Source organism: Pantoea sp. E2023-21 (assembly GCF_051302795.1).
GTDB classification, from domain to species: Bacteria; Pseudomonadota; Gammaproteobacteria; order Enterobacterales; family Enterobacteriaceae; genus Pantoea; species Pantoea ludwigii_A.
Window position 1 is genome coordinate 57672 of the sequence record NZ_CP195344.1, and the last position, 226912, is coordinate 284583.

The 226912-nt window shown below is 53.9% G+C and carries 215 protein-coding genes, 1 tRNA gene, 1 other RNA gene, 2 pseudogenes and 1 other annotated feature (2 of these 220 only partly in view); of the genes and pseudogenes, 113 read left to right on the forward strand and 106 right to left on the reverse strand.

Annotation, left to right across the window (positions count from 1 at the left end; genetic code table 11):
* On the reverse strand, positions 1 to 911 hold the 5' portion of the coding sequence (gene dbpA, locus ACRQ84_RS00270; protein WP_064740377.1) for an ATP-dependent RNA helicase DbpA. The gene continues 469 nt to the left of window position 1, outside the view; only the first 911 of its 1380 coding nucleotides appear in the window; its start codon is at positions 909 to 911; its stop codon lies off the left edge, out of view.
* Positions 912 to 1312: 401 nt separating this feature from the next.
* On the opposite strand from dbpA, the gene ACRQ84_RS00275 reads away from it, so the two are divergent.
* Positions 1313 to 1510: a hypothetical protein gene (locus tag ACRQ84_RS00275; protein WP_039333073.1), complete on the forward strand. Its 198-nt coding sequence runs from the start codon at positions 1313 to 1315 to the stop codon at positions 1508 to 1510.
* Between the two features lie 130 nt (positions 1511 to 1640).
* Here ACRQ84_RS00275 and ACRQ84_RS00280 read toward each other — a convergent pair whose 3' ends face one another.
* Positions 1641 to 3002 carry an amidohydrolase family protein gene (locus ACRQ84_RS00280; RefSeq protein ID WP_483816876.1) on the reverse strand — a complete coding sequence of 454 codons (1362 nt, stop codon included), beginning with the start codon at positions 3000 to 3002 and terminating at the stop codon, positions 1641 to 1643.
* An 88-nt stretch (positions 3003 to 3090) separates the two neighbouring features.
* Positions 3091 to 3951, reverse strand: a complete 861-nt coding sequence (locus ACRQ84_RS00285) for a LysR family transcriptional regulator (RefSeq protein ID WP_483816877.1) — start codon at positions 3949 to 3951, stop codon at positions 3091 to 3093.
* Between the two features lie 87 nt (positions 3952 to 4038).
* On the opposite strand from ACRQ84_RS00285, the gene ACRQ84_RS00290 reads away from it, so the two are divergent.
* The 5 genes from ACRQ84_RS00290 (at position 4039) to yniD (ending at position 8025) form a co-directional block, all read left to right on the forward strand.
* The gene (locus ACRQ84_RS00290) at positions 4039 to 5211 is read left to right on the forward strand and encodes a cyanate transporter (protein WP_483816878.1); all 1173 of its coding nucleotides are present in this window, start codon (positions 4039 to 4041) and stop codon (positions 5209 to 5211) included.
* Positions 5212 to 5387: 176 nt separating this feature from the next.
* Positions 5388 to 6158, forward strand: a complete 771-nt coding sequence (lldR, locus tag ACRQ84_RS00295; RefSeq protein ID WP_483816879.1) for a transcriptional regulator LldR — start codon at positions 5388 to 5390, stop codon at positions 6156 to 6158.
* Positions 6155 to 7345, forward strand: a complete 1191-nt coding sequence (lldD, locus tag ACRQ84_RS00300) for an FMN-dependent L-lactate dehydrogenase LldD (protein ID WP_064740382.1) — start codon at positions 6155 to 6157, stop codon at positions 7343 to 7345. The genes lldR and lldD overlap by 4 nt, the downstream gene beginning before the upstream one ends.
* Before the next feature lie 64 nt (positions 7346 to 7409).
* Positions 7410 to 7838, forward strand: a complete 429-nt coding sequence (locus ACRQ84_RS00305) for an OsmC family protein (protein ID WP_483816880.1) — start codon at positions 7410 to 7412, stop codon at positions 7836 to 7838.
* Positions 7839 to 7917: 79 nt separating this feature from the next.
* Positions 7918 to 8025 (forward strand): small membrane protein YniD, encoded by a 108-nt coding sequence (gene yniD, locus ACRQ84_RS00310; protein ID WP_021507251.1) that lies wholly within the window; start codon positions 7918 to 7920, stop codon positions 8023 to 8025.
* Between the two features lie 114 nt (positions 8026 to 8139).
* Here the strand turns inward: yniD and ACRQ84_RS00315 are convergent, their stop codons facing one another.
* Both ACRQ84_RS00315 and ACRQ84_RS00320 read right to left on the reverse strand, forming a co-directional pair.
* On the reverse strand, positions 8140 to 8373 hold the full coding sequence (locus ACRQ84_RS00315) for a hypothetical protein (protein WP_064740385.1): 234 nt from the start codon (positions 8371 to 8373) through the stop codon (positions 8140 to 8142).
* 111 nt (positions 8374 to 8484) lie between these two features.
* Complete coding sequence (locus ACRQ84_RS00320) at positions 8485 to 8655, reverse strand: hypothetical protein (protein ID WP_007887091.1); 171 nt, start codon at positions 8653 to 8655, stop codon at positions 8485 to 8487.
* A gap of 212 nt (positions 8656 to 8867) precedes the next feature.
* Between ACRQ84_RS00320 and ACRQ84_RS00325 the strand changes: the two genes are divergently transcribed.
* On the forward strand, positions 8868 to 9035 hold the full coding sequence (locus ACRQ84_RS00325; RefSeq protein WP_196762366.1) for a hypothetical protein: 168 nt from the start codon (positions 8868 to 8870) through the stop codon (positions 9033 to 9035).
* Positions 9036 to 9218: 183 nt separating this feature from the next.
* On the opposite strand, the gene ACRQ84_RS00330 is transcribed toward ACRQ84_RS00325, so the two are convergent.
* Positions 9219 to 9599 (reverse strand): winged helix-turn-helix transcriptional regulator, encoded by a 381-nt coding sequence (locus tag ACRQ84_RS00330; RefSeq protein ID WP_483816881.1) that lies wholly within the window; start codon positions 9597 to 9599, stop codon positions 9219 to 9221.
* 99 nt (positions 9600 to 9698) lie between these two features.
* On the opposite strand from ACRQ84_RS00330, the gene ACRQ84_RS00335 reads away from it, so the two are divergent.
* Entirely contained in the window at positions 9699 to 10430 is a 732-nt protein-coding gene (locus ACRQ84_RS00335) for an SDR family NAD(P)-dependent oxidoreductase (RefSeq protein ID WP_483816882.1), read from the forward strand.
* Between the two features lie 41 nt (positions 10431 to 10471).
* Here ACRQ84_RS00335 and ACRQ84_RS00340 read toward each other — a convergent pair whose 3' ends face one another.
* Positions 10472 to 11119, reverse strand: coding sequence for a CPBP family intramembrane glutamic endopeptidase (locus ACRQ84_RS00340; protein ID WP_064740388.1), 648 nt, complete (start codon positions 11117 to 11119; stop codon positions 10472 to 10474).
* Positions 11120 to 11337: 218 nt separating this feature from the next.
* On the opposite strand from ACRQ84_RS00340, the gene ACRQ84_RS00345 reads away from it, so the two are divergent.
* The 3 genes from ACRQ84_RS00345 (at position 11338) to ACRQ84_RS00355 (ending at position 15089) form a co-directional block, all read left to right on the forward strand.
* Entirely contained in the window at positions 11338 to 13926 is a 2589-nt protein-coding gene (locus ACRQ84_RS00345) for a bifunctional diguanylate cyclase/phosphodiesterase (RefSeq protein WP_483816883.1), read from the forward strand.
* 374 nt (positions 13927 to 14300) lie between these two features.
* On the forward strand, positions 14301 to 14600 hold the full coding sequence (locus tag ACRQ84_RS00350; protein WP_064740390.1) for an I78 family peptidase inhibitor: 300 nt from the start codon (positions 14301 to 14303) through the stop codon (positions 14598 to 14600).
* A 171-nt stretch (positions 14601 to 14771) separates the two neighbouring features.
* Positions 14772 to 15089, forward strand: coding sequence for a hypothetical protein (locus ACRQ84_RS00355; protein ID WP_483817956.1), 318 nt, complete (start codon positions 14772 to 14774; stop codon positions 15087 to 15089).
* A gap of 12 nt (positions 15090 to 15101) precedes the next feature.
* Here ACRQ84_RS00355 and ACRQ84_RS00360 read toward each other — a convergent pair whose 3' ends face one another.
* Complete coding sequence (locus ACRQ84_RS00360) at positions 15102 to 15353, reverse strand: biofilm development regulator YmgB/AriR family protein (protein WP_064740392.1); 252 nt, start codon at positions 15351 to 15353, stop codon at positions 15102 to 15104.
* A 392-nt stretch (positions 15354 to 15745) separates the two neighbouring features.
* On the opposite strand from ACRQ84_RS00360, the gene ACRQ84_RS00365 reads away from it, so the two are divergent.
* Positions 15746 to 17050, forward strand: a complete 1305-nt coding sequence (locus ACRQ84_RS00365) for a multidrug efflux MFS transporter (protein ID WP_483816884.1) — start codon at positions 15746 to 15748, stop codon at positions 17048 to 17050.
* Here the strand turns inward: ACRQ84_RS00365 and ACRQ84_RS00370 are convergent.
* Positions 16989 to 20069 carry a beta-galactosidase gene (locus ACRQ84_RS00370; protein ID WP_483816885.1) on the reverse strand — a complete coding sequence of 1027 codons (3081 nt, stop codon included), beginning with the start codon at positions 20067 to 20069 and terminating at the stop codon, positions 16989 to 16991. The genes ACRQ84_RS00365 and ACRQ84_RS00370 overlap by 62 nt on opposite strands.
* A 609-nt stretch (positions 20070 to 20678) precedes the next feature.
* Between ACRQ84_RS00370 and iraP the strand changes: the two genes are divergently transcribed.
* The 6 genes from iraP (at position 20679) to ACRQ84_RS00400 (ending at position 26739) form a co-directional block, all read left to right on the forward strand.
* Positions 20679 to 20933 (forward strand): anti-adapter protein IraP, encoded by a 255-nt coding sequence (gene iraP / locus ACRQ84_RS00375; RefSeq protein WP_483816886.1) that lies wholly within the window; start codon positions 20679 to 20681, stop codon positions 20931 to 20933.
* Positions 20934 to 21034: 101 nt separating this feature from the next.
* Positions 21035 to 21337 carry a PsiF family protein gene (locus tag ACRQ84_RS00380; RefSeq protein WP_064740395.1) on the forward strand — a complete coding sequence of 101 codons (303 nt, stop codon included), beginning with the start codon at positions 21035 to 21037 and terminating at the stop codon, positions 21335 to 21337.
* A 289-nt stretch (positions 21338 to 21626) separates the two neighbouring features.
* Positions 21627 to 23150, forward strand: coding sequence for a sodium:solute symporter family protein (locus ACRQ84_RS00385; protein WP_483816887.1), 1524 nt, complete (start codon positions 21627 to 21629; stop codon positions 23148 to 23150).
* 1 nt (position 23151) lies between these two features.
* The gene (locus tag ACRQ84_RS00390) at positions 23152 to 23925 is read left to right on the forward strand and encodes a glucosamine-6-phosphate deaminase (RefSeq protein ID WP_483816888.1); all 774 of its coding nucleotides are present in this window, start codon (positions 23152 to 23154) and stop codon (positions 23923 to 23925) included.
* Positions 23918 to 25087: an N-acetylglucosamine-6-phosphate deacetylase gene (locus ACRQ84_RS00395; protein ID WP_483816889.1), complete on the forward strand. Its 1170-nt coding sequence runs from the start codon at positions 23918 to 23920 to the stop codon at positions 25085 to 25087. The genes ACRQ84_RS00390 and ACRQ84_RS00395 overlap by 8 nt, the downstream gene beginning before the upstream one ends.
* A gap of 125 nt (positions 25088 to 25212) precedes the next feature.
* Complete coding sequence (locus ACRQ84_RS00400; RefSeq protein WP_483816890.1) at positions 25213 to 26739, forward strand: FAD-dependent oxidoreductase; 1527 nt, start codon at positions 25213 to 25215, stop codon at positions 26737 to 26739.
* Positions 26740 to 26783: 44 nt separating this feature from the next.
* Here the strand turns inward: ACRQ84_RS00400 and proC are convergent, their stop codons facing one another.
* Complete coding sequence (gene proC / locus ACRQ84_RS00405) at positions 26784 to 27596, reverse strand: pyrroline-5-carboxylate reductase (protein ID WP_064740399.1); 813 nt, start codon at positions 27594 to 27596, stop codon at positions 26784 to 26786.
* A 147-nt stretch (positions 27597 to 27743) separates the two neighbouring features.
* On the opposite strand from proC, the gene ACRQ84_RS00410 reads away from it, so the two are divergent.
* On the forward strand, positions 27744 to 28187 hold the full coding sequence (locus ACRQ84_RS00410; RefSeq protein ID WP_064740400.1) for a YaiI/YqxD family protein: 444 nt from the start codon (positions 27744 to 27746) through the stop codon (positions 28185 to 28187).
* Here the strand turns inward: ACRQ84_RS00410 and ACRQ84_RS00415 are convergent, their stop codons facing one another.
* Positions 28188 to 28889, reverse strand: a complete 702-nt coding sequence (locus ACRQ84_RS00415; protein WP_483816891.1) for a DUF2076 domain-containing protein — start codon at positions 28887 to 28889, stop codon at positions 28188 to 28190.
* 284 nt (positions 28890 to 29173) lie between these two features.
* Here ACRQ84_RS00415 and aroL point away from each other — a divergent pair, with 284 nt between their 5' ends.
* From aroL to ppnP, 7 genes are all read left to right on the forward strand, one after another.
* Positions 29174 to 29698, forward strand: coding sequence for a shikimate kinase AroL (gene aroL / locus ACRQ84_RS00420; protein WP_064740402.1), 525 nt, complete (start codon positions 29174 to 29176; stop codon positions 29696 to 29698).
* Between the two features lie 107 nt (positions 29699 to 29805).
* Positions 29806 to 29997 carry a YaiA family protein gene (locus tag ACRQ84_RS00425; protein ID WP_064740403.1) on the forward strand — a complete coding sequence of 64 codons (192 nt, stop codon included), beginning with the start codon at positions 29806 to 29808 and terminating at the stop codon, positions 29995 to 29997.
* Positions 29998 to 30304: 307 nt separating this feature from the next.
* A complete protein-coding gene (locus ACRQ84_RS00430; protein ID WP_483816892.1) occupies positions 30305 to 31057 on the forward strand; it encodes an IclR family transcriptional regulator in 753 nt (250 codons plus the stop codon).
* Positions 31058 to 31226: 169 nt separating this feature from the next.
* Positions 31227 to 32786: an OPT/YSL family transporter gene (locus tag ACRQ84_RS00435; RefSeq protein ID WP_064740405.1), complete on the forward strand. Its 1560-nt coding sequence runs from the start codon at positions 31227 to 31229 to the stop codon at positions 32784 to 32786.
* Positions 32787 to 32801: 15 nt separating this feature from the next.
* Entirely contained in the window at positions 32802 to 33734 is a 933-nt protein-coding gene (locus ACRQ84_RS00440) for a DUF1177 domain-containing protein (RefSeq protein WP_064740406.1), read from the forward strand.
* 2 nt (positions 33735 to 33736) lie between these two features.
* Positions 33737 to 34414 (forward strand): AroM family protein, encoded by a 678-nt coding sequence (locus ACRQ84_RS00445; RefSeq protein ID WP_483817957.1) that lies wholly within the window; start codon positions 33737 to 33739, stop codon positions 34412 to 34414.
* A gap of 104 nt (positions 34415 to 34518) precedes the next feature.
* Positions 34519 to 34803 carry a pyrimidine/purine nucleoside phosphorylase gene (gene ppnP, locus ACRQ84_RS00450; RefSeq protein WP_064740407.1) on the forward strand — a complete coding sequence of 95 codons (285 nt, stop codon included), beginning with the start codon at positions 34519 to 34521 and terminating at the stop codon, positions 34801 to 34803.
* Between the two features lie 81 nt (positions 34804 to 34884).
* Here ppnP and rdgC read toward each other — a convergent pair whose 3' ends face one another.
* A complete protein-coding gene (gene rdgC, locus ACRQ84_RS00455) occupies positions 34885 to 35796 on the reverse strand; it encodes a recombination-associated protein RdgC (RefSeq protein ID WP_064740410.1) in 912 nt (303 codons plus the stop codon).
* A 145-nt stretch (positions 35797 to 35941) separates the two neighbouring features.
* Between rdgC and mak the strand changes: the two genes are divergently transcribed.
* Complete coding sequence (mak, locus tag ACRQ84_RS00460; protein WP_483816893.1) at positions 35942 to 36853, forward strand: fructokinase; 912 nt, start codon at positions 35942 to 35944, stop codon at positions 36851 to 36853.
* Between the two features lie 76 nt (positions 36854 to 36929).
* On the opposite strand, the gene eat is transcribed toward mak, so the two are convergent.
* On the reverse strand, positions 36930 to 38294 hold the full coding sequence (gene eat / locus ACRQ84_RS00465; RefSeq protein ID WP_483817958.1) for an ethanolamine permease: 1365 nt from the start codon (positions 38292 to 38294) through the stop codon (positions 36930 to 36932).
* 259 nt (positions 38295 to 38553) lie between these two features.
* Here eat and ACRQ84_RS00470 point away from each other — a divergent pair, with 259 nt between their 5' ends.
* Both ACRQ84_RS00470 and qhpR read left to right on the forward strand, forming a co-directional pair.
* The gene (locus ACRQ84_RS00470; protein ID WP_064740412.1) at positions 38554 to 39558 is read left to right on the forward strand and encodes a phosphotransferase enzyme family protein; all 1005 of its coding nucleotides are present in this window, start codon (positions 38554 to 38556) and stop codon (positions 39556 to 39558) included.
* 237 nt (positions 39559 to 39795) lie between these two features.
* A complete protein-coding gene (gene qhpR / locus ACRQ84_RS00475) occupies positions 39796 to 40887 on the forward strand; it encodes an AraC-like transcriptional regulator QhpR (protein WP_483816894.1) in 1092 nt (363 codons plus the stop codon).
* Here qhpR and ACRQ84_RS00480 read toward each other — a convergent pair.
* Complete coding sequence (locus ACRQ84_RS00480; protein WP_483816895.1) at positions 40817 to 41236, reverse strand: cell envelope integrity TolA family protein; 420 nt, start codon at positions 41234 to 41236, stop codon at positions 40817 to 40819. The two genes, qhpR and ACRQ84_RS00480, sit on opposite strands and share 71 nt — an antisense overlap.
* Before the next feature lie 154 nt (positions 41237 to 41390).
* Between ACRQ84_RS00480 and ACRQ84_RS00485 the strand changes: the two genes are divergently transcribed.
* The 3 genes from ACRQ84_RS00485 to ACRQ84_RS00495 are packed head-to-tail and all read left to right on the forward strand — an operon-like array spanning position 41391 to position 43089.
* Complete coding sequence (locus tag ACRQ84_RS00485) at positions 41391 to 42068, forward strand: CsgG/HfaB family protein (RefSeq protein WP_483816896.1); 678 nt, start codon at positions 41391 to 41393, stop codon at positions 42066 to 42068.
* An 11-nt stretch (positions 42069 to 42079) separates the two neighbouring features.
* Positions 42080 to 42439 carry a DUF4810 domain-containing protein gene (locus ACRQ84_RS00490; protein ID WP_483816897.1) on the forward strand — a complete coding sequence of 120 codons (360 nt, stop codon included), beginning with the start codon at positions 42080 to 42082 and terminating at the stop codon, positions 42437 to 42439.
* A complete protein-coding gene (locus tag ACRQ84_RS00495; RefSeq protein WP_483816898.1) occupies positions 42436 to 43089 on the forward strand; it encodes a DUF799 domain-containing protein in 654 nt (217 codons plus the stop codon). Before ACRQ84_RS00490 ends, ACRQ84_RS00495 begins: the two co-directional genes overlap by 4 nt.
* Before the next feature lie 60 nt (positions 43090 to 43149).
* On the opposite strand, the gene ACRQ84_RS00500 is transcribed toward ACRQ84_RS00495, so the two are convergent.
* Positions 43150 to 46827, reverse strand: coding sequence for an SbcC/MukB-like Walker B domain-containing protein (locus tag ACRQ84_RS00500; protein WP_483816899.1), 3678 nt, complete (start codon positions 46825 to 46827; stop codon positions 43150 to 43152).
* Positions 46824 to 48041 (reverse strand): exonuclease subunit SbcD, encoded by a 1218-nt coding sequence (gene sbcD, locus ACRQ84_RS00505; RefSeq protein ID WP_483816900.1) that lies wholly within the window; start codon positions 48039 to 48041, stop codon positions 46824 to 46826. The genes ACRQ84_RS00500 and sbcD overlap by 4 nt, the downstream gene beginning before the upstream one ends.
* 198 nt (positions 48042 to 48239) lie before the next feature.
* Here sbcD and phoB point away from each other — a divergent pair, with 198 nt between their 5' ends.
* The 6 genes from phoB to proY all read left to right on the forward strand — a co-directional run bounded on the left by phoB (position 48240) and on the right by proY (position 56144).
* Positions 48240 to 48929 carry a phosphate response regulator transcription factor PhoB gene (gene phoB, locus ACRQ84_RS00510; RefSeq protein WP_007887040.1) on the forward strand — a complete coding sequence of 230 codons (690 nt, stop codon included), beginning with the start codon at positions 48240 to 48242 and terminating at the stop codon, positions 48927 to 48929.
* A gap of 20 nt (positions 48930 to 48949) precedes the next feature.
* Positions 48950 to 50266, forward strand: coding sequence for a phosphate regulon sensor histidine kinase PhoR (phoR, locus tag ACRQ84_RS00515; RefSeq protein WP_483816901.1), 1317 nt, complete (start codon positions 48950 to 48952; stop codon positions 50264 to 50266).
* A 536-nt stretch (positions 50267 to 50802) separates the two neighbouring features.
* Complete coding sequence (locus ACRQ84_RS00520; protein ID WP_483816902.1) at positions 50803 to 51729, forward strand: PstS family phosphate ABC transporter substrate-binding protein; 927 nt, start codon at positions 50803 to 50805, stop codon at positions 51727 to 51729.
* Between the two features lie 166 nt (positions 51730 to 51895).
* Positions 51896 to 52999: a cobalamin-independent methionine synthase II family protein gene (locus ACRQ84_RS00525; RefSeq protein WP_483816903.1), complete on the forward strand. Its 1104-nt coding sequence runs from the start codon at positions 51896 to 51898 to the stop codon at positions 52997 to 52999.
* 402 nt (positions 53000 to 53401) lie between these two features.
* Positions 53402 to 54721 carry a branched-chain amino acid transport system II carrier protein gene (gene brnQ / locus ACRQ84_RS00530; RefSeq protein WP_483816904.1) on the forward strand — a complete coding sequence of 440 codons (1320 nt, stop codon included), beginning with the start codon at positions 53402 to 53404 and terminating at the stop codon, positions 54719 to 54721.
* 67 nt (positions 54722 to 54788) lie between these two features.
* Positions 54789 to 56144, forward strand: a complete 1356-nt coding sequence (gene proY / locus ACRQ84_RS00535; RefSeq protein ID WP_483816905.1) for a proline-specific permease ProY — start codon at positions 54789 to 54791, stop codon at positions 56142 to 56144.
* Positions 56145 to 56546: 402 nt separating this feature from the next.
* On the opposite strand, the gene ACRQ84_RS00540 is transcribed toward proY, so the two are convergent.
* The 3 genes from ACRQ84_RS00540 to ACRQ84_RS00550 all read right to left on the reverse strand — a co-directional run bounded on the left by ACRQ84_RS00540 (position 56547) and on the right by ACRQ84_RS00550 (position 59464).
* A complete protein-coding gene (locus ACRQ84_RS00540) occupies positions 56547 to 57356 on the reverse strand; it encodes an inositol monophosphatase family protein (RefSeq protein ID WP_483816906.1) in 810 nt (269 codons plus the stop codon).
* A 191-nt stretch (positions 57357 to 57547) separates the two neighbouring features.
* A complete protein-coding gene (locus ACRQ84_RS00545) occupies positions 57548 to 58798 on the reverse strand; it encodes a mechanosensitive ion channel family protein (protein ID WP_064740425.1) in 1251 nt (416 codons plus the stop codon).
* Between the two features lie 84 nt (positions 58799 to 58882).
* Complete coding sequence (locus ACRQ84_RS00550; RefSeq protein ID WP_064740426.1) at positions 58883 to 59464, reverse strand: ACP phosphodiesterase; 582 nt, start codon at positions 59462 to 59464, stop codon at positions 58883 to 58885.
* A gap of 182 nt (positions 59465 to 59646) precedes the next feature.
* On the opposite strand from ACRQ84_RS00550, the gene queA reads away from it, so the two are divergent.
* From queA to secF, 5 genes are read left to right on the forward strand one after another with little or no spacing between them, the layout of a single operon-like run.
* Positions 59647 to 60717, forward strand: coding sequence for a tRNA preQ1(34) S-adenosylmethionine ribosyltransferase-isomerase QueA (queA, locus tag ACRQ84_RS00555; protein ID WP_064740427.1), 1071 nt, complete (start codon positions 59647 to 59649; stop codon positions 60715 to 60717).
* A 34-nt stretch (positions 60718 to 60751) separates the two neighbouring features.
* Positions 60752 to 61876, forward strand: a complete 1125-nt coding sequence (gene tgt / locus ACRQ84_RS00560; RefSeq protein WP_064740428.1) for a tRNA guanosine(34) transglycosylase Tgt — start codon at positions 60752 to 60754, stop codon at positions 61874 to 61876.
* A 24-nt stretch (positions 61877 to 61900) separates the two neighbouring features.
* Positions 61901 to 62233 carry a preprotein translocase subunit YajC gene (yajC, locus tag ACRQ84_RS00565; protein ID WP_064740429.1) on the forward strand — a complete coding sequence of 111 codons (333 nt, stop codon included), beginning with the start codon at positions 61901 to 61903 and terminating at the stop codon, positions 62231 to 62233.
* 25 nt (positions 62234 to 62258) lie between these two features.
* Entirely contained in the window at positions 62259 to 64106 is a 1848-nt protein-coding gene (gene secD, locus ACRQ84_RS00570; protein WP_483816907.1) for a protein translocase subunit SecD, read from the forward strand.
* Positions 64107 to 64116: 10 nt separating this feature from the next.
* Positions 64117 to 65085 carry a protein translocase subunit SecF gene (secF, locus tag ACRQ84_RS00575; protein WP_483816908.1) on the forward strand — a complete coding sequence of 323 codons (969 nt, stop codon included), beginning with the start codon at positions 64117 to 64119 and terminating at the stop codon, positions 65083 to 65085.
* Positions 65086 to 65143: 58 nt separating this feature from the next.
* Here the strand turns inward: secF and ACRQ84_RS00580 are convergent, their stop codons facing one another.
* Both ACRQ84_RS00580 and lysM read right to left on the reverse strand, forming a co-directional pair.
* A complete protein-coding gene (locus ACRQ84_RS00580; protein WP_483816909.1) occupies positions 65144 to 65704 on the reverse strand; it encodes a SadB/YajI family lipoprotein in 561 nt (186 codons plus the stop codon).
* 14 nt (positions 65705 to 65718) lie between these two features.
* A complete protein-coding gene (lysM, locus tag ACRQ84_RS00585) occupies positions 65719 to 66159 on the reverse strand; it encodes a peptidoglycan-binding protein LysM (protein ID WP_064740433.1) in 441 nt (146 codons plus the stop codon).
* 205 nt (positions 66160 to 66364) lie between these two features.
* Here lysM and nrdR point away from each other — a divergent pair, with 205 nt between their 5' ends.
* From nrdR to thiL, 5 genes are all read left to right on the forward strand, one after another.
* Entirely contained in the window at positions 66365 to 66814 is a 450-nt protein-coding gene (gene nrdR, locus ACRQ84_RS00590; protein WP_008103978.1) for a transcriptional regulator NrdR, read from the forward strand.
* A 3-nt stretch (positions 66815 to 66817) separates the two neighbouring features.
* On the forward strand, positions 66818 to 67921 hold the full coding sequence (ribD, locus tag ACRQ84_RS00595) for a bifunctional diaminohydroxyphosphoribosylaminopyrimidine deaminase/5-amino-6-(5-phosphoribosylamino)uracil reductase RibD (RefSeq protein WP_483816910.1): 1104 nt from the start codon (positions 66818 to 66820) through the stop codon (positions 67919 to 67921).
* 90 nt (positions 67922 to 68011) lie between these two features.
* A complete protein-coding gene (ribH, locus tag ACRQ84_RS00600; protein ID WP_064740435.1) occupies positions 68012 to 68482 on the forward strand; it encodes a 6,7-dimethyl-8-ribityllumazine synthase in 471 nt (156 codons plus the stop codon).
* 19 nt (positions 68483 to 68501) lie between these two features.
* Positions 68502 to 68921 (forward strand): transcription antitermination factor NusB, encoded by a 420-nt coding sequence (gene nusB, locus ACRQ84_RS00605; protein ID WP_007887007.1) that lies wholly within the window; start codon positions 68502 to 68504, stop codon positions 68919 to 68921.
* 46 nt (positions 68922 to 68967) lie between these two features.
* A complete protein-coding gene (thiL, locus tag ACRQ84_RS00610) occupies positions 68968 to 69945 on the forward strand; it encodes a thiamine-phosphate kinase (RefSeq protein ID WP_483816911.1) in 978 nt (325 codons plus the stop codon).
* Between the two features lie 70 nt (positions 69946 to 70015).
* Here thiL and ACRQ84_RS00615 read toward each other — a convergent pair whose 3' ends face one another.
* From ACRQ84_RS00615 to xseB, 4 genes are all read right to left on the reverse strand, one after another.
* A complete protein-coding gene (locus ACRQ84_RS00615) occupies positions 70016 to 70990 on the reverse strand; it encodes an aldo/keto reductase (RefSeq protein ID WP_064740437.1) in 975 nt (324 codons plus the stop codon).
* A 91-nt stretch (positions 70991 to 71081) separates the two neighbouring features.
* Entirely contained in the window at positions 71082 to 72947 is a 1866-nt protein-coding gene (gene dxs / locus ACRQ84_RS00620; RefSeq protein ID WP_483816912.1) for a 1-deoxy-D-xylulose-5-phosphate synthase, read from the reverse strand.
* A 19-nt stretch (positions 72948 to 72966) separates the two neighbouring features.
* Positions 72967 to 73866 (reverse strand): (2E,6E)-farnesyl diphosphate synthase, encoded by a 900-nt coding sequence (gene ispA / locus ACRQ84_RS00625; RefSeq protein WP_483816913.1) that lies wholly within the window; start codon positions 73864 to 73866, stop codon positions 72967 to 72969.
* Entirely contained in the window at positions 73866 to 74108 is a 243-nt protein-coding gene (xseB, locus tag ACRQ84_RS00630; RefSeq protein WP_064740440.1) for an exodeoxyribonuclease VII small subunit, read from the reverse strand. Before xseB ends, ispA begins: the two co-directional genes overlap by 1 nt.
* Before the next feature lie 237 nt (positions 74109 to 74345).
* Here xseB and thiI point away from each other — a divergent pair, with 237 nt between their 5' ends.
* Positions 74346 to 75794 (forward strand): tRNA uracil 4-sulfurtransferase ThiI, encoded by a 1449-nt coding sequence (gene thiI, locus ACRQ84_RS00635; RefSeq protein WP_064740441.1) that lies wholly within the window; start codon positions 74346 to 74348, stop codon positions 75792 to 75794.
* Positions 75795 to 75934: 140 nt separating this feature from the next.
* Here thiI and yajL read toward each other — a convergent pair whose 3' ends face one another.
* On the reverse strand, positions 75935 to 76543 hold the full coding sequence (yajL, locus tag ACRQ84_RS00640; protein ID WP_483816914.1) for a protein deglycase YajL: 609 nt from the start codon (positions 76541 to 76543) through the stop codon (positions 75935 to 75937).
* Positions 76497 to 77417: a 2-dehydropantoate 2-reductase gene (panE, locus tag ACRQ84_RS00645; RefSeq protein ID WP_064740443.1), complete on the reverse strand. Its 921-nt coding sequence runs from the start codon at positions 77415 to 77417 to the stop codon at positions 76497 to 76499. The genes yajL and panE overlap by 47 nt, the downstream gene beginning before the upstream one ends.
* Positions 77418 to 77542: 125 nt before the next feature.
* Here panE and ACRQ84_RS00650 point away from each other — a divergent pair, with 125 nt between their 5' ends.
* Positions 77543 to 78034 (forward strand): YajQ family cyclic di-GMP-binding protein, encoded by a 492-nt coding sequence (locus ACRQ84_RS00650; RefSeq protein WP_064740444.1) that lies wholly within the window; start codon positions 77543 to 77545, stop codon positions 78032 to 78034.
* Here ACRQ84_RS00650 and ACRQ84_RS00655 read toward each other — a convergent pair.
* Positions 78031 to 79803, reverse strand: a complete 1773-nt coding sequence (locus ACRQ84_RS00655; RefSeq protein ID WP_483816915.1) for a sigma-54-dependent Fis family transcriptional regulator — start codon at positions 79801 to 79803, stop codon at positions 78031 to 78033. The genes ACRQ84_RS00650 and ACRQ84_RS00655 overlap by 4 nt on opposite strands.
* Positions 79804 to 80078: 275 nt before the next feature.
* Here ACRQ84_RS00655 and exaC point away from each other — a divergent pair, with 275 nt between their 5' ends.
* Both exaC and adhP read left to right on the forward strand, forming a co-directional pair.
* Positions 80079 to 81599, forward strand: a complete 1521-nt coding sequence (gene exaC, locus ACRQ84_RS00660; RefSeq protein ID WP_483816916.1) for an acetaldehyde dehydrogenase ExaC — start codon at positions 80079 to 80081, stop codon at positions 81597 to 81599.
* 30 nt (positions 81600 to 81629) lie between these two features.
* Positions 81630 to 82670, forward strand: coding sequence for an alcohol dehydrogenase AdhP (gene adhP, locus ACRQ84_RS00665; protein ID WP_064740447.1), 1041 nt, complete (start codon positions 81630 to 81632; stop codon positions 82668 to 82670).
* 33 nt (positions 82671 to 82703) lie between these two features.
* On the opposite strand, the gene ACRQ84_RS00670 is transcribed toward adhP, so the two are convergent.
* The 8 genes from ACRQ84_RS00670 to ACRQ84_RS00705 all read right to left on the reverse strand — a co-directional run bounded on the left by ACRQ84_RS00670 (position 82704) and on the right by ACRQ84_RS00705 (position 91510).
* The gene (locus tag ACRQ84_RS00670) at positions 82704 to 84068 is read right to left on the reverse strand and encodes an MFS transporter (RefSeq protein ID WP_064740448.1); all 1365 of its coding nucleotides are present in this window, start codon (positions 84066 to 84068) and stop codon (positions 82704 to 82706) included.
* Positions 84069 to 84198: 130 nt separating this feature from the next.
* A complete protein-coding gene (cyoE, locus tag ACRQ84_RS00675) occupies positions 84199 to 85086 on the reverse strand; it encodes a heme o synthase (RefSeq protein WP_008103945.1) in 888 nt (295 codons plus the stop codon).
* Positions 85087 to 85097: 11 nt separating this feature from the next.
* Positions 85098 to 85427, reverse strand: a complete 330-nt coding sequence (locus ACRQ84_RS00680) for a cytochrome o ubiquinol oxidase subunit IV (protein ID WP_007886986.1) — start codon at positions 85425 to 85427, stop codon at positions 85098 to 85100.
* Positions 85427 to 86041, reverse strand: coding sequence for a cytochrome o ubiquinol oxidase subunit III (locus ACRQ84_RS00685; protein ID WP_007886985.1), 615 nt, complete (start codon positions 86039 to 86041; stop codon positions 85427 to 85429). Before ACRQ84_RS00685 ends, ACRQ84_RS00680 begins: the two co-directional genes overlap by 1 nt.
* Positions 86041 to 88023 (reverse strand): cytochrome o ubiquinol oxidase subunit I, encoded by a 1983-nt coding sequence (cyoB, locus tag ACRQ84_RS00690; RefSeq protein WP_064740450.1) that lies wholly within the window; start codon positions 88021 to 88023, stop codon positions 86041 to 86043. The genes ACRQ84_RS00685 and cyoB overlap by 1 nt, the downstream gene beginning before the upstream one ends.
* Before the next feature lie 4 nt (positions 88024 to 88027).
* Entirely contained in the window at positions 88028 to 88954 is a 927-nt protein-coding gene (gene cyoA / locus ACRQ84_RS00695; RefSeq protein ID WP_064740451.1) for a cytochrome o ubiquinol oxidase subunit II, read from the reverse strand.
* A 435-nt stretch (positions 88955 to 89389) separates the two neighbouring features.
* Positions 89390 to 90877: a muropeptide MFS transporter AmpG gene (gene ampG, locus ACRQ84_RS00700; protein ID WP_483816917.1), complete on the reverse strand. Its 1488-nt coding sequence runs from the start codon at positions 90875 to 90877 to the stop codon at positions 89390 to 89392.
* A gap of 54 nt (positions 90878 to 90931) precedes the next feature.
* Positions 90932 to 91510 carry a lipoprotein gene (locus tag ACRQ84_RS00705; protein ID WP_007886975.1) on the reverse strand — a complete coding sequence of 193 codons (579 nt, stop codon included), beginning with the start codon at positions 91508 to 91510 and terminating at the stop codon, positions 90932 to 90934.
* A 264-nt stretch (positions 91511 to 91774) separates the two neighbouring features.
* Between ACRQ84_RS00705 and bolA the strand changes: the two genes are divergently transcribed.
* The 5 genes from bolA (at position 91775) to lon (ending at position 98602) form a co-directional block, all read left to right on the forward strand.
* Complete coding sequence (gene bolA / locus ACRQ84_RS00710; protein WP_483817959.1) at positions 91775 to 92092, forward strand: transcriptional regulator BolA; 318 nt, start codon at positions 91775 to 91777, stop codon at positions 92090 to 92092.
* A 302-nt stretch (positions 92093 to 92394) separates the two neighbouring features.
* Positions 92395 to 93699: a trigger factor gene (tig, locus tag ACRQ84_RS00715; protein WP_007886973.1), complete on the forward strand. Its 1305-nt coding sequence runs from the start codon at positions 92395 to 92397 to the stop codon at positions 93697 to 93699.
* Positions 93700 to 94034: 335 nt separating this feature from the next.
* On the forward strand, positions 94035 to 94658 hold the full coding sequence (gene clpP / locus ACRQ84_RS00720) for an ATP-dependent Clp endopeptidase proteolytic subunit ClpP (RefSeq protein WP_007886971.1): 624 nt from the start codon (positions 94035 to 94037) through the stop codon (positions 94656 to 94658).
* A gap of 129 nt (positions 94659 to 94787) precedes the next feature.
* On the forward strand, positions 94788 to 96059 hold the full coding sequence (clpX, locus tag ACRQ84_RS00725) for an ATP-dependent protease ATP-binding subunit ClpX (RefSeq protein ID WP_008103932.1): 1272 nt from the start codon (positions 94788 to 94790) through the stop codon (positions 96057 to 96059).
* A 188-nt stretch (positions 96060 to 96247) separates the two neighbouring features.
* Positions 96248 to 98602, forward strand: a complete 2355-nt coding sequence (lon, locus tag ACRQ84_RS00730; RefSeq protein ID WP_064740454.1) for an endopeptidase La — start codon at positions 96248 to 96250, stop codon at positions 98600 to 98602.
* Here lon and ACRQ84_RS00735 read toward each other — a convergent pair.
* Positions 98572 to 98901, reverse strand: a complete 330-nt coding sequence (locus ACRQ84_RS00735; protein ID WP_196762386.1) for a hypothetical protein — start codon at positions 98899 to 98901, stop codon at positions 98572 to 98574. The two genes, lon and ACRQ84_RS00735, sit on opposite strands and share 31 nt — an antisense overlap.
* On the opposite strand from ACRQ84_RS00735, the gene hupB reads away from it, so the two are divergent.
* The 4 genes from hupB (at position 98816) to ACRQ84_RS00755 (ending at position 102166) form a co-directional block, all read left to right on the forward strand.
* Positions 98816 to 99088, forward strand: a complete 273-nt coding sequence (gene hupB / locus ACRQ84_RS00740; RefSeq protein ID WP_036648244.1) for a nucleoid-associated protein HU-beta — start codon at positions 98816 to 98818, stop codon at positions 99086 to 99088. The two genes, ACRQ84_RS00735 and hupB, sit on opposite strands and share 86 nt — an antisense overlap.
* Positions 99089 to 99325: 237 nt before the next feature.
* On the forward strand, positions 99326 to 101194 hold the full coding sequence (ppiD, locus tag ACRQ84_RS00745) for a peptidylprolyl isomerase (RefSeq protein WP_483816918.1): 1869 nt from the start codon (positions 99326 to 99328) through the stop codon (positions 101192 to 101194).
* A gap of 139 nt (positions 101195 to 101333) precedes the next feature.
* Entirely contained in the window at positions 101334 to 101657 is a 324-nt protein-coding gene (locus ACRQ84_RS00750; protein WP_064740455.1) for a ComEA family DNA-binding protein, read from the forward strand.
* Positions 101658 to 101758: 101 nt separating this feature from the next.
* Positions 101759 to 102166, forward strand: coding sequence for an acyl-CoA thioesterase (locus ACRQ84_RS00755; RefSeq protein WP_483816919.1), 408 nt, complete (start codon positions 101759 to 101761; stop codon positions 102164 to 102166).
* Between the two features lie 38 nt (positions 102167 to 102204).
* Here the strand turns inward: ACRQ84_RS00755 and queC are convergent, their stop codons facing one another.
* On the reverse strand, positions 102205 to 102900 hold the full coding sequence (queC, locus tag ACRQ84_RS00760; RefSeq protein ID WP_483816920.1) for a 7-cyano-7-deazaguanine synthase QueC: 696 nt from the start codon (positions 102898 to 102900) through the stop codon (positions 102205 to 102207).
* Between the two features lie 26 nt (positions 102901 to 102926).
* Positions 102927 to 104642, reverse strand: coding sequence for an SgrR family transcriptional regulator (locus ACRQ84_RS00765; RefSeq protein ID WP_483816921.1), 1716 nt, complete (start codon positions 104640 to 104642; stop codon positions 102927 to 102929).
* A 93-nt stretch (positions 104643 to 104735) separates the two neighbouring features.
* Between ACRQ84_RS00765 and cof the strand changes: the two genes are divergently transcribed.
* The gene (gene cof / locus ACRQ84_RS00770; RefSeq protein WP_064740459.1) at positions 104736 to 105557 is read left to right on the forward strand and encodes an HMP-PP phosphatase; all 822 of its coding nucleotides are present in this window, start codon (positions 104736 to 104738) and stop codon (positions 105555 to 105557) included.
* 34 nt (positions 105558 to 105591) lie between these two features.
* Here the strand turns inward: cof and ACRQ84_RS00775 are convergent, their stop codons facing one another.
* On the reverse strand, positions 105592 to 106626 hold the full coding sequence (locus tag ACRQ84_RS00775) for a PLP-dependent cysteine synthase family protein (RefSeq protein ID WP_483816922.1): 1035 nt from the start codon (positions 106624 to 106626) through the stop codon (positions 105592 to 105594).
* A 115-nt stretch (positions 106627 to 106741) separates the two neighbouring features.
* Here ACRQ84_RS00775 and ACRQ84_RS00780 point away from each other — a divergent pair, with 115 nt between their 5' ends.
* The 5 genes and pseudogenes from ACRQ84_RS00780 (at position 106742) to amtB (ending at position 112683) form a co-directional block, all read left to right on the forward strand.
* Positions 106742 to 107203 (forward strand): Lrp/AsnC family transcriptional regulator, encoded by a 462-nt coding sequence (locus ACRQ84_RS00780; RefSeq protein ID WP_064741189.1) that lies wholly within the window; start codon positions 106742 to 106744, stop codon positions 107201 to 107203.
* A gap of 23 nt (positions 107204 to 107226) precedes the next feature.
* A pseudogene (locus ACRQ84_RS00785) lies at positions 107227 to 108995 on the forward strand (SmdA family multidrug ABC transporter permease/ATP-binding protein).
* Positions 108988 to 110763 (forward strand): SmdB family multidrug efflux ABC transporter permease/ATP-binding protein, encoded by a 1776-nt coding sequence (locus ACRQ84_RS00790; protein ID WP_483816923.1) that lies wholly within the window; start codon positions 108988 to 108990, stop codon positions 110761 to 110763. Before ACRQ84_RS00785 ends, ACRQ84_RS00790 begins: the two are co-directional and overlap by 8 nt.
* 258 nt (positions 110764 to 111021) lie before the next feature.
* Positions 111022 to 111360 (forward strand): P-II family nitrogen regulator, encoded by a 339-nt coding sequence (gene glnK / locus ACRQ84_RS00795; RefSeq protein ID WP_007886947.1) that lies wholly within the window; start codon positions 111022 to 111024, stop codon positions 111358 to 111360.
* A 33-nt stretch (positions 111361 to 111393) separates the two neighbouring features.
* Positions 111394 to 112683: an ammonium transporter AmtB gene (amtB, locus tag ACRQ84_RS00800; protein ID WP_064740463.1), complete on the forward strand. Its 1290-nt coding sequence runs from the start codon at positions 111394 to 111396 to the stop codon at positions 112681 to 112683.
* Positions 112684 to 112755: 72 nt separating this feature from the next.
* Here amtB and tesB read toward each other — a convergent pair whose 3' ends face one another.
* Positions 112756 to 113619: an acyl-CoA thioesterase II gene (tesB, locus tag ACRQ84_RS00805; RefSeq protein ID WP_064740464.1), complete on the reverse strand. Its 864-nt coding sequence runs from the start codon at positions 113617 to 113619 to the stop codon at positions 112756 to 112758.
* Positions 113620 to 113775: 156 nt separating this feature from the next.
* On the opposite strand from tesB, the gene ACRQ84_RS00810 reads away from it, so the two are divergent.
* On the forward strand, positions 113776 to 114333 hold the full coding sequence (locus ACRQ84_RS00810; RefSeq protein WP_007886942.1) for a YbaY family lipoprotein: 558 nt from the start codon (positions 113776 to 113778) through the stop codon (positions 114331 to 114333).
* Between the two features lie 180 nt (positions 114334 to 114513).
* Here ACRQ84_RS00810 and ACRQ84_RS00815 read toward each other — a convergent pair whose 3' ends face one another.
* Complete coding sequence (locus ACRQ84_RS00815; RefSeq protein WP_064740466.1) at positions 114514 to 114825, reverse strand: MGMT family protein; 312 nt, start codon at positions 114823 to 114825, stop codon at positions 114514 to 114516.
* Between the two features lie 178 nt (positions 114826 to 115003).
* Between ACRQ84_RS00815 and ffs the strand changes: the two genes are divergently transcribed.
* Positions 115004 to 115100: signal recognition particle sRNA small type (gene ffs / locus ACRQ84_RS00820), an RNA gene on the forward strand.
* A gap of 129 nt (positions 115101 to 115229) precedes the next feature.
* On the opposite strand, the gene ACRQ84_RS00825 is transcribed toward ffs, so the two are convergent.
* The 3 genes from ACRQ84_RS00825 to ACRQ84_RS00835 all read right to left on the reverse strand — a co-directional run bounded on the left by ACRQ84_RS00825 (position 115230) and on the right by ACRQ84_RS00835 (position 116350).
* Positions 115230 to 115448 carry an HHA domain-containing protein gene (locus tag ACRQ84_RS00825; protein ID WP_007886938.1) on the reverse strand — a complete coding sequence of 73 codons (219 nt, stop codon included), beginning with the start codon at positions 115446 to 115448 and terminating at the stop codon, positions 115230 to 115232.
* 24 nt (positions 115449 to 115472) lie between these two features.
* Complete coding sequence (gene tomB, locus ACRQ84_RS00830; protein ID WP_064740467.1) at positions 115473 to 115850, reverse strand: Hha toxicity modulator TomB; 378 nt, start codon at positions 115848 to 115850, stop codon at positions 115473 to 115475.
* 146 nt (positions 115851 to 115996) lie between these two features.
* Positions 115997 to 116350, reverse strand: coding sequence for a hypothetical protein (locus ACRQ84_RS00835; protein ID WP_064740468.1), 354 nt, complete (start codon positions 116348 to 116350; stop codon positions 115997 to 115999).
* A 340-nt stretch (positions 116351 to 116690) separates the two neighbouring features.
* Between ACRQ84_RS00835 and ACRQ84_RS00840 the strand changes: the two genes are divergently transcribed.
* The 3 genes from ACRQ84_RS00840 to ACRQ84_RS00850 are packed head-to-tail and all read left to right on the forward strand — an operon-like array spanning position 116691 to position 119084.
* Positions 116691 to 117347 (forward strand): metal ABC transporter ATP-binding protein, encoded by a 657-nt coding sequence (locus ACRQ84_RS00840; RefSeq protein ID WP_483816924.1) that lies wholly within the window; start codon positions 116691 to 116693, stop codon positions 117345 to 117347.
* On the forward strand, positions 117344 to 118180 hold the full coding sequence (locus ACRQ84_RS00845; RefSeq protein ID WP_483816925.1) for a metal ABC transporter permease: 837 nt from the start codon (positions 117344 to 117346) through the stop codon (positions 118178 to 118180). The genes ACRQ84_RS00840 and ACRQ84_RS00845 overlap by 4 nt, the downstream gene beginning before the upstream one ends.
* Positions 118181 to 118205: 25 nt before the next feature.
* Positions 118206 to 119084, forward strand: a complete 879-nt coding sequence (locus ACRQ84_RS00850) for a metal ABC transporter substrate-binding protein (protein ID WP_483816926.1) — start codon at positions 118206 to 118208, stop codon at positions 119082 to 119084.
* Positions 119085 to 119128: 44 nt separating this feature from the next.
* Here ACRQ84_RS00850 and ykgO read toward each other — a convergent pair whose 3' ends face one another.
* From ykgO to ACRQ84_RS00870, 4 genes are all read right to left on the reverse strand, one after another.
* Positions 119129 to 119269 (reverse strand): type B 50S ribosomal protein L36, encoded by a 141-nt coding sequence (gene ykgO / locus ACRQ84_RS00855; RefSeq protein WP_008103894.1) that lies wholly within the window; start codon positions 119267 to 119269, stop codon positions 119129 to 119131.
* A 15-nt stretch (positions 119270 to 119284) separates the two neighbouring features.
* The gene (locus ACRQ84_RS00860) at positions 119285 to 119542 is read right to left on the reverse strand and encodes a type B 50S ribosomal protein L31 (protein ID WP_064740471.1); all 258 of its coding nucleotides are present in this window, start codon (positions 119540 to 119542) and stop codon (positions 119285 to 119287) included.
* A gap of 148 nt (positions 119543 to 119690) precedes the next feature.
* Complete coding sequence (locus ACRQ84_RS00865; RefSeq protein WP_064740472.1) at positions 119691 to 122840, reverse strand: multidrug efflux RND transporter permease subunit AcrB; 3150 nt, start codon at positions 122838 to 122840, stop codon at positions 119691 to 119693.
* 17 nt (positions 122841 to 122857) lie between these two features.
* Complete coding sequence (locus ACRQ84_RS00870) at positions 122858 to 124048, reverse strand: efflux RND transporter periplasmic adaptor subunit (protein WP_483816927.1); 1191 nt, start codon at positions 124046 to 124048, stop codon at positions 122858 to 122860.
* A 142-nt stretch (positions 124049 to 124190) separates the two neighbouring features.
* On the opposite strand from ACRQ84_RS00870, the gene acrR reads away from it, so the two are divergent.
* Entirely contained in the window at positions 124191 to 124832 is a 642-nt protein-coding gene (gene acrR / locus ACRQ84_RS00875) for a multidrug efflux transporter transcriptional repressor AcrR (RefSeq protein WP_064740474.1), read from the forward strand.
* Here acrR and rsmS read toward each other — a convergent pair.
* Genes rsmS through priC form a run of 3 tightly spaced genes read right to left on the reverse strand, consistent with a single transcriptional unit; the run spans position 124829 to position 125803 of the window.
* A complete protein-coding gene (rsmS, locus tag ACRQ84_RS00880; protein ID WP_073991695.1) occupies positions 124829 to 124984 on the reverse strand; it encodes a pleiotropic regulatory protein RsmS in 156 nt (51 codons plus the stop codon). The two genes, acrR and rsmS, sit on opposite strands and share 4 nt — an antisense overlap.
* Before the next feature lie 8 nt (positions 124985 to 124992).
* The gene (locus tag ACRQ84_RS00885; RefSeq protein ID WP_483816928.1) at positions 124993 to 125238 is read right to left on the reverse strand and encodes a GlsB/YeaQ/YmgE family stress response membrane protein; all 246 of its coding nucleotides are present in this window, start codon (positions 125236 to 125238) and stop codon (positions 124993 to 124995) included.
* Between the two features lie 52 nt (positions 125239 to 125290).
* Positions 125291 to 125803 carry a primosomal replication protein PriC gene (gene priC, locus ACRQ84_RS00890; protein WP_064740476.1) on the reverse strand — a complete coding sequence of 171 codons (513 nt, stop codon included), beginning with the start codon at positions 125801 to 125803 and terminating at the stop codon, positions 125291 to 125293.
* A 57-nt stretch (positions 125804 to 125860) separates the two neighbouring features.
* Here priC and ACRQ84_RS00895 point away from each other — a divergent pair, with 57 nt between their 5' ends.
* From ACRQ84_RS00895 to htpG, 6 genes and pseudogenes are all read left to right on the forward strand, one after another.
* Positions 125861 to 126244, forward strand: coding sequence for a DUF454 family protein (locus ACRQ84_RS00895; RefSeq protein WP_483816929.1), 384 nt, complete (start codon positions 125861 to 125863; stop codon positions 126242 to 126244).
* A 149-nt stretch (positions 126245 to 126393) separates the two neighbouring features.
* Positions 126394 to 126944: pseudogene (gene apt / locus ACRQ84_RS00900) on the forward strand (adenine phosphoribosyltransferase).
* A gap of 151 nt (positions 126945 to 127095) precedes the next feature.
* Positions 127096 to 129075 (forward strand): DNA polymerase III subunit gamma/tau, encoded by a 1980-nt coding sequence (dnaX, locus tag ACRQ84_RS00905; protein ID WP_483816930.1) that lies wholly within the window; start codon positions 127096 to 127098, stop codon positions 129073 to 129075.
* Positions 128417 to 128478 (forward strand) — a sequence feature (DnaX frameshifting element). It overlaps the preceding gene by 62 nt.
* A gap of 50 nt (positions 129076 to 129125) precedes the next feature.
* Positions 129126 to 129455 carry a YbaB/EbfC family nucleoid-associated protein gene (locus ACRQ84_RS00910; protein ID WP_007886899.1) on the forward strand — a complete coding sequence of 110 codons (330 nt, stop codon included), beginning with the start codon at positions 129126 to 129128 and terminating at the stop codon, positions 129453 to 129455.
* Entirely contained in the window at positions 129455 to 130060 is a 606-nt protein-coding gene (recR, locus tag ACRQ84_RS00915; protein ID WP_064740479.1) for a recombination mediator RecR, read from the forward strand. The genes ACRQ84_RS00910 and recR overlap by 1 nt, the downstream gene beginning before the upstream one ends.
* 102 nt (positions 130061 to 130162) lie before the next feature.
* On the forward strand, positions 130163 to 132037 hold the full coding sequence (gene htpG / locus ACRQ84_RS00920) for a molecular chaperone HtpG (RefSeq protein WP_483816931.1): 1875 nt from the start codon (positions 130163 to 130165) through the stop codon (positions 132035 to 132037).
* Between the two features lie 55 nt (positions 132038 to 132092).
* Here htpG and ACRQ84_RS00925 read toward each other — a convergent pair whose 3' ends face one another.
* Positions 132093 to 132962 (reverse strand): LysR substrate-binding domain-containing protein, encoded by an 870-nt coding sequence (locus tag ACRQ84_RS00925; RefSeq protein ID WP_064740481.1) that lies wholly within the window; start codon positions 132960 to 132962, stop codon positions 132093 to 132095.
* 187 nt (positions 132963 to 133149) lie between these two features.
* Here ACRQ84_RS00925 and ACRQ84_RS00930 point away from each other — a divergent pair, with 187 nt between their 5' ends.
* The 4 genes from ACRQ84_RS00930 (at position 133150) to ACRQ84_RS00945 (ending at position 137205) form a co-directional block, all read left to right on the forward strand.
* On the forward strand, positions 133150 to 133968 hold the full coding sequence (locus ACRQ84_RS00930) for a DUF6024 family protein (RefSeq protein WP_064740482.1): 819 nt from the start codon (positions 133150 to 133152) through the stop codon (positions 133966 to 133968).
* Positions 133969 to 134119: 151 nt separating this feature from the next.
* Positions 134120 to 134764, forward strand: a complete 645-nt coding sequence (adk, locus tag ACRQ84_RS00935; RefSeq protein WP_007886892.1) for an adenylate kinase — start codon at positions 134120 to 134122, stop codon at positions 134762 to 134764.
* A 121-nt stretch (positions 134765 to 134885) separates the two neighbouring features.
* Positions 134886 to 135845 carry a ferrochelatase gene (hemH, locus tag ACRQ84_RS00940; RefSeq protein ID WP_064740483.1) on the forward strand — a complete coding sequence of 320 codons (960 nt, stop codon included), beginning with the start codon at positions 134886 to 134888 and terminating at the stop codon, positions 135843 to 135845.
* Positions 135846 to 135903: 58 nt separating this feature from the next.
* Complete coding sequence (locus ACRQ84_RS00945; protein WP_483816932.1) at positions 135904 to 137205, forward strand: inosine/guanosine kinase; 1302 nt, start codon at positions 135904 to 135906, stop codon at positions 137203 to 137205.
* 81 nt (positions 137206 to 137286) lie between these two features.
* Here the strand turns inward: ACRQ84_RS00945 and ybaL are convergent, their stop codons facing one another.
* Entirely contained in the window at positions 137287 to 138975 is a 1689-nt protein-coding gene (ybaL, locus tag ACRQ84_RS00950; RefSeq protein ID WP_483816933.1) for a YbaL family putative K(+) efflux transporter, read from the reverse strand.
* A gap of 458 nt (positions 138976 to 139433) precedes the next feature.
* On the opposite strand from ybaL, the gene ushA reads away from it, so the two are divergent.
* Positions 139434 to 141185 (forward strand): bifunctional UDP-sugar hydrolase/5'-nucleotidase UshA, encoded by a 1752-nt coding sequence (ushA, locus tag ACRQ84_RS00955; protein ID WP_483816934.1) that lies wholly within the window; start codon positions 139434 to 139436, stop codon positions 141183 to 141185.
* Between the two features lie 404 nt (positions 141186 to 141589).
* On the opposite strand, the gene ACRQ84_RS00960 is transcribed toward ushA, so the two are convergent.
* Positions 141590 to 142021 (reverse strand): multidrug/biocide efflux PACE transporter, encoded by a 432-nt coding sequence (locus tag ACRQ84_RS00960; protein WP_483816935.1) that lies wholly within the window; start codon positions 142019 to 142021, stop codon positions 141590 to 141592.
* 90 nt (positions 142022 to 142111) lie between these two features.
* Here ACRQ84_RS00960 and ACRQ84_RS00965 point away from each other — a divergent pair, with 90 nt between their 5' ends.
* Complete coding sequence (locus ACRQ84_RS00965) at positions 142112 to 142981, forward strand: LysR family transcriptional regulator (protein ID WP_483816936.1); 870 nt, start codon at positions 142112 to 142114, stop codon at positions 142979 to 142981.
* Here ACRQ84_RS00965 and ybaK read toward each other — a convergent pair.
* The 3 genes from ybaK to copA form a co-directional block, all read right to left on the reverse strand.
* Entirely contained in the window at positions 142978 to 143457 is a 480-nt protein-coding gene (ybaK, locus tag ACRQ84_RS00970; protein ID WP_483816937.1) for a Cys-tRNA(Pro)/Cys-tRNA(Cys) deacylase YbaK, read from the reverse strand. The genes ACRQ84_RS00965 and ybaK overlap by 4 nt on opposite strands.
* 294 nt (positions 143458 to 143751) lie before the next feature.
* Positions 143752 to 144552, reverse strand: coding sequence for a TraB/GumN family protein (locus ACRQ84_RS00975; protein WP_483816938.1), 801 nt, complete (start codon positions 144550 to 144552; stop codon positions 143752 to 143754).
* A gap of 68 nt (positions 144553 to 144620) precedes the next feature.
* The gene (gene copA, locus ACRQ84_RS00980) at positions 144621 to 147140 is read right to left on the reverse strand and encodes a copper-exporting P-type ATPase CopA (protein ID WP_483816939.1); all 2520 of its coding nucleotides are present in this window, start codon (positions 147138 to 147140) and stop codon (positions 144621 to 144623) included.
* Positions 147141 to 147229: 89 nt separating this feature from the next.
* On the opposite strand from copA, the gene cueR reads away from it, so the two are divergent.
* Entirely contained in the window at positions 147230 to 147646 is a 417-nt protein-coding gene (gene cueR / locus ACRQ84_RS00985; protein ID WP_064740492.1) for a Cu(I)-responsive transcriptional regulator, read from the forward strand.
* On the opposite strand, the gene ACRQ84_RS00990 is transcribed toward cueR, so the two are convergent.
* From ACRQ84_RS00990 to tesA, 5 genes are all read right to left on the reverse strand, one after another.
* Entirely contained in the window at positions 147622 to 148080 is a 459-nt protein-coding gene (locus ACRQ84_RS00990; RefSeq protein ID WP_064741191.1) for an NfeD family protein, read from the reverse strand. The genes cueR and ACRQ84_RS00990 overlap by 25 nt on opposite strands.
* Positions 148080 to 148994 carry an SPFH domain-containing protein gene (locus ACRQ84_RS00995; RefSeq protein WP_064740493.1) on the reverse strand — a complete coding sequence of 305 codons (915 nt, stop codon included), beginning with the start codon at positions 148992 to 148994 and terminating at the stop codon, positions 148080 to 148082. Before ACRQ84_RS00995 ends, ACRQ84_RS00990 begins: the two co-directional genes overlap by 1 nt.
* A 63-nt stretch (positions 148995 to 149057) precedes the next feature.
* Positions 149058 to 149912, reverse strand: coding sequence for a co-chaperone YbbN (locus ACRQ84_RS01000; protein ID WP_064740494.1), 855 nt, complete (start codon positions 149910 to 149912; stop codon positions 149058 to 149060).
* A gap of 79 nt (positions 149913 to 149991) precedes the next feature.
* Positions 149992 to 150765 carry an SDR family oxidoreductase gene (locus ACRQ84_RS01005; RefSeq protein ID WP_483816940.1) on the reverse strand — a complete coding sequence of 258 codons (774 nt, stop codon included), beginning with the start codon at positions 150763 to 150765 and terminating at the stop codon, positions 149992 to 149994.
* A 31-nt stretch (positions 150766 to 150796) separates the two neighbouring features.
* Complete coding sequence (tesA, locus tag ACRQ84_RS01010) at positions 150797 to 151423, reverse strand: multifunctional acyl-CoA thioesterase I/protease I/lysophospholipase L1 (protein WP_483816941.1); 627 nt, start codon at positions 151421 to 151423, stop codon at positions 150797 to 150799.
* On the opposite strand from tesA, the gene ybbA reads away from it, so the two are divergent.
* The 3 genes from ybbA (at position 151391) to ACRQ84_RS01025 (ending at position 155318) form a co-directional block, all read left to right on the forward strand.
* A complete protein-coding gene (gene ybbA, locus ACRQ84_RS01015; RefSeq protein WP_064740496.1) occupies positions 151391 to 152077 on the forward strand; it encodes a putative ABC transporter ATP-binding protein YbbA in 687 nt (228 codons plus the stop codon). The genes tesA and ybbA overlap by 33 nt on opposite strands.
* Entirely contained in the window at positions 152074 to 154491 is a 2418-nt protein-coding gene (ybbP, locus tag ACRQ84_RS01020) for a putative ABC transporter permease subunit YbbP (protein WP_483816942.1), read from the forward strand. Before ybbA ends, ybbP begins: the two co-directional genes overlap by 4 nt.
* Positions 154492 to 154574: 83 nt before the next feature.
* Positions 154575 to 155318 carry a class I SAM-dependent methyltransferase gene (locus tag ACRQ84_RS01025; RefSeq protein WP_483816943.1) on the forward strand — a complete coding sequence of 248 codons (744 nt, stop codon included), beginning with the start codon at positions 154575 to 154577 and terminating at the stop codon, positions 155316 to 155318.
* Between the two features lie 155 nt (positions 155319 to 155473).
* Here ACRQ84_RS01025 and purK read toward each other — a convergent pair whose 3' ends face one another.
* The 4 genes from purK to ppiB all read right to left on the reverse strand — a co-directional run bounded on the left by purK (position 155474) and on the right by ppiB (position 158386).
* Positions 155474 to 156538 carry a 5-(carboxyamino)imidazole ribonucleotide synthase gene (gene purK, locus ACRQ84_RS01030; RefSeq protein WP_483816944.1) on the reverse strand — a complete coding sequence of 355 codons (1065 nt, stop codon included), beginning with the start codon at positions 156536 to 156538 and terminating at the stop codon, positions 155474 to 155476.
* Complete coding sequence (gene purE / locus ACRQ84_RS01035; RefSeq protein WP_007890776.1) at positions 156535 to 157044, reverse strand: 5-(carboxyamino)imidazole ribonucleotide mutase; 510 nt, start codon at positions 157042 to 157044, stop codon at positions 156535 to 156537. Before purE ends, purK begins: the two co-directional genes overlap by 4 nt.
* Before the next feature lie 131 nt (positions 157045 to 157175).
* Positions 157176 to 157892, reverse strand: a complete 717-nt coding sequence (locus tag ACRQ84_RS01040) for a UDP-2,3-diacylglucosamine diphosphatase (protein ID WP_483816945.1) — start codon at positions 157890 to 157892, stop codon at positions 157176 to 157178.
* Entirely contained in the window at positions 157892 to 158386 is a 495-nt protein-coding gene (gene ppiB / locus ACRQ84_RS01045) for a peptidylprolyl isomerase B (RefSeq protein WP_049850842.1), read from the reverse strand. Before ppiB ends, ACRQ84_RS01040 begins: the two co-directional genes overlap by 1 nt.
* Positions 158387 to 158721: 335 nt before the next feature.
* On the opposite strand from ppiB, the gene cysS reads away from it, so the two are divergent.
* Together cysS and ACRQ84_RS01055 are read left to right on the forward strand one after the other, a co-directional pair.
* Positions 158722 to 160107 (forward strand): cysteine--tRNA ligase, encoded by a 1386-nt coding sequence (gene cysS / locus ACRQ84_RS01050; protein WP_483816946.1) that lies wholly within the window; start codon positions 158722 to 158724, stop codon positions 160105 to 160107.
* 32 nt (positions 160108 to 160139) lie between these two features.
* Complete coding sequence (locus ACRQ84_RS01055) at positions 160140 to 161231, forward strand: AAA family ATPase (RefSeq protein WP_483816947.1); 1092 nt, start codon at positions 160140 to 160142, stop codon at positions 161229 to 161231.
* Between the two features lie 74 nt (positions 161232 to 161305).
* Here ACRQ84_RS01055 and ybcJ read toward each other — a convergent pair whose 3' ends face one another.
* Together ybcJ and folD are read right to left on the reverse strand one after the other, a co-directional pair.
* Complete coding sequence (gene ybcJ / locus ACRQ84_RS01060) at positions 161306 to 161518, reverse strand: ribosome-associated protein YbcJ (RefSeq protein ID WP_007890771.1); 213 nt, start codon at positions 161516 to 161518, stop codon at positions 161306 to 161308.
* Complete coding sequence (gene folD / locus ACRQ84_RS01065) at positions 161518 to 162384, reverse strand: bifunctional methylenetetrahydrofolate dehydrogenase/methenyltetrahydrofolate cyclohydrolase FolD (RefSeq protein ID WP_483816948.1); 867 nt, start codon at positions 162382 to 162384, stop codon at positions 161518 to 161520. Before folD ends, ybcJ begins: the two co-directional genes overlap by 1 nt.
* Before the next feature lie 175 nt (positions 162385 to 162559).
* Between folD and ACRQ84_RS01070 the strand changes: the two genes are divergently transcribed.
* Together ACRQ84_RS01070 and ACRQ84_RS01075 are read left to right on the forward strand one after the other, a co-directional pair.
* Complete coding sequence (locus tag ACRQ84_RS01070) at positions 162560 to 163063, forward strand: DUF1198 family protein (protein ID WP_483816949.1); 504 nt, start codon at positions 162560 to 162562, stop codon at positions 163061 to 163063.
* Between the two features lie 95 nt (positions 163064 to 163158).
* A tRNA-Arg gene (locus ACRQ84_RS01075) sits at positions 163159 to 163235 on the forward strand.
* 297 nt (positions 163236 to 163532) lie between these two features.
* Here ACRQ84_RS01075 and ACRQ84_RS01080 read toward each other — a convergent pair.
* The 29 genes from ACRQ84_RS01080 to ACRQ84_RS01220 form a co-directional block, all read right to left on the reverse strand.
* Positions 163533 to 166712, reverse strand: a complete 3180-nt coding sequence (locus ACRQ84_RS01080; RefSeq protein WP_483816950.1) for a type III restriction-modification system endonuclease — start codon at positions 166710 to 166712, stop codon at positions 163533 to 163535.
* 10 nt (positions 166713 to 166722) lie between these two features.
* Positions 166723 to 168567 carry a site-specific DNA-methyltransferase gene (locus tag ACRQ84_RS01085; RefSeq protein ID WP_483816951.1) on the reverse strand — a complete coding sequence of 615 codons (1845 nt, stop codon included), beginning with the start codon at positions 168565 to 168567 and terminating at the stop codon, positions 166723 to 166725.
* 100 nt (positions 168568 to 168667) lie between these two features.
* Positions 168668 to 169537 (reverse strand): DUF4391 domain-containing protein, encoded by an 870-nt coding sequence (locus tag ACRQ84_RS01090; RefSeq protein ID WP_483816952.1) that lies wholly within the window; start codon positions 169535 to 169537, stop codon positions 168668 to 168670.
* A gap of 10 nt (positions 169538 to 169547) precedes the next feature.
* Positions 169548 to 172862 carry a helicase-related protein gene (locus tag ACRQ84_RS01095; RefSeq protein WP_483816953.1) on the reverse strand — a complete coding sequence of 1105 codons (3315 nt, stop codon included), beginning with the start codon at positions 172860 to 172862 and terminating at the stop codon, positions 169548 to 169550.
* Between the two features lie 5 nt (positions 172863 to 172867).
* A complete protein-coding gene (locus tag ACRQ84_RS01100; RefSeq protein WP_483817861.1) occupies positions 172868 to 173104 on the reverse strand; it encodes an HTH-like domain-containing protein in 237 nt (78 codons plus the stop codon).
* 152 nt (positions 173105 to 173256) lie between these two features.
* Positions 173257 to 174276, reverse strand: a complete 1020-nt coding sequence (gene tssG / locus ACRQ84_RS01105) for a type VI secretion system baseplate subunit TssG (RefSeq protein WP_483816954.1) — start codon at positions 174274 to 174276, stop codon at positions 173257 to 173259.
* On the reverse strand, positions 174273 to 176057 hold the full coding sequence (gene tssF / locus ACRQ84_RS01110) for a type VI secretion system baseplate subunit TssF (protein WP_483816955.1): 1785 nt from the start codon (positions 176055 to 176057) through the stop codon (positions 174273 to 174275). The genes tssG and tssF overlap by 4 nt, the downstream gene beginning before the upstream one ends.
* A gap of 7 nt (positions 176058 to 176064) precedes the next feature.
* Complete coding sequence (locus ACRQ84_RS01115; protein ID WP_483816956.1) at positions 176065 to 176466, reverse strand: hypothetical protein; 402 nt, start codon at positions 176464 to 176466, stop codon at positions 176065 to 176067.
* Complete coding sequence (locus ACRQ84_RS01120; protein WP_483816957.1) at positions 176451 to 177770, reverse strand: dual specificity protein phosphatase family protein; 1320 nt, start codon at positions 177768 to 177770, stop codon at positions 176451 to 176453. Before ACRQ84_RS01120 ends, ACRQ84_RS01115 begins: the two co-directional genes overlap by 16 nt.
* A 1-nt stretch (position 177771) precedes the next feature.
* On the reverse strand, positions 177772 to 179526 hold the full coding sequence (locus ACRQ84_RS01125; protein ID WP_483816958.1) for a bifunctional alpha/beta hydrolase/class I SAM-dependent methyltransferase: 1755 nt from the start codon (positions 179524 to 179526) through the stop codon (positions 177772 to 177774).
* Positions 179523 to 180155 (reverse strand): lysophospholipid acyltransferase family protein, encoded by a 633-nt coding sequence (locus tag ACRQ84_RS01130; protein WP_483816959.1) that lies wholly within the window; start codon positions 180153 to 180155, stop codon positions 179523 to 179525. Before ACRQ84_RS01130 ends, ACRQ84_RS01125 begins: the two co-directional genes overlap by 4 nt.
* 9 nt (positions 180156 to 180164) lie before the next feature.
* Positions 180165 to 181094 carry a phosphatidate cytidylyltransferase gene (locus tag ACRQ84_RS01135; protein WP_137385335.1) on the reverse strand — a complete coding sequence of 310 codons (930 nt, stop codon included), beginning with the start codon at positions 181092 to 181094 and terminating at the stop codon, positions 180165 to 180167.
* Positions 181087 to 181689 carry a CDP-alcohol phosphatidyltransferase family protein gene (locus ACRQ84_RS01140; protein ID WP_483816960.1) on the reverse strand — a complete coding sequence of 201 codons (603 nt, stop codon included), beginning with the start codon at positions 181687 to 181689 and terminating at the stop codon, positions 181087 to 181089. The genes ACRQ84_RS01135 and ACRQ84_RS01140 overlap by 8 nt, the downstream gene beginning before the upstream one ends.
* Positions 181690 to 181718: 29 nt before the next feature.
* Positions 181719 to 182240 carry a type VI secretion system lipoprotein TssJ gene (gene tssJ, locus ACRQ84_RS01145; RefSeq protein WP_483816961.1) on the reverse strand — a complete coding sequence of 174 codons (522 nt, stop codon included), beginning with the start codon at positions 182238 to 182240 and terminating at the stop codon, positions 181719 to 181721.
* Entirely contained in the window at positions 182237 to 185572 is a 3336-nt protein-coding gene (locus ACRQ84_RS01150) for an ImcF-related family protein (protein WP_483816962.1), read from the reverse strand. The genes tssJ and ACRQ84_RS01150 overlap by 4 nt, the downstream gene beginning before the upstream one ends.
* Positions 185553 to 186689 (reverse strand): hypothetical protein, encoded by a 1137-nt coding sequence (locus ACRQ84_RS01155; protein WP_483816963.1) that lies wholly within the window; start codon positions 186687 to 186689, stop codon positions 185553 to 185555. The genes ACRQ84_RS01150 and ACRQ84_RS01155 overlap by 20 nt, the downstream gene beginning before the upstream one ends.
* Positions 186686 to 186949 carry a PAAR domain-containing protein gene (locus ACRQ84_RS01160; RefSeq protein WP_483816964.1) on the reverse strand — a complete coding sequence of 88 codons (264 nt, stop codon included), beginning with the start codon at positions 186947 to 186949 and terminating at the stop codon, positions 186686 to 186688. The genes ACRQ84_RS01155 and ACRQ84_RS01160 overlap by 4 nt, the downstream gene beginning before the upstream one ends.
* Positions 186946 to 189255 (reverse strand): T6SS phospholipase effector Tle1-like catalytic domain-containing protein, encoded by a 2310-nt coding sequence (locus ACRQ84_RS01165; RefSeq protein ID WP_483816965.1) that lies wholly within the window; start codon positions 189253 to 189255, stop codon positions 186946 to 186948. Before ACRQ84_RS01165 ends, ACRQ84_RS01160 begins: the two co-directional genes overlap by 4 nt.
* Positions 189240 to 189764 carry a Tli1a family immunity protein gene (locus ACRQ84_RS01170; protein ID WP_110865689.1) on the reverse strand — a complete coding sequence of 175 codons (525 nt, stop codon included), beginning with the start codon at positions 189762 to 189764 and terminating at the stop codon, positions 189240 to 189242. Before ACRQ84_RS01170 ends, ACRQ84_RS01165 begins: the two co-directional genes overlap by 16 nt.
* On the reverse strand, positions 189761 to 190546 hold the full coding sequence (locus ACRQ84_RS01175) for a YceK/YidQ family lipoprotein (RefSeq protein ID WP_483816966.1): 786 nt from the start codon (positions 190544 to 190546) through the stop codon (positions 189761 to 189763). The genes ACRQ84_RS01170 and ACRQ84_RS01175 overlap by 4 nt, the downstream gene beginning before the upstream one ends.
* 5 nt (positions 190547 to 190551) lie before the next feature.
* Positions 190552 to 191295: a toxin Tle1 chaperone Tla1 gene (locus ACRQ84_RS01180; protein WP_483816967.1), complete on the reverse strand. Its 744-nt coding sequence runs from the start codon at positions 191293 to 191295 to the stop codon at positions 190552 to 190554.
* 2 nt (positions 191296 to 191297) lie between these two features.
* On the reverse strand, positions 191298 to 193682 hold the full coding sequence (locus ACRQ84_RS01185; RefSeq protein WP_483816968.1) for a type VI secretion system Vgr family protein: 2385 nt from the start codon (positions 193680 to 193682) through the stop codon (positions 191298 to 191300).
* Between the two features lie 38 nt (positions 193683 to 193720).
* Entirely contained in the window at positions 193721 to 194377 is a 657-nt protein-coding gene (tssL, locus tag ACRQ84_RS01190) for a type VI secretion system protein TssL, short form (protein ID WP_483816969.1), read from the reverse strand.
* A 621-nt stretch (positions 194378 to 194998) separates the two neighbouring features.
* The gene (locus ACRQ84_RS01195) at positions 194999 to 195466 is read right to left on the reverse strand and encodes a tellurium resistance protein TerW (RefSeq protein WP_483816970.1); all 468 of its coding nucleotides are present in this window, start codon (positions 195464 to 195466) and stop codon (positions 194999 to 195001) included.
* 342 nt (positions 195467 to 195808) lie between these two features.
* Positions 195809 to 196753 carry an HpcH/HpaI aldolase/citrate lyase family protein gene (locus ACRQ84_RS01200; protein ID WP_483816971.1) on the reverse strand — a complete coding sequence of 315 codons (945 nt, stop codon included), beginning with the start codon at positions 196751 to 196753 and terminating at the stop codon, positions 195809 to 195811.
* A complete protein-coding gene (locus tag ACRQ84_RS01205) occupies positions 196753 to 197832 on the reverse strand; it encodes a cysteine protease StiP family protein (protein WP_483816972.1) in 1080 nt (359 codons plus the stop codon). Before ACRQ84_RS01205 ends, ACRQ84_RS01200 begins: the two co-directional genes overlap by 1 nt.
* 1 nt (position 197833) lies before the next feature.
* Entirely contained in the window at positions 197834 to 198607 is a 774-nt protein-coding gene (locus ACRQ84_RS01210) for an HAD family hydrolase (RefSeq protein WP_483816973.1), read from the reverse strand.
* Complete coding sequence (locus tag ACRQ84_RS01215; RefSeq protein ID WP_483816974.1) at positions 198600 to 199727, reverse strand: phosphoribosyltransferase domain-containing protein; 1128 nt, start codon at positions 199725 to 199727, stop codon at positions 198600 to 198602. Before ACRQ84_RS01215 ends, ACRQ84_RS01210 begins: the two co-directional genes overlap by 8 nt.
* Positions 199728 to 199737: 10 nt before the next feature.
* A complete protein-coding gene (locus ACRQ84_RS01220) occupies positions 199738 to 200796 on the reverse strand; it encodes an ATP-grasp domain-containing protein (protein ID WP_483816975.1) in 1059 nt (352 codons plus the stop codon).
* A gap of 320 nt (positions 200797 to 201116) precedes the next feature.
* Between ACRQ84_RS01220 and ACRQ84_RS01225 the strand changes: the two genes are divergently transcribed.
* The 6 genes from ACRQ84_RS01225 to ACRQ84_RS01250 all read left to right on the forward strand — a co-directional run bounded on the left by ACRQ84_RS01225 (position 201117) and on the right by ACRQ84_RS01250 (position 205694).
* The gene (locus ACRQ84_RS01225) at positions 201117 to 201701 is read left to right on the forward strand and encodes a TerD family protein (protein ID WP_064740512.1); all 585 of its coding nucleotides are present in this window, start codon (positions 201117 to 201119) and stop codon (positions 201699 to 201701) included.
* Positions 201701 to 202882, forward strand: coding sequence for a TerD family protein (locus tag ACRQ84_RS01230; RefSeq protein ID WP_483816976.1), 1182 nt, complete (start codon positions 201701 to 201703; stop codon positions 202880 to 202882). Before ACRQ84_RS01225 ends, ACRQ84_RS01230 begins: the two co-directional genes overlap by 1 nt.
* A gap of 20 nt (positions 202883 to 202902) precedes the next feature.
* A complete protein-coding gene (locus tag ACRQ84_RS01235; RefSeq protein WP_064740514.1) occupies positions 202903 to 203358 on the forward strand; it encodes a tellurite resistance TerB family protein in 456 nt (151 codons plus the stop codon).
* Between the two features lie 24 nt (positions 203359 to 203382).
* Entirely contained in the window at positions 203383 to 204420 is a 1038-nt protein-coding gene (locus tag ACRQ84_RS01240; protein WP_064740515.1) for a TerC/Alx family metal homeostasis membrane protein, read from the forward strand.
* Between the two features lie 50 nt (positions 204421 to 204470).
* Positions 204471 to 205049 (forward strand): TerD family protein, encoded by a 579-nt coding sequence (locus ACRQ84_RS01245; protein WP_008103744.1) that lies wholly within the window; start codon positions 204471 to 204473, stop codon positions 205047 to 205049.
* A 69-nt stretch (positions 205050 to 205118) separates the two neighbouring features.
* Positions 205119 to 205694, forward strand: a complete 576-nt coding sequence (locus ACRQ84_RS01250) for a TerD family protein (RefSeq protein ID WP_064740516.1) — start codon at positions 205119 to 205121, stop codon at positions 205692 to 205694.
* Between the two features lie 528 nt (positions 205695 to 206222).
* Here the strand turns inward: ACRQ84_RS01250 and ACRQ84_RS01255 are convergent.
* Positions 206223 to 206903 (reverse strand): HAD family hydrolase, encoded by a 681-nt coding sequence (locus ACRQ84_RS01255; RefSeq protein ID WP_064740518.1) that lies wholly within the window; start codon positions 206901 to 206903, stop codon positions 206223 to 206225.
* A gap of 111 nt (positions 206904 to 207014) precedes the next feature.
* Positions 207015 to 208139, reverse strand: coding sequence for an AI-2E family transporter (locus ACRQ84_RS01260; protein ID WP_483816977.1), 1125 nt, complete (start codon positions 208137 to 208139; stop codon positions 207015 to 207017).
* Between the two features lie 204 nt (positions 208140 to 208343).
* Here ACRQ84_RS01260 and ACRQ84_RS01265 point away from each other — a divergent pair, with 204 nt between their 5' ends.
* Positions 208344 to 208583, forward strand: a complete 240-nt coding sequence (locus tag ACRQ84_RS01265; protein WP_483816978.1) for a DUF1272 domain-containing protein — start codon at positions 208344 to 208346, stop codon at positions 208581 to 208583.
* Here the strand turns inward: ACRQ84_RS01265 and ACRQ84_RS01270 are convergent.
* Positions 208535 to 209047: a 2-thiouracil desulfurase family protein gene (locus ACRQ84_RS01270; RefSeq protein ID WP_483816979.1), complete on the reverse strand. Its 513-nt coding sequence runs from the start codon at positions 209045 to 209047 to the stop codon at positions 208535 to 208537. The genes ACRQ84_RS01265 and ACRQ84_RS01270 overlap by 49 nt on opposite strands.
* 765 nt (positions 209048 to 209812) lie before the next feature.
* Here ACRQ84_RS01270 and ACRQ84_RS01275 point away from each other — a divergent pair.
* The 3 genes from ACRQ84_RS01275 to ACRQ84_RS01285 all read left to right on the forward strand — a co-directional run bounded on the left by ACRQ84_RS01275 (position 209813) and on the right by ACRQ84_RS01285 (position 213294).
* Entirely contained in the window at positions 209813 to 210304 is a 492-nt protein-coding gene (locus ACRQ84_RS01275) for an RcnB family protein (protein ID WP_483816980.1), read from the forward strand.
* Positions 210305 to 210412: 108 nt separating this feature from the next.
* Positions 210413 to 211240 carry a Cof-type HAD-IIB family hydrolase gene (locus tag ACRQ84_RS01280; protein WP_483817862.1) on the forward strand — a complete coding sequence of 276 codons (828 nt, stop codon included), beginning with the start codon at positions 210413 to 210415 and terminating at the stop codon, positions 211238 to 211240.
* 125 nt (positions 211241 to 211365) lie between these two features.
* On the forward strand, positions 211366 to 213294 hold the full coding sequence (locus ACRQ84_RS01285) for a methyl-accepting chemotaxis protein (protein ID WP_064740529.1): 1929 nt from the start codon (positions 211366 to 211368) through the stop codon (positions 213292 to 213294).
* Between the two features lie 32 nt (positions 213295 to 213326).
* Here the strand turns inward: ACRQ84_RS01285 and ACRQ84_RS01290 are convergent, their stop codons facing one another.
* On the reverse strand, positions 213327 to 214478 hold the full coding sequence (locus ACRQ84_RS01290) for an iron-containing alcohol dehydrogenase (RefSeq protein ID WP_483816981.1): 1152 nt from the start codon (positions 214476 to 214478) through the stop codon (positions 213327 to 213329).
* Between the two features lie 284 nt (positions 214479 to 214762).
* Between ACRQ84_RS01290 and gntT the strand changes: the two genes are divergently transcribed.
* Complete coding sequence (gene gntT / locus ACRQ84_RS01295) at positions 214763 to 216079, forward strand: gluconate transporter (RefSeq protein WP_064740530.1); 1317 nt, start codon at positions 214763 to 214765, stop codon at positions 216077 to 216079.
* A 39-nt stretch (positions 216080 to 216118) separates the two neighbouring features.
* Here the strand turns inward: gntT and ACRQ84_RS01300 are convergent, their stop codons facing one another.
* Positions 216119 to 217201: a malate/lactate/ureidoglycolate dehydrogenase gene (locus tag ACRQ84_RS01300; protein ID WP_483816982.1), complete on the reverse strand. Its 1083-nt coding sequence runs from the start codon at positions 217199 to 217201 to the stop codon at positions 216119 to 216121.
* Positions 217202 to 217307: 106 nt separating this feature from the next.
* Positions 217308 to 217553, reverse strand: a complete 246-nt coding sequence (locus ACRQ84_RS01305; RefSeq protein ID WP_064740531.1) for a hypothetical protein — start codon at positions 217551 to 217553, stop codon at positions 217308 to 217310.
* Positions 217554 to 218542: 989 nt separating this feature from the next.
* Between ACRQ84_RS01305 and pagP the strand changes: the two genes are divergently transcribed.
* From pagP to ACRQ84_RS01320, 3 genes are all read left to right on the forward strand, one after another.
* The gene (gene pagP, locus ACRQ84_RS01310) at positions 218543 to 219088 is read left to right on the forward strand and encodes a lipid IV(A) palmitoyltransferase PagP (RefSeq protein ID WP_483817863.1); all 546 of its coding nucleotides are present in this window, start codon (positions 218543 to 218545) and stop codon (positions 219086 to 219088) included.
* A gap of 150 nt (positions 219089 to 219238) precedes the next feature.
* Complete coding sequence (cspE, locus tag ACRQ84_RS01315; protein WP_007890714.1) at positions 219239 to 219448, forward strand: transcription antiterminator/RNA stability regulator CspE; 210 nt, start codon at positions 219239 to 219241, stop codon at positions 219446 to 219448.
* Between the two features lie 358 nt (positions 219449 to 219806).
* Complete coding sequence (locus tag ACRQ84_RS01320) at positions 219807 to 220232, forward strand: GNAT family N-acetyltransferase (RefSeq protein WP_483816983.1); 426 nt, start codon at positions 219807 to 219809, stop codon at positions 220230 to 220232.
* Here the strand turns inward: ACRQ84_RS01320 and ACRQ84_RS01325 are convergent.
* The gene (locus tag ACRQ84_RS01325) at positions 220216 to 221571 is read right to left on the reverse strand and encodes an aminotransferase-like domain-containing protein (protein WP_483816984.1); all 1356 of its coding nucleotides are present in this window, start codon (positions 221569 to 221571) and stop codon (positions 220216 to 220218) included. The genes ACRQ84_RS01320 and ACRQ84_RS01325 overlap by 17 nt on opposite strands.
* 137 nt (positions 221572 to 221708) lie before the next feature.
* On the opposite strand from ACRQ84_RS01325, the gene ACRQ84_RS01330 reads away from it, so the two are divergent.
* The 6 genes from ACRQ84_RS01330 (at position 221709) to tatE (ending at position 226397) form a co-directional block, all read left to right on the forward strand.
* Positions 221709 to 222668 carry an ABC transporter substrate-binding protein gene (locus ACRQ84_RS01330; protein WP_483816985.1) on the forward strand — a complete coding sequence of 320 codons (960 nt, stop codon included), beginning with the start codon at positions 221709 to 221711 and terminating at the stop codon, positions 222666 to 222668.
* 2 nt (positions 222669 to 222670) lie between these two features.
* Positions 222671 to 223465: a deaminated glutathione amidase gene (locus tag ACRQ84_RS01335; protein WP_064740537.1), complete on the forward strand. Its 795-nt coding sequence runs from the start codon at positions 222671 to 222673 to the stop codon at positions 223463 to 223465.
* Between the two features lie 19 nt (positions 223466 to 223484).
* Entirely contained in the window at positions 223485 to 224372 is an 888-nt protein-coding gene (locus ACRQ84_RS01340) for an ABC transporter substrate-binding protein (protein ID WP_483816986.1), read from the forward strand.
* Positions 224369 to 225328, forward strand: coding sequence for an amino acid ABC transporter permease (locus ACRQ84_RS01345; RefSeq protein WP_483816987.1), 960 nt, complete (start codon positions 224369 to 224371; stop codon positions 225326 to 225328). The genes ACRQ84_RS01340 and ACRQ84_RS01345 overlap by 4 nt, the downstream gene beginning before the upstream one ends.
* On the forward strand, positions 225325 to 226095 hold the full coding sequence (locus ACRQ84_RS01350) for an amino acid ABC transporter ATP-binding protein (protein ID WP_064740540.1): 771 nt from the start codon (positions 225325 to 225327) through the stop codon (positions 226093 to 226095). Before ACRQ84_RS01345 ends, ACRQ84_RS01350 begins: the two co-directional genes overlap by 4 nt.
* Positions 226096 to 226193: 98 nt before the next feature.
* Positions 226194 to 226397, forward strand: a complete 204-nt coding sequence (gene tatE, locus ACRQ84_RS01355; RefSeq protein WP_064740541.1) for a twin-arginine translocase subunit TatE — start codon at positions 226194 to 226196, stop codon at positions 226395 to 226397.
* 87 nt (positions 226398 to 226484) lie between these two features.
* Here the strand turns inward: tatE and ACRQ84_RS01360 are convergent, their stop codons facing one another.
* Positions 226485 to 226912 carry the end of a hypothetical protein gene (locus ACRQ84_RS01360; protein ID WP_483816988.1) on the reverse strand. The gene runs 634 nt beyond the window's last position, so 428 of the gene's 1062 nt are visible here — the last part of the coding sequence; the start codon falls outside the window, past its right edge — the gene reads right to left on this strand; its stop codon occupies positions 226485 to 226487.

The following is a 226912-nucleotide window of genomic DNA, read 5'->3' on the forward strand; positions in this document are numbered from 1 at the left end:
CCGCGTGCAGCCACATCGGTGGCGATCAGTACGCGGATGCTGCCGTTGGCAAAGCGAATTAACACGCGCTCGCGATCGCGCTGTTCCAGATCGCCATGCAGCGCTAACGCACTGATATCACGTTCATTTAATGCAGCGGCGACGTCATCACACTCGCGCTTAGTGTTACAGAACACCACGCAGGAGGCCGGTTGCTGCTGGCTGAGCAGGGCGCCGAGCAGGCTGTGACGCTCTTTGGCGCTGGCTTCAATAAACTGCTGCTCGATGGTGGGTAACTCGGTTTTATCTTCAGTGGCCACCGCCAGCGCATCACGTTGAAAACGCTGGCTGAGGCTGGCGATGGTATCCGGCCAGGTGGCAGAGAACAGCAGCGTCTGGCGCGTCTCCGGCGTGAAACCAATGATTGCTTCCATGTCATCGCGGAAGCCCATCTCCAGCATGCGATCCGCTTCATCCAGCACCAGCGTTTGCAGCTTGCTGAGATCGAGGTTGTCGCGCTTCAGATGATCGAGCAAACGGCCCGGCGTCCCCACCACGATATGCGGCGCATGCACCAGTGAATCGCGTTGCGCGCTCATCGGCTGGCCGCCGCACAGCGTCAGGATTTTGATATTGCGGGTAAAACGCGCCAGCTGACGCAGCACGTTGCTGACCTGATCGGCCAGTTCGCGCGTCGGGCACAGAATCAACGCCTGAGTGTGGAACTGGCTGTTGTCGATGCGATTCAGTAAACCCACGCCAAAGGCGGCGGTTTTGCCACTGCCGGTTTTCGCCTGCGCACGCACGTCGCGCCCTTCCAGAATAGCGGGCAGGGAAGCGGCCTGAATCGGCGTCATGGCGTCGAAGCCCATCTCGCGCAGGTTATCGAGTTGGCTGGCGGGCAGTTGCGTCAGGGTAGAAAAAGCAGTCACGGGAATGTCTCTAATTGCGGGTAGGATTGCGGCGGTCAGTCTGGCAGAAAGGACCCGCATCGGCAATGGCAAAAGCGCGCTTGCTTTACCCCTGAAATCAGTAAGTGTCACGTTCGCTTTGTTTAATTAATCAACGATAACTATCGCGAAATTCTAATGCTTTTGCGGTTGATATTCTCAAAGATGAGTGCGCTAAAAACATACATAGTGAACGAAAAGGTGCAATTAGCCTTGATAAGCGGGTTATTCAGGGGCTTTTGTTCGACTTTTTGCAGATGTAACGCTTATGTGTTGCTACGGATGGGAGAAATTCTGATTAAAAAAACCTGTCGCTTTGCTTTATATTTAGCGCGCCATTAGGTGAACGATTAGATACTCAAAATAATTCAGAGGTCATTTCATTGAGTCATTACGTCCAGGGACAAAACGAAGACATTCTGAAAATCGTCGGCCGCGCCGTGTTAACGCTGCATCTGCACGGAGAAACTTTGTCATCTGATAAAGTCAGCTCCATGATTGCCTGTTACGCGGAAGAAGAGCCTGTTAGTGACGATGAAAACCAGCGGTTGTATGCGCTGGCGATTCAGATGCTTTCGTAAATCCAGCACTCATCGGGTGTGCGTGTGCCACCCTTTTTATGTCGTACGTAAAGCCTCCTTGCGGAGGCTTTTTTGTTTTGAGCTGTGCGGTTTTTGGAACGGCCGCCATGAATGGCGACCCTACGGAATATTACGCGCTAAACACCGGCAATCCACGGTGGAAAGTGGCGCGAACCGGGGAGATGCGTGCCACGGCTTCGGCGGAGCAGCTGGCATCGACCAGCATCATGCTGGCTTCGTCATCGACCTTCGGCCATTGTCGCTCGCCCTGATTCGACAGCGGCAAAATCCCGCCGGTGGCGATATGCAGCGCGCGGCTCAAACCGAACTCATCGGAACCGCGATACAGCTGCGCATACACATTGGCTTTTTCCAGCATGCTGCCGGTGCCGAACGGCGACCAGTGATCGATCACGCTATCGGTGCCGGTCATCACGGTAATGCCCGCCGCCTGCAGCTGCGGCAGCGGCATGGTCAGTTTGCCAATCGGAATCGTCGAGGCCACGCTCATCTGCTGCTCGGCCATGCCCGCAATCATCTGATCCAGCGCTTTGCCTTCCAGCGTCCCGAGCGCAAAACCGTGGCTCAGCGTCACTTTGCCTTTTAACTGCGGATTTTTAGCAATGGTATCGATCATGTACTGAATCGCCGCCACGCCAGACGGTGAGGTCTCATGCAGATGAATATCTACGCCGCGCTGGAAGTCGATGGCGATTTGGAACATGGCATCCAGCGACGCCTGCATCGCGCCATCCACGTTGGTGGGATCGAGTCCGCCCACGAACTGTACGCCCATCTGCATCGCTTCGCGCATCAAGCCATCCACCTTCGAGTGCAGCAAACCGTGCTGTGGGAAGGCAACGATTTCACACGGGAATTCCGGGTGATCGGCCAGCGCCAGCTTGAGATGCTCAAGACTTTTCAACCCGCTCACCGGATCGATATTGCAGTGGCTGCGCGCTTCGGTGGTGCCTTTGCTGTGCAGCAGACCCATAATCGCTTCGGCACGTGCCTGCGAAGTCGGCAGCAGTTGCGGTATCAGCACCTGTTCACGTGCAATCATATCCATGATGGTTTTGCCCTGACGCGGACGCGGCGCTTGCCACGGCCCACCGTAGAAGGTTTTGTCGAGATGGATATGCATGTCGCGCGTGCGCGGCAGCAGCAGGGCGCCGTTGGCATCCCATTGCGGCAGCGCGGCGTTGCGCGCGTTGCCTGCCGCCTCGATTGCGGCAAACGTGCCGTCTTTAATCGTGATGTCATACAGGGCCGTGCGCGTGGCGATCACCTCATTACCGTCGCGCTCAAAACCCTCTTCGAGGCGTACGTTGAGCAGTTGATAATGCGCCACGCGCGGCGGTGGCGTGTGCGGCTGTATGCTGTTGGCGAGCAGTGGAGAAGCGGGGCCGGCGTAGCTGATACCGGCGGCCAGCAGGCTACCGGCGGCGGTCAGGCTAAGAAATTCGCGACGGCTGGGAGAGGTAAGTTGCATCAGAGGTTCCATCAAATGAGAAACGCTTAATCTGGCAAAACTCAACGCATCGCGCTGCGATATTTGCCACTGATGAGCAGTGGAAAAATCACTGCCACTGTAAGTGGCAAAACGTGACCAGCGCGGCGGCCAGAGCCTGTTGCGGAGTGTCCTGTGGCGCACGGCAAAACAGCGCCAGTTCAAAATGGTTGATATCGGGTAACCCGTCAGCCTCACCTAACACGCGATGCTCAGGCAGGCGGCAGCTGGCAGGAAGCAGTGTTAAACCTAATCCGGCGGCGCTGGCGCTGGCGAGCGCCACCAAACTGGCACTGCTGTAGCTGATGCGCCAGCTGCGGCCGAGGGTATCCAGCGTCTGCGCCATCTCTTCGCGATAGAGACCGAGCTGCGGGAACACCACCAGCGGCACCGGCGTTTGCTCAAAACAGGGATGTTCGGCGCTGTCCAGCCACAGCAGCGGCTCGAGGCGCGAAGCCAGCGGGCGGTCGCCGCCCGGCTGTTTGATCAGCATGATATCCAGCTCCTCGCGCTGCCAGGCGCGGTGCAGATCGACATACATGCCGCTCATCACGTCGAGGCGCAGTTGCGGATGTTCACGGCTGAACTCCGCCAGTAAACCGGCAGTCGGCGCGGCAAAATCTTCCGGCACGCCGAGACGCAACACGCCGTCGCGCCATTTATCGCTCAGCACGTCATGCGCTTCTCCGTTTAGCGCAATAATGCGGCGCGCATAGCCCAGCAGTTTCTCGCCCTCTTCGGTGAGCGCCACCTGATGCGAGGTGCGCTCCAGCAGCGGTTTGCCAATCATCTCTTCCAGCCGACGCACCTGCTGACTGACGGTGGATTGCGACAGATGCACACGATCGGCGGCGCGGGTGAAGCTGGCGGTTTCGCACACCGCCACAAAACTCAGCAGCTGCTGCGGGGTAAACATCGGCTGTCGATTCATTTTTCCACTGGTCGTTATGGTGTTATTTCATTTCCAAATAGTAGCGACTGCTGCGATGCTGACAACCTCTTTACAGCAGGATTGTGTATGAATCGACATTATGACGGATTAACGCTCGGCGCTTTGGTGCTGGCTGGGCTGAATATGCGACCGTTACTCACTTCTATTAGTCCATTACTCGGTCAGCTTCGTCAGACGATGGGACTCTCTTCACTGGCGGCCTCGCTGCTGCCTGCGGTACCCATGATAATGATGGGCGCAGTCGCGCTGCTGAGCGCTTCGCTGATGCAGCGCGTGCCGCTGCAACGCTTGCTGCTGGCCGGATTGACGCTACTGCTGCTGGCGCTGGCGGCGCGCGGCCTGATCCATGACGGCGGCTGGCTGGTGGTCAGCGCGCTGTTTGGCGGGCTTGGCGTTGGCGTGGTGCAGATGGCGATGCCGGGTCTGATTCGTCAGCGGTTTACACAGCGCAGCGCGCCGGTCACCGGATTGTGGGCGGGCGCACTGATGGGCGGCGGCGGGTTAGGCGCGGCGTTATCGCCGTGGCTCAGCGAGCGTTTCGGCTGGTCGCTGGCGCTGACCGGCTGGGCGCTGCCGGTGCTGCTGGCGATTGGATTGTGGTTATACGTGCGCGTACCCACCACCGCCAGCACGGAAAACATTGCGCTGCCGTCACTGTGGCGCACGCCGCGCGCCTGGACGCTGGCGATCAGTTTTGGCCTGGTGAACGGCGGTTACGCCACCTGCGTTGCCTGGCTGCCGGATGCTTATCATCATCTTGGCTGGTCGGCGCAGGTCGGCGGATCGCTGCTCGGCGTGATGATTTTGTGTCAGGTTGCGGGGGCATTACTGATGCCGCTGCTGGCGCGTAAGGCGGATCGGCGTCCGCAGCTGATTATCAGCCTGCTGTGTCAGCTGGTCGGCATGAGTGGCTTCCTGTTTGCACCGCTGTTCGCGCCGTGGCTGTGGGCGGCAATTGCTGGATTTGGGCTGGGCGCAGCATTCCCGCTGGCGATGGTGCTGGCGCTCGATCACCTGCCACATCCGCAGGCCGGTGCGCGACTGGTTGCCTTTATGCAGGGCGCGGGCTTTATTATCGCCGGTAGCATGCCGTTTATTGCCGGCCAGCTACAGGCGTTAACCCACAGTTTTTCCAGCGTGTGGTTGATGCAGGCGGCGGTGACGGTTGGGCTGATCTTGCTCAACTTGCGCTTTCATCCCCGCAGTTATCGGCGTGCCTTTGGTCGGACTGCGGCGTAATTGGTCCTACCGCACGGTGCAAATATGGCCAAGCCGTCACATAACCTGAAAAATCCCGCCCGTTTCATTGCATCAAAATAACAAAGCATTAACCATTCTCTTCCACAAAACCCGTTGCGCTGAATTTTGGTCCTACCAATTCAGCGTGGCGGGCGAGAATTATTCAGGATAATGCGATGACGCAAAATACACTGCGGGCGCGGCTCAGCGCCTGGATCACAGAACATCAGCTTGAGTCGGGCATGCGTTTACCTTCGGAGCGCGCACTGGCGGCGGAGTTCGGTGTCTCGCGTTCGTCACTGCGCGAGGCGATTCAGCAGCTGATCAGCAGCGGCGTGCTGGTCAGCAAACGCGGTGGCGGTACCTGGCTGCGTCAGCCGCAGCAGCCGTGGTCGGAACAGCGCATCGTTGAGCCGATTCGCCAGCTGTTGGCGGAGGATCCCGATTATCGTTATGACATCCTTGAAGCACGGCACGCCATTGAAGCCAGCACCGCGTGGCATGCGGCGTTACGTGCCACCGAATCGGATAAAGAGCGGCTGCGCTATGCGTTCGATGCGCTGCTTAAGATGAATGAGAGCGACGATCCCGATCTCGCCGCCCAGGCCGATTTGCGCTTCCATCTGGCCATCGCCGAAGCCTCGCATAATGTGGTGTTGCTGCAAACCATGCGCGGCTTTTTTGATCTGCTGCAATCCTCGGTGCTGCACAGCCGCCAGCGCATGTATACCCATCCGGTGATATTCAATCGTCTAAATGAGCAGCATCAAGCGCTGTTCGATGCGGTGATGGCCGGTGACGCTGAAGCGGCGCGCCAGGCAGCAATGGATCACCTCGGTTTTGTGCATACCACCATGAAAGCCCTGCACGAAGATGAAGCGCGCCAGGCGCGCATTACGCGTCTGCCGGGCCACGATTTACCTCAGCATAAGGAAAAAAATGGATGATTATTTCTGCTGCCAGTGACTATCGCGCCGCGGCGCAACGCATCTTGCCGCCGTTCCTGTTTCACTATCTGGATGGCGGCGCATATGCCGAACACACGCTGAAGCGTAATGTCGCCGATCTTTCCGATGTGGCGCTGCGCCAGCGCGTGCTGAAGAACATGTCGGAATTGAGCCTTGAGACCACCCTGTTCAATGAAACGTTGTCGATGCCGGTGGCGCTGGCACCGGTGGGTTTGTGCGGCATGTATGCGCGGCGCGGTGAAGTGCAGGCGGCACGCGCGGCAGCGCTGAAAGGCATTCCGTTTACGCTCTCTACCGTGTCGGTGTGCCCAATCGAAGAAGTGGCACCGGCCATCAATCGACCCATGTGGTTCCAGCTCTATGTGCTGCGCGATCGTGGCTTTATGCGCAATGCGCTGGAGCGCGCCAAAGCCGCCGGCTGCACCACGCTGGTGTTCACCGTCGATATGCCGACGCCGGGCGCACGGTATCGCGATGCGCATTCCGGCATGAGCGGTCCGCATGCGGCCATGCGGCGTTACTGGCAGTCGGCTACGCATCCGCAATGGGCGTGGGATGTCGGTTTACATGGCCGCCCGCACGATCTCGGCAATATCTCCACTTATCTCGGCAAACCGACCGGGCTGGAAGATTACATCGGCTGGCTGGCGAACAACTTCGATCCTTCCATTTCCTGGAAAGATTTGGAATGGATTCGGGAGTTCTGGGATGGCCCGATGGTCATTAAAGGCATTCTCGACGCGGAAGATGCACGGGACGCGGTGCGTTTTGGTGCCGATGGCATTGTGGTGTCGAATCACGGCGGACGTCAGCTGGATGGCGTGCTGTCGTCGGCGCGCGCGTTACCGGCGATTGCCGATGCGGTGAAAGGCGATATCACTATTTTGGCCGATAGCGGCATCCGCAGCGGTTTAGACGTGGTGCGGATGATCGCACTCGGTGCCGACAGCGTGTTGCTGGGGCGCGCATTTGTCTATGCGCTGGCAACGCACGGTCAACGCGGCGTTGAGAATCTGCTCAATTTGATTGAGAAAGAGATGAAAGTGGCGATGACGCTGACCGGCGCGAAATCGATCAAAGAGATCACGCAAGCCTCGCTGGTGCAGGCCAATGCGCTGCTGAGCGAGGCGGGATTGAGCCCGGCACGTCCGCGGGCGGTGAGCTGAGTGCCAGCAAAATCAGTGATGTTGTCTATACTGAAACCCTGTCGAACACAACAGGAGGAATGACATGACTATTCATAAGAAAGGATCGGCCCATTGGGAAGGCGACATTAAAGGCAAAGGTACGGTAAGCACTGAAAGCGGCGTGTTGAGCAATCAACCGTACGGTTTTAACACCCGTTTCGAAGGGCAAAAGGGCACCAATCCGGAAGAATTGATTGGTGCTGCGCATGCCGCTTGCTTCTCAATGGCACTGTCGCTGATGTTGGGCAACGAAGGGCATAAGCCAACCAGTATCGATACCACGGCTGATGTGTCACTGGATAAAAAGGGCGAGGGTTTCGCCATCACCAGGATCGCGCTGACCAGCGCCATTGCGCTGCCAGGCATTGATGACGCGAAGTTCGATGAGATTATCCAGAAAGCCAAAGCGGGCTGCCCGGTATCTCAGGTACTGAATGCCGAGATTACGCTCGACTATACGCTGAATAAATAATCGCCCAATTGGGTGACCAGCGTTAGAATCAACGGTGCGCCTTAGGGCGCATCGTTGCTTTCTGCCGTCTGGAGGATGCGTGGCAAAAAAACTGGCTGCAACCAAACACTGGAAAATGATCGTGGTGCTGTTGTGCATCTGCGGAGCGCTGATGCTGATTCGCTGGGCGGCGATGATATGGGGCTGAAGGACTGGATTTGCAGCCACAAGCTCGGCGTATTGGTGATGGTAATTTTGGTACTGGAGTTACTGCACTATCTGCTCACGGCGTCGTGGTTCCCGTGGCAAATTCGCTAATCAATCAGGCGTATTCGCCATCGGTCTGCCGGACGTTACGCACGCTGCTGCGCGCAATGCGATAGGCTTTGCGCGGATCGCCCGCCACAAACTCGAAGGTGGGCGAGAAGTAGAAGGGCAGCCAGCCGCCGAAGCCGCTTTCCCATTCCCAACGTACGGGGCAGGGCCACAGGATGCCATCATACAAAATGTAATAAACCCAGCGTCCGTTTGGACGACGGGGACGAGAAGTTTTCATTGGATTCACAACGGTGATAGTGAAAAGCAGCTTATATTTTGAACGCTACAACCGATTCTTGCAATGCTGCCTGGCTGTTTTTTGCGCGACCCTAATAAAACTGGCACCGAATTAACGGTGCACTTCGCCACAAAGTAAGACCACATTAGGCCGGACTTTATGGATGCGATCGGCCATCTGCTCACAGGCCACTTTGGTCGGATAAATGCGCTCCGAAACCGGTAAGGCGTCGCAGGCATCATGTCCACACGCGCTCACTAATAAAACAAAACCAATCAGCATAATCAGACTCCTTTAACACCTTCTCGTTGGTACGGAATGTGTGGCTGGTCGTTCCCTTTTTTGATCCAGTATAGCTAAACGCGGCGGGAGTCAATTATCACCCTGAGCGGCTTTCTTGTCTGACTGAGCAGATTATACGCATCGCGGCGCACATCAGTAGCGTAATCTGGGCTAAACTATGCGGCCCTGATAAAAACGATGAGTGCGTTAACATGTCAAACGAAATTGCCCATCCGGCTAGCAACCCAAAACAAGCCGCCCTGCAACTGGTGATTGAATTGGTGCGGGCGGGGAAGCTGAGCCCGCTGCACGGTGATGCGTCTAATATGATTTCCATCTACGAGCAGTTCAAAAATCATTTCGAAGCAGAAAAAGAGTAATTTCTGCGCCTTGGGTCGCCATGAATGGCGTCATGCCGATCGGTTAAACGCCGTACCAAATCACCGCACCTTCCGTAGCGGCGCGATTTATCGCGCAATGAATTGCGCCGCTACAGTGTGTGCGCTCGGTAATTAGGTTTTTTCATCTCTTAACTGACAACCATTACGCCATGAATGGCGACCTTACACCCGTTCTTCGGTGTGGGTGCGGTCGTACTCTTCCTGCGCACGTTCCAGGCTTGGACCATGCTCCAGCGCCCAGTCATACAGCGCGATAAACGGTTGTTGCAGCGTCTGCGCGAGCGGCGTCAGGCTATATTCCACACCGATTGGTGCCGTGTTCAGCACTTCACGATTCACCAGCCCATTACGCTCCAGCCGCTTTAACGCATCCGCTAACGCTTTATGGGTGATGCCATCCAGTCGACGACGAATCTCATTAAACCGCGCGGGCTTCGTGCACAGCACGGTAAGAATTAATATCGACCATTTATTGGTGATGTGCTCCAACACCGGCCGGGTTTTTCCTACATCTCTCAAGCTGTTACCGTCGATCTCTGCCATGGCGATATACTCCGCGATATCTGGTATAAACAAAGTGCGTAATTGTTATTAAGTATAAAATATATACCATCTGTTTTCTACCCAAACAGGAGAAAGCAGATGAGCAGACTGGAAAACAAAGTGGCGGTGGTATTGGGCGGCGCAAAGGGAATAGGTCTGGCAATTAGCCAGCGTTTTGCCCGCGAAGGGGCGACAACCTGGTTTACCTCGCGCCGTGACGAAGAGTTACTGGCCGCCAGCCGCAGCATCACGGGCAACGCGCACCCGCTGCGTGCCGATGTGAGCCAGCAGAGTGAACTGACGCGCATTATTGAGACGATTACGCGCGAATCCGGGCAGCTGGATGTGTTGGTGATCAATGCTGGGATGGCGGAGTACGCCACCATTGATGAGATCAACGCAGAGCATTTTGATAGCATCTTCGGCCTCAATGTACGCTCGCCGGTATTTGCCCTGCAGGCGGCGTTGCCGCTGCTGAAGCCTGGCGCCAGCGTGGTGCTGATAGGGTCAATTGCGGATGTGATTGGCACCCAAGGTTACGGCGTTTACAGCGCCAGTAAAGCCGCGCTGCGATCCTTTGCGCGTACCTGGACGCGTGAGCTCTCCGCGCGTGGCATCCGTGTTAACGTGGTGGCTCCCGGCCCGATTGATACCGATATGATGCAGGCGGCGTCTGAAGAGGTGCGCACCGGAATAACCAGCACCATCCCACTCAGCAGAATGGGCAAACCCGAAGAAGTGGCCAACGTCGCGCTGTTCCTCGCCAGCGATGAAAGCAGTTACATTGCGGGCGCAGAAATCTGTGTGGATGGCGGTTTGACGCAAGTGTGAGGCGTGTTTACGGCCATCTCAGGATGGCTGTTTTTGCTTTATCAGGCGAAATACCAGGCGGGGAGGATGGCGATCAAATTGTTCAGCGTATGCAGGAAAATCGGCAGCGCCAGGCTGTTACTGCGCAGACGCGCATAGCACAGCAGCAGTGAAAATAGCGTCAACGCCACCAGCGTTTCCCAATGCACATATTGAGTATGCATGGCGGCGAACAGCAGGGAAGTGAGGAGCATGCAGGCAAAACGGCTTCCTGGAGCCCACAGTAGAAAACCTTGCAGTAGAAATCCGCGAAACAGCACTTCTTCAAAAACGGGCGCCAACAAGACCGCCGTGAGCAACAGAATCAGCATCGAGCTGCGTCCCTGCTGAGATTGCGCAATCAGCCAGCCTTCCGGTTGCAGAAACTGCGTCTGCGCCACCATCAAAGCAAACAGCAAACCGATAAACAGCAACGTCTGCATCGGATGAACAAACCCCAATGGAATATCGTTACGACGTTGGCAATAAAAACGGTATAGCGGATAGATCACCGCAAATTCAACCAGACAAAGCACAGGCATTAGCAAGCCGTTGGTACGCAGCATCCCGTAATTGGGAAACAGCGTAACCAGCATGGTCACAAGGTAATAGACCACAAAGCTACCCACGTAAAACAGCGTTAACGTAACTTTGTCGGATTGGGTGTCCATAGGCGACTCAGCGAGCAGAGGAGAGCGCATAGTAGCAACGGCGATCATCGCTGTCGAGGTGGCGTGGTGCACATTTGCACTGCTCAAATATTCCACCATAAAAACTAAATCTGCGGCAGTCTGCGCCGATAACCAATCAAACCCTTAAAGGGTGGCGATGGGCGACCAGCGCGACATCATTTACCTCTTTTGCTGTCTGTATTTTGCGAGCATTGCGCATGAATTCTCAGTATCAACGACACGCGGCGTCACCCGCTCAGCCCAACATGGAAGCGCTCACGGTGCAGGTAACGCGGCGTAGCTTGCGCACTTTAACGACGCTACTGTTCGGTGTTCTCCTCCTGTCCGTGGTAATGGTGCTGGTTATCGCTCATCAACAAAACAGCGATTCAATAAAGCAGGACGCTAACCTAATGCGTCAGGCGTGGCAGCAGCAGCAGCAAGAGATGATTGTTGATGCGCGTGACTACGCCAACTGGGGCGAAGGCTGGAAAAACCTGCATCTTACGGTAAACAAAGTCTGGGCCTGGGATGAAGAGAACTTCGGGCCGGGGCTCTACAAGGAGTATCACTACGACGGCGTCTTTGTTGTCGATGGTGCAGGTAAAACACGCTATGCGGTAATCAATGGGCAATTATCCAACGCGTCGCTAGAGAGTTGGTTAGGTGCTCAAAGCACCTTGCTGCTGCAGGAGGCGCGAACGCTGCATGATGCGATGGCGCGCAATGTAAAGGTTGAGAACAGCCCCGCCATTGTGGTGGCCGCGCCCATTACGCCAGGCAAAGTACCTGATTTACCGACTATTCCCGGTCCTGAGTCGGTGATGGTGTTCGTCAATATCTTCAGCGCCGATAAACTACAGGCGCTGGGAAATTCACTCAATGTGCTGGACCCGCACCTCGCCAGTAATGAGGATGAGGCTCAGTATGAGCCGCGTCTGGTGGAACCGGTGGTACAAGGTGAGCCGCTAGTGATTCGCTGGCGGCCAAAAGATCCCGGCTTTGGCGTAATCTGGATGATGATGCCGCTACTGCTTTTCACCGCGCTGGCAGTTGCGCTGGTCACGCGCCGTGTCGTGCGCCACGCGCTGCATAATGCGGTGATCTCCGATCGTCGCTTTGAAATGTTAATCGTTAGCCAAAGCGAACTGACCCATAGCGAAGAGCGTTTTCGCGACCTGGCTGAGGCCGCCTCAGACTGGATTTGGGAAATTGACGAAAAAGGGCGTCTCTGCTATCTCTCGTCGCGCTTTGCGGCGGTTACCGGTCATCAGGTGAAAAACTGGTTAGGTCGTTCACTCGATCAACTGCTGAGTCATCCTAGTCATTCGCTGGTTTCATGGCTAATGCATCAGGATGAAAAGGTGCAACACGTGCCGCTGCGTTGCCAGTTTATGTCAGCGAATGGCGAGCGGCGTATCGGACAATTAATGGCAAAAGCCATTCTCCGCAATGGCCTGTGCGCAGGTTTTCGCGGCACGGTATCAGATATCACTCATGAAGTGGACGCTGAGGCACGCATTCAGTTCTTATCACGCCACGATATGTTGACTGGGCTGGCGAATCGGGTGCAGCTACAGGAATATTTGACCGCCTATCTGGAAAGCGTCAGTGAAGAGGACCCGCTGTTTGTGATCAGTTTCGATCTCGATCAGTTTAAACCGATCAACGATACCTGGGGCCACTCAGTGGGCGATGAGGTGTTGAATGCGATCTCCCAGCGCCTGAAAAGTCTGCTGGCACCGAATGAGCTGGCGGCGCGACTTGGCGGCGATGCCTTTATTCTCCTGTTGCGCGAAAGCACCCGCGCGGGGGTGGAGTATCGCTGCCGTGCGCTGCAACGTATGGTGCAACAACCCATCATTAGCGGTTCGCATCAGATCAACTTGACCGCCAGCATGGGAATCGTCTCGGCACCACAAGATGCAACCCAACCCGAAGCGCTACTACGCCTGGCAGATATTGCGCTGAGTCAGGCACGCAGTGCCGGGCGCAATCAATGGATGTGGTATTCCACGGACATGGCGAATCACCTGCAGTCGAAACGCGACATGGTACAGGCAATAGAAGAAGCGCTGAAAAATAAAGCTTTTACACTGCACTATCAGCCGCGCTATCAGTTGCAGAGCGGTAAGCTAGCGGGGGCAGAAGCGCTGATTCGCTGGCAAGTGGCGCCGGATCAATGGATCACGCCCGATCGTTTCATTCCGTTGGCGGAGGAGAAGGGCTTGATCACGGCGATCAGCGATTGGGTACTGATGCGCGCCTGTCTTGATGCCTTCAATTGGGGTGAACAACGCTATGTTTCGGTCAATATCTCACCGGTTGAGTTCCGCACCCATGATCTGGTGCAGCGCGTGGCGCATGCGCTGCACGTCAGCGGGCTGCCAGCCACGCGTCTCGAGTTGGAAATTACCGAAAACGTCACCTTTGAACATCCCGACCGCGCGTTAGAGATTATGCAAGGCCTGCGTGCGCTCGGCGTACGGCTGACGGTGGATGATTTTGGTACCGGCTATGCGGCGCTCGGCTATCTGAAAACCTTCCCGTTTAACGGCTTGAAAATTGATCGTTCATGGATGAAGGAGTTTCCGGAATCGCAGCAGGCACAATCGGTGGTGGCAGGGATTGTCGGTTTGGCGCGCGCGTTTGCGCTAACGATTACCGCGGAAGGGATTGAAACCGATGCGCAGTTAAAAGCGCTCAAGGGGCTCTCTTGCGAAGAAGGGCAGGGTTATTTTCTGGGCCGACCAATGCCATTAGCCGCATTTAATGCCCGGCTCAAGGAAGAAGTTTTAATACAATAATGTCTCACATCGTAGCGGCGCAATGTATTGCGCATTGCATGTGCGCTTACGTCAAAAACGCGCGATAAATCGCGCCGCTACAAAATGTGCCTTGCGACTAACGCACTCTGATGGCAACAAATGTCATAAGAGCGGCGAAGGCAACAAAAATCACCAGTTCCATCATTGTCTCCTCACTAAGAAAATTCTTAGTTAATTGTAGTGCCCCGCAGATTGTTTTTTAGACAGTGCGTGCGATTAATCCTAACTTTTGAGAGGAAGATCGCGCTTTTGAACTGATTTCTGCGACCAATCTGCTGTAAAAATTTTCGCTTCACAGTCACGCTTTGCTACTCTCAAAAACCGGTTGTCTATTTATCCAGGAGGAGAAACTTGTGACCCATTATGGAAAAGCGCTACTGGTAACGGCCTTTTTTGCCCTGACTGCCTGCCAGTCCGCCAGCAAACCTGACACCAGCGCCGCAGCCAGCCACGATCCAGAAACCGATCAGTGCGGCGCATCGCAATATCAAAACTACGTTGGTCAGCCGTTATCGGCGCTCGACAACAAACGCTTCGCAGTCCCTGTACGCGCTATCCCATGGAATTCAGCGGTAACGATGGATTTCAATTTGCGTCGGGTGAATTTCGCAGCGGATCAAAGCGGTAAGATTTCCCGGGTGTACTGCGGATAACACCAAAACGACATTGCATTGTCATCTGGCTGTCACAGCGTCGGGCGAGGATAGCTGCGCACTACGGAGATTTCCTCGTCACTCTCGAATATGCAATGCTCGTCTTATTTCTTCCCGCCTTGGCGGGAATTTTTTTATCTCTCGGTCCGCAGGGCTGATTGAGGAGTGATGATGAGAACGCGCGAAAAGTTACTGCTGTTAACCCTGTTGTTGAGCCCGCTGGCGCACGCTTCGAGCGAAGCCGCATGGCAACAAAACGACAAAAATATGCAGCAAAGCTGTCTAAAGGCCAGCGGCCTAAAGACAGTGAAAGTGGTGGGTAAGCCGATTCAGTATGACGACAGCGTGGGCTTTGATGCGCTGCTGCTGGAAGGTCGCTACCCGCAAAAGCATATGAAGAATCAGGTCGGACGCGAACTGTGCTTGTACCAGCGTCAGAGCGGCAAGGCCTTTGTTAGCGAAGCCGACCATCTGCGTGCGGTGAAATAATCCCGAGGGTCGCTATTTCTGCGGCCCCGATTCCAGCAATTTTGCCAGCAGCGTGCGATAGCTTTGCAACTGCTGTTCGTCCCCTTCAAATTCCAGTTTGTCGATCACACGAGCAATAATCGCTTTGCTGGTGGTAGGCTGTCCGTCATCCATTAGTTCGCGCATGATCGCCGCCAGTACATCGCTCTCATGCGGTGCATGCCAGGCTGGGCTATTAAAGTAGTCGGTAATGGCCCGACTGGCGCTGTTTGGCTGGGTTCTCATAGCTGACCTCCGCAGAGACAACGATGCCCACCGACGGATAAGGTCAGCGTGGGGAAATAGGAATTAATCATGCGAACTGTCCAGAACGGGCAGCGCGTCGCCAGTGATAACTGGTGGTTTTTTAAACATAGTTGCGGTGTGGAATATTGTCAGTAACGAGTAGACATATTTTTTCACGTTTGCAGGTCATCGCGATGCGCTTATCTTGCGGCAGGCATTGTTTCCGCACATAAAGACACTAAAAAACGGCCTTCTGACATGATTTGCTGTGAGCAGAATCACGCTCGACAGCGTAAAACTGCGTTTTTTAGCTGATGCCATGTTTTGCCGTCCGGTAATGTTACGAGGTTGTTAGACTAAACCTTCGTTTCATTCTTCTGATGCCCACGCCCATGTTACGCTCCATCGAGTCCTGGAAAGTTAATCTGATATCTGTTTGGTTTGGCTGCTTTTTTACTGGCCTCGCCATCAGTCAGATCATTCCCTTCCTGCCGCTGTATGTTGAGGAACTTGGTATTCGTGGCGGTAACGCGCTCAGCGTGTGGTCAGGGCTCACCTTCAGCGTCACCTTCATTGTTTCTGCCGCCGTCGCGCCATTATGGGGCAGCCTGGCTGACCGTAAAGGGCGCAAGCTGATGCTGCTGCGTGCCTCGTTCGGTATGGGCGCGGTGATTTTGCTGCAGGCGTTTGTCACGCAGGCGTGGCAACTGCTGCTGCTGCGGGCGCTAATGGGACTCACCTCCGGCTACATTCCCAATGCGATGGCGCTGGTGGCGGCGCAGGTGCCGCGCGAACGCAGCGGCTGGGCGCTGAGCTGTGTCTCAACCGGGCAGATCAGCGGCGTAATCCTCGGGCCGATGATTGGCGGTTTACTGGCTGACTGGCTCGGTTTGCGTCTGGTATTTATCGTTACCGCAGTGCTGCTGATGGTGAGCTTCTTCGTAACCTTGTTCCTGATAAAAGAGACCGGTTATACGCCAGTTAGCAAGCAGGACAAATTGAGCGGACGCGATGTGTTTCGCAGCCTCGATAATCCGCGCTTAATGATCTGCCTGTTCTTCACCACCATGGTGATTCAGATGTGCAACGGCTCGGTGAATCCGATCCTGACGCTGTTTGTGCGCGAGCTGGCACCCAATGCACAGAACATCGCGTTTCTCAGCGGGGTGATTGCCGCGCTGCCGGGCGTATCGGCGCTGATCTCTGCGCCACGGCTGGGTAAACTCGGCGATCGTATTGGTACGCAACGCATTCTGATCGCCACCATGATTGTGTCGTTACTGCTGCTGGTGGCGATGTCATTTGTCACCAGCGCGACGCAGTTGGGCGTGCTGCGCTTCCTGCTGGGATTTGCGGATGGCGCGATGATGCCGGCGGTGCAAACGCTGCTGGTGCGGCATTCACGCGATAACGTCACCGGACGCATTTTCGGTTACAACCAATCGTTTATGTATCTGGGTAACGTGGCGGGCCCGCTGCTGGGTGCAGCGGTATCGGCGGCCACCGGCTATCGCTGGGTGTTCTTCGCCACCGCGATAGTGGTGTTGGTCAACGTGATCTTCTTGCGCCGCTTCTATCGCCGGCCGAAAACCACGCTGACTCCACCGTTAAGCCAGCGTGATGCGGCGGAAAAAACTACTGACGCAACGTCAGCGCGTAGTGCCAGCGCTGCTGAGAAAGCAAAAACTCCGGGCTAACGCTTGGACTCCAGGAATCGTCGCCGCCGACGCCCATGTGGAAGCCGTCGAGGTGCAGCCAGCAACCATCCTCGTCCTGCAGTAAATGGCGATGTGAGGTCTCACGCAGCTGTTCAAGGCTGTAACGGCTGAGCGAGAAGGCGAAGTCGCCGCTGACCTGCAAGCCGCCGCTCTGCAACTGACGCGTGCCGCAGCGCAAGCCATTTTCGCCGGGAAAAACATACGCGGTGCTGAGCGCCGTCAGCGGTAACTGCCAGCGAGAGAACTGCGCCGCCAGTTGGCGATCCGGGTAGTTTTCGTGTGGCCCCAAACCGAGCCAGCTCACCTGATGAGGTGTGTTAATCAGCTGGCATCGCAGACCGAGGCGCGCGGGGGGCGGCAAGCCTGGCGCCTGCTCCACGCTAACACTTACCGACAACTCGCCATTGCCGCTGATTTGATAACGTTTATGGCTGGTGAACGCTAACTGACCGTTTGCCTGCCATTGATGCCAGGTTTCGATCAGCACGCTGTGCTTCAGGCTATCGACCTGCATATCCACCAACACGGCTTCTAACGCATCGTAGCCTGCACGTTTCCAGCGCTCTACCCACGCATGAGGATCAACATTGGCGGCTTCGCTGGTGCCGATATCGTTATCAATCGGTGCACGAATAAAGCACTCTTGTAGCGGCGTGAGCAGCGTTTCTTGATCATCGACAAACCATTGCACCAGCTCGCCGCTGCGGCGGGAGAAATGCCAGCGCTGCTGCGGCAGTACCACCGCCACCAAATCGTGATTGGCGATCAGTTCCAGCGCGCTGACGACCCTCTCCGCTGGCCGCGCCGGTAGCGCGGCGGGCAGCGGCCACTGATCCCAGGCAACGCGTGCATCGGCTTCGGACCAGGGTGTAGCGTTGACCTGATGCACGGCGAGATTGAGCCAGGCGTTGCCCTGCAAATCGTCACGCGCTGGCAGCGTTAACGTCCGGCTGCCTTGTGCGGCGAGGTCGAGCGGCAGTTCACCTTTGACGATGGCGACGCCATCCTGCTCAATCGACCAGCGCAGCACTTCGTTATCGCTGCGTCGGAACAGATATTCGCTGGTGACGGTAAAGCGATATGCATCGTTAGCATCACGCTCAAACTGGAAGAACTGCTGCGCACGCTGGGCTTCAAAGAGCGCCGGATGCGGTGAGCGGTCGGCAAAAACCAGACCGTTCATGCAGAACTGGCGATCGTTCGGCGTATCGCCAAAATCACCGCCGTAGGCTTGCCAGGCCGCGCCATTATCGTCATAACGCGTCAGGCTTTGATCAACCCAATCCCAAACGAAGCCGCCCTGCAAGCGCGGGAACTGGCGGAAGGCTTGCCAGTATTTAGCAAAACCGCCAAAGCTGTTGCCCATCGCATGCGCGTATTCACACAGGATCAGCGGACGTGTTTCGCCCGGCAGACCAATCCACTTTTTCAGCGACCACTTTGGCACCGCCGGGAAGGGCTGATCCTGATCGACACGCGCATACATCGGGCAGACGATATCGGTGGCGGCCGTATTGGCGCCGCCGCCTTCGTACTGCACCGGACGCGTTGGATCGCTGCTTTTCACCCATTGATAGAGCGCATCATGCGTGCTGCCGTGACCGGATTCGTTGCCCAGCGACCAGATAATGATGCAGGCATGATTGCGGTCGCGCTGCACCATACGCGTGACGCGCTCACTGTAAGCGGCGAACCAGCGTGGATCGCTGGAAAGGCGATTCATCGGCTGCATACCGTGCGTTTCGATATTGGCCTCATCCACCACATACAATCCGTATTGGTCACACAGGCGATACCACAGCGGATGATTAGGATAGTGCGCGCAGCGAACGGCGTTGAAGTTGTGGCGCTTCATCAGTTCGATGTCGCGGCGCATGCTGGCTTCATCCACCACCTGACCGTTTTCCGGATGATGTTCGTGACGGTTCACGCCGCGAATCAGCAGCGGCTTACCGTTCAGGCACAGCTGACCTTTTTCAATGCTGACGCGGCGGAAACCGACGTCATAAGCTTCGGCTTCCAGCAGCGCGCCATTTTCATCCAGCAGCGAAATCACTGCGCGATAGAGATGCGGCGTTTCCGCGCTCCACAGCAGCGGCTGGTTTACCGGCAACACCAGCAGTGCGCGTTCGGGATAATGTCCGCGTTCATCGATAATGGCGCTACCGGGCGCTTGTTCCTGCTCGCCAATACAGTGGTCACCGCGCCACACACTGACGCGCAAACGGCACTGCGTGGGCTGACGATCACCGGCATGGATTTTTACGCTGACGCGCAGATCGCCGCGCAGGTATTCCGGGCTAAGTGCAGTTTCAATCTGCACATCGGCCAGTTGCGTCTCCGGTTTATGCAGCAAGCTGACATCGCGAAAGATGCCACTCATGCGCCACATATCCTGATCTTCCAGATAGCTACCATCGCTCCAGCGCAGCACCATCACGGTTAAGCGGTTCTGGCCTGACTGCAACGCCTTGCTGAGATCAAACTCGGCGGGCAGGCGACTGTCTTGCGAATAGCCGATCCAGTGTCCGTTACACCAGAGGAAGAAGGCAGAACTCACGCCATCAAAGATAATGCGCGTCTGGCCCTGATGCAGCCAGCGATCATCCACTTTTAATGTGAGCGAGTAACATCCGGTTGGGTTTTCTTTAGGCACACAAGGCGGCGTGACCGGAATCGGATATTGCACGTTGGTATAAATCGGCGCATCAAAACCGTGTAACTGCCAGTTGGCTGGCACCGGTAGCGTTTCAGCGCCAGGAAGATCCTGCAGTAGCCAGCTTTGGGGGACGTCTTCAGGCTGCGTGAAATAGCTGAAGCGCCATTGGCCATTCAATGACAGCCGTGAAGGAGAGGGGCGATCGTCACGCGCCTGGGTTTCATCGCGCCAGCTGGCAAAGGGCGGATGCGCATCCAGCCGATTAAGGCTAGTGATCACCGGATTTTCCCAGTCGCGGCGCGCCAGAATTTCACTGAGGGACACAGCAGATAAGCTCATGATGAGATCTCATTCATTGTAATGCGCTCACATTGCGTGAAAATGCAGCGCCTGTAAAGCGGTCAACGGCGATATTGTGCAGCGGCTGGCAGGCTTTTATGGCACCTGTGTGATGCTTTTGCCGCTTTAGTGCCAGAAAATTGTTAAGCGTGGTGAGTAAAGATGAATAGCGCCGGGTTGCGGAGAATTCTGTATTGTCGCGCCCGATGCGGCCTCATACACTCAGCCCGATTTCACCATTCCGAGGTAATTATGGTCCGTATTATTAAATTCGCTGCTGTTGCGGCATTAATCACCGCGCTGAGCGGTTGTATCTTCCCACCTCCGGGCGGCGGCTGGGGCGGGGGGCATGGACATGGCGGCGGTGGTCCGGGACGTGGATTTATGGGGCCTGGTTAATTCGCGCCAGCGTTAATTAATTTAATCAGCGAAACGTTTCAATAATAGATTGGGTATCAGTGAAACGTTTCGCTATTAGAGATTGAATTTTCACTTCTTTTTTCGCGCTGCAGCGCGTCTTTATTTTTTCTAAAAAACGCTGAAAATGTGTTGTTGTTTTATTATGCACAATGCTAACGTCTGTTTTTCTTCTCTCATTGAGCTTGTCGCATGAAAAACCTGATTGCGGAACTCCTTCTAAAGCTGGCTGAAAAAGAAGAAGAGTCTAAAGAATTAGTGGTTCAGGTTGAGGCGCTGGAGATCGTGTTAACCGCGATGTTGCGCAAACTGAATACTGAACAATTCCACGATGTTGAGGCCGCTATTAAACTCGCCATGCCGCCCGTTGCGCCCGCTGCTGAAACGCCTGATACCACTATGCTGCGTAATTACGTAGAGAAGTTACTGCATCATCCCCGCGTATAAGGGCTATCGCCTGTTTTGCAGGAAAAGGTCATTATCGATTTCTCGTATTTGCTTATTCCGTGCCATGCTTAATGGGCAATAATGCTATGGAGAATCCGGTAATGAAATCGTGTCTTTTGGCAATAATGGCAGCAGGCTTGCTGATTGCAGGCGGAGCGAGTGCGGCAGAAAAAACCGCGCAGCAGGAAAAAATGACGATGTGTAACCAGAGCGCAGGGACACAAAATCTGAAAGGTGATGCGCGTAAAAGCTTTATGAGTGACTGTCTGAAAAAAGACAGCAAAATGGGCAGTATGACGCCGCAACAAATGAAGATGAAAACCTGTAACGCTGATGCAGGCGATAAAAAGCTCACTGGCGATGCCCGTAAAACGTTTATGAGTTCGTGCCTGAAGAAAAGCTGATTTAATTAACGGCTAATATCGTCGTCGTTTTAAATCAATCATGCGTGAAAAGTAATAGGGGTTCATGTTTATCGTGAACCCTTTTTTTATTGGTGTAAGCTGCAGCGCTGTAATATTCACATTTACTTATCACGTCAGATGAAAAACTCATATCAGGATCCTCATCACAAAACTGCGCCCATAATGCTGCCAGGATGCTTTAGTCCTAATCTATGACTAATTATTTTGATCGCTCAATCCCCGCGAAGCCAGACCGTTCGTTGGGCAGCCTTTACCTGTGGAGTCTGCTATGAATGTGCTTGATTATGCTGTGATGGCGCTTTATGCGCTGATGATTGTGGCTATTACCCTGTGGGCGATGCGCAAGGTGGGCAGTACGCGGGATTTCTTTGCTGCTGGTGGCAAAATGCCGTGGTGGCTGTCCGGCGTGTCGCATCACATGTCGGGCTACAGCGCGGCGGTGTTCGTGGCTTATGCGGCCGTGGCGTACAACATGGGCATCACCGTCTATTTTTGGTGGGCATTTCCCATCGCCATCGCCGTGCTATTGGGTTCCCGACTGTTCGCGCCGCGCTGGGCGCGTCTGCGCATCTATATGAACATCGAGTCGCCGATGGAATATCTCTCCACGCGCTATAACCTGCCAACGCAAATGGTGCTGGCATGGAGCGGGGTGCTGCTGAAAACCTTCGACGTAGGCGCAAAGTGGGCGGCGATAGCGGTGATTATCAATGTCTTCACCGGGCTGGATCCGCTGATCGGCATCTGTGTATCCGGCGCGCTCAGTTTGTTTTATACCGTGATGGGCGGGTTATGGGCCGATGCCTGCAACGATTTCGGCCAGTTTCTCGTGCAGTTTATTGCCGCCATTGTGATGGTGGTGGCAGTGGCGGTGCATCTTGGCGGTTTTACCGAGCTGTTCACTATCTGGCAGCGGTTACCGCCAACCCATACGCAAATCATTCAGGAGCCGTACAGCATCGGCTTTATTCTCGCCTATTTTGTCATTTACACGCTGAGCTATAACGGCGGCACCTGGAACCTGGCGCAGCGTTTCATTGCCGCACCAGCAGGGCGCGATGCCCGCAAAGCGGCGCGCCTTTCCGCCGCGCTCTATCTCATCTGGCCGTTGATTTTGTTCTGGCCGATGTGGGCGGCGCCGCTGCTATTTCCTAACCTCAGCGATCCGTCACGCTCTTATTCAATGATGGCGATGGAACTGCTGCCGAACGGCTTAGTGGGATTAGTGCTGGTGGCGATGTTTACCCATACGCTTTCAATGACCTCTTCTGATGCCAACGCGATTACCGCAGTGGTGACGCGCGATATTCTGCCCGGCATGCTGCCGCACCGCTTCCAGCGCGGCAAAAGCTCGTTGCTGGTGGCGCGGCTCACCGCCTTTCTCTTCATTATCACCACGCTGGTGATTGCCATGAACGCCAGCCATTTCGGCGGCGTGCTGTCGCTGCTGATCGTCTGGTTTGGCGGCTTAGTCGGACCGATCTCCATCCCCATGCTGCTGGGTTTGTTGCCGGCCTTTCGTCGCAGCGGCAGCGCCGCCGCGTTAGTGAGTTGGGCGTTTGGCGTTGGCACCTTCTTCTGCGTGAAATTTATCTTTAACGATGTCAGCACGGCAACCGTGGTGGCTGCACCGGTGATGTCTTCACTGCTGCTGTTCGTGGTGATGGGCTGGTTACGTCGCGCGCCTGTGCGTCCGGAAGTGGATCACCTGCTAAATGCGCTGAATCAGGATCAGGATGCACCCGCTGCTCAGCGCTGGTCGCACAAACCCAACGTCTCTCAGGAGGGATAGCATGATGCTATTACAACAGGGAACCAGAGAACGCTTACGGGTTAAACGCTTTGCCAGTCGCGCTGCATTAGGTGCTGACGCGGCGCAGGATGTGGCAGCGTTTCTGCGTCAACGGTTGAGTGAACAGGATGTGGTGCGCATGGTATTTGCCGCCGCACCCTCGCAAAACGAGTTTCTCGCGGCGCTGGCTGCGGCAACGGATATCGACTGGTCGCGCATTCACGCCTTCCATATGGATGAGTACATTGGGCTTGAGCCGGATGCGCCGCAGCGTTTCAGCCACTTTTTACGCCAGCAGTTGTTTGATCGGGTGCAGCCTGGCGAAGTCAGTTTGATTCCATCTTGCGGCGATCCCGATGACATCTGTGCTGATTACGCGCAAAAACTCACGATGGCACCGATTGATGTAGTGTGTCTCGGTATTGGTGAGAACGGCCATTTAGCGTTCAACGATCCGCCGGTGGCTGACTTCAGCGATCCTTGCTGTGTGAAAGTGGTGCAGCTTGATGATGCCTGCCGCCAGCAGCAGGTCAACGAGGGTTGTTTCGCCACTTTCGCTGCGGTACCGACGCATGCGGTAACCTTAACGATTCCCACGTTGATGAGTGGAGCGCGGCTGTTCTGCATGGTGCCGGGCGCCAGTAAACGCGCGGCGGTGCGGGCAACGCTTCACGATGCCATCTCCACCGCGTGCCCGGCGACGCGTTTGCGTCAGCATGCCAATTGCACGCTCTACACCGATAGCGATGCTTGCCCGGAGGTGACGTTTGACTAGCCTCATGTTACGCGGCCGCGATTACCGCACGCTGCAACCGATTGAATTAGAGATTGAGCACGGCAGCATCGTGAATGTGCGTGCGCTGAGTGAGTTGCAAGAGGACGTAATCCTCGCGCCGGGCTTTATCGATCTGCAGGTTAACGGTTTTCAGGGTGTCGATTTCAACCATTTTCCGTTCAGCGAAGCGGATGTACTGCACGTCACGTGCGCACTATGGCAGCAAGGCGTCACCAGCTTTTTGCCGACGGTAATCACCGCCATGCCGCAGGCGATTGCGCAGGCGATGCAGCGGCTCGCCTGCGCCTGCCAACACCATCCTGAGGTTGCGCGCGCCGTGCCGGGTTTCCACCTTGAAGGGCCTTTTCTGTCGCCTGAAGATGGGCCGCGTGGTGCGCATCCGCATGAGGCAATTCGAGCGCCGGATATCGCGCTGTTCGACAGTTGGCAGCATGCCGCACAGCAGCATATTCGGCTGTTAACGCTGTCGCCGGAATGGCCGCACAGCGAGGCACTGATCAGGCATTGTGTGGCGCAGCAAGTGCGTGTTGCCATTGGGCACACCTCTGCAACGCCAGAGCAAATCCATGCGGCGGTAAAAGCGGGTGCGACGCTGTCCACTCATCTCGGCAACGGCGCGCATCTGCAACTGCCGCGTCATCCCAATTACATCTGGCAGCAGCTGGCCGAAGATGCGTTGACGGCAACCTTGATTGCGGATGGCGATCATCTGCCCGCGGACGTGCTGAAGGTGTTTCTGCGTGCCAAAGGCGAGCAGGCGCTGCTGGTCAGTGATGTCACTTCCTTTGCCGGGCAACCGCCGGGCATCTATGACACCGCCATTGGTGGCCGCGTGCAGCTTAGCGCCAGCGGTCGGCTTTGCATGGCGGATGCGCCGAAATTGCTGGCGGGCTCGGCGCGTGGCTTGCTGGAGGGGGTAAACTTCCTGCTGCGCCACCAGTTGGCGACGCTGGCGCAAGCAATTGAAATGGCGTCGCTGCGTCCGGCACGCCAGCTCAATCTGCCGCAGCAGAGAGGCCTGACCTGCGGCGCGCCCGCTGATGTGCTGCTGCTTGCTGCGCAGGCGGATGGCAGCGTGGCGTTACGCGGATGTGTGAAGCAAGGCGCTGTGGTGTGGAGAGCAGGCGAAGATTATCTTTAATGAATTAACAATGAGTTAACTCCCGCTGCGCTTTGTTGTTACGGACAAATCACCATGCTTTGCCAGGCTTACTCTTTGTAGGGATTTGCTGTTTACATCAAAAACCAAAAGAAAGGAGGCCTAACGTGAGCTATCAAACTGTCGTGGAACTCAAGTCGCTGGCGCAGCGCAAACCCACCAAATTTACCGTCGGCGATACCGATGTGGTGTTGATTCGTGACGACGATCGTGTGCAGGCGTTTCAGGCCAAATGTCCGCACGCCGGCGCGCCGTTAGAGCAGGGCGCGGTGTGTGGCGACAAGCTGATCTGTCCGTGGCACAAAGCGGTGTTTCAGCTGCAGGATGGGCAGATGTGCGAGCCGTTAGCGCTGGCGAATCTGAAGCGTTATCCGGTGCGTATTGAACAAGGTAATGTGCTGGTCAGTCCGCAGGCGATGTCGCCCGCCAGTGCGCCCTCCACACAAGGCGAGTCGCCGGTATGCGTGATTCTGGGATCGGGCGCGGCAGGGAGCGCGGCGATCTGGACACTGCGAGACGAAGGTTTTCGCGGACACATTGTCCTGGTGGAGCGAGAATCGGCCGCGCCTTACGATCGTACCGCGCTGAGCAAATTTGTGCCGTCAGGCAAAATGGCGATTGAAGATGTACCAAAGCTCTTAAAGCAGGATGTGCTCGGCGCCGTGGAGCGAATTCAGGGCGAGGTCGAACAGCTTAAAGCGCATGAGCAAAAACTGATCCTGAAAGGTGGCCAGCAGGTGAAGTTTGACCAACTGCTGATTGCCAGCGGCGGCGTGCCGCAACCGCTCGATATACCGGGCAAAGATTTGGACGGCGTGCATCTGCTGCGTTCGCTCAATCAGGCCGATGAGTTGTTAAAACAGGTCGATAAAACTGAGCAATTAGTGATTATCGGCAACAGCTTTATTGGCATGGAGATGGCGGGATCGCTGCGTAATCGCGATATCGATGTCACGGTGATTGCGCGTCATCCGCTGCCGTTTGCTAAACAGTTTGGTGAAGAGATTGGTCGCTACTTTTACGATCTGCATCGCAGCAACGGCGTGAAATTTGTTGAAGGCGATCCCGTGGCGCTGGAAGGCGAGGGCAAAGTCAGCGCCGTGCGCCTGAAGAGTGGCAAAAAAGTGGATGCCAGCTTAGTGCTGTTCGGAACCGGTGTGGTGCCGGCGACAAAATTCATCCACGACCTTCCGCTGGAAGAAGATGGCAGTTTGCTGACTGACAGCCAGCTACGTGTTGCTGATAACATTTGGGTGGCCGGTGATATCGCCAGTTATCCTTCGGTGCAGGGTCCGCAACGTATTGAGCACTATCGCGTGGCGCACCAGCAAGGGCGCATCGCGGCACTCAATATGTTGGGCAAACATATCCTCTATGATCGTGTGCCGTTTTTCTGGACTGCGCATTACGGCACGCGTTATGAGTATTTAGGGCATGCGGAGGAGTGGGATGATTACCGATTGCTGGGTTCGCTGCAGAATAAGCAGTTTATTGCTTTCTATTGCCGTGAAGGGATGATTGCGGCGGTGTGTTCAGCGGGCCTGTATACGCTGACAGCAGCGCTGGTGCAGGAGATGCAACAGCCTATGACGCTGGCGCAGGGAATTGCGCTTTATGAGGCGTACCAAGGGTAACATGGGTGCCCGAGGTCGCCATAATGGGCGACCTCCATACTCGCTTACTGCTTACTCAACGCCTCTGATTTCGCCATACACTGCTGCATCGCGTTAATCACCGCAGCGCGGAAGCCTTTCTCTTCCAGTACTTTTACCGCTTCGATGGTGGTGCCGCCCGGCGAGCACACCATATCTTTCAGCTCGCCCGGATGTTTACCGGTTTCCAGCACCATCTGCGCCGAGCCTTTTACCGCCTGCGCCGCGAACTGATACGCCTGCGCACGCGGCATGCCGCCAAGCACCGCTGCATCCGCCATCGCTTCAATAAACATAAACACATAGGCCGGCGCTGAACCGCTCACGCCAACCACCGCGTGAATCAGGTATTCATTCACCACCGCCGCTTTGCCGAAGCTCTCGAAAATCCCCACCACTTCATCCACTTCATGCGCTTCCACCAGCACGTTCGGCGTGACGGAGGTCATGCCTTCGTTCACCAGCGATGGCGTATTAGGCATCACGCGGATGATTTTGCGATCGTGGCCGAGGACCGACGCCAGAGAATCAAGCGTCACGCCAGCCGCAATCGAGACCACCAGCACATCTTTCTTCAGTTGGCCGGCAAGATCTTTCAGCACTTTGAGAATCACATTGGGTTTCACCGCGCCAAATAGGATGTCGACTTCACGCGCCAGGCTTTCTACGCTGTCCGCAGCGGTCACACCATATTGCTGTGCCATCGCCTGATTGGTGGCGGGCTTACGGTCAAACACCCAGATGTTGGCAGGGGCAATCTGCCCGCTGTTGACCAGTCCGCTGATGATAGCTTTAGCCATATTGCCGCAGCCGACAAACCCGATTTTCTTCTCCAGCATCGCTTTATCCTCTCAGTGGTTCATTTTCTGTGGGGGTAAGCTTACGTCAGCGAGGATTAATAACAAGGCGGGCAACCAGCAAAAAAAGTTGCCATTCTGCTGCAGCACGGCAAGATCAGCCTCATTGTCTGCGAAAAAGGATTCATCATGTCGATTTGGGTTGATGCGGATGCCTGTCCGAATGTTATTAAAGAAGTGTTGTACCGCGCTGCCGAGCGCGCCAACGTTACCGTGACGTTTGTCGCCAACCAGCCGCTGCGAGTGCCGCCGTCACCGTGGTTGAAAACGCTGCAGGTGGCCGCTGGGTTTGACGTGGCCGATAACGAAATTGTGAAACGCGTGCAGCCCGGTGAGCTGGTGATTACCGGTGATATTCCGCTGGCGGCGGAAGTGCTGGAGAAGGGCGCAGCGGCGTTAAATCCGCGCGGTGAACGTTATTCACCGGATACCATTCGCCAGCGTTTGACTATGCGTGATTTTATGGAAACGATGCGCGCCAGCGGGATTCAGAGTGGCGGACCGTCGACGTTAAGCCAACGCGACCGCCAACTGTTTGCCAATGAACTGGATAAGTGGTTACGGCAGCGCTAATCAGACGAAGCTGTCATCGTCATCAAAGTCGCCGCCACTGCCAAAGTCACCGAAATCATTGTTATCCGCAAGGTTGTTATCCCAACCCGAATTATCGTTCAGGAACGCATTGTTGCTGTCGTTGCCATTAAAGGTATCGAGGCTGTTATCCACCTGCGGCAGCGCCGGTTCGTTGATGATGTTAACAATCTCTTCCGGCTGTGAATGGTGGAACATGCTGGTCAGCATATCCGCCATTACCACGCCGCCCGCGACACCCACAGCCGTTTGCAACGCGCCGCCAAGGAAGCCAGTGCCGCGCGCCGGCGCCGCGCCATATTGCTGCTGCGGAGGCGGTGCATACTGCTGCTGCGGCTGCGGTGGGGGATTATTCCACGCCGGTTGCTGCTGTTGCGACGCTGCCGGACGCGAACCGCCGCCAAACAGGCTTGAGAGAAAACCGCCGCTGCTCTGCTGCGGTGCTTGTTGCTGCTGCGCCTGCGCCAGACGACTTTCCAGCTCTGTAACCTGCGCATTAAGTTTTTTCAGCGCCGCTTCCTGAATCAGGATCGCCTGCGACATGTAATACGGTGCGCCGGGCTGATTTTGTAAATGCTGTTTAATTAACTGTTCAGCACCGGCATCGCGCGGGCCGCTTTGGGTCTCTGCCTGTTTCAGTCGGCTGAACAGGTTATCAATAAGTTGTTGTTCTTCGTTTTGCATGGCAAACCTCCATTTACGGTATGACCCCATATATGAGGGCGCGGTTGAGGAAAGTAAATCAACGGCCTGGTAAGGAAATGTTGCCCGCTCTTACATTTTGGTCGATGCACGATTCATGCGCAGTTTTTCGCTGGCTATTCAAACGAATAGCTTAGGATGTGACTGAAATATGCGTAAAACGTGCCTCACGTGTGGCTGATAAAATAAAATCCAGGTATTATGCGACGCATTATTGACCTGATGACGATGCCCGTGCGGCACATTACGGCGGAGGATGAGCCCGGATGTCATTACCCATCTATCTGATCGGCGCACGCGGTTGCGGTAAAACCACGGTTGGCCAGGCGTTGTCGCAAGCGCTGGGCTATACCTTTAACGATACCGATCACTATCTACAACTCACTACGCAGCGAAGCGTGGCGGAGATTGTGGCATCTGAAGGGTGGGATAGCTTCCGTGCCCGCGAAACCGAATCGCTGCGTGCGGTTACCGCACCGAATACCGTTATCGCCACCGGCGGCGGCATGGTATTGGCGGAGGTAAACTGCCGCTTTATGCGCGAACACGGTCAGGTGATTTGGCTGAATGCACCCTCTGAAGTGCTGGCCGGTCGTCTTGAACATCAACCGGAAGCGGCGCAGCGTCCAACCTTGACTGGCCGCCCGATCGCCGAAGAGATGGGCGATATCCTGCGCGAGCGTGCGCATCTGTATCGTCAAACGGCCCATCACGAAGTGGATGCCATGCAATCGCCGGATCGCGTTGTAGAGCAAATCCTGCGCGCGCTGTCACTCGCACGCGCGAGCTAACCCCTCAGATTCTTCTCTCTTTTTTTGCAGCGATCCTCAGTTGTCTATACTTAGCGGTAGGCAGAGGATCACCACTGTCTGTGGACAACTGAAAAAGAGGGAACATTATGCCAAGCAGACCACCGTACCCGCGTGAAGCTCGCATCGTTAGCGTCGAAAAAGGCTCGGCGGACCAAACCGTGACCTGGTATGAATTACGCGCCGACCATCCCAAACCCGATACGTTAATTAGTGAACACAAAACCGAAGCCGAAGCGCAAGATGCTAAAGAGCGCTACGAAGATGTCGAAAAAGAGTAAAGGTTTCGAAAACGGTTAATGTCGGCTGGCAAGGACGCCGGCACAAATTTGGTTACTTTCCGTTGCTAAAGGTTTTTATTAATTCTGCTAAATATCTGTCATCCACAAATAAATCTGCACACCTTCCTGCTGAATATATTGCTCGCCTGATAACGTCATTTAATTCTCTTTTTCCACCGTATTTTATGCTGCCTTAAATCTGATGAGAAAAGTCCGGCTTAAAATTTGCGCTTGACGCAGTAAGCGTAGCGTTTTACTTTCGAGAACTTGATAGAGGAACTCAGTTCCGCATAGTGAAACAAGCGCCATGACGACACTCGAAAATGCCTCCGCGGTACTTAAGCTTTTCCAGCGCTTTAGCGTGACGCAGGGCCATCCCGGCTTGACCTTTACCGAGGTGGTTGATGCGTTGAGCTTGCCGAAAAGTACGGTGTCGCGCCTGCTGGCGACCATGGAAAGTGAAGGGTTGCTCGAGCGCGATACCGAGAGTCGCTGTTTTCAGATTGGTCGCGTGCTGCTGTCGGTTGCCGGTCATTATCTGTCTACGCCGCTGGTGGATAGCGCTTCGGCGCCGATGGCGCGTCTGGCGGCCAGCAGTGGGTGCATGGGCTATATCTCGGTGCTGGATGGTGATGATGTGTTGGTCATGCGCATGTATCACGGTCGTTTTTTTACCCAACTGGTGACACCGCCAGGCACGCGGGTTTCATTAACCGGTACCTCGACCGGACGCGTACTGTTGGCGCAGTTGAGTGAGGAAGAGGTTCGCGATCGTTTCGCCAGCAACTGGCAGGCGGCGTCGATGAACTCTCCGCTGACGCTGGATGATTTGTGTAAAGAATTAGCGGTGATTCGCCAACAAGGCTGGGCACTGGCGCGCAATGAGACGCTGCCAGGCATCAGTTCTCTGGCGGTGTCTGTAACCAACAAACATCGCGGCGAAAGTGCCGCGCTGTGCCTCTCGTTTTTATCGCAAGAAGCAGCGCCCGGATACCCGGAAGCACTGCTCAGTGAACTACGCGCAACGGCTGCACTGATGGCCGAAAAATACGGCGCATAACCTTATTTTCGATTTAAAGGCGTTTATTCGCGCCACACCAGGGAAATAGCAGGTCTTCGGACCTGCTTATTTCAATAATCAGGGAACGATTAAATAAAGATGTGGATGTCCCGCGTGCCGGGCATTGCATTTTAATGCGTTTTCTTCAGGGTGAAAATACGGGGATCTCATGCGTCAAAATAATCCAATAAAAAGTGTTGGCGTTGCCTTAATGCTGGTTCTGCTGTCGGTTGCAGGCGCCATCATTGGGGTTCAGCTTATTACCACCATTGGGGTGACACCCAATACCTCTATTATCGGCGCGCTGTTTGCCATGCTGTTGGCGCGTATTCCACTGCAATGGTTTCGGCGCTATCGCTCTATTGAAGTGCAAAACCTCGCGCAAACCGCCATCTCTTCTGCCACCTTCGGTGCGGCCAACAGCCTGTTAATGCCCATTGCGGTGCCGTGGGCGCTGGGCGAACCGCAGCTGGTGCTGCCGCTGTTTGTCGGCGTCAGTGCGGCGATGTTGCTGGATGCCTATTTACTCTATCGCCTGTTCGATACGCGCGTGTTCCCGGCCAGCAATGCATGGCCGCCGGGCGTGGCGGCAGCGGAAGCGATCAAAGCCGGTGATAAAGGCGGTCGTCAGGCATGGCTGCTGGTGGTGGGAATTGTCGGCGGCATAGTCGGTTCGATGCTGAAGATCCCCATGTCGGCATTTGGTACCGCGTTTATCGGCAATATCTGGGCGCTGAGCATGCTCGGCATCGGTTTCCTACTGCGTGCTTATGCGCAACCGGTTGCGGGTATCGATATCAACGCACTGTATATTCCGCATGGCGTGATGGTTGGGGCGGGTTTAGTGGCGCTGATTCAGGTGGTGCAGGTGATTCGCAGCCGCCGCAATGATCAGCTCAACGTCAGCCGTAGCGACAGCGAAGTAAAACGTTCGCTCGGTTTTGGCACCGTGGGCTACATCGTCATCTCCACACTGCTGGCGCTGGCAGGCGGTTTATGGAGCCAGATGGGCCTGCCGATGCTGGTGCTGTTTATTCTCTATGCCGCCTTTGCCGCCTTCGTGCATGAATTGATCGTTGGTATCGCCGCCATGCACTCCGGCTGGTTCCCGGCTTTTGCCGTGGCGCTGATTACGTTGATTCTCGGTATTTTGCTTGGCTTCCCGCCGCTGGCGTTGTGTCTGCTGTGCGGCTTTACCGCCGCCACCGGTCCGGCGTTTGCCGATATGGGTTATGACCTGAAAGCCGGTTTTATCCTGCGCGGTAACGGTGCCGATGTGCAGCAAGAGCTGTGGGGCCGCCGCATCCAGCTGATCGCCGCGATGATCGCCTTTGTCATCTGTATTCCGGTGGTGTGGTATGCGCACACGATTTTCTTTGCGGAGAATCTGCTGCCGCCGGTGGCGCGCGTTTACGCTAAAACCATTCAGGCCGGTGCGGAGCCGGGTATCGCCGGTAATCTGCTGATGTGGGCGATACCGGGCGCGATTATTCAGTTGATCGGCGGACCGAAGCGTCAGCTTGGCGTACTGCTGGCGACCGGCTTATTAATCAACAACGCCGCTGCCGGTTGGGCTGTGATGGTGGGCATCGCGTTGCGTATCCTGATCCTGCGCGTGTGGGGTGAGCGTGGACGTTCACCGATGGAGGTGATGGCCGCTGGATTTATCGCGGGTGACGCGCTTTACAGCTTCTTCCATTCACTTTTTGCCAGTGGCACCAAAAAATAATCCAGGGAATTCATTATGAGTTTACAGCAGACACTACAGGTCTTTGAGTTACTCGATAGCGCCTACATTGATGGCCAACAGGTGGTGGATTTGTTCGCTGCCTATCCGGGCGTGACCGCCAGCACAAAACGCGTTAGCGGGCCAAAAGGGCGTACCGACTTCGTCCGCATCGATATCCCCGGCGCGCAGGGCAAAAGTAACGGCGGCAACGCACCGACGCTCGGCATTATTGGTCGCCTCGGCGGTATCGGCGCGCGGCCAACGCGAATTGGTATGGTGTCAGACGCCGATGGCGCCGTCGCGGCGGTGAGCAGTGCGCTGAAGCTGGCGCAGATGCAGACGAAAGGTGACGTGTTGGCCGGTGATGTGATCATCACCACCCACATCTGTCCAGATGCACCAACGCGTCCGCACGAACCGGTCGATTTCATGGATTCGCCGTGCGACGACATCACCATGAATGACAATGAAGTGATTGCTGGCGTTGATGCGATTTTGTCGATCGATACCACCAAAGGTAACCGCATCCTCAATCACAAAGGCTACGCGCTGTCGCCGACAGTGAAAGAGGGCTACATCCTGCGTGTCTCAGAAGATCTGTTACGCATCATGGAGATGACCAGCGGCCAACCGGCAGTCACCTTCCCGATCACCACGCAGGACATCACACCTTACGGCAACGGGGTTTACCACCTCAACAGCATTCTGCAGCCTTCAACCGCCACCGATGTGCCGGTGGTCGGCGTGGCGATCTGCGCGCAGTCGGTGGTGCCTGGCTGTGGTACCGGCGCGAGTCACGAAGTGGATATCGCCTCTGCGGTGAAGTTTGCGGTGGAAGTGGCGAAAGAGTTCGGACGCGAAACCTGCCAGTTCTATGACGCGCAAGAGTACGCGCTGCTGCTATCTTTGTATGGTAGTCTCAGCCACTTGCGTAACCGGAAAGCCTGATGATGAATATGTCCCTGATCACTCTTACCATTGGTCAATCACCGCGCAGCGACATTCTGCCGCTGCTGCAGGAATATTTGCCCGCCGATCAGGTAGCGCATGCCGGTTTACTCGACGGTCTGACGCTGGCTGATGTCGAGTCGCAGTATGGGCCTGCACCGGGCGACAAGGTGCTGGTGTCACGCATGACCAGTGGCGAGCAAGTGCGCCTGTCCGGGCCAAAAGTAGAGCAGGGACTGCAACGTAAGATCAACGCGCTTGAACAGCAGGGCTACGACACCATTTTGCTGTTGTGTACCGGTGAGTTCGGCGCGCTGAAAACCCAATCCGCTTTATTGCTGGAGCCGGATCGCATCATTCCCCCGCTGGTGCGCGCGATTGTGCAAGAGCATAAAGTCGGCATTGTGGTGCCGGTGGAGGAGCAGATTGCCGAGCAGGCCAACAAGTGGCGCAATCTGAACAGCCCGCCGTGCTTTGCCGTCGCCAGTCCGTATCTGGCGGAGCAGGCCGATTTGATGGATGCGGGATTGTCGCTGCAGGAGCAGGGTGCGGATGTGGTGGTGCTGGATTGCATCGGCTATCACCAAAAGCACCGCGATTTCCTGCAGAAAATGCTGGGCATTCCGGTTCTGCTGTCGAACGTGCTGGTGGCCAAGCTGGCGGCAGAATTGATCGTCTAATGCGAGCAGATCACAAGTTGCAATCTGTGGCGCTAATTCGCGTGACAGATCAGCGAGTTCCTTAGTAATCTGCCAGTCACGATAATGTGCTGTGAGGAAGTAATATGCTCAATACGAGTGAGTATTTCGACGGAAAAGTGAAATCCATTGGTTTCGACAGCGTGACCATTGGCCGTGCCAGCGTTGGCGTGATGGCGGAAGGTGAATACACCTTCGGCACCAATCAACCGGAAGAGATGACGGTGGTGAGCGGCGCGCTAAAAGTGCTGCTGCCGGGCGAAACTGAGTGGAAATGGTATGAAGCCGGTTCCGTCTTCAGCGTACCGGGCCAGAGCGAATTTCATCTGCAGGTGGCAGAGCCTTCCTCTTATCTGTGCCGCTATTTATAAGTTGTAGTGGAACCCGAATTTTATCAACCTGCCGTTCCTTTGGGATGGCAGGTTTTTTGCTGCAATCAGCCACGCACCGTTTTAACGCTTCGCTTCTCCGCCTAACGCTTCCACCAGATTCGCGATCAGCGCGGCCAGTTCGCTGGTCATCAAAATGAAATCGGCATCGAAACGCTGAGCGAAATCATCGCGGTCAATGTCATCATTCTGCTCACGCAGCGTGTCGCTGAACTTCAGGCGTTTTACCGAAGCATCATCGGCGATAACCAACTGAATGCGTTCCTGCCAGTCGAGCGCCAGTTTGGTGACCACTTTACCGGCTTCAATGTGCGTGGCGATCTCGTCAGAGATCAAATCCTGCTTCTTGCAGCGGATCACGCCGCCATCTTCCAGCATCGCTTTCAGCTCGGCTTCATCCATCAAAGCAAAACCAGCGGGCAACTCACCGGAACGCACCCATTCGGTCAGCGTCAGTTCGATCGGATTTTCCAGCGTCAGCGGCACCACCGGCAGCGAACCGAGGCTCTTACGCAGTAATGCCAGCGTATCTTCAGCTTTTTTAGCGCTGGCGCAATCGACGATGATCAGGTTATTGACGGTATCGATCCACATATAAGTCTGGCTGAAACGGCTAAACGCACGCGGAAGCAGGCTGTGCAGCACTTCATCTTTCAGCGAGTCTTTCTCCGTCTTCTTCAGCTTGCGGCTCTGTTCCGCTTCCAGCTTGTCGATTTTGGCTTCCAGCGCCTGCTTCACCACCGGCGACGGCAGGATTTTTTGCTCGGTGCGTGCGCAAATCACCATCTGTCCGTTGATTTCATGCGTCAGCGATTCGCCGCGATTGCCCATTGGTGAAACCCAACCGGTTTTCGCCATATCCTGGCTGCCGCACGGTGAAAAGGTGAAGGCGTCGAGCTGTTTTTCCAGATCGTCTGCGGACAGCGGAATGTCACGATTCAGACGATAAACCATCATATTTTTAAACCACAACATCGGGATTCCTTACCGTGGGTGCGATCGGGCGCACAAGTCTCAAAGTCAGCGCGCATGATAGCGAAACATCGGATTCGTTTCATTGCCTTTCCCGATTCAGCCTTCTACTGTATTGGTCACCAGAACGAATAATGAGGAATAAATCGTGCGTATCGGGATTGATTTAGGCGGTACCAAAATTGAAGTAATTGCCTTGTCCGATCAGGGTAAAGAACTGTTCCGTCATCGCGTCAATACGCCGCGTGACGACTACGCTGCCACGGTTCAGGCGATTGTCGATTTGGTGTTGCTGGCGGAAGAAAAAACCGGTCAGCAGGGCACGGTCGGCATCGGCATTCCCGGCACGATTTCCCCGTATACGCAGCGGGTGAAGAATGCCAACTCAACCTGGTTAAACGGTCAGCCGCTGGATAAGGATTTAGCCCAGGCGCTGAATCGTGACGTGCGCATCGCCAATGATGCGAATTGTCTGGCGGTTTCCGAAGCCGTTGATGGTGCGGGGGCGGGTCAGCCGCTGGTGTTTGCCGTGATTATCGGCACCGGTTCTGGTGCAGGCGTGGCGATTGGCGGTGAGTCGCGCATTGGCGGTAACGGCAATGCGGGTGAGTGGGGCCACAATCCGCTGCCGTGGATGGACGAGGATGAACTGCGCCATCGCGCTGAAGTGCCGTGTTATTGCGGCTTGCAGGGCTGCATTGAGACCTTCGTGTCGGGCACGGGTTTTGCCATCGATTATCAGCGTCTGAGCGGCAAAACGTTAAAAGGTGCGGAAATCATCAAGCTGATTGAGCAGCAGGATCCCGTGGCGGAACTGGCGATGAATCGCTACGAAATGCGTCTGGCGAAATCACTGGCGCAAGTGGTGAACTTGCTCGATCCCGATGTGATTGTGCTGGGTGGCGGTATGAGCAATAACGATCGCTTGTATCAAACCGTGCCAGCGCTGATGAAGCAGTGGGTGTTTGGCCGCGAGTGTGAAACACCGGTACTGAAGGCGGTTCACGGTGATTCGAGTGGTGTGCGTGGGGCGGCGTGGCTGTGGCCGGTAAAGAGTTAACAGAGGTCGCCATAAATGGCGACCCTACACACCCGACACATTCCGTAGGGTCGCCATTTATGGCGACCTGCTAACATCACTCACCCACTAACATCGAATCCTGTGGTGCATTATCGCGCTGGGCTTTGGTTGCCAGGAAGTAGACGTATCCCACCGCCATAATCGCCACAAACAAGGCACCAATCACCGGGTTAAACCACAGCATTGCCACCAGACACACCAGCGATAGCACCAGCGCAATACCCGGCACAATCGGATAGCCCGGCGCACGGAAGCTGCGTTCCATCTCCGGCGCCGTCCGGCGCAGTTTAAACAGGCTCAGCATGCTCATCAGATACATCACTATCGCGCCGAACACCGCCATGGTGATCATCGCGGCCGTCAGCGTCATACCTTGCAAATTGATAAAGCCATCGCTGTAGATCGCGGCGATACCAATCAAACCACCGGCGATAATTGCGCGATGCGGCGTCTGGAAGCGTGACAGTTTCGCTAAACTGGGCGGCAGATAACCGGCGCGGGCGAGGGCGAAGAACTGGCGCGAATAGCCGAGAATAATACCGTGGAAGCTGGCAATCAGACCAAACAGGCCAATCCACACCAGCATATGCATCCAGTTAGAGTTTTCACCCACGATCATCTTCATCGCCTGTGGCAAAGGATCGTTGATGTCTGACAGCTTGCGCCAGTCACCTGCACCGCCCGCCAGCAACATCACGCCAATCGCCAGCACCACCAGCGTCAAAATGCCGGTGATATAGGCTTTGGGAATGGTGCGTTTCGGGTCTTTGGCCTCTTCCGCCGCCATCGCAGCGCCTTCAATCGCGAGGAAGAACCAGATGGCGAAGGGAATGGCGGCGAAGATGCCCGACATTGCTGGCATGCCAAAGTGATCGCTGCCCGCCCAGCCGTTGGCGGCAAAGTTGGCGAGGCTGAAGCCCGGCGACACCACGCCCATAAACACCAATAGCTCCAGAACCGCCAGCACCGTGACCACCAATTCGAACATCGCCGCCAGCTTTACGCCGAGAATGTTCAGCGTCATAAACACGATGTAGGCACCCACCGCAGCGGTTTTCGGATTGAGATCGGGATATTGCACGTTGAGGTAGGCACCAATCGCCATCGCAATAGCGGGTGGGGCGAACACGAACTCAATCAGCGTGGCCAGGCCGGCAATCAAACCACCGGTTTCACCGAACGCGCGGCGGCTATAAGCAAATGGGCCACCGGCATGGGGAATCGCGGTGGTCAGTTCGGTAAAGCTAAAAATGAAGCAGGTATACAGGGTGGCGATCATTGCGGTGGTGATCAAAAATCCCAGCGTGCCCGCCACGCCCCAGCCATAACTCCAGCCAAAATATTCACCGGAAATCACCAGTCCAACCGCAATGCCCCACAAATGCAGGGTGCCCAGCGTGGGTTTGAGCTTATTCGTCATCATCTTCTCCCCGTCGTCATTGTTGGTGCGGCAGCTTCACCGCGCTTTTTTATCTTTACGCTACAGTGAAGTGATAATGCCGTGGCCTGGCGCGGGAAAACTTGACGCGGGCGCAGTGAGTTTTGTCCTCCACGGTCAACTCTGAGGCAAGAAAAGTGCCAGATGCACGCTGCGGTCAACTTTGGGTTGTCTGCGGTCAAGCAGTCAGGACGACGTCATCCCATGCTGATAACACGTGCTTGATGCTGGAGACTGATGAATGAGTGCCGAACAATCCGATAGCTTAACCGATGCTGAAATCACCCTGCTGGCGCACCAGGCGCTGGCCTGTTATCCCGCCGCGCTGCGTGGCGAGCTGAAGCTGCTATGCCGCTCGGAAAATGCCACCTTTCTGTTGCAGGCGGCGGGCAAACGCTATGCGCTGCGCCTGCATCGCCCTAACTACCACAGCAAAGCGGACATCCAAAGCGAGCTGCTGTGGCTGGATGCGCTGCGTGACATCGGCATCATGGTGCCGCAGGCGATCCCGGCCAGCGATGGCGAAAGCGTGTTGACGCTGCCGATGGCGAACAGCGCAGAGCGTTATGCGGTGCTGTTCCACTGGATCGAAGGTGAAATGCCCACCACCGACGTTGATCCCAAAGCTTTCCAACAGCTCGGCCACATCACTGCGCGCCTGCATCAGCACAGCCGCAGCTGGCAGAAACCGGCGGGTTTCCAGCGCATCATTTGGGATCATCACACCATGGTCAGCGATCATAGTCATTGGGGACGCTGGCAGGATGCGCCGAACCTCAATCCGGCCGATCACAGCATCGTTACCGAAGCGGTGACGCGTGTGGGGCAGGAGCTGCAAGGCTTTGGTAAAGGTGCGGATCGTTATGGTTTGATCCACGCCGATCTGCGCCTGACCAATCTGTTGCTGCACAAAGGTGAAACGCGGGTGATCGATTTTGATGACTGCGGACTGGGCTGGTATCTGCACGATCTGGCTGCGGCGATCAGTTTCGTGGAGCATCATCCACGCGCCGCCGAATGGGTCGATAACTGGATCCTCGGTTACGAAAAAGTGGCGCATATCAGCGATGAAGAGATGGCGCTGGTGCCGACGTTATTGATCCAGCGGCGTATTCAGATGACGGCGTGGATGGGATCGCATGCGGATACGGAAATGGCGCTGAGTCTTGGACCGCGCTGGGCTGACCATTCGGTGCGGCTGTGCCGACGTTACCTGGAAACCAATCAGCTGCCGGTTGGCGTTTGATGCACCAGCAGTGAGCAGCTTTGCGCTGTCACGGCGCAATCGAGGTCGCCATAAATGGCGTAATGCCGACGTTGGTACCAAGGTGCGCATGAATGCGCACCCTACGAAAACCCAGCTCTGTAAACGTAGGGTCGCCATTCATGGCGACCTGGCAATAAAACCCGCAGATCATCCGCCTGGTACGAAAATTGCTGGAATCCTCAATCCGTTCCCTTCGCGCCACCTTGTGAGGTTCCAATGCAATCTCTGATGACACCCACCGAAGCCTTTAGCGCCTTAACCGTCGACGCCAGTAACCGCGGCGTTTTGGCAGCGGCGGCCACCGGACTCAGCGGCTTTATCACTGACAAAGGCGGCGATGTTGACCGTATCTTTGGCATTAGTGGCATCAACGCCGAACTGCTGGCAAGCCCCACGCTGAGTCTGGGTTTGGTGAACTACTGCCGCGTGATGGAAGAAGCGGCGCGCCATTCCGGTTTTGATAACTTCGGTTTGCATTACGGCAAGCAGTTCAAACCGCAGTCATTAGGCTTGATTGGGTATATCGGGCTCTGTTCGCCCACGCTGGAGCAGGCGCTGCACAACGTGGTGAATGCGTTTCCATGGCATCAGCACGATACGCTGACGCGGCTGGTGGATAAAGGCGAGTGCTGGCGGCTCGATTATCAGGTGCGCCACGGTGCGATTCTCTCACGACGTCAGGATGCTGAGCTGACGCTCGGCATGTTCCTCAACCTGATCCGCCATGTTGCCGGCAAGCACTGGGCGCCGCGCGAAGTGCATTTTGAACACCCGCGCCCGGAGCAGTGGCACGAGCACTGCAAAGTCTTTGATGCGCCAGTGTGGTTCGATCAACCCTTCAATTCATTACTGATCCCAAAACGCGATCTGTTGCGCACGATGCCAGAACAGGATCCGATGTTGTTGATGGTGATGCAGGATGCCATTCGCCGTCTCAACAGTTGTGCCAGCCTGCAAAGCGTGGTGGAACAGGCGCGTTCGCAGGTCAATCTGTCGCTAATGCAAGGCGAGCCGGTGCTGGAGGAGATTGCCGATAAAATGGGGCTGTCGAGCTGGTCGCTGCAACGGCGGCTGCGTGAAGAGGGCATCAGTTTCACGGCGCTGGTCGACAAGGTGCGCTGCGAGATGGCGACTCACTATTTGCAACAAAAGCAGCTGCCGATCTCAGAATTGGCGCTGCTGCTCGGCTATTCCGAAGTCAGCGCCTTTTCTCGTGCGTTCCGTCGCTGGTTTGGTATTAGCCCGCGCCAGTGGCGTCAGGATGGATCGGCGTCGCCGGGGCAAAACCGAACCACGCTGGCTGGCTAGTATCCGGCGGCGGCGGTAAATCTTTGTTTTGACCAACCAATTGCCAGGCGCGCAGGCACAGCGTTTCATCGCCTTGCGTCTGCGTCACCGCGTAGCGCCCGCTGCTTTGCCATTCGAGTCGCACCAGACATTGCTGACCCGCATAACGCCGGGCATCACGGAAATGTTGGTTGAGCTGATGCTGCATTTCATCAGCCCATTTACACGATGCGCTACCCGGCGCGCGCTGCGGCTGACAGAGATTGGCGATGCTATCCTGTTGCTTTGGCTGAGGATGCTGGCAAGCGCTGAGCGCGAAAGCAATCATTAACCCGCCCAATAATCCCGTCATTCGATTAATTAAATTCATTAATATGCCTGTCTTTTCACTAAAGTTCCTCTCCCTCAATGCCGACAGTCTACAGACCGATTCAATCAATGCTATGGCATTACTCTGACTGTCGGCAGAACCAGAATTTGCCGCCACTTCGCGGCTTTATCTCCTTTTGATTCATGGATTAGAAATGCAGAAAAAATATGCCCTTGCGGCACTCTCCTTGTTAAGCGTTTCGGTGCTCAGCGGTTGCGCCACCGAATCGTCACGTGTCATTGAAGCACCACAAGTACGCGCGGCCAGCCAGCCCGCGTACCAAGGCGTACGCAGCCCGATTGCGGTCGGCCAGTTTGATAACCGCTCGTCGTACATGAACGGCATCTTCTCCGACGGCGTTGATCGTCTTGGCAATCAGTCGAAAACCATTTTGGTCACCCATCTACAGCAGACCAATCGCTTCAACGTGCTGGATCGCAGCAACCTGAAAGAGTTGCAGCAGGAAGCGGGCTTTAAGAAGAGCCAGCAAAACATTAAAGGCGCCACCTACATCATCACCGGCGATATCACCGAATTTGGCCGTAAAGAAGTGGGCGATCAGCAGCTGTGGGGCATTTTGGGACGCGGTAAGAACCAAATCGCCTACGCCAAAGTGAACCTGAATGTGGTTGATGTTACCACCTCAGAAGTGGTGTACAGCGCGCAGGGCGCGGGCGAATTCAAGCTGTCGGCGCGTGAGGTTATCGGGTTTGGCGGTACGGCCAGCTATGACTCGACGCTGAATGGCAAAGTGATGGATCTGGCGATCCGTGAAGCGGTGGATCACTTAGTCGATGGCATTAACAGCGGCGCATGGCGTCCGGCGAAATAAGGATATTGAGCATGAAATTGTTGCAACTGAGTGCGGCGCTGTTCGCCGCCGGCGTGCTGGCGGGCTGCGCACCGAAAGGGCCGGAGCCCATCTACTACTGGGGCGATTATCAGCAGCAGATCTACAGCTACTACAAAAATGACAGCGATCCGCAAAAGCAGATTGAGGCACTGAATCTGGATATCGAAAAAGCCAAAGCGGTTAACAAGCCAGTGGCGCCAGGCCTGCACGCGCAATTGGGGCTGCTGTACGCCAAAAACGGTGATACCGATAAAGCCTTCGGCCAGTTTGCCACCGAGAAACAGCTGTTCCCGGAATCGGCCCCGTACATGGACTTTCTGATGAAGAAAAAACAAGGAGTTGCCCAGTGAAAAAAATCATTGCTGCTTGTGGTGTGCTCGCCGCACTGCTGCTGACCGGTTGTGCGCACAAAAAGCCGTATGACTACAGCGCCTTCCGCGCCAGCAAACCGGCATCTATTCTGGTGCTACCGGCGGATAACCGTGCGCCCGATGTGAATGCGGCCAACAGCTTCACCTCTTTGGTGACGCGTCCACTGGCCGAAGCAGGCTATTACGTGTTCCCGGTGGCGGTGGTGGATGAAACCTTCCAGCAGAACGGATTGACCAATGGCCATGAAATCCAGGCCGTTAGCCCGCAGCGCCTGCACGATATTTTCCACGCCGACAGCGCGCTGTACATTTCTGTTACCGATTACGGCAGCAGTTATCAGGTCATTCAGAGCGTGACCAAGGTGTCGGCAACGGCACGCCTGGTGGATTTGCGCAGCGGAAAAGAGCTGTGGCAGGGGATTGCCACCGCCAGCGACGCGGAAGACGGCAACAACAATAACGGCGGCATTATCGGCATGTTGGTCTCCGCTGCGATTAAGCAGATTTCCAGCAACGTGTCCGATAAGGCGCACACTATCGCCGGTGTCACCAGCGCCCGTTTATTAGCGCAAAACGAGCAGGGCGGTTTACTGGTCGGCCCGCGTTATAAGTTGGCGACAGTAAGGTAAAACCCGGTGCGCATGAATGCGCACCCTACGTAGGGTCGCCATTTTTGGCGACCTGGTTTTTTACTCGCCCGGCAACTCCAGTTTGCTGTAGCCTAATCCATTCATCTTACGCACCCGGATCTGCACCGGAATACGCTCTTTCATCGCTTCCACATGACTGATCACGCCAATGGTTTTGCCGCTGGCGTTCAGGGCGTCGAGCGCATCCAAGGCGGTATCCAGCGTCTCGGCATCCAGCGTGCCGAAGCCTTCGTCGAGGAATAATGATTCGATGCGCGTTTTATGGCTGACTAAATCCGACAGCGCTAACGCCAGCGCCAGGCTGACAAGGAAGCTCTCACCGCCCGACAGCGTACGGGTGTCGCGCGTGGCATCCGCCTGCCAGGTATCAACCACTTCCAGTTCCAGCTCTTCACTGACGCGGCGTTGCAGCAGGTAGCGACCGTGCAGACGATCGAGCTGACGGTTCGCCAGCCACACCAGATGATCGAGCGTCAGGCCTTGCGCGAAGCGGCGGAATTTATCGCCTTTGGCCGAGCCAACCAGATCGTTCAGGCGGCTCAACTGCGCCAGCTCCACTTCATCAGTAGCGATTTGCGTCAGCAACGACTGCTGCTGTTGACGCCGTTGCGCATCGCTGTGCAACTGCTGCTGTGCCTCGCCCTGTTGACGCGCATTGTCACGCAGGGTCACGCGTAGCTGTTCCAGCTGGTGCTGGATGTGGGCGGCGACTTCATCACTGAGATCCGCCGGGCGCTGCTGCTGATGCATTATGCCGCGCTGCGTAAGCTGTTCACTCAGGGTAAGTTGCTGCTGGCGCTGTTGATCCAGCGTCTGCAACTGCTGGCGGAGTTGCTGCACCTCGCGCTCATCGAGCAGGGCGGCGCGCAGTGCCGATTCATCAGCAAAATCACTTTGCTGCAGCGCGGCAAGGAAGGCATTTTCTGCGGCAGCGACGCGTTCACTCAACGTGTGTTGCTGCGCAGCAATTTGCTCACATTGCCCATTCAGGCTGTGCAGCAAGCTTTGTGCCTGTTGCCACTGCTCTAATTGTTGCGCCAGCGCCTGCTCACACTGCTGTAGCGCGGCGTGTTGCTGTTGACGTGCTTCCGCCACCCGACGATCGCCAAACAACTGCTGACGCTGCTGCTGCTGCTGTTGATGCTGCTGTTGCAGAGCGTTGAGCGAGTGCTGCAGCTCATCAAGCCGCTGCTGTTCACGCGCCAAATTCTGCTGCAAGCTGCTGCGTTCACTCTCTGCTTTTGCCAGCTGTGGCTGCAACTCGCTGTATAAACGCTCATTTTCCTGCCATGAAGTCCAACGCTGCTGCAGCGCGTTGATCCAGCCTTCCCGCGCTGCCGCTTGTGGCAGGCTGAGCTGATGCTGCGACAATTGTTGTTCCAGCTGCTGCGCCAGTTGCTGCATGGCGCTGCGTTCAGTGGCTTCGCGTTGGATGATTTCATCCAGTGTCTGCTGCGTACTGATGATCTGCTGCTGCGCCAGCTGCTGCTGATTTTGATGCTGTTGCCACCGTTGCTGCTGTTGCAGATGGGCGTCTTTTGCCTGCTGTACCGCACGTGCGGCGTTTTCCCGCACCTGTAGCTGCTGCTGCTGTGTCTGTTCCTGCGCATCCTGCTGTTGCTGCCACTGCGCAAAGTCATCCTGTTGCTCCAGTGTGCAGGTAAGTGCCAGCTCACCGCACAGCGCTTGCCACTGGGTGTTCACCGTTGTGAGCTGCTGGTCGTATTCGCTGATTTCCTGCTGCAGCGACTGCTGCTGTTGCAGCGACAATTTTTGCTGCTCGCCTTTGGCGGTGCCGGACTCTTTCAGCTGCGCCACGCGCGTTTCCAGCTCGGCCAGACGCTGCTGATTGGCGCCTGGCTCAAGCTGCTGATATTGCGCGATAGCCGGATGCTGGCACGAGCCGCACAGCGGGCAGGGCTGATCCGGCTGCAGTTTCGCGCGCTCATCAGCCAGCTGGGCGATAGTGCGCTCCAGCTCGCAGATTTTGCGCACATCAAGCAGCGCCTGATGTTCCCGCTTGTAGGCTTCGCGCAATACCTGCAACGCCTGTTCAGCTTCCTGATGTTCCTGCTGTAACTGCGCCAGTTTCTGCTGACGCTGCACCCGCTGCGGCTGTAGCGAGCGCCACTGCGCGGCGAGCAGGCTGAGCTGCTGCCGCGCAGCACGCTGCGCTTGATGTTGCGTCAAGGCAGCACGCAGCTGCGGACTGGCGACTTCAGACTCAAGCGAAGTCAGTGCTTGCTCCGCTTGCAGCCGCTGCTGCGCGGCCTGCGCTTCGGCTTGCTGCAAGGGTTGCGCCGCCTGTTCACGCTGGGTCTGCGCCTGTTGATGCTGCTCCAGTTGGTTGCGCTGCTGCTGTTGCTGCGCAATCAACTGTTTTAGCGTCTGTTCGCGTTCATCCAGTCGGGCGATCTCCGCCTGCCAGCGGGTCAGTTCAGCGCCCCAATGGGCCACTGCAGCTTCTCGGGAGCGGAATTCCTGCTGCTGCGCCAGCTGCTGTTGTAAATGTTCACTTACCTGCTGTTGCTTGCTGAGCGCGGTTTGGCTGGTTTGCAGCGCCTGTTGCTGCTGCACATGCAGCCGCTGTTGCTCATCCAACTGCTGTGACAGGGTGGTGATGCGTTGATCGAGCGGGATAACCTGCTCGGTCAGCAGCGTTTCTAGCTGCTGCTGTTGCTGTAACGCCTGCTCGCGTGCCTGCTGCGCTGCCTGATAGTGGCTTTCGTGCTGTTGCAGCGCGCTTTTGGCCTGCTGCTGTTGCGCCTGTCGCTGCTGTGATTGCTGTTCCAGCGTGCGACGATCGCTTTGCAACTGTTCGCGCTGTTGTAGCTTCTCACGCAGTTTTTCTGCCGGTTCGGCCCGCGCCAGCCGCTGACGATCGCCATCGGCCTGCTGCCAGGCCTGTTGCGCGGCAAGCAGCGTCTGTTCCGCCTGCTGCTGTTCCTGCATTAGCTGCTGTTGCTGCATCAGCCATTGTTGCTGTTGTTGCGCCAGCGTTAGCTGTTCGCTGAGGGCTTTCTCCTGCACACTCAGATCCGCCAACTGCTGCGTCAGTTCTGAGCGGCGCGCTTCATCGAGCAGCGACATGCCGCCGGCGCGGGCGCGCAGCGTCTCCAGTTCGCCACGCGCGGTGCGCCAGCGCTCGTAAATCTGCACCGAGATTTGTCCGTAAATTTCGGTGCCGGTTAGCTCTTCCAGCAGCTCGGCGCGTTCGCCGGGTTTGGCATTCAGAAAGGCGGCAAACTGGCCCTGCGACAGCATCATCGAGCGGGTAAAGCGGGCGAAGTCGAGTCCCGACAGGGTTTCAATTGCTTTCAGTTTGTCGCCGACTTTATCGGCGATGATTTGATTATCGGCTACGCGTGCCAGCTCGACGCGCGGCACCTGTAGCTTGCCGTCGGCCAGGCCGCGCGCGCGGTTCTGGCTCCAAAAGGCGCGCCAGGCTTCCCCTTTGATCTCAAACTCCACTTCGGCCAGACACTCGGCGGTGTCTCGCGTGATCAGCTCATTCTGCGTTTGCGACAGCGTGCCGAGGCGCGGCGTCTGGTGATAGAGCGCCAGACAAATGGCATCAAGCAAGGTGGTTTTGCCCGCGCCGGTGGCGCCGGTAATGGCAAATAATCCGTTGCTGGCAAAAGGCTCACGGCGGAAATCGATAAACCATTCGCCGCGCAGTGCATTGAGGTTTTTAAAGCGTAGCGTCAAAATTTTCATGCAGATGGATTCTCCAGCGCCGCGAGGGTGGTGCGGAACAGCTGCGTGAGTTGCTCGGCCTGCTCTGCATCCAGCTGATCTTCCTGCGCCAGGCGGCGGGCAAAGACCTCTTCCACTTTTAATTCGCTCAGAGTTTCGTTCTCCAGCCGTTCCAGGCTGCGCTGCCGCTGCTCCCGGCTGCGGCGCACCAGCAGTACTTCAACCGGCAGTTTTTCGGTCAGTGCTTCAATACGGCGTTGCAGATCGCTGAGATATTCCTGCGTGGTGATCTCAATATCCAGCCACGTGGGCTGTTCGCTGGCGCTTTCGCGGAACTGCGCCAGCTGATGTTCGATCTCCGCCATTGAGCCTTTCAGCATCTGCATCGGCTGGAAGTGCGGAATGGTCAGCGGCGTGACCGTCTCCAGCGTGGTGCTGAACGTCAGCAAGAAGACGCTTTTCTCACGGCCGAGTTCATCAAAACTGAGCGGAATCGGCGAGCCGCTATAGCGAATATGCTCGCTGTTGGCGATGCGCTGCGCGCGATGGATGTGACCGAGCGCGATGTAATCCGCGGGTGGAAACGCCTGCGCCGGAAACGCATCCAGCGTGCCGATATAGATGTCGCGCACCGAATCGCTTTTTGTCACGCCGACAGTGGTGAGATGGCCGGTGGCGATGATCGGCAGCGTGCTGTCCAGCGCCTCGCGCTGCGCCAGCGCGGCAGCATAGCAGTGCTGATAATGCTGCTCGATCGCTTCCAGCAGCGAAATCTGCTTCTCGCGCCCCGATTGTCCGGCCTGACTGCGCAGGATATCGCGTGGACGCAGATAAGGAATGGCGCACAGCAGCGCACCCGGCGCGCCATCGCGCTGCGTGAGCGTTAACACCTGCTGTTCGCCTTGTGGTGTGGCGCTGGTGATCACCTGGGTATTCAGGCAGGCCAGCAGCTCGCGCGATTCATTCAGCGTCGCCACCGAATCGTGATTGCCCGCCAGCACCACCAGTTGACAGCCGCTCGGCTGCAGCGCCACCACAAAACGGTTAAACATTTCGCGCGCGTAGCTCGGTGGCGAGCCGGTATCAAACAGATCGCCCGCGACGATGAGCGCATCCACCTGATGCTGCACAATCTGATCCAGCAACCAGTCAAGAAACGCCTGGTGTTCCCGGGCGCGACTTTTGCTGTAAAAGAACTGGCCGAGATGCCAGTCAGCGGTGTGAATGATGCGCATGTTTGCTCCGTGCTGAGTTTAGCGAAGGCGAATTATAACCACTTAAGATCACAAAGAAAAAAAGCAAATTTTTATTGTGACATTTCCGTTTTTTATCTATCTATCTTAAGGCAGTGTTTTTCATAAAAGTGTCACAAAACTGACGCATAATGACGCCGCAAATCCCAGTGACACGGTGTCACACTAGCAGGAGTTACAATGGCTAAGCGCATTTTGGTTGTGGAAGACGAAGCTCCCATCCGTGAAATGTTATGTTTCGTGCTGGAACAGAATGATTACCAGCCTATTGAGGCGGAAGATTATGACAGCGCGATTGGTAAGCTGATCGAACCCTGGCCTGATTTAATTCTGCTGGACTGGATGTTGCCCGGCGGCAGCGGTATCCAGTTTATTAAGCATTTGAAGCGTGAAGCCATGACGCGCGACATTCCGGTGATGATGCTGACGGCGCGCGGTGAAGAAGAAGATCGCGTGCGCGGTCTGGAAGTGGGGGCGGATGACTATATTACCAAGCCGTTTTCGCCAAAAGAGCTGATGGCGCGTATCAAAGCGGTGATGCGCCGTATTTCGCCGATGGCGGTGGAAGAGGTGATTGAGATGCAGGGGCTGAGCCTCGATCCGTCATCGCACCGCGTGATGTCGGAAACCACGCCGCTGGAGATGGGACCGACCGAATACAAACTGCTGCACTTCTTTATGACGCATCCGGAACGCGTTTACAGCCGCGAACAGCTGCTGAACCACGTGTGGGGCACCAATGTGTATGTCGAAGATCGCACCGTCGATGTGCATATTCGCCGTTTACGTAAAGCGCTGGAACTGACCGGCCACGATCGCATGGTTCAAACCGTTCGCGGAACAGGGTATCGTTTCTCAGCCCGCTACTAAACGTAAACGGAGTTTTTACCGTGCTGGAACGACTCTCCTGGAAGAGACTTTTGACCGAGCTGGCGCTGGTCTGTTTACCTGCGCTGGTGTTGGGTCTGTTGTTCGGCTATCTGCCGTGGCTGCTGCTGATTGCGGTGAGCGGCGTGATGTTGTGGCATTTCAGAAATCTGATGCGTTTGTCGCACTGGCTGTGGGTCGATCGTTCAATGACGCCGCCCACCGGACGCGGCAGTTGGGAACCGCTGTTCTATGGTCTGTATCAGATGCAGCTGCGCAACCGGCGGCGTCGGCGTGAGCTGGGTAATCTGATCAAACGTTTCCGCAGCGGTGCAGAATCGCTGCCAGATGCCGTGGTACTGACCACTGAAGAGGGCACCATTTTCTGGTGCAATGGTTTGGCGCAACAGCATCTTGGCTTGCGTTGGCCGGAGGATAACGGCCAGAACATCCTCAATTTGCTGCGTTATCCTGAATTTTCCCGTTATATCCGCCAGCGCAAGTTCGACATGCCGCTGACGCAGATCCTCAATAATCAGCATCATATGGAATTCCGCGTGATGCCATACAGCGAAGGGCAGTGGCTGATGGTGGCGCGTGATGTCACCCAAATGCACCAGCTGGAAGGCGCGCGACGTAACTTCTTTGCTAACGTCAGCCATGAACTGCGTACGCCGCTAACGGTGCTGCAGGGTTATCTGGAAATGATGGACGACTCGGTAATGAACGAGCGCACGCGCAGCAAGGCATTGCATACCATGCAAGAGCAGACGCGACGCATGGACAGCCTGGTAAAACAGCTGCTGACCTTATCGCGGATTGAAGCGGCTCCGGCCATCGATCTGAAAGAGACAGTGGATGTGCCTGGCATGCTGCTGCTGTTGCAGCGTGAAGCGGAAACGCTGAGTCAGGGACGTCATACCATCCATTTCCACACCGATCCGCACCTTAAAGTGTTCGGCAATGACGAGCAGCTGCGTAGCGCCATTTCCAATCTGGTCTACAACGCGGTGAATCATACGCCGGAAGGCACGCGCATCGACATCAGCTGGTTGCGTACCAAGCAAGGTGCGCAGTTTAAGGTGTGCGATGACGGGCCGGGCATCAGCGAGCAGCATCTGCCACGCCTCACCGAGCGTTTCTACCGTGTGGATAAAGCGCGTTCGCGCGCTACTGGCGGCAGCGGTTTGGGGCTGGCGATTGTGAAACATGCGCTGGGCCATCATAACGCGCGGCTGGAAATCACCAGCGTGCCGCATCAGGAAACCTGTTTCAGCTTTCTTCTGCCGCAGCGGTTGATTGTGGCTAACGTGGCTCAAGAGCGCGTTAACACCGAGTGAGTCAATTTATTGCCTATGCATTCAGGTGCGCATAAATGCGCACCCTACGAAAACCCAGCTCCGTAAACGTAGGGTCGCCCTTCATGGCGTAATGCCTCAGTTAAGCGCCGAGCGACTTTCGTTCGCCATCGGCTGGGGCAGTTTCAGCTATGCCGTGCGGCGACCGAGCAGAGGACGCCTGGCCGCGCCCTCTGCACTCCCGGGCCCTGCGCCAGCCCAGCCCGCCGCTACGCGGTACCTTCACTCGCTCACGATTCCTGACGGACCGGCGGCGATTCGCTCCTGCTCAGCGCCGCCTCTCGCCGCATCCCTGCGGCTCGCCCTGGAATCCTTCACTCGTTCAGCGGGCAGGGATGTCGCCTCAACACCCACACTGCAGCACCAATGCCTATCTCTTAATCACTATCGCTGTAACGCTTGTAGGGTCGCCATTCATGGCGACCTTTTCGTGCCTCACTGATTGCCATGACGCAATTTATTGCGCGTTAAATCGCGCCGCGACAGAATAGAGCCCTTATTGAATTGCGGAACCGCTCATGAAATCGCTGTTGCTCTCCTGCATGCTGCTTTGCTCTGCTTTAGCACATGGCCAACAAACCATGCTGACCGGCAATCTGAGCAGCGTCGGATCGGACACGCTTGGCTACCTGATGACCTTGTGGGGCGAGGATTTTAGCCGTCAGTCGCCGGGTGTGAACGTTCAGGTGCAGGCGGCGGGATCTTCTACCGCACCGACCGCGCTGGCGGCGGGTGCTGCTCAACTGGGCGCGATGAGCCGCCCGATGCAAATCGATGAACGTCAACTCTTTACCGCGCGCTACGGCTACCCGCCGCTGGCCGTGCCGGTGGCGATGGATGCGCTGGTGGTAGTGGTCAATCAGGATAACCCGTTGCCGCGCATTGCGCCGCAACAGCTCGACGCGCTGTTCTCCATTACCCGCCTGTGCGGCGGGCGGCAAGTGCCGCAACGTTGGGGCGATCTCGGCCTGAGCGAAAGCCAATGGGCAACGCGCAGCATTCAACGTTATGGCCGCAACTCAGCTTCGGGAACGTGGGGCTTTTTCAAGCAGCAGGCGCTGTGCAAAGGGGATTTTCGCGCTGACGTTGCCGAATTTCCCGGTTCTGCGGCGGTGGTACAAGCCGTTGCCGCCACGCCTAACAGCATTGGTTACGCCAGTTTTGGCTTTCATCTCAGCGGGGTGAAAATGCTGCCGGTCGTCACGGCAAACGGCGACAGCGTGATGCCGGATGCCGAATCCATTCGCAGCGGCCGCTATCCGTGGTCGCGTCCGCTCTACATCTATGTCAATAAAGCGCCGGGTAAACCGCTGCCGCCGCTGGTCAATGCGTTTCTGCATCAGGTCTTGTCGCCGCAGGGTCAACGTCGGGTGAGTGAAGCCGGTTATCTGCCATTGTCGGATAGCCAGATGTCACAAGCACGCGCGGCAATTGAGGGAAATTGAAGAACGTGCATCTGAACATGAAATAGTTTCATGTGACCTGAATTTTCTTCCGTTGCTGAATGTGTAACAGCGTGGCATTCTTCTTGGACATATAGCCGTCCAGATGGCTGATATAACTCAGCGAAATTATACCCTGACGCAACTATGCGCTCAGCCAGGAGAGAAGATGCCACGTCATAATCCGTTCCGTGCCGATACCGTCGGCAGTTTTCTGCGTCCCGCAGCCATCAAGCAGGCGCGTGTGCAGTTTGCCAATGGCGAAATCAGTGCCGATCAATTGCGCCAGGTTGAAGATCGCGAAATCCGTCACGTTGTGGAGCAACAGCGTGCCAACGGCCTGCAGATCGTTACCGATGGTGAATTCCGTCGCGCCTGGTGGCACTTCGATTTCTTCGGCGATCTGCACGGCGTAGAGCTGTTCGAAGCGGAGCAGGGCATTCAGTTCAACGGCGTGCAGACCAAAGCGCACGGCGTGAAAGTCACCGGTAAAGTGGCCTTTAATCCTCAACACCCGATGCTGGATCACTTCCGCTTCCTGCAAAGCGTGGCGGGCGATGCGGTTGCCAAAATGACCATTCCAAGCCCAAGCGTGTTGCACTTCCGCGGTGGCCGTAAGGTGATCGATGCTACGGTTTATCCCGACCTCAAAGAGTACTTCGCCGATCTGGCGCAGACCTACAAAGATGCCATCAAAGCATTTTACGACGCGGGCTGCCGTTATCTGCAGCTGGATGACACCGTGTGGGCATACCTGTGCTCAACCGACCAGCAACATCAGATCCGCGAACGTGGCGAAGATCCACAGGAACTGGCGCGCATCTATGCTGAAGTGCTAAACAGCGCGCTGGAAGGCAAGCCGGAAGATCTGACCGTTGGTCTGCATGTGTGTCGCGGCAACTTCCGCTCGACGTGGATCTCCGAAGGTGGCTATGAGCCGATAGCCGAAGTGCTGTTTGGTGGCGTGAATATCGATGCCTTCTACCTTGAGTACGACAATGAACGTTCGGGGGGCTTCGAGCCGCTGCGCTTCCTTAAGCCAGGCCATCAGCAGGTCGTACTGGGCCTGATCACCACCAAAACCGGTGAGCTGGAAGATGCGGCACAGGTGAAAGCGCGTCTGCAGGAAGCGTCGCAGTTTGTTAGCCTCAACCAAATCTGCCTCAGCCCGCAGTGTGGCTTTGCGTCTACCGAAGAGGGCAACAGCCTGAGCGAAGAGCAAGAGTGGCAGAAGATTCGTCTGGTGGTCGAGATAGCAAGAACGGTCTGGTAATGCTGTAAACCTGAACAAACAGGCGCGTAAATCGCGCCTTTTGTGCATCTCAAGGCCGATTTATGCAAAGAAATCTCCCGTACTGAGGAAAGTTTTAGCAAATCATCTGGGGTGTTTTCCCGCTATTCCACCGTGATTCACTGCTTTATCCCGCTATCTTGTTATATCCTTCTGGTTTTCCGATCCCGTATTGCCTTTCTTCGCTATAAACGTTCTAATTTGCGCCGTTGTCGATTTATCCCTCTGCGAACAGAAGAAAAGTAGTTTAAATCACCTGCGCTTTAGCGTTTTAGACCGCATATCACGCTGGTCTTGCCTGATAAGGCTTTGTTTTAGCGCATCCAGAGGACAACACGAACCCAACTTCCACCGCAACATCAGCTACAGGCAGTACAGAAGTTTATGACACACCGTTTAACCTCCAAGGATATCCTGGCGCTGGGCTTTATGACGTTTGCCCTGTTCGTTGGCGCAGGAAATATCATCTTCCCACCGATGGTGGGAATTCAGTCTGGCGAACACGTTTGGGTGGCGGCATTCGGCTTCCTGATTACCGCTGTCGGCTTACCGGTGATCACCGTCATCGCGCTGGCGCGCGTGGGCGGCGGCATTGATGCGCTGAGCTCACCGATTGGTAAAGCCGCCGGTTTGCTGCTGGCGACGGTTTGCTACCTGGCGGTTGGGCCGCTGTTTGCCACGCCGCGTACCGCTACCGTCTCCTTTGCCGTCGGCATTGCACCGCTGACCGGCGATGGCGCGCTGCCGCTGTTGATCTACAGCCTGATTTACTTCGCGCTGGTGATCGGCATCTCGCTCTATCCAGGCAAACTGCTGGATACCGTGGGCCACTTCCTTGCTCCGCTGAAAATTCTGGCGCTGATTGTGCTTGGCGTCGCCGTGCTGATCTGGCCTGCCGGTGGCGTTTCACCGGGTACGGAAGAGTATCAGCGAGCGGCCTTCTCCAGCGGCTTCGTCAATGGTTATCTGACCATGGATACGCTGGGTGCGCTGGTGTTCGGTATTGTTATTGTCAATGCGGCGCGCTCACGCGGCGTTGAAGATGCCAAATTACTCACGCGCTATACCATGCTGGCCGGCATCATTGCGGGTATCGGTTTGACGCTGATTTACCTGACGCTGTTCAAACTCGGCAACGATAGCGGTGCGTTGGTTGCGCAGAGCGCCAATGGTGCTGAGATTCTGCATGCTTACGTGCAGCAGACCTTCGGCGCTATGGGCAGCTTCTTCCTTGCAGCGCTGATCTTCGTGGCCTGCATGGTGACGGCGGTGGGCCTGACCTGCGCCTGCGCAGAATTCTTTGCGCAATATGTTCCGCTGTCGTATAAAACGCTGGTATTTATTCTGGGTCTGTTCTCCATGGTGGTGTCGAATCTCGGCCTGAGCCATCTGATTCAGATCTCGATTCCGGTGCTGACGGCGATTTATCCGCCATGTATCGTGCTGGTGGTACTGAGCTTCACGCTGAAGTTGTGGAACAAAAGTTCACGTATCATCGCGCCGACCATGTTGGTCAGCCTGCTGTTCGGTATCGTTGATGCCATCAAAACCACCAGCTTTAAAGATGTGCTGCCGCTGTTCAGTCAGCATCTGCCGCTGGCCGATCAGGGACTCTCCTGGTTGCCGCCATCGCTGGCGATGATGGTGATTGCTGCGGTGGTTGATCGGGCAAAAGGACGTGAGCAGGTCGCCGTTCATCAGTAAGCGACATTGCTGTTAATTCCAACCACGGGCTTGCCCGTGGTTTTTCATTTTCAAGGTACTGAGTGTTATGCAAGAAACCAATAAGCTCAAACGCGGACTGAGCACGCGCCATATTCGCTTTATGGCACTGGGTTCGGCGATTGGCACCGGGCTGTTTTACGGCTCGGCCGATGCCATCAGAATGGCAGGCCCAAGCGTGTTGCTGGCGTACATCATCGGCGGTGCGGTGGCGTACATCATCATGCGTGCGCTGGGTGAGATGTCGGTCAACAACCCGCAGGCCAGCTCATTCTCGCGCTATGCGCAGGATTATCTCGGCCCGCTGGCAGGTTACATTACCGGCTGGACCTACTGTTTTGAAATCCTGATCGTGGCGATTGCCGACGTAACGGCGTTTGGTATCTACATGGGCGTGTGGTTCCCCGAGGTACCGCACTGGATTTGGGTGCTGAGCGTGGTACTGATTATCGGCGCCATCAACCTGATGAGCGTGAAAGTGTTTGGTGAAGTGGAGTTCTGGTTCTCCTTCTTCAAAGTCGCCACCATTATCATCATGATTCTTGCCGGCTTCGGCATGATTTTCTGGGGCATCGGTAACGGTGGGCAACCGACCGGCATTCACAATCTGTGGACCAACGGCGGCTTCTTCGCGCACGGCATTGTAGGCATGCTGCTGTCGCTGCAGATGGTGATGTTTGCTTACGGCGGCATTGAGATCATCGGGATTACGGCCGGTGAAGCAGACGATCCGAAGACCTCGATTCCTCGCGCTATCAACTCTGTGCCGATGCGTATTCTGGTGTTCTATGTGGGTACGCTGTTTGTCATCATGTCGATTTATCCGTGGAATCAGGTGGGCACTTCCGGCAGCCCGTTCGTGCTGACCTTCCAGCATTTGGGTATCGCGGCGGCGGCTTCAATCCTCAACTTCGTGGTGCTGACGGCTTCATTGTCGGCGATTAACAGCGATGTATTTGGCGTGGGACGAATGCTGCACGGTATGGCGCAGCAAGGTCACGCACCCAAGGTATTCCAGAAAGTGTCTAATCGCGGGATTCCGTGGGTGACCGTATTAGTGATGATGATGGCGATGTTAATCGCGGTCTATCTCAACTACCTGATGCCAGAAAAAGTGTTCCTGGTGATCGCCTCGCTCGCCACCTTTGCGACCGTTTGGGTGTGGATCATGATTCTGCTGTCGCAAATTGCCTTCCGCCGCAAAATTGGCCATGAGCAAGCTGGGAAGTTGGATTTCGCTATGCCGGGTGGCAGTGCAACCGCGTGGTTTGGCGTGGTGTTCCTGGCATTCATTATTGGGCTGATTGGTTACTTCCCGGATACGCGCGTGTCGCTGTACGTCGGTTTCGCGTGGATTGCAGTGCTGTTGCTGACGTGGCCGCTGGTGAAAAAGCGTAAGGGCTGATGTTATTTCAGGTGCGCATCAGTGAGCACCTATTGGATATATCGCAATTTGTAGCGGCGCAATTTATTGCGCGATAAATCGCGCCGCTACGGAATGTGCGTTAATCGCAAGCGCAAAATAAAACGTAGAAAACAACGCGAAATATTAAATAGTCAAAAGCAGTGATGTGATCAAAAAATAATTCGGCGCATCCTGTCGCCGAAAATACATCAAAAAAGGAGAAAATAAGTAATGCTAAGGGATGTTTGACTTACTCAGCATATCGCATTTTGATTGTTGTCGGCATGTTCAGAAAAAAAGAGAAAACTCCCACATGGGAATAGAGAATTACTTACAGTTAATTTAAGTGATTTTCCTGAAAAGTTAAGCTCGCATAATTTAACGCGCTTAACCTCAAAAAAATTATAACGTCACATGTGCAGGCAGCAGCGCTTTCAACTGTGGATAAATCACGGCATTGGCCAGTAGCACCGGATTGCCGTGCTGCAAACCTTCATGACCGAGATAATCGTTGGTGATGCCGCCCGCTTCACGCATCAGCACAATGCCCGGTAAGCCATCCCACGGATTCATGTGTGCTTCGTAGTAACCCATTAATCGACCCGCCGCCGCCCACGCACTCATCAACGCGCCAGAACCGTTGCGGATAAACATGCCACCCTGTGCCAGTAACGCGCCGATAAAGGTAGTGAGCGGTTCAATAGGCTGGCTGTTGGAACTGCCGAGACCCAGCAATCCCTGATCGAGCTGCTGCGCGCTGTGCGATTGAATGCGTTTATCATTGACCCATGCTCCTTTTCCCCGACAGGCATGAAAAGTTTCTTGATGATTGGGATCGCAAACCACGCCAATTACCGCTTCATTTTCACAGACAATGGCCAGCGAAACGCACCAGTTGTGCAGGCCATTAACAAAGCTGCTGGTGCCATCAATCGGATCGATCACCCAGATAAAGCGCGCGCCGGAGGTCATGCCGCCGCTCTCTTCGCCCAGTACCGCATCGTCAGGAAAACGTTCGTGGATCAGATGCTTGACCAGTTGTTCAACATTGCGATCGGCTTCGCTGACCACATCCTGGAGATCCTTCTTATGCTCAACGACGAGCTGATGACGTTGCTGATACCACGATAAAGCACGGCTGGCGGCGGTTTTCGCAACATCACAGGCGAAGTGATAGCGTGCATCGAGTTCGGTAAGCGAAGCTGAAGACATCTTTCCCTCTTATGATTGTCAGGCTGGAGGAGCAACAACTGACGCCGAAAATGGCGTCCTGGCTGTGTGACGGACTTAACAAAAGTTAAGAAAGGCTTCATTAAGCCGTAGATGACCGCGCCTGACAAGAGGAGGAGAAGCACAGCCAGCGAAATTTTTATTTTCGCTGGCTGGTAAAGCGGGATGAAGCGTTAGTGGCGGGTTCTCACGCCAATTTGACGCATGTCATTACCGGTTGGTGATTGGTGTACGCGCAGTCCAAAGGCAGGCAGAACCGCGTAAATATGGTCGAAGATATCTGACTGAATATCTTCATACTCTTTCCACACCGTGGTGCTGGTGAAAACATAGACTTCCAGCGGCAAGCCGTTCTCACCCGGTGCTAGCTGACGTACCATTAACGTCATCTCTTTATGAATGCGCGGATGCTGCTCCAGCCAGCTTTGCAACCAGACACGGAAAGTACCGACGTTCGTCAAGCGACGTCCATTCAGCGGTGAATTCAAATCACAGCCCAGCTGCGCATTCCATGCAGCGACCTCTTCACTTTTACTGTTCAGATACGGCGTCAGCAGATGAGCGCTTTTCAGTTGCTGCATCATGGCGTCATCGAGAAAGGCAATGCTGGTGGTATCTAAATGAATACTGCGTTTAATACGACGTCCGCCCGATTCCGACATGCCACGCCAGTTTTTAAATGAATCAGAAATAAGCGCATAGGCAGGAATAGTGACAATGGTGTTATCCCAGTTGCGTACTTTTACCGTGGTCAGTGAAATATCGATCACCGCACCGTCCGCGCCATATTTCGGCATTTCCAGCCAGTCATTCATTTTCAGCATGTTATTTGCTGCCAGCTGAATACCGGCAACCAGGCCCAGAATGGGATCCTTAAATACCAGCATCAACACCGCCGTCATGGCACCGAGTCCGGTGATCAATACGCCCGGAGATTTTCCCAGCAGCAGCGAGATAATCATGATCACCATTAAAATAGCGGCGATCAGTTTCACGCTTTGGATGATTCCGCGCAGCGGCAATTGCTGTGCCAGCATGCTATTAACGCTGAGTTGTTGCAGCAGATCCAGCAAGGAGAACAGCATGAGAAGTGCGAAGATCATCATCCAAAGCTGGGCGACAATCAGCAGCGCACTGTATAACTGGCTGCTGTCATGCAGGAATAATTCGGTTTGCAATTTAAATAGCACGCCTTGCATCAGCCATACGCTGCGGCTAAACAGGCGGCTGTTAATCAACGCCTTCGGCCACTGGCGACTGCTTTTTTCGGTGTAACGACGCAGCAGCGGCAAGATAGCGCGGTGCAGAATGGCGTGAGTGATAAGCGAGATGGCAAAGATAATGGCAATCACTATTCCCAATGCCATGATGTGCGTATAGCTGAGGCCGGCTTCTGCGAGCCGATTTGCAATAAGATGCTGCATAAGATTTCCCTGAGTGTGACGAAAATTAAGGTCACGCAGGGTAGGGGATGGGAAATTTCCCGTCCAACAGACGGGTCTTGAATTCTACAGTCGTTGCGCGCGCGCGTCGGCCATCAGGCGCGGATAGAACTGGAAGAACAGGGGTTCGAGCCGATCATAGTGATCGATGAAATCCTGATAGGAATCACGCAGCGCAACCAGACGCGGACGACGATGTGCCATGCCGCTTAGCACGCGCGCCAGCCGTGTCGGTTCCGCGTAGTGTTCAAACCAGCGCTCGCGCCACATCACGGCATTCAATTCTATGAAGCCTTCCGGCGTACCGGCCAGCTGCGGCACAATGTTGCGTTCAGCCGCCTGCGTAAACTCTGCCAGCGATTGCGTGGGATGAAATTTCTCCCAGTGTAACGCAAGGAAGTGATCCCAAATCACATCCAGCGTGATCGGCGCCACGCGGCGCGTTTCAGGGCGAAACAGGTCACGCGCAATACGCACTTCGGGCAGGTTATCGGTTAACACGTCAAGACGGCGATGCATGGCGATGCCATCCACGACGGGCGCGGGCCATTGCGATTGCACGTTACCGCGCACGAAATCGGCCATGAGATTGCCCAGCAGAGAGCTGTTTGCCAGCTGCGCCAGGTGAAGGTGAGCGAGAAAGTTCATGGCGCATTATATACACGTCATACTGCAAGTTACAGGTGCGTTGGCTGCTTTCATGTACCCGAATCACTGACTCGAATGAGGGTGTGTTGAGGCAGAATCACAGAAGCGCAGCCAGTTGTTCAGAATTTGCCGCTTTTCAGCTAGACTATGCCGCCTGATTTTAAGTCCTGAAGAAGTGAAGCATGCGCGTAGCCGATTTTACCTTTGAGTTGCCAGAATCATTAATCGCCCACTATCCGCAGGCGCAGCGAAGCGGTTGTCGCTTGCTGTCGCTTGATGGCCCAAGCGGCGCGTTAAGCCATGGCGTATTTACTGACGTGATGGATAAGCTCAATCCGGGCGATCTGCTGGTGTTTAACAACACTCGCGTGATTCCCGCACGCGTCTTTGGCCGTAAAGCCAGCGGCGGGAAAATCGAGATGCTGGTTGAGCGCATGCTGGACGACAAACGCGTGCTGGCGCATGTGCGCGCCTCTAAAGCACCGAAGCCAGGCGCAGAGTTGCTGCTGGGCGATGACGAAAGCGTTAAAGCCACCATGGTGGCGCGTCATGACACGCTGTTTGAAATTGCTTTTGAAGACGATCGCGCAGTGCTGGATATTCTCAACAGCGTCGGCCATATGCCGCTGCCGCCGTATATCGATCGTCCCGATGAAGATGCCGACCGTGAGCTGTACCAAACCGTGTATGGCGTGCGTCCCGGTGCTGTTGCCGCACCCACCGCCGGTTTGCACTTTGATGAACCGCTGCTGGAGGCGCTGAAAGCCAAAGGCGTTGAAATGGCGTTTGTCACGCTGCACGTCGGTGCCGGCACCTTCCAGCCGGTGCGCGTGGAAACCATCGAAGATCACATCATGCACGCCGAATACGCGGAAGTGCCACAGGAGGTGGTGGATGCGGTGTTGGCGTGTAAAGCGCGCGGCAATAAAGTGGTTGCCGTCGGCACCACCTCGGTAAGATCGCTGGAGAGCGCCGCGAAGGCCAGCCAGGATGCGCTGATTGCCCCGTTCTTCGATGACACCCAGATCTTTATCTATCCCGGCTACCACTATCAGGTAATTGATGCGTTGATCACCAATTTCCATCTGCCGGAATCGACCCTGATTATGCTGGTATCGGCCTTTGCCGGTTACCAGCACACCATGGCGGCTTATCACAGCGCGGTGGCAGAGCAGTACCGTTTCTTTAGCTACGGCGATGCGATGTACATCACCCGTAATCCCCAGGCACCTGACGAAAGCGTTGGTGCGTAATTGAATCAGACTGTTTCTCTGATTAGAGGTTAATGTGAAATTTGAATTAGATACTACCGACGGGCGCGCGCGCCGTGGCCGTCTGGTCTTTGATCGTGGCGTTGTCGAAACCCCGGCCTTTATGCCCGTGGGCACCTACGGCACGGTGAAAGGCATGACGCCGGAAGAAGTGAAAGAGACCGGCGCACAAATCCTGCTCGGCAACACTTTCCACCTGTGGCTGCGCCCAGGCCAGGAGATCATGAAACTGCACGGCGATCTGCATGATTTCATGAACTGGCAAGGTCCAATCCTCACCGATTCAGGCGGTTTCCAGGTGTTCAGCCTCGGTGATATCCGCAAGATCACCGAAGCCGGCGTGCACTTCCGCAACCCGATCAATGGCGACCCGATTTTCCTTGATCCGGAAAAGTCGATGGAGATTCAGTTCGATCTCGGCTCTGACGTAGTGATGATCTTCGACGAATGTACGCCTTATCCTGCGGATTGGGATTACGCCAAACGTTCGATGGAGATGTCTTTACGTTGGGCACAGCGCAGCCGTGACCGCTTCGATTCGCTGGGAAATAAAAATGCATTGTTCGGCATTATTCAGGGCGGTGTTTACGAAGATTTACGAGATGTCTCCGTTAAAGGTCTGGTAGAGATTGGCTTTGATGGGTACGCTGTGGGCGGCCTGGCGGTGGGTGAGCCTAAAGAGGACATGCACCGAATCCTGGAGCACGTCTGTCCGCAAATTCCGCAAGACAAACCGCGTTATTTGATGGGCGTCGGCAAGCCAGAAGATCTGGTGGAAGGCGTTCGCCGCGGTATCGATATGTTTGACTGCGTTATGCCAACGCGCAATGCGCGCAACGGTCATCTGTTTGTTACCGATGGCGTGGTGAAAATCCGTAATGCCAAGTATAAAGATGACACCGCAACGCTGGATGCTGAGTGTGATTGTTACACCTGTCGCAATTATAGCCGTGCCTACTTGCATCATCTTGATCGCTGTAACGAAATACTGGGCGCACGCCTGAATACGATTCACAATCTGCGCTATTACCAGCGTTTGATGGCCGGTTTACGTAAGGCTATCGAAGAGGGTAAATTAGAGCACTTTGTTAGCGAGTTCTACCAACGGACGGGGAAAGCGGTTCCTCCGCTGAACGTCTGATAATTCATCAATGAGGGAAATTTAATGAGCTTTTTCATTTCTGACGCCGTAGCCGCAGCAGGCGCACCGTCTCAGGGAAGTCCGTATTCTCTGGTGATCATGCTGGTGGTATTTGGTCTGATCTTCTACTTCATGATTCTGCGTCCACAGCAGAAGCGTACCAAAGATCACAAGAAGCTGATGGATTCCATCTCTAAAGGTGATGAAGTGCTGACCAGCGGTGGTTTAGTTGGCCGTGTGACCAAAGTGGCAGAAACTGGCTATGTTTCAATTGCCCTGAACGACACCACTGAAGTAGTTGTTAAACGTGATTTCGTGGCCGCCGTTCTGCCGAAAGGTACTATGAAGGCGCTGTAATTTTTTCTTCCCGAAGGGAACTGCCGTGTTAAACCGTTATCCTTTGTGGAAGTACATCATGCTGGTCGTCGTGATTCTCGTCGGCCTGCTCTATGCGCTTCCTAACCTCTATGGTGAGGATCCGGCCGTTCAGATCACTGGTGCGCGCGGTGGCGCCGCCAGTGAGCAAACGTTGGATCAGATCCAGAACGTATTAAAACAAGACAATATCGAGAGCAAATCCCTCGCTCTGGAAAATGGTGCCATTCTGGCCCGCTTTGCGACTCAGGATGCGCAACTGCGCGCGCGTGATGCACTCACCACCACGCTGGGCGAAGACTACATTGTGGCACTCAACCTCGCGCCAGCAACCCCTCGCTGGCTGAGCATGCTGGCCGCGGAGCCGATGAAACTTGGTCTTGATCTGCGCGGCGGCGTTCACTTCCTGATGGAAGTGGATATGGATACGGCTCTGGGCAAACTGCAAGAGCAGAACGCCGACAGCCTGCGCAGCGACCTGCGCGACAAAAGCATTCCGTATACCACCGTTAATAAAATCGCGAACTATGGCGTAGAAGTGCGTTTCCGTGACGGCGCCAGCCGTGACGCGGCAATCAGCTACTTGTCTACGCGCCACCGCGATCTGGTGATCTCAAGCCAGGGCAGCGATGCGCTGCGTGCGGTAATGAGCGATACGCGTCTGAGCGAAGCGCGTGAATATGCGGTGCAGCAAAACATCACGATTCTGCGTAACCGTGTGAACCAGCTTGGCGTAGCCGAACCGCTGGTGCAGCGTCAAGGTTCTGACCGCATCGTGGTGGAACTGCCGGGTATTCAGGACACCGCGCGCGCGAAAGAGATTTTGGGTGCCACCGCCACGCTGGAATTCCGTCTGGTTAATACCAGCGTTGATCCTACCGCCGCAGCCAGCGGCCGTGTGCCGGGCGATTCGGAAGTGAAGAAAACGCGCGAAGGGCAGCCAGTGGTGCTGTACAAGCGTGTCATTCTGACCGGTGACCACATCACCGACTCTACGTCGAGCATGGATGAGTACAACCAGCCACAGGTGAACATTTCACTGGATGGCGCGGGCGGCAACATGATGTCGAACTTCACCAAGGACAACATCGGTAAGCCGATGGCGACCCTGTTTGTGGAGTACAAAGACAGCGGTAAGAAAGATGCCAACGGCCGTTCGATTCTGGTGAAACAGGAAGAAGTGATTAACGTGGCGAACATCCAGTCGCGCCTCGGCAACAGCTTCCGTATCACCGGCATTAATAATCCGAACGAAGCACGCCAGCTGTCGCTGCTGCTGCGCGCGGGTGCGTTGATTGCGCCAATCCAGATTGTAGAAGAACGCACCATCGGTCCAACCATGGGCCAGCAGAACATCACACAAGGTCTCGAAGCCTGTCTGTGGGGTTTGATCGCGTCCATCATCTTTATGGTGGTGTTCTACAAGAAGTTTGGCCTTATCGCCACCAGCGCACTGCTGTGTAACCTGGTGCTGATTGTCGGCATCATGTCACTGCTGCCTGGCGCCACGCTCACCATGCCGGGTATCGCCGGTATCGTGCTGACGCTGGCGGTGGCGGTTGATGCTAACGTATTGATTAACGAACGTATTAAAGAAGAGTTGCGTAACGGACGCTCGGTGCAGCAGGCGATTCATGAAGGCTATAAAGGCGCCTTCTCCAGTATCGTCGATGCCAACGTTACGACGCTGATTAAAGTTATCATTCTTTATGCGGTCGGTACCGGTTCAATCAAAGGCTTTGCGATTACAACGGCTATCGGTATCGCAACTTCAATGTTTACCGCTATCGTCGGCACCCGTGCCATCGTTAACCTGGTGTACGGCGGCAAACGCATCAACAAGCTGTCTATCTGAGGAGTGCGTTGTGGCACAGGAATATAGTATTGAGCAGCTAAACCACGGGCGTAAAGTCGTCGACTTTATGCGCTGGGATCGGCTGGCTTTCATCATCTCCGGTCTGCTGATTGTGGCGTCTATTGCCATTATCGGTGTGCGAGGCTTCAACTGGGGCCTCGACTTTACCGGCGGAACGGTGATTGAGATTAACCTGGAAAAACCGGCGGATCTCGATGCGCTGCGCGAAGGTTTGGTGAAGGCGGGCTTTGAAGAGCCGCTGGTGCAGAACTTTGGTAGCAGCCGCGATGTGATGGTGCGTATGCCACCGGCGACCGGCAATGCCGGTACCGAACTGGGCAACAAGGTGTTGGCGTCCATCAGCCAGACCACGCAGCAGAACGCCACCGTGAAACGTATCGAGTTCGTTGGCCCAAGCGTGGGAAGCGATCTGGCGCAGGCCGGTGCGATGGCGCTGTTGTCGGCGCTGATTGCGATTTTGATCTACATCGGCATCCGCTTTGAGTGGCGTTTGGCGCTCGGCACCGTACTGGCGCTGGCGCACGATGTGATCATCACCTGCGGCATTTTGTCGCTGTCACGCGTGGAGATCGATCTGACGATTGTCGCCTCGCTGATGTCGGTAATTGGTTACTCGCTTAACGATAAGATCGTGGTATCCGACCGTATTCGTGAGAACTTCCGCAAGATTCGCCGCGGGTCTTCTTACGACATCACCAACGTGTCGCTGACCCAAACGCTGAGCCGTACCTTGATCACCTCCCTCACCACGCTGGCGATGATCATGATCCTGTTCGTGTTTGGTGGTGCGTTGCTGAAAGGCTTCTCATTGACCATGCTGATCGGTGTCACCATCGGTACCATTTCATCGATTTATGTCTCTTCAGCGCTGGCGCTGAAACTTGGCATGAAGCGTGAACACATGCTGGTGCAGAAAGTGGAAAAAGAGGGCGCAGATCAGCCTTCGATTCTGCCGTAACGCTGTGTAAGAAAGTAAACGGGCTGCCAGTGGCAGCCCGTTTTTTTATGCCTGGCGATCAGGGCGTGTTTTTTGCTGCGGTATGCTCAACATCATGCACGCGCACGTAGCCGAGCTGATCCGGGGTTAATCCGCTAAGCCGCAGCGGCACAGTCACGGAACTGCGCGGCATTAACTCGGCGGGAACATCGATGGTCTGACTCAGGCTACCCGCATTAAGCGGTTTACCGCTGGCCGGATCCATTTCGCCCCATACCACAGTAGCGCGCAGTGCCGGAATTGGCTGGTCATCCGTGGCGCGGATATTCAGGTTAGCGCGACTGCCGCTGGCTTCACCCGCCACCTGCGTAAGCGACAAACGCAATTTACCGAGCTGCGTCTGCAGCTCTACCGGCGTATTGGCCTGCGGCAACAGCCACGCGCCCTGAGTGGATTGGCTGTTCAGCTGACCCTGAATCTCCAACGCCGTTGCCTGATTAGTCAGCTTGCGCATCTGCTGATTAAGCTGACTTACTTCCTGATGCAACTCTTTGACCTGCGGTGAAACCGGCGTTGAACTACAACCACTGAGAACCAGCAAAGAGAGTGCTGCCGGTGCCCAAAACGTCCTGATCGTCATGCAATGTCCTTTCTTTATTCGGGAATTCGTAAAACCTGGCCAGGGTAGATCTTATCAGGATGCGTCAGCATTGGCTTGTTCGCTTCGAAAATCTTGTTGTATTGATTAGGATTTCCGTAGACCTCTTTCGATACCGCACTCAAGGTATCGCCTTTTTTCACGGTATAGAACTTCGCGGGCGTAGCGGAATCGCTGGTGGTGACCTTGTCATCCACCTTGGTGATCCCTGCAACGTTTCCCGCCGCCACCAAAATCTTCTCTTTCAGCTCCTGGGAAATGCCATCACCGGTGACCGTCACCGTATCGCCTTTCACATCCACCTTCACCTTATCGCTGTCAGGCAAACCGAGTTTGTTGATGTGATCCTGCAATTTCTTGCTGGCATCGTCACCGCCGCCACTCACGGCATCCCACAGTTTTTCTCCAGCCTCTTTCACGAAATCAAACAGACCCATACATCCTCCAGATTTTTATGGTGTTGGCCGCCTGGCTGGCGGCTTTATAAGCGTAGTGGGTTTTTGCCTGAGGTCATGTAGGTGATGTCTGGCATTTGGCTTAACGTCACAAACCGCCATTCACACATTCTGTGCCACACACATACATTTTGTGTCGCGATCGCGCTACACTGTGTGGCCTATTTATCTCGCATCAGGAAGCCTCATGCATTGCCCATTCTGCTCCGCTGTGGACACCAAAGTGATTGATTCTCGTCTGGTTAGTGAAGGATCGTCGGTGCGTCGCCGTCGTCAGTGTCTGGTCTGTCATGAGCGTTTTACCACCTTTGAAGTGGCGGAACTGGTGATGCCGCGCGTGGTGAAAAGCAACGATGTGCGCGAACCCTTCAACGAAGATAAACTCAGCAGCGGCATGATCAAGGCATTGGAAAAACGCCCGGTGAGCGCCGATGCGGTTGAAAGCGCGGTCAATCATATTAAAACCCAGCTGCGTGCCACCGGCGAACGCGAAGTGCCAAGCGCGCTGATCGGCAATCTGGTGATGGATGAGCTGAAAAAGCTCGATAAAGTGGCCTACATTCGCTTTGCCTCGGTCTATCGCAGCTTTGAAGATATTCGCGATTTTGGTGAAGAGATCGCCCGCTTACAGGACTAATCCATGACTGACGAACGCTACATGGCGCGCGCGCTGGAACTGGCGCGCCGCGGACGCTTTACGACGACACCGAATCCCAACGTTGGCTGTGTGATTGTGCGCGAGGGCGAGATCGTCGGCGAAGGCTGGCATCAGCGCGCCGGTGAACCGCATGCCGAAGTGCACGCGCTGCGTATGGCCGGGGAACGCGCCAATGGCGCAACCGCCTATGTCACGCTGGAACCTTGCAGCCATCATGGGCGCACGCCGCCGTGCTGCGATGCGCTGATTGCCGCAGGCGTGACGCGCGTAGTCGCCGCGATGCAGGACCCCAATCCGCAAGTGGCGGGACGTGGACTCTATCGTTTACAGCAGGCGGGCATCGATGTCAGTCACGGCTTGATGATGAATGAAGCGGAAGCGTTGAATCGTGGTTTTCTGAAACGCATGCGCACCGGCTTCCCGTGGATTCAACTGAAACTCGGCGCATCCCTTGATGGGCGCACCGCGATGGCGAATGGCGAAAGTCAGTGGATCACTTCGGCAGCGGCAAGGCGCGATGTGCAACGTTTACGCGCCCAGAGTTCAGCTATCCTTAGCACCAGCGCCACGGTGTTGGCGGATAATCCGTCCTTAACGGTGCGCTGGAATGAATTGAATGAAGAGGTACGTGCGCAGCTCGACGAAAGCCAGCTGCGCCAACCGGTGCGCGTGGTCATCGACAGCCAACAGCGCGTCTCGCCGCAACACCGTTTGATTGATCAGCCGGGCGAAACCTGGCTGATGCGCAGCGAGCCTGATGAACAGGAGTGGCCTGCCAGCGTGAGCCAGATTGCGGTGCCGCTGCACGGTGAGCAGCTCGATTTGGTCGCCATGATGATGTTACTCGGTCAGCGACAGATCAACAGCGTGTGGGTTGAAGCAGGCGCGAACTTAGCAGGCGCGCTGCTGCAAGCGGGGCTGGTAGATGAACTGATCGTTTACATGGCACCGAAGCTGCTGGGTAACACGGCACGCGGCTTATGCGCGCTGCCAGGATTGGAACAATTGGCCGATGCGCCCGCGCTGAATTTTAGTGATATCCGCCTGGTCGGCGAGGACCTGCGCCTGACGCTGACGCCGCGTTGAAAGCGCGCGGAAAAGCCTGAGCGCGTCGCCAAAGAGTATGATAGAATCCGCCCCCTTCTGCGGGGCCATAAAACAACCCAAAGGATATGTATGAAAGTTATCGAAGCTCCTGTTGCCACGCCTGATGCAAACATTGCCATCGTAATTGCGCGTTTTAACAACTTCATTAATGACAGCCTGCTGGACGGCGCGGTTGATGCGCTTAAGCGTATCGGCCAGGTGAAAGCAGATAACATCACTGTGGTCTGGGTTCCAGGTGCATACGAACTGCCGCTCGCAGCACGCGCACTGGCGAATGCCGGTAAGCACGACGCTATCGTTGCGTTGGGCACGGTGATCCGTGGCGGCACCGCACACTTCGAATATGTGGCCGGTGAAGCCAGCTCGGGCATTGCGCACGTCGCTATGACCAGCGAAATCCCGGTGACCTTCGGCGTGTTGACCACTGAAAATATCGAGCAGGCGATTGAACGCGCCGGCACGAAAGCAGGGAATAAAGGTGCCGAAGCGGCCCTGACTGCACTCGAAATGATCAACGTATTGAAAGCCATCAAAGCCTGATTTTTGTAAGGGGAATTTTGTGAAACCTGCTGCTCGTCGTCGCGCCCGTGAGTGCGCTGTTCAGGCGCTTTACTCCTGGCAGTTGTCAAAGAACGACATTGCCGATGTGGAATACCAGTTTCTGGCGGAACAAGACGTCAAAGACGTCGATATTAGTTATTTCCGCGAATTGCTGGCCGGTGTGGCGACCAACAGCGCGTACCTGGACGGTCTGATGAAGCCTTACCTGTCGCGTCAGCTGGAAGAGCTGGGCCAGGTAGAAAAAGCCATCCTGCGTATTTCGCTGTATGAGCTGAGCAAGCGTTCTGATGTGCCCTATAAAGTGGCCATCAACGAAGGCATTGAGTTGGCAAAAGTGTTTGGTGCTGAAGATAGCCACAAATTCGTCAACGGTGTCCTCGACAAAGCTGCCCCGCAAATTCGACCCAATAAAAAATAGTTTTAAAGGCCGGTTTACCGGCCTTTTTCTCATTGAGACCTGATTTATGTCTTGTGGTGAATTTGAACTGATTGCACGTTACTTTAACCGCGTCACCAGCTCCCGCCGCGATGTGGAGAAAGGAATTGGTGATGACTGCGCGTTACTCAACGTGCCAGAAAAACAGACTCTTGCCATCAGCACCGACACGCTGGTTGCGGGCGTCCACTTCTTACGTGATATCCATCCCGCCGATCTCGGCTATAAAGCCGTCGCGGTTAATCTCAGCGATTTAGCGGCCATGGGCGCCGATCCTGCCTGGCTGACGCTGGCGCTCACGCTGCCTGACATCGATGAAGATTGGGTTGCGGCCTTTAGCGATAGCCTGTTTGAGCTGCTGGATTACTACGATATGCAGCTGATTGGCGGTGATACCACGCGCGGTCCGCTCAGCATGACGCTCGGCATTCACGGTTTGGTGCCGGTGGGAAGGGCGCTGAAGCGCTCGGGTGCGAAGCCGGGCGACTGGATTTTTGTCACCGGTACGCTGGGTGACAGCGCGGCCGGTTTGTCGTTGCTGCAACATCGTCATCGTCTGAACGATCCGGCGGTGCACGAAGCATTGATCAAACGTCATCTGCGCCCCATGCCACGTGTATTGCAAGGCCAGGCGTTGCGTGGTCTGGCGACCTCGGCGATCGATATCTCTGATGGCCTGATTTCTGATCTCGGCCATGTGCTGACTGCCAGCCGTGTCGGTGCCCGTCTCAATCTCGACGCGTTACCGCTTTCACCCGCGCTGCGCGATCACTTTGAGCCTGAGCTGGTGCTGCAATGGGCGCTGAGCGGCGGCGAAGACTACGAGCTGTGCTTCACCGTGCCGGAAGTCAATCGCGGTGCGCTGGACGTGGCGCTTGGCCACTTTGGCGTGCCTTATACCTGCATTGGTCAGATTGCCCCGGAATCGGAAGGGCTGAGTTTGCTGGAGAACGGCAAGCCGCGCCGCGTGGATGTGAAAGGGTTTGATCACTTCGGTACCAGGTGAAAGTGGTGGCCATGAATGGCCACCCTACAAAACCCGTAGGGTCGCCATTTATGGCGACCTGGTTTCTGAATCACTCAAATCCCACCGCTGGATGTGAATGATAAACGCTTTCCAGCTCTGCAATCTCATTCGCGCTCAACTCCACATCTACCGCTTTAACCAGCTCGGCAAACTGCTGCTCGCGCGAGGCACCAATAATTGGTGCGGTGACCGCCGGTTTATGCAACAGCCACGCTAGCGCCACTTGCGCGCGCGTCACGCCTTTATCGGCGGCAACATTCGCCAGACGCTCGGCAATCGCCGCATCGTTCTCTTCGGTGCCGGTATACAGCTTCTCCATCACATTATCAGAGACCGAACGTGCGGTGGTTTCGCCCCAGGGACGCGTTAACTTGCCACGCGCCAGCGGACTCCACGGCAGTACCGCAATCCCTTCGCGCTGACACAGCGGATGCATGTCGTTCTCTTCTTCGCGCTGAATCAGGTTGTACTGATCCTGCATGCTGACAAAGCGTGCCCAGTTATGTTGCTTCTGCAGATCCAGCGCCTGAGCAAACTGCGATGCATGCATTGATGATGCGCCGATGTAGCGCGCCTTGCCGGATTTCACCACTTCATGCAGTGCTTCCAGCGTCTCTTCAATTGGCGTGTCGTAATCCCAGCGGTGAATCTGCAACAGATCGACATATTCCATGCCCAGGCGCGTCAGGCTGTCATCAATCGATTGCAGGATATTCTTGCGCGATAAGCCTTGTGACAAATTACTGAGCGGAAAATAGACCTTGGTGGCGACCACAACCTGATCGCGGCGGGCAAAATCTTTCAGCGCGCGGCCAACGATCTCTTCGCTGCTGCCGTCGGAATAACTGTTAGCGGTATCGAAGAAGTTAATGCCAGCCTCCAGCGCCTGCTTGATCAGCGGTCGGCTGCTCTCTTCCGGCAATGTCCAGGCGTGATTACCGCGCGTTGGATCGCCGTAGGTCATGCAGCCTAAACAGAGACGCGATACCTGTAAGTCGGTGTGGCCTAAGGGAATGGTTTTCATGTATTTGGGCTCCTGCTCTTATGCTTGAGGGAAATCGTTCCCTAAGCATAGCAGCAGGCTCGCTCACCGGGCGGTGAGCGAGTCGGGCAGTTTACTGGGCGAGCCAGTCAACGATTTGCTGCTGAATACCGGCGGCATCCAGCTGATAATCCTGACGGACTTCTTCCTGGGTACCTTGCGGGATGAACTCATCCGGCAGGCCAAGGTTGAGCACCGGCACGCGCAGGCGTTTTGCCATCACGTACTCGTTGACGCCGCTACCGGCACCACCTTTGATTGCGCCTTCTTCCAGCGTGATCAGCGAATCGTGACTGGCCGCCAGCTCGGCAATCAAGGCTTCGTCGAGCGGCTTCACAAAACGCATATCCACCAGCGTGGCGTTTAGCGCTTCAGCCGCCGCTGCCGCTTCTGGCAGCAAAGTACCGAAGTTAAGGATCGCCAGCTTTTCGCCGCGACGCTTCACGATACCTTTGCCCAGCGGCAAACTCGCCAGTGGTTCCAGTACCGCACCCGTGCCGGTACCACGTGGATAACGCACCGCGCTTGGGCCATCCTGATAGTGATAACCGGTATACAGCATCAGACGACACTCGTTTTCGTCGCTTGGCGTCATGATCACCATCTCTGGCACGCAGCGTAAAAACGCGATATCAAATGCGCCCTGATGGGTTTGACCATCCGCGCCGACAATGCCGCCGCGATCGATAGCAAACAGGACCGGCAATTTCTGGATGGCGACATCGTGGATCAGCTGATCATAGGCGCGCTGCAGGAAGGTGGAGTAGATCGCCACAATCGGTTTATAGCCACCAATCGCCATACCCGCCGCGAACGTCACCGCATGCTGTTCCGCAATCGCCACGTCAAAATATTGCTGCGGATAATCGCGTGAATAGCTCACCATTCCTGAACCTTCGCGCATCGCTGGCGTCACCGCCATCAAGCGCGGATCGTCGGCGGCCATTTCGCTCAACCAGTTGCCAAAGATTTTCGAGTAACTTGGCAGGCCCGGCACGCTTTTCGGCAGTGCTAAGCTCGCCGGATCAAATTTCGGTACCGCATGCCAGGCGATCGGATCTTCTTCCGCCGGGGCATAACCTTTGCCTTTTTTGGTCATGATGTGCAGGAACTGCGGGCCTTTCAGATCGCGCATGTTCTTCAACGTGCTCACCAGCGTCAGCACGTCATGGCCATCCACCGGACCGATATAGTTGAAGCCCAGCTCTTCAAACAGTGTGCCCGGCACCACCATGCCTTTCAGGTGCTCTTCGGTGCGCTTCACCAGCTCTTTAATCGGCGGTAAACCGCCTAGCACACGCTTGCCGCCTTCGCGCAGGCGTGAATAGGTTTTCCCGGAGAGGATCTGTGCCAAACGATTGTTGAGCGCGCCGACGTTTTCGGAGATCGACATCTCATTGTCGTTAAGGATCACCAGCATATCCGGTTTGATGTCACCCGCATGGTTCATGGCTTCAAACGCCATGCCGGCAGTGATCGCGCCATCGCCAATAATGCAGGCGGTGCGGCGGCCTTTGCCTTCACGCTCGGCGGCAACCGCCATACCGAGGCCGGCGCTGATTGAGGTGGAGGAGTGACCCACGCTTAGCACGTCGTATTCACTCTCACCGCGCCACGGGAAAGGATGCAGGCCATTTTTCTGACGGATAGTGCCGATACGATCGCGGCGTCCGGTCAGAATCTTGTGCGGATAGGCTTGATGACCCACGTCCCACACCAGATGGTCAAACGGGGTGTTATAAACATAATGTAGCGCCACTGTTAGTTCGACGACGCCCAGACCCGAAGCAAAGTGGCCAGAGGAGCGGCTCACGCTGTCCAACAGATATTGACGCAGCTCGTCACACAGCTCCGGAAGTTTTTCTTTCGGTAATAAACGTAATTCCTGAACCGTGTTTGCTAACGCCAGTGTCGGGTATTTTGCAATATCAAAACTCATCAGAGACTCATTATGAAAGTTATTTATCGCGTTCAATTATGAAGCTTGCCAGCGCTTGTAAGGCGATTGTGTTGTAAGACTGTGCCGCCAGAATATCGAGCGCGCCGAGCGCCTCTTGATAGAGATCCCAGGCTTTACTGCGGGCATTTTCCAGCCCCATCAATGCAGGATAGGTGCTTTTACCCAATGCCTGATCCGATCCCTGTGTTTTCCCTAACACGCTGGTATCGCCGACGACATCAAGGATGTCGTCCTGTACCTGAAACGCCAGTCCGATGGCGTTTGCATAGGTATCTAATACCGGTAACGCGGCGCGGCCACGATCGCCCGCAGCTAAAGCACCTAATCGCACCGCAGCACGAATTAACGCACCGGTTTTATGACGGTGAATCTGTTCCAGCTGCGCCAGATCGATATGTTTGCCTTCTGCCGCCAAATCTAAGGCCTGGCCGCCGCACATACCTGCCACGCCGCTGGCCTGTGCCAGTTCGGAAATCATCGCAATACGCGCTTCGGCGCTGACGCCGGGCATCGGCTGATCGGCCAGAATCGAAAAGGCCAGAGTTTGCAGAGCATCGCCGGCAAGAATCGCCGTATCTTCACCATATTTAATATGGCAGGTTGGCTGACCGCGGCGTAACGCATCGTCATCCATCGCCGGCAGATCGTCATGAATCAGGGAATAAGCATGGATGCACTCTACGGCCGCGGCCGGCACATCCAGGCTGGCCGTATCGGCCTTTAGCATTTCGCCTGTGGCGTACACCAGAAAGGGACGCAGACGCTTACCGCCTAATAATGCCCCATATTCCATGGCATTCACCAGAGGAGAACTCTGAAAAGGAAGTGGATCTATTAAGCGTGTCAACGCCTGATTGACGCGTTGATGGTACGCGCTCAGCAGTTTAGCGAAATCCATTACTCATTTTCCGGGGTAAAAGGAGCGAGAGCGGCGTCTTTCTCGTCATTGAGCAAGATTTGCACGCGCTGCTCTGCCTGCTGCAGGGTTTGCTGACCGGTACGTGCCAATTGTACGCCGCGTTCGAATTCGTTCAGCGCCTGCTCGAGCGGCAGCTCGCCACTTTCCAGGCGGCTGACAATCTGTTCCAGCTGCTGTAATGCGCTTTCAAAACTGGCTGGCGCTTCGGCTTTTTTCGGCATAATCAGTGTCGACTCACAGGTTAGAACATCATCTTGCAATCGGTCATGGTAGCCGACGAGGATTAATTAGCAAAATAATGAATGTGATGAAGGTTGCTTAAAGCAGTCACCCCTTAAAGGTGATATACTTTTGCGCCTCGGATGCGGGGGCTCCTGAATCAACCCGCAATTATATGATTTTAACAGCTAAGTGCCGATGCTTTTAGCACTTATTTGCCCAAACGAACCCCTGTCGCCATGAAGTTTATCATCAAGCTGTTCCCAGAAATCACCATCAAAAGTCAGTCGGTGCGTCTGCGCTTTATCAAGATTCTTTCCAGCAGCATTCGCAATATCCTGCGCACCGTCGATGACGACATCAAGGTGGTGCGTCACTGGGACCACATTGAAGTGCGTTCTAAGAATGAGTCGCTGCGCGAGACTATTGTCACCGAGCTGACGCGCATTCCCGGCATTCACCACGTTCTGGCGGTAGAAGATCGCTCGTACACCGATATGCACGATATCTTCGAGCAGACGTTGGCGCTGAATCGTGAACGGCTGGAAGGCAAAAGCTTCAGCGTTCGCGTGAAGCGTCGCGGTAAGCATAGCTTCAGCTCGCAGGACGTCGAGCGTTACGTGGGCGGCGGCCTCAACCAGCACATCGCCAGCGCGCGCGTGCAGCTCAATCGTCCGGATGAAACGGTCAATCTGGAAATCGACGACGATCGCCTGTTGCTGATCACCGCACGCTATGAAGGCTTGGGCGGATTCCCGATTGGTACGCAGGAAGATGTATTGTCACTGATTTCGGGCGGTTTCGACTCCGGCGTGTCCAGCTATATGCTGATGCGTCGCGGCTGCCGCGTGCATTACTGCTTCTTCAACCTTGGTGGTGCGGCACATGAGATTGGCGTACGTCAGGTCGCACATTACCTGTGGCAGCGTTTTGGTCGATCGCATCGCGTGCGTTTCGTGGCGATCAACTTCGAGCCGGTGGTGGGTGAGATTCTGGAGAAAGTGGACGACGGCCAGATGGGCGTCGTGCTGAAACGCATGATGGTGCGTGCGGCGTCGATGGTGGCGGAACGTTATGGCGTGCAAGCGCTGGTCACTGGCGAAGCGCTGGGACAGGTTTCCAGCCAGACGTTGACTAACCTGCGTCTGATCGATAACGCCTCTGATACGTTGATTCTGCGTCCGCTGATTTCCCATGACAAAGAGCACATCATTGATGTGGCGCGTAAGATCGGCACCGAAGATTTTGCCCGTACCATGCCGGAATATTGTGGCGTGATTTCGAAGAGCCCAACCGTAAAAGCGGTGAAGGCAAAAATCGAAGAAGAAGAGCTGAATTTCGATTTTGAGATACTGAATCGTGTGGTGCAGGAAGCCAGCAACGTCGATATTCGTGAAATCGCCGAGCAGACGGAAGAAGAAGTGGTGGAAGTTGAAACCGTCGACTCCTTCACCAGCAACGATGTGGTGTTAGATATTCGTTCGGCTGATGAGCAGGACGCGAAGCCGCTGGAACTGGAAGGCGTTGAGGTCAAACCTCTGGCGTTTTATAAGCTCAGCACCCAATTCGGCGATTTGGACCAGAGTAAAACCTGGCTGTTGTATTGCGATCGCGGTGTGATGAGTCGTCTACAGGCGCTTTACCTGCATGAGCAAGGCTTCAAAAACGTGAAGGTTTATCGCCCGTAATAGCCAGGGTCACCCTAAATGGCGACCCTGGGTTTACAGCGCTGGGTTTTCGTAGGGTGCGCATTCATGCGCACCTGCATAACCAGGCAATTCTATGCTCAATGGGGCGTCATTACGCCCTTCATGGCGACCTCTGCCATTCAGCGCTCTTCGAACTCCTGATAGTTATAAATGCCAGCCGCCAGCACCAGTTGCGAAGCCACTTCGCGCGCCGTCTCTTTATCCACCAGCAAATCAATCAGCTTTAACGCAAAATCAATGGCAGTGCCCGGTCCCTGACTGGTCAGCAGATTGACGCGCGGATCCCACACCACGCGACGCTCCATCCATTTGCTGTCCGGAATGGTGTCACGCAGGCCGGGAAAGCCGGTCATATTGCCAACGGGAAAGAGATCGTGCGGCACCAACACGGTGCCCGGTGCGGCACAGATTGCCGCCACAATCTTGCTGGAGAGATGGAACTGGCGCACGGTTTCTACCAGCAATGGACTATCGCGGAAGGTTTCCGCGCCTTTCAAACCACCGGGCAGCACAATCGCGTCGTATTCGTTGTCCGCGACCTCAACTAAAGGCGCATCCGCCAGCAGGCGCACGCCGCGTGAACAGACGATCTCACGTGTGCCATCGCTCTCCACGCTGGCGGTGGTGACGCTTATCCCGCCGCGTACCAGCAAATCGATAGTGGTGACCGCTTCGGTCTCTTCACTTCCATGTGCCAGGCAAACCAGAACCGATGCGTTCGCGCTCATAGTGGGACTCCTTACGTTTAATCAGATCGTAGAGACGGGTATTTTCCGGCAGTGAAATGCCCTGCGCGCGGGCGCGACGTAACAGGTAGCCAGTGATGTAATCAATTTCAGTCAGACGCTGCGCCCGCACATCCTGCAACATCGATGAGGTATTGGCGGCGGTGCTATCGATCACGTCGTAAATAATGTCGCGCAGATTATCCACCGCTATATGCTGGCCTTCGCGCTCCATCACCCAGGCGATCTCTTCGCACAAGGTGGCGATTTGTGCCGGCCAGGCGCGCAGTGCGCCGTTCTGGCAATCATGCTCAACGGTCATCGGATTGATGACGCAGTTGATCGCCAGTTTGCGCCAGCTGGCGGCGGCAATATTGTCATGCCAGGCCACATCCGGCAGCGCCTGATGCAGAATATCGGCGACATCGCTTAGCGCGGCGCTCTCCCGATTGGCAGGACCGATGTGCGTGATGCCGTGCGCAATATGTTTGATCACTGTGCCATCGCGCATCGCAGCGTGCGTGGTGATGCCGCGCAGCAGAGGCTGGCGCAGATCTTTCAGCTCCTCCAGCGTTCCCATGCCGTTATGCAGCAGCAGAATGGGGGCATGCGTCGGCAGCACGCTTTGCAGGTTCTTCACCGCAGGTGAAACCTGCGGCGCTTTAAGTGTCACCAGTAACAGCTGGCTTTCGGCGAGGAACAGCGGATCGTTGGCGATAAAGGTGTGATTACTCACCTGGCCTTGCGGATCGACCACGTTGGCTGAGCAATACGGCTGCGGCACACGTAACCAACCCTGCACATCATGTCCCTGACGGGCGAGAGCGGCGAGCCAAATTTGACCTAAGGCGCCACACCCTAACACGGTAATTTTCATTTTGCCTCCCGTGGGCGGGTTCCTGTTTTCACGATACGAGTAAGTATAGCTTTCCGCGTATCGTGTTTTATTAGCGCCACAAGACGCGTATTATGCATGTCACTTTAGTATCAGGAGAAGAAAAGATGCCATCTTTCGATATCGTTTCCGAAGTCGAATTGTCGGAAGTGCGAAATGCCGTGGAGAATGCGAGCCGCGAGATCTCAACCCGTTTCGATTTCCGTAACGTGAGTGCAACCATTGAGCTCAACGAAAAGAATGAGACCATCAAACTCAGCAGTGAATCTGATTTCCAGGTCAAACAGCTGGTGGATATTTTGCGTGAAAAGCTGCTGAAGCGTGGTATTGAAGGCGCGGCGATTGACGTGCCAGAAGAGATCGTGCACAGCGGTAAAAGCTGGTCGGTGGAAGCCAAGCTGAAGAAAGGTATTGAAAGCGATATCGCGAAAAAGCTGGTGAAGCTGATCAAAGACAGCAAGCTGAAAGTGCAGACGCAGATTCAGGGTGAAGAACTGCGCGTCACCGGTAAGTCACGCGACGATCTGCAAGGTGCGATGGCGCTGGTGCGCGGTGGCAACCTCGGTCAGCCTTTCCAGTTCAAAAACTTCCGCGACTAATCGCGTTTGTCGCGCGCCGCACGACGATAGAGCGTGCTGCGCGCGACGCCCAATGCGGCCGCCGCTTTACTGATATTGCCATTGAAGCGCTGCAGCGTTTCGCTAATCAAGCGCTCATCATGACTCTGCCGATCGAAGGGTGGCTGCGACGCTGCGCGACGATATTCTGCCGGTAAATGCACCTCAGTCACTTCCTCGCCGTCATCCGCCAGCGCCAGCAGCACGCGTAGCAAGCTGCGCAACTGCCGCACGTTGCCCGGCCATGGCAGCTGCGCCAGAGCCGTCAGCAGTGCCGGCGAAATCTGGATATCGCGATCCGCGCCGCCCAGTTCCAGCCATAAACGGCGGATAAAACCTTCCACATCGGGCCAATCGCGCAGCGGTGGAATGGTCATGGAAAATTCCTGCAGCCGATAGAGTAAATCTTCACGGAATTCACCTTCAGCTACACGCTGTGCCAAATCACGGTGGGTAGCGCAAATCACCGCAAAATTCACCGGCCAGCTGCGGCTGGATCCGAGCGGCGCGACTTCTTTCTCCTGCAGCACACGCAGTAAGCGAGTTTGCAGCGTCAGCGGCATATCGCCGATTTCATCAAGAAACAGCACGCCGCCATCCGCTTCACGGATTTTGCCGATGTAGCCATTTTTGCTCGCGCCGGTAAATGCGCCAGGTTGATAACCAAACAGCTCGGATTCAATCAGCGCTTCGGGGATCGCTGCGCAGTTAATGGCAATAAACTTGCCTGTACGCCAGCGGCTTTGCTGATGCAGTGCGCGGCTGACATACTCTTTTCCGCTGCCGGTTTCTCCATGAATGCATAACGAAACGCCCGCATTGAGCAGGCGCACCATTTTTTCGCCATCGCGACTCAGCGGGAAGGGCAGATCGCGGGCGGGCTCGCCCGGCGTGGCGAAATGGCTACGCTGTGGTGCCCGCAGGCGGAAATAGTAGCGCTGCGTGGCGTAATCAAGCGGAACGGGAAGGGTGTTGGCTTGTTGCGGCTGCTGCGGGAACAGCTGTTGAAAAGTCACGCTGCCAAGTTGCTCGACCTTGAGCGCCAGTTCGCGGATCGCTAGACGATTGGCGGCGGTCAGGACGTTATCTGAGAACACCAGCAGCAGTTCATCGCTGGTATCGATGCCCTGCGGCTGAACATGCAGGCTCATCAACCACTGCTGCGGATGCAGGCTCTGCTTCACCCACAGATATTCGATCTGTTTTGCTGCTGCTTTGACCCAGTTAAAGGTTTGCGGGTGGGGGAAGTGGGCTGGGCCAGAAATATCCAGTACGCCCGCAATTTGACCCGTCGGCATTTGCAGCGGCATCGCTGCACAATACAAGCCTTGATTGAGCGTCAGGAAGTGCTGATGACCGTCAATCTCACAGCCGTCATCAATCGCCAGCGCGGTGCCAATCGCATTGGTGCCACGGCCACATTCACTCCACAAATTACCCGGCGCCAATGCATAACGCTGGGCTTTTTTCATTGAGGGCATATCGCCAAACGTATTGAGCACCAAACCGGTGGCATCCGACAAAATCAGCACTGATTGTTTCTCGGCTAACTTTTGCGCCAGTTGCTTAATGACGGGCTGCGCGAACTGTTGCAGGCCGGCATTGCTGGCGAGTAAGTCGGCAAGCTCACCTTGTCGAACTCGCGGGAAGTCATCGGCGGTGCGGTCGAGACCATACTGCTGGCTACGGAACCAGGAGTCGCTTAACAGCGGATTGGTGTTAACGGCAGACGCGGATAGATTTCCCTGCATTGATGACCTCATGCCCAAGCGAAAGTGTTGCGGCATTGTAGCGAGTCAGTTTCTTTACTGTTGCGATACGCAACACAGATGGTGAAGTTTTCTGCACAACATCTGCAAGCCATGCTGCGATCAGATGAATAACATGATGATGTAGATAACAATTTCTCCAATAATCGTCTGATGAAAAAAGCTGGCACGCACGCTGCAATAGCTCCTTTGACAGCGAGTTATCTGGAGGGAGATTTTCCGTTCAGATTATCTGACCCTACATAAAGGAGTTTGCGATGCGTTATGCACATCCCGGCACGCCCGGCGCGTTGGTTTCATTTCAGGCGACTTACGGCAACTACATTGCGGGCAAATTCGTCGAGCCGCTCAGCGGCCAATATTTTACTAACACTTCGCCAGTGAATGGCAGCGATATCGCGCAGTTCCCTCGTTCGGATGCGCGCGATATCGATTTAGCGCTGGATGCGGCGCATCAGGCTGCCGACGCCTGGGGGAAAACCAGCGTGCAGCATCGCGCTAACATTCTGTTGCAGGTGGCGGAACGCATCGAAGCCAATCTCGAACAACTGGCGGTGGCGGAGAGCTGGGATAACGGCAAACCGATCCGCGAAACCCTGAATGCCGATTTGCCGCTGGCGGTGGATCACTTCCGCTATTTCGCCGGTTGTCTGCGTGCGCAAGAGGGCAGCACCGCCGAGATCGATGAAACGACTGTGGCGTACCACTTCCATGAACCGCTGGGTGTAGTGGGGCAAATTATTCCGTGGAACTTCCCACTGTTAATGGCGGCGTGGAAACTGGCGCCAGCGTTAGCGGCGGGGAACTGTGTGGTGCTGAAACCGGCGGAACAAACGCCGCTGGGCATTACGCTGCTGATGGAAGTGATTGGCGATCTGTTCCCGGCTGGCGTGTTGAATGTGGTTCAGGGCTTTGGTCGTGAAGCGGGTGAAGCGCTGGCGACCAGCAAACGCATCGCCAAAATCGCCTTTACCGGTTCAACGCCTGTGGGCCGACACATTATGGCCTGCGCCGCCGAAAACATCATTCCCTGCACCGTTGAGTTGGGCGGTAAGTCGCCGAACATCTACTTCGCCGATGTGATGGATGGTGAGGATGAGTTTATTGAGAAAGCGGTGGAAGGGTTGGTGCTCGGCTTCTTCAATCAGGGCGAAGTCTGTACCTGTCCATCGCGCGCATTGATTCATGAATCGATTTATCAACCTTTTATGGATCGCGTCATGGCGAAGGTGGCGAACATCCGCCGCGGCGATCCGCTGGATACTGACACCATGATCGGCGCGCAGGCTTCGCGCCAGCAATTCGACAAAATATTGTCGTATATCAACATCGCACGCGACGAAGGCGGGCAGATTCTGACCGGAGGCGATCGCGCAAGCGTTGCCGCTGAGCTGAATGAAGGATTCTATATTCAGCCGACGTTAATCAAAGGAACTAACCAGATGCGCTGTTTCCAGGAGGAGATTTTTGGGCCGGTGATTGGCGTCACCACGTTTAAGGATGAGGCAGAAGCACTCGCCATCGCCAACGAAACCCAGTTCGGTCTCGGGGCTGGCGTGTGGACGCGCGATACCAATCTGGCGTATCGCATGGGACGCGGCATCAAAGCCGGTCGCGTCTGGACCAACTGCTATCACATCTATCCCGCTCACGCAGCATTCGGCGGCTACAAGCAATCGGGTGTGGGTCGTGAGACGCACAAAATGGCATTGAGCGCCTATCAACAAACCAAAAATCTGCTGGTTAGCTACGGTACCGCGCCTTTGGGCCTGTTCTGAGACCGCATCCGATCAAATGGAGAGTGAAAGATGAATATGCAAATCAAAACCACCATGAAAGCCGCTGTCGTGAAAGCTTTTGGCGAGCCGCTGGTGATTGAGCAGGTGCCGGTACCGCAGGTCGGGCCGGGGCAGGTTTTGGTGAAGATTGCAGCAACCGGTGTGTGCCACACCGATTTGCACGCGGCTGAAGGTGACTGGCCAGTCAAACCCAATCCTCCGTTTATTCCCGGCCACGAAGGTGTAGGTCAGGTTGTGGCGTTGGGTGAAGGCGTCAAGCATCTGAAAATGGGCGATCGCGTCGGCGTGCCATGGCTTTATTCCGCCTGCGGCCACTGCGAACACTGTCTGGATAGTTGGGAAACACTGTGTCTGGCGCAGCAAAATGCCGGTTACTCGGTGAATGGCAGCTTCGCGGAATATTGCCTCGCCGATGCCAACTATGTCGGCATCATTCCGGATAACGTCGATTACAACGAAATTGCGCCAATCCTTTGTGCGGGCGTTACCGTGTACAAAGGATTAAAAATGACCGATACCAAACCCGGCGATTGGGTGGTGATTTCTGGCATCGGCGGTTTAGGGCATATGGCGGTGCAGTATGCGGTCGCCATGGGCCTGAACGTCGCGGCAGTGGATATCGATGATGAGAAGCTGGCGTTCGCGAAACGTTTGGGTGCCAGCGTGGTGGCGAATGCGAAAAATGTCGATCCGGCGAAAGTGTTTCAGGAGAGCTTCGGCGGAGCACATGGCGTGCTGGTCACGGCTGTTTCACCGAAAGCGTTTGAACAGGCGATTGGTACGCTGCGTCGTGGCGGCACCATGGTGCTGAACGGTTTGCCGCCGGGCAAATTCGATCTGTCGATCTTCAATATGGTGCTGGATGGCATTACGGTACGTGGTTCTATTGTCGGTACGCGCAAAGACCTGCAGGAAGCGCTGGATTTCGCCGGTCGTCACAAGGTGAAAGCCACCGTGGCGGTGGAGCCGCTCGCTAACATCAACGATATTTTTGCGCGTATGCACGCCGGTAAAATTGAAGGGCGCATCGTGGTGGATATGTCGCTGTAACAACAAGCCCGACGCAACGGTCGGGCTGATGCTTTAGCAGCTGGCGAGCAGCGCTTCGAGTTCGACGCGGCTCGTCACTTTACTGTCTATTTTGATGTAAGCGCTTTTCTCTTCCGGCACGATGAACACTGACGCCACGCCCGGCTGCGCTTTCAAACGCTTTTCAAGGTTCGGTACCGCCAAAACGGCATCGCTGAGCATGATGCGCAGGCTACTCACGTAAGGCGGTTCCTGCATCGACATCGCCACAAACAGCCATGCTGCCGCGACAATCGCACCAACCAGAAATACAGTTTGTGCATCGACGTGACCAAAGATCCAACCCCCCATACTGCCGCCAATCGCTACGCCAATGAACTGGCTGGTGGAGTAGATGCCCATCGCGGTGCCTTTATAGCCCGGCGGCGACTCTTTGCTGATCAGCGACGGCAGAATGGCTTCCATCAGGTTGAAGGCGAGGAAGAACAGCTGCACACCAATCACCAGCGTCCAGAAGTGGCCCGCTGCGCCCCATAAAACGATTTCTGCGATGATGATGATGGCCACACAGGCGACGAACACGCGCTTCATGCGGCGCTTCACTTCGGCGTAGATGATGAAAGGCACCACGGCAACAAAGGCCACCAGCATCGTCACCAGATAGACTTTCCAGTGTTCGGCTGCCGGTAAACCCGCTTGTTCAAACTGTCCCGGCAGCGCGACGAAGCTCGACATCAGCAGAATGTGTAGGCAAAGAATGCCGATATTCAGTTTTAACAGTTTTGGATTAGCCAGCACCGCGCGGATGCTGCCTTTTACCATGCCCGATTCACGATTCAATACATGGTTCGGCGCGTTCGGTACCACTAATAACGTAATCACAATGCCGAGCGTGGCGAGGATAGCGATCATCCAGAATAGCGCGTGCAAGCCCAAGGCATGAGTCACTATCGGGCCAACTACCATCGCAATGGCAAAGGTGACGCCAAAACTGATGCCGATAAACGCCATCGCTTTGGTGCGGTTCTGTTCACGGGTTAAATCTGACAGCAGCGCCATTACGGCAGCGGCAATCGCGCCTGAGCCTTGTAAGGCGCGGCCTAAAATAATGCCCCAAATGGAATCTGAAGTGGCCGCGATGATACTGCCGAAAACAAACAGCAGCAGTCCGCCGACGATCAGCGGCTTACGGCCAACGCGATCGGAAAGGAGCCCGAAGGGGATCTGGAAGAGGGCTTGTGCCAAACCATAGATACCGATGGCGAGACCAATCAATGTTTCACTGGCGCCCTGTAACGCCATGCCGTACGTGGTCAGTACCGGCAAGACCATAAACATCCCCAGCATGCGCAGGGAAAAAACCGTACCTAAACCCCATGTAGCGCGAAGCTCTACTGGCGTCATTTTATTGTCGTTCATGTTTACCTCAAAATTATGCTGCGCCCATTTTAGGCAGCAGGGCAGGGCGGGTAAAACATTTGTTCTTAAGCAGTGGTAACAAAAAGAAAGGGCGCGAAAATCGCGCCCTTTCTGGTTTTGCGGAGCTGAATTACCAGACGTAAGTCAGCAGGTCTTTCGATGCTGGCGTCATGAAATCAACCGACATCATCACGCTCAGGGCGGTTATCGCAACAATCGAGAACACAAACAGTTTACGCGCCCAAACTTTATCGTTTGAAGTTTTGTAACCTGAGAGTGCCATGCCGAGCCACCACACGCTAACGGCCGCAGCCACCACCAGATATTTGTAGCCCGCGTAACCGCCAAGGGTCAGCATCAGCGTGGCAATCATGAACGCCAGGATATACAGCGTAATATGATTTTTTGCCACCGAGATGCCTTTCACCACCGGCAGAACCGGAATGTTGGCCGCCTGGTAATCTTTAAAGCGGAAGATGGCAATCGCGTAGGAGTGCGGCATCTGCCAGAGGCTAAAGATTGCCAGTAAAATCAACGCGCCAGCATCAAACTGGTTGGTCACTGCACAGTAGCCAATTACCGGCGGCGCAGCGCCAGAAAGGCTACCAATCAGTGTGCCGTAGACTGAGTTACGCTTCATATAGAGGCTGTAAACGCCTACGTAGACCACGAAGCCCATCACCGCCAGCCACATGGCCAGCGGATTAGCGCCGAAATACAGCAACGCAAAGCCAGCAATACCCAATGCGGTTGCATAAACCAGGCTTACTTTCGCCGAGATCAGGCCTTTGACCAGAACACGGTTCCGCGTTCTCTCCATTTTGATGTCGATATCGCGGTCAATCACGTTGTTGAAAACACAACCTGATGCGACAACCAGCGATACGCCAACCAGCGAGGCGAGAAACAGGGTGTAATCAATGCTGCCTTTCGAAGCCAGCAGGAATCCACCGATCACAGAAATTAAATTGCCGAAAATAATTCCTGGTTTTGTTACTTGCAGGTATTGCTTAATCATTACGCGACTCTTTAGTGGGCCATCATGTTGTAGTTGAGGTTCCACATAATCCACAGTGAGCCCACTACAACAATCAAGATGATGAGTGCTGAGAAGACAATGGCCACCATGTTCCAGCCACCTTCTGATTTGCTGTCCAGGTGCAGGAAGTAGACCAGGTGAACCAGCACCTGAACTACCGCACACACCAGAACCACACCCAGAATAGTGCCGTGTGAAGCGCCGCCATCCATTACCATCCAGAACGGAATACCGGTCAGGATGATAGAGAGGACGAAGCCGATCATGTAAGACTTCACGCTACCGTGCGAAGCGCCATGTTCGTTAACAGAATGACTCATTACATGGCTCCCATCAGGTAGACAACGGTGAATACGCAGATCCATACCACATCCAGGAAGTGCCAGAACAAGCTGAGGCACATGATACGGGTGCGGTTGGTTGCAGTCAGACCACGTTTAGAAATCTGGAACATCATGACTGCCATCCAGATCAGACCAGAGGTCACGTGCAGACCGTGCGTGCCGACCAGCGTAAAGAACGCTGACAGGAAGCCGCTGCGGTCAGGACCGAAGCCTTCCTTGATCAGGTGATGGAATTCATAGATTTCCATCCCGATGAAGCCCGCACCGAACAGGAAGGTCAAGGCTAACCAGCTGATGACCGAGCCCTTGTTCTGGTTGTTCATCGCGATCACTGCCATACCATAGGTAATGGAGCTGAGCAGCAGCAGCGCGGTTTCGACCAGGACGAACGGCAGTTCGAAGATGTCTTTACCTGCCGGGCCACCGGCAGTGTTATTGACCATAACTGCATAGGTCGCAAACAGGGTTGCGAAGATAATGCAGTCACTCATCAGGTAGATCCAGAAGCCAAAGACTTTATTGGCTCCTGCATCGTGATGCCCATGCTCCGCATGGGCGTCGTGGTGGTGTTTTGCAGTTTCAGTTGACATTATTTCAGACCTGCTTTGCTGATTTCGTCAAAGTGCTTCTTCTCGATCTGCTCGACTTCGGCAACCGGTACGTAGTAATCCACGTCTTCGTCGAAGCTCTTCACAATCCAGGTCACGATAGTACCCACGAATGTGAGGCCAGCCAGCCACCAGATATGCCAGATCATAGCGAAACCGAACACAGTCATCAGGGCCGCGATAACAACAGCTGCGCCGCTGTTTTTCGGCATATGAATTTCTTCATATTTTTCTGGCTGCTTGTACGCTTCGCCTTTCTCTTTCATTTCCCAGAACGCATCGCGCTCGTGGATCTGAGGGATAACAGCAAAGTTATAGAACGGCGGCGGTGAAGAGGTTGCCCACTCCAGCGTACGTCCACCCCACGGGTCACCGGTCAGATCGCGGTTCTGGTCGCGGTCACGCACAGAAACGTAGAACTGGGTCAGCTGGCACAGAATACCGCACGCGATCAGCGCCGCACCGCCTGCTGCAACCACCAGCAGAGAGTGGAACTGTGGATCGATATCCTGACTGATACGACGCGTCATACCCATGAAGCCCAGCGCATACAGCGGCATGAATGCCACGAAGAAGCCGATGATCCAGAACCAGAACGCGCGAATACCCCATTTTTCATTCAGCGTGAAGCCAAATGCTTTCGGGAACCAGTAGGTCACGCCAGCCATACAACCGAACACCACACCACCGATAATCACGTTATGGAAGTGCGCGATCAGGAACAGGCTGTTGTGCAGAATGAAGTCTGCACCCGGAACCGCCAGCAGAACACCTGTCATACCACCAATAGAGAAGGTAACCAGGAAGCCGATGGTCCACAGCATCGCTGAGTGGAACTCAACGCGACCTTGATACATGGTGAACAGCCAGTTGAAGATTTTCACGCCGGTCGGGATAGCGATGATCATCGTCATAATACCGAAGAAGGCGTTTACGTTAGCGCCTGCACCCATGGTGAAGAAGTGGTGCAGCCAAACGATGAACGACAGTACGGTAATCGCGATGGTCGCCCACACCAGAGAGGTGTAACCGAACAGACGCTTTTTAGAGAAGGTCGCAGTGACTTCAGCGAAGACACCAAATACCGGCAGAACAAGGATGTACACTTCTGGGTGACCCCAGACCCAAATCAGGTTGACGTACATCATCATGTTACCGCCCATTTCATTGGTGAAGAAATGGAAGCCAAGGTAACGGTCAAGTGTCAACAGTGCCAGCGTAACGGTCAGTACCGGGAACGCAGCGATGATCAGGACGTTAGTACACAGTGATGCCCAGGTAAACACCGGCATTTTGAACAGGTCCATGCCCGGCGCACGCATCTTCAGAATGGTAACGAAGAAGTTGATACCGGTCAGCGTGGTACCGATACCGGACAGCTGGAGACTCCAGATCCAGTAATCGACCCCGACGCCAGGACTGTACTCCGCACCCGAAAGCGGCGGATAAGCCAACCAGCCGGTCTGTGCAAACTCGCCCACACCCAGAGAGATGTTCACCAGGATCACACCGATCGCGGTAAACCAGAAGCTCAGGTTGTTCAGGAACGGGAAGGCAACGTCACGTGCACCGATTTGCAGCGGTACCGCGATGTTCATCAGACCTACCACAAATGGCATCGCCACGAAGAAGATCATGATCACGCCGTGAGCCGTGAAGATCTGGTCGTAGTGGTGTGGCGGGAGTATGCCGGCTTCCCCAGCGGAAGCCATCACTTGTTGGGTACGCATCATTACCGCATCGGCAAAGCCGCGCAGCAACATGACGAAAGCCATGATGATGTACATGATACCCAGTTTTTTGTGGTCAATGGAGGTGAACCATTCTGACCACAGGTACTGCCACTTACCAAAATAGGTAATCGCAGCAACCAGTGCCAGACCACCTAAGATGATAGCGGCGACCGTAACCACGATAATGGGTTCGTGGTATGGCACTGCATCCAGTGTTAATTTTCCGAACATCGTATTATTCCTCGGCTCCCGCGGAAGCGGCGTGACTCATGTCCATGCCTTCATGTCCTGGCATGTCCATCTTCCCGTGGCTCATCTTGAACTTATCAATAACTTGCTTGAACAGTTCAGGATTCGTCGTAGAGAAATATTCCACCGGGTGATTTTCGCTTGGCGTAGCCAGTTTCTCGAAATCATCCATGGTGTTCAGCGCGTTAGGTGCCGCTTTAACTTTGGCAACCCACTGCTGGAATTCCGCATCGTCTTTCGTTGCAATGGCTTTGAACTTCATACCAGAGAAACCACGACCACTGAAGTTGGCAGAGATACCGTCAAATGTTCCTGGCTCGTTGGCGATCAGATGCAGTTTGGTCTGCATACCGGCCATCGCATAGATCTGGCTGCCGAGAGTAGGAATAAAGAAGGAGTTCATCACGGAGTTGGAAGTGATCTTGAAGTTCACCGGAGTATTTGCCGGGAAGGCAATCTGGTTAACGGTGGCAATACCCTGTTCCGGGTAAATGAACAGCCATTTCCAGTCCAGCGCGACTACATCGATCTCAACCGGTTTAACGTCAGAAACCAGCGGTTTGCTCGGCTCCAGCGCGTGGGTTGATTTCCAGGTCAAAACGCCGAGGAAGATAATGATCAGGATCGGAATGGTCCAGACCACGGCTTCCACTTTGTTCGAGTGTGACCAGTTAGGGCTATAAGTTGCGTTAGTATTGGTTGCCCGATATTTCCAGGCAAAGAATACTGCCATGAAGACTGCCGGGATAACTACGATCATCATCAAGCCGAAAGCTGTCAGAATCAACGAACGTTGCTCCAGTGCAATCTGTCCTTTGGGATTTAACAACGCACTATCACAGCCGCTGAGTAATACAGCGCCTGCAATTAATGACAAAATCCCCAAACTTTTATTGTATTTACTGAGTCTCATTTAACGACCTCAATGACAAAGGGCTCTATTGTCGTTTAAGTGTGCGCGCATTTTACGGGAAGGTTTATGCAGTGTAAACCAGCTTAAGGATGTGTCAGAAGGCTGTTGACACCTTTTGCTAGGGGTGTCACAGATGTTACGCAGGGTGACAAATTATTAACTGCGACAAGCAGTTGGCGTTAATATAACAAAAAACAATGGTAGAAACCGCAGAAAAATCAGGGAAAGTATAACCCGTACTCTTAATACTCATTTATTTAACATTTCTGCATCATTTCAGCGATGACTTTTATACAAAGTAATTGCGCACCGGATTTAAATATTCGCCATTAATTGTTAATTTAATGTTTCTAATTCGCTTTAAAAAAAATGCTATTGGTAAAATCAGTTACCGACATTGTTTAGCCAATTATTTCATCACCAAAATTGGATGACTTAACCCAGATTTTCTTGCGCCGCTTTTTTCAATGCCAAACTATCTAATATCACACCCAACGCGACGGCGATCAGCGCGAATGCCATACCGGCTTCAAAGATTGGCGTGAGCAGCGCATCGATCTGCAAAATTCCGCTGACATTGAGCGCCAACGCCAGCAGCCACAACGCCAGTAAGCCGCAGCCCATGCTGAACAGACGTACCGTCCAGCGATAGCCTTGTGGCCATAAGCTGCGTATCACAAACTCCCCGCTTTGCTGAATGCTGTGCAAGGTGCCACGACACAGCCACAACAACAGCAATCCCGGCACGCCGGCAAATACCGTGAAGGCATAGAAGGTCGGCCAGCCCCACATTTCAACTAGCCAACCGGCGGCGGGACCGACGTAAACGCGTCCCACGGCAGAAAGGGCCGACAGCAGCGCAAATTGGGTTGCCGAGAAGGATTTGTTGCACAGCGTCATCAACAGCGCGACAAATGCCGCGGTGCCCATGCCCCCACACAGGTTTTCAATAAATACCGCGCTCGCCATGCTCCACAAATGCGGCGGCGTCACCGCCAACAACCAGTAAGCAAAGTTCGACACCGCTTGCAGTACGCCGAAAATCATCAAGGCGCGGAACAAACTCAGCCGCTGCATGAGTACACCGCCATACAGTGCACCAATAATGGTGGCAAGCAGGCCAAGCGTTTTGTTCACCAGTCCGACGTCACCGGCGCTAAAACCGACGCCGCGAATCAGGAAGGTTGTCGTGAGCGAGGCAGCAAAGGCGTCGCCGAGCTTATAAAGGATAATTAACGTGATTAGCAGCCAGGCATTGTTGCGCTGGAAGAAATCTTTGAGTGGGAACGTCACGGCTTGTCGGAGCGAGTGTGGTTCGCGCGCTGGCGTAACCGGTTCTTTTGCGAGCAGCGTCGCAATCAGGCCCGGCACCATCAGCATCGCCATCAGCCAGTAAGTGGCTTGCCAGCCGAGATAGCGATCGGCTAACCACAGAGCCAACCCGCCTGAAATCAACATCGCCAGACGATAACCCAGCACGGTAATGGCCGCACCGCTGCCGCGTTCTTCCGGGGGCAGCACGTCCGTTTTCCAGGCATCAAACACGATATCCTGCGAAGCCGAACAGAAGGCAACCAGCACGGCTAGCGCGGCTAGCAGGGTTAAGTCGTGCGAAGGTTGCATAAAGCCCATGGCGATAATGCCGCCAATCAGCGTTAACTGTGTGACCAGCAGCCAGCCGCGACGCCGACCGAGAAACGGCGGCGTGTAGCGATCCATCATCGGCGACCACAAGAACTTAAACACGTATGCCTGGCCGACAAGGGAAAAGAAACCGATGGTTTTCAGATCAACATTCTCTACCGTCATCCACGCCTGTAATGTCCCGGCGGTTAACGCCAGCGGCAATCCAGAGGCAAAGCCCAGCAGCAGCAATACCGCTGCATTACGTTGGGTAAAAATACGCAGATAGTGAGATGTCATAGCCAACCTGAAATGAAGCCCGGCGAAGTTTAGCCGGGCAAATTACTGCGGAAATTAGCGGGCGTTCTGCTTGATGAAGTTGTGAACGCTGGTGTCTTGCGCCATATCAGCAATCACGTCACTCAGGGTTGAGTTAACCGCGTTAGTGATCTTCGCGTTAGTGGCAGTGAACGCGCCTTCTACGCTGTAAGTCTGACGATAATTTTTCACCTGTTTGTTGCCGTTTTTCGCGGTTGCAATGATGGAAATATCGGCCTTAGTGGTAATGCTGTAGCGCACGTTGCCTTGTGTCACATCAGCATACAGACCATTAACGACAATCTGCAGATCAACGGCACCGCTTGGGCCAATCATATAGCCGCGTGACGTCATCTGCTTCTCTAACACTTCCTGCAGCAGGAAGCGCAGATCGCGTGATGGTGTCAGCGTGATTAACTGCCCATCGCGGTTCACTTTCGCCAGCGCCTGATCGGAACGTTGATCGGCACCATTAACGCTGATGGTGACGCCCATCAGGCTTGGATCTTGCTGCGGTAACTGGATCTTCGGTTGAATATCCAATGTGGTGTTGTTGCTGGCACAGCCGGCCAAAATAAAAGCAGCCAGCAGAGGGAATAACAGTTTTTTCAACATACTCATTCTCGTTAGCATATAGGTTGGTTTGCAAAACTGCGGCCATCATAGCATTGCGACGCGGCGAAAAAAGCCCCGGGCCAATGGAAATTGATTGTAAAGGCTTTTTTCGCACAGGGTGAAGTGCTGTGTCATTGACCTATGAGATAAGCAGGTTAGTATGCGCAGCGCCGGGGGATTTATTTGCGGCTAATCTGCGGAAGCGGTGTAAAACCTACTAATATTTAAACAGATGGGCACAGCGCTCGCCGGAAAGGAGTGTTAATCATGATTCGCGAACAAATAGAAGAAAAGTTGCGTAATGCTTTCGAGCCTGCACTTCTTGAAGTGCATGATGAGAGCTATCGTCATAACGTGCCCGCCGGTTCTGAAAGTCACTTTAAAGTAGTGATTGTAAGCGATCGATTTACCGGTCAGCGCTTTCTGCAACGTCATCGCGCTATTTATGGCGAACTGGCAATTGAATTAGCGGGCAGCGTACATGCGCTGGCACTGCATACCTACACGCAAAAAGAGTGGGATGGATTACAGGATACGGTTCTGGCTTCACCGAATTGTCGCGGAGCCGGCACCCTCGCCTGATTTTCTTTCTTCACCCTTCTCAAAAAACGGCCTGCGGGCCGTTTTCTTTTCATTTATTACACTCAAACGCGATCTACGGCGCAAAAAAGCAGCAAAACCGCTAAAAAGTGGTGAGTTTGCAGCCTCGACTCATTCCAGCGATGCCGCTATAATGCGGCGTCTATTTTTCCGGAATGTCTTCGGGACGCTTCTGGTGACAGGGATTAGGTTCTGCCTGCAGAGGCCGTCCCGGTTGTTGGATACGGCGCATTTATGTGTGGTGTCTGAAGTTGACCGAGCACGTGATTTTTTGAGGTAACAAGATGACAGTTTCAGTAGAAACCACTCAGGGTCTGGGCCGTCGCATTTCGATTACTGTTGCAGCTGACAGCATCGAAAGCGCAGTGAAGAAAGAACTGGTGGAAGTGGCTAAGAAAGTCCGTATCGACGGTTTCCGTAAAGGCAAAGTGCCGGCACACATCATTTCTCAGCGCTACGGTGCTTCTGTTCGCCAGGACGTGCTGGGCGAGCTGATGACGCGCAACTTCGTTGACGCCATCATCAAAGAGAAAATCAATCCGGCTGGCGCACCTAACTATGTGCCGGGCGAATATAAAGAAGGTGAAGACTTCACCTACGCGGTTGAGTTCGAAGTGTATCCAGAAGTTGAGCTGAAAGGCCTGGACGCCATCGAAGTCGAGAAGCCAGTCGTAGAAGTGACTGACGCTGACGTTGATACCATGCTGGAAACCCTGCAGAAGCAGCAGGCGACCTGGAAAGAGAGCGATGCCGCAGCGACAGCTGAAGATCGCGCGACCATCGATTTCAGCGGTTCTGTTGACGGCGAAGAGTTCGAAGGCGGCAAAGCCTCTGACTTCGTGCTGGCTATGGGCCAGGGTCGTATGATTCCAGGCTTCGAAGAAGGCGTTGTTGGCCATAAAGCCGGCGAAACCTTCACTATCGACGTGAAATTCCCAGACGATTACCACGCAGAAAACCTGAAAGGGAAAGACGCGAAGTTTGAAATCGTGCTGAAAAAAGTTGAAACCCGTGAGCTGCCAGAACTGACTGAAGAGTTCATCAAGCGCTTTGGCGTGGAAGATGGTTCAATCGCCGGTCTGCGTGCTGAAGTACGTAAGAACATGGATCGCGAGCTGAAAGGCGCGATCCGTAATCGCGTGAAGACTCAGGCAATCGACGGTCTGGTTAACGCCAACGACATCGACGTTCCGGTTGCGCTGATCGACAGCGAAATCGACGTTCTGCGTCGTCAGGCTGCACAGCGTTTTGGTGGCAACGAGAAGCAAGCGCTGGAACTGCCACGTGAACTGTTCGAAGAGCAGGCTAAACGTCGCGTTGTTGTGGGTCTGCTGTTGGGCGAAGTGATTCGTATCAACGAACTGCAGGCTGACGAAGATCGCGTTAAAACGCTGATCGAAGAGATGGCTTCTGCGTACGAAGATCCGCAGGAAGTGATCGAGTTCTACAGCAAGAACAGCGAGCTGATGAACAACATGCGTAACGTGGCTCTGGAAGAGCAAGCGGTTGAAGCGGTACTGGCGAAAGCGAAAGTGACCGATAAAGCCACTAACTTCCAGGAACTGATGAACCAGACCTCAGCGGCCTGATTTATTCGTTAACCGTTAGTGCTAAGCCCGTGACTGAAAAGTCGCGGGCTTTTTCGTTTCTGGCGCTAAGTACACAGATTTGTCCTCTATTTGCTTAATTAATCGGCAAATTATCGGCTAAGCTCTTTTTCCGTGTTAGCGAATGGGCAAAAGGTTGTTATGCTTGAAACAACTGGGCAGCATCCCCAGATACAGGGAGAATGCATGAAAACAGTGAGACTGACTGATTAACCGAGTAGTTATCTCGGTTTGAGACCGTGGCTCGTAGTGTTCCTGCCGCGGCTTACGTAAAATCGGTACAGAATGTTGCCAATGAAATTTATCAGGAGACGGTAATGTCATACAGTGGCGATCGTGAATTTACTGCACCGCACATGGCGCTGGTGCCAATGGTGGTCGAACAAACCTCGCGCGGCGAGCGTTCTTACGACATCTACTCTCGCCTGCTCAAAGAGCGTGTGATCTTCCTGACGGGTCAGGTTGAAGATCATATGGCTAACCTGATCGTGGCGCAGATGCTGTTTCTGGAAGCTGAGAATCCTGAAAAAGACATTTACCTTTACATTAACTCGCCAGGCGGCGTGATTACTGCAGGGATGTCAATTTACGACACAATGAAATTTATCAAGCCCGACGTGAGTACCATCTGTATGGGTCAGGCTTGTTCTATGGGTGCGTTCCTGCTGACTGCGGGCACCAAAGGCAAACGTTTCTGCCTGCCTAATTCACGTGTGATGATTCATCAGCCGTTGGGCGGATATCAGGGCCAGGCGACAGATATTGAAATCCATGCGCGCGAAATTCTGAAAGTGAAGCAGCGCATGAATGAGTTGATGGCTGAGCACACCGGCAAATCGCTGGAAGAGATCGAACGTGACACCGAGCGCGATCGTTTCCTCTCTGCGGGTGAAGCGGTAGAGTATGGTTTAGTCGACTCAATCCTGACGCATCGCCAATAAGACACATCTGTTTGCCCCTTACGCTATAGTTAACGGGGAGCAGGCAGATGGGTTGAATGCATATCGGCCGTTGATGTACGGCCAGCGCCGTACAACAAATTTGGTCTGAGAAAGAAAAGAGGTTAGCTGATGACAGATAAGCGCAAAGACGGTTCAGGTAAGTTGCTGTACTGCTCTTTCTGCGGCAAAAGCCAGCATGAAGTCCGTAAGCTAATTGCCGGGCCGTCAGTATACATTTGCGATGAGTGCGTTGATCTTTGCAACGACATCATTCGTGAAGAGATAAAGGAAGTTGCGCCGCATCGCGAGCGCAGTTCACTGCCGACGCCGCACGAAATCCGCCATCATCTTGACGATTATGTAATTGGTCAGGAAAGGGCGAAGAAAGTGTTGGCCGTAGCGGTATATAACCACTACAAACGCCTGCGCAATGGTGATACCAGCAACGGTATTGAACTGGGCAAAAGTAACATTTTGCTGATCGGTCCAACGGGTAGCGGTAAAACCTTGCTGGCAGAAACGCTGGCGCGTTTGCTGGATGTGCCATTTACCATGGCCGATGCCACCACGCTGACCGAAGCGGGTTACGTGGGTGAAGATGTTGAAAACATCATCCAGAAACTGCTGCAGAAATGTGATTACGACGTGCAGAAAGCACAGCGCGGCATTGTCTACATCGATGAAATCGACAAAATTTCGCGTAAGTCTGATAATCCGTCAATCACTCGTGATGTATCGGGTGAAGGTGTACAGCAAGCGCTGTTGAAACTGATTGAAGGCACCGTGGCAGCTGTACCGCCGCAGGGCGGACGTAAACATCCACAGCAGGAATTCTTGCAGGTTGATACCTCTAAGATTCTGTTTATCTGTGGTGGTGCATTTGCCGGTCTCGATAAAGTGATTTCCCAGCGTGTTGAAACCGGATCCGGCATCGGCTTTGGCGCAACGGTGAAGGGCAAATCCCAGAAGGCGAGCGAAGGCGAATTGCTGTCGCAGGTTGAGCCAGAAGATCTGATTAAGTTCGGCTTGATTCCTGAGTTCATTGGTCGTCTGCCCGTCGTGGCAACGCTGAGCGAACTGAGTGAAGAAGCGCTGATTCAGATCCTGCGTGAGCCGAAGAACGCGCTGACCAAACAGTATCAGGCGTTGTTCAATCTTGAAGGCGTAGAACTGGAGTTCCGTGACGAAGCTTTAACGGCGATCGCTAAAAAAGCGATGTCGCGTAAAACCGGTGCGCGTGGTCTGCGTTCTATCGTTGAAGGTGCGTTACTTGAAACCATGTACGACTTGCCTTCAATGGATGACGTTGAAAAAGTGGTGATTGATGAGTCAGTGATTGAAGGTCAATCTGAGCCAATGTTGATTTATGGAAAGCATGAAGCCCAGGCTTCTGGTGAATAAATAAACAATCGCACCATGTTGTTATCTTAAAAAAGGGGAAAAATCTTTCCCCTTTTGTTTTTCTCTCGCCAGTGACATTGAATGTCGTATAAGCATCCCCATATACTCAATATCCTGTGGGTTTAACTGCAAAACCTCTATTGCGCGGTACCCATCACCTGGCGGACATTAAACTAAGAGAGAGCTCTATGAATCCTGAGCGTTCTGAACGCATTGAAATCCCCGTGTTGCCGTTGCGCGACGTGGTGGTTTATCCGCACATGGTAATTCCGTTGTTTGTTGGTCGGGAAAAATCGATTCGGTGCCTCGAAGCCGCGATGGATCATGATAAAAAGATCATGCTGGTTGCACAGAAAGAGGCTTCAACGGATGAACCTGGCATTAACGATCTCTTCTCAGTAGGGACCGTCGCTTCTGTATTGCAGATGCTGAAACTTCCAGACGGCACGGTAAAAGTGCTGGTTGAAGGTTTACAACGCGCGCACATCACCACGTTGGCTGATAACGGTGACCATTTTGTTGCCCAGGCTGAATACCTTGTCTCGCCAGAAATTGAAGAACGCGAGCAAGAAGTGCTGGTGCGCACAGCCATCAACCAGTTTGAAGGCTACATCAAGCTCAATAAAAAGATCCCACCTGAGGTATTAACTTCCCTCAACAGCATCGACGATGCGGCCCGTCTGGCCGACACCGTAGCAGCGCATATGCCGCTGAAACTGGCTGATAAACAGTCCGTGCTGGAGATGTCCGACGTCAATGAACGTCTGGAATATCTGATGGCGATGATGGAATCAGAAATCGATCTGCTGCAGGTTGAGAAGCGTATTCGCAACCGTGTTAAAAAGCAGATGGAGAAAAGCCAGCGTGAGTACTATCTGAATGAGCAAATGAAAGCCATTCAGAAAGAGCTGGGCGAAATGGATGACGCGCCGGATGAATATGAGGCGCTGAAACGTAAGATTGAAGCGGCCAAAATGCCGACCGAAGCGCGTGAAAAAGCCGAAGCTGAATTGCAGAAGCTGAAGATGATGTCACCGATGTCGGCAGAAGCGACCGTGGTACGTGGCTACATCGACTGGATGGTTCAGGTTCCATGGGTTGCGCGCAGCAAGGTGAAAAAAGACCTGCGTAAAGCGCAGGAAACTCTGGATATCGACCATTACGGTTTGGAACGAGTCAAAGACCGTATCCTTGAGTATCTTGCGGTACAGAGTCGCGTCAGCAAAATCAAAGGGCCAATTCTGTGTCTCGTTGGACCGCCAGGCGTGGGTAAAACCTCGCTGGGACAGTCGATTGCTAAGGCAACCGGACGTAAATACGTGCGTATGGCGCTGGGTGGCGTGCGCGATGAAGCGGAAATTCGCGGACATCGTCGTACCTACATTGGTTCTATGCCAGGTAAACTGATCCAGAAAATGGCAAAAGTTGGGGTTAAAAACCCGCTGTTCCTGCTGGATGAGATCGACAAAATGTCTTCTGACATGCGTGGCGATCCAGCTTCGGCGCTGCTTGAGGTGCTGGATCCTGAGCAGAACATCGCGTTCAACGATCACTATCTGGAAGTGGATTACGATCTCTCTGACGTCATGTTTGTGGCGACCTCGAACTCCATGAACATCCCGGCACCGTTGCTTGACCGTATGGAAGTTATTCGTCTTTCGGGTTATACCGAAGATGAAAAACTGAACATTGCGAAGCAGCATTTACTGCCGAAACAGATCGAACGTAATGCGCTGAAAGAAAAAGAGATCACCGTCGACGACAGTGCGATTGTTGGCATCATCCGCTATTACACCCGCGAAGCGGGCGTGCGTAGTCTGGAGCGCGAACTCTCTAAGCTGTGCCGTAAAGCGGTTAAAACGCTGCTGATGGATAAGTCGAAAAAACACATCGTGATCAACGGCGATAACCTCAAGGATTTCCTTGGCGTGCAGCGCTTTGATTACGGTCGCGCAGAAAGTGAAAGCCGTGTGGGTCAGGTGACCGGTCTGGCGTGGACGGAAGTGGGTGGCGATCTGCTGACCATTGAAACCGCCTGCGTGCCAGGTAAAGGTAAGCTGACATACACCGGTTCGCTGGGCGAAGTGATGCAGGAATCGATTCAGGCCGCGCTGACTGTAGTGCGTGCGCGTGCTGAGAAACTGGGCATCAACGGTGATTTCTACGAGAAACGTGATATCCACGTGCACGTGCCAGAAGGTGCGACGCCGAAAGATGGTCCGAGCGCCGGTATCGCCATGTGCACCGCGTTGGTGTCATGCTTAACCGGTAACCCGGTGCGTTCTGATGTGGCGATGACCGGTGAAATCACACTGCGTGGTTTGGTTCTGCCGATTGGTGGCCTGAAAGAGAAGTTGCTGGCGGCACACCGTGGCGGCATCAAAACCGTGTTGATCCCGGACGAAAACAAGCGCGATCTGGAAGATATTCCGCAGAACGTGATTGCCGATCTGGATATTCATCCGGTGAAGCGTATTGAAGAAGTGTTGAACCTGGCACTGGAAAATGCGCCTTACGGCATGCAGGTTGTGACCGCAAAATAGTGATTAGCGGCATAAACCGCTAAAAAGCGAAGCTGGCAGGCAAAATGGTGCTTGCCAGCTTTTTTTTGTGCCGCTAACTTAGTGGGCTGCTGGATCAACGAATAAGATGAATACCGTTGTTTCAGCTCCACAGGCTTGATATAACTTGCTGCGCGTTCGCACCGGGCGGGAAGCGCGGGTGCGATGTGAATAATAAAAGAGGGGATGAAGAGAGTGAATAAGTCACAGTTGATCGACAAAATTGCTGCAGATGCTGACATTTCTAAAGCAGCAGCGGGACGTGTTTTAGATGCATTCATGGACTCCGTTACCGAAGCTCTGAAAGGCGGTGATGAAGTGGCACTGGTTGGTTTCGGTACTTTCTCTGTACGTGAGCGTGCAGCTCGTACAGGCCGTAACCCACAAACGGGCAAAGAGCTCACCATTCCGGCTGGTAAAGTTCCGGGCTTCCGTGCAGGTAAAGCACTGAAAGATTCCGTCAATTAATGACCGCTGATACATCCATTGAAGCATTTTCTTCCGTGGATTGAGGACGCAAAAGCCGTTCTCATGTAACATACGGGCACATCATTTTTGATGTGCCTTTTTTATTCTTGATGCGCGGCGATAGCCTTTGGTTGTTGTCTCCGCATGGTTGCCAACTGCCAGCCTGAACAGCAGTTGCACGATGATGCCATCGTGTTAGAGCTTTACATTCACACTACAGCGGAGTGTTGTCATACCATGATGGACAATTTACGCGCGGCGTCGAATCATGTCGTGCTCAAGATTATTCTGGGATTGATCATCCTGTCTTTCGTACTTACCGGGGTGGGCAACTACCTGATCGGTGGCGGCGGTGATTATGCTGCCAAAGTTAACGGTCACGAGATCAGCCGTGCGGAGCTGGAGCAGGGTTTTAACAACGAGCGTAATCGTCAGCAGCAGATGCTGGGCGATCAATTCTCGCAGTTAGCCAGCAACGAAGGCTACATGCAGCAGATGCGCCAGCAGGCGCTATCACAGCTGATTGATCAGGCGTTACTTGATCAGTACATCAAAGATCTGCACATCGGTATCAACGATGATCAGGTGAAACAGGCGATTTTCAATCAGAAAGCCTTCCAGACCAACGGTAAGTTCGACAACGCCAAATACAGTGGCCTGATCACCAGCATGGGCTTCACCGCTGACCAATATGCCGAAGCACTGCGCAAGCAGCTGGCGACGCAGCAGCTGATTAACGCCATTGCCAACACCGATTTCATGCTAAAAGGCGAAACCAGCAAGCTGGTGGATTTGGTGTCACAGCAGCGTGAAGTACGTCAGGCGGTGATTGATGTTAACGCGCTGGCAGCTAAACAGACGGTCAGCGACGACGAAGTCAGCCAGTATTATCAGCAGCATCAAAACAGCTTTATGGCACCCGAGCAGTTCCGCGTTAGCTACATCAAAATGGATGCCGCTAGCATGCAGGAAACGGCCAGTGAAGCAGACATTCAGAGCTGGTACGATCAACATAAAGCGGATTATTCACAGCCACAGCGTAATCGCTACAGCGTGATCCAAACCAAGACGGAAGCTGATGCTAACGCCGTAGTGGATGCGCTGAAAAAAGGTGAAGATTTCGCCGCGTTGGCGAAGAGCAAATCTATTGATCCCATCTCAGCCCGTAAAGGCGGTGACATGGGGTGGCTGGAGCCGAGCACCACGCCAGACGAGCTGAAAAACGCCAATCTGACGCAGAAAGGCCAACTTTCTGGTGCGATCAAATCGTCTGTTGGTTTCCTCGTGGTACGTCTGGATGATATCCAGCCGGAGCAGGTTAAGCCTTTAGCCGATGTTCACAACATTGTTGCGGACAAAGTGAAGCAAGAGAAAGCGGTTGATGCTTTCTACAAAGTTCAGCAGAAAGTGAGCGAAGCCGCTAGCAACGATAATGAATCGTTAGCGGGCGCAGCGCAGGCTTCCGGTCTGAAAGTGGTAGAAACCCAATGGATTACGCGCGATAACCTGCCCGATGAGTTGAATTTCGATCAGGTTAAGCAGGCCATCTTTAATGGTGGTTTAGTTGGCCAAAACGGTGCGCCGGGTAATAACTCTGACATCATTTCAGTGGATGGCGATCGTGCCTTTGTACTGCGTATCAGCGAGCACAAACCGGAAGCGGTGAAGCCGTTGGATCAGGTAAAAGCACAGATTGTGGATACGCTGAAACACGATAAAGCGACACAGCAGGCAAAAGCGCAGGCAGACAAGCTGCTGGCCGAACTGAAAGCCGGTAAAGCGGATGCGCTGCAGGCTGCAGGATTGACGCTTAGCGCCAGCAAATCCTTTGATCGCAATGCGCAGGATCCGGTTGCGCAGTCAGCCTTCAATCTGCCACAGCCTGCCGACAATAAGCCGTCGTGGGGTGTAAGCGAAGATATGCAAGGCAATGTGGTGCTGGTCGCGCTGGACAAAGTCAGCGCGGGCAACATGCCGCAGGCGCAGACCGATGAGATGGTGAAAGGCGTGACGCAGAATAACGCGCAGATTGCTTTTGAAGCGCTGCTGGAAAACCTGCGTAAAGAGGCGAAGATTAAGTACGGCGCCGCTGCACAAAACCAGTAAGCCTCACAAAAAAAGTTAAATCACTGCAATATCGAAAGGCCGCTTATGCGGCCTTTTCCATTTCTACAATTGCCCTTTTGAGCCTAAATTCTAGCTGTGACACCCTGCTGTAGCTGTCAAACACAAGGAGAAACACAGCATGGTGAAATCAACTTTTCAAGCCCTATGTATTACGCTGGCGCTGGGTGGCGCAGTTTATACCACCGGACTGGCGGCTGCCGAAAGTCCCAGTGAAACGCAGGCGACGCAAGTCTCAACGCCACAGGAAGGACAAGTCAGCATCAATGCCGCCACCGCCGAACAGCTTGCGGCTGGCATGAACGGTATCGGCCTGAAGAAAGCGCAGGCCATTGTCAGTTATCGCGAACAATACGGTCCGTTTACCGCTATTGAACAACTCAAGGAGGTGCCCGGCATTGGCAGCGCCCTGATTGAACGCAATAGCGCCCGGCTTAAACTGTGAAGCATCTCGCGACTTTGAAGGATTGAAAAAGCCCGGATTCAGGCTGTGCTATGCTCAACAGGTCTTACCAGTTGTCATTCTCAGCCTGAACAGGAGCAACAATGCAAACCACTATCAAAGTGCGCGGTTATCATCTGGATGTTTATCAGCATGTGAATAACGCGCGCTATCTGGAGTTTCTTGAAGAGGCGCGCTGGCAGTGGCTGGAGGAGGTCAATGCCTTTCATTGGCTGATGGAGCAGCAGCTGGCATTTGTAGTAGTGAATATCAACATCAACTATCGTCGTCCGGCGGTATTGGGCGACGTACTGAACATTGACAGTGAAGTGTCACAGCTTAGCGGTAAGAGCGGTGTCATCGCACAGCGGGTAGTGCTGGCAAAGGATGATTCGGTGGTGGCTGATGCGGCGCTGACCTTTGTCTGCATTGATCTACGCACGCAAAAAGCGGTGCCGATGGAAGGGGAGCTGCGTGAGCGTCTGGCGTCATTAATGGTCGAGAATGAATAACTGGCGCCGTTGACGCCAGTTTTAACTCGCCGCCTGAATCAGTTGAGGCTGCTTTTTTGCTTCATTGCTGCCATCACGGTCGATGCGTTAGCCTGATATTCCGCCAGTCCACGCGCACGCAAATGACAGGCTGCGCATTCGCCGCAGCCATCGCCTTTCACCCCGTTGTAGCAAGTGAGGGTTTCAGCGCGTACCAGCGGCAACTGTTGCCAGTAATCGGCCAGCGCCCAGGTTTCTGCTTTATTCAGCCACATCAGCGGCGTTTCAAAGCGAATGTTACGCGCCATGCCAAGGCTGACGGCGTTATTCAGTGCCTTAACAAACTCGTCGCGGCAGTCCGGGTAACCAGAGAAATCGGTTTCACACACGCCGGTGATCACCGCTTCGGCTTCAACCTGATAGGCATAAATTGCGGCCAGCGTTAAAAACAGAATATTGCGGCCCGGTACAAACGTACTCGGCAAACCGCTGGCATTCGGATCGTAGGTTGGCACGGGAATGTTGTCGCGCGTCAGGCTGCTGACGGCTAACTCGTTGAGTAGCGTAACGTCCAGCACTTTGTGCGCACGCGCGCCCAGTTTTTGCGACAGTTCAGCCGCAACCTCGATCTCTTCCCGATGGCGCTGGCCATAATCAAAGGTGACGCAGTGCACTTCATCGTAGTGTTGCAGCGCCTGAATTAAACAGGTGGTGGAGTCTTGTCCGCCACTGAATACCACAACGGCTCGTTTCATTTTATCTTCCCCAAAAATCAGTGCGCCTATGGTACTGGCTCGGACGCAGGCTGAACAGCACTGGCTGTGGTTGGCGGTGGAATCCAGGCGCGAGTGAAATCAAACCATCCCAGGCTATTAAGCTGAATGCCCTCCACGCCGGGCGGGGCAAAAACCTGATAGCGATAGTTAAACAGCGGCAGCAAGTAGCCATCGCGCATCAGTTGCTGAAACAGTTGCTGAGTCAATTCACCACGCTGCAACGCATCAGGTTGTTGGGCAATAGCGCTAAGCGGCGATTGCAGTACCTTTTCGCGCAACGGCTGCCAAACCGGATCGTTCTCTAGCCAATTCACCAGCGTAAACAACGGGGCATCGCCAATTAGCCGGTCGCCCATCACCACATCGGCCTCACTGAGATCGATGTCGTCGCGCCAGCTTTTGACATCATGGAAGATGCAGGTGAGGGCGCAGCCATGGTGTGCCAGCAGAGGGATCAGCGCCTGCGCCATCACGTGTAGTTCGACCGGCAAATGGTAATGCAGTGTCAGGGTTGGCGGCAGTGAAATTCTTTCTCTTTCTGCACGCGGCACCGGCCAGCCAGGGAGCAGCTCAAGGCTGGGTGTAATCAACCCCTCATCCAGCGGCAATTGCTGAATCACACCGCTGCGCTGAATCAAGGCAATCAGCGATTGGGCCTGTTCGGCACTAAAGTGGGCCGTGACGCGTGGCGCCAGATAACAAAATCCCAGGCTGATACTGCGATCAACCGGACGCAGTGAGCCGAGTTCGTCAGGATCGCCAATCGCGATTTGCACCGGATGACTGCAGCTGGTGCCGAGATCGCGATCGAACAGTTGTGGCGTGATCCAGTATTCCATTCGCTGGATCAGCGGGCGCTGCAAATGCCAGCGCGCATGGCTCTCCAGCCGCACCATTTCTGCGGTGAAATGAGTGAGCTTCCAGGGGCCGCTACCAATGTCGGCGAATTCAGGATGAGGTAACAGACAGAACTGGTGCGCCAGCCGTTGCGGCAGCCAGTAATCGCTTTCGCGTAGTTGAATATGTATCGCCAGTGGATGCGGGGCTTCAATCTGATCTATTGCCGCCAGCAGGCGCGAACCGCGCGGCGATTGCATGATCTGCTGCAACTGCTCAACTAACTGTGCCGCCTGCACCGGTTCATCGTTATGCCAGCTGAGCTGCGGGCGCAGCCAGAAGTACCAGTCACGACCGCTGGCATCATGCTGCCAATGGTGAGCGATATCGCCTTCAACATCATTATCGCGAAAACGTGTCAGGCCGGAGAAAACCTGCCGTGCCAAATGTTGCTCAGCGCGTCCGGTCAGCTTGAGCGGGCGTAACGGTTCCATCGCCCGATAATAAGGAATGCGCAGCACGGGCGATTGATTCTGCCATTGCCCGCCCATCAGCGGCCGCAACATTCTCACCAGCCGCTCGGGATGCAGATCGAGTACTTGCAAAGCTTGAACCGCTTCGCCGTCATCAAGTTGCTGCGTTAATAGCTGTTGACGTAATTGCTCCGGTGAGAGCAAAAAAGTCAGCTCGCCCTGTTTGCCGCGTCCGGATTCGCCACGCCACCGCAGCCAGCCCGCATTCTGCCACTGGCGCAGCAGGGTGCGCACATGGCGCTCGCTGCAAAAGCAGTGTTGAGCGATTGCTGCAACGCTGAGACGTTGCGTCTCGCCGTGGCTGAGTTGCCACAAACGCTGAAACTGATTAATACGATGAAGTTCACGCACAGTTAAACCCGGAACATTTTTTTAAAAGTATTCACTATTAGTTCCGTAATTACCAGGCGATAGTCAGTCCCTCACACCGACAGGAGAATTCGCATGGCTCGCCTCGCAGCATTTGATATGGACGGCACATTGTTACTGCCTACGCACCGCTTAGGTAATGAAACGCTGGCAAGTCTGCATGCGTTGCATCAACGCGGCGTGACGTTAGCGTTTGCCACCGGTCGTCATCTTATGGATATGCAGCGAGTACGCGAACAAATCACCTTGCCTGCGTGGCTGATCACCGGCAACGGCACGCGTATTCACGATCTGGAAGGGAATCAACTTTACGGCTGCGATGTATCGCCATCGGTGGCGGAAGAGGTGATGCATACGCATTGGCAGACGCCAGCGTCGATTCATATTTTTAACGATGAAGGCTGGTTTACTGATAAACCGCTGCTCGGCGCGCTGGAAGCGCATGCCATGAGCGGCTTCCATTATCAGCTTCGTGATTTGCGTCGCATGTCAGCGCATGAAGTCACTAAGATCTGTTTTATTGCGCCGCATGAAATGTTACAGGCGTTAAGAAGTGAATTGCAGGCCGCGCTGGGCGAGCGAGCGAACATTTGCTTCTCTGCGTGGGATTGTCTGGAAGTGTTACCGGTCGATTGCCATAAAGGCGCGGCGCTGGAGCGTTTGTGCCAGCATCTTTCGCTGTCGCTGGCGGATTGTATGGCGTTTGGTGATGCCATGAACGATCGCGAAATGCTGGAGCGTGTCGGCAACGGTTTTATTATGGCTAACGCGATGAATCAACTGAAAGCTTCGTTGCCGCATTTACCGATTATCGGACATTGCGAGACACAGGCGGTGTCTCACTACTTAAATCACTGGATGACCACACCACACCTCGATTATTCCCCCGAATGCTGAGGCTTACAGTGAACCGGACAGGACGTCCGGTTTTTTATTGTAGTTCGCGCACCCAAGGCGCAATATCGCCGATGTTCTGCTTCACCCACTCCACATTGTAATAAGTGTCGGGATAGCGCTCACCGCTGTCACACAGTAATGTCACCAGAGAACCTTGCTCGCCGTTTTCCCGCATGCGTTTTGCCACCTGCAACATGCCCCAGAAGTTAGTGCCGGTTGAGGCGCCAGGACGACGTCCCAGCACCCTTTCCAGCTGCAGCATAGCGGCGACGGTCGCGCCATCCGGAACTTTCATCATCTCGTCAATCACGTCTGGTAAAAATGACGGTTCAACGCGCGGACGACCAATCCCTTCAATCAGGCTGCCGCGCTCGCTGCGCAGCGTGTTGTCACGGCAATGCCAATAATCGAAGAACACCGAATGCTGCGGATCGACCACCAGCAGGCGCGTATCGTGGCCCTGATAGCGGATGTAGCGACCCAATGTGGCGGAAGTTCCACCCGTGCCAGCGCTCATAATCAAGGTATGCGGTATCGGGAACGGTTCGTGAGACATCTGACGGAATATGCTTTCGGCAATATTGTTATTACCGCGCCAGTCGGTCGCACGCTCGGCATAAGTGAACTGGTCCATAAAGTGGCCGTTTAGCTCGCGCGCCAAACGATCTGATTCGCTGTACAGCTGGCAGGGATCGGCGACGAAATGACACTCGCCGCCGTAAAATCTAATCATCTCGATTTTACGTTTGGCGGTGCTGGCGGGCATCACCGCGATAAACGGCAGGCCAAGCAGTTGTGCGAAGTAGGCTTCCGAAACCGCCGTGCTGCCGGATGAGGCTTCAATGATTGGCGTATTTTCGTGGATCCAACCGTTCGCCAGGCCATAAAGAAACAGTGAGCGCGCCAGGCGATGTTTCAAGCTGCCGCTGGGATGCGTGCTTTCATCTTTCAGATAGAAGTGAATGCCGGGAAAATCATCCAGCTTAAAGCGGATCAGATGGGTATCCGCAGAGCGCTGAAAATCGGCGTTAATTTCATTGATAGCATGGCGAACCCAAGGCGTTTGCATAGTGCATTTCCATAATCATCATTGTGCCCAGTGTAAGGCACTGGCAGGAAAAAGAGGTTGCTTTAATCGGGCTATAATGGTGCGCTTAGAGAAAATTTTTCTCCGGGAGTGGCAAATGTTAGATAAAACTGACCGCATGTTGCTGGCAATGCTGCAGCAGGATTGCACGCTTTCGCTGCAGACGTTGGCCGATGCGGTGAATCTCACCACCACGCCGTGCTGGAAACGCCTGAAAAAACTGGAAGATGATGGCATTATTCGTGCGCGCGTGGCGCTGGTGGACGGCGAAAAGATTGGTCTGTCACTCACCGCCTTTATGTTTGTTAAAACCCAGCAGCACAGCAGCGAGTGGTTCAGGCAATTTGTCAGCGTGGTGCAACAGATGCCGGAAGTGATGGCGTTTTACCGCATGGCGGGCGAGTACGACTATTTGCTGCGCATTCAGGTGGCAGACATGAAGAGTTATGACAACTTTTATAAGCGCCTGGTGAATGGCGTGCCAGGCCTGATGGATGTGACCTCCAGTTTTGCCATGGAAGAGATTAAATACACCACCGCATTGCCGGTAGCGCCCTAACGGGCACAGAAAGAGACACGCTTGTGCAATTATTCAGCCAGTTAAGTTGGTATTTTCTGCGCGAGTGGCGGCGATATCTGGGCGCCGTCAGCTTGCTGATCGTTATTGCATTATTGCAATTGCTGCCACCGCATGTGGTCGGTGTGATTGTTGACGGCGTTACCCAGCATAATTTAAGCGCTGGGGACATTTTCATGTGGATCGGCGTGATGCTGGTGACTGCAGTCATCGTCTATCTGCTGCGCTACGTCTGGCGCGTGCTGCTGTTCGGCGCATCCTATCAATTAGCGGTTGAACTGCGTGAAGATTTCTACCGTCAGCTCAGTCGCCAGCATCCAGCATTTTATCTGCGCCATCGCACCGGCGATTTGATCGCTCGCGCCACCAATGATGTCGATCGCGTGGTGTTTGCTGCCGGTGAAGGCGTGCTGACGCTAGTGGACTCACTGGTGATGGGATTGGTGGTGCTGATCGTGATGAGCACACAAATCAGCTGGGAACTGACGTTACTGGCGTTGATACCGATGCCGATAATGGCATTCGCCATCCAGAAAGATGGCGCACGCTTGCATCAGCGTTTCAAAGTAGCGCAGGCGGCATTCTCCAGCCTGAACGATCAAACTCAGGAAAGCCTGACCAGCATTCGCATGATCAAAGCGTTTGGCCTCGAAGATCATCAATCGCAACAATTTGCGGGCATCGCCGCGGATACCGGCAAAAAAACCTGCATGTGGCGCGCGTGGATGCGCGTTTCGATCCGATCATTTATATCGCCGTCGGCTTCTCCAACTTGCTGGCAATTGCCGGTGGCGGTTGGATGGTGTGGAACGGCAGTTTGACGCTTGGTCAGCTCACCAGCTTTGTGATGTATCTCGGCCTGATGATTTGGCCAATGCTGGCGCTGGCATGGATGATTAATATCGTCGAACGCGGTAGCGCGGCGTGGAGCCGTATTCGCTCATTGCTGGCGGAAGCGCCTGCCGTTGAAGATGGACAGCAAGTGTTGCCGCCCGAACCCGGCGTGATGCAGGTTGCTATTCGTGAGTTCCGCTATCCGGCCAGTTCTGGCCCGGTGCTGAGCCATCTTAACGTCCAGTTAAAACCGGGCCAGATGCTCGGCTTATGCGGGCCAACCGGCTGCGGAAAAAGTACGCTGCTGAGCCTGATTCAGCGCCATTTCGATATTGATCAGGGTGATATTCGCTACCACAATACGCCGCTGACGCAGTTGCGCCTCGATAGCTGGCGCAGCCGGCTGGCGGTGGTCAGTCAGACGCCATTTCTATTCTCCGATACCATTGCCGCCAATCTGGCGCTCGGCCGTCCTAATGCAACGCAGCAAGAGCTGGAGCACGTGGCGCAGATGGCCTGCGTGCATGACGATATTCTGCGCCTGCCACAAGGCTATGAAACCGAAGTGGGCGAGCGTGGAGTGATGTTGTCCGGCGGGCAGAAGCAGCGCATCGCGATTGCACGCGCGCTGCTGCTGAATGCGGAAATCCTGATTCTGGATGATGCGCTGTCGGCGGTAGATGGTCGCACTGAACATGACATCCTGCATAACCTGCGCCAGTGGGGCAAAGGGCGCACCTTGATTATCAGCGCACATCGTTTGTCGGCGCTCACCGAGGCCAGCGAAATTCTGGTGTTGCAGCATGGCACCGTGGCGCAGCGTGGCGATCATGACACCCTGGCAGCAAAAGAGGGTTGGTATCGCGATATGTACCGTTATCAGCAACTGGAAGCCGCACTGGATGACGATGAAGTGGCAGAAGGAGTCAGCCGTGGCTAAATCTCAACGTTTATGGCCGACGCTGAAACGTCTGCTGGCGTATGGCAAACCGTGGCGTAAATCGCTGTGGCTGGCGGTCGGAATGCTGTGGATTGCCGCAGCGGCCGAAGTGACCGGACCGGTGCTGGTGAGCTATTTCATTGATAATCTGGTGGCGAAACATCAGATGCCGTGGGGCATTGTCGCGGGCCTGCTGGTGGGCTTTATCCTGCTGCAATTGCTGGCCGCTGGTTTGCACTATTTTCAGGCGCTGCTGTTTAACCGTGCGGCGATTGGCGTGGTGCAGCAATTGCGCGTCGATGTGATGAACGCGGCGCTACGCCAGCCGCTGAGCGCCTTCGATACGCAGCCAGTCGGGCAAATTATTTCGCGCGTCACCAACGACACCGAAGTGATCAAAGATCTCTACGTCACCGTGGTGGCGACGGTGTTGCGCGCTGCCGCGTTGATTGGCGCGATGCTGGTGGCGATGTTCTCCCTCGACTGGCGCATGGCGCTGGTGGCGATCGTGATTTTCCCGCTGGTGCTAACGGTGATGCTGATTTATCAGCGCTTCAGCACACCAATTGCGCGTCGCGTGCGCAGCTATCTGGCGGACATCAACAACGGCTTCAATGAAGTGATCAACGGGATGAGTGTGATCCAGCAGTTCCGCCAGCAGGCGCGCTTTGGTGAACGCATGGGCGAAGCCAGCCGTTCGCACTATCTGGCGCGTATGGAAACGCTGCGACTGGATGGCTTTTTATTGCGCCCATTGCTGAGTCTGTTTTCGGCCATGATTTTGTGCGGTTTGCTGATGCTGTTCAGCTTCGCCACGCCGGGCGTGTTTGAAGTTGGTGTGCTCTACGCGTTCATTACCTACCTTGGCCGCCTCAATGAGCCGCTGATTGAGCTGACCACGCAGCAGTCGATGCTGCAACAAGCTGTTGTCTCTGGCGAGCGTATCTTCGAACTGATGGATGCGGATCAGCAGGGTTATGGCAATGATATTCAGCCGCTGGCCTCCGGCAGCATCTCGCTGCGTGATGTGAGCTTTGCTTATCGCGATAATCGCGACGTGCTCAGTAACATCAATCTTGAAGTGCCCGCGCGTAATTTTGTGGCGCTGGTGGGGCATACCGGCAGCGGTAAAAGTACGTTAGCCAATCTGCTGATGGGCTATTATCCGGTGACGCGCGGCAGCATCGAGCTGGATGGCCGCCCGCTGCCACAGCTGTCGCACGCCGCCTTACGTCAAAGCGTGGCGATGGTGCAACAGGATCCGGTCGTACTGGCGGATTCGCTGCTGGCCAACGTGCGTTTGGGGCGCGATATTCCGGAAGACCACGTGTGGCAGGCGCTGGAGACGGTGCAGTTGGCCCCGCTGGCACGCAGCATGGCGGATGGCATTCATACGCGTTTAGGCGAGCAGGGCAATAATCTGTCGGTTGGGCAGAAACAGTTGTTGGCGCTGGCGCGCGTGTTGGTGTCATTGCCGCAGATTCTGATCCTCGACGAAGCGACGGCCAATATCGATTCCGGAACTGAACAGGCGATTCAGCACGCGTTACGCGCACTTCGCCAGCACAGCACGCTGGTGGTGATCGCGCATCGACTTTCCACCATCACGGAAGCCGATCAGATTTTAGTGTTGCATCGCGGTCAGGTGGTTGAGCGTGGAACGCATGCTGAACTGCTGGCTGAGCAAGGCCGCTACTGGCAAATGTATCAGCTGCAGCAGGCGGGCGATGAACTCGCGGCGGGCATCCCCGTACAATCCGAAGGGTGAATTGCACCTTTTTTGCACAGTTTTATCGGAATGTTCTGTATTGATGCACTTCTTTGAGGCTTAAAGCACCAAAGAAGTGCAAAATTGCAACACTGCTCCTCACTACCCTCCCTAATTTGCGCCGCGCTTCACATAACGAAGCGTGATGCAGCGCGCCTATGCTGCTGACATTCCCCTTTTTTTATTTATGGCACAGCCTTTGCTTATATCCCTACGTGTCCGCGAGACTCACTCAATTTCTTATCCGGAGGGGAACGTATGAAGCTGGTTACCGTGGTAATCAAACCATTTAAGCTGGAGGACGTGCGTGAAGCCTTATCCTCTATTGGCATTCAGGGGCTGACAGTTACCGAGGTCAAAGGTTTCGGTCGCCAGAAAGGTCACGCAGAGCTTTATCGCGGTGCCGAGTACAGCGTTAACTTCCTGCCAAAAGTAAAAATTGATATCGCTATTGCGGACGACCAACTTGACGAAGTGGTCGATGTCATCAGCAAAGCCGCGTATACCGGCAAAATTGGCGACGGCAAGATTTTCGTCGCAGAACTGCAGCGCGTCATTCGTATTCGTACCGGCGAGACCGACGAAGCAGCACTGTAACTGGGGCTCTGAATTGTGATGGGATGGAAAGAAATGAATAAACTGATAACGAAGTTGGGCCTCACCAGCCTCGCGCTGTTACCGTCTCTGGCGATGGCGGCAGCGCCTGCCGTCGCGGATAAAGCCGATAACGCCTTTATGATGATCTGTACCGCGTTGGTACTGTTTATGTCTATTCCCGGCATTGCGCTGTTCTACGGTGGTTTAATCCGCGGTAAGAACGTGCTGTCCATGCTGACCCAGGTTGCGGTGACTTTCTCGCTGGTGTGCGTGCTGTGGGTGATTTACGGTTACTCGCTGGCGTTCAGTGAAGGTAATTCGTTCTTCGGTAGCTTCCAGTGGGCGATGCTGAAAAATATTGAGCTGAAAGCCTTGATGGGCAGCTTCTATCAGTACATTCACGTTGCGTTCCAGGCTTCCTTTGCCTGTATTACCGTCGGCCTGATTGTCGGTGCGCTGGCGGAACGTATTCGCTTCTCTGCGGTACTGATTTTTGTGGTGGTATGGCTGACACTGGCTTATCTGCCAATCGCACACATGGTGTGGGCAGGTGGCTTGCTGGCGCAAGATGGCGCGCTCGACTTCGCGGGCGGCACTGTAGTTCACATCAACGCCGCGGTTGCTGGTCTGGTGGGTGCTTACCTGGTGGGCAAACGTGCGGGTTTTGGCAAAGAAGCCTTCAAACCACACAATCTGCCGATGGTGTTCCTCGGTACCGCGATTTTGTATGTGGGCTGGTTCGGCTTCAACGCCGGTTCTGCTTCCTCGGCTAACGAAATCGCTGCGCTGGCATTCCTGAATACCGTGGTTGCCACAGCAGGTGCGGTGCTATCGTGGGTGTTTGGCGAGTGGGCGGTACGTGGCAAACCTTCTCTGCTCGGTGCATGCTCAGGCTTCATTGCCGGTCTGGTGGCGATTACCCCAGCGTGTGGTTATGTTGGTGTCGGTGGCGCGCTGATTATTGGTCTGGCAGGTGGTTTAGCCGGTCTGTGGGGCGTAACAACCCTGAAGAAATGGCTGCGCGTTGATGACCCATGTGACGTGTTTGGTGTCCATGGCGTGTGTGGCATCCTCGGTTGTATCCTGACCGGTGTGTTCGCTTCGTCTTCACTGGGCGGTGTAGGCTACGCAGAAGGCGTGACCATGGGCCATCAGGTGTGGATTCAGTTGTTCAGCGTGGGCGTGACTATCGTCTGGACTGCCGTTGTTGCCTTCATCGGCTTTAAACTGGCGGATATGATTGTCGGCCTGCGTGTTCCGGAAGATCAGGAACGTGAAGGTCTGGATGTAAACAGCCACGGCGAGAACGCTTACAACCAGTAAGAGCCGGGCTAAAGAAGAGCAGTGCGCTAAAATTATAAAAAAACAGAAGGGGCGATGATATCGCCCCTTTTTTTATGCCTCGCGTTGACGCATCACGCCTTCCTGCACCGTGGTGGCTACCAGCCGACCCTCCTGCGTATAAAATTCACCACGCACAAAACCGCGCGCGCCGGATGCGGAGGTGCTCACTACGCTGTAAAGCAGCCATTCAGACAAGTCGAACGGGCGATGGAACCACATTGAGTGATCGATGGTGGCAACCTGCATATCAGCTTCAAGGAAGCCTTTACCGTGCGGTTGCAGCGCGACGGGCAGGAAGTTGAGATCGGAGGCGTAACCGAGCAGGTATTGATGGATGCGACGATCGGCCGGCAGTTCGCCGTTGGCGCGAATCCATACCTGACGCACAGGTTCATCGACGTGGCCTTTCAGCGGGTTATGAATCTGCACCGGGCGAATATCCAATGGACGCTCAGCGAGGAACTTTTCTTTCAGCTTAAGTGGCAAGTGCGCGGCCAGCTTTTTCGCCAGATCCTGTTCTGAGGGGAGATTTTCCGGGCCCGGCACCTGCGGCATGTTGTTCTGATGTTCAAAACCGCTTTCAGGTGCCTGGAATGAGGCCGTCATATAAAAGATCGGCTGGCCATTCTGCACCGCGCTGACGCGGCGTGCGCTGAAGCTTTTGCCGTCACGCAGCGTTTCGACATCATAGATGATGGCTTTTTGGCTGTCGCCAGGACGCAGAAAGTAGCTGTGGAAGGAGTGGATGATGCGCTCTTCCGGCACCGTTTGTTTTGCAGCATACAGCGCCTGACCGACGACCTGACCACCAAACACCTGGCGCAGACCGAGATCTTCGCTCTGACCACGAAACAGGCCTTCTTCCAGTTTTTCGAGATTTAATAAATTAAGCAGGTTATGCAGTGCCTGGCTCATAGCGGATTCCTCAGCGTGACTTATCGCGTCAGTGTGAAAGATCCGACCAGTTGCCGTCAATGATTTTGCCGCGATTTCAGCGGACTGGCGGCCGCTTCAGGCGTAATGCCGATATTTGTGCCAGAATTAAGGCCTGTTCATAAGGAGACGACATCGATGAAACTATGGCAAGTAATTAGCGGTATGACCTTGGCTGCGGCGATTACCGGTTGTGCGGACCACAGCAAGCCGGTAGCCACACCTACACTTGGCTCGGCAGTGGCAGGGCAGCAGGCCGCGATCGCGCAGCCGAATGTCAGCGGTTCAGTCTATATCCGCCAGCGCATTGCGCTACCACCGGATTCAGTGCTGACCGTGACACTGTCGGATGCGTCGCTGGCTGATGCACCATCGAAAGTGCTGTCGCAGCGTGTGGTGCGTACGGAAGGTAAACAGGCGCCGTTCCAGTTTGTCTTGCCGTTCAATCCAGCGGATATCCAGCCGAACGCACGCATCCTGTTGAGTGCAGCGATTTCGATTGATGGCAAGCTGGCATTTATTACCGATACGGTGAAACCGGTGATCAATCAGGGCGGAACCAAAGCTGAACTGCTGCTGGTACCGGTAACGAATGTTGCGATGCAAACCCAGCCGGGTGCGGCGACCACGGTGCCGTCGACTTCACCGACGCAGGTGACGCCATCAGCGTCTGTGCCGGCACCGACGAGTTTGTAATTTGATTGATGGGACGAGAGAGCGCCGGAAGTCATCATTGTTCCGTAAAGTCGCTGTCTCGTCCCTGATCGCTCGGCCCACGCCATCCATGGCGTGTGACGCTTTACTCCACAACAATGCCTTCCGGCGTGTAATGTTCAGTGCGGCTTGTGGCAGAATTGGGCGCGAAATATTGGCCCACTAAATCTGCCAGCGATATTTTTCTAACGCGATCTCACCTGCATCACTCACCTCAATCCCTTCCGCTTCCAGCGCATCACGCTGACGAAACAGATCGTCACCTTGCAGTGAAATGCGGCCATGGCGATTGATGACGCGGAACCAGGGCAGTTTGCTGCCTTCCGGCAAACGACGTAGTACGCCACCGACCTGACGCGCTGCGCGCGGCGATCCTGCCAGCAGCGCAACATCCCCGTAGGTGGTGACCTTTCCTGGCGGAATGGCCGCAACAATCTGCCAGACGCGCTCAGAGAAATTGTTATGCTCGCTCATGCGCAGCCTTTTTTTTATCGAGGAAAGGGCAAACTTTAGCATGCAGAAGGGTAGACAGCAGCGCTTTGCTGTGTGCTTGTGCAAGAAACCAACGGTTGTCGGGACTACGCTTGCAATTGCCAGGGGGTTACTTGATAATGCCTGCGCTCTCGAAATGAGGGCTTGTCAATGGGGGCCCTGTTGGTTCTCCCGCAATGCTAACTTGTGAACTCGGTCAGATCCGGAAGGAAGCAGCCGCAGCAGGCGACGCGTGTGCCGGGATGTAGCTGGCAGGGCCCCCACCCAATTCTGCCTACCCAAAACCCCACTGAATTTAACGCACAAAGAAATCTGGCAATCCTTTGCCTGTGATTCATTCCTTGATTAATACGATGATGTTGCCGATCGGCTGTTAGGGGAAAAACTTAGCGGACGAACTTCCAGACAGAAACCGGTACTTTATCATAAAGCTTATTCATGGTCAGTTCAGCCAGACGATGATCGGCTGCCGAATAGAATACCGCGAGTTCATTATCAGGTAATTCATACTTGTTTTTTTCGATAACCCGCTCAAGGGTATCGATTGAGCGACAGCGGCGCAGTCGCATCAAATAATCTGTTTTGGTTAAGGCTTGGTTGCTCATAAATAAACCGGTCTCAGTCTGGTGCTAAAAGGAATGGCTAGGTTGTTGGAGATAAGCGCACTCTTCGGCAAACAGATTAAATAAGCGTTTTGCTGAACGCTGCCATCGTTGTAGATCCTGAGTATTGATTCCATAGCTGCTGAACAGCATAAAGGTATCATCAAGATATTCATCGATTTGCGTTATCAGGGCTTCATCTTCAACGTGCTTAATTTTGTAATTCATCGTGAAAGAAGCGATATGCTCAATCAAATCGTTGAGCTGTAAATTGCTTTCAGAAGTAGGATCATTAACCCAGCCGTGATGGCTATCAGTCATTGTCGCCATACTTTCGTCAAACAAGTTCTCACACAGGTATTTAAGCTGGGCAATATCATGCCGTTTCGGTGAGTATTCGTCCATCTTTTTCCCCTCCATAGCTAGCACAGTTACCGCAGCGCGGCGAGTTTAGGAAAAGCTACCAGGAAGCGATCTCGAATAAAATGAATTCAGCGACTCCTTAAATGTAATCCACAATCATTAGCTTTGCTCACCTCAATTACCAAATATTACAATTCATCGGCAGGAGAGGGGCGAGCATTGTCAATCACGTCAAACACCAGTGCGCCGGGCTTTACCTGAAAAAACACTTCTTCACGACGATGAGATGTTTCATTTATATCCAGGCAAGGATTAAATAAATTCCAGCGGAAATCGTAAAGCATTTTAAATCGATTGTTGTCGGTTGGATGAATAGAAATAATCTTAAAGCTATCGGGAACTAATTGCGCGTTTTGAGAATACCACTGTAAATCGCCGGCTAATGCCTCGGCTATTTTGAGAATATTCCCCTGGATAATTCTTAGCAACTTTTCGCAATCGTCCTCATCCACAGCAATATCACAATGAATAATAGACGGCATTTTGTATCCAGTAAAAGAATGATGTTTCTATCATTGAGCTTATCGCACGACATTGCAAGTCGCTAATAAACAGAAAGAGTAATCGTTGTGATGGGTTTCATAACTCAATCATGCATAAAGGGTAAATTACAGCGGATATCTTCGTGAACGATCAACTTTTGAAACACTTTTGCCCGGGCTCAAAGGAGCCATAATCGGCTATAATAATTGTTATGTTATAACATTATTGGTTGTTGAATATGAATCACAGCGGTTTACTTCTGTCCCTTGGCGGCCGTTTGCTAGTGATGCTGGCGCTGATCGCCTTTCTGGCGTTAGCCTTATGGTGGGGAATGCAGAAATGATGCGTTTCAACCGCTTACAAGCAGGTTACCAAGGCCGCGCGGTGACGCCAGTTGTCGACGGTGAGCTGGCCTCGGGCAGCATGACTGCGCTAATTGGCGCAAACGGCACGGGCAAATCGACCTTATTGAAAACCATCGCCGGCTTACTGCCGCCGATTTCCGGCAACTGCGAATTACAGATCCCACGCAAAGCGCTGGGTTGGTTACCGCAACGCACCGAACTTGAAACTCGCTTCCCTCTAACTGCCTATGAGCTGGTGGCGATGGGCTGTTGGCCACGCTGCGGCTGGTTTGGTGGCATTAATAGAGGCTTGCGCCTGGAAATCGATGCCGCGCTGGATGCGGTGCAGATGCGTGAGTTTGCCGATGCTCAGCCATCAACCTTATCCGGTGGGCAGCTACAGCGCGTGCTGTTCGCGCGCTTAATGCTGCAGCGCAGTCAGCTCTGGCTACTGGATGAACCCTTCAACGGCATCGACTCGCAAACCGTCACTCTATTGATGTCGATCCTCGAGCAGCAGCAGCAGGCGGGCACCACATTATTGGTGGTGTTGCACGATCGTCCGCTGGTGGCGCGTTATTTCCAGGATGTGTTGTCACTTGATAACGCTGCCTCCGCACTCACACCCCAGCTGCGCAGGGTAGCATCGTGACCTTAATCCAACCTTTTATCGAATTTGGTTTTATGCGCCGCGCACTAGTGGCCTGCGTTGCATTAGCGATTAGCGCCACACCGCTGGGCATTTTCCTTTCGCTGCGCCGCATGAGTTTGGTTGGCGATGCGTTATCACATGCCGTTTTACCTGGCGCGGCTATTGGTTATCTGGTGTCGGGATTATCGCTGGTGGCAATGGGCATCGGTGGCCTGATTGCCGGTTTGGCAGTGGCGCTGCTCTCGGGTGCCGTTAGCCGTTATACGCCGCTCAAAGAGGATGCCAGTTTTTCTGGCTTCTACCTCGGATCTCTGGCGCTTGGCGTCACGCTGGTATCGCTGCGCGGTTCCAGCGTCGATCTGCTGCACGTGTTATTCGGATCGCTGCTGGCGGTAGATAACGCGGCCATTCTGCTGGTTGGTGGCATTGCGGCTTTCACCTTGCTGCTGCTGGCGGTGATTTTTCGCCCGCTGGTGATTGATGCTTTCGATCCCGATTTCCTGCGCGCGCAGGGTAAATGGAGCGCCCCGCTGGTGCACGGCCTGTTCCTGATGCTGGTGGTGCTTAATCTGGTGGCTGGATTTCAGGTGCTGGGCACGCTGATGTCGGTGGGTTTGATGATGCTGCCGGCCACCAGTGCTCGCTTCTGGAGTCGCCATCTGGCTTGCATGCTCGGTATTGCCATGCTGCTGGCGATCGTCTCTGCGTTTATCGGCCTGATTCTTTCGTGGCATTTCTCGCTGCCGGCAGGACCGGCGGTGGTGCTGAGTGCTGCGGTGCTGTTTCTGCTTTCTGTTTTGACAGGACCATGTGGCGGCCTGTTGCGCCGTTGATAACGAAACCAATAAGGGGATATGAATGAAAAAGTTACCGCTGAGTCTGGCAATGGGCGCCATGCTGGTCAGCCCGCTGTCGCTAGCGAAAAGCGTTGATGTTGTCGCGAGTTTTACCGTGTTGGCGGATATCGTTAAACAGGTGGGGGGCGATCACGTCACTGTAAAATCGTTAGTCGGCCCGAATGGCGATCCGCACACCTTCGAGCCTACACCGCAGGATAGTCAGGCGCTGTCGAAGGCCGATGTGGTATTTGTTAGCGGTTTAGGGATGGAAGGATGGATGGACCGCTTGATCAGCGCATCAGGCTACAAAGGCACAATTGTGGTGGCATCCAACGGGGTGAACACGCGCAAAATGGAAGAGGACGGTAAAACGGTTACCGATCCTCACGCGTGGAACAGCATGCAAAACGGTGTGATTTACGCCACGAATGTGATGAATGCGCTGATCAAGGCGGATCCACAAGATGCGGCTGAGATTCGCAAAAGCGGTGAAAGTTACATTCAGCAGTTGCAGAAGCTGGATAGCTGGGCGAAAAACGCGTTTGCTGAAGTGCCGAAGAATAAACGAAAAGTGCTGACCAGCCATGATGCTTTTGGCTACTTTGGCCAACGCTACGGCGTTAGTTTTCTTGCGCCGGTTGGCTTCTCTACTGAAGCGGAAGCCAGCGCCAGCGATGTGGCGTCGATCATTACGCAGTTGAAGGCCGAACATATTAAAACCTACTTCATGGAGAACCAGACCGATCCGCGCCTGGTGAAACAGATTGCCAGCGAAACCGGCGCCCAGCCGGGGGGAGAACTCTTCCCTGAAGCGTTATCTGAAGCGAATGGCCCAGCGGCGACCTATGTTGCAGCGTTCAGACACAATGTTGACGCCATATTGCAGAGCATGAAGTAAAAAAAAGGCCGGGGAGCATCCCGGCCAATTATCACGACACTTTCCTACCTTTTTTTCTTTCTTCCCTGAACCGCCTTAAAGCGCGGATTAGTTTTGCAAATGACATAGATGCGACCTTTACGGCGCACCACTTTGCAATCTTTATGGCGTGTCTTCGCAGACCGCAATGAACTTAATACCTGCATGCGTGTTCCCCCGCGTTACTTGTTGCGCGTCAGGAAGCTGCCGAAACGCTGGTTGAAGCGCGCGGTGCTGCCTTCTTTGGCAAAATCTTTCTGCTTACCGGTGTAGAACACATGGGATTTCGAGGAGACATCCAGCGTGATGTACGGCAGCACTTCACCTTGATACTCAATGGTGCGCTCGGTTTTGATGGTCGAACCGACTTTGAAGTACTCGTTGGCCGAGGTGTCGTGGAACACCACAGGGCGATAAAGGGGATGAATATTCGGTTTCATAATAACCTCGTTATGTAATGTTATACTATAACAATAGTATGAGCCCGAAAACGTGTGATTGCAACCGTGTTAAACGCAGGGATTTGTTAGGGCAGGGAAGCGCCAATAAAAAAGGCCGCATCAGCGGCCTTTTAGGGAAGGGTAAAACTTAGTGTTTGTGCTCGACAGGATGACTCTGCTCGATATCGCCCTTATTCTTACTGAAGCGGCGACGTACCACCACGAAGAACACCGGAACGAAGAAGATAGCCAGCGCTGTGGCTGTTACCATTCCGCCCATTACGCCAGTACCTACCGCGTTTTGCGCGCCAGAACCCGCACCGGTGCTGATCGCCAGCGGCATTACACCGAGGATGAAGGCGAGAGAGGTCATCAGAATCGGACGTAGACGCATACGGGATGCTTCGAGTGTCGATTCCACCAGTCCTTTGCCTTCCTTCTCCATCAAATCCTTAGCGAATTCGACGATCAGGATGGCGTTCTTCGCCGACAATCCTATGGTGGTCAACAAGCCCACCACGAAGTAAACGTCGTTACTCAAGCCGCGTAAAGTCGTGAAGAGCAGTGCACCGACAACACCCAGCGGTACCACCAACATGACCGAGAACGGAATTGACCAGCTCTCATACAGCGCGGCCAGACACAGGAACACGACAATCAGCGAGATGGCATACAGCGCCGGTGCCTGGTTACCTGACAAGCGTTCCTGATAGGACATGCCGGTCCAGTCGTAACCGATACCCGCAGGCAGTTTTCCGGCCAACTCTTCCATCAGGTTCATGGCATCACCGGAGCTCTTGCCTGGTGCAGCCTGGCCAAGAATCTCCATTGATGGCAGACCGTTATAACGCTCCAGACGCGGCGAACCGTACTGCCACTTCGCCGAAGAGAAGGCGGAGAACGGAACCATGGTGCCGCCACTGTTGCGCACGAACCACTTACTGATATCGTCCGGCAACATACGTGAATCAGCCTTGCCCATTACATACACTTTCTTCACGCGACCACGGTCAATGAAGTCGTTAACGTAAGAACCGCCCCATGCTGAAGCCAGAGTGGTGTTGATGTCTGACAGCGACACACCCAATGCCTGCGCTTTTTCCTGATCGATGATCAGTTTGTACTGCGGCGTATCTTCCATACCGTTTGGACGCACGCCTACCAGCGTATCCGGATGTTGGGCAATCATGCCAAACAGCTGGTTACGTGCGGCGGTGAGCTTCTCGTGACCCAGGTTGCCCTGATCGGTCAGCATGAAGTCGAAGCCGGTAGCATTACCCAGTTCGATAATTGCGGGTAAGTTGAACGGGAACACCATCGCATCTTTGATTTGACCGAGCGCCTGCATGGCACGTCCGGCAATCGCAGGGACCTTCAGGTTGGCATCGCCACGCTCATCCCACGGCTTGAGGCTGACGAACGCGATACCGGTGTTCTGTCCACGTCCGGCGAAGCCGAAGCCGTTAACGGTAAACACGGAATTCACGCTGTCTTTCTCTTTGGTCAGGAAGTAATCCGTCACCTGATCCAATACCTTCTGGGTGCGTTCCTGGGTTGCGCCGGCCGGCAGCTGCGCCTGCGCCAGTAACAGCCCCTGATCCTCTTCAGGCAGGAACGAGGTAGGCAGTTTGATGAACAGATAAGCCATGCCGACAACAATAACCAGATAAATCAGCAGGTAGCGACCAGTGCTACGCACGATATGACCCACACTATCAACATAGTGGTTGGTGCTCTTATCGAACATGCGGTTAAACCAGCCGAAGAAACCGGTGGTTTTACCGTGGTTGCCTTTTGCCACTGGCTTCAGCAAGGTGGCACACAGCGCTGGCGTCAAAATCAACGCCACCAGTACCGACAGCGCCATCGCGGAAACGATGGTGATCGAGAACTGGCGATAGATTACGCCGGTTGAACCGCCGAAGAATGCCATTGGAATAAATACCGCTGACAACACCAGCGCGATACCCACCAATGCACCCTGAATCTGCTCCATTGAACGTTTAGTGGCTTCCTTGGGCGGTAAGCCCTCTTCGGCCATAACACGTTCAACGTTCTCTACCACCACGATGGCGTCATCCACCAGCAGGCCGATGGCGAGCACCATCCCGAACATCGTTAGGGTGTTTATCGAGTAACCAAAAGCACTGATAACCGCAAAGGTACCGAGCAAAACAACGGGAACGGCGATGGTGGGAATCAACGTCGCACGGAAGTTTTGCAGGAACAGGTACATCACCAGGAACACCAGCACGATCGCTTCGAACAGCGTTTTCACCACTTCGAAAATCGAGATTTTAACGAACGGCGTGGTGTCGTACGGATAAACGGTTTTCATGCCTTCCGGGAAGAACGGCTGCAGTTTTGCCAGCTCCGCTTTTACGGCATCCGCAGTATCCAGTGCGTTAGCGCCGGTTGCGAGTTTGATACCGATACCGGAAGCCGGTTTGCCATTATAACGCGCGATGATTTCGTAGTTTTCACCACCCAATTCGATCTTCGCCACGTCACGCAAGCGCACCTGCGAACCATCCTGATTAACTTTCAGCAAGATATTGCCGAACTCGTCTGTTGATGTCAGACGGGTTTGCGCAATGATCGAGGCGTTCAGCTGCTGGCCCGGTACAGGTGGCGTACCTCCCAACTGGCCTGCGGCGATCTGGGTGTTCTGGACTTTCAGCGCGCTGATCACATCCACTGGCGTCAGTGAGAAGTTATTCAGCTTGTGTGGGTCTAGCCAGATACGCATCGCATATTGCGCACCAAACACCTGCGTATCACCGACACCCGGCATACGGCTGACCGGATCTTTGATGTTGGAAGCAACATAGTCAGAAATATCATTCTGCGTCATGGTGCCGTCATCACTGACGAAACCGGCCACCATCAGGAAGCTACTGGAAGATTTCTTAACCTGAATCCCCTGTTGCTGCACTTCTTGTGGCAATAACGGCGTGGCCAGCTGCAGTTTGTTCTGCACCTGAACCTGCGCAATATCGGCATCAGTACCGGATTGGAAGGTCAGTGTCAGCGTCAACGTACCCGATGAGTCACTGCTCGAGGACATATACATCAGTCCATCGATACCGTTCATGTTTTGCTCGATGACCTGCGTCACCGAATCTTGCAGCGTTTTCGCATCAGCACCCGGGTAGGAGGCCTGGATCTCAACCGCCGGCGGCGCAACATTGGGATATTGCTCAATCGGCAGGCTGATAATCGATAGCACACCGGCCAACATGATGATGATGGCGAGCACCCACGCAAAAATGGGGCGATCAATAAAGAACTTAGCCATGTATCAGTGGCTCCTGTTTATGACGATGATTTAGCAGACGGTAATTCTGGCGCAGCTTTGGCATCGTCGGAGACTTCTTGTGGCGTCACCTGCGCACCGGGTTTGGCACGCTGGATACCGGTGGTGATCACCCGATCGCCTTCTTTCAGACCTTCCGTCACCAGCCATTTGTCACCAAATGCCTGATTAGCGGTGATGTTACGGGATTCTACTTTGTTATCCGCGCCCACCACCATCGCTGTTGCCTGACCGGTTGGGGTACGTGTGACGCCCTGTTGCGGTACCAGCAGTGCGGTTGGGTTGGTGCCTTCATCCAGACGTGCGCGAACAAACATACCTGGCAGCAGGCGATTGTCCGGGTTCGGGAAGATGGCGCGCAGCGTGATCGAACCTGTGGTTTCATCCACGCTCACATCAGAGAATTCCAATGTGCCTGTCTGCGGGTATGCGTTACCGTTTTGCATCAGCAGGGTGACGTTGGCCTTACCGTCGTTCTGTTTCAGCTGACCGGACTCCAGCTCTGCGCGCAAACGCAGGAAATCATCACTGGATTGGGTCACATCGACATACATAGGATCGAGCTGTTGCACGGTGGCGAGCGCGGTGGTTTGCCCATTGGACACCAGTGCTCCTTCGGTCACCGACGATTTACCAATACGACCGCTGATCGGCGACGTCACTTTGGTATACGCCAGATTGATGCGCGCGGTTTCGACGTTGGCACGCGCAGCTTGTGCGGCGGCAGCGGTTTGGGCTGCAGTGCCTGCTGCGGTGTCATAGTCCTGCTGACTGATGTACTTCGTACCCAGCAGCGGCTTGTAGCGAGTAATGGTTAACTGCGCGACGCGGGCATTGGCTTCAGCCTGAGCTAAATCGGCTTTGGCACTGTCGTATGCCGCCTGATAAGTGGCGGGATCGATCTGATACAGCGACTGACCGGCTTTTACATCACTACCTTCAACAAAATTACGCTTGAGAATAATCCCCGACACCTGAGGACGCACTTCCGCAACGCGGAAAGCCGAGGTACGACCCGGCAGCTCAGTGGTAATTTTCAAGGGTTCGTTTTTTAACGTCACAACACCCACTTCTGGGGGCTGCTGCTGGGCGGCTTGCTGGGATTTATTATCATCACATCCTGTTAACACAAAGCTGCCTGAAAGCATCAGGACGGCCGCCAGAGGCGCTAATCCTCTGTTTTTATTCATAAATAAACCTCTAGTGTCCGATATCAAATGATCAATGGATCACAAACCGATAAACCCATTGCTGCGTTAAAACACGGGTCGTGCTATGGTACATACATTCACAAATGTATGTAAACTTACAAGTTTGTAAAAAAAGCCCAGCATGGCACGAAAAACCAAAGCGCAAGCTCTTGAAACACGGCATCAAATTCTTGACGCCGCACTAGCACACTTTTCCGAACACGGTGTGGCCGCCACGTCTCTGGCGGATATCGCATCAGCGGCCGGCGTCACGCGCGGGGCTATTTACTGGCATTTCAAAAATAAAGCCGATCTATTACAGGAGATCTGGCTACGTTGTGATGCTGGGCTGGACGATGTGGAACTTGAGTATCAGACAAAATACCCGGGCGATCCACTTTCTGTTGTACGTTCAATGTTGATCTATATCCTTGACGCCACAGCAAAGGATCCGCAAAGACGCGCATTAATGGAGATTATCTTTCATAAATGTGAGTTTGTTGGTGAAATGTCGACCTTACAGGATATGCGTCAAAGCTTACTGCTGGAGTGTTACGACCGCATTGAAGTGGTGCTTAAAGAGTGTATTGAGGTGGGACAATTGCCCAGCAACATCAACACTCGCCAGTCTGCGCGCCTGATGTGTGGCTACATCAACGGCATGATGGAAAACTGGTTATTCAATCCACAGGCCTATGATTTGGCTGCTGATGCACCGCAGCTGGTGGATGCGTTTCTTGATATGCTGCGCCTCAGTCCAACGCTCACCACCGGGCCACGTTAAGCTGCATCTTCCGCGGCTTTCTTTTGTTGATAATCACGCTGAACGATCGCCAGCGCCGCCAGTACCGTGGCGGTGGGGACATTATTCTCTTCAAGCAGTTGAATCAAATCGACGGCAAGTTTGATTTCGTCTGACGCGCTGTCCAGTGACATTATTTCTCCTAAATACGTAATTTCGCCGCAACCAGCAGCATTAATAGTGCGCCGAGCAGTGCAGTGGCGAAACCGGCAGGATGCCAGGCGGCAAGATCGCCCGTGGTGAAGTAGGTGGCGATATAACCGCCTATTAACGCGCCAATCACAGCCAGCATCAGCGTTGGCACAAATCCTCCCGGACGGCCAGGAAAAAACACCCGCTTAAGCCAACCTGCAACTAAGCCAATCGCAATCCAAAAAAGCAGCGTCATGTTTTTTCTCCTTTTTCTCACTGCAACGAGTATAGAGGAAAAAGCGTCGCGTTTAGCGTGGCATAGACGGCAACTCGAGTTTGTAAATAGCGGCGCGGCAGCGTGCCAGACGCTCCTGCAACTGATCAACTTCGCGAATCAACTGCTGCTGAACGCTCAGGGTTTCGGCGCGGGCCAGATGCTGCTCGCGTTGCTGAATCATTGCCAGTAAGCGTTGTTCGAAGCCTTGATACTCTTCACGTTTGGTCTGGCGTGCATCGATGCGTGGACGCTCGCGCTTCACGCGCAGTTGCTGACTGTGGCATTCACGCTGCAACGCGGCAATCTGATCCATCACTTTCTCTGCCAGCCATTGGCGGCGCACCACATCGGTGTCGGCCGCAGTTAATTGCGTAACGTTGCCCTCCAACTCGTGCAGATAATCCGCCAGACGCGTGCCGCGGGTGCGAAACAGTTGGGAATCAAAACGGGGCTGGCGACAGACACCATCCGGCTGCTGCGCAATTTGCTGGCGCAGTAAATCTAACAAGGCGTGAAGACGCTGCTGTGCGGACGGTTGGGGCATCACTCTGTTTCCGACTGTGTTAACGTAACGCCGTTTTGACTCATTCAGGCATCGGGCATGCAGCGCATTTTATTACTGAGCCTTGGCTGGCTGGCGATTGTGCTAGGTACGCTGGGCATTGTATTACCTTTATTACCTACGACGCCATTTGTGTTGCTGGCGGCCTGGTGTTTTGCCCGATCGTCACCGCGTTTTCATCACTGGCTGCTGTGGCGATCGCCGTTTGGCCGCTATATTCGCCACTGGCAGCAGCATCGTGCTATGCCGCCCGGCGCAAAAGGTCGCGCCATGTTGCTGATTGTGATTACCTTTTCAATCTCCCTTTATCTGGTAAATCTGCTGTGGGTGCGCATTCTGTTAGGCGTTATGCTGTGTCTGCTGCTGCTTTTTATGTGGCGTATTCCGGTAGTGGCAGAAAGCATCAACCCACCGCAACAGTAGCGCGAGGGTTGCATTTAGCCGGGTATTTGCATAGATTTGGGCATCTTCGTGCGTGGCTTCCCTTATAAACGACTTCGCTTAACCCGGTTTCCGGGGTTTGGCGCTAGAGAAGCTGCGCGTATTAGATATTTTCTCCAGGCGTAACATTTATGACCGCAACTGCGCAGCAGCTTGAACTCATCAAAAACAGCATTAAAAGCATTCCTGACTATCCGAAGCCGGGCATTCTGTTCCGTGACGTCACCAGTCTGATGGAAGATCCGCAGGCATATGCCGCGTCGATCGCCATTCTGGTTGAGCGTTATCGTAACAAAGGCATCACCAAGGTGGTGGGAACGGAAGCGCGCGGCTTCCTGTTTGGTGCGCCCGTCGCGTTGGGTTTAGGCGTGGGTTTTGTGCCGGTTCGTAAGCCAGGCAAATTGCCGCGTGAAACCTTCAGCGAAAGCTATGAGCTGGAATACGGCACCGATGCCCTGGAATTGCATAAAGATGCCATCAAGCCGGGCGATGTAGTGTTGGTGGTGGACGATCTGCTGGCAACCGGCGGCACGCTGGAAGCGACCGTGAAACTGATCCGCCGTGCCGGGGGGAAGTCAAAGACGCCGCATTCGTGATTAATCTGTTTGACCTGACCGGTGAAGCCCGCCTGACTGCCATGGGCGTTGAGTGCTTCAGCCTGGTGAATTTCCCCGGCCACTAAGGCCTGTGCGCTCCGCTGTACGGCGGGGCGCCACCTCTGCAAAGTTAGTGGTTGCTGATCCGCTTGTGGCTGTTAAACTACTGCCAAAATAAACAGGGTTTGCGAAGCTGCATTTTCTCCCTTCTCCCTAAATTCCAGTGATTGAATCCACATGAGCTATCAGGTACTTGCGCGAAAATGGCGTCCCCAGGCCTTCGCTGACGTAGTCGGTCAGGAACATGTGCTGACTGCGCTGGCCAACGGATTGTCACTGGGACGAATCCATCATGCTTATCTCTTTTCCGGCACCCGCGGCGTTGGGAAAACCTCGATCGCCCGTCTGCTGGCGAAGGGCCTTAACTGTGAAACCGGTATCACTTCGACGCCCTGTGGGCAATGTGATAACTGCCGCGAAATCGAGCAAGGTCGCTTTGTCGATCTGATTGAGATCGATGCTGCGTCACGCACCAAAGTTGAAGATACGCGCGATCTGCTCGATAACGTGCAATACGCGCCGGCACGCGGTCGCTTCAAGGTCTATCTGATCGATGAAGTGCACATGCTGTCGCGCCATAGCTTTAATGCGCTGCTCAAAACCCTGGAAGAGCCGCCATCACACGTTAAATTCCTGCTGGCGACCACCGATCCGCAGAAGTTGCCGGTGACGATCCTGTCACGTTGTCTGCAATTCCATCTCAAAGCGCTCGACGTTGAGCAAATTCAGCAGCAGCTGGCGCATGTATTGCAGCAGGAGCAAATTGCCGCTGAACCGCGTGCGCTGCATCTGCTGGCGCGCGCCGCGGATGGCAGTATGCGTGATGCGCTTAGTCTGACCGACCAGGCCATTGCCATGGGGCAGGGCAGCGTCACACGTGACACCGTGGCGCAAATGCTCGGCACGCTTGACGATGAACAGCCGCTGGCATTGATTGAGGCGCTGGTGGAGGGGCAGGGCGAACAGGTGATGGCGCTGCTGAATCAGGCCGCATCGCGTGGTGTTGAGTGGGAAGCGCTGCTGGTAGAGATGCTGCGTTTACTGCACCGCATTGCGATGGTACAGCTGTTGCCGAGCTCGCTCAGCGAGGACGATCTCAGCCAGGCCGATCGTCTGCGCGAATTAGCGCGCGTGCTGCCACCGGCCGACGTGCAACTCTATTACCAAACGTTGTTGATGGGACGTAAAGATCTGCCGCTGGCACCGGATCGTCGCCTTGGCGTGGAAATGACTTTGCTGCGCGCGCTGGCGTTCCATCCGCAGGCGGCGATTGCAGAGTCGGTGGCGCGTCCAACGTTGACGCCACAAGCCGCTCCGCCAGTCGCGGCGCCACAAACAACGCCGAAAGCCGCACCTGCGCCTGCTGCGCAGCCGCAAATGGCGCCGCCAGTCAACGACGCGCCGCCCATGTCAGATGATTATCCTGACATGCAACCCGCGCCCGATGCGTTACCCGATTCCACCAGCCAGTTATTACAGGCGCGAACGCAGTTGCTGCGTCAGGGAGCCGGCAAAGCAAAAAAGAGTGAGCCGGCAGCGCGTTCCGCGCGGCCGGCGAATCCGGCGCTGGAACGTCTCGCTAGCGTCACAGAACGTGTGCAGCAGCGTGCGTCTGAACCCGCGGTAAAAGCACCGGCAAAACCGGAAGCCTATCGCTGGAAAACTCAGCTGCCGGTTGAGGTTAAAGCGGAACCGGTGGCGACGCCAAAAGCCTTGCGTTCCGCGCTAGAGCATGAGAAAACGCCTGAGCTGGCGCTGCGTCTGGCGGAAGAGGCGCAGCAGCGCGATGCATGGGCCGCAGAAATCGCGGCGCTGACGCTGCCGAAACTGGTGCAGCAGGTGGCGCTTAATGCGTGGAAAGAGGTGGGCGAAACCGGCATTACGCTGCATTTGCGCAGCAGTCAGCGCCACCTCAATTCTGCCTCTGCGAAGCAGGCGCTGACGGAAGCGCTGAGTCAGTCTGCCGGTCAGCCGGTTGAATTGACCATTATTGAAGACGATAATCCTACGGTATTGACGCCACTGGAGTGGCGTCAGGCCATTTATGAAGAGAAGCTGTCGCAGGCGCGGCAGTCGATCGAAAGCGATACCCATATTCAGACATTGCGTCGATTCTTCGATGCCGATTTGGATGAAGAGAGTATTCGACCGGTGTGAACATGCTGCCGCGCGTCAACTGCGCGCAGCCCCAGCAGAGAGAGAAAACTATGTTTGGTAAAGGCGGATTGGGCAACCTGATGAAACAGGCCCAGCAGATGCAAGACAAAATGGCCAAAGTTCAGGAAGAGATCGCCGCGATCGAAGTGACCGGTGAATCAGGCGCTGGCTTGGTTAAAGTAACCATCAACGGTGCGCACAACTGCCGTCGTGTCGAAGTCGATCCTAGCTTGCTGGAAGATGACAAAGATATGCTGGAAGATCTGATCGCTGCGGCCTTCAACGATGCGGCACGTCGTATTGACGAAACCCAGAAAGAGAAGATGGCTTCCGTATCGAACGGTATGCAGCTGCCACCTGGCTTCAAGATGCCGTTCTGATGCAAACCAGTCCACTGCTTGAATCTTTGATGGAATCGTTGCGCTGTCTGCCGGGCGTTGGCCCAAAGTCGGCGCAGCGCATGGCTTTTCAGCTGTTGCAGCGCGATCGTAGCGGTGGCATGCGTCTGGCACAGGCTTTGACCCGCGCCATGTCGGAAATCGGCCACTGCGCCGATTGCCGTACCTTCACCGAGCAGGAAATCTGCACCATCTGCGCCAATCCGCGCCGTCAACAAAACGGCCAGATTTGCGTGGTGGAGAGCCCGGCTGATATCCACGCCATTGAGCAGACCGGCCAGTTTGGCGGCCGCTACTTTGTGCTAATGGGCCATTTGTCTCCGCTGGATGGCATTGGTCCGCAGGATATCGGGTTGGATCGGCTGGAGCAGCGTCTGGAGCGCGAAACGTTAACCGAAGTGATCCTCGCCACCAATCCCACGGTGGAAGGGGAAGCCACGGCCAACTATATCGGCGAACTGTGCGGGCAATATGGCGTTGATGCTAGCCGCATTGCGCACGGTGTACCGGTTGGCGGTGAGCTGGAGATGGTCGATGGCACCACGCTGTCGCATTCACTCGCCGGACGCCACAAGATTAAATTCTAATCACTTGCCGATGTCTTCGCGGACATCGGCTTGAAATCCTCTGCTTCATCCCCATTTCTCTCTCAACGTATCATCAACAACCCCGATTCAGTTGAGGTAGCAATGACCATGAAAGGACAAGAGACGCGTGGCTTCCAGTCAGAGGTAAAACAACTTCTGCACCTGATGATCCATTCACTCTATTCAAATAAAGAGATTTTCCTGCGCGAGCTGATTTCCAACGCTTCAGATGCCGCCGACAAACTGCGCTTCCGCGCGCTGTCGACGCCCGATCTGTACGAAGGCGACGGCGACCTGCGTGTACGCATCTCGGTCAACCCGGAAAACCGCACGCTGACCCTCAGCGACAACGGCATCGGTATGCGTCGTGATGAGGTGATTGAGAACCTCGGCACCATCGCCAAGTCCGGCACCAAATCTTTCCTCGAATCCATGGGTTCCGACCAGGCAAAAGACAGCCAGCTGATCGGCCAGTTCGGCGTTGGCTTCTACTCCGCTTTCATCGTGGCGGATAAAGTCACCGTGCGCACCCGCGCTGCCGGCGCCAAAGCCGATGAAGCGGTGTTCTGGGAATCAGCCGGTGAAGGCGAGTACACGCTGGCGGAGATTGAGAAGGCCGATCGCGGTACCGAAATCACGCTGCACTTCCGTGAAGGCGAAGACGATTTCCTCGATGCGTGGCGTGTGCGTAACGTGATCAGTAAGTACTCCGATCACATCGCGCTGCCGGTTGAGATTGAAACCAAAGACGAAGAGAGCGGTGAAAGCAGCTGGGAAAAGATCAACAAAGCCCAGGCGCTGTGGACCCGCAACAAGTCTGAGATCAGCGACGACGAATATAACGAGTTCTACAAACATATCGCCCATGATTTTAGCGATCCGGCGATCTGGAGCCACAACCGCGTGGAAGGCAAGCAGGAGTACACCAGCCTGCTGTACATTCCGGCGCGTGCGCCGTTCGACATGTGGAACCGCGACAGCAAGCACGGTCTGAAACTCTACGTGCAACGCGTGTTCATCATGGACGACGCCGAGCAGTTTATGCCGAACTATCTGCGCTTCGTGCGTGGCCTGATTGATTCCAACGACCTGCCGCTGAATGTGTCGCGTGAAATCCTGCAGGACAGCCGTGTTACTCAAAGCCTGCGTGCCGCACTGACCAAGCGCAGCCTGCAGATGCTGGAAAAACTGGCGAAAGACGATGCAGAGAAATATCAGCAGTTCTGGAAAGAGTTCGGCCTGGTGCTGAAAGAAGGCCCAGCCGAAGACAACGCCAACCAGCAGGCGATTGCCAAACTGCTGCGCTTTGCCACCACGCAGAGTGAAGGCGCCGAGCAGACCATTTCGCTCGATGATTACCTGAGCCGTATGGTGGAAGGTCAGGACAAGATTTACTACATCACCGCCGACAGCTATGCCGCCGCGAAGAGCAGCCCGCATCTGGAACTGTTCCGCAAGAAAGGCATCGAGGTGCTGCTGCTCTCCGATCGCATCGACGAATGGATGATGAGCTACCTCACCGAGTTCGACGGCAAAACCTTCCAGTCAGTGAGCAAAGCGGATGATTCGCTGAGCAAACTGGCCGACGAAGAGACCGACGAGCAGAAAGAAGCGGAGAAAGCGCTGGAGCCGTTCGTTGAGCGCGTGAAATCCCTGCTGGGCGAGCGCGTCAAAGAGGTGCGTCTGACGCATCGTCTCACCGACACGCCAGCGATCGTTACCACCGATGCCAACGAAATGACTACGCAGATGGCGAAATTGTTTGCTGCGGCCGGTCAGGACGTGCCGGAGGTGAAGTACATCTTCGAAATCAACCCGGATCATACGCTGGTGAAACGCGTGGCCGATACGCAGGATGAAACGCACTTTGCCGAATGGGTGGAGCTGCTGCTTGATCAGGCGTTGCTGGCCGAGCGCGGTACGCTCGACGATCCGAACCAGTTTATCCGTCGCATGAACCAGCTGCTGACGGCATAAACCGCACCAAACTCGAAGGGTCGCCATTCATGGCGACCTTTTTTTTTATCTGCTTTTATATCTGCGCCTGATCCCGCAACCAGTCGCGAAACAACGTAATCTCGGCATCATGTTGACGCGAAATTTTGGTCATCATCAGGGTGGCGCGATCGACACGCACAAAGCCCAGCGGCGCTATCAACGTCCCGTCATTCAACTCCTGACGCACCAACAAGCGCGGCGCCATAATGACACCCAAACCATTTCTCGCCGCCTGAATCCCTAACGTCAAATTGTCGAAATGCTTGCCGATCCAGAAATTGCCACGCGCATCGCTGGTTTTCGCCCATTCAGCCCACGCATGCAGCCGCGTATCAGCATGCAGTAAAGGCAATGAGGCGAGATCCTGCTCGCTTTGAAAACGTGCCGCAAACTGCGGCGCGCACAGCGGGCCGATATAATCATCGCTAATTAACGTGACATCGATGTCATCATCCGGTGATTGCTCAGCGCTGAGGATCAGCACGTCAGTGTGCTCGCTGCGCAGTTGGTCGATCTCCACCAGCGGCTGAAACTGCACTTCAATATCGGGGTAGCGCTGATAAAAGCTGGCGATGCGCGGAATCAGCCATTGAGCAAGAAAGCTGGGCGCGCAGGAGACGCTGAGATGATGGCGCATGCCGGTACGAATGCTTTCGCAGGTGGTGGAGAGTTCGCTAAAGGCTTTCTGACAACTCACCAGCAGACGTTCACCGTGTGAGGTTAATTTGACGCGTCCATTGGTGCGCACAAACAGTGGCTTTCCCATCCAGCTTTCCAGCTGCCGAACCTGATGGCTGATGGCGCTGTGGGTCACATGCAGACGCTCGGCCGCAACGCTAAAACTGCTATACAGTGCCGCCTGATGGAAATAGTGCAGTGCCCGTAACGATGGAAGCGCGGTCATACTCGTCCCCTGTGTAAAAACCTAACAGGGATTGTCAGTTTATATCATTTTAATGTCCAGCCGCATTGGCCTAACCTTTCCCCCTGATTCTGGCGGGTTGACGGCTCAGCCTCTCTGTGTCGTGTGCCGAACCTCATTGCCACGCTTCACCTCCCACACAGCACAATAACAAGAGAAATATCACGCGATGGCTCCACAACTGGCTACTGCGGCGCGCGATAAGCTTCGCGGCTTGCTTTCCCGTCATTACCGGCTTGAAAATTACGATCTCTTCTTTGCGCCTTCATTGCACATCGCTCGGGTACTGCTCTCCCAGTTATTTCTGCGTCAGGAGCAGGCGCGCAATCACACGCGTTACGCCTCACATCATCCGGTGAGCGAACTCAACGTGCTACCTGCTTTGCCGATGACGGCGGGTAACATTGCCCTGGTGGATCATGTCGATATGCAGCAAGGCCGCGTTAAGACGCTGAGCGAATGCCAGAGCCAGGGCGTGACTGATGCATCGGAGTCGTTTGCCACCCAATTGCATAAACGTCTGGTGAGCGATGCGCGGCTTTTTGTGGCACGGCTTGATCGTCATGCCGCGTTATGTAGTGATCTGGTGTTGATCGCCCTGCGCACCGCAGATTTCAGTACGCTGGTGCGCAGTGAATTGCGACTGTTTGAGCAGGGATTAGCGCTGGGCGCGGGACCAGAACAGGCGCTGGCGATGATGGAGGATAGCGCATGGCGTCCCTTCAACATCGCCACAGTAGAAAGTATCGCGCTCGACTCGCCAATAATACTGCACTCCATTCAACAACCCGGTTTGCCGTTTGCCCTTTTTCCTCTGCCGAATGGACTGAATGCGCATCAACTGCCCCAGGATATGCAGGTTCTGCCCGATCAGGCGCGTTTACGCCTGCGCGCCAACGTGCGCGGCGGGGTCAACAAATACCAGAACGTGACGCCCGCACTAAAAAAACGTCTGAAAGACGTGCTGATGCTTAGCCGTGATTCCTAAAAACGGGCACTCTGCTGGTATTTACTGTCAAAGCAGGTCAAAGTAGACCTTTCATGGCGAGCGCGCCCGTTTCCTTGTGGTGTGCGGGCCATAATGGTATGTTCTTCGCCTTCTCAGATTGAACAATGCGATTCGCAAGGGGAATTACGCAATGCGTATTATTCTGCTCGGAGCTCCGGGCGCAGGTAAAGGCACTCAGGCTCAATTCATCATGGAGAAATACGGTATTCCGCAGATCTCCACGGGTGACATGTTACGTGCGGCAGTAAAAGCGGGCACGGAACTGGGCCAACAGGCAAAAGCGATCATGGATGCCGGTAAACTGGTGACTGACGAGCTGGTGATTGCGCTGGTTAAAGAGCGTATCGCGCAGGAAGACTGCAAAAACGGTTTCCTGCTCGATGGCTTCCCACGCACTATCCCGCAGGCTGACGCTATGAAAGAAGCGGGCATCAAGGTTGACTATGTGCTGGAGTTTGCCGTACCGGACGAGCTGATTGTGGATCGTATTGTCGGTCGTCGTGTCCATACGCCATCTGGCCGCGTTTATCACGTCACCTACAATCCACCGAAAGTGGCAGGTAAAGATGACCTGACCGGCGAAGAGCTGACCACGCGTAAAGATGACCAGGAAGAGACCGTGCGTAAGCGTCTGGTGGAATACCATCAGTTGACCGCGCCGCTGATTGCTTACTACGGCAAAGAAGCGCAAGACGGTAACACCGAATATCACAAAATCGACGGCACACGCCCTGTCGCTGAAGTGAGCACGCAATTGGCCACTATCCTCGGTTAATGCGTTCTGGGGCCGGTTGTCCGGCCCTTTTGCAGCAATTGCTTTCCCCTCCCACATTTTCCGCTACAATTTCCCCCTGATTTTGCATTCGACCCATTCGTTTCGACATCAAGGAAATACAATGAGGCAAGAAAAGCCCGGGGTTCTGCTGGTTAATTTAGGCACACCAGACGCACCGACAACACCGGCGGTTAAACGCTATCTGAAACAATTCCTCGGCGATCCGCGCGTGGTTGATACACCGCGCTGGTTGTGGTGGCCGATTCTCAATTTCATCATCGTGCCATTCCGCTCACCACGCGTTTCGAAACTGTATGCTTCCGTTTGGATGGATGAAGGCTCGCCGCTGATGGTGTTTAGCAAGCGTCAGCGTGAAGCATTGGCGCAGCGGCTGGATATGCCGGTTGAACTGGGAATGAGCTACGGAACGCCAAGCCTCGACAGCGCGCTGCAGCGCTTACTGGCGCAGGGCGTCACCAAACTTATTGTGCTGCCGCTCTATCCACAGTTCTCCTGCTCAACGGTGGCTGCCGTGTGGGATGGACTCGCTACCAGCTTCAAGCCGCTGCGTTCGCTGCCCGAAGTGGCTTTTATTCGCGATTACGCTGAGCATCCGGCCTACATCGCCGCCCTGAAAGCGTCGGTTGAACGCTCGTTTGCGCAGCATGGTGAACCGGATCTGCTGGTGCTGTCTTTCCACGGCATTCCGCAGCGTTTCGCCAATGAAGGCGATGATTATCCGCTGCGCTGCAAAGACACCACAGATGCGCTGAGCGCTGCGTTAGGCATTGCGCCGCATAAGATCATGATGACCTTCCAGTCGCGCTTTGGTCGCGAGCCGTGGCTCACGCCGTACACCGACGAAACCATGAAGAGTTTGCCGGCTAAAGGGATTAAGCACGTGCAGGTGATGAGCCCCGGCTTTGCCGCGGATTGCCTCGAAACGCTGGAGGAGATTAGCGGAGAGAACTGCGAGATCTTCCTGCATGCTGGCGGCGAAAAGTTCGAGTACATCCCGGCGCTCAACGACGATGCTGAGCACATTGAAATGATGGTGCAGCTGGTCAACGCGCGCCGTTAAGGGTGTGGCAGAGAGTGTGATATCATTCTCTGCCTGATTTTCCCTGACGGCACTCTCGATGAAATTTCCCGGCAAACGCAAATCCAAACACTATTTCCCCGTCAACGCACGCGATCCGCTGCTGCAGGCTACGCAGCAAGAGCAGGAAGAGGGCAGTTGGGTGGTGGGTATCGATCAGACGCTGGTCGATATCGAAGCCAAAGTCGATGATGACTTTCTGCAGCGTTACGGCTTAAGCGCCGGTCACTCGCTGGTGATCGACGATGCTACAGCCGAGGCGCTCTACAATGAACTGATGCGCGAAGAGCTCATCAGTCATCAATTTGCCGGTGGCACCATCGGAAATACCTTGCATAACTACTCGGTGCTGGCGGATGACCGCTCGGTACTGCTGGGCGTGATGTGCAACAATATCCAGATTGGCGGCTACGCCTATCGCTATCTGTGCAACACCTCCAGCCGCATGGATCTTAACTTCCTGCAGGGCGTTGATGGTGCGATTGGCCGCTGCTTTACGCTGATTGGCGAGCAGGGCGAACGTACTTTCGCCATCAGTCCCGGCTTGATGAATCAGCTGCAGGCTAACAATATTCCGGAAGAGGTGATTGCGGGCGCGTCGGCGTTAGTACTGACCTCCTATCTGGTACGCTGCCAGCCGGGCGAGCCGATGCCGGAAGCCACCTTGCGTGCCATCGAATATGCGAAGAAGCACAACGTGCCGGTGGTGCTGACGCTTGGCACTAAATATGTGATTCAGGATAACCCGCAGTTCTGGCGTGATTTCCTGCGCGACCACGTCTCGATTGTGGCGATGAACGAAGAAGAAGCGTTTGCGTTGACCGGTGAACAGGATCCGCTGCTGGCGTCCAATATGGCGCTGGATTGGGTGGATTTGGTGCTGTGTACCGCCGGGCCAACCGGATTGTACATGGCCGGTTTCACCGAAGAAGAGTACAAGCGCAAAACCAACCATCCACTGCTACCGGGCGCGTTGGCTGAATTCAACCAATATGAATTTAGCCGCGCGATGCGTCACAAAGATTGCCAGCAGCCGCTGCGCATTTTCTCGCATATCGCGCCTTATATGGGCGGACCGGAAAAGATCATGAACACCAACGGCGCAGGCGATGGCGCGCTAGCGGCGCTGCTGCACGACATCACCGCCAACAACTTCCATCGTCAAAAGGTCCCTAACTCCAGTAAACACGGCCGTGAATACCTGACGTACTCGTCATTGGCACAAGTGTGTAAATACGCCAACCGGGTGAGTTATCAGGTGTTGAACCAGCATTCACCGCGTCTGACACGCGGCCTGCCAGAGCGGGAAGACAGTTTAGAAGAGTCGTACTGGGATCGTTGATGATGGCATCGGTGCGCATTAATGCGCACCTTACATCTTAGGGTCGCCATTTATGGCGACCTGACCAGGAACTAAACAAATTTAAATCGGGCACTCACGCACAATCGGGTTCTGTGCAATCTCTTCTTCCAGCACGTGCAACATGCTGTTGGCGATTTCACGTTCGCCCATTACCACACGATTGGCACCGCGCTCCATAATGTAAGTCACTTCATCGTCATAATGCGCACGCGCGATAATCTCAATATCTGGACGCTTCTCGCGCGCCGCAGTCACCACTTCGCCGGCTTCGTAGCCATTTGGAATGGTCAGCAGCAGCCAGCGGGCGCAGTCGAGGCGTGCTAAATCCATGGTATCCACGCGCGCTGCATTACCCAGCACTGCTTTGATGCCTTGTTCACGGAGCGCTTCAACGCGCGGGCGGGAGTTCTCAACCACCACCAGCGGCACATCCGCTTCCATCAGTTTTTGCCCCAGCAGGCTACCTACGCGGCCATAACCGACCAGCACCGCATGATTGCAAATATCCACCGGAATCTGCTTCTCTTCTTCGATAGCTTCTTCCAGCGTCTGCTCTTCGATGGTCTCGGTTTTGTCGAGATAACGCTCCAGCACGCTAAACAGAATCGGGTTCAGCATGATGGAGAGAATCGCCGCCGCCAGTACCAGATTGCGGCCTTCATCACTCAGCATGCCGAGTGAGATGCCGAGACCGGCCAGAATAAAGGCGAACTCACCAATCTGCGCGAGGCTCACCGAAATGGTCATCGCGGTACGACGCGAATGGCCAAGCAGCGTCACCAGCAGCCAGGCCGCGATCGATTTACCCAGCACGATGATCGCCAGCGCGCCTAGCACTGCCAGCGGCTGTTCAATCAGGATCATGGGGTCAAACAGCATACCGACGGAGACAAAGAACAGCACGGCGAAGGCATCACGCAGCGGCAAGGTATCGTGCGCCGCGCGGTGGCTGAGTTCAGATTCATTGAGCACCATGCCGGCGAAGAAGGCACCAAGCGCGAAGGAGACATCAAAGAATTCGACCGCGCCAAAGGCGATGCCGAGCGCCAGTGCTAATACCGCAAGGGTAAACAGTTCACGCGAACCGGTGGCGGCGCTTTTGGCCAAAATCCACGGTACCACGCGACGGCCTACTACCATCATCAGCACCATAAAGGCGACAACTTTGCCGATGGTCAACAGCAGATCCCACAACAGCAGCGTTGGGCTGGCGTTACCTTGTTCCAGCATGCCAGCAATGGCCGGCAGCAGTACCAGCGTCAGCACCATCACCAAATCTTCTACGATCAACCAGCCAATGGCGATTTGCCCGCGCTGGCTATCAATCAGCTGACGCTCTTCCAGTGCGCGCAGCAGCACCACTGTACTGGCGGTAGAAAGACACAAACCAAATACCAGACCGGTCATCCACGACCAGCCCATTGTCCAGGAAAGCCCCATTCCCAGCAGCGTTGCCACGGCGATTTGCGCGATGGCGCCAGGAATGGCAATCGACTTTACTGACATCAAATCCTTTAGCGAGAAGTGCAAACCCACGCCAAACATCAGCAGAATCACGCCGAGTTCAGCCAGTTCTGGCGCAAGGTTGGTATCCGCGACAAAGCCTGGTGTAAAAGGGCCGGCCAATACGCCAGCCAATAGATAACCGACCAGCGGTGAGATGCGCAGGCGATTTGCCAGCATACCAAGGAGAAATGCGAGGACCAGTCCCCCGACAATGGTAGTGATCAACGGTGTGGTGTGATGCATGCCTGTCTCCTTGTGTGCAAATGTATCCGCTTGTAACAACCTAGTGTAATGCACAATGACTGACCGCGTTTAAACATTTGAGCGGTAAAAGACCAGTAAATTGAAAAAATGAGACCAAAATGCAGCTGAAGCTGTATTTTCCTCAGTTATCTCACTATATCGGCTGGAAATACGCAGAATGAAGGGCCGGAGGGAAAAATAGTTTCCCAGCGAAACAGGCTCAGGAGAAGGGGTAATCGCGGGTAAAGCAGCCGAAAAGCGGATAACAGGCAACCAGGCTGAGATTTGGCCGGTGGAGGCCAGATCAAATTCCCGCCATTGTCAGCGGAAGATGGCACACTGAACCTTACAATGTGTCATTCATCTTGAGTTAATGGGCCATCTGTGCGACACAGAGGGGCGATTAAGCACATCAAGTCCACCGCTCAGTGGAAAAATGCAGAATAAGGAGATCGGCTTTGTTTTTATCACCGCGAAAAGGGCGCTGGTTGGCGCTGATAATGTTACTGCTGCCGATGCTGGCGCAGGCGTGGCAAACAGATCGCAGTTATCGTTTCAGTATTCTGCATACCAACGATCATCATGGTCGCTACTGGCCTAACGCACAGGGCGAATATGGCCTGGCGGCGCAGAAAACGCTGATGGATCAGCAGCGCTATGATGTTCAGGCCAAAGGTGGCGGTGCATTAATCCTCTCCGCCGGCGATGTGAACACCGGTGTGCCAGAGTCAGATATGCTGGATGCCGAACCCGATATTCGCGGCATGAATCTGGTGGGCTATGACGCCATGGCGCTGGGCAACCATGAATTCGATAAACCGCTTAGCGTACTGCTCAGGCAGCAGAAGTGGGCCAAATTTCCTTTCCTGTCAGCCAACATCTATCAAAAGGGAACCGACACGCGTTTATTTAAGCCGTGGGCGACCTTTAATCGCATGGGACTGAAGATCGCGGTAATCGGTTTGACCACTACCGACACGCTGCGCATCTCCAATCCAGAAAATATTGCGACGATAGATATTCGCGATCCGGTGAAAGAAACCGAGAAAGCGGTGGCGGAATTACGCGCCAGCGAAAAGCCTGACGTTATCATTGCGTTAACTCACATGGGGCATTACGACGACGGCCAGCACGGCAGCAATGCGCCGGGCGACGTTGAACTGGCGCGCAGCCTGCCGCCGGGTACCCTCAATGTGATCATTGGCGGCCATTCGCAGGATGCGGTGTGCATGGAGAAAGAGAACGTCAGCGTTAAAGATTATCAGCCGGGTCAGCCTTGCCAGCCGGATCGTCAAAATGGCGTGTGGATCATGCAGGCGAAAGAGTGGGGCAAATTTGTTGGACGCGGCGACTTCACCTTCCGTAATGGCGAGCTGACGCTGGAGAATTACCAGCTGATCCCGGTCAACCTGAAACACAAAGTGAAGAATCTTGATGGCAGCGAATCCTGGCTTACCTGGCAGGAAGAGATCCCGAAAAACAGCGCGATGATGAAACTGTTAACGCCTTACCAATTGCGTGCAGGCAAGAAGCTGGATGTAAAAGTCGGCAGCAGCGACGGCGTGTTTGTTGGTGAGCGCGACAAGGTACGTTTTGAGCAAACCAATCTTGGGCAACTGATTTTACGCGCGCAGATGGCGGCGACCAAAGCGGACTTTGCGGTGATGAGCGGCGGCGGCATTCGCACTTCGCTGGCGCAGGGCAATCTCAGCTGGCGCGATTTACTGCAGGTGCAGCCGTTCGGTAATCAGGTGGTATCGGTCACGCTGACTGGCAATGAATTGCTGAGTTATCTGGCGACGGTCGCCAATATCAAAGCGGATTCAGGCGGCTTCGCGCAGTTCACCCATATTAGTTTGGTGGCGGATGGAAAAGGCGTTAGTGAGGTAAAGATTAACGGTGAGCCGCTGCAAAAAGATAAAACTTACCGCATGGCAACCAACAGCTTTAACGCCAGCGGTGGCGACGGCTATCCGAACATCGAAACTCATGCCGGTTTCAGCAATAGCGGTCTGCGCGATGCGGATGTGCTGCGAGACTATGTCAGCCAGCATTCGCCATTGAAGGTGAGTGATTATGAACCAATGGGCATTGTACATCTGACGGAAGCGCAGATTGAGCAGCGCAATAAAGCGCTGGAGAAACAACATAAGCCAAGCTATCCGCAGATGATTCTGGCGTGGATTTGGCCGCGCGCTGCGCAGCATTGAACTCAGCGTACGTAGGGTCGCCATTGATGGCGTAATGCTGCTCATTTAAGCGCCCAGCGACTTTCGTTCGCCCTCGGCTGGGGCAGTTGCAGCTATGCCGTGCGGCGACCGAGCAGAGGACGCCTGGCCACGCCCTCTTCACTCCCCGGCCCTGCGCCAGCCCAGCCCGCCGCTACGCGGTGCCTTCACTCGCTCACGATTCCTGACGGACCGGCGGCGATTCGCTCCTGCTCAGCGCCGCCTCTCGCCGCATCCATGCGGCTCGCCCTGGAATCCTTCACTCGTTCAGCGGGCTGGGATGTCGCCTCAACACCCACGCTGCAGCATCAATGCCTGGTTCTTAATCACTATCGCTGTAACGCCTGTAGGGTCGCCATTCATGGCGACCTCTTTCCATTTCCTCATCACGCCTGACACGATTTCTGCGTCACCCAGCGGTGGCGCAACTTATCCCACAGCCAGTTGTAAACCATGGTGTAGGGCAGGAAGAACAGGAAGAATGCCACTTCCAGCACAAACGCCTCCAGTAACGAAATATTCAGCATCCAGGCGGCAATCGGTAAGCCAATCAGGATAAAGCCCCCTTCAAAGCCCAGCGCATGCATGGCGCGCAGACCGAATCCGCGTTTTACCTGCGGCGGCCAGATGCGATCAAAACCCGTGTTATAGATCATGTTCCACAGCATGGCGACGGTCGACAGCATAATCGCTAGCGCGCCCATCTGAAACAGCGGTTTCTCCATGATCCATGCTGCCAGCGGCGCAACCGTGATAAGGGCCAATCCTTCAAAGCCTGCGGCATGACAAAAACGTTCTTTCAGCGAACGGGTACGCATATAAATCTCCTTAATGGGTATGACACGTATTTTCGCACTGTGTAATGCTAAGATAAAATGATTACCTATCGATAAAAGCGATGGTTCACTATGAAATACTCCCCAGAATCCCTTGAGGCGTTTGTGCAAACCGTGGCCAGCGGATCCTTTTCGGCCGCGGCGCGCGCGCTGGCGAAAAGCCAATCCACCGTTAGCCAGGCCGTCGCTAATCTGGAAGATGATTTGGGTTTTACGCTGTTTGATCGCAGCGGGCGCAATCCGGTGCTGACCGAGCATGGCCAGCGCGCGTTTGCGCAGGTGCAGCAGATTCTGGCCGCCAGCCAGCGGCTCGATGAGCTGGCAGTGCGCTTGTCGCAGGGCGTCGAACCGCGCCTTAGCCTGGCGATCTCTGATTTCTGGCAGGCCGATCACCATGAAAATCTGCTTAACCGGTTTGAGGCACGTTATCCGGATATCGAATTCGAGTGCATGATCGCCGAGGATGCTGATGCATTAGATTTGTTACAAGCTGGACGCGTGCATCTTGGTGTGGTGCGGGCGCAGCCGCAACTGCCGCCGGATTTGGCGGTGGCGCGTTTGCAAGTGGGGGCGCAGATGGCGATCTATCTTCATCAGGATCATGCGCTGTCACAGCTTCAGCAGGTGAGTGAAGGGCAGTTAGGTGAGCTGCGACATTTACGGCTTAATACCTGGGTGCAAAACCGGGAACCCTTGCCCGCAGGGCGCGTGTGGTCAGCACCGTCCTATTTATTGTTATTGGAGATGGCGGAGCAAGGTTTTGGCTGGAGCGTGTTGCCGCGCTGGCTGGTGGAGCAGTTTGGCCATCAGGTGCTAAAGGAGTTGCCGGTGCCGGGCTGGCCGCAGCGCATTGCGGTAGATGTAGTGTGGTCGCGGCGGAATCCACCAGGACCGGCCGGGCGCTGGATGATCGATCAACTCTGCGCTCAGCAGCCTGATTAATCGCGCCGCGCGATATCGACCAGTGGCGCATCCAGCAGGCGAGACAAATCTTGTGCAGAGAGTTCGAGATCCAGTCCACGTTTGCCGCCGGAGATAAAGAGAGTCGCGAACTCCGCCGCTTGTTGATCGATCACGGTTGGCAGACGTTTTTTCTGTCCCAGCGGACTAATTCCCCCGATTAGATAACCGGTCACGCGCTGTGCCAGTTGGGGATCGGCCATATCCGCCTTCTTCGCGCCCAGCTCCTTAGCGACCTTTTTAAGATCCAGCTGGGTTGAGACTGGCGTGACCGCTACAGCCAGCGCTTTGGCATCACCGTTGAGCGACACCAGCAAGGTTTTGAACACCTGACGCGCATCCAGATTCAGTTTACGCACGGCTTCGTCACCAAAATGGGTTTCATGGCTATCGTGATCGTACGGATGCAGGGTAAAGGTGACGTTATGTTTTTCCAGAAGTTTTACCGCGGGCGTCATGATCGGTCCTTGTTAGGAAAATTCTTATTTCAGTTTTGATGGAAAAACAGTGGCGAAATTCTGAACTTTGCGCGAGAATTGGCCCGCGCCAGCAAGAGATTGTTGGTGATAACCAAAATCATAAACAAATTCCTCTTTGACGGGCCAATATTATTATTGGCCTTCTTTTTTTCTGCTATTTACGCCATTTATTAACCGCATATATCCGTCGCGGCGCGATTTATCGCGCGTTTTTGCCGCACGCTCGCGCTGGCAATGCGCAATAAATTGCGCCGCTACGGGAAAGTGCAAATATTATTCTTTCAGCAACCCGGGCAAATTATCATCGCCGTACAGATGCAGCGCGCCCACCGCGACCACATAACGCCCTTTGGGTAATGCCAGCAGCAACTCTCGCCAGTGCTGGTTGCGATTGCGCATCAGCGTATCGTTCAGCTCGCTGCTGAAGGTGGTCGGCAGCGCGACCGGTTGCTGAGTTGGCGGTGCATCCAGCCACCAGCTGATCATGGTTTGCAGCAGTCGTGCATTGGTATGCCAGTGTTCCAGCGTATCCAGTAACAGCGGCAAACCATCCTGCGGCAGCGATTTCAGCAGGGCGATCTGTGTCTCCGGACCTTCAAGCTCGATAATGCGTTTGTTCGCTGCTTTGGCGGCCTGCAACAGTTGATAATCAATACCAAACTGCGGACGCAATCCCAGCCGCTGCGCCTGCTGCGCCTGCAGCATCAGCGCGACTTGCCAGAATGGCAGCGTATCGAACAGGCTCAATGACAGCGACAGCTCATCGCACAGCGCTTGCAGGCGTTGCAGAACCTTGTCGTCGAGCCGCGTTGCCAGCGGTGGATGCTCATCGTCATTGCTGAACGGCGATGCGCCTTGGGTGATATCGGCTTCCACAATCAGCGCGTCGGCTTTATTCAGCTGGCGCAGGAGTCCAGCGGGCAGTGGCTGCATGTCGCGCGTGCCCATATGAATGCTACCCGCCAGATGCAGGCGACGATCGCCCAGCGTGATATCCATGGCCGGCCAGCTGTAACTGGCCGGAAAAAGGGTCGCGATCCGTTGTTGGATGCTGTGCCACAGACCGTGTCTCATTCCCTGTCCTTTTTAAGGCAAAAAACCATGCTAGCGATTTCATCCAATGAAAAACAGGGCTGTAATGGCTATTGCCGTTGCGCGGGCTTAAAGCGCAATAAACGATTAGCGTTGCTCACCACGGTGATGGATGACAACGCCATCGCCGCGCCCGCGACAATCGGGCTCAGCAGCATGCCGGTAAACGGATAGAGCACGCCCGCAGCAATCGGAATGCCCAGGCTGTTATAAATAAAAGCGCCCAACAGGTTTTGCCGCATATTACGCAGCGTGGCGCTGGATATTGACAGCGCATCGGCGACGCAGTGCAAATCGTTACGCATCAGCGTCATCGCGGCGGTTTCAACTGCCACATCGCTGCCGCCACCCATCGCAATACCGACATCCGCCTGCGCCAGCGCGGGCGCATCATTGATGCCATCACCCACCATCATCACTTTGCGGCCTTGCTGCTGCAACTGGGTAATCGCCTGCGCTTTGCCATCCGGCAGCACACCGGCAATCACTTCATCCATTCCGGCTTCAGCGGCAATTGCCTGTGCGGTTTTCTGGTGATCGCCGGTCAGCATAATCAGGCGATACCCCTGCTGATGCAGACGCTGCAGCGCCGCTTTGCTCTCAGGGCGCAAGCTGTCTCGCAGCGCAATCAATCCCAGCAGCTGATGCTCATTGGCCAGCAGCACCGGAGTTGCGCCTTGTGCGGCGAAGCGCTCGATATCGGCCTGCGCGGCGCGGTAATCAATCTGCTGTTCGTCCAGTAGCGCCTGATTACCTAACAGTAACGGCCTGTCGGCAACTGTAGCGCTGATGCCTTTGCCGCGTATTGTACGAAATTGCTTAACCGCTTCGGCATTGACCGCGGGTGCGGCGTCAAGAATGGCTGTGGCGAGCGGATGGCTGGATCCTTGCTCCATCTGCGCCGCCGCGCTAAGAACCTGCTCGCGATTCCAGTCGCTGTAAAGCATCACATCGCTCACCTGCGGCGTGCCGCGTGTCAGGGTGCCGGTTTTATCGAACACAATGGTATCGATTTCGCTGGCGCGTTGAAGTGCATCGGCGTCACGCACCAGCACGCCCAGCTCGGCTGCGCGCCCAACGCCCGCAATCACCGACATCGGTGTGGCTAAGCCCAGCGCGCAAGGGCAGGCGATAATCAGTACTGTGGTAACAATCACCAGCGTATACGCCAGTTGCGGCTGTGGACCAAATAGATACCAAATCAGGCCGCTCAGCAGCGCAATCGCCACCACCACCGGCACAAACACGGCGGAGATGCGATCCGCCAGCCGGCCAATATCTGGCTTGCTGCTTTGTGCCTGACGCACCAGATTGATAATGCGTGCCAGTGTAGTGTGGCTGCCGGTGGCGCGCGCCACAAAGTGCAGCGTGCCATCTTGCACCAGCGTACCGGCAAAGAGGTTATCGCCCGGCTGTTTGGCTTGTGGTACTGCTTCTCCGGTTAGCATCGCTTCATCCAGCCAGGCTTCGCCGCTGGCGACTTCGCCGTCTACTGGCACGCGATCGCCGGTCACCAGTTTAAGCGTCATGCCTGGCTCAACCTGGCTGAGCGGCAGCAGCGTTTCACCCCGATCGCTGATAACTCGCGCCTGCGCCGGGGTTAAATCCAGTAATCGTTCCAGCGCCTTAGAGGCGCGTTGGCGTGCGCGCTGTTCCAGCGCGTGGCCGAGATTGATCAGGCCAATGATCATTACGCTGGCTTCGAAATAGAGATGACGCGCCTGATGCGGAAAGAATTCGGGCCAAAGCGTGACGCTCATCGAGTAGAGCCACGCCGCGCCGGTTCCCAGCGCCACCAGCGTATCCATAGTGGCGGTGCCATGACGCAAACTGCGCCACGCGCTGCGATAGAAGTGACCACCGGTTATCGCCATCACCAGCAAGGTGATCACGCCCAACGTGCGCCACAGCGTTTGGTTATCTGCGCTCAGCATCATGTTGTCGCCGAGCATGCCCCAAATCATCATCGGCACGCCGAGCAGTAATGCCAGCGTCGATTGCCAGCTAAAGCGGCGCATAGCCTGCTGGGCGCTGACCTGCTGGCGTTCGCGCCGGATTTGTTCATCATCGATCACTTCAGCGGAATAGCCGGCCTGATCGACGGCACTAACCAGCGCCTCGGCTGTGGCATCACCCAATATCAGCGCGCTGCGCTCACCAAGATTGACGCGTGCCTGGCTAACGCCCGGCACTTTTTGCAGCGCCTGTTCCACACGACTTACGCAACTGGCGCAGCTCATGCCGCCAATCAGTAAATGATGCACGGGCAGACTGTCTTCAATAGATGTTGCCGGTTGCGACTCCGTTGTCAGCGCCTCCGGCGGCGGCTCTGTAGCTGTCAACGGATCAGGCTTTGGGCTGGCTGCGCCGTCTTTCAACACCGCGTGATATCCGGCTTGTTCAACCGAAGTAATCAGATCACTGGCGCTCGCCGCGCCGGTGACACGCGCTTCCTGCTGCGTGACTTCGGCTTGTTCGACATCGCTACGCTGCTCCAGCGCTTCTTTTACGCGTTTAACACAGTGGCCGCAGGTCAAGCCGTCCAGCGCCAGCAGTTGGGTGTGTGACATGGTGTACTCCTCATGTTTTGACTGCATGCAAAATTTGCATTAGATATAGAGCCTAAACCTTCCCCTGAATGGAAGGTCAAGGGGGAAAGATGAACATCAGCGATGTGGCAAAAAAAACCGGACTCACCAGCAAAGCGATTCGCTTTTATGAAGAGAAGGGCGTGGTGACGCCGCCGTCGCGCAGTGACAATGGCTATCGCCATTATGCGGCGCATCATATTGATGAACTGAATCTGTTACGTCAGGCGCGTCAGGTGGGGTTTACGCTGGAAGAGTGTCGCGAACTGGTCACGCTATTCAATGATCCCGCGCGCCACAGCGCCGATGTTAAAGCGCGCACCTTGCAGAAAGCCGATGAGATTGCCGCGCACATTGAAGAGTTGCATGCGATGCGCGCGCGCTTGCTAGCGCTGGCGGAAGCGTGTCCTGGCGATGACAGTGCGGAGTGCCCGATCATCAATCACCTGGCAGGCTGCTGCCATCACGCTGAGGGAAAGCGCGGCTGAATCATCAGCGTAATACCGACCACGCCAGTCACAATCACTGGCGTGCCGGCCGGTAAATCGCTATCTGCCTGCACGCGCCAACTGCTGTCGCCGATGCGCACGTGACCGAGCCCATTTTTCAACCCGTTATCCAGCGTCAGTTGCATACCCATTAACTGGCTACCGCGTTGATTAAGCGTATTGGCTTCCTGCGACGCTTCGCGATAGCGCATCCAGCGATACCAGAAGAACGCGCTAAGCAGCGTCATCACCGCAAACACCATTCCCTGGCTGGTCCATGAGATAGGATAGAGCCACTCAATCAGCGCGACGGCTACCGCCGCCAGGCCACTCCACAGCAGATAACCGCTGGTACCGAGCATTTCGGCGGCCAGCAGCAGGCCGCCCAACGTCAGCCAGAACCAGTGTGGATGCGCAATCAGCTCCATCAGGATCATGGTCTGCGCTCCGTACGGCTCTCCTTCAGCAATTCACTGATACCGGCGATCGAACCGAGCAGGCTGCTGGCATCCAGCGGCATCATCACCACTTTGCTGTTGTTGGCCTCGCCGATTTTTTGCAGCGCATCGGTATATTTCTGTGCCACAAAGTAGTTCACCGCCTGAATATCACCGGCGGCTATCGCTTCGGATACCATGCGCGTCGCCGTGGCTTCCGCTTCAGCCTGACGTTCGCGCGCTTCGGCCTGCAGGAAGGCGGAGGTTCTCTCACCTTCTGCTTTTAAAATCTGGGACTGCTTGTCACCTTCGGCACGCAATATTGCAGCCTGACGCACGCCTTCGGCGGCGAGAATATCGGCGCGTTTGGTACGTTCTGCTTTCATCTGCGCGTTCATTGCCGCAATCAGTTCCTGCGGCGGACGCACGTCACGGATTTCAATACGGGTGATTTTCACGCCCCACGGATTGGTGGCTTCATCGACGATGTGCAGCAGACGGGTGTTGATGTTATCGCGCTGCGACAGCATCTCATCCAGCTCCATGCTACCGAGCACGGTACGGATATTGGTCATTGTCAGATTCAGGATCGAGAGCTCAAGGTTGCTGACTTCATAGGCGGCACGCGCCGGATCGACAACCTGAATAAAGCACACCGCATCAATGGTGACGTTGGCGTTGTCTTTGGAAATGATTTCCTGCGAGGGAATATCTAGCACCTGTTCCATCATATTGATTTTGCGACCAACACGATCCATGAAAGGCACAAGAAGGTTAAGGCCGGGCGCCAGGGTTTTGGTGTAGCGGCCAAAGCGCTCTACGGTCCACTGATAGCCCTGTGGAACAATTTTTACGCCAGCCCACACGGTAACGAGTGCGAGCACAATCAGGACGGGAATTACCGTTAACATATAACCTCCAGGCTGTCAGATTGTCGGGCCGAGTCGTTCGGCCCGTTTAACGCGCGGTACCGATCAGTACAGCAGCGAGTAAAGCTGGCGGCGATAGCGGGTAGCGAGGGCGTCGCCGGTGCCGAGTGCGGCCAAAATTTCCTGGAACATTTTACGCACCTGGCCGTCACCGACGCTGAGATCGCTTTTCAGGAAGCTGAACAACAACTCCAGTGCTTCTTCGTTGCGGCCAACCTGATGCAGCTGTAACGACAGTTTAGCAGCCAACTCAGCATTGGTCGGATCGCTGGCCAGCTGCTCTTGCAACAGCTGGATTTCGGGTGTATCAGCGGCCTGCTTTAACAGGTCGATTTGTGAAATCAGGCTCTGATAGCGCGTGTCCTGATCCTGCAACGGCACCGCATCCAGCACGGTTTCCGCTTCGTCGCTGCGGTTCAGGGTGATCAGCACTTCTGCCAGCAGGAAACCAATTTCGCTGTTTTTGTTGCTAAGCTGCCAGGCGTCTTTCAAGAGCGGCAGCGCATCGAGCGGTTTGCCTTCGTGCATCAATTGCATAGCTTGCTGCGCTTTTACTTCTTCTTCACGCGGCAAGACCTTTTGCAGCAGGGCGCGGATTGCCTCTTCCGGCTGCGGTCCCTGGAAGCCATCAACCGGCTGACCGTTCTGGAACAGATAAACCGTCGGAATTGAGCGCAGGCCAAACTGCGATGCCACCATCTGCTCTTTATCGCAATCCAGCTTCGCCAAAATAAACTGACCGGCATACTCCTGCGTCAGGCGCTCCAGCACGGGCGTCAATTCCTGACAATGCTGACTGCGTTCGGACCAGAAATAAAACAGCACCGGCAACTGCATCGACTGTTCTAAGGTCTGCTGCAGGTTGGATTCGTTGATGTCGATAATCAAAGCGTGTGACATGAATACGTCTCTTGTCAGAAAGTGTGTTGAGGATATGGGGGCAAGCTGCCCCGGTTCAAGTTTGATTCTGTGTTGCAGCTTAGTTGCTGCGCAAAATGCGATCCAGTATCCAACCTGGCAGCAGGCGTTTTAGCAGGCTCATCGCCCAGGCTACCAGTGTCACCGGATAACGCAGGCGCGGATGTTTACTCTCTAACGCGTGGCGCAGTTTCGGCAGAATGGCTTCCGGCGGCAGAGTAAAGCGCGCGGCGATGCCGGGATTGCGCACCGGTTTATCCTGCTCGCCCTGATGCACATTATCGGTGAAACGGGAGCTGATGGGGCCCGGTTCAATCAGGCTGACGCGCACACCGGAATCGCGCACTTCGAGACGCAGCGCATCGCTCCAGGCTTCCAGTGCCCATTTGCTGGCGGCATACGCGCCGCGACCCGGCGTGGAGATCAGGCCCAGCACCGAGCTGGTATTCACAATGCGTCCGTTGCCGCTGGCTTGCAGTGCGGGCAGCAGGCGCATGGTCAGTTGATGGGTACCAAACAGGTTGGTGGAAAACTGCTTCTCTAACTGCTGACGTGAGACGCTGCTGAGCGGCCCATATTGACCAAAACCGCCGTTGTTAAATAATGCGTGCAGGCGATGATTGGTCAGTTTCAGCACGCGATCGGCGGCGGCATCGACGCTGGCAGCATCATCCAGATCCAGCTGCACGCCAATAAAGCCCAGCGCTTCCATACGCGCCACATCATCCGCACGACGGCAGGCGGCCAGCACGCGATAGCCGCGTGACAAAAGATCGTTAGCGGCGACTAAACCAATGCCGCTGGAGCAGCCGGTGATGAGAATCGTTTTTTGCATTTCTTTACCCGTTAAAAATCACACGCCTGCATTAATCATGCTTTACTAGCGGAGCCAGTTCGGTCGCCATCAGGCTAGCGATAAACGGCTGCGCATCCGGATTGGGGTGAATTCCATCCTGCTGCATCCACTCCGGCTTCAGATAGACCTGCTCCATAAAGAAGGGCACCAGAGGAATGTCGTACTGCTGTGCCAGGCGCGGATAGATGGCGCTAAATGCCTCCGTATAACGACGTCCATAATTGGCCGGTAGACGAATCTGCATCAGCAGCGGCTGCGCCTTAGCGGCTTTCACTTCGTCGATCACTTTGGTCAAATCCTCGGCGATATTCTGCGGTGGGAAACCGCGCAGGCCATCGTTACCGCCCAATTCGATTAACACCCAGCGGGGCTGATGCTGTTTTAATAGGCTCGGTAAACGCGCCAGCCCTTGCCCTGCGGTATCTCCGCTGATGCTGGCGTTGACGACTTTGGGCTGCTGTTGCCACTCTTTATTCAGCAAACTTGGCCACGCCGCCGTAGCCGACATGCGATACCCGGCGCTCAGGCTGTCGCCCAACACCAGCAAGGTATCGGCGGCGGCGAGTCGCGACACCAGCAGAAGCAATAACAACAGGAAGGGATAATGCCAGCGGAAAACATTGTTGCAGTTCATCATCTTACTAAGTCCGTCGGTCAGGGAGAGCATCAGCTGACCATCCTTACCGGAGTTGAGCTGGTTGTCAAACCAGCGGAGACCATTGCCTTGATTGGTGAGTCGGGCTCCGGCAAATCTACGCTGCTGGGCATTCTGGCCGGACTGGACGATGGCAGCAGCGGCGAAGTGCATCTGCTCGGCCAGCCGCTGCACAGCATGAACGAGGAGCAGCGTGCGGCGCTGCGCGCGCGCGAAGTCGGCTTTGTATTTCAATCTTTTATGCTGGTGCCGACGTTGAATGCGCTGGAAAACGTGCAGCTGCCGGCGCTATTACGTGGCGACAGCGATCGCGAAAGTCGCGGCCAGGCGGTGGAGCTGCTGACGGTGCTAGGCCTGAAAGATCGTCTGCACCATCTGCCTGCGCAACTCTCTGGCGGCGAGCAGCAGCGTGTGGCGCTGGCGCGTGCCTTTAGCGGCCGTCCCGGCCTGCTGTTTGCCGACGAACCCACCGGCAATCTCGATCGCAAAACCGGCGATCGCATCGCCGATCTGCTGTTCTCCCTTAATCGCGATTTTGCCACCACGCTGATTCTGGTGACGCACGATGAACAACTGGCGGCGCGCTGCGATCGTCGCTTACGGCTGCGCAATGGCAAGTTGTGGGAGGAGTCATGATTTGGCGTTGGTTCTGGCGCGAGTGGCGTTCGCCCTCGCTGCTGATTGTCTGGCTGGCACTGACGCTGGCGGTGGCCTGCGTGCTGGCGCTGGGATCGATCAGCGATCGCATGGAAAAAGGCTTAAGCCAGCAGAGTCGCGACTTTATGGCCGGAGATCGCACGTTGCGTACCACGTCGCCTGCGCCAGACGCGTGGCTAAATAAAGCGCGTGATGAAGGTCTGTCGGTCAGCAGCCAACTGCACTTTATGACCATGACCTTCGCACAAGAGACGCCGCAGCTGGCGGACGTAAAAGCCGTGGATGATGCCTATCCGATGTTCGGTACGCTGCAAACCAATCCGCCAGGCTTACGCCCACAAGCAGGCACGGTGCTGGCCGCGCCACGTTTGCTGGCGCTGCTGAATCTGAAAGTGGGCGATAGCGTGGATGTCGGTGATACCACGCTGCGCATTGCTGGTGAAGTGATTCAGGAGCCGGATGGCGGCTTCAATCCGTTCCAGACCGCGCCGCGTCTGCTGATGAATCTGGCTGACGTGGAGAAAACCGGCGCGGTGCAGCCCGGCAGTCGCCTGAGCTGGCGCTATAAATTCTCCGGCGAGCCGGCACCGCTGGCGCGCTATGACAGCTGGATCGAGCCGCAGCTGAAAGCCGATCAGCGTTGGATCAGCGTCGATAACTCGGAAGATGCGCTGGGCCGCTCAATGCAGCGTGCGCAGCAATTTTTGCTGCTTTCGGCTTTGCTGACGCTGATGCTGGCGATTGCCGCGGTGGCGGTGGCGATGAGCCATTACTGCCGCAGCCGCTACGACTTGGTGGCGGTGCTGAAAACGCTGGGCGCAACGCGTAAGGCGCTGCAGCGGCTGATCATCGGCCAGTGGCTGGCGGTGCTGCTGCTGGCGGCGGTAGTGGGCAGCGCGTTAGGGCAGGGGATTGAAGTGATTCTGCTGCTGATGCTGAAACCGGTGCTGCCGGGTGCGCTGCCTGCGGCGAGTTTCTGGCCGTGGCTGTGGGCGATTGGCGCGATGTTTGTGATTTCGCTGCTGGTGGGTTTACGTCCGTATCGCCTGCTGATGGCGACGCAACCGCTGCGCGTATTGCGCCGGGATGCGGTAGCGAACGTCTGGCCGCTGCGATTCTATCTGCCCGCGATGGCGCTGGTGGTGATGGGGTTGCTGGCGCTGCTGATGGGCGGCAGCAAAATGCTCTGGGCGCTGCTGGCGGGTGTGGTGATGTTGGCGCTGCTGCTGGCCTTGTTGGGCTGGGGCACGCTGCTGCTGTTACGTAAGCTGGTGGTGCGCAATCTGGCACTGCGCCTGGCGATCAACCGTCTATTGCGGCAACCGGCGATGACGCTCAGCCAGCTGGCGGCATTTTCGCTGTCATTCATGCTGCTGGCGTTGCTGCTGGTGATGCGCGGCGATCTGCTCGATCGCTGGCAACAGCAATTACCGCCGGATAGCCCGAACTATTTCCTGTTGAACATCACCCAAGAGCAGGTGCCGCAAGTCAGTAATTTCCTGACCGGGCATCAGCTCAAGCCGGAAACGTTCTACCCGATAGTGCGCGCGCGTCTGACCGAGCTCAACGGCAAAGAGGCCGATCCGACGCTGGATAACGCGCTGAACCGGGAGCTCAATCTGACGTGGCAGGCAGAGCGTCCGGATCACAATCCGTTGATTTCCGGCAACTGGCCGCCAAAACCCGGCGAAGTCTCTATGGAAGTGGAGCTGGCGGATCGTCTCGGTGTGAAGCTCGGTGATAGCTTAACGTTCAGCGGTGATACCCAGCAATTCAGCGCCAAAATCACCAGCTTACGCAAGGTGGATTGGGAAAGTCTGCGGCCGAACTTCTTCTTTATCTTTCCGCCGGGCGCGCTCGATCAACAGCCACAAACCTGGCTGACCAGCTTCCGCATGGAGAGCAATCCGGCGCTGCTGGCGCAACTCAATCGCGCCTTCCCAACGCTGAGCCTGTTGGATATCGGCAGCATGATGCGGCAGATCGGTCAGGTACTGACGCAGGTGAGTCAGGCGCTGGAAGTCATGGTGGTGCTGGTGACGATCTGTGGTGTGCTGCTGTTACTGGCGCAGATTCAGGTTGGTATGCGTCAGCGTCGCCAGGAGTTGGTGGTCTATCGCACATTGGGGGCCAGTAAGCGCCTGCTGCGCGGCACGCTGTGGTGCGAATTTGCGCTGCTAGGCGTGGTATCCGGCATTGCCGCGGCTCTGGGGGCAGAAGCGGCGCTGTGGGGCTTACAGCGTAAGATCTTCGATTTCCCGTGGCAACCAGACTGGACATTGTGGATTGCGCTGCCGATCGGTGGTGCGCTGCTGCTGTCGCTGTGCGGCGGCTGGCTGGGCATTCGCTTATTGAAACAGAAGGCGCTGTTCAAAAGCTTTAGTGCCGGATAGGAAGAACGATTTTGTCTTAAATTTAAGTTCTGGTCTGGCTGTGTCGACTCACAAAAGCAGACCAGACTTATTTAAGGCTAGAAATGTCATCTCCACTTGTCGTCAAATCCGTGGTTGAAATCGGCTGTTGTAAAGTTTGCCAGGGCGAAGCCACGCTGTATGGCGTCACCGATTTTAATACCGCCTGTTATGCGCAAAATGCCAGTCGCTACGTGTTCCCTTTAACCGGCGTGCCGATTTATTACCACCAGTGCCAACGTTGCGGTTTGGTGTATACCCACGCGTTTGATGACTGGACGCCAGAAGATTATGCGCAGCATGTGTATAACGAAGGCTATGCTCAGTTTGATCCCAATTATGAGTTCGAGCGACCAGGCAAAAACCGTGATTTGATTTTGGCTTTATTTAAAAAATTTCATGGCAAAAAGATGCTGGATTACGGCGGTGGCACCGGCACGCTGGCGCGCTTAATGCAGGAGGTGGGGATTGATATGGTGGCGTGGGATCCGTTTGTGCCCGGCGACTATCCTGCAGCTAACTCATATGAATTTATCACCAGCTTTGAAGTGCTTGAGCACACACCCGATCCGCATAAAACGCTGGGGGAAGTGTCAGGCTTTTTGAAAAAGGGCGGGGTGTTTTTCTTCAGCACAGGCACCACGGATGAAGTGAGCCATTTGGGAATGAATGATTGGTATATCGCGCCACGCAATGGGCACATCACGATTTATTCGGAAGCGTCGCTCAATGCGCTGTTTGAGGCGCATGGTTTCCAGATTACGCATCTCAATCGCTGGAGCCATGTGGCGATGAAGATGGTGGCGTAAAGCTCGTCAGTTAAGAGATGAAACCCCCAACTACCTGGCGCACACATTGTAGCGGCGCAATTTATTGCGCGATAAATCGCGCCGCTACGGTATGTACGGTAATTAATACGGGGCTTAACTGATCGGCATTACGCCATTTATGGCGACCTGATAAATCAGAACTTCTCCACCGCCCACGCAATCCCACTCGCATACTCTGACGGCAGCAGCGGCACCAGCGCATTTAGGGCTTCTGCCAAACGCGCATGATCGCTATCGGTCAGATTAAGATGCCCAACTTTGCGGCCCGCGCGCACCTCTTTGTCATACCAATGCAGATGCACCAGCGGCTGTTGCAGCCACGCCAGATTCACATCGGTACCAATCAGGTTCACCATCACCGATGGCGCAAACACCACCGGTTGCGGCAGCGCCAGACCCAAAATCGCACGCAGATGCAGCTCAAACTGGCTGATGGACGCGCCATTTTGCGTCCAGTGGCCGCTGTTGTGCACGCGCGGGGCCAGTTCGTTGATCAGCAAACCTTCTGGCGTAATGAAACACTCCATCGCCATCACGCCGACGTAATTCAGCTCATGCATGATGGCGCTGAGCATCGCTTCCGCCTGCTGTTGCTGCGCGGCATCGGCCTGCGGGAAGGCCACGCTGGTGCGCAGAATGCCGTCCTGATGCAGGTTGTGCGTCAGCGGATAAAACACCGTGCTGCCATCGTGCCCGCGCGCGCCCACCAGCGACACTTCGCCGCTGAAGTTAATACCTTGCTCAACGATGCATTCGCCGTAGCACTCATCCGGCAGCGCGTCGGTTTCATTGGCACGCAAACGCCACTGACCGCGGCCGTCATAGCCGCCGGTACGACGCTTTACAATCGCCAGCTCGCCCAGCGTGCTGAACACCTGCGGCCACTCGGCTTTATCGGCCAGCAACTGCCACGGCGCAGTGGCGAGGTTTAACTGATCCAGCAGCTGTTTTTGCGTCAGGCGATCGGCCAGACGCGGGAAAATATCGCGATTCACAAACGCCGGATGGCTCGCCAGTTCGCGCGTTAACGCGGTTTCCGGCCAGCGCTCAATTTCTGCGGTGATCACGCTTGCGGCGATTGGCAGCGCAGAAGGTTCCGCATCCAAACCCACCGGATAGACCGCGATGCCGAGCGGTTCACCCGCCTGGCGCAGCATGCGGCCTAACTGACCGTTTCCTAATACGCAAACCGGCTTCATGCATCCTCCCGCGGATCCGGGTTGTTCAGCACTTCGTCGGTCTGGGTTTGCCGCCAGTTAGCGATACGCGCCGAAAGCGCACTGTCGTGAATCGCCAGAATCTGCGCCGCCAGCAGGGCGGCGTTGGCGGCACCGGCTTTACCAATCGCCAGCGTACCAACTGGAATCCCACGTGGCATCTGCACGATGGAGTAGAGGCTATCGACGCCGCTCAGCGCCGCGCTTTGCACCGGCACGCCTAGCACCGGCACCAGCGTTTTCGCGGCCAGCATGCCCGGCAAATGGGCAGCACCGCCGGCACCGGCGATGATCACCTGAAAACCGTTGTCGGCGGCGGTTTCCGCGAAGCTGAACAGTTTGTCGGGCGTACGGTGAGCTGAGACCACTTCAACGTGGAAGGGCACATCCAGGCTGTTAAGAATTTCCTCGGCGAACTGCATGGTAGCCCAGTCACTTTTGGAACCCATGACAATGGCGATACGGGCCGGGGTGGCGTTGGATGACATGCGGTCAACTCCTGTGAATATGCAAACGAACCTGGCCGGGCGGGCAGGCGAAGAAGGGCACAGAGAATAGCATGAGATGGCAGCAAGGAAAACGGTTGCGTAGGCGGAAAACGGGCATTTACGCCCGGATGTCAGAAGGGGAATTCGATCAGGCTTACGCCGCTGGCATCGAGCTGAATCATCGAACCGTTTTCATGCCAGGCACCCAGCACCGCGCGCTGCGCATTTTTGCCGTGCAACGCAAAGTGATGAATGGCGGGACGATGCGTATGGCCGTGAACCAGAATCGGCGTCTGTTGACGCGTCATCGCGGCTTCCACCGCAGGCTGATTGACGTCCATGATGCTGACAGACTTGTGCTGATTGGCCTGCTTGCTGCCGTTACGCATGCGCGCGGCAATGCGCATGCGCAGACGCAGCGGCAACGCGAGGAACAACCGCTGCAACCAGCGCTGATGCACTTTGGCGCGAAAACGCTGATAGCCTTCATCGTCGGTGCACAAGGTATCGCCGTGCATGATCAACACGCGATGGCCGTAAAGATCGAGCACCTTTTCTTCCGGCAGCAGCGTCATGCCTGAAGCCCGCGCAAAGCGCTGGCCGAGCAGGAAGTCACGGTTACCGTGAATGAAGAATGTCGGCACCGGCAGCGCCTTGAGCGCGGCAGCAATGTGCTGATGCAGCGGATTCGGATCGTCATCGCCAATCCAGGCTTCAAACAGATCGCCGAGGATGTAAAGCGCATCACACGCGCGCGCTTCACCCTGCAAAAAATGCAGAAAACCGGCAGTAATTGCCGGTTCTTCATTGCACAGATGCAGATCTGCGATAAACAGCGTGCGCGACATTACTCGCTAACAGTCACTTTCTGGATGACAACATCTTCAACCGGAACGTCCTGATGCATGCCGCTGCGGCCGGTTTTCACCGCTTTGATTTTCTCCACCACGTCCATGCCTTCAACCACTTCTGCGAACACGCAGTAACCCCAGCCTTGCAGGCTTTCGTCACGGAAGTTCAGGAAGTCGTTGTCTGCTACGTTGATGAAGAACTGCGCAGTCGCCGAGTGAGGCGCCTGAGTACGTGCCATCGCCAGCGTGCCTTTGGTGTTTTTCAGGCCGTTGTTGGCTTCGTTACGGATATCGGCTTTGGTGTCTTTCTGCTTCATGCCCGGCTCAAAACCACCGCCCTGAACCATGAAACCGTTGATTACGCGATGGAAGATAGTGTTATCGTAAAAACCTTCCGCACAGTATTCCAGGAAGTTCTTCACGGTAGCCGGCGCTTTGTCATCGAAGGTTTTAATTACGATATCGCCATGGTTCGTCTGGAAAGTGACCATTATTTTCTTCCTATCAGGTTTGTCGTCAGTATCAATTGCCGCGCCTGCAAGGCGGCGAGGCATTTTTGTAGACGCTTCTTATATCACAATTTCCAATAACGCGTCAGTAACCGCACGGCAGTTGGCAACCGAGCGATGCACAACTGAGAAAAATACGGCACAATAACCGGCTTGATGCCGTGCAGTTGGGCAATGTAGTTTTGGTCGCCATGAATGGCGACCCTACAAAATCGCACCGGTACGCTGTAGGGTCGCCATTCATGGCGACCGCGATGCACTTAACTGACTTTTTTAACGTTCGAATCCCGCACACGTAAAACAAACGGAACCGTTCAATGCTAAAGATTTATAACACCCTGAGTCGACAGAAAGAGGAATTCAAACCCATCCATGCCGGTGAAATCGGGATGTACGTGTGTGGTATCACGGTTTACGACCTCTGTCATATCGGCCATGGGCGTACTTTTGTGGCATTCGACGTGGTGGCGCGTTACTTGCGTTACGTGGGCTATCAGCTGAAGTATGTGCGTAACATCACCGATATCGATGACAAAATCATCAAACGTGCCAATCAAAACGGTGAAAGCATCGAAACGCTGACCAACCGCATGATCGCCGAGATGCACACCGATTTCGCTGCACTCGGCATTCTGCCGCCGGATCTGGAGCCGCGCGCCACGCGTCATATCGATGAGATCATCGAGCTGGTTGGCACGCTGATTGAACGTAATCACGCTTACGTCGCTGACAACGGCGACGTAATGTTCGACGTGCTGAGCGACAAAGCTTACGGCGTGCTGTCGCGCCAGGATCTGGAACAGCTGCAAGCCGGTGCGCGCGTCGAAGTGGCGGACGTGAAGCGCAATCCAATGGACTTTGTGCTGTGGAAGATGTCCAAAGCGGACGAACCGGCGTGGAATTCGCCGTGGGGCAACGGCCGTCCAGGCTGGCACATCGAGTGTTCGGCGATGAACTGCAAACAGCTCGGCACCCATTTCGACATCCATGGCGGCGGCTCGGATCTGATGTTCCCGCACCATGAAAACGAAGTGGCGCAATCCACCTGTGCGCACGATGGTCCGTATGTGAATTACTGGATGCACTCCGGCATGGTGATGGTTGATCGCGAGAAGATGTCAAAATCGCTGGATAACTTCTTCACCGTGCGCGATGTGTTGCAGCATTACGATGCCGAAACCGTGCGTTACTTCCTGATGTCGGGTCACTATCGCAGCCAGCTCAATTACGGCGAAGATAACCTTAATCAGGCGCGTGCAGCGCTCGAGCGCTTGTACACCGCGCTGCGTCACACCGATGCCAATGCGACGGCGGCGGGTGGCGAAGCGTTTGAAGCGCGTTTCCGCACCGCGATGGATGACGACTTCAACACGCCGGAAGCCTATTCGGTGTTGTTCGATATGGCGCGTGAAGTGAATCGCCTGAAAACCGAAGACAAAGCGGCGGCTGATGCGCTGGCGGCGAAACTGCGCCAGATTGCCAACGTACTCGGCATTCTACAGCAGGATCCTGAGCTGTTTCTGCAGAGCGGGGCGCTGGTCAATGACGACGAAGTGGCGGAAATCGAGCATTGGGTGAAAGCCCGTTCCGACGCACGTGCAGCCAAAGATTGGGCGCAGGCGGATGTGGCACGCGATAAGCTCAACGAATTGGGCGTGATCGTTGAGGATGGGCCACAAGGTTCCAGCTGGCGACGCAAATAACCGGAGAGGGCGAGAAATCGCCCTTTTTTATTATGGCGATTGAACAGATTCAGATTCACGGCTTCCGCTCGGTACGTAACCTGACGCTGCCGCTGCAACAGCTCAACGTGGTAAGCGGCCCCAACGGCTGCGGCAAATCCAACCTGTATAAAGCGGTGCGGCTGCTACATGAGGCCGCCAGCGGACGCTTAGCGCTGGCGCTGGCGGAAGAGGGCGGCATCCAGAAAGCGATGTGGGCGGGCGGCTTGCGGCGCGGCGATCGTCGCCACGATCCCAAACGTCTTTCATTGGCAGTGGTGATGGACGACATGGATTATCAGCTCGATGTCGGTTTTCCTGAGCCGTTATCCACCAGCATGTTCAATCTTGATCCGCTGGTGAAAGAGGAGCGTTTGTGGATGAGCGGCCAACGCCGTCGTCCTTCATCCTGCATTATGCAGCGCGAAAATCAGACCGCTTTCCTGCACAACGTCGATGGCGAGCGCGTGAGCTATCCGGCGGTGCTGCATCCCGAAGAGTCGCTGTTTGGGCAATTGGGCGAACCGCACCTCTATCCTGAGCTTTCACAGGTGCGCGAAAGGTTGCGCCAGTGGCGTTTCTATCATGAATTTGCCGTGTGGCCGGGTTCGCCGATTCGCGCGCCGCAGATTGGCGTGCGCGCGCCGGTGCTGAGCCACGATGGCAGCAATCTGGCGGCGGCGTGGGCCACCATCGTCGAGCGCGGTCATCATGAGTTGCTGTTCCAGGTGATGGAAGAGGCTTTTCCGAATACTGAATTTCACGTGGATGTGCAGAACGGGCGTTTTCAGATGCTGATGTCGCGACGCGGGATTTTGCGTCCGCTGGAGAGCGCAGAGTTCTCGGATGGCACGCTGCGTTTTCTCTGCTTAGTGGTGGCGCTGCTCAGCCCGCGTCCGCCAGCGTTTATGGCGCTGAATGAACCGGAAAATAGCCTGCATGAAGATCTGCTGCCGGCGCTGGCGCGCCTGATCGCCGAAGCCAGCCAGTTCAGCCAGCTGTGGATCACCAGCCATTCCCCGAAACTGGCGACGCTGATTGCACAACACACGGCGGTAAATCATATCGAGCTGGAGCAAATCGAAGGGGAAACGCGGGTTATGTAGGGTCGCCATTCATGGCGACCCTATCAATGACTGCACTTAACGTGATGACGCCATTCATGGCGACCACCACCTAATTACGCAACAACCGTAATCTTGAAACCCGCAAACTCAACTTTCTGGCCTTCAACAATCTTGCAGCGCTTACGCGTTTCCACTGCGCCATCGACGCGCACTTCGCCTTCTGCAATCACCGCTTTCGCCTGCGCACCGCTCTGCACCCAACCTTCGAGCTTCAGCAGGTCGCACAAATCAACGTGGGCATGTTTACCGAGAGAAAAACTGGCCATTATGCCTCCTCAATGTCGTGAAATTCTTCGCACGCGGTCAGCGTGTTTTGGATCAATGTGGCAACCGTCATTGGACCGACGCCGCCTGGAACGGGCGTGATGTACGAGGCGCGCTCAGCAGCCGCATCGAACTCCACATCACCAACCACTTTACCGCTTTCGAGACGGTTGATACCGACATCAATTACCACCGCGCCCGGCTTGATCCAGTCGCCCGGAATAAAGCCCGGTTTACCCACCGCGACTACCAGCAGATCGGCGTGCTCAACGTGATGGCGCAGATCTTTGGTGAAACGGTGCGTGACGGTGGTGGTGCAACCGGCGAGCAGCAGCTCCATGCTCATCGGACGACCAACGATATTTGATGCGCCAACTACCACGGCGTTCAAGCCGTACGTATCAATATTGTAGCGCTCCAGCAAAGTGACGATGCCGCGCGGCGTACATGGACGCAGCTTTGGCGCGCGCTGGCACAGACGACCAACGTTGTACGGATGGAAGCCATCCACGTCTTTGTCCGGCACGATGCGCTCCAGCACCTTGACGTTATCGATGCCGGCTGGCAGCGGCAGCTGCACCAGAATACCGTCGATCTCGTTGTCGTTATTCAGCTTATCAATCAGGTCCAGCAGATCCGCTTCGCTGGTGGTGGCCGGCAGATCGTAGGAACGGGAGATGAAGCCCACTTCATCACAAGCACGACGTTTGCTGGCGACATAGATCTGCGAAGCCGGGTTTTCACCCACCAGCACCACTGCCAAACCGGGCGCACGTTTACCAGCCGCCAGACGCTGCTGTACTTTTTCGGCAACCTCAAGGCGCACCTGCTGCGCAATCGTTTTACCGTCAATAATTTTTGCTGCCATCAGAGAGGAAATCCATCTGTAGAGGGTTAAATCGGGGATGGCGCCTATTCTGTCAGAAGCGCGTGCGGCTGTCAGGTAGAGATTCGCCCTCTACGTTGCTTTCCCGATTTTTCGCCGTGGCGCCAGCCCGCGTTAGCGCTTATGATGCCCGGCAGTGAATGAGATGGATGACGTGATGATTTGGTTAATTCTCGCCACGCTGGCGGTGGTGTTCGTGGTCGGTTTTCAGCTGCTGACAGCCAGCTCGCGCCATGCGGTGCAGGCGCTCAATAAACGGTTGCAGTTGCCGCCGGTACATATCGAATCGATGCTGTCGCTGATGGGCAAAGAGGCGGCAAAAGAGTTCACCGACTACATTGCGGGCGATAACGACACGCATCTGCACAACGGCGCGGCGGTGCTGCTGATTTGGCAGGTGCTGATTGTCGATGGCAGCGACGAGAACATGCAGCGCTGGCATGGCATTTTGAGCCGAGCGGGTTTTCCAGCGTTGATATCGAGGCAGCAATTGCTGCTGGCGTTGGGGTTCTTGCGCCAGCTGGAGCCGGACAGCCAGGAACTGCACGCGCTGCGCGACCAGTACAATGCGCACTTCACGCAGCAAGGGATTGAGCTGGAAGGCGAAACGGAGCAGGGCGGCAATCTGGTGTCGATGAGCGAGTGGCGCAAGCGGCATTAAGGGATTTTGGTTAATCTGGCAGCACTCCGCTGCTGTGGAAGGGCAAAAACGTTGACGCGCGAGCCGCTGGACGTATAATCCGACCCAATCACTATGCGCCCTTAGCTCAGTTGGATAGAGCACCGGCCTTCTAAGCCGTAGGTCACAGGTTCGAATCCTGTAGGGCGTACCAAATTCATATCAAGAGACGTCAACTGACGTCTTTTTTTATGCCTAAATTCAGTAAATTATTTCTGTAGCAAGCATTCAAATTCAACCTGAGTCTATCGACATAAACCCACATCAAGTAATCTTTGTTGGTATATGTGTTGGTACATGCCCGTTCAATGAGTTTTTGTACCAACATCCAGTGATGGAGAGCAGCTAATGGCGCTAACAGATGTAAAAGTCAGAAGTGCAAAGCCTACCGATAAGGCTTTCAAACTCACCTGTAAAAAGGTAGTCACAATGTGACTACCCATTACATTTATTATTCTAGGTGTGTTGCGAAAGTGTCATAAGAATCAGCTTTGACGAACTTAGCAGGATTCTCAAGGGCGTTACCCTCTTTATCTTTTGACAAAGCTTCAAAGTGAGCCATACCACAGTTAATTTTTGCTTGTTCAGATGCTCTCAGATCATCAGAGAAGATACTGGATTTTGTTTCTACTACAAAGTAGAGCTGATCACCCATACCATCGTCTTTGTCGATTAAAACCGCCCAATCAGGGTTATAACTGCCTAAGGGGGTATCAATCTTAAACCAAGAAGGAAGTTTTGCATAAAGCTTAACATCGTTCGATGCTTCAAGTTTTGCGGAAAATTCAATCTCTGTGTCTGAATCACAAATAATATAGTCGTAAACAGATTTTTTCGCTTCAACCATATTCTTGAGATAACCTGTCAGCTCTTCCTCTTGGAACAGCTCTTGAGCATAATAATTTTCATCACCGATACGGTGGTAAGTTATCCCATCAACAATTGCGAGTCGCATTTGTTTTCGGATCACTTCGCTAGCTAGTTCGATGAATCGTTGAGGGTTGTTCTTGAATGCTTCAAGTTTATCGCCTAAACCAAGTAAGATTTGAACTACGGTCTTACGAGTTAAGTTTGTAATCGACTCCAGATAAGTCACAATATCAGGCAATTGGAAGTTTCTATTACGGTAGTATTGAATCTTTGACTCTTCATCAAATGTTTCAAGTTCCGCTTCTGTTATAGCAACTTTGACTTTCTTATATTCAAATTTCACACTCGCTACGGCTACTGATGCACGAATTTCTTTGATACATTTTTCAACCAATTCAGAAATGCTAAAATCTACTCTATAAGTCGTTTTATACTTGATACGATCCCAGAGGGCCTTGAAATCCTCACCAAGGACAACCTGCTTACCATTATCTTCACGTAGAGTTGCAGTCTTCTTCTCTTCGTGTTTCTTAATGCTCAAGCCTTTAGAGACTTTCGTTAAAGTCGCTAAAATTGCATCGGAATATTCATTTACGCTTTCAGGAAGTCTTACTGTGTTATCAGCAAGGTCAGCCTTAAGGGAATCTTGGATCTTACCGTTCTTATCGATGTAACCATAGTCGGTTAGATGCTGGTAGATATCTTCTGATTTTTTTGCACCAAGGAACTCTTTTTTGTCGAATTGCTTAGAAATGACAATATTAGCAAATTGATGCTTCTCAATAGCACCGAACTTAATACCTTCTTCTTTTTCAATCTCTTTTTGAAGTTCCGATACAAACTGCTCGTAAGATTCGTTCGCCATTACTGTAAGAGTATTCACCTCAAAACCGTATGGAACACGTTCACCTGATTGGTCCACAGCCAAACGTAAACCGCGACCGATTTCTTGTCGTTTCTTCATAACTGAGTTGGTTTCGTTTAGCGTACATATCTGGAATACGTTAGGGTTATCCCAACCTTCCTTTAATGCTGAGTGGCTAAAGATAAAGCGTAACTTCTCATCAATAGAAAGTAACCTTTCTTTATCTTTCATAATCAGGTTATAAGCGGTTTCATCAGCGGCTGTTTTACCGCCTTCACCATTTGCCGCTAGTTTGGATTCAGCGAAAAAAGGGTTTCCTGAGGCATCTTTCTTCTTATCTTGAGCAAAATAGCCATTGTGAACTGAGCTTGCTAATTCCTTCAGAGCTTGCTCGTTCAATACAGGCTTTCCAGAGCTATCCTTATCCCACACTGTTGGGTATAAGACACGATACTTTGGTTTTCTCAGTTGCTGAATGAATTCTTCTTCGAACCATTGTGCGAATTTACCTTGGATTGGCACACCATCTTTCGTATAGCCTCGGTAATTCGCCACTTTGTCGATAAAGAACAAACTGAGAACTTTAATCCCTTTCTGACTCAACACCTTTGAAAGATCCTTAGGATCAATGCCAGTCGTGATTTTTTTGAAAAATTTAAGCTCTTTCTCTAGATGTTCTTCAACGGTTTTAGATAGTTGTAAGCGCTTATACGTGTCATCATCAACTTCACCCACTGCCTGTCCGAGTCCGATAATGTCGCTATGGCTTGTAAAGTCGATATACTCGCTACCTTCTTCACAGTAGATGTCGTTGATCACATAACCTTCGTAAACGGATCGGGCACCAGATGCTTCAAATAAATCTGTTCCACTCCTAACCGTGATGGTTTTACGTGGCTGTAATTTGCCCGTTTTAGTTTGAGCGTCAATCTCAACTTTTGCAGTGATTGGTGACTTCTTGTTATCGACACTAATTAATTTGATATAAGCTTGGTTGTGATTGTCTTGAACTTCTAGTGAAGCAACTTCAATCTGTTTAACAAGCTGACGAGAATAAGCATCAATCGAGTCAAGTTTATAAAGTAAGTTAAACTTTTCTGTCAATGTTGCAGAATAACGAAACGTGCATAGTGGGTTCAAACTGGCAATAGCATTTTTACGATTAGCTGTAGATGCCACGGATTGAGGTTCATCAATCAAAACAACAGGGTTAGTCGCTTGAATGAACTCAATCGGCTTCATTCCGTTCAATCGATCATCGGTTCGGTGAATCAAGTTTGCAGCAGTCTCTTTGTCTGGATCAGTGAAAGACTTACTGAAAGCGTCAATGTTGATGACCATAATCTGAATATAATCATTCGTTGCGAAGTTTCTTACTTGTTCACGTTTTGAAGAGTCGTATACAAAGTAGTCATACTGAACGTTCTTATATTCTTTTCTAAAATGCTCTTCTGTTATTTGCAGGGATTTATAGACACCCTCTTTAATCGCAACAGATGGAACAACGATGATGAACTTAGTTAATCCATATTTTTGATTCAGCTCGAACACACTACGAAGATATACGTAGGTTTTGCCTGTCCCCGTTTCCATCTCGATAGTAAAATCGAGGCTTGGAAGAGCTTGTTTTGACGTTTCAGTTTGTGGTAAACCGTTAATAATCTGAACATTTCGTGTATTCTCATAAAGCTCTTCTGGCAGAAGTGTAAGAGCATTTGCTACACCAATGTCATTGTTTTGGGCAAATAAACCCAACTGCTCATTTGTGAGCGCATTTGATGAAACAGAGAAGTTCGTTTGGAACGTTTCCTGCCCTTCAAAAACACCAACAACTGCGTTAACCGCTTCGTTCTGATGAGTTAAGTCAGGGTCAAACTTTATCTTCATTTCAGACATAATTTATCCCTTAAATACTCTTAACATCTTCGATGCCGGCTTGTTTCAAGATCTGAATAGCATTAGTCTTAACTCGATCATCAGCAAATCCTTCATCTTTAAAGACTACTTGTGTTATTTCAGGATCTAATTCAGCTTTTAGCTTGGCAATACCTTCTACTGTTTCAGTCGTGATTTCATCATCCAGGCAAACAATCAAGGCACCGGCCCCAACGACAAAGATTGTTTTTTCGTTCACAGTTTCGGTTTTTAATGGGGTGGTTAATTCATAGCCATATTTTAGGAAGATTTCATATAGAACATCTTCGCTAGAACGATTATCTTTGATCGACTTGGTAGATTGTTGAAGCACTTGTTCTAAATTGTCAAAATCAGCGTCCCAAGGGAAAATATTGGAGCTATCTAATTTTAATACTTTGAATCCTGTATCGATATCTTTAGATTTAATTATTTTATCTTTAACTTTGACTAATCTCGCTTTGGTAATATCAGAGATTGTGGAAAAAGAAGAGTGCCCATCAATTTCTTCTGGGATTTGTATTAAGATAAACTTTCTGTTTCCATTGTCTGCATCGTTCATTCGCATTACTGCGTCAGCGGTTGAGCCAGAGCCAGCAAATAAATCTAAAATGATGTCCTCTCCTGAGTCGTACGGTTCAAACAGATATTTTAATAAATTGGTAGGTTTTGCTGTATAGAAAACATTATCTCTACCTTCTTTTATATCAAATAGAAATTTTAACTCCGCTTTAGCTTCTGTGTTAGGGAACTTTTCAATCAATGACGGAGGTTTTACTGAACCGCCTCCATCAGTTTCATAATACTTTTTATAAATCTGAAAAGTCCCGTCTCTTTTTTTACGAAATTCCACTCTTTTTTCAGATAATAATTTTTCAAAAGTATCTTTAGCTACAAGCCATTGTGTTTCGGTAACACTACCATCAGGAAATTCAATTGGATAGATTAATGTTGGTCTTAACTCTAAATTAGACTTAAGGGGCCTCACATAGTATTTCCCTCTTTGTTTAACAAACTCGTCAGAATCTACAAATTTTCCTTTTTCTTCATCAGGGCGCAAAATTTCTATGTTAGTTAATGAGCTTGCATCTTTGACATAAACCAAAATATATTCATGAAAATCTGCATAGCCCTTAGAGTGCTTACCTCCTGTATATTTCTTTTTCCAAACTAACTGACAAATATTATTATCTTCACCAAAAATTTCATCACAAATCTTTGATAAGTTGGTAACTTCATGCTCATCAATAGAAATGAAAACTATACCATCATCCTTTAATAAATTCCTTGCTAGTTTCAGCCTTGGGTACATCATATTGAGCCAATCTGAATGGTATCTACCTGATGTTTCGGCATTGGTACTGATTTTGTTTCCAGCAGAATCTGCTTGACCTGAAATTTCCAGATAATTTTTGATGTTGTTGTGGAAATTATCTTTATAAACAAAGTCTTTACCCGTATTGTAAGGAGGGTCGATGTAGATCATTTTTACCTTCTTATGGTAAGACTTTTGAAGCAGTTTTAAGACCTCAAGGTTATCCCCCTCGATAAACAAGTTTTCAGTCGTTTCCCAATTAACGCTTTCTTCTTTACAAGGCCGTAGAGTACCTGTCGATGGTGTTTGAGCGATTTGTCGAGCTTTTATTTTGCCATTCCAGGTAAAGTTGTAACGCTCTTCTGAATCATCAATTTCTGCACCCAACACTACTTTTAGTGCTTCAAAGTCAATCTTTCCCTCTGAAAAAACATCAGGGAAAAGTTGCTTTAGCTGCTCTATATTCTGATTGGTTATGTCCAGGCTTTTTGCTTCTGGGCTGTTGCCCGTGATCTTTTCCATTTCGCTCATTATGTTGATTACCTATTAACAATCATTGTTGATGCAAATCTGCTCTATCGCCTTCAGTAAAATTTCTTAAAATTCTGATTTTCAGTTCTTCTTATACAAACTGAGAAGTGATCGCTGAAATTGCTTGTTTTACTTTTCTTGCTTGCACATTGAGACGCATTTTCTCACTCATTTGCAGCTCTTTCTTTAACTTGTTTCTGATATTGCTCAATTCACCTTCGAGTGATGCTAACTCTTTGAGAAGTCTTGTCTTCTCTTCGTTGCTCATCTCGGTGAATGAAAGTTCGTCAAATGTATCGACTTTGTTTTCTTGTGATGGAAAACGTTCACTCTCCGTACAGCCATTTTTACGATAACAATATGAAATATAACTCGTTTCAAGAGCAATGAGCTTAGCTATGAAGTCTTGATACAGTTCGTAGTAGTTGACGCTTGATACATTCTTCAGCGAAAAATCGTTCAAGAATTCGTTCTCATTGTCCTTCAAGCTTCCAACGTTGAACCACTGGCTGTTGTAAAAAAACTCAATGACCAACTTTGAACTATCAGCCTGATTAATTCGCTTATCTGCCAGGCTAATCGCCAGTTCACCGTTTAGCTCTAACAGCAAGATAACCGGGTAGGGGATCAGTGTATGGAAGAGTTTGGCTGTCCTCTTCAACTTTCCACGGTTTGTTGTGTCGGCTTTGAGATTGACTTTAAGAACAGCCACCTCGATATACTCTACCGTTTCGGTAACATAAGTCGGTATGTTCAACGTTTCAGGCTTAAGAGTGTTCAGCCATTCAACGGATTGAATTACATCATTTACCAGCTTGTTATCGCTACTTGAGAGATCATTGTTGTCCAGAATCATCTTTTTAGTGATTCGTGTGCCAAGCAATGTTGATTCTGGTAAAGCTAGATGCTCATATACCTTCTCGAACAAATTTCCACTGCGAAAATCTATGATCTGGCTCATTGCCTTGCTCCTACAGAATGACCATATAGGTTGCTACCTCAAAATCATTCACATTTTGAGAGCTTGACGCTGATAAAACTGTTCCACCTCGACTAAACAAACTTGTCGCGCCTATTTCTTCACTTTTACCCGCAATATTTTCAACCGCTTTGCTGAGAAGATTCTGGTAATGATTCATTTTCATTCCCTTTTGAGTTCTCTTCTCAAACTCTTGATATGCGTATGCCGAATCTTCAAAGGATTTGAACTCTGATCTTAGTTTCTTGCATAGATCCAGAATCTGTTTTGATTGGGTAAATGAAAGTAATATTTTTTCTTCATCAGACACATAAACAAGATAGTAAGGGGCGAGTGAATAGCTTTCTTCGACCTGGACTTTTCCTTTAATGTCTTTTAGACAAAAAATGACTCCTGATTGAATTTCATCTTTTAGACCTGCAAATTGGCTACGTTCTGACTCAAACGATTCTTTGTTGATAATGACAGGTGCAAACAGCCCGAATGGAGCTTGATCTAAGGTATCTGTGTTACCTTTTGATTTATCACTGAGGAAACTTGAGAGATCCATTCTAAAATCGTTCAGCGTTAAGTCGGTTATGGACACACCACCTGAGATTTCTTCTAAATCAACTACAGCATTTTGGAGTTGTTCAAGTTGCTTTCTGCGATACTCTAAGTCATTCATTCCCTTGTTGAGCTTTGGAACTTGCTCGATAACGTTTTCTTCACCCGTTGCAGAAATATCGAGCAGTACCATACGCCCACTAACCCTAGCCTCTAGGTTGATATACTCGTCCAACTCCATATTTGGCCAGAAGTTCACAAGTTGAATTGTGTCGTTAATCGAACCTAAACGGTCTATACGTCCAAAACGTTGAATAATACGAACGGGGTTCCAGTGAATATCGTAGTTAACGAGATAGTCACAGTCCTGTAAGTTTTGACCTTCTGAAATACAGTCAGTAGCAATTAAAATGTCTACCTCTTCTTTAAACTCTGGATAAACCTTCTCACGTTCTTTTGATCTAGGTGAGAAATGCGTCAGCAAACTATTCAGATCAGTTTTGAACTTCTTACCATCAATGCAACGTAAGGTTGTATCTGTGCGTTGACCTGTGATTATCGCAGTATGAAGTCCCAAGTTATGATAAGCCCAGCTGGAAATATTTCTGTATAGATACTCTGCGGTATCAGCAAATGCGGTAAAGATAATGACTTTCTTGTTATTGCCATTGAACGGTTTCTGACATTTTTCAAGATACGCCTGTTTTAGCATACCGAGTTTTGCATCACGTTCAGAGTCGATGCTCTTTGATACACGAACAATCTCTTGCAAAAAGACTTTATCCGCCTCTAAATCTTGTGCAAACATTACTAAATCAATATCTTGAATCCTTACCTTGGTTTTGTTCCCTATGATAAAAGGAGCAAGTTCTGGTGAGTCAAACTCAAGATCATCAATCTCTGCAATTGGTGGCGCAACAAAATCTTCGGTCAGATCGTCAGTAAATGTCGGTTGGATATTGGCGTTAAAGTTATGGATTTTTGACAGTAAAGCTTCAACTTGCGCTAATAATTTTTCTGAAGTGAGCGTGAACGAATGAATCGAACTTTCCATTCGTTTCAAGAGATTGATACGGATAAGGTGGATCAAACTTTCTTCGCGGTCTACTTGTTTGAATACGCTTTTACCGCCCTTTACCTCTTGGTCATAGCGTCTTGCGTATTCCGCTTTCTTATCCATTCGTACATATTTCATAGGCGAGTAAAACGCCAATGAAAGTCTACGGATTGTCTTATTCACTTCCTCCAACGGTGGGAACTGGTCTTTAAGGTCTATTGAAGGCTTAAAGTTGATTGGCAAAAGCCTTGTAGGAAATTTACCAATATCCTCAGTTCCGTAATATTTCTCTATATGCTTACGAGAACGCGCTATTGTATAAATATCCAGTAATTTGAAATAGTCAAAATTCATCGAGTCCAAAAGATCTTTCGATGTTCGAACATCAGGATCTTGTTCAGCCCAACGTGAGAAGCGTGATTGTGCTTGTCTTAACGTGCTCTCGATGCTGCTTATGCCATGATCGATTAATGCCTGGTCATTTGCTTCTGTGATGAAAGCCACTTGGTTCTTTATATCATTCAATCGGTTATTCACAGGCGTAGCAGAAAGCATCAAAACCTTAGTTTTTACACCAGCCTGGATAATGTCTTCAAGAAGCCGTTGATAACGATTTCGACCATCTTTTTTAGGGTTGTTGTTACGGAAGTTGTGAGATTCATCAATAACAACAAGGTCATAATTTCCCCAATTGATCGTTTCTAGGTTTATATCACCTGAATAGCCAATATCGCGGCTCATATCTGTATGATTTAGCACATCATAGTTAAAGCGGTCATTGGCTAACAAATTGCGCTTATCGTTATGTGTGTAGATTAGCCAGTTATCACGCAGTTTCTTAGGACAAAGCACCAAAACTTTATCATTGCGTAATTCGTAGTATTTGATGACGGCAAGAGCTTCGAACGTCTTACCCAAACCGACACTATCAGCGATAATACAGCCGTTAAAATGTTCAAGTTTATCTATAGCACCTAAAACACCATCTCTTTGAAACTTATAGAGCTTATTCCAGACAATCGTATCTTTAAAACCAGTTTTGATTTTTAAAATGCTCTCTTCCTGGAGATCACCAACATAGTCTTTAAAAATGTTATAGAGGGTAAGGAAGTAGATAAACTGCGGCGTGTTATCTGCTGTCAGTTTAGTTAGTTCGACCTTTAATTGTTCCTTTGCTTCAATAACTTGCCCTTTACTACTCCATACCCGATTGAAGAAACCAAGCAACTCTTGTGCTTGTTCGGAACTATCAAGGCTGATCATATCGAAACCATTAGTTTCAGTGAGACCAATGCCTTGTCCGTTGAATTGAGCACCGCTAACCGCTAATGAGTTTGAAGTTGAGGAAACGTGCGTTATGTGTTGATGAATAACTCCTGCTTGTTTAACCAAACGAACAGAAGCTTTTTCCTCTAACCAACAGGAAAACTCTACTGCTATTGCTTTTTGGTTCAGCTGATTGCGAAACCTATTTTCTTGTTCTGAGCCGTTAAGCGAGCCAAAAGGTGAAGTGATACTAAGAGCATCAAAGCCTTTAGCTTGAGAGAAAAGCAAACGAGCTGAATCTAACTTGTTTAAAGAGTCTTTGAGGTGATCAAAAGCATAGATAGAAACAAGCCCCGCCAGGACGGAAAGCTTATCGTTCTGTTGAATCGCATCGGTAAGTGTATCTGAGACTTTGGTCGTTACGTTATCAATGAGCATAGTGATTAGATTTTCTCCGTAACTAGACCAGCAGCTTTGAGTCGAGTTGTAAGATTTCTCATCTTACTAAACTCAGTGCCGTAGCTAGGCTTAAGACCTAACACCTCACAGAATTCCCTTGCGGTTATGCTGCTTAACTCGTCAGCATACTTGATTGACTGTAAGTGAAGTTCACCTATAAATCCGTTACGTGGTGCAGCTGCAAGAGCTTGCTTGATCTCTTCTATAATCACTTTGTTCATGGAACACTTAATACGATTCATAGGCATGGTCATGAATTATATCAAAATTAGCTAAAATTTCTAAACGATATGACCAAAATTACTCGATGGATCATACTTAATAGTTTGACCATGACCCGAAATCCTGCTCCATTCATTCACTCTCGATATTTTTATGACTTAACATTAATTTCTCGCAGCTTTCCCACTTTAATTCGCACCGTTTCCGGCATCGCAATCAGATTCTCCTCCCTCAGCCCCAGCATCATATTGCATCCGTTGAACAACCCGGCATTGCCCAGTCGCGGCATTGGCAGCAATCGGGTGGGAATCGTCAGCCAAAAACGCAAATCATAGTCACAGCCCAGATAAGTGTGCAGCAGTGCCATCACGTCCTGCCTGAGTTGCCCGTCAGGCATCCAACCCTTTGCCTCATCAGGATCGTCTGTTGAAAGCTCAACCCGTGAGCAGTAATCAGCCACGCGGGTTTCATCGCCCAGTATCGGATTTTGATCGAGCGTCATGCCACCTTTAAGTGAAAGCCGGGCGCGTTTTGCCACCGGCATCGTCAACGGATGATGTGCGAAAACCTCAACTTTAGTGTTCGGTGCCTGGCTGTTGATCACCGCTGCAATACCTTCAGCAGTGTGCGTGGTATGCAGCAACGGTTTCAGTATCGCCAGCAGGCGTGATGACGGCTGGTCGCCGCTGTGGGCAATGCCGGTTAGCGCCATCAGGCTTTGCGACACCGTATCGGTACCACCCGGCTCAAAAGTTGCCGGATAGCTGTACTTGCGCCAGATGCGGTAAAACTGCGTCATCAGTCGATGATTGAAGATATCCAGAAACGCCGCCATCGCATCAGCACCATCCCGGCCTTGGTTGATATCATCAATGATGCTGGTGGGCAGCGGCGAATCGACGCCGTATAAGCCGAAGAAGTTGGTTCTGACCGTTGGTATCGCATTCGGGTTATCGGCGTCAATTTCCGTGCGTTTCAACTCCCCGGCGGGAAAGCCCAGGTGCGGATTGGGACGAAATCGCACCGGATCGCTCTCCGGCGTGCGGCCCGTGCCAAGACGGCTGCCGGTCGTCTGCTCTAGCAGCTGGCAGAAGCGGTAAAAGTTGTACTGCGCGGTCTGGTCATTGCCGTTATCGTCCAGCCAGAACGGTTTTTTGTTTTCTTCGCTCACATCAGCACCCTGTTAATGCGCCGCTCCGGCCAGGCCCATCCGGTGCCCGAAGCGGTTAGCAGCACCGTCAACTGGGTAAAGCGCACAACGCTTGCATACTGCGTCAGAAACTGTTCCAGCAACTCGCAGAACAGGCGGGCATCGCCGGTGCCGCTGAACTGGGTTTCATCGAGCGCCACGCGAATACGCACGCCGTGCCAGTGATACGAGGCGTTATAGTCCTGACGCCAGCTGACGTGACGAATACCGCTGATGCGACGGCGGTTGTTATCGTCATTACTCCAGTCAAACAGCGCCAGCACGGCTCGGAGGCTTGCAGCGTCGTTAATCATCTGGCTCAGCGCGCGCGGATGCAGCAGCGACATCACATGCCACTGATACAACTGCGTGGTTGGCGGGTAATAAGGCATTGAAGGGGGATGACGCGTTATGCACTGCAATGTCAGGTTGCCGGTGACCGCGCTTCCATCAAAAACGGCTTTCTCCAGCGCCATGCGCGGATAGTTACCATTGGTGCAGGTGATGTTCATAAACAGCGTGGCATCATCCTCGCCCCGATCGGTCTCGCTTTCATCGCCACCCAACATCAGCAAGGTTTCATAAAGACCGCTGACACCACGCCAGATGCGCGTATGGAAATATCGCTCCGGCCAGGACTCTTTGCGTTGCAACATGCCCCCTTTTTGCCGGAAGTGCCGATACGGCATATAACGCCGCTTATCCAGTGTTTCGCTGGCGGCAACTTCATCAACACTGTAAATCTCAGTGTGCTGATCGCGCAGGCGGTGCGGACGCAGACGATAATCGAGCACTGCAGGCTTCACCTTCAGCGGCTCGGCGTTCAGAGTAAACAGGTTAATTACCGGCACGCAGTGAATACGCAGCACGTCTGTCGGCAGGGAAATATCATGCGGAAGCGGCTGACTGAGGTGAATATCGAGCATCACTTCCCGACAGCTTTCGTCGAAAGGCAGCGTGTTGAGCCCCGATAGAGTAAAGAAGGCGAAGCGAGCCGGAAAACTGAAATATTCCAGTAGCGGGCGCACTTCACCACAGAGTGCAGGACTGTCGCTTTCCGGCCAGACCGGACGCCAGTGCTGTTGCCAGCGGGCGCGGATGCCACCATTAAATGGCTGCGGATCGTGGTTATCACTCTGCGGCACGCGAAAAGTGATGTTGCGCAGATGACAGGTCAGCGCATGGTATAGCAGCGACTGAACTGGACGATCTCCGTTGATATAAAGCGGAATATCGCTGAGATCGACCTGGCTCGTATCGGCTTGAGGGCTGAGTGTAAAACGCAGGGAAATTATCTGGTGTCCGTCGGGGTGAAACGATGTTGTGACATTGCCTAACGCCAGCGGATGCAATGTCAACGCATCAGTGGTGCGATAAGGGCAGCGCAGGCCAGTAATATCCATCGGTTTGGTCAGCAGCGTTGTACCTGCCGGCAATACCGCATCACGTACCTGAGCGACCCTATCGGGCGTAAGTTCCACCACAGACATTGATGGCAGCGTGCGGTTCACCACGGGCAGCAGATGCCCGAGCAGCGGCTCCGTCAGCTCCGGAATATCGTCATCAATCTTGCGACGCATCTGCGCCATCATCAGCGAGAAGCCCTGAAACAGTTGCTCGATCGAGTCATCCATCTTCAGGGATTTTCCGTCTACGCCCAGTCGCCGTCCCGCCTCCGGATACTGTTCCGCAAACTCCTGCGCAGCGGCTTTCAGATAACGCATTTCGCTGTCGAAATATTTCAGAAAATCATGGTCGTTCATGGTTCACCTACTCAACCAGCGTGAGTGCCAGATAACTCACTGAGCAGAGTGAAGCCAACCACAACACCAGCAGTGAGATCATTGCCCGGAAGAACATGACTCTTGTTCCGTGCAGGCGATCTGCCAGAGAACGCGGGCGGGCAAATTTTTTCGGCCACAGCTGCGCCATGCCCCGGTCAAACTCAGCAAGGTCTTCTTCATTATTGAGCAATGCGAAGAGCCGTTCATCGAGCCATAAACGCCAGCAGTAGTAGTGTGTGATGAAGAACAACAACATTAACGGCAGACTCAGCGCGGAGTAGAAAAGGCTGAGTATCAGCGCCAACGGTGGCAGTGTCAGAGCGGCAAAGTAGCGCCAGCTTGTCAGATGAATTTGCACAATTCGGTTGGTCATCATGATGTCTGACATAGCTGTTCCTTGCTGAAGGCTTCCAGGATTTCAATGTGTGCAGGGGTGAGAACAATCTGCGGGCGTCGGGAATGGATGAGTTCAACGGCCTGAGCGACAGAAGATGCATGTCCTTCCGCCAGCAGCCACGCCGCAATCACCGTGGCACTGCGCGATAAACCCAGCGCGCAGCAAACCAACACCTTGTCACTTTCCCGGTGCAGTTGCTGGAGCTGTCTTACTGCAGTGCGCAAATGCGCAATGTCGGGCACCAGCAGATCCATTAGCGGATAGGCCTGCCATCGCTGTGCGTTCCGGTTGCCTTTGTGTAATTCTGCGGTCAGATCAAAAACGGCAAAATCCTGCTGCGCTTTGTCCGGAAACCTGCCCAGCGCTAAGCCAGCGACAATCTCATTACTTTGCGCGCTATGCCGGGAAAACCAGCGGCGGGATATCCCTGCAACTGCCAGATAAGGCAGAAGCAGCAAACGTGCTGAGAGAGATAAGTTACCGCAACTGCTTTTCTGAAACACCGTCACGCCCAACCCGGCATAGCCCGCAGCCACCGCCAGCAGCGCTATGGCAGGCCACAGCAGCAAATAACCACTGGGAATCGCTATCTCCGCCAGTAAAAACAGCATTCCACCCAGGCCGTATTTGCTCGCTAGACGTCGCGCGTGCCAAGTGGGCCGCTGCCAGCACCATTCTCCTCTAATCGGAATCAGGTAGCTGATGATGACCGCGACCCCAATCCCGCTAATGACATCGATAAAATGGTGCTGCCAGGTGGTCAGTACCGAGATAGCTATTAGCAGGAACCAACTGGCCGCAACGATTCTCGCATTGCGATTTAGATGCTGGCGAAAGCGCAGCCAGAGCAGCCAGGTCAGAATAATGTGCAGCGAAGGGGCCTGGTTATAGGGTAAATCAAACTGTTCAAGCTGGCGGAACAACCAGCCGAAGGCACCAAGGGTTTCCGGGCGCGTGAAGGTAAACTTCAGCGGGAAAAGTAAAAACGCTGCGCACGCCACCAGCGATGCTGCAAGCAGGCGATAGCCGTGACGCGTCAGCTCCTGTCTTGATGTGCAGATGAACAGTGAAATACCGTAAAGCAGGTCGATGCTCCAGTAAGGCACGATAGTCCAGGGAACAAATGGAATCGAACGTTCCCAGGCAAACACCAGGCTTTCCACATCGTCGCGGGTAGCGGTGTAGGTATTCACCTGCCCGTAGCTGAGAAAAAACAGGGGCCCCAGCAACATCAGCCAGCAAAGCCCCTGTTTCCAGGGGCGAAAAGGGCGTTGTGTCAGCAACGATTCAGTCATGCTATTTTCTTACCGCCAGCGACACGGTAAAGATGCCAAACTCATCGATCAACTGGTGGCATTTCTCAAATCCAGCATCTTCGACCAGCGTATCCATCTCTTTCTGGCTGCGTACGCGCATCAACCAGGGAATACCGTTCTGGTGGCTGGTTAAGGTCCATGCGATGGTTTTCAACTGCGGATGCCACGGTTGCCCGGTATAAACCAGCACGCCGCCCGGTGGAATGGCGGCTGCCAACCCGGCCAACGAAGTTTTGATTAACTGGTTGCTCGGGAACAGTTCATACAGGCCGGAGACAATGCCCAGCGTCGGCGCAGGCGCGAGTGTGGCGAGCGAGTCATAATCGAAGGCATTGCCTTTTTTGAACTGCGCGAGATGGCCTAATTGACGCGCTTCAATCATCGCCTGGCCTTTTTCCACATTCAGATCGCTGTAATCTCGCAACAAGATGCTTTCAATTCCCGGCTGTTTCTCTAGTGCATCAAGAACGTAGCGGCCATGTCCGGCGGCTATGTCGACTACGCGAATCGGCAAATTGTGCTCTTGCAGTTTTGCTACGGCCTGCGCAATCACCTGCTGGATATTCTCTTTGCGCATGCGAATGCCGCGCCAGCCAATGCTGTTGAGGTACTGCCTGTCGATGATACGGCCAATAATGCCGGTGCCTTCAGCCGTGTTGCGGTAGACATAATCCAGCGTACTGCCAGAGTCAAAGCCGGTTTCATATCCCAGGCGCATGCCTTTAGACAGCCTGCCAATGGTTTTCATGCCAAAACTTAATGAAGCGTAGGACACGCCTTGTAGTGAGCAGCGCTTAGGTGGCGCCTGCAACTCACGGTACGCATCAGCGCCCGGACTCCACTGATCTTCATGGCTGTAATCGAAGGTGTAAGGTGCAGCGTGGTAAAGCTGTTCGATAAACGGCTTCATTTTATCGAAGGCAAGCTGGCGATCCTTCTCTCCCAGCGTATCGTGATAAAAACCGGGCAGAATATGCTGCTCTTTGATGGCGCTACGCAGCCCCTGATAGAATTTTTTCTGCGGTTTGGTGTGCACCACAAAATCATCGCCGGATATCAGCAGCTGGGTTGGCACGGTGATGGCGGCAGAGTCAGCAACAATACGCTCCGCCGTTTTATACAGATCCAGCAGAATATTCACGGCAATCTGACGGGTGATGAATTTATCCTGCTCAAAGCTGCGAATGCGCTCTGGGTCGTGGCTGAGAAATTTCCCTTTGACGTAAGAGTTCACGTAAAACAGACCGCGAATACGTTGCAGCATAGCCAATCCCGTGCGTGCGAAAGGCACATACAGCTTCACCTTGAACGCTGGAGAGGCCAGCACCATACCGCGAATTTTAGGTGCGTAATCATGCACCCAGGTAGCGACCAGCACCGCACCGACGCTTTGCGCAATCACAACAATATCTTCAATGCTCACCCTGGCTTGTTCAGCGACAAAGCGAACAAATTCATCGACGTCCTGCACTGAGCGAGCCAGGCTTGGGCTGTAACCTCGTTCTCCCGGCGAATGTCCGTGTCCACGCGCATCCCAGGCGTAAAAATGGGCATCCGGCATCAGTAACTCATCGACAACATGCTGCAAACGCCCGGAGTGCTCATGCCCGCGATGAAATAGCACAATCACTTTTTTGCTCTGCGCATCCTGCGCGGGCCAGTGGCGAAAATAGAGAGATTCACCGTCGCTGGTTGAAAAAGATCCTTCCTGAAATAAACGTGCTTCCTGGCTCATGATGATTTCCTTATGGCTTGCTGTTGTAATTCGACAAAACGATTTAATAACGCGCTTTTAAATTCGGCCTTGTTGTCCTGATAACGCAGCGGATCGTCGATATAGATATCGATAAAGAACGGCACCGGTATTTTCTGACCTTTACCCATTGAGCGATCCAGCCCGTGCATATAGACCGGAATGATGGGCACATCCGGGCACTGCTGGCTGAGATGCCACAGGCCAGATTTAATTTCTGACAGTTTCCCTGGCTCGCCGCGCGTGCCTTCCGGGAAAATAATCACGATTTTCTTTTCCGCCATCGCATCGACGCAGGCCTGCAATGGATTAGCCTGATGCGCCCCGCGATACACCGGGATGATGCCAATTACCTTGAGCGCAAACCAACCCACCACTTTGTTTTTCAGGAAGTAATCAGCGGCAGCCACCGGCTGTACGTCCACTAACGTCGAGAGGGGGAATAAGGTGAACAGCGTCAGCACATCAAGATGGCTGTTGTGGTTTGCCACAATGATCGCCGGGCCTGTTTTCGGTAGCTTCTTGCGGTTGGCCACGGCGACACCCAGCCAGATCCACACCACCGGATAAGCGATGCACAGGGTAAAGAGCCAGCGCAGCATGCGGTTCATGTGCGCCTCCTACACGTAGAAGTAGTAATAGAAGTGGAAGAACAGCGGCGCGGTGTAGATGAGTGAATCGAGTCGATCCAAAATGCCACCGTGTCCGGGCAGCAATTTGCCGGAATCCTTCACACCAAAATCGCGCTTGATCGCCGACATCACAACATCGCCGCAAAAGCCGCTTGCACCAATAATCAACCCAGCACCCAGCGAGTGGAGAAAGCTCATCGGTGTCAGCAGTGGACCAAGAATCACGGCCAGCAACATGGTGGTAAAGATGCCACCCAGCAAACCGGCCAGCGTCTTATTCGGGCTGACGTTGGGCGTCACGCGAATCCTGCCCAGCGATTTTCCCCACAGATACTGGGCAATATCATTCAACTCAGTCAGCGCAACGAGGAAGAACACCAGCAGCGCACCGGCGCTGGCGTCGGCACCGGGTAAAGTCATCAGGTAGGCCACGTGGCTCAGAGCGAACACGGTGGTCATCATGCCCCAGTGCATTACCGACGCAGAGTGCAGAAAACCTTTGGTATCACCGGCAATCACCATGCGAGCGGGCAGGAACAGGAAGACGTAAACCGGGATAAAAATGATGAACATGCCGTACCAGGCCATGCCGGTCCAGAGATATTGCACCGGGATAGCGGCATACATCCACAGCAGCGGCATACTGTCAGAACGCCGCGTGGGTGCTAACGTCAGATACTCTTTTAACGACAGGAAGCTGATAAAGCCGAAAAAGGTCAGCGCCAGCCACTTCGGCGACAGCATTGCTAACGAGAACAGGCAGATAATCACCCACCAGCTATTAACGCGCTGCTGCAATTCCAGCCAGTTGCGTTGTGGGCGGCACTTTCTCAGCACAAAAATAATCAGCGTCGCCAGCATGAGAACACCGAAGATACCGCCCAGGCAGTAATAAAGCAGGTGTCTGGAGTCAGCCATTTTTCACCTCCATCGCATTGCGGCAGCGATTCAGGCAGGTCCAGCACAGCAACAGGGTGGCAAGGACAAACACTGCGTTAGCGTAGCCGATAGACTGCGGCCACAGCGCAATCACCAGGCCGAGAGCACCAAAGATAAATGCGCGGTCACTTTTGCCTAACGGGCCACGGTAGCTTCGGATGCCGTTCAGCGTCTGGCACATCACACCGCAAAATTCGCTCAGCCAGGAAAGCAGCACGACCAGCACAACCCACCAGGCAGAGATGCCAGTAACAAAGGCAAAAGCGAGGTAGAGTGCGGCGTCGGAGATTATGTCACCCACTTCGTTGAGGATTGCCCCGAGGGTGGATTGCTGATGGAATTCCCTGGCTAACATGCCATCAATGGCGTTTAGCGCCATGCGGAAAAACAGGAAAACGGGCAGGGTGATAAAAAAGCGTGGATCGGGGAAACGCATCAACAATGCGCCCAGTACTGCAGAAGTGAGCATGGCAAACAAGGTTACCTGGTTGGCGGTGATACCCTGCGCATGTAACTTGACGACCAGCGGTCTTAATAAATGCTGAAACTTCGGTTTTATATCGTATAGCGTCACTTTGTGGCTCCTGCCGTTAAATTGAATAGTTACTTCAATAATTCCAAATTCAGGGTGTTATCCCTTACTTCAATCGTGCGTGGTGAATCCGCATCAAGCTCCTCACGGCTCAGCACCCGTTTCCATGTACCGCGCTCCCGGTCCGGTTGGCGGAACAAGCCCACGACTGCGACAAACTGCGCCTGCTTCTCCATTGGCATATCCAGGCTGACGCTTTGTCCCGACATGACGCTGAGCTGCCGCTGCGCCACCAGGCTCTCTTTCAGCACCCAATCTGGCTGTGTCAGCAGGCTGCTGTATTCGGCATTATCGAAACGTTGACGCGTGCTGAGCTGCAAAATATTCAGGCGCAGAGGCATCGACTGCTGGGCATCGTCCTGATTAATCGCCATGCGTGCAGTGAAGGTCAGGTGCAGGGTGTTGACCTGGCGATAAAACACGGCATCAGCAATGCTTGCTGTTCCCTGTTTGGTTTTTTGCCACGCTCCACAACTGCTCAGCAACGTTGGCGACAGCAAAATCAGCAACACATGAGCGAAGCGAACTTTCATTGTTCACCTCCCTGATACGCATCTTCATTTTGCGTAGCGGAAATAAATATCCGCGCTGGCATGCGGAAGCCGCGCAATTCGAGTAGCGCTAGCGGGCCACTGCCGAGCTCCGTACGTATCTGATAGTTGAGTGCCAGCCCGTCTGGCGTCGGCCAGGTAACACGATAGATGTTGTTCCCCAGATTGGTGATGCGGGCTTTATCCAGCAGGCGGATCAGGCCCCAGCTTCCAGGGTGATCGGCATAAATGCGGGTTCCGGTATGAGTGCTGCGCCAGGTCAGCGTGGTTTGCGGTTGCCAGCGGTTGTCAGGCCAGTTCAGCGTTTGCCAACTCTCTTCCTGGTTAAAATATTGCAGCTTCTGGCGATCCACCGTCAGCTCCGATTCCACCACGTCGCGGGAAGGTTTTGCCATCATCTGAAAGTGCAGCTCTACATCTCCCCGGACAAATGCGGTATTAGCGATGTGCGTCAGTTTATTCAGCGCATTCAGAAAAGCAGGATCGAACGTCTGTCCCTGGCTGTTCATGGCATCCGGCACCCAGCGATCGCCTTCGAGCCGCAGAAGGCCAGCGAGGCGACTGTTAACGAACTGCGCGATACGTCCGGTGTCGGTACGCATAAACTGCGCTAAATGCGGTAAGGAGACGTCGCTTTGTCGGTTAGCAAACGGATAGCGGTCGGCAAACGATTGATCCCACGGCGTTACAATATCGTTCTGCCATTGACTGTTAATGCTTTCAGCGGTGGGGCTGAGCACTTGCTCCCACGCCTGCACCATCGGCTCGACAAATATCGCCTGACCAAACCCGCTCCACTCCTGTCCGAGGCTGGCAGCAATCAGACTGCCGTAATCGCGGGTGTCAGTGAGATCAACGGCTTTGCCCTGAAACACCGTCAATGCTAACGACTGCATCATGGCCTGCGGATCCGGCGCGTTGGTGACCTGCTGCAGCCGCAGACGAACACGGGTAATACGCGTCAGGAAGGTTGGCAGGCTGAGGCTATCTTTAGCCGCTGCGCCGGTATCGGTTAGCGCCAGCAAGGGTCCAAAGGCGTCATCCATTGGGCCACGTGCACCTTGTGGTCTGGCGATGGCCTGGGTTTTGTCACTGCTGAGCAGGTTCTTTGCCGAGCTCACCAGCGAATCGGTAAGATTACCGCCAGTTTGCCCCGTCCGGCCTTGCACATTCAGCGTGTTCATCAGTGCAATCAGTGGTGACTGGCGTATGTCGGCCAGCAGGGTTAACTGTTCAATCGATTCTGACAGGCTCTCCGCCCGCTGCCATTGCAGGCTGTTGAGGAATTTCAGCCAGGCTCCGGCGTAATCGGAGAAATAGCGATCTGTCAGCCGCGCTTTCAGCGTTTCCGCAGAGACATCATTATTGCTGGCCGTTTTGTTATCACTCAGCACCCAGTCAATTTCATCGCGACGCACTTTCGCCACTTGCTCAATCGCAGGCTCTACTGCCTCTTCCCACGCTTTACGGGTAAAGACGCCGGGCACGGTTTCATCGGTATTGAACAACCTGCTGCTGTCGGTGCCGCTGACCATCTCACTGAGCGTCATATCAGCATAATCATGGGACACCTGCTCGATGAGCTGCTGATAGCGCGAGGTCTCCGCATGGCTGGCACCAATCTGGCGCAGCAGCGCTGAGCGCATACTGCTGACCAGTTGCATATCCGGTTGTAACTGCCACTCTGGGTGCGCAGGCAGATTCGTCATCATAAAGGCCAGCATAGCGCCGCCATTGTTGCGCCAGCTTGCGTCCGGAATGCCATCACGCTGTTGCCAGACTTTCATTACCGTGGCGCTGAAAAACGCCGGATCGGATTGTTCGGGATGTGCCAGCATCAGGTACGCTTTCAGCAGGTCATACATGCTTTTGGCCTCATCAGCCCGCAGCGGGCTATCGGGCGGCAGGTTACGCCAGCCGCTCATTAGCGTAGTCAGGCGCTTGACGGAGGCATCACGCAGCAGCGGCATAGCCGCCTGCTGCCATTGTTGCCACAGCGAATCCAACAGTGCGTCATTCTGGCTGAGCCCAAAACGCATATACCAGGGCGCACCATATTGCTGACGATGCTGCAGACGATCGATCTCTTTCTGCAACTCGCGCAAGGCTGAAAGCTGCTGCTGCAGCGGCTGACGGGAATCTGTTGCGGTGACGGCAAGGTGCTGATCTGCCTGTATAAGACGCATATTGGCAATCCAGGAAAACACCAGGCAGGCCATCCACATCACCAGCAGGCAGGAGCAGAGCGTCAGCACCGTTTTCCGCCATGAGGCACCGTTAGTTAGCGGCCTGCGCCAGCGTAGCGCCAGTAAATCCCGCCAGGCTTTTCCCGGCTGCCAAGCATTTCGCAATGAAGCGCTTCCGGTGGTCTCCGGCTGGCTGAGCACGACTCCCGCCAGCGGCAGCGCTCTTGCACCTGTGGAGAGCTGTAACAAGGTTCGTGTCAGGCGATCCGCGCCACCGCTGCGCAGCACGTGCGCCAGTTCCAGTAAAAAACTGTGCTGGCGATTTTGCTCAATCTGCTGCATGCCGCGCTCAACCAACTGGTGCTCAAGATCATCCAGTGACTGACGGTAATCGTGCGCACTATCACTTTGCGCAATGGTAAATCCGATCCCCTGCGCGGGGGCGCTATGCAGAGAGGGCGCGTGAATCTCCCACAGCCACAGCGGGATATCCTGGCCCAACAGGTTGTAGCGCTTCTGCATCTGGCGAGCCGTGGTATCCAGCACATCCTGGGTCATTTCCGCTTCTGCGTTCACTACCCACACCACCGCATCGGCCAGCTGGCGGCGAATTTTGCGTAACGCCCGCAGCTGCGGGGGTAGCGGATCTTCCTGCGGACTGCCGTGCCAGAGCAGCAAGGTATGATGCCCCTCAAGCCAGTGTTGAGTTGTCAGGCCGGGAATACTCCGTTCAACCAGATGCTCATCGCCGACCACCAGCAGAATGCGTACCCGGCTGCGCCAGCGCCACCGATACTGGTAGCGCATCTGGGTAATGATCTCCTGCACCCACTGATTTTCGGCAGGGCGCTTTTTCTGCGAATCAGTTGCGCCTGTTGCTTCACGCGCGTTGAGTCGCACCAGCCCGCGCCAGGCGAGAATAAACAGTGGACAGAACCACACCAGCGCCAGCCAGACCATCAATGACCAGAAAGCAATCTGGCGCGGCAGAGCTTCCGGCAGATCAATGCTGCTGCCTGCGAAGTAATAGAGCCCTGCGCCAGTCAGCACCAGCAGGGTTACGGCTAGCAAATAGCCACAAACCAGCCAGAACAACGAGTGCCGGATATTAGTGCGGGAGGTTTCCACGGGGAATACAAACTCCTGTAATGTATTGAGATTCCATTTCTGCGGCGATCCAGCCGCAGGACTGGCCGTTGAACGCCGAGAGCAGCGCCAGCGACCGTAACGTAAACGGTGTGATTTGCCCGGCATGGCCGAGCCATGGGGCAAGTACGTGATCCAGCGCGGACCAGCCGCCCTCCAGCAATGCTTCCATGGAGGGGGCATCTGCCGCGATCACCGTATCCGGCATATCACTTAATCCGGCATAACGGGAAAGCTGTGCGACGGCCAGAGTGGCCGTTTCACCCAACGCCGGTTGCCAGCACTCCGAGCGATGCATCAGCGCAGTCCCCTGCGCCGAGCAGAGCCAGGCAAAGGCCGCTTCCCCGGCAACCGGGGTGCAATCAGCCAATCCTTCGCCGCTTCCGGAACACAGCAGCAAAGCCGGAGCTGTATTGGCGAAAAGGTCGATAACGCTATCTGCGCCATCAATTGCACTGAGTCGAAGGGTTTCCTCTGGCAACGTCATGCCCGCTGCCAGTAGCGTTTCGCGAAAGGCGAGCAGACTTTGGTCATCACCCAGCCAACAGAGATGGGTGATTGGGCGTGCATCACCTGACTGACGAAGATGCGTCACCAGGCGATTGGCGAGATAAGCCGCCAGCATCACAGGACGACTGCGGCCGCTGTTAAGCACCCGTGGGCAACGCAACGCAGCATAACCTTGCGCAGTGATGCCCGGTTGTGGGGCGTCTGCTGGGTGCGACAACAGCGCCAGATGTTCGGATGCGTCTTCTCCGGCTGGCGTAACCAGCAACACGGCTTCAACTGGCAAGGCCCGGCTGCGCTTTCGCCACCAGGCATCCAGCGCCAGCGAGATTTCTGCATAATGCGTGCGGCTATTATCGGTAGATTGCAGCCATACCAGCCAGCGCAGCGTCACCGCCAGCAACCAGCACAGCAGCGGCAAGACCAGCGCGCAGAACCAGAAAAGCAGCGAACGGGTCGGCTTTCCCTCCGGCCACAACAGCATGGTTGTCATCGCTGATATAAACAGCAGCACGGGCAACGCCACCCACCAGCGCCGCCAGCGGACCGGATAAATGGTGGCGTAATCGGCATAAACCGGCGGTTGGTTCATCCGCAGACATCCATATCCGGCAGGGAACTGACCAGCGTGCAACCACAGGCGCATTTATGCCCATCGAGCGCCACCGCTTTACCGTTTACGGTGCTGTTGGTTGCTCCCTGAATGATGGTGGTCATGCCGTGCTCGTTGCATTTCGCTTTGTCATTGACGCAGGCCACCGGCTTGCCAAATGCGTTAAAGCTTCCGCTGAGTACTTCACCACCGTGAGGTTTGAGCGTATCGCCAACGCGCACCAGTTTTTTAAGTGTCATACCACTCGCGCTCCCGATGATTTCAGCATATCGATGGCAGAGGTCATCATGGCCTGGTGCTGCTCGCTCACCACACTGGTGCGAGCCAAGGCAACTGCAGTGCCTGGGTGGGTGGTTGCCCTTGGTGGAGTGAGTGTTTGAACCACACCGGTCGCCATATCCTTCACTTTATAAGTCACATTGCTATAAGCGGTTTTTGGCTCGATAAAATAGATGACGTTATTAGAGGTTGGCGCGGCGTTGATAACTTTGCCTTCGACAGAAATCAGGCGAAGGTTTTTATTGGTCTGGTTGCCGCAGTAAAGCATGCGATAGCGGAAATAACCGCCCCAGGGTTCACGTCCAGCCAGTGCACTTTGCATAAACCAGGCGCGGGAATCGTGAATTTGTTCATCGTAAAGGGCTAACAAGTCAGCACGCGGTTGAGTACGAATACCGGTGCCCAGCTTGTCGATAAACAATTTCGGATAACGACGATCGCCATCTGCTTTCATCTGCTCGTATTCCGCTTTTTCATCATCACCGTTGATCAGAAATACGGCATGTTTCGGTATTACATCCAATGCAATTTGTTTGGTTTTATCCCACCAGTTTCCATTAATATCCCGCCCCCAATCTTTATAATCATGCTGAAATTCACGGGCAGCTTCGCGAAGCTGATATTGTGAATTGGTGGGATCCAGATCGGGTTTGCCCTGTAAACTTTCGTCCAGTGGCAAGCGGCTCTTTTGGGCTTCTGCTCGCCGTGAGTCAAGCGCTTTTACCGCTGCTTTATGGTCATCCGCTTCTTTTTTAAGTCCTTCAGGAGTTAGCTGGGGTGCTTTGTTAAAGAAACTGTTGGCAAAATCATCGCCCTGAGGAAGCATACTGCCGTGAGCGTAGCGGCCAATGCGCCACGCGGTGATCCAGCCAATCTGATCGATCAGCGCACTTTCAAGTGTCTGAGAAAGTTGATAGGCGCGATAGCCTTCTGATGTATCTCCCGCCTCTTTGCTCCCTTGCAGAGTTGTACTGAGCAGGGTTTGACGCCAGATGTTGAAGCGTCTCACCAGCGTTTTACTGAAGTCGAATTCTCCTTGTGATTCAGGAGACATAGCTCTTGACGGTGAAACGTCTTTTATTAGTGCAGAAATACTTTTAGGTAAAACTGCTAATGGTGCACCCGCCTCAAATGCCGCAACATATATATCGTGAAGAACAATTTGCGATAATAATTCGCCAGTGCCATTACATGATTTCCCTTGATCCCCTGGAGGATAACCGCCACCAACATCCGAGTGCATCCCGGGATAAATGACTTCCTGAGTGTTGGCCGGGTAACTGTCATCAGGACGACGAACGGAGTCAAGAGGGAAACATAAGCGCTGTTCGTGTGCGGCAACAAAATGCCGACAACACTTAATCAATCCAGGAAATTTACGCTCATCAGGTAATTGTTGACTATTATCCGCCCAGCCCATATGACCTGCAGCACCCGGCATCATGTGAGCTGCTCCAACAGACGCCACCGTATCCAGTAATCCCAGAAACTCAATACTGATGGGTAAACCAGCGAGTTTCAGGTGATCACCCTTTAGCTTGGGATCGGGTAACTGGGTTAACCAGTTTACAAAGGTCCGCGCTTCAGCAGCTCCGCGAGAAAAACCATAGATAAACAACTTAATACCCAGAAGATGGGGCTGCTGGGTTTGGGCTGCCTGACTTTCCAACGTCTTTAACAAGGGATTGATCACATTACGTCGGTTCACTTCGCCTGAAAAAGCTCCGCGAGCTTGCATGCTGGGCAGCATTCCCTTCGCTAATCCATCATCAAGGCGTTTGGCTCCTTTGGTGATGGCATAAGTCAAAGCATCCACTAATCTCAGCAACGCCCAGTTAATTCGATCTTCTCCACCTGCGGCGAAAGCCAGACCATCATTGCTGTAATCCATTTCGCCAATTTTTGGGAAGGGGGTGCCAACACCCGGAATGTAATAGCGAAAATAGCCTTCACCATCAGCATTTTGATATGTCGCATGATACAACTTCGCGATATTGGTAGGATGCGACGGTTTAGCAATACGCGTATCGTTCTCTTCGTTATTTCCCGTCCCATCGAAAAATAAGCTGATATGTAGGCTTCTACAGCAAGGGACGATGCCCTTCTTACCGATATCTTCGGCAAGACTGGCTCGGTTATCAATTTCTTCGCGAATCTGCTTTTTGTAATTGCCATTAATCTGCATTTCGCTAAGTTGCAAGCGTCCAGCATCAGGAAAAACCGGGGGCGCAAAGCAAGGCAACGCGAGGCTCATTTCACGGGACATGCCGGTGGCTCCTTCATGTTAAGTGGTTCCTTGATCGGATAATTCTCAGTGCCATACCCGGAACAAACAGTTGTGACCTTCACCTTATTACAAGGCAGAAAGTGCACAGTTAAGCCACAGCGCTCCTTGCCAAACTGCGGAATATTAACGATGGCACTGTATTGTTGATATTTTGTTCTATGCTGTTCGTATGCTTTACGGAACTCATCCGTTCCTAGTGGAGGTAAAATTACATTAGGATTGGGGTCAACTTCCCATTCAACCCTAGCTTTCAAATCAGGCGTCCACTTTTCAGGAAGCATGATGCAGCAATATCCCCCGCCTAGACCTGGAACGTGGTATCCATTCACTGAAAAACCATTTATACCCTGTCCCTCGACATGGTTTACTGCACGAAGATCGCCAGCGGTATAGCCGTCATCAACGCTTGCCTGCGAGCAACCTGAAAGTATCGAAGCAACGATAAAAAACAATCCTTTATTCAACCAATCGGATGTTTTCTTTTTCATTTCCAGGCTCCTTCCATCATTAACGTTATCTGTCCTGAAGCAGAACACTGAGAACGCTCGGACAATGACTGTAATTGCTGGAAAACATCTTGTATGGCTTGCTTATGAATGAAATCGTAGTTGTAATATTCATCTTCATAATTAACCAGCATGACTCGATTGCAAGGCATAAATATTGCGATGATACTTGCGGCTTTAAGCAGAGATTCATCGGGAGTATATGATTCAGTGAAGTCGCTGATATCCTTCGTCTCTGCTTGTAGAAGCCTTGTTCCAGCATCCCAGCTAATCGTCACAGATTCTGGAGGAATAGATGGATTCTCCTTTGTCATCAGGGATGCTTTATTAAGTTTTCCTGATGCGCTACCAGCCTGAGGGATAATTCTAGTTCGGGATTGAGTAAGTATTTCTCCAGTGCTTTTTTTTCGAATAGTATAATCAACGTCTGGTTGACCCGTCATATTGACGGCAAAAACTGGGACATAATTTTCCGCGGGTTGTTTATAAACTTTAGGCGAATTGCTGATGGCTAGATCGACAGGCAATAAAAGTGTATCGATCACTGCATCAAAGGGCATCGAAATAATTGAGAAAACGGGTAAAATTCCACCAGTAAATAACCACATGAATGCATTAGTGGTAATGCGTATATCGGTATCAACTCCGCGATAAACTTTTTCGCTACTTTCTCCGCGCATCAATGTCCCGCATCCAGCTAGCTGCACAAACAAAATTGCGCAGATTAACTGTTTGCTCAGCGTACTAAATATCCATTTTTTCATTCGCTTTATTCCTTATAGTCCAGTAGATCGCCTATATATCCCGCCCGGCTTGCTTTAATAGCTATTTCCAGGCATTGCGCAAAGTGTTCCTCTCGTGAGGGAACCAAAGTTGCTTGCTCCTTCATCAACATCTCGGCATCACTAATACATCCCATCAGTTCAACCTGCGCATCGCTAATTCGGCTCATTTCCGGGGCATCAGCAAGTTGTCGACCCGGGTTCCAGGTACCTATTTTCCACACCACCTCGTCATCCCGATCTCGCCAGCTCCAGAACAGCGCGATATCGGTGAACGCCGCCTGTTGTTCCGGGGTTAGGACATGTTCCAGCAAAGAGGGAAAAACGCGGTTGTCGTAGTAGCGAAGTAAGCCGGTTTGCTCTTCCCAGTGAACCTGAGAGAGTGCTTGCAGATGGCTGCTCAGCAGATCGAACGCCAGCGGTGATAGCAGTAACGTCAGGCGCGGCGAGCCGGAGAAGTGCTCCACCAGTTGTTCCAGCCAGCGCTGGTGGCTGCTGGCGTTCCAGTGCAGTCGCATTACTAGCGGCGAATACTCTGCTGTTGCGGCTTCCGGCGTTCCCTCAAACAGCGCGAACCAGCGCAATGGCGGAGCGATCTGGTTTAGCGCCTGCTGCAGCGGCTGCGCGGTACCGGCCTGATCTACCAGAACATCGATATAATCCTGCCCGGCTGCTCTGCATAGGTCAGCAGCCTGATGCAGCCATGCCTTGCCGTTGTTTTTATTCGTCATCGCTAGCCCCTCGGCGCAAAAGCCAGCGCCGCTTCCTGCGCTTTTTTCAGGCACGCTTTGCACACCGATTTAGGCAGCTCTGGCAAGTGAGTTTCTTCGCTGGTGGGAGAATTCCAGGCATGAACGCCACGGATACTGGTTTTACCCGGTGAATGGATCTGTATATCACCCTGCGGCGTAATCCTGATGGTTGCGCCACCGCAGCCCAGCACGATGCCGTTTTTCGCGGTCAACCGCAGTTCACCCTGAACGGTCTGCACGCTGATATCTTTCATCGCCGTCAGGCCCAGCGTGTCAGCGTGGGATTCCACCGTCAGTGGTCCTCTGCCTGACACCATGCGGATTCCCTCCTGCTGAGATAGCAAAGAAATCGCCTGGCGTGCGTTAACCTGGATACGTTTACCACTGGCAATACTGGTTTCTTTCTGGCTTTGCAGATGCAGAGTGGTGCCTGAGTTAAGCAGGATACTTTTGGGACTAACCGCACCGATGCCTTCCGGTGCGCTCAGCAGCATTGCCGGGGATTTCAGTTGATCGACTGCGGTCAGATAAGCCTTGAGATGGGTAGCATCTGGCTGGAGATTGTGATGTGACTGCGTGAGGGTTTGCCAGTCACTAATCTGGTTGAGCGCATCTTTGATAAGGCTTACCGCCGAAGCCATCTCCAGCACCTGACCCGTTGCGCTGCTTTGCGCATCTGCAGAAAGGAACAGACCTTTGCCCGCGCGCAGCGTACCCGTGCTGTCCGTACGCAGTTCAAAACCTTCACCCCGCTTATTGCGGGCATTATCAACGATATGGCCGAGCGATAGCTGGCTCTTACCGCCATACTCTGTCGAGAGTTTGACATGCTCATAACCCCGACGGTCCTCAAATCTGAGTTTGTTGTTTGCCGGTGTTCTTAATACATTACGTTGATAATTATAAAGATTAACAGGGTCTTCATGGCGCGAGTCGTGCATTGAGCAGAGGATATAGGGCCTGTCCGGATCGCCGTTGGTAAAGGCAATCATGACCTGCGTTCCGGCTATCAGCGGGAAGTGCCAGCCGTAGACATTCCCAGCATAGGGCTTCGCTAACCGCACTGGCACACTTTCAAAACCGGATTGCCATGACGCATTCAGATCGAACTGGAATCGCACCCGATATCGGCCATATTCATCAAGTTCGGCATACTGCGCATTATCGACCGGGCTGGTTACACGAGCCAGCAGTGTTCCCGCAATGTGCGGCCTGGCTTTCAACGGCGGGCGATAACTCGTGCGAGAGCGCACCGGTACGGCGGTAAAGCAGATCATGTAGGCCGTATCGCGCGAAATTCGGGTTGAAGAAGTTGAAACCACCAGCAGACCATCCGGCGCGTATGGCCACGCTTTACCCTGAGGTGAGAGCACCATGCCCGGCCGGACGTCTATGGCATTGGTCATGCCGTCAAAGACGATTTGCTCGGTGATCAGACGTTCCTGGCGACGCCGGGCAAACCACTGTCCCTGTTCCGGCAGTGTTTGATACTCTTTGCCTTGTTCCTGATAGTTCTCTCCGTAGCGGTAAAGCGTTCCCGTCAGTGCCGGTATATCGGGATCGGTTTCAACCTCGGCCTGCATGTCATTCTGCGTATGGCGGTAATACTCATCATTGAGTTTTGTGCTTGCTGCTACTGACTGATGGTTGACGGATATTTTCCACAGTGACTCCTGACCACCATCAAACAGGCCTGACGGATGACGACATGCAATGCGCATTTCTGTGGCGTAGGCCTGCGAGCTATCACCCAGCACCAGCACATCACGGTGATTTTCGTCATCCCAGATGAAGTAATAAAACACGCCAATATGTGCGAGGTGGCGCTCAATAAATGCAAGATCGCTTTCCGCGTAAGAGATGTAGAAATCGCGTACCGGATACTGAGTGCTCAACAGGAAGTGATAATCAAGTGAAGAGAATGCCCAGTGTTTGAGAATGTCTTCGACCACACCCGGCACGCTTTTGTGTTGATAAACGCCATACGTCAGGCTCGTTCTAAGCAGTGCGAGGCGAGATTCCAGAACCACGACATATCGCGTTTCATCAGCGGAAGATTCACACTGCTGAAAAGCAGTAATCACGCCGCGTAGAATGCGCGGCTCTACCGTTTGCCAGGGTTGACCGTCGGGATAAAACAGCAACTGAGCCGTGCTGTTAATGAAAATATCTGCCGGGATATCGCGGGTGGCACTGGTTATCTCAATCGCGTAGCGCCAGGGCGTATTTAACGCCTCCTCACCGCTGAAACGCAGCACCGACAGCTGAATATCCGGGTGCTGATTCTTCAGCGCAGGGATGCTGAGCTGATAATGGTTGTATACCGGCGTATTTCCACTCTGGAGAACAAAATCCTTTCTGCCCATTAACAGATTCCTTCCTGAAATGTGTATTGGTCTGGCGTTTACCCTTTGCCAGTCAGATATTGCAGATAACCGTTCATGATGAATGTGGCAATAATAATGGTAACCATCACACCGCTACGAATAAGCCAGGGAGAGCGTTGCCAGAAAGATGTTTCAAAGGAGGTGCTCTGAATAAAAACCGATTTGTTGGGGGATTCATCCTCCTCAGGTAATAGTAATTTTAGCTTCTGCATCAGCTTTATACGCTCATCGTTATCTTCATTCAGATACTTTCCGCAATAGCCAAAGCGCAACATGCGGTAATAACAGGCCACGATGGCTTCCGCAGGCGCGGGTTCGTGCAGCAGCTTCCAGATGCGTTCGTAGAAGATCTCGCCGCCATTCAGGTGGCCGAGAAAATAACCCTGTAGAGGCGTGCGTTTCCACCAGACGGAAATGTCTGCACCTGGGATCGTCATGATCAATTCGTCGAGAAATACGCTATGCGCAAATATGATGTCTTCGCGGAGAGCGTGGGTGACACCCGCGATGTTGAGCTTATCCTGAACCTGCTGAATTAGGGTAAAACAGCGCTGATAGAGCACATCATCAATCGTGATGGTTTGCCCGTTTCGTATGGCGAGAGACAGCAGCCAGGTTTCCTGCATCAGTGAGTCAAGAGTACTGACTGTAATATTGTGATCTGAAGACGTCATGAGCACCATCCTGGTAACTACTGAGTAATATTAATCCCTTAATCCGATAACAAATTAAATCGGGTGTATTGGCAATGTTTATTATGAGAGCAGTTAAAATGCTGGACTGCGAAACTTTTGCACAATGTTTAAACTTCAGTGGTGATGAAGATATTACATGGCGTGATAATTTATCAAGCTTGAATTTCAAGTTTTGGAATGAGGTTCTATTTATGAGCTGGTTTTACCAAACCTATTAAAAGTAACGTTAACGTCATCTTTTTACGGGTGATAATTACTTATATTCTTTGATTTAATTAGATTTTCAATTAGAAGCGCTAACCACAAAACAGTAGCGTTCTGGCAAGGGCGCATTGGGTTAGGTTCGCAGCATACGATGTCACGAAACTGTAGGGCTACAGCCTGACGTAGTTATTGAAGCTGTATTTATTTAGCGTGAATGTGTATGCGCGAATGTATGACGTTTTATAGAGGCGTTAATAATTACAGGGAAGGGTTATATTATTTTGGCTTTAATGAGTTTTACAGTTTTATGTTCTCAATAATATTTTTAACCAACGTCAATGCGCCTATTTATCAGCATATATTCAGTTCTTTTTTGGATGTTATTAACTTTCACTCTTACTTTTTTACCTCCCGCAACCGTGCAATCAACTCATCCAGCCCGCTCTCCACCAGCATCTCCACCGCATCGCTCCTCGTCGTTTCACTCAACCGCACCACCTGGTCGATTTTCCTTAAAACAGACATGCGTAATGACAGTGACACCGCTTTCTTTTTTTCTTTATCCAGAAATACCCGGCTAACGGTTTCGCTCTGTTGCCGTTCGGCGTTGAGCTTGAGTGCTTCATTAATATGGCGCAGGCTTTTCTTATCCAGCTTGCCGGGTGCGGTGAGTTGGTAGCAGTGGGTGAGGCGGCTGTATTTGATTTCCGCTGACCAGGATTCACGCAGTTCCTTTAGTGCGCGCGTTAGCGTGGGTTCGGAGCAGTCGAGCGAGGCTAAAATGCGGCTGGATGCGACCGGTTTGCCGCTGCTGAGCAGTGAGGCAAGCATAAATACGCGTGTCTGTCGGGTACTGAGTTGCATGGTCGATTGAAGCCTGCGTTAGTGATCAATGGTCTGTATCGCCCTCCTGGCAAACGGTTTGCGACAGTATCAGAGGGTAGTTAAATATCAGGTAAATAGGTTACGAGAATTCTTATGTCCAGTTTGTGGTTCGGTGGTGACGCGGTGGGCATGAATGCCCACCCTACGAAAACCGTGCATAGCTTTTGCACCGGTTAAAGGTCAAAGGTGCGCGATTAATCGCGCCGCTACGGAGTGTGCGGTTTGGTGAAATCGCATCTCTTCTCATAACTGGCACCGTTTTAACATGGTGCGCGGTGGTAACGCGGTGGGCATGAATGCCCACCCTACGAGGTTTGTCATTTAGGTCACCAGCATCAATGCGCCGTCGGAGCGGGTATCCGGCGCAATGCCATATTCCTGCGCGCGCGCCAGTATCGCGGCGGCCCAGCGGCGATGCGTCGCCGGTTCGCACATTGCACCCTGCGATTTAAACACCGCCTGGCTGGAGTTGAGGATGCGGAAGGCATCAGCCTGATCGCTGGCCGAAACCATCAACATGTCCTGAATCTTGCCGATCTGGCTGGGGTGAATAGCGGTTTTGCCCACCAAACCGTGCGCGATATCCAGTGCCAGTTCCTGATCCATAATCTGCTGATCGTCGATGTGTTCACATACCGGCGCGGTCAGCGCAAAATCCCGCGAAGCGAACACCGCCACCAGCATTTTAATGGTGTAACCCATTGGGCTGTCATACAGCGTGAATTGACGCGAACGGCGCAGTGACAGCACGTTCATCAAATCATTACCACCGATGCGCAGGGCGATCACGCGCTGGCGGCAAGCATGGTTTTGCAGCGTGAGGGCCAGCTCGCGCATCGCCACTACGTCAAATACCTCTTCAGTTTCCAGCGTCGGCATCATGCACAGATGGCTCGATTCAAGCATGTGCCACCACACCGGCAGAGAATCAGCGGTGAATTTCGGCAGCACAAAGCCATCGATCGCGCTGAGGTTGAGGTTTTTCACCAGCCACGCGCCCATCTCGCTGTTGCGCGGACGGATAAACACCAGCGGCCACTGCGCATTGCCATTGGCACGCTGTTCGGCATTCAGCTCCTGCAGGATTTGCTGGAGATTGTGCAGCGCCTGCGGCAAATCCGCATCACTGACCGCATCTTCCAGGCAGATCACCAGCGAGCGCAGGCCGCTGATTTTATGGTGCAAAATGGCATCAACGATATCGCTGCGCACCGCCGGCATATACAGCGTTGCGCCCAAACGCCACGGAGAGAGACGGTCGTTCATCACAGCACCTTTTTGATTATCGTCACGGCGCGGTATTGCCCAAGATCGGCTCCCGCTTCTGTGATGGTTAGCCCTTTTTGTTGGGCCAGATAGACCAGCAGCGCCACGTCGGGATCGTCCACCGAACGCACCAGCACCTGATCCGGCACGCGACGCAGTACGGCGCGCGTGGCTTCAGCGATACCTGGCTTGATGCGGTTAATGCTGTTCACCTGATAACGCGCCGCCAGCATGGCGATCACCGCTTCACTGTTTGCGACTAGCTGTTGCTGACGTTGTGGATCCTGCTGACAGGCGGGCAGGGCGCTGATATCCAGCGAACGTGCGTATTCCGCCACGGTGTCCACCAATTGCTGGCTGCAATCGTATTGCGCCAGATGGTCGCACTGCACGCAGCCGTGCAAACCCTCTTCAGACCACAACGAGCGCGAGATCAAGCCCGATACCGGCGCGCCCATAATGCCAAACGGGATCAGCCAGTCATCATCGCTGGCCGAAAGCCACGCCCGCCCGCAAGGATCGGCCAGCACCACCAGGCGCGGTTGCGCCGGATAACCGGGTCGATGTTCCAGGCTGCGGATCAGTTCGCCAGTGATGGCGCCTTTGCCGGTCCAGCCATCGACGAACACGATGCCGTCGGTGCCGTGGCGGGCTTCGATGATTTCCAGCGCGGCCTGATCAATGCCGCGATCGCGGATGATGCTAATGCCGTAATGATAAGATTCGCGGCCCATCGCGCGCAGCGCCTGTTGCAGCATCACGCCGAGCGGCACGCCCGCGCGCACCAGACTAACCAGCACAATCGGCGTGTCGCCAAACTGCTGCGTCAGCGTCCGCGCCAGCATGGTGACTTCTTTCGCCAGGCGACCTGCGCCCTGATCCAGCGCGCGCGAAAACAGCTCGAGATGCCAGCGCGTCGGTTCCGGTTCCTGGCTCAGCATCTCAGAGTAGTGACGCGCGCCGGATTGGATCAGCTGCTCTTTTTGCTCGACCGGCGTCATGTCGATCTCGACCGGTTTCAGCAGAAATTCGACGTCGCCGGGTTGGTACGATCCAGAGAAAGGCAGGTTATTCACCATCTTATTGTTCTCCGAATAGGGATTGGTTGATGCGCTCGGCAAACTGACTCTGACGCGGAATGCCGTACCAGCTGCACAGCTTCATAAAACGGTGATCGCTGAGGCTGTCACCGAGGCCAATCACCGGGAAGACGCCGCGCTCATTACGCAGTTTTTCCAGCAGGAAGCTGACGGCTAAGCCTTTTTCCACCACGTTCGGCAGCCAGGCGACGTTGTTGCTGTTGCGATGGATGTAATAGCCCGCGGTGGGGAAACGTTGCTCAATTTCATCGGCGATGGCGTAAAGCTCCTCGAGGCGCGTGCTGTCGCGATGCTTCATCACCAGATAGATCGGCGTCACGCCATATTCATAGTTGATGCGCGCCCAGCCGTTGATGTCGCGCTCTGCCATCAGGTCGGTAATCGCCTGCTGCATGGAGAGCAGCGCCGGGCCGTAGGGCGTCAATTTTTCCAGCATGTGCGCGCGCCATTCGGCATCTTCCTCACCTTGCGGGTTGAGGATTACCGCGCCATGCGTCGTCACCGCCCAGGATCGAAAAGGGATCTGCACGCGGGCGATCTCTTCGGTGCCGCGAGCGGTGACCGGGATCAAATCGGCCTGCTCAATCATCCAGTCAACGAGCATTGACTGCTCTTCGGTCATAAAGCTGCGCGGCTGCAGGCTGAGATCGAGCGCGCCGGTGCGGAACGGCTGCAGATCCAGCTCGTTCACCATTTTGCGGCGCGTCTGAAATAGCGTGTCGTCGAGGTCGGAAAAAATTACCGGTTTATTCATAGCTGATCACTTCCACCTGTGGCGCAACCTTAGCCAATGCCGTGGTTAACAGCGGATCAACGCTGTCGACGGGCGTTTCAATGCACAACACAATGCGGTCAAACTGCTGATGCGCCACGTTGTAAACGAAGTTGGCGATGCCAAGGCCGTAGTTATCGCCGAAGGCGATGGCGGACTCGATGGCAAAGCCGCTGGCGATCGGTGAGCGCGTGGTGGAACTGTATTTCACCTGCGCACCTTGTGCCGCCAGGCGTTCGGCCAGCAAGAAGGGTTCCCAGACAAATTCACTGCTGCCGAGCACGAGGATTTTCTCACCCGGCTGTGCCTGAAGGGTGCGGCCAAGATCGCCAGCCGGCGCTGCCATGCCGAGTCGGCCCCAGCTCTGTTTACCGGTTATTGGCACGGTGGCGGCATCGTTAAGTGCGACGGCGGGCATCGGCGGCAGCGCGGCGTCGGGATCCTGTTGCCAATGCCAATCACCTTGTACCAGCGAAATGCTGCGCAGTGGCACCGGGCAGCGTGCGGCTAAGGCATCGCCGCTCCAGTCAGTCAGCGTGACGGCGACAACCTGTTCGATGTGGCTGAGTCCGCCATCATTACGGAGTGCCTCGAGCAGATTAATAAAGGTGTTGCCGGTGGTGGCTTCGTCATCAATCATCACCAGCGTGCGCGCATTCAGCACGCGCTGGCGCAGCTGCGCATCCTCGGGCAGATAGATCAGATGATCGGTAGCGTGGCTGTGATTCTCTTTAAACTCGCACAGCAAATCCGCTTGCTGTGGATGGCGCGTCGAAGTGAGATACACCGCTTCGCTCACGCGCTGGCGCACTTCATCAAATACGCCCGCGCCCAGGCCAACAGCGGTTTCGGCCATGCCGATAAACAGCACCGGGCCGTCAGCGATAGGCGGAAACTGTTCGGCGAGCTGGCGATAAACGGCGCGCATTTTTTCCGGCGCGACCGGAATATGGCGGCCCAGTACTTTACTGACGAAGAGAAAAGCGCGCTTGGGGTTGCGGCGCTCGGCGATCTCAAACAGATCGTCGATAGCGCTGATGCCGCCAGTTGGCGTGACGCTCAGCGTGCCGCATGAAAGCGTCCTGCTCCAAAGTGTGGTCATGAATAATTCCTCATTGAAGCTGGTTGGACAGGACGGGGTTGTAAGCAACCACGTCGCTCAGCGCGCGGACGGTGGCGGGCGTGAAGGCGCTGCGGGATTCGTCGATCGCCTGCGGGTAACTGATCAAGCCTAGCTGGCGTAGCGCAAACAAGCCGGGAAGATTTACGCCGCTGAAGCGGGTGTAACCAATGCCGCCGGAAGGGCGCATATTGATCTCCAGTAATAACGGTTTGCCGCTGGCATCATTGCGCGTCTGCACGTTGATCAATCCATCCGCGCCCATGGCTTCAGCACAGGCTTGCGCCAGCTCAAAGGCCTCACCGCTGTTCTCCAGATACTGCAATGCGCCTTCTTTGCGGCGCGCTACGGCGGCTAGCACCTTGCCGTTTTCCGCCAGCATATCAACGGAATATTCCGGTCCCGGCAGCCACGGCATCAGGACCAGCGGCTCCATGCTGTCGGCGGCTTCCAGCGCCTGTAAGTAATATTCTGCTTTCACCCGGCGCGCGTCTGGATGGGTAAATACCGCCATCGGCGAGACGCTTTCATCAAACTGCCAGAATCCCATGCCATAAATACCGGTAACCGGTTTTACGCACAGCGGCAGATCGCCAAACGGCTGGCTAGCAATCAGCTCGCGTAACTGTACGGGCGAATCCACGCGCAGTGAAGGCACCACCGGCAAATTCAGGCTTTTCATATGGTGGGCGAAAGCGACTTTGTCATCGGCCAGATCCAGCATGGCGACATCGCGTGCGCCAGTGGTTAAGCGCGCACCGCTGGCTTCAATTGCCGCGCGATGGGTTTCAAACCAATGGGCATGGCGGCCGGTATGAATCGCCTGAATGGCATGTTTTTCTACGGTTGAAAGAATAAATTCGAGGCGCTGATTGATATCGTTAGGTTCTATTAATGCATGATCGGCCAGAGAAAGTATTTCATTACGTTGATGGCGATGGGAGGCATAAATAGACACGTTGTAGTTGTGTTTTTTAGCTGTGAATTTAATGCCATTAATTATATCGCGCTGGGAGGATAAACCTTCCATTAGCCAAATTTTGTGAGACATTTCTAATTATTTCCGCTGGAGGCTTGCCGGTGGGTTATGGCTTGCGAGTTTATTTATACGCTCGAAAGGAGTCAATCATAATATGATTTTTTACCCTAACGTAACTTTATGAATTTTAATGTAAAGAATTGTCATGTTTAGTGCGTGGGTTGAACTGCGGTGATTTGCTTAACTTGTTCTTGTAAAACGATTTATTGTGTTTCATGAAATTGCTGTGAAAATTAATGCCGCTCATCAATACCATCATGATATGATTTTGGCCTCATGGAATTTGAAGCAAATATAAAACCCTTTTCAAACCTGTTTGAAGGAATTATGACATGGTTTCATTAAGCAAGAATCAGACGGTCTCACTCAGCAAACAAACCGCTTCGCTGAATAAATTACATTTCGGCTTAGGCTGGGATCCAATTAAAAAGAAAGGCTTCATGGGCAAGCTTTTTGGTGGCGGCGGCGATTCCATCGATCTCGATGCCAGCTGCGTATTACTGGACCAATCCGGTAATGCCATTGATACCATCTGGTTCCGCGCATTAACCTCCAAATGTGGTTCGGTGAAACACAGCGGCGATAACCGCACTGGCGAAGGCGATGGCGATGATGAAGTGATCAACGTCGAGCTGTCTCGTCTGCCGGCCAATGTTGAGTATCTCGCATTCACCGTGAACAGCTTCCAGGGCCAAACCTTCAACGAAGTGGAAAATGCCTTCTGCCGCGTTGTTGATCAAAATGGCAAAGAACTGGCGCGCTATCAGCTGACTGAGCAAGGCAGCCATACCGGCATCGTGATTGCTTCACTGCACCGCAACGGCGGTCTGTGGGACTTTACGGCGCACGGCCGCGCGAGTGCTGGCCGTACCATCGACGCGATGCAAAATGACATCGTTGCCGCAGTGGTGCGCTAATGAATATGACGCCGGGGAGCAATGCTCCCGTTCCCGCTAATCTGCTAACGGTGCGCGTGCTTTCTGGCGCAGCCGTGGATGCTTCTGCTTTTCGTCTGTTCGCCAGCGGCAAAGTGAACGGCGATGCCGATATGGTGTTCTACGGTCAGCCGGATAATGACGACCGCACCATCAGCCTGAAAAGCGAAGGGCACAATGCCGCCTTTTCTGTCGATCTCAACCGCTTGCGCCCTGACGTGCAGAAAGTGGCCTTCACCGTCACCTGTGACGGCGGCCGCAACGTGTCGGGTTTGCAACGCCTGGCAATTCAGGTGGAGCAGGGCGGTGAAGTGCTGCTGAATGGCAGCGTGGAGCTGGTGGGACGTCAGGAAGCGGCGTTGATCCTCGGCGAACTTTACCGTCGCAATAATGACTGGAAATTCCGTTTTATTGCACAGGGTTTCAACGGCGGCTTGCAGCCGCTGGCGGAACATTTTGGTGTCGATGTGGCTGACCCCGCGCCCGCACCAATACCTGCGCCAGCGCCGCAGGCGGCTCCGGCGCCAACTCCGACGCCCGCGCCGGCAAAAATCAATCTGAGCAAAGTTTCTCTCACCAAAGAGAAACCGGCGATCAGCCTGACCAAGCGCGATAACTTCGGTGAAATCCGCATCAACCTCAACTGGCATCGTGAGACGAACAGCGGTGGTGGCGGGTTGCGTTCATTCTTCGGCGGCAACAAAGGCGTGGATCTCGATCTCGGCGCCTTCGTGGAGCTGCAGGACGGTTCGCGCGGCGTGATCCAGGCACTGGGCGGCAACTTTGGCGCCATGCATGCCAAACCTTTCGTACACTTGCAGGGCGACGATCGTACCGGCGAAGTGAGCGATGGTGAATGGCTGCATATCAACGGTCGCGAGTGGAGTCAGATTCGTGAAGTGCTGATTTTCGCCTTCATCTATCAAGGCGCGGCCAGCTGGGACAAAACGGATGGCGTAGTGACGCTGCACATCCCAGACCAGCCACCGATTGAAACGCGTATGACGGAAGGCGAGAACCGCCGCAACATGTGTGCGATTGCTCGTCTGGTCAATGAGAACGGCAGTATCCGCGTCGAGCGTATCAATCAATTCTTTAACGGGCATTCCGATATGGATAAAGCTTTCGGTTGGGGATTCAACTGGCGAGCCGGTTCCAAATAATTACAGACAGAGGATTTACTATGAGCTTTTTCAACAAGGTTAAAGGGGCGTTTAACTCGGGCCGCGACGAGCTGACCAAACAAGTTAGCCGCTTTAAAAATAAGAAATTCATGCAAGGTACAGTGGCTGTTTGCGCACGCATTGCGGTTGCAGACGGCGGTGTGAGCGCGGAAGAGAAGCAGAAGATGATCGGTTTTCTGCGCGCTTCCGAGGAATTGAAAGTTTTTGATACCACGGAAGTGATTGATTTCTTCAACAAGCTGGTGAGCAGCTTCGATTTCGATCTGGAAATCGGCAAGGGCGAAACCATGAAGTACATCCTGGCGTTAAAAGATCAGCCGGAAGCCGCACAGTTGGCGGTCCGCGTAGGTATTGCTGTCGGTAAAAGTGACGGTGATTTTGATGCTGACGAGCAGAAAGCAGTGCGTGAAATCGCCGTGGCTTTGGGCTTCGATCCAGCAATATTTGGGCTTTAAGTTTTCGTCCTTTAAGGGTTAAACATGGAATCTACACATATTGGCTTTCCCGCTGAAACCGTCGCGGTTTTCATCGCGCTTTCAGTGGGCGCTATTTTTATCGACCTGTTCATGCACCGCGGCGACAAGCCGATTTCGCTGAAAAGCGCGGCGTTATGGTCGGTGTTTTGGGTGGCTGTGGCGATGGGTTTCGCCGGCTTCCTCTATATCCATCACGGCGCTGAAGTTGCCAGCCTGTTCGTGACCGGTTACGCACTGGAGAAAGTGCTTTCCGTCGATAACCTGTTCGTGATGATGGCGATCTTCTCGTGGTTCGCCGTTCCAGACCGCTACCGTCACCGTGTGCTTTATTGGGGCATCATCGGTGCCATTGTCTTCAGGGGCATCTTCGTGGCGATCGGTACCGGCTTGCTGAGTCTCGGTCCATACGTCGAAATCGTGTTTGCGCTGATTGTTGCGTGGACAGCGGTGATGATGCTGAAAAGCGGCGATGACAGCGACGAGATCGAAGATTACTCGCAGCACCTTGCTTATCGCGGCGTTAAGCGTTTCTTCCCGATCTGGCCAAAAATGCGTGGCAACGCCTTCCTGCTAAATCAGAAGGAAGTCGATGAAGAGCTACAGAAGCCCGAAAACAAAGATGTGACAGTCGGTCGCGCTAAGAAAGCCGCGCTGTATGCCACGCCGTTGATGCTATGTGTGGCGGTGGTTGAACTCTCTGACGTGATGTTCGCCTTCGACTCCGTGCCGGCGATTATCGCGGTGAGTCGTGAACCGCTTATTGTTTACAGCGCCATGATGTTCGCCATTCTTGGCTTGCGTACCCTGTACTTTGTACTCGAAGCATTGAAGCAGTATCTGGTTCACCTGGAGAAAGCCGTTATCGTGCTGCTGTTCTTCATCGCGGTGAAACTGGGTCTGAATGCTACCGATCATATCTGGCATCACGGCTACAGCATCTCGGCTAGCGCCAGCCTGTTTGTGGTACTCGGCGTGTTAGCGGTCGGTATTGTGCTCAGCGTGATGTTCCCCGGTAAACCCGAGGAAAAAGAAGAGAGTTGATCTTCTGCCAGCAATGAGTCTGAAAAATTATTAACCAAGAGGTAATTACAATGAGCGTTTCTCTTTCTAAAGGCGGTAACGTTTCGCTTAGCAAAGCGGCACCAACCATGAAAAACGTCCTCGTTGGCCTTGGCTGGGATGCACGTTCCACCGATGGTCAGGACTTTGACCTTGATGCGTCAGCGTTCTTGCTGTCCGCCAGCGGCAAAGTCCGCGGCGATGCTGACTTTATTTTCTATAACAACCTGGTCTCTTCCGACGGTTCTGTTTCCCACACCGGCGACAACCGTACCGGTGCAGGCGATGGCGATGATGAATCGCTGAAAATCAAACTGGATTTGATCCCGGCTGATGTCGACAAAATCGTGTTTGTAGTCACCATCCACGATGCGCAGACCCGTCGTCAGAGTTTTGGCCAGGTTTCCGGCGCGTTTATCCGCCTGGTAAACGATGACGACCGCAGTGAAGTAGCGCGTTACGATTTGACCGAAGATGCCTCTACCGAAACCGCCATGCTGTTTGGCGAGCTGTACCGTAACGGTGCCGAGTGGAAATTCCGCGCAGTCGGCCAGGGTTATGCCGGTGGTTTGGCCTCGGTATGCGCCCAGTACGGCATTAACGCGTCTTAATCGCTGACATTACTCTCACGGGCAACTTCACGTTGCCCGCATCATCCAATTAAAAGCAGGAGCTTTAAAATGGCAGTTTCTCTGGTAAAAGGCGGTAACGTTTCCCTGACTAAAGAAGCACCAACCATGAATGTTGCCATGGCGGGTCTGGGTTGGGATGCACGTGTAACAGATGGTCAGGACTTTGACCTCGATGCCTCAGTGTTTATGGTCGGTGACGACGGTAAAGTGCTGAGCGACACTGGATTTATCTTCTTCAACAATAAGTTGAGCGCGTGTGGTTCCGTTGAGCATCAGGGCGATAACCGCACCGGTGCGGGCGATGGCGATGATGAGCAGGTGAAAATCACCCTGTCTAAAGTGCCAGCAGATGTGAAGAAGCTGGTCTTCGCGGTGACCATTTACGATGCAGAAGCGCGTAAGCAGAACTTCGGCATGGTGAGCAACAGCTTTATGCGTATCTTTAACAATGATAACGGCGCAGAAATCGCCCGTTTTGACCTGTCTGAAGATGCGTCTACCGAAACCGCGATGGTGTTCGGTGAGTTGTATCGCAACGGTGCCGAGTGGAAGTTCAAAGCTGTTGGTCAGGGCTTCGCGGGCGGCTTGGCCGCGCTGGCATCGCAGCATGGCGTGAGCGTCTGATTTAAAATAGGGTTATCAAAGCCCCGGCTGGTCCGGGGCTTTTTACTATCTAAAGGACGGATGTGAATCAATCACCATGAATGGTGTAATCCCGATCAGTTAAGCAATGAGCGTCTTTCGTTCGCCATAGGCTGGAGCAGTTGTAGTTATGCCGTGCGGCGACCGAGAAGAGGGCGTCTGGCCACGCCCTCTTCACTCCCCGGCCCTGCGCCAGCCCAGCCCGCCGCTACGCGGTGCCTTCACTCGCTCACGATTCCTGACGGACCGGCGGCGATTCGCTCCTGCTCAGCGCCGCCTCTCGCCGCATCCATGCGGCTCGCCCTGGAATCCCTCACTCGCTCAGCGGGCTGGGATGTCGCCTCAACACCCACGCTGCAGCAATAATGCGTATGACTGAGTCATCATCGCTGTAGCACCTGTAGGGTCGCCATGAATGGCGCCCCTACGGTTATTCGGCGGGGTTTTCGTAGGATGCGCATTTATGCGCACTTGTTGGGTGATAACCAGTGCCAATACGGAACAGTGCGGCTAAGGATCGAGGCGCAGCATGCGCAGTTTTTCCATCGGCACGCGGCGTTTTTTCCACGTTGGATGGAAATGACGCCAGTGCGGATCTTGCGCGGCGGCCAGTAATTCAAAATCACCGCGCGTATCGCCCCAGGCACGCAGGTGATAGTTATGCAGCGGGCCGTAAACGCTTTCCAGTCGCTTGACTTTTTGCCCGCAGCGGCAGTTATGACCGGTTATCTTTCCGGTCAGAATGCCGTCAATCACTTCTAATTGGGTGCCGATGAGATTGATACCCAGACGCTCAGCGAAAGGTTCTAACACCATCGCGGGCGAAGCGGAACAGATGGTCACTTCCGCGCTGGAGTTCACTTCCGCGGCAACCGCCAACAGTCCGGCAGGGCGCATCAGCTTATTCCAGTTCGCCGCGCAGAACAGTTTTGCCTGCTCACGGACCCATTTCTCCTCAACGCCGGTTAAAAAGGTCTTAATAAGCACCTCTTTCAGCTCATCGCGCGTCAGCTTTTTTCGCATGCAGTGCAGCGTGGGTACCGCCAGCCTGGCGAGTCTGCGCGCAAAAGCACGTTTACTAAAACTGAAGCGCAGAAAGGGGATAAAGCTATCGTGAATGGTCAACGTGCCGTCAAAATCAAACACGGATAGAACCTGATTTTCACGCGCTAAGGAGGATTCCATGGACATGTTGTTCTCTTTTGTCGCAAGCCGTAATCAATGCCACGATGATAGCAAATGGCTGGCCGATATTCTCCTGCGTGAATGCGGCTACCGATAAACGGTAGCCTTTTGAAGCGCTTACTCGCGGATTTTACCCTCTTCTTCGCGGGTTTTACCCTCTTCGATAAACTCTTCGTCGATCTCTTCTGAGTTCTCACGGTTATCACGACCGGAGAGCAGGTTCCAGCAGGCAATAAACAGCGCGGCGATCAGTGGACCAATGACGAAGCCGTTAATGCCATACACTTCCATGCCACCCAGCGTGGAGATCAGGATCAGGTAGTCAGGCATTTTAGTGTCTTTACCGACCAGCAGCGGACGCAGAATGTTGTCCACCAAACCCACCACCACCACGAAGAAGCCAATCAGGAACAGTGCTTTCCAGATGGCGCTGGTGGCGAAGAAGAAGATGGTCGCGGGTACCCAAACAATCGCGGAGCCCACCGCCGGAATCAGCGACAGGAATGCCATCAAGGTGCCCCACAGCAGGCTGCCATCAATGCCGGTGATCCAGAAGGCGAAGCCGCCAAGCACACCTTGCACCACCGCAACTACCACAGTGCCTTTCACTGTGGCGCGCGATACCGCAGCGAACTTCATCATCAGGTGATGTTTCACGTAGGTTGAGAGTGGCAGCGCTTCCAGCATCAAATTCACCAGCCAGGCACCATCTTTCAACAGGAAGAACAGCAGATAGAGCATCACGCCAAAGCCAACGGTAAAGGTGAACGTACCTTTGCCGATCAGGAACACGCTGCCCGCCATGTACTGGCCGCCTTTAAGTGCAAAACCGGAAAGCTTTTGCTGTATCTCTTGCGCGTTGTTCAGATTGTTTTCAGCGAGATAGTTACGTGCCCAGGAAGGCAGATGCTGCAGCAGTTCGGCGAACACCACCGGGAATTGCGCCGAGTTGTTCTGCAGTTTGGTGTATACCGTGTTGACTTCGACCACCATCGAAGAGGTGATCAGCGCCAAGGGCGTGAAGACAATCAAGCAGATAATCAGCAGCGTGGCGAATGAAGCCAGGCCGTTACGATCCCCCATTTTGCTGCGCAACAGTGACTTCAAAGGATGGAAAATCACTGCCAGAATTGCGGCCCAGAAAATGGCAGAAAAATACGGTGTCAGCACATCAAAAAAGGCGAACGTGACGATCGCCAAAATAACGATAAAGAAGCCTAAATTAAGTCCTTTAATACGCATTACATAGTCTCGTCAGTAGATAGGGCGAGTGAACTATAGAACGCCTGACGGGGAATGTAATGTTTTTAGCAAAGATGGTTCGCTTAAGCCCCTGAAGTGAGCAGACCTAACATGTCCCATTTTGTCCGCCTGATGTCTGTTAACTGGCTGGAAGACAGGCGTGATTACGGTAATGATGGTGGCTGAAATGAACCGGAGGAAATCATGCTGGAATTACGTCCTAACTGCGAATGTTGTGATAAAGATTTACCGCCGGAGTCACTGGATGCGCGTATCTGTTCGTTTGAATGCACTTTTTGTGTGGCGTGTGCGGAAGGCCTGTTGGCGCAACGTTGCCCAAATTGCAGCGGGGAACTGGTGCGTCGACCAATTCGTCCTGCCGCAGCATTAGCACGTCATCCGGCATCCACGACACGACATTTATCTGCGACAGTGACACGCTGAATCAGCACGGTAAGCTGCGATTCGGCAAATACTTCAATGCCGTGCTGGCGCAGCAGTGCTGCTGCGACGCCCTGACCGGGCTGTTGCTGGCCGCTAAAACTGCCGTCATAGATGCGTTGGCTGCCGCAGGTCGGGCTGCCATCAGTAAGCAGGGCAAAGCGACAACCCGCTTCTTGTGCCGCACGCAGTGCCAACCACGCTGCCAGCACGTAATGCTGGGTGACATCTCTGCCATCTGATTCCACGATGCGCGCTGCGCCCGTTAATACCTGTTCTGCACTGCCGCCGTGAATTTCAGCGGATAAGCGTGGAGTGTTTAAGCCAGCTGCCAGTTCAGGGCAGTGGATGACCAGACGTTGCTCGCTGCGCCAGCGCGCTAAGGTGTCTGAGATCAGCGCTTTATCGCTGGCGTTATATCGCACGGCATATCCCATCAGGCAGGCACTGACTAATATTTTTTCCATGTAAACGTTTTCCTTAAATAACCTCGACGGTAAGGTCGCAGTATTCAAGTGTTACGCAACAGATGTAATATTGAGCGCGATATTAATCACTGTCATGTATTAATCTGATGATGGGTCGATATTATCGTATTAATGACCGGGAGATTGATGAATAACACTGAACTCTGGTCGCGGAAAAGGGTTTTTGAAATGAGTTCATATCCTATGCTCTTGATTTAATGCATTTTTATTTTATTTCCTGACTTGCATTGAGTCTTGTTTCTGGCATCTTTTTTTATCGAAAGGTTGTTCTGGTCAGAGCACAGACCTTATTTAGAATGAAACATTGTTTCGCAAAATGTTATTTTTAGTCTCCGTGATTTTTGCGTATTTTTCTGAAAAATAGTGCTTTTCAAAAGAGTTTCTCACATTTAAATGGTATTGTTTACCGGCAATGCTAGTGATGTGGCGTTGTGTGCTTCAGTTTTACCCTCACTTTTGCAGGGTTTACCCGTTTATGCAATTTACGGAAATTCAATTACCCTCCCGATCCTTACGATCGGGTTTTTTCTTTATATTTCCCCGGTCTATCCGTAATAAACACTGATGCGTCTCTTCGATCCCGTTTATGTCAGAAAATACACAATCGTTAAGAAAGTGATAATTTGACGTAATTTCTTGTAAGTGTCCGTTTTTTAAGAGTTTTGGAAATGCTTTTTTGTCTCCATCTAATCAATAGTAGTGTTCAACGGCACAGCAACTGCCGTTATCATTGGAGGCAACACCATGAAAAAAACAACGTTAAGTCTTATTGCGTCACTTATTGCATGCAGCACACTGTTTTCAAGCGTTTCCCGGGCAGATGGCCCAGGTGACCAGCGCTGGCAGTCGCACGGCGGCGACCAGCACCAGGACCACGGACGTGGCCCGGATCGTGGCGGCGACCGCGGACCGAATCGCGGCAACGATCACGACCGCGGCAACGATCACGATCGTGGACCTGGCCCGGATCGTCATGACCGTTATGCTGATCATCGTATGCCGGAAGGACATCGTGGCGGCGATCGCTTCGCCTGGGGCGGACATGACTTCCGTCGCGGCTATCCGGCACCGCCGGAGTTTCGTGGCCCGCACTATCGTGTAGATGACTGGCGCGATCGTGGTCTGTATGCGCCACCGCGCGGTGAGCACTGGGCTTATATCGACGGTAATTACGTGCTGGTGGCCGCCGCAACCGGTATCATCACCGCAATTCTGCTCAACGGCGCGTTCAACTAATTCCCTCTGCGGATGGCCACGGCCATCCGTGTTTTTCTCCGTTTTATCCGCTCACCAGGTTATTCTCTATACGACCCGTTTTTCCTTTCAATACGTTAAGGAGTGATGATGACCGTGGTAAAAATGGTGGCGGTGGATAAAGACGGCACCTTTCTCGACGACAAAAAACAGTACAATCGCGCGCGTTTTAACGCGTGCTATCAGGAAATGAAGCAGCGCGACATCAAGTTTGTGGTAGCCAGCGGCAATCAATATTACCAACTCAAATCTTTCTTCCCTGATATCGCCAGTGAAATTGCCTTCGTGGCTGAAAACGGCGCGTGGATCATTGATCGTGATGAAGAGTTATTCTGCGGCGAGTTCTCACGTCAGGATATTGATGCGGTGCTGGATACGCTGCACAACGGTAATTATCCTGAACTGCGCTACATCCTCTGTGGACGCGACAGCGCGTATTACTTCGAAGGTCTTGATGAGAAGTGGCTGGTGAAAATGCGTCACTATTGCCATCGCCTGAAGGCCATTCGCAGCCTGGATGAAGTGGCGGGCGATAAGCTGTTCAAGTTCGCGCTGAATTTGTCCGATGATTACGTGGAGCCGCTGATGGCGGATATTGAGCGTCTGCATCATGGCGCGGCGGCCGCCACATCCAGTGGCCACGGTTCAGTCGATTTGATTGTGCCGGGCAACCATAAAGGTCACGGCCTCGATCTGCTGGGCAAACGCTGGGGCATCGCACGCAGTGAAATTTTGGTGTTTGGCGATGGCGGCAACGATCTCGAAATGCTGCAGCAGTCTGGCTTTAGCTTTGCTATGGCAAATGCACCGCAGAAAGTCAAAGACGCGGCACGCTTTGAAGCGCCGAGTAATAACGAAGAGGGCGTGTTACAGGTGATTGAGCAGATGCTGGCCGGTAAACCACCGTTTGTCATCTGATCGTCATTTTTAGCTGAATTTATTCTTTGCTCTGCCGATATTCGATTGTGACGGAACGCACAATTCGCCGCTGAGCGGCACTTCTTATCTCAATCGTTAATGCAGTCGGTTAGAAAGGATAAATTATGTTGCCAACCCGTTTGGCTACCCGCATGACGTTGGGTGGCCTGCTATTACTGTGCGTCACAACCGCAGTGGTGTTCTCCGTTCTCTTGTTGCGCGGTCAACCGCGCGTCATTGAAGCCAGCCATACGCTGATTGAGCAGGCCGGTAGCAATCTGGTCAGCCAATTAAATCAGCAGCTGATGCGTATTGAAGGCGAAGCCGTCAGCATGGCGCGCCTCGCCGAAGTCTTACCGCACGATGCCACGCTGTGGCAGCAAAGTTTCCCGCAAATCATCAACAGCAGCGGCAATAAAACCATTGCGGGCGGCGGCGTGTGGCCGGAACCCGATGCCTTTAGCGCCGGTGTGCAGCGTCGCAGCTTCTTCTGGGCACGGCAGAGTGATGGCTCGCTGGCCTATTCCGATGACTACAACCTGCCTGCGGGCAACGGCTACCAACAGGAAAGTTGGTACAGCGCGGTGCGCAATGGACCACGCGATCGCTGTGGCTGGTCTGAGGTTTATCAGGATCCGGTGTCTGGCGTAAAAATGGTGACCTGTAGCGTGCCGTACACGGTGGGCGAGCGTTTTGCCGGTGTCGCGACGCTGGATGTGCAGCTGGATAATCTTGCGGGCTTAATGCAGCAGAAAGGGCAGGTGACCGGCGGTTATGCCTTTGCGCTTGATAGCGCAGGCAATCTGCTTTATTACCCAGGTCAGGACCTTAAATCGCTTACCACCTTAAGCAGCCTGGCGGAAAAATCCAGCTGGCTGGCTCCACTCGCCGCTCGTATCGGCCAGTTGAAAGGCGATGGCGATGTATTGCAACTGTCGGATTTCGCTGACGATTACTTGCATGACAGTGCGCAGGTCACGCTGTTCCGCATGCCTGGCACCGGCTGGGTGATTGGCCTTGTGACGCCAGAGCGCGCGGTCAGCGGCCTGGCTCATACCCTGATGCGTGACATCTTCACCTACTTAATTCCGGCGATGATCGTGCTGCTGCTGTTAACCTGGACATTTACCCAACGCATTGGGCAACGCCTGAAAGCCACGCATGCTGCGTTGGATGAGATTGCCAATGGCGATGGTGATTTAACGCGCCGCCTGACCAAAAGTGGACGCGATGAGCTGGCAGATATCGCCGGTGCGTTTAATAGTTTTGTCGATAAGATCGCCGGCGTCATTACCCGCGTGCAGAGCAGTGGTGTAACGGTAGCGGCTAACGCATCAGGCCTGGCACACAGTAATACCGCGCTGTCGGAAAAAATTGCCGAGCAGGCCGCAGCACTAGAACAAAGTGCCGCGGCGATGGAGCAGCTCAATGCTACCGTGCAACAGAACGCCGAAAATACCCGGTTGGCCGATGCGGCGGCCGAACAGACCGCACAAATTGCTCGCAGCAGCAGCGAAATGATGGGCGAAGTGGTGAGCACCATGGGCGCCATCCAATCCTCTTCGCGGCGTGTGGCAGAGATTTTGACCGTAATCGACAGCATCGCGTTTCAAACTAACATTCTCGCATTGAATGCGGCGGTAGAAGCGGCACGCGCCGGTGAGCAAGGGCGTGGTTTTGCGGTGGTGGCGTCTGAAGTGCGTGCGTTAGCCCAGCGCAGTGCCACCGCGGCGCAGGAGATCAAGACGCTGATTACCGATTCCGACAGCAACGTACTGGCCGGCAGTAAATTGGTGGAAGGTGCGGGACAGCAGCTTTCCCAGCTGGTCACTGACGTACATAAAGTGAAGCAGGTGGTGAGTGAAATGCGCGTGGCCGGTGACGAGCAGAGCAAAGGTATTGCCGAAGTGACGCTAGCGGTATCGCAGATGGAGCGAGGCATTCAGCAAAACCTGATGCTGGTGACGCAAACCGCCGAGAACACCCAAGCGCTGCGTGATGAAGCGGCGCAGCTGGCGCAAGAGATAGCCATGTTTAAAGTGGCCGAGCAGTAAATTGTCGGGCAGCGTTAGCTGCCCGTTATCACTTAAACGATGCGCCAGGCGGCGGCGATCATCTCCGTCAACGTGGGTGCATCGTAGCTGACCCAACCGTTTTTGCTGTTGGCGCGCGATACAATCCAGTCAACATCGGTGGCTGACAATGTTGGGCCATCCAACCAAAAGGGCACGATCGCCTGCTGCTGGATCCAGGCTTTTAACGCCAATGCCGGCGGCGCGGGATCGTCCGGCAGCAGCTGTTGACCAAGCTGCGCCATCAAGCGTTGCTGTTCAGCATGCTCGGTTTCGGCCAGTAGCTCGAGGAATGGGAACAGTAAGCGTCCGCAGACTTCACCGTGATGGAATGGCTTGATCGCGCCAAGTTCACCGGCAATGCCGTGAATCACCCCTAATCCGGCACTGCTCAGACACACGCCACCTAACCAGGATGCCATCATCATCGCTTCACGCGCGGCATCACCACGCTCATCATTTTGGTTCAAGTCCGGCCAGGCTTTGAAGAACAGTTGCAACCCATTGAGCGCAGTTTGCTGAGTGAACAGATTGCCTTTACGTGACAGATAGGCTTCGAAGAGGTGAGTGAAGGCATCGATGGCGCAGGTGGCCAACACGCTATCTGGCGCACCTTTCAACAGGTCGGGATCGAGAATTGCGACCTGTGGCACAAAGACCGGATGGCGCAGCGACGCTTTGACCTGAATGTGTTGTTGATCGGTCACCACCGCGTTCTGTGTGGCTTCGCTGCCAGTGCCTGCCGTGGTGGGAATGGCGATCAGCGGCAAGGTTACCGCTTGCACTGGCGTATCACCGACTTTCTCCAGATAGCGTGCAGTGTTGAGCGGATGCTGCATCATGGCACTGAAGGCTTTGGCGGCATCCAGCACGCTGCCGCCGCCAATTGCCACCACACGATCAATGTGGCCGCGCCAGCGCCGCACCCAGCCATCAATCTCATCCGGGGACGCTTCATGGCTGACGATCTCATAACCGATAATCTGATCGTTGAGTGCAGCGCCAAGCCGTGCCCAGGCTGGACCGTTAAGAAAAGAGCGCCCGCAAAATAACAGCGTCGGCTGGGTATTGCCCGCCAGCAGCGGTATCAACTGGTCAATGCTGCCGCGACCAAACAGGGTTTGTTGATTACTGTACAACTCGATCAGATTCTCACTCACCTGCATGTCCTTCTTGTTAGGCGTAAAGACCTAAGTGTAACCAAAAGCCGTGACACTCCCGCTGCAAACATTCTGATAACCCACCGGCAAAAAGTTGATCACCTTCGCAAAACAGAAATTCCGCCGCGGCGGCAGGTGCTTTATGCGCAATGTTACCCTTAACATGATACCCGTAACATTGATCAGCAGGATGCTTTCCTGCGGCGAACGCTGTTGATTCTCATGTCCTCTGGGATAACCAAAATAAACCGCTGCCGGTACCTTACCGAGCGCAAAAGTGGAGAAAAATTATGCCATTACTCTATGTGGCGATTGGCGTAGCATTACTGCTGTTACTGATGATCCGTTTCAAACTGAACGGATTTATTGCGCTGATTCTGGTGGCACTGGCCGTGGGCGTGATGCAGGGCATGCCGGTCAATAAAGTTATCATCTCGATTAAAACCGGTGTGGGCGGCACATTAGGCAGTCTCGCGCTGATCATGGGCTTCGGCGCGATGCTGGGTAAACTGCTGGCGGATTGCGGCGGGGCGCAACGTATTGCTACCACACTGATCGCCAAATTTGGCGAGAAGCATATTCAGTGGGCGCTGGTGCTGACTGGCTTCACCGTGGGCTTTGCACTGTTTTATGAAGTGGGCTTTGTACTGATGTTGCCGCTGGTGTTCAGTATCGCCGCCTCTGCGCGCGTGCCGCTACTGTACGTGGGCGTGCCGATGGCGGCCGCGCTCTCCGTCACGCACGGTTTCCTGCCTCCGCATCCAGGTCCTACGGCGATTGCCACCTTGTTCAACGCCGACATGGGTAAAACGTTGCTGTACGGTACGCTACTGGGGATTCCAACCGTTATCCTCGCCGGTCCGGTTTATGCGCGCTTCCTGAAAGGTATCGATAAGCCCATCCCAGAAGGATTATGGAACCCAAAAACCTTTACCGAAGCTGAGATGCCTGGCTTTGGCGTCAGCGTTTGGACGGCATTGGTGCCGGTGGTATTGATGGCGTTGCGCGCGGTAGCGGAAATGCTGCTGCCGAAAGGTCACGTGCTGCTGCCGTATGCGGAATTCTTTGGCGATCCGATTATGGCAACCTTAATTGCTGTGCTAATTGCTATTTTCACTTTCGGACTGAACCGTGGACGCAGCATGGATGACGTGATGGGCACCATCACCGATTCGATCAAGATCATCGCTATGATGCTGTTAATCATTGGCGGCGGCGGGGCATTCAAACAGGTGCTGGTGGACAGCGGCGTTGATAAATACATCGCCAACATGATGCATGAAACCAATCTCTCGCCGATTTTCATGGCGTGGTCAATTGCTGCTGTACTGCGTATTGCGCTGGGATCCGCCACCGTCGCGGCGATTACGGCCGGGGGGATTGTTGCACCGTTGATCGTCACCAGCGGTGCCAGTCCGGAACTGATGGTGATTGCGGTGGGTTCCGGCAGCGTGATTTTCTCGCACGTTAACGATCCGGGTTTCTGGTTGTTTAAAGAGTATTTCAACCTGACTATTGGCGAAACCTTCCGTTCGTGGTCCGCGCTGGAAACTATTATTTCAGTATGCGGTTTGGTGGGATGCTTGCTGCTCGCCAACGTTATCTAAGCCTCAAGGCTGAGGCATTGCGCCTCAGCCGCTTGCGGTTTACTGCGTTAAGGCGCGGAACTCTGCGAGTTCCTCATGCGGCATACCGACCTGCAACGCCGCGTCACAGATTTGCTCCCAGCTATTGCTATCCAGTGGAATGCCGTCGCGTGTGCGTGCCACTCGGTTGTGCTCTTCCCACTCACCGGGCACCTGAATCGGTGAATCGCCACTTTGCGGCGACTGTTTCACCCATTGAAGGAACGACTCAGCTTCTTCCTGCATGGCTGGCGCATCAAACGCATCCGGATTAACGATGATGGTGGTCATGCAGTTGAAAATGGCATCCGGGCTGGTAACCAGCGTTTCATCATGTGTGGTGCGTCCGCCCGACAGCGCGCCACCAAGAATTTCGCACAGGGTCGCTAGCGCATAGCCTTTATGCAAACCGAATGGCATCAGTGAACCATACGGGGCCTGATGCATCACGCCCGGCTCGGTGGTGGGCTGGCCCTGATGATCAATCAGATATCCCGGCGCGACCTGTTGCTCTTTGTTCCACGCCACCCGCGTTTTACCAAAGGCGATGCCGCTGGTGGCGAAATCGAGCAGTAGCGGTTTCGCATTGCGGCGCGGGAAAATGGCGCAGAAGGGATTGGTGCCGAAACGACGATCGCTTCCGTTGAAGGGCGCCACCATCGGATCGCCCATTACGTTAACGAAGTGGAACGAGACAAAACCGGCGGCCGCGCACTGTTCCGCCCAATGGCCGATGCGACCAATGTGGTGCGAGTGGTGTAAACCTACCGCTGCAATGCCTAACTTCGCTGCGCGCTCAATGCCCAGCTGCATCGCCTCAAAGGCAGCCACCTGACCAAAGCCATTGTGACCGTGCAGCGTCAGCACCGCACCGGCGTCTTTCTCAAGGGTTGTGTGTTGGTTGAGTTGCAGAAAACCCTGTGCCAGCGAATTCACATAGCCTGGAATCATGCCAACACCGTGCGAATCATGGCCAGCCAGATTAGCGGCTACCAAATGATCGGCGACCAGGCGCGCTTCTTCAGCGCTACTGCCTGCATGGAGCCAGATGGATTGAACAAACTGATGAAGAGGGGAAGGGGGAATCAGATGCAGAGTACTCACGCGGTCAATCTCCTTATCATTATCAATCATCTATCCTGCGACGAAAACAGTCATGACCGCAAGTCAGCGATAAGAAGTAAAGGGCCACACGCTGTGGCCCAAAAACTCAGTGCGGCTGCTCAAAGCCCGCCTTTAGCATCTGATCGCGCAGTGCGCGAGTAATTTCACGGTTCCCGCCCGTGATCGGGTAAATGACATTGTTGACGACATCGTCAAGATAATGCTCTTCAAACTCCTGCATGGTGAGTTGCGTACCCCCCTCATCGTTGATAGCGATACTGCCGCTGATGTGGTTGCCGTAATCCTTTGCCTTAAGGCTGTAACGCCCCATGCTGGTATTAATCGTGCTCATAAGAATCTCCTTGTTACGTAGGCATTGATAACAATTGAGGCCTCTTCAGGCGGTATAAGTTTAGACTGTGAACCGGCTCAGAGTACGGCAGCAGGGAGAAGGAGAATCGATCGCTGCGACCTGTCTCGCAGAAATAAATTTGCGGCAAGCGAAACGACAGCCAATGGGCGTGACCCTCCTCGCAGCATCCAGCGAAAGCAGAATGATCATCTATACTGGATAGCAGACACGTTATTTTTCATACTTGAAGGAGCGAACAATGAAAATAATTCTGTGGGTCATCGCCATCATCTTCATCGTTGGATTACTGACATTAACAGGCGTCTTTAAACTGATTTTCTGACAAGCACAGGCACCTACGGGTGCCTGAATTTTTTCATTCAGCATAGGATTTTTCGCTGTCTTCAAATGACTCGATTGGCTGAATGAGATCGCGCAGATTAAGCGGCTTGTAACATTTCGCGCAGCAGGCGCCATGATGGTTTGGAAAATCGACCTTTTCGCAGTCCAAAAAGGTATAAAAAAATTTAGTGCAACCGCAGCGGCTACAACGAATAGTCATGTTACTTCCTTCCGTTCTCCGTCCTGGAGCGTCGAGATTTATCTTATTCGCCTGGCGAGTTCAATTGATAAATTTCGTTAATTTATTCCCCATGTGAATAATTGATGCTAAGTCACTGAATGATATATTATTGCCTTAAGTTATCATCACGGCATGTTTGCATTTTTTGTACATCAACAGACCCAATCGATTCGTTTACCTGCCATTTCGATTTTTACCTTATGACTGAGGTAAAATTCATCACCTGACCGTATCTGAACCAAGAATAGGCCTGGAGAGATTAGCCTGTTTTTTCAATACACTTTTTAAGCAATAGCGTGGGATATGCCTTTGTGCGGGAGCGTGAAAACCGCTTTTTTACGCATTGTTGCTCTTGAATGACTTAACGGGAAATATTGTTGTGAATCGCCACTTTTCTGCAGCTTTAATGGGCTGCATTTTGACCTCATCGGTCTCTTTTTCAGCATCAGCGGAAACAGCATCACAAGCCATCAAATCGGGCTGGAACACCTTTAGTGACAACGTGTCGCAAACCTGGTCGCAGCCGCAGAATTATGATTTTTATCTGCCGGCAATCACCTGGCACAACCGCTGGACTTATGACGATGAACACATCGATAAGTACAACGAACGCCCGTGGGGCGCAGGTGCGGGTGTTTCGCGCTGGGATGAAAAAGGGAATTGGCATGGCCTGTATGTCATGGCGTTCAAAGACTCGTTCAACAAATGGGAGCCGATTGGCGGGTACGGTTGGGAAGCAACCTGGCGACCGCTGAGCGATCAGAATTTTCATTTGGGGGCGGGTTACACGGCGGGTGTGACGGCCAGAGATAACTGGCGATATATTCCCGTTCCCCTTATTTTGCCTTTAGCATCAATTGGATATGGTCCAGCCACTTTCCAAATGACTTACATTCCCGGGACCTACAATAACGGCAATGTCTATTTTGCCTGGCTGAGGTTTGAGTTTTAAGCTTTTGCAGAGCGCAGAAAGTGTGATCGACATGCAAAAAATCAATATTTATCACTTTTTCATCAAATCGCACTGGACAAATGTCACCGCAATTGCTGTACTAGACGTCGACACAGTTTAGTGTCCTTTTTTCATGTAAAGGTAATATAGATGTCTAAGATCAAAGGTAACGTAAAGTGGTTTAATGAGTCGAAAGGCTTCGGTTTCATTACTCCAGAAGATGGCAGCAAAGATGTATTCGTACACTTCTCTGCAATCAACAGCAACGGTTTCAAAACTCTGGCTGAAGGTCAACGCGTTGAGTTCGAAATCACTGACGGTGCTAAAGGCCCATCAGCTGCTAACGTTATCGCACTGTAATTTAACAGTTCGAATTCTGAAAACCCGCCTTCTGGCGGGTTTTTTTTATCCATTTTTTAAGCATGCCACCAGATAATCATCCAGGCGACAACGATGCACGTTGTTAGGCTCAATGCCATCAGCTCATCGAACGAACGCGGTATCACATTTTTCATTACACATGCCTCATAGGTCCATTTCCTTCAGCATGACCACGCCAGATTAAGCCAGCCTTAAGGCGCCATGACATTTGCATGACAAGGCAGATTCTGCGGCACATCTCACAGATAAGTCCCGTAACATAGCCACAACAATGCTTACTTGCAGATTTTTGTCCGGCAACGCTATATAACTGCTCAGGGAAAAAAGAGGAGGCAGGATGAACATACGTCAGGCACAGGCAAAAGACAGTTTTGCGTTGAGTGCGTTGTTAACCGAGTTAGGTTATAGCGCCACGGAAGGGTTTATCGATAGGCGTTTGGCGCAGCTTTGCGATCATCCAGACGAGATAGTGTTGGTGGCGGAACACGGCAGCCAGGTGCTGGGTTTTCTGTCATTACACTTTATTCCGCAACTGGCATTAGCCGGCGATTTTGCCCGCATCAGCTATTTCTGCATTGCCGAAGGTGAGCGTAGTAAAGGCAGTGGACAGCAATTATTGACCCACGCCGAGCAGTTGGCGCGTTCACGCGGTTGCGATCGTATGGAAGTGCACTGCCACTCATCACGCCTTAAAGCCAACCAGTTCTATGCGCGTGAAGGCTATGTGGAGTCACCACGCTACCACATTAAAGCTCTGGGTTAACATTAAGCTCGCGTCCGCTGGCAATCACAATGGCATCAGCGATGCTGTCGAGCTGTGCGAAGGGCAGCAGCGCCGCACTGACGCGAATGAATTGCCGGCTGTTAATACTGCAGCGTTCACCGGGTAACACGGCGATACCTCGCGCGGCCAGGGTGATCATCGCGTACTGCTCGGATTCCACCGGAATCCAGACGCTTAATCCATCGCGTTCCTCCAGCACCAAGCCGCGTTTCGCCAGCGCTGCCAGCAGTTGTTGACGACGCTGCGCATAGGTTGCCTTGGCCTGCTGAATGCGCTGCTGAGTGTTTGCGTCGTTGAGCATCCACGCCACGGCATCCTGCAAAATACGGCTGGTCCAGCTCACGCCAAAGTTGCGCCACGCTTGCAGGCGTTTCACCATTTCTGCGGTGCCGGATAACACCGCCAGGCGCAAATCCGGACCATAGGCTTTGGAAAACGAGTGCACATGCAGCACACGTTCCGGATAGTGGAAGCCAAGACTCCACACCGGCCAGCGCGAAAGATCACCAATGCCATCGTCCTCAACAATAATGATGCTGCTGTTCGCCAGTACTAACGCTAACTCTGCACTGCGCCGCTGGCTTACGCTGTGTCCCGTCGCCGAATGGGTGCGCGGTTGATAGATAAACATCGCTGGAGACTTTTGCATTAGCGTAGCCAGCGCCGAAGGGATCGGCCCTTGCTCATCACAGGGCAGCGGCAGAATTTCTGCGCCAATGTTGTCTAAAATATCCAATAATCGTGTAGCAGTAGGATCTTCGATTACCACGCGATCGCCCGGTGACAGCAACGTCTGTACGATGAGGTTCATGGCATCAAATCCACCATCGGTTGCCAGCCAGGCTTCGGCTGGATAGGGCCAGCGCGGTGTCACGGCATCCTGCAATTGCGGTGAAATCGCCTCCCGTTGATAGCTATTCAGCTGGGGCGATGCAATGCCTGCCACCATCGCCTGACGCAAATCTGGCAACAGTGCTGGATCGGGCGAGGCCATCGCCAGTGATGCCTGAACATTCTCACCGTAATTACCGATCTTATCGAAACGAATGGGACGCGGCATAACGCTGTTGCCGCTCACCCAGACGCCGCTGCGGCCTTTTCCGGCCAGCACTTTTTGCTTCTTTAACTGTGCCCAGGCAGCTGAAACGGTTGCGGGACTGACACCCAGCCGCTCTGCCAACTCGCGCACCGCAGGCATTTGCATGCCCACCGCGATCTGTCCTTCGCGAATCAGTGTTGATGCCGCATGCGTGATGCCTTTCACCGAAGCATCGGTGATTTTCTGACTCAGCCAATCCAAATCCACACTTTGCGTCATAAGAAAATCCTTTGTTCAGTAACAAATAATAGATTGTTCAGATTAGTATTCGCGTTTTAGACTCAAATTCAAGCACTATTTGCTGCATAAATAATCACAGCCGCAGGGCTGGCAGAACAGACGGGGAAGGCAAAACTATGATAACCATCAGACTAGCGGTACGTGACTGGGATTACTTCACACCGCTGGCGCTTGGCGATATCAAGCCGGAAGGTTTTACGCTGGAGATCGATCGCGTTGGCACATTGGTGGATAACCTCGCCACCAGCGAGAGATACGATGCGGGTGAAGTGTCGTTCAGCCGCTTTGCTCAGGCTCGGGCAAAAGGTGACAGTTCGCTCTTGGGCCTGCCACACTTTCTGATGCGTGGTTTCCGCCAGCGCTGCATCATTACTCGCGCTGACAGCCCAATAACCACGCCTGCGCAACTGAAAGGCAAAAAGATCGGTGTTACCGGCTGGCAGGATTCTGGCAATACCTGGACGCGTACCGTGCTGCGTGAAGCGGGCGTTGAGATTGATGATGCTTACTGGTTTGCCGGCCGCTTAACCGAAGATCACCCGATTGTCGATCGTCTGGCCGGTTTTGGTCGTCCGGGCCGTATTGAACCCGTGCCTGGCGAACGTCCGCTGATCGAACTGCTGAAAGCCGGCGAGCTAGATGCTGTCTTTACCCCCTTTATGCCGGAAGGTTTCTTCCTGGCCGATTCGGGTTTGCGCCAACTGCAGGTGGATTTTGCCGGAGCCGAGCGCGACTACTTTAATCGCGTCGGATATGTGCCGGGCATTCACTTACTGGCGATTAAGCCCGCGTTAGCCGAGGCACATCCGTGGCTGCCTCAGGCGCTGAGCGACATTATCGATCGTTCGTACCAGATGTGGATGAAGAAACGTGAAAAATACGCCGACACCACGCCGTGGCTGCTGGACGATTTGCGGCGCACCGCGCAGGAATTGCCCGCTAACTGGAATCAGAACGGATTTTCCGTTAACAAAAAGATGATTGCCGACTTTGCGAATGAGCTGTTCCAGCAAGGCCTAACCAAAACATTGCTGACGCCGGAAGCGATTTTCCCGGCTGCGGCGCAAGGAGAATAATGATGAAAGTTGCAATGGGCCAATTTGCCGTCAGCCGCGAATGGCAGGAAAACACCGATATCTGCATCGGACTGATGAATCAGGCGCTTGCGGGTGGCGCGGATCTGCTGGTGCTGCCTGAAGGCGTGCTGGCGCGAGATATCGCCGATCCGGATCTGGTATTGAAAGCGGCGCAGCCGCTTGATGGTCCTTTCGTCACACAGCTGCTGGCTGTCAGCAAAGGCAATAACTTAACCACCATGATGAGCGTGCATGTCCCGACAGAAGGGCAGAAGGCGCTCAACGTGCTGATTGCTATTCGTAACGGCGCAATCATCGCAGAGTACGTGAAACTGCACCTGTATGACGCTTTCGCTATGCAAGAGTCGCAGCGCGTTAATCCAGGCCGCGAGATTCCACCGCTGGTGGACGTTGCGGGCATGAAAGTGGGGTTGATGACGTGCTACGACGTACGCTTCCCGGAACTGGCGCGCCGCTTAGTCTTGGATGGCGCCGATGTGCTGGTGCTGCCGGCTGCATGGGTGAAAGGTCCGCTAAAAGAGATGCACTGGGAATTGCTGACCACCGCGCGCGCGCTGGAAAACACCTGTTACATGGTGGCGGTGGGTGAGTGTGGTCCGCGCAATATTGGCAACAGTCTGGTGATCGATCCGTTGGGCGTAGCGATTGCCAAAGCGCCGGAGTCGGCCGCGCTGGTGTTTGCCGATCTCGATCCGCAGCGCATCGCCTACGCACGCAGCGTATTGCCGGTGCTGGAAAATCGCTGTTTTGCTCGTCCTGAACTCAAACCACGTTGATCGCTGGGGAATCTGACTGATGAAAACTATTGCTACCGCTATCGCGCTTTCATTGGGCCTGACGGCCTGTTTCGCTCAGGCAGCTGACGCTATTCCAACGCAAAAAGTGGATCAGGCACTGCACGATCGTCTGCCTGCAGAAATCAAAAGCAGCGGAAAAATGATCTCGGTAAATAACGGATCCTTTCCTCCGTATGAGATCGTCAATGGTCCGCACTCCATGGACGGCGCTTCTGCCGATCTGACTGAAGCGCTGGCGCAGCTGCTGGGCGTGAAGATTGAGCATGCCACCGTCAGCGGTTTATCGGGCGTGCTCACTGGCATTAACTCTGGTCGCTATCAGATGGCGATTGGGCCAATAGGCGATTATCCGGACCGTCAGCAGAAGGTTGATTTTATCGACTTCGTGCAGGAGTTCGTGGTGTTTGGCGTGCAGAAAGGCAATCCATCGAAGATTAATGGACTGGAAGATACCTGCGGTAAGCGCATTGCGGTGATGGCGGCCGGTTCGGCAGAACAGGTGATTCGCAAGCAGTCTGATGCTTGTGTCGCTGCGGGCAAACCGGCGGTGGTGGTGCAATCGTTTACCGATCAGCCGTCATCGATTCTTGCCGTGCGTTCCAAACGGTCCGATGCCTTCTTCTCCTCACAGGCACCGCTGACTTACTTTATCGAACAGGCCAATGGTCAGCTGGAACTGTCAGGCAAAGGCAAGAAAAACGGCTTTGGCGACATTTTCCAGGGCACCGTAGTACCGAAAGGATCCGAACTGGGCAATGTGGTACTGGATGCTTACAAAGAGTTGTTTAGCAACGGCACCTATGCGGCAATTATGAAGAAGTGGAAATTAGACGGTAACGTATTGCAGCAGCCGGGACGTAACCTGGCGCAAGGGGCAGCAAAATGAGTCCGGTCACCAACAATTCGCGAGCCAGGGATAAGGCCGACGTGCAGCAGCGCGATGTGGCTTTTGCCCGCAGTGCGCCCACTTATGGGCGCTGGATCTCATGGATTGTGGTGCTGGTTATCGCCGCGAACTTTCTCTGGTTGGTGGCGACCAACCCCAATTTCGAATGGAACGTGGTGCTGCAGTGGTTTACCGAAGCTTCGGTGATGAAAGGCCTGCAGGTCACGCTCGGCTTGACGGTGGTGTCGATGATTCTCGGCACGTTGCTCGGGCTGCTGCTGGGCGTCTGGCGTCTTTCGGAAAACAAATTGCTGAGTGGCTTGTCATCGCTCTACATCTGGTTTTTCCGTGGTACGCCGCTGCTGGTGCAGCTGATCTTTTGGTACAACATGTCGACGCTGTTCCCAACCATTTCGATCGCTCTGCCATGGACGGAAATCACTTTTGCCAGCTGGAACACCAACGATCTGATCACGCCGCTTACCGCTGCGATTGCCGGATTGGCGCTCAATGAAGCAGCCTACATGGCTGAGATCATCCGCGCCGGGCTGCTGTCTGTGGATAACGGCCAGGTCGAAACCACCCAGGCATTTGGCATGAGCCGCAGTCGTGCGCTGCGCCGCGTAATCATTCCGCAGGCGATGCGTTCGATTATCCCGCCAACGGGCAACCAGCTGATCAGCATGATCAAAGCGACGTCGCTGGTGAGTGTGATTGCTATGGGCGATCTGTTGTACTCGGTGCAGGCGGTTTATAACCGCACCTTCGAAATTATTCCAATGCTGATGGTCGCAGTGATTTGGTATCTGTTTATCACCTCGATTCTCAACGTCGGCCAGTCGGCAATCGAGCGTTACTACGCGCGTGGTACCACCCGCACGGTGGTGAATAAACGTCGTGTTGCCGCGACCGAAGCCGCGCCAGTCGCCGCGCACCGTCTGAAGGAGGATATATGAGTGACGTTCAGCCGTTGGTGCGTGCACGTAATGTGCAGAAGAGTTATGGCGATAATGAAGTGCTGAAAGGCATCGATCTCGATGTGTTTCCCGGTGAAGTGGTGGTGATCCTGGGACCATCGGGTTCGGGTAAATCCACCTTTTTACGTTGCATTAACCATCTGGAAGATATGAATGCCGGTTCGATTATGGTGGGCGACGATCAGATCGGATACGAACTGAAACGCGGTATTTTACATCGTTTATCGGCGCGTAAAATTGCTCATCAGCGCCAGAAAATTGGCATGGTGTTTCAGCAGTTCAACCTTTATCCGCATATGACGGTATTGCAAAACATCATCGAAGCACCGATTGGCGTGCACAAGTTTTCGCGGCAGGACGCGCTAAAGCATGCAAATGAACTACTGGCGACCGTTGGATTGAGTGACAAAGCCGATGCCTGGCCGCGTCATCTTTCGGGTGGTCAGCAGCAGCGTGTGGCAATTGCGCGTGCGCTAGCGATCAAACCGGCGTTGATGCTCTTCGATGAGCCGACTTCAGCGCTCGATCCTGAGTTAGTCGGTGAAGTGCTGTCTACCATGCGTACGCTAGCCGATCAAGGTCTGACCATGATTGTGGTGACCCATGAAATTGGTTTTGCGCGTGAGGCTGCCGATCGCGTGGTGTTTATGGATGGTGGCGTAGTGGTGGAGCAGGGCAGTCCGGAGCAGGTGATTGGTAACCCGCAGCATCCGCGTACGCAGGCGTTTCTCAGCCGCTTTATTTAAGTGGGCGGTCTCACTCTGTTACAGATTGCAGTTGAGACCGTCTATAAACTGCGCGTTAATAGTCAGGTCCGTTTTTCACATTGGTTGAAAGGTAAATTATGGAAGGTATCAGTATTGCCAAACTGCTGATCATCGGTGCGCTCATCGTACTGCTTTTTGGCACCAATAAGTTACGTTCACTGGGTGGCGATCTGGGTTCCGCAATCAAAGGCTTCAAAAAAGCCATGAAAGATGATGAATCCGGCGCATCTAAAAGCAGCGCTGAAGAAGTGCCTGCTGAACGTGTCAGCCACAAAGAGTAAGCTCTGCGCCGAACGTCAATAAGTGTAAATATTTATTACGTTAATAAAAAACCAGGCTGTTGCCAGTCTGGTTTTTGTTTTTGTAGCTTAATGCCACATAGCGCTGGCCATTTCCAACTCATCCATATCAAAAATCGCAACCTTATGCATTGGCTCCATCACGCCCAATCCATGCAGAAACGCTCTGATATCGGGCATCTGGTCAATCAACACTTGTGGCAATAACGTGACAAGCGGTTCTTCCTCCTGAGTGACTCGTTCGATAAAAGCCAAATCCATCTTGTCACTTTCGCTGTCATCAGCGGGCAAAATAATCTCGCCAATTTTAGCTTCGATGATAAAAGGGAAATCGGTTTTACTGCCCATTACACCTTGTGGGCTAATCGGTACTGCACTGAAGGTATGCTGAATTTCCGGAAGCTGTGCGGGCAGATCAAATTGCCAATAGCCTGCGTCATCGATCTCAGTGCTGCCAATCAGCACATCATCAAGATAGAAATGCAAAAGGGTGCCAG

What these genes read in the sequence shown, in the direction of transcription:
- ACRQ84_RS00965 (WP_483816936.1), top strand. Translation starts at nt 142,112, where the DNA reads ATGAAATACTCCCCAGAATCCCTTGAGGCGTTTGTGCAAACCGTGGCC.
- ACRQ84_RS00895 (WP_483816929.1), top strand. Translation starts at nt 125,861, where the DNA reads ATGCAGCGCATTTTATTACTGAGCCTTGGCTGGCTGGCGATTGTGCTA.
- ACRQ84_RS01345 (WP_483816987.1), top strand. Translation starts at nt 224,369, where the DNA reads ATGAGTCCGGTCACCAACAATTCGCGAGCCAGGGATAAGGCCGACGTG.
- ACRQ84_RS00470 (WP_064740412.1), top strand. Translation starts at nt 38,554, where the DNA reads ATGAGTGCCGAACAATCCGATAGCTTAACCGATGCTGAAATCACCCTG.
- ACRQ84_RS01220 (WP_483816975.1), bottom strand. Translation starts at nt 200,796, where the DNA reads ATGTCTCACAAAATTTGGCTAATGGAAGGTTTATCCTCCCAGCGCGAT.
- ybaK (WP_483816937.1), bottom strand. Translation starts at nt 143,457, where the DNA reads ATGACGCCCGCGGTAAAACTTCTGGAAAAACATAACGTCACCTTTACC.
- ACRQ84_RS01205 (WP_483816972.1), bottom strand. Translation starts at nt 197,832, where the DNA reads ATGGTGAATAACCTGCCTTTCTCTGGATCGTACCAACCCGGCGACGTC.
- ACRQ84_RS01255 (WP_064740518.1), bottom strand. Translation starts at nt 206,903, where the DNA reads ATGTCCATGGAATCCTCCTTAGCGCGTGAAAATCAGGTTCTATCCGTG.
- exaC (WP_483816916.1), top strand. Translation starts at nt 80,079, where the DNA reads ATGCGTTATGCACATCCCGGCACGCCCGGCGCGTTGGTTTCATTTCAG.
- cof (WP_064740459.1), top strand. Translation starts at nt 104,736, where the DNA reads ATGGCTCGCCTCGCAGCATTTGATATGGACGGCACATTGTTACTGCCT.
- tesA (WP_483816941.1), bottom strand. Translation starts at nt 151,423, where the DNA reads ATGATGAACTGCAACAATGTTTTCCGCTGGCATTATCCCTTCCTGTTG.
- eat (WP_483817958.1), bottom strand. Translation starts at nt 38,294, where the DNA reads ATGACGAATAAGCTCAAACCCACGCTGGGCACCCTGCATTTGTGGGGC.
- tomB (WP_064740467.1), bottom strand. Translation starts at nt 115,850, where the DNA reads ATGGACGAATACTCACCGAAACGGCATGATATTGCCCAGCTTAAATAC.
- ACRQ84_RS01330 (WP_483816985.1), top strand. Translation starts at nt 221,709, where the DNA reads ATGATAACCATCAGACTAGCGGTACGTGACTGGGATTACTTCACACCG.
- ACRQ84_RS00545 (WP_064740425.1), bottom strand. Translation starts at nt 58,798, where the DNA reads ATGCAGCATCTTATTGCAAATCGGCTCGCAGAAGCCGGCCTCAGCTAT.
- ACRQ84_RS01180 (WP_483816967.1), bottom strand. Translation starts at nt 191,295, where the DNA reads ATGACGAATAAAAACAACGGCAAGGCATGGCTGCATCAGGCTGCTGAC.
- ACRQ84_RS01210 (WP_483816973.1), bottom strand. Translation starts at nt 198,607, where the DNA reads ATGAATAAACCGGTAATTTTTTCCGACCTCGACGACACGCTATTTCAG.
- ACRQ84_RS00340 (WP_064740388.1), bottom strand. Translation starts at nt 11,119, where the DNA reads ATGGACACCCAATCCGACAAAGTTACGTTAACGCTGTTTTACGTGGGT.
- ACRQ84_RS00910 (WP_007886899.1), top strand. Translation starts at nt 129,126, where the DNA reads ATGTTTGGTAAAGGCGGATTGGGCAACCTGATGAAACAGGCCCAGCAG.
- aroL (WP_064740402.1), top strand. Translation starts at nt 29,174, where the DNA reads ATGTCATTACCCATCTATCTGATCGGCGCACGCGGTTGCGGTAAAACC.
- ACRQ84_RS00685 (WP_007886985.1), bottom strand. Translation starts at nt 86,041, where the DNA reads ATGTCAACTGAAACTGCAAAACACCACCACGACGCCCATGCGGAGCAT.
- ykgO (WP_008103894.1), bottom strand. Translation starts at nt 119,269, where the DNA reads ATGCAGGTATTAAGTTCATTGCGGTCTGCGAAGACACGCCATAAAGAT.
- ACRQ84_RS00815 (WP_064740466.1), bottom strand. Translation starts at nt 114,825, where the DNA reads ATGAGCGAGCATAACAATTTCTCTGAGCGCGTCTGGCAGATTGTTGCG.
- ACRQ84_RS00385 (WP_483816887.1), top strand. Translation starts at nt 21,627, where the DNA reads ATGAATGTGCTTGATTATGCTGTGATGGCGCTTTATGCGCTGATGATT.
- ACRQ84_RS01335 (WP_064740537.1), top strand. Translation starts at nt 222,671, where the DNA reads ATGAAAGTTGCAATGGGCCAATTTGCCGTCAGCCGCGAATGGCAGGAA.
- ACRQ84_RS00425 (WP_064740403.1), top strand. Translation starts at nt 29,806, where the DNA reads ATGCCAAGCAGACCACCGTACCCGCGTGAAGCTCGCATCGTTAGCGTC.
- tssL (WP_483816969.1), bottom strand. Translation starts at nt 194,377, where the DNA reads ATGACGTCTTCAGATCACAATATTACAGTCAGTACTCTTGACTCACTG.
- lon (WP_064740454.1), top strand. Translation starts at nt 96,248, where the DNA reads ATGAATCCTGAGCGTTCTGAACGCATTGAAATCCCCGTGTTGCCGTTG.
- ppnP (WP_064740407.1), top strand. Translation starts at nt 34,519, where the DNA reads ATGCTCAATACGAGTGAGTATTTCGACGGAAAAGTGAAATCCATTGGT.
- ACRQ84_RS01320 (WP_483816983.1), top strand. Translation starts at nt 219,807, where the DNA reads ATGAACATACGTCAGGCACAGGCAAAAGACAGTTTTGCGTTGAGTGCG.
- ACRQ84_RS00835 (WP_064740468.1), bottom strand. Translation starts at nt 116,350, where the DNA reads ATGCCGTCTATTATTCATTGTGATATTGCTGTGGATGAGGACGATTGC.
- adk (WP_007886892.1), top strand. Translation starts at nt 134,120, where the DNA reads ATGCGTATTATTCTGCTCGGAGCTCCGGGCGCAGGTAAAGGCACTCAG.
- ACRQ84_RS00360 (WP_064740392.1), bottom strand. Translation starts at nt 15,353, where the DNA reads ATGAGAACCCAGCCAAACAGCGCCAGTCGGGCCATTACCGACTACTTT.
- dnaX (WP_483816930.1), top strand. Translation starts at nt 127,096, where the DNA reads ATGAGCTATCAGGTACTTGCGCGAAAATGGCGTCCCCAGGCCTTCGCT.
- ACRQ84_RS00775 (WP_483816922.1), bottom strand. Translation starts at nt 106,626, where the DNA reads ATGCAAACGCCTTGGGTTCGCCATGCTATCAATGAAATTAACGCCGAT.
- ACRQ84_RS01090 (WP_483816952.1), bottom strand. Translation starts at nt 169,537, where the DNA reads ATGAGCCAGATCATAGATTTTCGCAGTGGAAATTTGTTCGAGAAGGTA.
- ACRQ84_RS00315 (WP_064740385.1), bottom strand. Translation starts at nt 8,373, where the DNA reads ATGAAAACTTCTCGTCCCCGTCGTCCAAACGGACGCTGGGTTTATTAC.
- ybcJ (WP_007890771.1), bottom strand. Translation starts at nt 161,518, where the DNA reads ATGGCCAGTTTTTCTCTCGGTAAACATGCCCACGTTGATTTGTGCGAC.
- brnQ (WP_483816904.1), top strand. Translation starts at nt 53,402, where the DNA reads ATGACACACCGTTTAACCTCCAAGGATATCCTGGCGCTGGGCTTTATG.
- ACRQ84_RS01350 (WP_064740540.1), top strand. Translation starts at nt 225,325, where the DNA reads ATGAGTGACGTTCAGCCGTTGGTGCGTGCACGTAATGTGCAGAAGAGT.
- ACRQ84_RS01040 (WP_483816945.1), bottom strand. Translation starts at nt 157,892, where the DNA reads ATGTCGCGCACGCTGTTTATCGCAGATCTGCATCTGTGCAATGAAGAA.
- ACRQ84_RS00580 (WP_483816909.1), bottom strand. Translation starts at nt 65,704, where the DNA reads ATGACGATCAGGACGTTTTGGGCACCGGCAGCACTCTCTTTGCTGGTT.
- dxs (WP_483816912.1), bottom strand. Translation starts at nt 72,947, where the DNA reads ATGAGTTTTGATATTGCAAAATACCCGACACTGGCGTTAGCAAACACG.
- ACRQ84_RS01340 (WP_483816986.1), top strand. Translation starts at nt 223,485, where the DNA reads ATGAAAACTATTGCTACCGCTATCGCGCTTTCATTGGGCCTGACGGCC.
- ppiB (WP_049850842.1), bottom strand. Translation starts at nt 158,386, where the DNA reads ATGGTCACTTTCCAGACGAACCATGGCGATATCGTAATTAAAACCTTC.
- ACRQ84_RS00870 (WP_483816927.1), bottom strand. Translation starts at nt 124,048, where the DNA reads ATGAATAAAAACAGAGGATTAGCGCCTCTGGCGGCCGTCCTGATGCTT.
- ppiD (WP_483816918.1), top strand. Translation starts at nt 99,326, where the DNA reads ATGATGGACAATTTACGCGCGGCGTCGAATCATGTCGTGCTCAAGATT.
- ybbA (WP_064740496.1), top strand. Translation starts at nt 151,391, where the DNA reads ATGCCAGCGGAAAACATTGTTGCAGTTCATCATCTTACTAAGTCCGTC.
- ACRQ84_RS00650 (WP_064740444.1), top strand. Translation starts at nt 77,543, where the DNA reads ATGCCATCTTTCGATATCGTTTCCGAAGTCGAATTGTCGGAAGTGCGA.
- ACRQ84_RS00490 (WP_483816897.1), top strand. Translation starts at nt 42,080, where the DNA reads ATGAAATTGTTGCAACTGAGTGCGGCGCTGTTCGCCGCCGGCGTGCTG.
- rsmS (WP_073991695.1), bottom strand. Translation starts at nt 124,984, where the DNA reads ATGTCACTGGACAGCGCGTCAGACGAAATCAAACTTGCCGTCGATTTG.
- ACRQ84_RS01165 (WP_483816965.1), bottom strand. Translation starts at nt 189,255, where the DNA reads ATGTCCCGTGAAATGAGCCTCGCGTTGCCTTGCTTTGCGCCCCCGGTT.
- ACRQ84_RS01005 (WP_483816940.1), bottom strand. Translation starts at nt 150,765, where the DNA reads ATGCAAAAAACGATTCTCATCACCGGCTGCTCCAGCGGCATTGGTTTA.
- hemH (WP_064740483.1), top strand. Translation starts at nt 134,886, where the DNA reads ATGAGGCAAGAAAAGCCCGGGGTTCTGCTGGTTAATTTAGGCACACCA.
- thiL (WP_483816911.1), top strand. Translation starts at nt 68,968, where the DNA reads ATGTCTTGTGGTGAATTTGAACTGATTGCACGTTACTTTAACCGCGTC.
- ACRQ84_RS00345 (WP_483816883.1), top strand. Translation starts at nt 11,338, where the DNA reads ATGAATTCTCAGTATCAACGACACGCGGCGTCACCCGCTCAGCCCAAC.
- ACRQ84_RS00485 (WP_483816896.1), top strand. Translation starts at nt 41,391, where the DNA reads ATGCAGAAAAAATATGCCCTTGCGGCACTCTCCTTGTTAAGCGTTTCG.
- purK (WP_483816944.1), bottom strand. Translation starts at nt 156,538, where the DNA reads ATGAAGCCGGTTTGCGTATTAGGAAACGGTCAGTTAGGCCGCATGCTG.
- ACRQ84_RS00615 (WP_064740437.1), bottom strand. Translation starts at nt 70,990, where the DNA reads ATGAAAACCATTCCCTTAGGCCACACCGACTTACAGGTATCGCGTCTC.
- ACRQ84_RS01080 (WP_483816950.1), bottom strand. Translation starts at nt 166,712, where the DNA reads ATGTCTGAAATGAAGATAAAGTTTGACCCTGACTTAACTCATCAGAAC.
- cysS (WP_483816946.1), top strand. Translation starts at nt 158,722, where the DNA reads ATGCTAAAGATTTATAACACCCTGAGTCGACAGAAAGAGGAATTCAAA.
- ACRQ84_RS01230 (WP_483816976.1), top strand. Translation starts at nt 201,701, where the DNA reads ATGAATATGACGCCGGGGAGCAATGCTCCCGTTCCCGCTAATCTGCTA.
- ACRQ84_RS01285 (WP_064740529.1), top strand. Translation starts at nt 211,366, where the DNA reads ATGTTGCCAACCCGTTTGGCTACCCGCATGACGTTGGGTGGCCTGCTA.
- ACRQ84_RS00825 (WP_007886938.1), bottom strand. Translation starts at nt 115,448, where the DNA reads ATGAGCAACCAAGCCTTAACCAAAACAGATTATTTGATGCGACTGCGC.
- ybbP (WP_483816942.1), top strand. Translation starts at nt 152,074, where the DNA reads ATGATTTGGCGTTGGTTCTGGCGCGAGTGGCGTTCGCCCTCGCTGCTG.
- priC (WP_064740476.1), bottom strand. Translation starts at nt 125,803, where the DNA reads ATGCCCCAACCGTCCGCACAGCAGCGTCTTCACGCCTTGTTAGATTTA.
- ACRQ84_RS00305 (WP_483816880.1), top strand. Translation starts at nt 7,410, where the DNA reads ATGACTATTCATAAGAAAGGATCGGCCCATTGGGAAGGCGACATTAAA.
- ACRQ84_RS00520 (WP_483816902.1), top strand. Translation starts at nt 50,803, where the DNA reads ATGAAATCGCTGTTGCTCTCCTGCATGCTGCTTTGCTCTGCTTTAGCA.
- tssF (WP_483816955.1), bottom strand. Translation starts at nt 176,057, where the DNA reads ATGAACGACCATGATTTTCTGAAATATTTCGACAGCGAAATGCGTTAT.
- ACRQ84_RS00840 (WP_483816924.1), top strand. Translation starts at nt 116,691, where the DNA reads ATGATGCGTTTCAACCGCTTACAAGCAGGTTACCAAGGCCGCGCGGTG.
- ACRQ84_RS01275 (WP_483816980.1), top strand. Translation starts at nt 209,813, where the DNA reads ATGAAAAAAACAACGTTAAGTCTTATTGCGTCACTTATTGCATGCAGC.
- iraP (WP_483816886.1), top strand. Translation starts at nt 20,679, where the DNA reads ATGAAAAACCTGATTGCGGAACTCCTTCTAAAGCTGGCTGAAAAAGAA.
- ACRQ84_RS01160 (WP_483816964.1), bottom strand. Translation starts at nt 186,949, where the DNA reads ATGACACTTAAAAAACTGGTGCGCGTTGGCGATACGCTCAAACCTCAC.
- thiI (WP_064740441.1), top strand. Translation starts at nt 74,346, where the DNA reads ATGAAGTTTATCATCAAGCTGTTCCCAGAAATCACCATCAAAAGTCAG.
- ACRQ84_RS01085 (WP_483816951.1), bottom strand. Translation starts at nt 168,567, where the DNA reads ATGGAAAAGATCACGGGCAACAGCCCAGAAGCAAAAAGCCTGGACATA.
- ACRQ84_RS00655 (WP_483816915.1), bottom strand. Translation starts at nt 79,803, where the DNA reads ATGCAGGGAAATCTATCCGCGTCTGCCGTTAACACCAATCCGCTGTTA.
- ACRQ84_RS00885 (WP_483816928.1), bottom strand. Translation starts at nt 125,238, where the DNA reads ATGACGCTGCTTTTTTGGATTGCGATTGGCTTAGTTGCAGGTTGGCTT.
- lysM (WP_064740433.1), bottom strand. Translation starts at nt 66,159, where the DNA reads ATGGGTCTGTTTGATTTCGTGAAAGAGGCTGGAGAAAAACTGTGGGAT.
- ACRQ84_RS01235 (WP_064740514.1), top strand. Translation starts at nt 202,903, where the DNA reads ATGAGCTTTTTCAACAAGGTTAAAGGGGCGTTTAACTCGGGCCGCGAC.
- ACRQ84_RS00550 (WP_064740426.1), bottom strand. Translation starts at nt 59,464, where the DNA reads ATGAACTTTCTCGCTCACCTTCACCTGGCGCAGCTGGCAAACAGCTCT.
- ACRQ84_RS00735 (WP_196762386.1), bottom strand. Translation starts at nt 98,901, where the DNA reads ATGAATGCATCTAAAACACGTCCCGCTGCTGCTTTAGAAATGTCAGCA.
- ACRQ84_RS00355 (WP_483817956.1), top strand. Translation starts at nt 14,772, where the DNA reads ATGAGAACGCGCGAAAAGTTACTGCTGTTAACCCTGTTGTTGAGCCCG.
- ACRQ84_RS00480 (WP_483816895.1), bottom strand. Translation starts at nt 41,236, where the DNA reads ATGAATTTAATTAATCGAATGACGGGATTATTGGGCGGGTTAATGATT.
- queA (WP_064740427.1), top strand. Translation starts at nt 59,647, where the DNA reads ATGCGCGTAGCCGATTTTACCTTTGAGTTGCCAGAATCATTAATCGCC.
- lldD (WP_064740382.1), top strand. Translation starts at nt 6,155, where the DNA reads ATGATTATTTCTGCTGCCAGTGACTATCGCGCCGCGGCGCAACGCATC.
- phoB (WP_007887040.1), top strand. Translation starts at nt 48,240, where the DNA reads ATGGCTAAGCGCATTTTGGTTGTGGAAGACGAAGCTCCCATCCGTGAA.
- ACRQ84_RS00390 (WP_483816888.1), top strand. Translation starts at nt 23,152, where the DNA reads ATGATGCTATTACAACAGGGAACCAGAGAACGCTTACGGGTTAAACGC.
- ACRQ84_RS00850 (WP_483816926.1), top strand. Translation starts at nt 118,206, where the DNA reads ATGAAAAAGTTACCGCTGAGTCTGGCAATGGGCGCCATGCTGGTCAGC.
- ribH (WP_064740435.1), top strand. Translation starts at nt 68,012, where the DNA reads ATGAAAGTTATCGAAGCTCCTGTTGCCACGCCTGATGCAAACATTGCC.
- ACRQ84_RS01115 (WP_483816956.1), bottom strand. Translation starts at nt 176,466, where the DNA reads ATGTCAGACATCATGATGACCAACCGAATTGTGCAAATTCATCTGACA.
- cyoE (WP_008103945.1), bottom strand. Translation starts at nt 85,086, where the DNA reads ATGATTAAGCAATACCTGCAAGTAACAAAACCAGGAATTATTTTCGGC.
- ACRQ84_RS01100 (WP_483817861.1), bottom strand. Translation starts at nt 173,104, where the DNA reads ATGAACAAAGTGATTATAGAAGAGATCAAGCAAGCTCTTGCAGCTGCA.
- ybaL (WP_483816933.1), bottom strand. Translation starts at nt 138,975, where the DNA reads ATGCATCACACCACACCGTTGATCACTACCATTGTCGGGGGACTGGTC.
- folD (WP_483816948.1), bottom strand. Translation starts at nt 162,384, where the DNA reads ATGGCAGCAAAAATTATTGACGGTAAAACGATTGCGCAGCAGGTGCGC.
- proC (WP_064740399.1), bottom strand. Translation starts at nt 27,596, where the DNA reads ATGCTGGAGAAGAAAATCGGGTTTGTCGGCTGCGGCAATATGGCTAAA.
- ACRQ84_RS00410 (WP_064740400.1), top strand. Translation starts at nt 27,744, where the DNA reads ATGTCGATTTGGGTTGATGCGGATGCCTGTCCGAATGTTATTAAAGAA.
- ACRQ84_RS00680 (WP_007886986.1), bottom strand. Translation starts at nt 85,427, where the DNA reads ATGAGTCATTCTGTTAACGAACATGGCGCTTCGCACGGTAGCGTGAAG.
- ACRQ84_RS00945 (WP_483816932.1), top strand. Translation starts at nt 135,904, where the DNA reads ATGAAATTTCCCGGCAAACGCAAATCCAAACACTATTTCCCCGTCAAC.
- ACRQ84_RS01240 (WP_064740515.1), top strand. Translation starts at nt 203,383, where the DNA reads ATGGAATCTACACATATTGGCTTTCCCGCTGAAACCGTCGCGGTTTTC.
- ACRQ84_RS00330 (WP_483816881.1), bottom strand. Translation starts at nt 9,599, where the DNA reads ATGGCAGAGATCGACGGTAACAGCTTGAGAGATGTAGGAAAAACCCGG.
- tig (WP_007886973.1), top strand. Translation starts at nt 92,395, where the DNA reads ATGACAGTTTCAGTAGAAACCACTCAGGGTCTGGGCCGTCGCATTTCG.
- ACRQ84_RS00440 (WP_064740406.1), top strand. Translation starts at nt 32,802, where the DNA reads ATGAGTTTACAGCAGACACTACAGGTCTTTGAGTTACTCGATAGCGCC.
- ACRQ84_RS00290 (WP_483816878.1), top strand. Translation starts at nt 4,039, where the DNA reads ATGAATCGACATTATGACGGATTAACGCTCGGCGCTTTGGTGCTGGCT.
- ACRQ84_RS00370 (WP_483816885.1), bottom strand. Translation starts at nt 20,069, where the DNA reads ATGAGCTTATCTGCTGTGTCCCTCAGTGAAATTCTGGCGCGCCGCGAC.
- sbcD (WP_483816900.1), bottom strand. Translation starts at nt 48,041, where the DNA reads ATGCGCATCATTCACACCGCTGACTGGCATCTCGGCCAGTTCTTTTAC.
- ACRQ84_RS01095 (WP_483816953.1), bottom strand. Translation starts at nt 172,862, where the DNA reads ATGCTCATTGATAACGTAACGACCAAAGTCTCAGATACACTTACCGAT.
- ACRQ84_RS00430 (WP_483816892.1), top strand. Translation starts at nt 30,305, where the DNA reads ATGACGACACTCGAAAATGCCTCCGCGGTACTTAAGCTTTTCCAGCGC.
- ACRQ84_RS00755 (WP_483816919.1), top strand. Translation starts at nt 101,759, where the DNA reads ATGCAAACCACTATCAAAGTGCGCGGTTATCATCTGGATGTTTATCAG.
- ACRQ84_RS01170 (WP_110865689.1), bottom strand. Translation starts at nt 189,764, where the DNA reads ATGAAAAAGAAAACATCCGATTGGTTGAATAAAGGATTGTTTTTTATC.
- clpP (WP_007886971.1), top strand. Translation starts at nt 94,035, where the DNA reads ATGTCATACAGTGGCGATCGTGAATTTACTGCACCGCACATGGCGCTG.
- ACRQ84_RS01270 (WP_483816979.1), bottom strand. Translation starts at nt 209,047, where the DNA reads ATGGAAAAAATATTAGTCAGTGCCTGCCTGATGGGATATGCCGTGCGA.
- tssJ (WP_483816961.1), bottom strand. Translation starts at nt 182,240, where the DNA reads ATGAAAGTTCGCTTCGCTCATGTGTTGCTGATTTTGCTGTCGCCAACG.
- acrR (WP_064740474.1), top strand. Translation starts at nt 124,191, where the DNA reads ATGGCACGAAAAACCAAAGCGCAAGCTCTTGAAACACGGCATCAAATT.
- ACRQ84_RS00810 (WP_007886942.1), top strand. Translation starts at nt 113,776, where the DNA reads ATGAAACTATGGCAAGTAATTAGCGGTATGACCTTGGCTGCGGCGATT.
- ACRQ84_RS01305 (WP_064740531.1), bottom strand. Translation starts at nt 217,553, where the DNA reads ATGAGCACGATTAATACCAGCATGGGGCGTTACAGCCTTAAGGCAAAG.
- ACRQ84_RS00705 (WP_007886975.1), bottom strand. Translation starts at nt 91,510, where the DNA reads ATGTTGAAAAAACTGTTATTCCCTCTGCTGGCTGCTTTTATTTTGGCC.
- clpX (WP_008103932.1), top strand. Translation starts at nt 94,788, where the DNA reads ATGACAGATAAGCGCAAAGACGGTTCAGGTAAGTTGCTGTACTGCTCT.
- purE (WP_007890776.1), bottom strand. Translation starts at nt 157,044, where the DNA reads ATGTCATCCAACGCCACCCCGGCCCGTATCGCCATTGTCATGGGTTCC.
- ispA (WP_483816913.1), bottom strand. Translation starts at nt 73,866, where the DNA reads ATGGATTTCGCTAAACTGCTGAGCGCGTACCATCAACGCGTCAATCAG.
- ACRQ84_RS00285 (WP_483816877.1), bottom strand. Translation starts at nt 3,951, where the DNA reads ATGAATCGACAGCCGATGTTTACCCCGCAGCAGCTGCTGAGTTTTGTG.
- ACRQ84_RS01250 (WP_064740516.1), top strand. Translation starts at nt 205,119, where the DNA reads ATGGCAGTTTCTCTGGTAAAAGGCGGTAACGTTTCCCTGACTAAAGAA.
- ACRQ84_RS00435 (WP_064740405.1), top strand. Translation starts at nt 31,227, where the DNA reads ATGCGTCAAAATAATCCAATAAAAAGTGTTGGCGTTGCCTTAATGCTG.
- pagP (WP_483817863.1), top strand. Translation starts at nt 218,543, where the DNA reads ATGGGCTGCATTTTGACCTCATCGGTCTCTTTTTCAGCATCAGCGGAA.
- tatE (WP_064740541.1), top strand. Translation starts at nt 226,194, where the DNA reads ATGGAAGGTATCAGTATTGCCAAACTGCTGATCATCGGTGCGCTCATC.
- nrdR (WP_008103978.1), top strand. Translation starts at nt 66,365, where the DNA reads ATGCATTGCCCATTCTGCTCCGCTGTGGACACCAAAGTGATTGATTCT.
- lldR (WP_483816879.1), top strand. Translation starts at nt 5,388, where the DNA reads ATGACGCAAAATACACTGCGGGCGCGGCTCAGCGCCTGGATCACAGAA.
- ACRQ84_RS00280 (WP_483816876.1), bottom strand. Translation starts at nt 3,002, where the DNA reads ATGCAACTTACCTCTCCCAGCCGTCGCGAATTTCTTAGCCTGACCGCC.
- ACRQ84_RS01225 (WP_064740512.1), top strand. Translation starts at nt 201,117, where the DNA reads ATGGTTTCATTAAGCAAGAATCAGACGGTCTCACTCAGCAAACAAACC.
- qhpR (WP_483816894.1), top strand. Translation starts at nt 39,796, where the DNA reads ATGCAATCTCTGATGACACCCACCGAAGCCTTTAGCGCCTTAACCGTC.
- ACRQ84_RS00320 (WP_007887091.1), bottom strand. Translation starts at nt 8,655, where the DNA reads ATGCTGATTGGTTTTGTTTTATTAGTGAGCGCGTGTGGACATGATGCC.
- ACRQ84_RS01200 (WP_483816971.1), bottom strand. Translation starts at nt 196,753, where the DNA reads ATGAACGACCGTCTCTCTCCGTGGCGTTTGGGCGCAACGCTGTATATG.
- ACRQ84_RS01185 (WP_483816968.1), bottom strand. Translation starts at nt 193,682, where the DNA reads ATGGGCAGAAAGGATTTTGTTCTCCAGAGTGGAAATACGCCGGTATAC.
- glnK (WP_007886947.1), top strand. Translation starts at nt 111,022, where the DNA reads ATGAAGCTGGTTACCGTGGTAATCAAACCATTTAAGCTGGAGGACGTG.
- ACRQ84_RS01175 (WP_483816966.1), bottom strand. Translation starts at nt 190,546, where the DNA reads ATGAAAAAATGGATATTTAGTACGCTGAGCAAACAGTTAATCTGCGCA.
- ACRQ84_RS01000 (WP_064740494.1), bottom strand. Translation starts at nt 149,912, where the DNA reads ATGTCACACGCTTTGATTATCGACATCAACGAATCCAACCTGCAGCAG.
- tesB (WP_064740464.1), bottom strand. Translation starts at nt 113,619, where the DNA reads ATGAGCCAGGCACTGCATAACCTGCTTAATTTATTAAATCTCGAAAAA.
- copA (WP_483816939.1), bottom strand. Translation starts at nt 147,140, where the DNA reads ATGTCACACACCCAACTGCTGGCGCTGGACGGCTTGACCTGCGGCCAC.
- ACRQ84_RS00860 (WP_064740471.1), bottom strand. Translation starts at nt 119,542, where the DNA reads ATGAAACCGAATATTCATCCCCTTTATCGCCCTGTGGTGTTCCACGAC.
- ACRQ84_RS01155 (WP_483816963.1), bottom strand. Translation starts at nt 186,689, where the DNA reads ATGAACCAACCGCCGGTTTATGCCGATTACGCCACCATTTATCCGGTC.
- amtB (WP_064740463.1), top strand. Translation starts at nt 111,394, where the DNA reads ATGAATAAACTGATAACGAAGTTGGGCCTCACCAGCCTCGCGCTGTTA.
- ACRQ84_RS00525 (WP_483816903.1), top strand. Translation starts at nt 51,896, where the DNA reads ATGCCACGTCATAATCCGTTCCGTGCCGATACCGTCGGCAGTTTTCTG.
- ribD (WP_483816910.1), top strand. Translation starts at nt 66,818, where the DNA reads ATGACTGACGAACGCTACATGGCGCGCGCGCTGGAACTGGCGCGCCGC.
- xseB (WP_064740440.1), bottom strand. Translation starts at nt 74,108, where the DNA reads ATGCCGAAAAAAGCCGAAGCGCCAGCCAGTTTTGAAAGCGCATTACAG.
- ACRQ84_RS01135 (WP_137385335.1), bottom strand. Translation starts at nt 181,094, where the DNA reads ATGGCTGACTCCAGACACCTGCTTTATTACTGCCTGGGCGGTATCTTC.
- gntT (WP_064740530.1), top strand. Translation starts at nt 214,763, where the DNA reads ATGCCATTACTCTATGTGGCGATTGGCGTAGCATTACTGCTGTTACTG.
- ACRQ84_RS01265 (WP_483816978.1), top strand. Translation starts at nt 208,344, where the DNA reads ATGCTGGAATTACGTCCTAACTGCGAATGTTGTGATAAAGATTTACCG.
- ACRQ84_RS01195 (WP_483816970.1), bottom strand. Translation starts at nt 195,466, where the DNA reads ATGCAACTCAGTACCCGACAGACACGCGTATTTATGCTTGCCTCACTG.
- proY (WP_483816905.1), top strand. Translation starts at nt 54,789, where the DNA reads ATGCAAGAAACCAATAAGCTCAAACGCGGACTGAGCACGCGCCATATT.
- ACRQ84_RS00975 (WP_483816938.1), bottom strand. Translation starts at nt 144,552, where the DNA reads ATGAGACACGGTCTGTGGCACAGCATCCAACAACGGATCGCGACCCTT.
- ACRQ84_RS01260 (WP_483816977.1), bottom strand. Translation starts at nt 208,139, where the DNA reads ATGCGTATTAAAGGACTTAATTTAGGCTTCTTTATCGTTATTTTGGCG.
- ACRQ84_RS00365 (WP_483816884.1), top strand. Translation starts at nt 15,746, where the DNA reads ATGTTACGCTCCATCGAGTCCTGGAAAGTTAATCTGATATCTGTTTGG.
- ACRQ84_RS00445 (WP_483817957.1), top strand. Translation starts at nt 33,737, where the DNA reads ATGAATATGTCCCTGATCACTCTTACCATTGGTCAATCACCGCGCAGC.
- rdgC (WP_064740410.1), bottom strand. Translation starts at nt 35,796, where the DNA reads ATGTTGTGGTTTAAAAATATGATGGTTTATCGTCTGAATCGTGACATT.
- ACRQ84_RS01025 (WP_483816943.1), top strand. Translation starts at nt 154,575, where the DNA reads ATGTCATCTCCACTTGTCGTCAAATCCGTGGTTGAAATCGGCTGTTGT.
- ACRQ84_RS01215 (WP_483816974.1), bottom strand. Translation starts at nt 199,727, where the DNA reads ATGACCACACTTTGGAGCAGGACGCTTTCATGCGGCACGCTGAGCGTC.
- ACRQ84_RS00865 (WP_064740472.1), bottom strand. Translation starts at nt 122,840, where the DNA reads ATGGCTAAGTTCTTTATTGATCGCCCCATTTTTGCGTGGGTGCTCGCC.
- ACRQ84_RS00325 (WP_196762366.1), top strand. Translation starts at nt 8,868, where the DNA reads ATGTCAAACGAAATTGCCCATCCGGCTAGCAACCCAAAACAAGCCGCC.
- ACRQ84_RS01245 (WP_008103744.1), top strand. Translation starts at nt 204,471, where the DNA reads ATGAGCGTTTCTCTTTCTAAAGGCGGTAACGTTTCGCTTAGCAAAGCG.
- cspE (WP_007890714.1), top strand. Translation starts at nt 219,239, where the DNA reads ATGTCTAAGATCAAAGGTAACGTAAAGTGGTTTAATGAGTCGAAAGGC.
- ACRQ84_RS00925 (WP_064740481.1), bottom strand. Translation starts at nt 132,962, where the DNA reads ATGACCGCGCTTCCATCGTTACGGGCACTGCACTATTTCCATCAGGCG.
- yajL (WP_483816914.1), bottom strand. Translation starts at nt 76,543, where the DNA reads ATGAGCGCGAACGCATCGGTTCTGGTTTGCCTGGCACATGGAAGTGAA.
- ACRQ84_RS00960 (WP_483816935.1), bottom strand. Translation starts at nt 142,021, where the DNA reads ATGCGTACCCGTTCGCTGAAAGAACGTTTTTGTCATGCCGCAGGCTTT.
- ACRQ84_RS01070 (WP_483816949.1), top strand. Translation starts at nt 162,560, where the DNA reads ATGATTTGGTTAATTCTCGCCACGCTGGCGGTGGTGTTCGTGGTCGGT.
- recR (WP_064740479.1), top strand. Translation starts at nt 129,455, where the DNA reads ATGCAAACCAGTCCACTGCTTGAATCTTTGATGGAATCGTTGCGCTGT.
- adhP (WP_064740447.1), top strand. Translation starts at nt 81,630, where the DNA reads ATGAATATGCAAATCAAAACCACCATGAAAGCCGCTGTCGTGAAAGCT.
- ACRQ84_RS00995 (WP_064740493.1), bottom strand. Translation starts at nt 148,994, where the DNA reads ATGTTAACGGTAATTCCCGTCCTGATTGTGCTCGCACTCGTTACCGTG.
- ampG (WP_483816917.1), bottom strand. Translation starts at nt 90,877, where the DNA reads ATGACATCTCACTATCTGCGTATTTTTACCCAACGTAATGCAGCGGTA.
- ACRQ84_RS00540 (WP_483816906.1), bottom strand. Translation starts at nt 57,356, where the DNA reads ATGTCTTCAGCTTCGCTTACCGAACTCGATGCACGCTATCACTTCGCC.
- ACRQ84_RS01280 (WP_483817862.1), top strand. Translation starts at nt 210,413, where the DNA reads ATGACCGTGGTAAAAATGGTGGCGGTGGATAAAGACGGCACCTTTCTC.
- ACRQ84_RS00335 (WP_483816882.1), top strand. Translation starts at nt 9,699, where the DNA reads ATGAGCAGACTGGAAAACAAAGTGGCGGTGGTATTGGGCGGCGCAAAG.
- cueR (WP_064740492.1), top strand. Translation starts at nt 147,230, where the DNA reads ATGAACATCAGCGATGTGGCAAAAAAAACCGGACTCACCAGCAAAGCG.
- htpG (WP_483816931.1), top strand. Translation starts at nt 130,163, where the DNA reads ATGACCATGAAAGGACAAGAGACGCGTGGCTTCCAGTCAGAGGTAAAA.
- ACRQ84_RS01120 (WP_483816957.1), bottom strand. Translation starts at nt 177,770, where the DNA reads ATGACTGAATCGTTGCTGACACAACGCCCTTTTCGCCCCTGGAAACAG.
- ACRQ84_RS00380 (WP_064740395.1), top strand. Translation starts at nt 21,035, where the DNA reads ATGAAATCGTGTCTTTTGGCAATAATGGCAGCAGGCTTGCTGATTGCA.
- ACRQ84_RS01130 (WP_483816959.1), bottom strand. Translation starts at nt 180,155, where the DNA reads ATGAACCGCATGCTGCGCTGGCTCTTTACCCTGTGCATCGCTTATCCG.
- ACRQ84_RS01290 (WP_483816981.1), bottom strand. Translation starts at nt 214,478, where the DNA reads ATGCAGGTGAGTGAGAATCTGATCGAGTTGTACAGTAATCAACAAACC.
- ACRQ84_RS00415 (WP_483816891.1), bottom strand. Translation starts at nt 28,889, where the DNA reads ATGCAAAACGAAGAACAACAACTTATTGATAACCTGTTCAGCCGACTG.
- ACRQ84_RS00780 (WP_064741189.1), top strand. Translation starts at nt 106,742, where the DNA reads ATGTTAGATAAAACTGACCGCATGTTGCTGGCAATGCTGCAGCAGGAT.
- yajC (WP_064740429.1), top strand. Translation starts at nt 61,901, where the DNA reads ATGAGCTTTTTCATTTCTGACGCCGTAGCCGCAGCAGGCGCACCGTCT.
- panE (WP_064740443.1), bottom strand. Translation starts at nt 77,417, where the DNA reads ATGAAAATTACCGTGTTAGGGTGTGGCGCCTTAGGTCAAATTTGGCTC.
- ACRQ84_RS00500 (WP_483816899.1), bottom strand. Translation starts at nt 46,827, where the DNA reads ATGAAAATTTTGACGCTACGCTTTAAAAACCTCAATGCACTGCGCGGC.
- ACRQ84_RS01125 (WP_483816958.1), bottom strand. Translation starts at nt 179,526, where the DNA reads ATGAGCCAGGAAGCACGTTTATTTCAGGAAGGATCTTTTTCAACCAGC.
- cyoA (WP_064740451.1), bottom strand. Translation starts at nt 88,954, where the DNA reads ATGAGACTCAGTAAATACAATAAAAGTTTGGGGATTTTGTCATTAATT.
- ACRQ84_RS00930 (WP_064740482.1), top strand. Translation starts at nt 133,150, where the DNA reads ATGGCTCCACAACTGGCTACTGCGGCGCGCGATAAGCTTCGCGGCTTG.
- ACRQ84_RS01055 (WP_483816947.1), top strand. Translation starts at nt 160,140, where the DNA reads ATGGCGATTGAACAGATTCAGATTCACGGCTTCCGCTCGGTACGTAAC.
- queC (WP_483816920.1), bottom strand. Translation starts at nt 102,900, where the DNA reads ATGAAACGAGCCGTTGTGGTATTCAGTGGCGGACAAGACTCCACCACC.
- ACRQ84_RS00750 (WP_064740455.1), top strand. Translation starts at nt 101,334, where the DNA reads ATGGTGAAATCAACTTTTCAAGCCCTATGTATTACGCTGGCGCTGGGT.
- ACRQ84_RS01325 (WP_483816984.1), bottom strand. Translation starts at nt 221,571, where the DNA reads ATGACGCAAAGTGTGGATTTGGATTGGCTGAGTCAGAAAATCACCGAT.
- ACRQ84_RS00670 (WP_064740448.1), bottom strand. Translation starts at nt 84,068, where the DNA reads ATGAACGACAATAAAATGACGCCAGTAGAGCTTCGCGCTACATGGGGT.
- cyoB (WP_064740450.1), bottom strand. Translation starts at nt 88,023, where the DNA reads ATGTTCGGAAAATTAACACTGGATGCAGTGCCATACCACGAACCCATT.